The 188,620-nt window shown below is 72.3% G+C and carries 161 protein-coding genes, 5 tRNA genes and 3 pseudogenes (1 of these 169 only partly in view); 114 read left to right on the plus strand and 55 right to left on the minus strand.

Annotation, left to right across the window (positions count from 1 at the left end):
* The 9 genes from KUM39_RS03480 to KUM39_RS03520 all read right to left on the minus strand — a co-directional run.
* Window positions 1-243, minus strand: the 5' end (the start) of a protein-coding gene (locus KUM39_RS03480; RefSeq protein WP_217783858.1) for an NACHT domain-containing protein. Its footprint begins 2,640 nt before the window's first position; only the first 243 of its 2,883 coding nucleotides appear in the window; its start codon is at window positions 241-243; its stop codon lies off the left edge, out of view.
* A 166-nt stretch (window positions 244-409) separates the two neighbouring features.
* Window positions 410-1,000: a GTP-binding protein gene (locus tag KUM39_RS03485; protein WP_217783859.1), complete on the minus strand. Its 591-nt coding sequence runs from the start codon at window positions 998-1,000 to the stop codon at window positions 410-412.
* Window positions 981-1,550: a DUF742 domain-containing protein gene (locus KUM39_RS03490; protein ID WP_217783860.1), complete on the minus strand. Its 570-nt coding sequence runs from the start codon at window positions 1,548-1,550 to the stop codon at window positions 981-983. The genes KUM39_RS03485 and KUM39_RS03490 overlap by 20 nt, the downstream gene beginning before the upstream one ends.
* Window positions 1,551-1,646: 96 nt before the next feature.
* Window positions 1,647-2,060 carry a roadblock/LC7 domain-containing protein gene (locus KUM39_RS03495; RefSeq protein WP_030948713.1) on the minus strand — a complete coding sequence of 138 codons (414 nt, stop codon included), beginning with the start codon at window positions 2,058-2,060 and terminating at the stop codon, window positions 1,647-1,649.
* Window positions 2,061-2,070: 10 nt separating this feature from the next.
* On the minus strand, window positions 2,071-5,343 hold the full coding sequence (locus tag KUM39_RS03500) for a sensor histidine kinase (protein WP_217783861.1): 3,273 nt from the start codon (window positions 5,341-5,343) through the stop codon (window positions 2,071-2,073).
* Between the two features lie 416 nt (window positions 5,344-5,759).
* A complete protein-coding gene (locus KUM39_RS03505) occupies window positions 5,760-6,335 on the minus strand; it encodes a GTP-binding protein (protein ID WP_217783862.1) in 576 nt (191 codons plus the stop codon).
* Entirely contained in the window at window positions 6,316-6,714 is a 399-nt protein-coding gene (locus KUM39_RS03510; protein WP_217783863.1) for a DUF742 domain-containing protein, read from the minus strand. The genes KUM39_RS03505 and KUM39_RS03510 overlap by 20 nt, the downstream gene beginning before the upstream one ends.
* 110 nt (window positions 6,715-6,824) lie before the next feature.
* Complete coding sequence (locus KUM39_RS03515; RefSeq protein ID WP_003993189.1) at window positions 6,825-7,238, minus strand: roadblock/LC7 domain-containing protein; 414 nt, start codon at window positions 7,236-7,238, stop codon at window positions 6,825-6,827.
* A gap of 9 nt (window positions 7,239-7,247) precedes the next feature.
* Window positions 7,248-11,225 (minus strand): sensor histidine kinase, encoded by a 3,978-nt coding sequence (locus tag KUM39_RS03520; protein ID WP_217783864.1) that lies wholly within the window; start codon window positions 11,223-11,225, stop codon window positions 7,248-7,250.
* A 590-nt stretch (window positions 11,226-11,815) separates the two neighbouring features.
* On the opposite strand from KUM39_RS03520, the gene KUM39_RS03525 reads away from it, so the two are divergent.
* The 8 genes from KUM39_RS03525 (at window position 11,816) to KUM39_RS03560 (ending at window position 15,061) form a co-directional block, all read left to right on the plus strand.
* Window positions 11,816-12,007, plus strand: a complete 192-nt coding sequence (locus KUM39_RS03525; RefSeq protein ID WP_217783865.1) for a hypothetical protein — start codon at window positions 11,816-11,818, stop codon at window positions 12,005-12,007.
* 123 nt (window positions 12,008-12,130) lie between these two features.
* Window positions 12,131-12,916, plus strand: coding sequence for a fumarylacetoacetate hydrolase family protein (locus KUM39_RS03530; protein ID WP_217783866.1), 786 nt, complete (start codon window positions 12,131-12,133; stop codon window positions 12,914-12,916).
* Window positions 12,900-14,384 carry a glutamate--tRNA ligase gene (gene gltX / locus KUM39_RS03535; RefSeq protein WP_217783867.1) on the plus strand — a complete coding sequence of 495 codons (1,485 nt, stop codon included), beginning with the start codon at window positions 12,900-12,902 and terminating at the stop codon, window positions 14,382-14,384. The genes KUM39_RS03530 and gltX overlap by 17 nt, the downstream gene beginning before the upstream one ends.
* 217 nt (window positions 14,385-14,601) lie before the next feature.
* Window positions 14,602-14,673 (plus strand) — tRNA-Gln (locus KUM39_RS03540).
* A 21-nt stretch (window positions 14,674-14,694) separates the two neighbouring features.
* Window positions 14,695-14,767 (plus strand) — tRNA-Glu (locus KUM39_RS03545).
* 29 nt (window positions 14,768-14,796) lie between these two features.
* Window positions 14,797-14,869, plus strand: a tRNA-Glu gene (locus tag KUM39_RS03550).
* Between the two features lie 20 nt (window positions 14,870-14,889).
* Window positions 14,890-14,961, plus strand: a tRNA-Gln gene (locus KUM39_RS03555).
* Between the two features lie 27 nt (window positions 14,962-14,988).
* Window positions 14,989-15,061: transfer RNA gene (locus KUM39_RS03560), tRNA-Glu, on the plus strand.
* A 112-nt stretch (window positions 15,062-15,173) separates the two neighbouring features.
* On the opposite strand, the gene ndgR is transcribed toward KUM39_RS03560, so the two are convergent.
* The gene (gene ndgR, locus KUM39_RS03565; protein WP_217783868.1) at window positions 15,174-15,890 is read right to left on the minus strand and encodes an IclR family transcriptional regulator NdgR; all 717 of its coding nucleotides are present in this window, start codon (window positions 15,888-15,890) and stop codon (window positions 15,174-15,176) included.
* Window positions 15,891-16,049: 159 nt separating this feature from the next.
* On the opposite strand from ndgR, the gene leuC reads away from it, so the two are divergent.
* From leuC to KUM39_RS03585, 4 genes are all read left to right on the plus strand, one after another.
* Window positions 16,050-17,474, plus strand: a complete 1,425-nt coding sequence (gene leuC, locus KUM39_RS03570; protein WP_217783869.1) for a 3-isopropylmalate dehydratase large subunit — start codon at window positions 16,050-16,052, stop codon at window positions 17,472-17,474.
* A gap of 5 nt (window positions 17,475-17,479) precedes the next feature.
* Window positions 17,480-18,073, plus strand: coding sequence for a 3-isopropylmalate dehydratase small subunit (gene leuD / locus KUM39_RS03575; protein ID WP_217783870.1), 594 nt, complete (start codon window positions 17,480-17,482; stop codon window positions 18,071-18,073).
* A 242-nt stretch (window positions 18,074-18,315) separates the two neighbouring features.
* Window positions 18,316-18,546 (plus strand): SCO5555 family protein, encoded by a 231-nt coding sequence (locus tag KUM39_RS03580; protein ID WP_217783871.1) that lies wholly within the window; start codon window positions 18,316-18,318, stop codon window positions 18,544-18,546.
* Between the two features lie 136 nt (window positions 18,547-18,682).
* Window positions 18,683-19,309, plus strand: coding sequence for an HU family DNA-binding protein (locus tag KUM39_RS03585; protein ID WP_217783872.1), 627 nt, complete (start codon window positions 18,683-18,685; stop codon window positions 19,307-19,309).
* A 136-nt stretch (window positions 19,310-19,445) separates the two neighbouring features.
* Here the strand turns inward: KUM39_RS03585 and KUM39_RS03590 are convergent, their stop codons facing one another.
* Window positions 19,446-19,649 carry a hypothetical protein gene (locus KUM39_RS03590; protein ID WP_217783873.1) on the minus strand — a complete coding sequence of 68 codons (204 nt, stop codon included), beginning with the start codon at window positions 19,647-19,649 and terminating at the stop codon, window positions 19,446-19,448.
* Between the two features lie 37 nt (window positions 19,650-19,686).
* Entirely contained in the window at window positions 19,687-20,355 is a 669-nt protein-coding gene (gene cofC, locus KUM39_RS03595) for a 2-phospho-L-lactate guanylyltransferase (protein ID WP_246619513.1), read from the minus strand.
* A 136-nt stretch (window positions 20,356-20,491) separates the two neighbouring features.
* Here cofC and KUM39_RS03600 point away from each other — a divergent pair, with 136 nt between their 5' ends.
* The 3 genes from KUM39_RS03600 to KUM39_RS03610 all read left to right on the plus strand — a co-directional run bounded on the left by KUM39_RS03600 (window position 20,492) and on the right by KUM39_RS03610 (window position 23,576).
* Complete coding sequence (locus KUM39_RS03600) at window positions 20,492-21,319, plus strand: lysophospholipid acyltransferase family protein (RefSeq protein WP_217783874.1); 828 nt, start codon at window positions 20,492-20,494, stop codon at window positions 21,317-21,319.
* Entirely contained in the window at window positions 21,316-22,326 is a 1,011-nt protein-coding gene (locus KUM39_RS03605) for an NAD(P)H-dependent glycerol-3-phosphate dehydrogenase (RefSeq protein ID WP_217783875.1), read from the plus strand. Before KUM39_RS03600 ends, KUM39_RS03605 begins: the two co-directional genes overlap by 4 nt.
* Before the next feature lie 92 nt (window positions 22,327-22,418).
* Window positions 22,419-23,576 carry a D-alanine--D-alanine ligase family protein gene (locus KUM39_RS03610; RefSeq protein WP_217783876.1) on the plus strand — a complete coding sequence of 386 codons (1,158 nt, stop codon included), beginning with the start codon at window positions 22,419-22,421 and terminating at the stop codon, window positions 23,574-23,576.
* Window positions 23,577-23,600: 24 nt separating this feature from the next.
* Here KUM39_RS03610 and KUM39_RS03615 read toward each other — a convergent pair whose 3' ends face one another.
* Window positions 23,601-24,116, minus strand: a complete 516-nt coding sequence (locus KUM39_RS03615; RefSeq protein WP_217783877.1) for a DUF3515 domain-containing protein — start codon at window positions 24,114-24,116, stop codon at window positions 23,601-23,603.
* 20 nt (window positions 24,117-24,136) lie between these two features.
* Window positions 24,137-24,370, minus strand: a complete 234-nt coding sequence (locus KUM39_RS03620) for an Lrp/AsnC ligand binding domain-containing protein (protein WP_217783878.1) — start codon at window positions 24,368-24,370, stop codon at window positions 24,137-24,139.
* 205 nt (window positions 24,371-24,575) lie between these two features.
* Here KUM39_RS03620 and KUM39_RS03625 point away from each other — a divergent pair, with 205 nt between their 5' ends.
* Both KUM39_RS03625 and thiD read left to right on the plus strand, forming a co-directional pair.
* A complete protein-coding gene (locus tag KUM39_RS03625) occupies window positions 24,576-25,550 on the plus strand; it encodes a thiamine-phosphate kinase (RefSeq protein WP_217783879.1) in 975 nt (324 codons plus the stop codon).
* Window positions 25,547-26,338 carry a bifunctional hydroxymethylpyrimidine kinase/phosphomethylpyrimidine kinase gene (gene thiD / locus KUM39_RS03630; protein WP_217783880.1) on the plus strand — a complete coding sequence of 264 codons (792 nt, stop codon included), beginning with the start codon at window positions 25,547-25,549 and terminating at the stop codon, window positions 26,336-26,338. Before KUM39_RS03625 ends, thiD begins: the two co-directional genes overlap by 4 nt.
* Before the next feature lie 168 nt (window positions 26,339-26,506).
* Here the strand turns inward: thiD and rpmB are convergent, their stop codons facing one another.
* Window positions 26,507-26,692, minus strand: coding sequence for a 50S ribosomal protein L28 (gene rpmB / locus KUM39_RS03635; RefSeq protein ID WP_003993230.1), 186 nt, complete (start codon window positions 26,690-26,692; stop codon window positions 26,507-26,509).
* Between the two features lie 260 nt (window positions 26,693-26,952).
* Between rpmB and KUM39_RS03640 the strand changes: the two genes are divergently transcribed.
* Window positions 26,953-28,599, plus strand: a complete 1,647-nt coding sequence (locus KUM39_RS03640) for a DAK2 domain-containing protein (RefSeq protein ID WP_217783881.1) — start codon at window positions 26,953-26,955, stop codon at window positions 28,597-28,599.
* Window positions 28,600-28,624: 25 nt separating this feature from the next.
* On the opposite strand, the gene KUM39_RS03645 is transcribed toward KUM39_RS03640, so the two are convergent.
* Window positions 28,625-31,549, minus strand: a complete 2,925-nt coding sequence (locus tag KUM39_RS03645; RefSeq protein ID WP_246619514.1) for an ATG16 family protein — start codon at window positions 31,547-31,549, stop codon at window positions 28,625-28,627.
* Window positions 31,549-33,408 (minus strand): HSP90 family protein, encoded by a 1,860-nt coding sequence (locus tag KUM39_RS03650; protein ID WP_217783882.1) that lies wholly within the window; start codon window positions 33,406-33,408, stop codon window positions 31,549-31,551. Before KUM39_RS03650 ends, KUM39_RS03645 begins: the two co-directional genes overlap by 1 nt.
* A gap of 373 nt (window positions 33,409-33,781) precedes the next feature.
* Here KUM39_RS03650 and recG point away from each other — a divergent pair, with 373 nt between their 5' ends.
* The 8 genes from recG (at window position 33,782) to mutM (ending at window position 41,254) form a co-directional block, all read left to right on the plus strand.
* On the plus strand, window positions 33,782-36,052 hold the full coding sequence (recG, locus tag KUM39_RS03655; protein WP_217783883.1) for an ATP-dependent DNA helicase RecG: 2,271 nt from the start codon (window positions 33,782-33,784) through the stop codon (window positions 36,050-36,052).
* Between the two features lie 134 nt (window positions 36,053-36,186).
* Window positions 36,187-36,774: a 16S rRNA (guanine(966)-N(2))-methyltransferase RsmD gene (gene rsmD, locus KUM39_RS03660; protein ID WP_217783884.1), complete on the plus strand. Its 588-nt coding sequence runs from the start codon at window positions 36,187-36,189 to the stop codon at window positions 36,772-36,774.
* 26 nt (window positions 36,775-36,800) lie between these two features.
* Entirely contained in the window at window positions 36,801-37,280 is a 480-nt protein-coding gene (coaD, locus tag KUM39_RS03665) for a pantetheine-phosphate adenylyltransferase (protein WP_217784012.1), read from the plus strand.
* 111 nt (window positions 37,281-37,391) lie between these two features.
* Window positions 37,392-38,489: an ATP synthase subunit B family protein gene (locus tag KUM39_RS03670; RefSeq protein ID WP_217783885.1), complete on the plus strand. Its 1,098-nt coding sequence runs from the start codon at window positions 37,392-37,394 to the stop codon at window positions 38,487-38,489.
* A 159-nt stretch (window positions 38,490-38,648) separates the two neighbouring features.
* Window positions 38,649-39,293 carry a YceD family protein gene (locus KUM39_RS03675; RefSeq protein ID WP_217783886.1) on the plus strand — a complete coding sequence of 215 codons (645 nt, stop codon included), beginning with the start codon at window positions 38,649-38,651 and terminating at the stop codon, window positions 39,291-39,293.
* A gap of 2 nt (window positions 39,294-39,295) precedes the next feature.
* Window positions 39,296-39,469, plus strand: coding sequence for a 50S ribosomal protein L32 (gene rpmF, locus KUM39_RS03680; protein ID WP_007493396.1), 174 nt, complete (start codon window positions 39,296-39,298; stop codon window positions 39,467-39,469).
* Window positions 39,470-39,477: 8 nt separating this feature from the next.
* Entirely contained in the window at window positions 39,478-40,290 is an 813-nt protein-coding gene (rnc, locus tag KUM39_RS03685; protein WP_217783887.1) for a ribonuclease III, read from the plus strand.
* Window positions 40,291-40,393: 103 nt separating this feature from the next.
* Window positions 40,394-41,254, plus strand: coding sequence for a bifunctional DNA-formamidopyrimidine glycosylase/DNA-(apurinic or apyrimidinic site) lyase (gene mutM / locus KUM39_RS03690; protein WP_217783888.1), 861 nt, complete (start codon window positions 40,394-40,396; stop codon window positions 41,252-41,254).
* Here mutM and KUM39_RS03695 read toward each other — a convergent pair.
* Window positions 41,227-41,661 (minus strand): winged helix-turn-helix transcriptional regulator, encoded by a 435-nt coding sequence (locus tag KUM39_RS03695; RefSeq protein WP_217783889.1) that lies wholly within the window; start codon window positions 41,659-41,661, stop codon window positions 41,227-41,229. The genes mutM and KUM39_RS03695 overlap by 28 nt on opposite strands.
* A 302-nt stretch (window positions 41,662-41,963) precedes the next feature.
* Between KUM39_RS03695 and KUM39_RS03700 the strand changes: the two genes are divergently transcribed.
* Window positions 41,964-42,410: a hypothetical protein gene (locus tag KUM39_RS03700; protein ID WP_217783890.1), complete on the plus strand. Its 447-nt coding sequence runs from the start codon at window positions 41,964-41,966 to the stop codon at window positions 42,408-42,410.
* 327 nt (window positions 42,411-42,737) lie between these two features.
* Here KUM39_RS03700 and KUM39_RS03705 read toward each other — a convergent pair whose 3' ends face one another.
* Window positions 42,738-43,031 carry a GNAT family N-acetyltransferase gene (locus tag KUM39_RS03705; protein ID WP_308288027.1) on the minus strand — a complete coding sequence of 98 codons (294 nt, stop codon included), beginning with the start codon at window positions 43,029-43,031 and terminating at the stop codon, window positions 42,738-42,740.
* Between the two features lie 59 nt (window positions 43,032-43,090).
* On the minus strand, window positions 43,091-44,263 hold the full coding sequence (locus KUM39_RS03710; RefSeq protein ID WP_217783892.1) for a CAP domain-containing protein: 1,173 nt from the start codon (window positions 44,261-44,263) through the stop codon (window positions 43,091-43,093).
* 184 nt (window positions 44,264-44,447) lie between these two features.
* Here KUM39_RS03710 and KUM39_RS03715 point away from each other — a divergent pair, with 184 nt between their 5' ends.
* The 5 genes from KUM39_RS03715 (at window position 44,448) to ftsY (ending at window position 52,334) form a co-directional block, all read left to right on the plus strand.
* Window positions 44,448-44,729 (plus strand): acylphosphatase, encoded by a 282-nt coding sequence (locus KUM39_RS03715; protein WP_217783893.1) that lies wholly within the window; start codon window positions 44,448-44,450, stop codon window positions 44,727-44,729.
* 383 nt (window positions 44,730-45,112) lie between these two features.
* Complete coding sequence (locus KUM39_RS03720; protein ID WP_217783894.1) at window positions 45,113-45,316, plus strand: hypothetical protein; 204 nt, start codon at window positions 45,113-45,115, stop codon at window positions 45,314-45,316.
* A 287-nt stretch (window positions 45,317-45,603) separates the two neighbouring features.
* On the plus strand, window positions 45,604-49,173 hold the full coding sequence (gene smc, locus KUM39_RS03725) for a chromosome segregation protein SMC (protein ID WP_217783895.1): 3,570 nt from the start codon (window positions 45,604-45,606) through the stop codon (window positions 49,171-49,173).
* A gap of 272 nt (window positions 49,174-49,445) precedes the next feature.
* A complete protein-coding gene (locus KUM39_RS03730; RefSeq protein ID WP_217783896.1) occupies window positions 49,446-50,858 on the plus strand; it encodes a sugar porter family MFS transporter in 1,413 nt (470 codons plus the stop codon).
* Window positions 50,859-51,119: 261 nt separating this feature from the next.
* Window positions 51,120-52,334: a signal recognition particle-docking protein FtsY gene (gene ftsY, locus KUM39_RS03735; protein ID WP_217783897.1), complete on the plus strand. Its 1,215-nt coding sequence runs from the start codon at window positions 51,120-51,122 to the stop codon at window positions 52,332-52,334.
* A 139-nt stretch (window positions 52,335-52,473) separates the two neighbouring features.
* Here the strand turns inward: ftsY and KUM39_RS03740 are convergent, their stop codons facing one another.
* A complete protein-coding gene (locus KUM39_RS03740) occupies window positions 52,474-53,136 on the minus strand; it encodes a bifunctional DNA primase/polymerase (RefSeq protein WP_217783898.1) in 663 nt (220 codons plus the stop codon).
* 463 nt (window positions 53,137-53,599) lie between these two features.
* Here KUM39_RS03740 and nsdA point away from each other — a divergent pair, with 463 nt between their 5' ends.
* From nsdA to ftsH, 6 genes are all read left to right on the plus strand, one after another.
* Window positions 53,600-55,102 carry a transcriptional repressor NsdA gene (gene nsdA / locus KUM39_RS03745; RefSeq protein ID WP_217783899.1) on the plus strand — a complete coding sequence of 501 codons (1,503 nt, stop codon included), beginning with the start codon at window positions 53,600-53,602 and terminating at the stop codon, window positions 55,100-55,102.
* Between the two features lie 359 nt (window positions 55,103-55,461).
* Window positions 55,462-56,802 carry an ammonium transporter gene (locus KUM39_RS03750; protein WP_217783900.1) on the plus strand — a complete coding sequence of 447 codons (1,341 nt, stop codon included), beginning with the start codon at window positions 55,462-55,464 and terminating at the stop codon, window positions 56,800-56,802.
* On the plus strand, window positions 56,799-57,137 hold the full coding sequence (locus KUM39_RS03755) for a P-II family nitrogen regulator (RefSeq protein WP_217783901.1): 339 nt from the start codon (window positions 56,799-56,801) through the stop codon (window positions 57,135-57,137). The genes KUM39_RS03750 and KUM39_RS03755 overlap by 4 nt, the downstream gene beginning before the upstream one ends.
* Window positions 57,138-57,179: 42 nt before the next feature.
* Window positions 57,180-59,642, plus strand: a complete 2,463-nt coding sequence (locus KUM39_RS03760) for a [protein-PII] uridylyltransferase (RefSeq protein ID WP_217783902.1) — start codon at window positions 57,180-57,182, stop codon at window positions 59,640-59,642.
* Between the two features lie 82 nt (window positions 59,643-59,724).
* Window positions 59,725-61,275, plus strand: coding sequence for a signal recognition particle protein (gene ffh, locus KUM39_RS03765; protein ID WP_217783903.1), 1,551 nt, complete (start codon window positions 59,725-59,727; stop codon window positions 61,273-61,275).
* Window positions 61,276-61,360: 85 nt separating this feature from the next.
* Window positions 61,361-63,307, plus strand: a complete 1,947-nt coding sequence (gene ftsH, locus KUM39_RS03770) for an ATP-dependent zinc metalloprotease FtsH (RefSeq protein ID WP_217783904.1) — start codon at window positions 61,361-61,363, stop codon at window positions 63,305-63,307.
* Window positions 63,308-63,499: 192 nt separating this feature from the next.
* On the opposite strand, the gene KUM39_RS03775 is transcribed toward ftsH, so the two are convergent.
* Window positions 63,500-64,342, minus strand: a complete 843-nt coding sequence (locus tag KUM39_RS03775; protein WP_217783905.1) for a class I SAM-dependent methyltransferase — start codon at window positions 64,340-64,342, stop codon at window positions 63,500-63,502.
* Between the two features lie 445 nt (window positions 64,343-64,787).
* On the opposite strand from KUM39_RS03775, the gene KUM39_RS03780 reads away from it, so the two are divergent.
* From KUM39_RS03780 to KUM39_RS03860, 17 genes are all read left to right on the plus strand, one after another.
* Complete coding sequence (locus tag KUM39_RS03780; protein WP_217783906.1) at window positions 64,788-65,384, plus strand: hypothetical protein; 597 nt, start codon at window positions 64,788-64,790, stop codon at window positions 65,382-65,384.
* Between the two features lie 314 nt (window positions 65,385-65,698).
* A complete protein-coding gene (rpsP, locus tag KUM39_RS03785) occupies window positions 65,699-66,121 on the plus strand; it encodes a 30S ribosomal protein S16 (RefSeq protein ID WP_217783907.1) in 423 nt (140 codons plus the stop codon).
* A gap of 5 nt (window positions 66,122-66,126) precedes the next feature.
* Window positions 66,127-66,366 carry an RNA-binding protein gene (locus tag KUM39_RS03790; protein WP_005479813.1) on the plus strand — a complete coding sequence of 80 codons (240 nt, stop codon included), beginning with the start codon at window positions 66,127-66,129 and terminating at the stop codon, window positions 66,364-66,366.
* Between the two features lie 81 nt (window positions 66,367-66,447).
* Window positions 66,448-67,038 (plus strand): ribosome maturation factor RimM, encoded by a 591-nt coding sequence (rimM, locus tag KUM39_RS03795; protein ID WP_217783908.1) that lies wholly within the window; start codon window positions 66,448-66,450, stop codon window positions 67,036-67,038.
* A complete protein-coding gene (gene trmD / locus KUM39_RS03800; RefSeq protein ID WP_217783909.1) occupies window positions 67,038-67,880 on the plus strand; it encodes a tRNA (guanosine(37)-N1)-methyltransferase TrmD in 843 nt (280 codons plus the stop codon). The genes rimM and trmD overlap by 1 nt, the downstream gene beginning before the upstream one ends.
* A gap of 130 nt (window positions 67,881-68,010) precedes the next feature.
* On the plus strand, window positions 68,011-68,361 hold the full coding sequence (rplS, locus tag KUM39_RS03805) for a 50S ribosomal protein L19 (RefSeq protein WP_030808575.1): 351 nt from the start codon (window positions 68,011-68,013) through the stop codon (window positions 68,359-68,361).
* Between the two features lie 46 nt (window positions 68,362-68,407).
* Window positions 68,408-69,103, plus strand: a complete 696-nt coding sequence (gene lepB, locus KUM39_RS03810) for a signal peptidase I (protein ID WP_217783910.1) — start codon at window positions 68,408-68,410, stop codon at window positions 69,101-69,103.
* Window positions 69,096-70,226, plus strand: coding sequence for a signal peptidase I (lepB, locus tag KUM39_RS03815; RefSeq protein WP_308288028.1), 1,131 nt, complete (start codon window positions 69,096-69,098; stop codon window positions 70,224-70,226). The genes lepB (KUM39_RS03810) and lepB (KUM39_RS03815) overlap by 8 nt, the downstream gene beginning before the upstream one ends.
* Complete coding sequence (gene lepB, locus KUM39_RS03820) at window positions 70,138-71,055, plus strand: signal peptidase I (RefSeq protein WP_308288029.1); 918 nt, start codon at window positions 70,138-70,140, stop codon at window positions 71,053-71,055. The genes lepB (KUM39_RS03815) and lepB (KUM39_RS03820) overlap by 89 nt, the downstream gene beginning before the upstream one ends.
* Window positions 71,056-71,242: 187 nt before the next feature.
* Window positions 71,243-72,025 carry a signal peptidase I gene (gene lepB / locus KUM39_RS03825; protein WP_217783912.1) on the plus strand — a complete coding sequence of 261 codons (783 nt, stop codon included), beginning with the start codon at window positions 71,243-71,245 and terminating at the stop codon, window positions 72,023-72,025.
* A gap of 4 nt (window positions 72,026-72,029) precedes the next feature.
* A complete protein-coding gene (locus tag KUM39_RS03830) occupies window positions 72,030-72,563 on the plus strand; it encodes an NUDIX hydrolase (RefSeq protein WP_217784013.1) in 534 nt (177 codons plus the stop codon).
* A 56-nt stretch (window positions 72,564-72,619) separates the two neighbouring features.
* Window positions 72,620-72,928 carry a DUF2469 domain-containing protein gene (locus tag KUM39_RS03835; protein WP_055510545.1) on the plus strand — a complete coding sequence of 103 codons (309 nt, stop codon included), beginning with the start codon at window positions 72,620-72,622 and terminating at the stop codon, window positions 72,926-72,928.
* 199 nt (window positions 72,929-73,127) lie between these two features.
* Window positions 73,128-73,493: a YraN family protein gene (locus KUM39_RS03840; protein ID WP_217783913.1), complete on the plus strand. Its 366-nt coding sequence runs from the start codon at window positions 73,128-73,130 to the stop codon at window positions 73,491-73,493.
* A gap of 1 nt (window position 73,494) precedes the next feature.
* The gene (locus KUM39_RS03845; RefSeq protein WP_217783914.1) at window positions 73,495-75,120 is read left to right on the plus strand and encodes a YifB family Mg chelatase-like AAA ATPase; all 1,626 of its coding nucleotides are present in this window, start codon (window positions 73,495-73,497) and stop codon (window positions 75,118-75,120) included.
* Window positions 75,117-76,388, plus strand: a complete 1,272-nt coding sequence (dprA, locus tag KUM39_RS03850) for a DNA-processing protein DprA (RefSeq protein ID WP_217783915.1) — start codon at window positions 75,117-75,119, stop codon at window positions 76,386-76,388. The genes KUM39_RS03845 and dprA overlap by 4 nt, the downstream gene beginning before the upstream one ends.
* Before the next feature lie 319 nt (window positions 76,389-76,707).
* Complete coding sequence (whiG, locus tag KUM39_RS03855; RefSeq protein WP_217783916.1) at window positions 76,708-77,550, plus strand: RNA polymerase sigma factor WhiG; 843 nt, start codon at window positions 76,708-76,710, stop codon at window positions 77,548-77,550.
* A 64-nt stretch (window positions 77,551-77,614) separates the two neighbouring features.
* Window positions 77,615-78,172 carry a TetR/AcrR family transcriptional regulator gene (locus tag KUM39_RS03860; RefSeq protein ID WP_217784014.1) on the plus strand — a complete coding sequence of 186 codons (558 nt, stop codon included), beginning with the start codon at window positions 77,615-77,617 and terminating at the stop codon, window positions 78,170-78,172.
* 14 nt (window positions 78,173-78,186) lie between these two features.
* On the opposite strand, the pseudogene KUM39_RS03865 reads toward KUM39_RS03860, so the two are convergent.
* Window positions 78,187-78,774: pseudogene (locus KUM39_RS03865) on the minus strand (peptidoglycan DD-metalloendopeptidase family protein); the annotation flags it as partial.
* A 272-nt stretch (window positions 78,775-79,046) separates the two neighbouring features.
* Here KUM39_RS03865 and rpsB point away from each other — a divergent pair.
* The 11 genes from rpsB (at window position 79,047) to KUM39_RS03920 (ending at window position 91,349) form a co-directional block, all read left to right on the plus strand.
* Complete coding sequence (gene rpsB, locus KUM39_RS03870) at window positions 79,047-79,955, plus strand: 30S ribosomal protein S2 (protein WP_217783917.1); 909 nt, start codon at window positions 79,047-79,049, stop codon at window positions 79,953-79,955.
* Between the two features lie 155 nt (window positions 79,956-80,110).
* The gene (gene tsf / locus KUM39_RS03875) at window positions 80,111-80,947 is read left to right on the plus strand and encodes a translation elongation factor Ts (protein ID WP_217783918.1); all 837 of its coding nucleotides are present in this window, start codon (window positions 80,111-80,113) and stop codon (window positions 80,945-80,947) included.
* A 191-nt stretch (window positions 80,948-81,138) separates the two neighbouring features.
* Window positions 81,139-81,897, plus strand: coding sequence for a UMP kinase (gene pyrH, locus KUM39_RS03880; protein WP_217783919.1), 759 nt, complete (start codon window positions 81,139-81,141; stop codon window positions 81,895-81,897).
* A 216-nt stretch (window positions 81,898-82,113) separates the two neighbouring features.
* The gene (frr, locus tag KUM39_RS03885) at window positions 82,114-82,671 is read left to right on the plus strand and encodes a ribosome recycling factor (protein ID WP_217783920.1); all 558 of its coding nucleotides are present in this window, start codon (window positions 82,114-82,116) and stop codon (window positions 82,669-82,671) included.
* Entirely contained in the window at window positions 82,671-83,912 is a 1,242-nt protein-coding gene (locus KUM39_RS03890; protein ID WP_217783921.1) for a phosphatidate cytidylyltransferase, read from the plus strand. Before frr ends, KUM39_RS03890 begins: the two co-directional genes overlap by 1 nt.
* 388 nt (window positions 83,913-84,300) lie before the next feature.
* Complete coding sequence (locus tag KUM39_RS03895) at window positions 84,301-85,227, plus strand: acyl-CoA dehydrogenase family protein (RefSeq protein WP_217783922.1); 927 nt, start codon at window positions 84,301-84,303, stop codon at window positions 85,225-85,227.
* Between the two features lie 5 nt (window positions 85,228-85,232).
* Window positions 85,233-86,075, plus strand: coding sequence for a prephenate dehydratase (locus tag KUM39_RS03900; protein ID WP_217783923.1), 843 nt, complete (start codon window positions 85,233-85,235; stop codon window positions 86,073-86,075).
* Between the two features lie 78 nt (window positions 86,076-86,153).
* Complete coding sequence (gene rlmN / locus KUM39_RS03905; protein WP_217783924.1) at window positions 86,154-87,260, plus strand: dual-specificity RNA methyltransferase RlmN; 1,107 nt, start codon at window positions 86,154-86,156, stop codon at window positions 87,258-87,260.
* A gap of 267 nt (window positions 87,261-87,527) precedes the next feature.
* A complete protein-coding gene (locus tag KUM39_RS03910) occupies window positions 87,528-88,613 on the plus strand; it encodes a thiamine ABC transporter substrate-binding protein (protein WP_217783925.1) in 1,086 nt (361 codons plus the stop codon).
* The gene (locus KUM39_RS03915; protein ID WP_217783926.1) at window positions 88,589-90,268 is read left to right on the plus strand and encodes an ABC transporter permease; all 1,680 of its coding nucleotides are present in this window, start codon (window positions 88,589-88,591) and stop codon (window positions 90,266-90,268) included. Before KUM39_RS03910 ends, KUM39_RS03915 begins: the two co-directional genes overlap by 25 nt.
* Before the next feature lie 43 nt (window positions 90,269-90,311).
* Window positions 90,312-91,349 (plus strand): ABC transporter ATP-binding protein, encoded by a 1,038-nt coding sequence (locus KUM39_RS03920; protein WP_217784015.1) that lies wholly within the window; start codon window positions 90,312-90,314, stop codon window positions 91,347-91,349.
* An 80-nt stretch (window positions 91,350-91,429) separates the two neighbouring features.
* On the opposite strand, the gene KUM39_RS03925 is transcribed toward KUM39_RS03920, so the two are convergent.
* The 7 genes from KUM39_RS03925 to KUM39_RS03955 form a co-directional block, all read right to left on the minus strand.
* Window positions 91,430-92,128, minus strand: a complete 699-nt coding sequence (locus tag KUM39_RS03925) for an LAETG motif-containing sortase-dependent surface protein (protein ID WP_217783927.1) — start codon at window positions 92,126-92,128, stop codon at window positions 91,430-91,432.
* Window positions 92,129-92,290: 162 nt separating this feature from the next.
* Complete coding sequence (locus KUM39_RS03930; protein ID WP_308288030.1) at window positions 92,291-93,418, minus strand: LOG family protein; 1,128 nt, start codon at window positions 93,416-93,418, stop codon at window positions 92,291-92,293.
* Window positions 93,419-93,523: 105 nt separating this feature from the next.
* Window positions 93,524-93,931 (minus strand): VOC family protein, encoded by a 408-nt coding sequence (locus tag KUM39_RS03935; protein WP_217783929.1) that lies wholly within the window; start codon window positions 93,929-93,931, stop codon window positions 93,524-93,526.
* A 139-nt stretch (window positions 93,932-94,070) separates the two neighbouring features.
* Window positions 94,071-95,516 (minus strand): hypothetical protein, encoded by a 1,446-nt coding sequence (locus KUM39_RS03940; RefSeq protein ID WP_217783930.1) that lies wholly within the window; start codon window positions 95,514-95,516, stop codon window positions 94,071-94,073.
* The gene (locus tag KUM39_RS03945) at window positions 95,498-96,238 is read right to left on the minus strand and encodes an ABC transporter ATP-binding protein (RefSeq protein WP_217783931.1); all 741 of its coding nucleotides are present in this window, start codon (window positions 96,236-96,238) and stop codon (window positions 95,498-95,500) included. Before KUM39_RS03945 ends, KUM39_RS03940 begins: the two co-directional genes overlap by 19 nt.
* Before the next feature lie 270 nt (window positions 96,239-96,508).
* Window positions 96,509-97,873 (minus strand): aspartate aminotransferase family protein, encoded by a 1,365-nt coding sequence (locus KUM39_RS03950; RefSeq protein WP_217783932.1) that lies wholly within the window; start codon window positions 97,871-97,873, stop codon window positions 96,509-96,511.
* Window positions 97,874-97,875: 2 nt separating this feature from the next.
* Window positions 97,876-98,448, minus strand: a complete 573-nt coding sequence (locus KUM39_RS03955) for an Lrp/AsnC family transcriptional regulator (protein ID WP_217783933.1) — start codon at window positions 98,446-98,448, stop codon at window positions 97,876-97,878.
* A gap of 260 nt (window positions 98,449-98,708) precedes the next feature.
* Here KUM39_RS03955 and KUM39_RS03960 point away from each other — a divergent pair, with 260 nt between their 5' ends.
* Entirely contained in the window at window positions 98,709-100,148 is a 1,440-nt protein-coding gene (locus tag KUM39_RS03960) for a gamma-aminobutyraldehyde dehydrogenase (RefSeq protein ID WP_217783934.1), read from the plus strand.
* A 106-nt stretch (window positions 100,149-100,254) separates the two neighbouring features.
* Here KUM39_RS03960 and KUM39_RS03965 read toward each other — a convergent pair whose 3' ends face one another.
* Genes KUM39_RS03965 through KUM39_RS03980 form a run of 4 tightly spaced genes read right to left on the minus strand, consistent with a single transcriptional unit; the run spans window position 100,255 to window position 104,514 of the window.
* Window positions 100,255-101,124, minus strand: coding sequence for a carbohydrate ABC transporter permease (locus tag KUM39_RS03965; RefSeq protein WP_308288031.1), 870 nt, complete (start codon window positions 101,122-101,124; stop codon window positions 100,255-100,257).
* A complete protein-coding gene (locus tag KUM39_RS03970; protein WP_217783935.1) occupies window positions 101,121-102,107 on the minus strand; it encodes a carbohydrate ABC transporter permease in 987 nt (328 codons plus the stop codon). Before KUM39_RS03970 ends, KUM39_RS03965 begins: the two co-directional genes overlap by 4 nt.
* The gene (locus tag KUM39_RS03975) at window positions 102,104-103,513 is read right to left on the minus strand and encodes an extracellular solute-binding protein (RefSeq protein WP_308288032.1); all 1,410 of its coding nucleotides are present in this window, start codon (window positions 103,511-103,513) and stop codon (window positions 102,104-102,106) included. The genes KUM39_RS03970 and KUM39_RS03975 overlap by 4 nt, the downstream gene beginning before the upstream one ends.
* Entirely contained in the window at window positions 103,510-104,514 is a 1,005-nt protein-coding gene (locus KUM39_RS03980) for a GNAT family N-acetyltransferase (RefSeq protein WP_217783936.1), read from the minus strand. The genes KUM39_RS03975 and KUM39_RS03980 overlap by 4 nt, the downstream gene beginning before the upstream one ends.
* Window positions 104,515-104,610: 96 nt before the next feature.
* Between KUM39_RS03980 and KUM39_RS03985 the strand changes: the two genes are divergently transcribed.
* Window positions 104,611-105,285: a DUF6308 family protein gene (locus KUM39_RS03985; RefSeq protein WP_217783937.1), complete on the plus strand. Its 675-nt coding sequence runs from the start codon at window positions 104,611-104,613 to the stop codon at window positions 105,283-105,285.
* A gap of 76 nt (window positions 105,286-105,361) precedes the next feature.
* On the opposite strand, the gene KUM39_RS03990 is transcribed toward KUM39_RS03985, so the two are convergent.
* Both KUM39_RS03990 and KUM39_RS03995 read right to left on the minus strand, forming a co-directional pair.
* Complete coding sequence (locus KUM39_RS03990; RefSeq protein WP_217783938.1) at window positions 105,362-106,045, minus strand: glycerophosphodiester phosphodiesterase; 684 nt, start codon at window positions 106,043-106,045, stop codon at window positions 105,362-105,364.
* Window positions 106,046-106,135: 90 nt separating this feature from the next.
* Window positions 106,136-107,267, minus strand: a pseudogene (locus KUM39_RS03995) (adenosine deaminase).
* 209 nt (window positions 107,268-107,476) lie between these two features.
* On the opposite strand from KUM39_RS03995, the gene KUM39_RS04000 reads away from it, so the two are divergent.
* Entirely contained in the window at window positions 107,477-108,328 is an 852-nt protein-coding gene (locus tag KUM39_RS04000; RefSeq protein WP_308288033.1) for a DUF4190 domain-containing protein, read from the plus strand.
* A 57-nt stretch (window positions 108,329-108,385) separates the two neighbouring features.
* On the opposite strand, the gene ybiA is transcribed toward KUM39_RS04000, so the two are convergent.
* Entirely contained in the window at window positions 108,386-109,000 is a 615-nt protein-coding gene (gene ybiA, locus KUM39_RS04005) for a riboflavin biosynthesis intermediates N-glycosidase (protein WP_372455705.1), read from the minus strand.
* A gap of 175 nt (window positions 109,001-109,175) precedes the next feature.
* Between ybiA and KUM39_RS04010 the strand changes: the two genes are divergently transcribed.
* The 8 genes from KUM39_RS04010 to KUM39_RS04045 all read left to right on the plus strand — a co-directional run bounded on the left by KUM39_RS04010 (window position 109,176) and on the right by KUM39_RS04045 (window position 119,141).
* Window positions 109,176-110,711, plus strand: a complete 1,536-nt coding sequence (locus KUM39_RS04010; RefSeq protein ID WP_217783941.1) for a gamma-aminobutyraldehyde dehydrogenase — start codon at window positions 109,176-109,178, stop codon at window positions 110,709-110,711.
* Window positions 110,712-110,815: 104 nt separating this feature from the next.
* Entirely contained in the window at window positions 110,816-112,063 is a 1,248-nt protein-coding gene (locus KUM39_RS04015; RefSeq protein ID WP_217784019.1) for a polyamine ABC transporter substrate-binding protein, read from the plus strand.
* Window positions 112,064-112,065: 2 nt separating this feature from the next.
* On the plus strand, window positions 112,066-113,223 hold the full coding sequence (locus tag KUM39_RS04020; protein WP_217783942.1) for an ABC transporter ATP-binding protein: 1,158 nt from the start codon (window positions 112,066-112,068) through the stop codon (window positions 113,221-113,223).
* A 2-nt stretch (window positions 113,224-113,225) separates the two neighbouring features.
* Window positions 113,226-114,155 carry an ABC transporter permease gene (locus KUM39_RS04025; RefSeq protein ID WP_217783943.1) on the plus strand — a complete coding sequence of 310 codons (930 nt, stop codon included), beginning with the start codon at window positions 113,226-113,228 and terminating at the stop codon, window positions 114,153-114,155.
* Entirely contained in the window at window positions 114,156-114,956 is an 801-nt protein-coding gene (locus KUM39_RS04030; protein WP_217783944.1) for an ABC transporter permease, read from the plus strand. It abuts the gene before it with no gap.
* 75 nt (window positions 114,957-115,031) lie between these two features.
* A complete protein-coding gene (locus KUM39_RS04035; RefSeq protein ID WP_217783945.1) occupies window positions 115,032-116,462 on the plus strand; it encodes an NAD(P)/FAD-dependent oxidoreductase in 1,431 nt (476 codons plus the stop codon).
* 142 nt (window positions 116,463-116,604) lie between these two features.
* Window positions 116,605-117,057 carry a hypothetical protein gene (locus KUM39_RS04040; RefSeq protein ID WP_217783946.1) on the plus strand — a complete coding sequence of 151 codons (453 nt, stop codon included), beginning with the start codon at window positions 116,605-116,607 and terminating at the stop codon, window positions 117,055-117,057.
* Window positions 117,058-117,296: 239 nt separating this feature from the next.
* Window positions 117,297-119,141: a chitinase gene (locus KUM39_RS04045; protein WP_217783947.1), complete on the plus strand. Its 1,845-nt coding sequence runs from the start codon at window positions 117,297-117,299 to the stop codon at window positions 119,139-119,141.
* Here KUM39_RS04045 and KUM39_RS28660 read toward each other — a convergent pair.
* Together KUM39_RS28660 and gabT are read right to left on the minus strand one after the other, a co-directional pair.
* A pseudogene (locus tag KUM39_RS28660) lies at window positions 119,083-119,805 on the minus strand (phosphatase PAP2 family protein); the annotation flags it as partial. The gene KUM39_RS04045 and the pseudogene KUM39_RS28660 sit on opposite strands and share 59 nt — an antisense overlap.
* Before the next feature lie 410 nt (window positions 119,806-120,215).
* Window positions 120,216-121,550 carry a 4-aminobutyrate--2-oxoglutarate transaminase gene (gene gabT / locus KUM39_RS04055; RefSeq protein WP_217783948.1) on the minus strand — a complete coding sequence of 445 codons (1,335 nt, stop codon included), beginning with the start codon at window positions 121,548-121,550 and terminating at the stop codon, window positions 120,216-120,218.
* A gap of 410 nt (window positions 121,551-121,960) precedes the next feature.
* On the opposite strand from gabT, the gene KUM39_RS04060 reads away from it, so the two are divergent.
* The 3 genes from KUM39_RS04060 (at window position 121,961) to KUM39_RS04070 (ending at window position 127,757) form a co-directional block, all read left to right on the plus strand.
* A complete protein-coding gene (locus KUM39_RS04060; protein ID WP_217783949.1) occupies window positions 121,961-124,375 on the plus strand; it encodes an ATP/GTP-binding protein in 2,415 nt (804 codons plus the stop codon).
* A 104-nt stretch (window positions 124,376-124,479) separates the two neighbouring features.
* Window positions 124,480-126,105: a PucR family transcriptional regulator gene (locus tag KUM39_RS04065; RefSeq protein WP_217783950.1), complete on the plus strand. Its 1,626-nt coding sequence runs from the start codon at window positions 124,480-124,482 to the stop codon at window positions 126,103-126,105.
* Window positions 126,106-126,299: 194 nt separating this feature from the next.
* Complete coding sequence (locus tag KUM39_RS04070) at window positions 126,300-127,757, plus strand: aldehyde dehydrogenase family protein (protein ID WP_217783951.1); 1,458 nt, start codon at window positions 126,300-126,302, stop codon at window positions 127,755-127,757.
* Between the two features lie 82 nt (window positions 127,758-127,839).
* On the opposite strand, the gene KUM39_RS04075 is transcribed toward KUM39_RS04070, so the two are convergent.
* A complete protein-coding gene (locus KUM39_RS04075) occupies window positions 127,840-128,304 on the minus strand; it encodes a lamin tail domain-containing protein (protein ID WP_217783952.1) in 465 nt (154 codons plus the stop codon).
* Between the two features lie 267 nt (window positions 128,305-128,571).
* Between KUM39_RS04075 and dxr the strand changes: the two genes are divergently transcribed.
* The 6 genes from dxr to KUM39_RS04105 all read left to right on the plus strand — a co-directional run bounded on the left by dxr (window position 128,572) and on the right by KUM39_RS04105 (window position 136,041).
* Window positions 128,572-129,837: a 1-deoxy-D-xylulose-5-phosphate reductoisomerase gene (gene dxr / locus KUM39_RS04080; RefSeq protein WP_217783953.1), complete on the plus strand. Its 1,266-nt coding sequence runs from the start codon at window positions 128,572-128,574 to the stop codon at window positions 129,835-129,837.
* Window positions 129,834-131,138 (plus strand): M50 family metallopeptidase, encoded by a 1,305-nt coding sequence (locus KUM39_RS04085; protein WP_217783954.1) that lies wholly within the window; start codon window positions 129,834-129,836, stop codon window positions 131,136-131,138. The genes dxr and KUM39_RS04085 overlap by 4 nt, the downstream gene beginning before the upstream one ends.
* A gap of 228 nt (window positions 131,139-131,366) precedes the next feature.
* A complete protein-coding gene (gene ispG, locus KUM39_RS04090) occupies window positions 131,367-132,524 on the plus strand; it encodes a flavodoxin-dependent (E)-4-hydroxy-3-methylbut-2-enyl-diphosphate synthase (RefSeq protein WP_217783955.1) in 1,158 nt (385 codons plus the stop codon).
* Between the two features lie 260 nt (window positions 132,525-132,784).
* Window positions 132,785-133,633, plus strand: a complete 849-nt coding sequence (locus KUM39_RS04095; protein WP_217783956.1) for a GNAT family N-acetyltransferase — start codon at window positions 132,785-132,787, stop codon at window positions 133,631-133,633.
* Window positions 133,634-133,679: 46 nt separating this feature from the next.
* Window positions 133,680-134,210: a GNAT family N-acetyltransferase gene (locus KUM39_RS04100; protein ID WP_217783957.1), complete on the plus strand. Its 531-nt coding sequence runs from the start codon at window positions 133,680-133,682 to the stop codon at window positions 134,208-134,210.
* A 124-nt stretch (window positions 134,211-134,334) separates the two neighbouring features.
* Window positions 134,335-136,041: a proline--tRNA ligase gene (locus KUM39_RS04105; protein WP_217783958.1), complete on the plus strand. Its 1,707-nt coding sequence runs from the start codon at window positions 134,335-134,337 to the stop codon at window positions 136,039-136,041.
* A gap of 59 nt (window positions 136,042-136,100) precedes the next feature.
* On the opposite strand, the gene KUM39_RS04110 is transcribed toward KUM39_RS04105, so the two are convergent.
* From KUM39_RS04110 to KUM39_RS04120, 3 genes are all read right to left on the minus strand, one after another.
* On the minus strand, window positions 136,101-137,012 hold the full coding sequence (locus tag KUM39_RS04110; protein ID WP_217783959.1) for an aminoglycoside phosphotransferase family protein: 912 nt from the start codon (window positions 137,010-137,012) through the stop codon (window positions 136,101-136,103).
* A gap of 72 nt (window positions 137,013-137,084) precedes the next feature.
* On the minus strand, window positions 137,085-137,531 hold the full coding sequence (locus tag KUM39_RS04115) for a ferritin-like domain-containing protein (protein ID WP_217783960.1): 447 nt from the start codon (window positions 137,529-137,531) through the stop codon (window positions 137,085-137,087).
* Complete coding sequence (locus KUM39_RS04120) at window positions 137,528-138,004, minus strand: hypothetical protein (protein ID WP_217783961.1); 477 nt, start codon at window positions 138,002-138,004, stop codon at window positions 137,528-137,530. Before KUM39_RS04120 ends, KUM39_RS04115 begins: the two co-directional genes overlap by 4 nt.
* Before the next feature lie 246 nt (window positions 138,005-138,250).
* Here KUM39_RS04120 and rimP point away from each other — a divergent pair, with 246 nt between their 5' ends.
* The 9 genes from rimP (at window position 138,251) to KUM39_RS04165 (ending at window position 150,813) form a co-directional block, all read left to right on the plus strand.
* Window positions 138,251-138,760, plus strand: a complete 510-nt coding sequence (gene rimP, locus KUM39_RS04125) for a ribosome maturation factor RimP (RefSeq protein ID WP_217783962.1) — start codon at window positions 138,251-138,253, stop codon at window positions 138,758-138,760.
* 2 nt (window positions 138,761-138,762) lie between these two features.
* Entirely contained in the window at window positions 138,763-139,767 is a 1,005-nt protein-coding gene (gene nusA / locus KUM39_RS04130) for a transcription termination factor NusA (RefSeq protein ID WP_217783963.1), read from the plus strand.
* Window positions 139,768-139,867: 100 nt separating this feature from the next.
* Complete coding sequence (locus tag KUM39_RS04135) at window positions 139,868-140,149, plus strand: YlxR family protein (RefSeq protein ID WP_217783964.1); 282 nt, start codon at window positions 139,868-139,870, stop codon at window positions 140,147-140,149.
* Between the two features lie 168 nt (window positions 140,150-140,317).
* Window positions 140,318-143,374: a translation initiation factor IF-2 gene (gene infB / locus KUM39_RS04140; protein ID WP_217783965.1), complete on the plus strand. Its 3,057-nt coding sequence runs from the start codon at window positions 140,318-140,320 to the stop codon at window positions 143,372-143,374.
* Window positions 143,375-143,553: 179 nt separating this feature from the next.
* Window positions 143,554-143,847 (plus strand): DUF503 domain-containing protein, encoded by a 294-nt coding sequence (locus KUM39_RS04145; protein WP_217783966.1) that lies wholly within the window; start codon window positions 143,554-143,556, stop codon window positions 143,845-143,847.
* Between the two features lie 60 nt (window positions 143,848-143,907).
* The gene (rbfA, locus tag KUM39_RS04150) at window positions 143,908-144,411 is read left to right on the plus strand and encodes a 30S ribosome-binding factor RbfA (protein WP_217783967.1); all 504 of its coding nucleotides are present in this window, start codon (window positions 143,908-143,910) and stop codon (window positions 144,409-144,411) included.
* On the plus strand, window positions 144,408-145,313 hold the full coding sequence (gene truB / locus KUM39_RS04155) for a tRNA pseudouridine(55) synthase TruB (RefSeq protein WP_217783968.1): 906 nt from the start codon (window positions 144,408-144,410) through the stop codon (window positions 145,311-145,313). The genes rbfA and truB overlap by 4 nt, the downstream gene beginning before the upstream one ends.
* A 339-nt stretch (window positions 145,314-145,652) precedes the next feature.
* A complete protein-coding gene (locus KUM39_RS04160; protein ID WP_246619518.1) occupies window positions 145,653-149,594 on the plus strand; it encodes a trypsin-like peptidase domain-containing protein in 3,942 nt (1,313 codons plus the stop codon).
* 235 nt (window positions 149,595-149,829) lie between these two features.
* Window positions 149,830-150,813: a bifunctional riboflavin kinase/FAD synthetase gene (locus KUM39_RS04165; protein WP_217783970.1), complete on the plus strand. Its 984-nt coding sequence runs from the start codon at window positions 149,830-149,832 to the stop codon at window positions 150,811-150,813.
* Window positions 150,814-150,886: 73 nt separating this feature from the next.
* On the opposite strand, the gene KUM39_RS04170 is transcribed toward KUM39_RS04165, so the two are convergent.
* From KUM39_RS04170 to eccE, 3 genes are all read right to left on the minus strand, one after another.
* Window positions 150,887-153,754 carry an SCO5717 family growth-regulating ATPase gene (locus KUM39_RS04170; RefSeq protein WP_217783971.1) on the minus strand — a complete coding sequence of 956 codons (2,868 nt, stop codon included), beginning with the start codon at window positions 153,752-153,754 and terminating at the stop codon, window positions 150,887-150,889.
* Between the two features lie 241 nt (window positions 153,755-153,995).
* Window positions 153,996-154,757 (minus strand): hypothetical protein, encoded by a 762-nt coding sequence (locus tag KUM39_RS04175; protein ID WP_217783972.1) that lies wholly within the window; start codon window positions 154,755-154,757, stop codon window positions 153,996-153,998.
* Window positions 154,757-156,127 carry a type VII secretion protein EccE gene (gene eccE, locus KUM39_RS04180; protein WP_217783973.1) on the minus strand — a complete coding sequence of 457 codons (1,371 nt, stop codon included), beginning with the start codon at window positions 156,125-156,127 and terminating at the stop codon, window positions 154,757-154,759. The genes KUM39_RS04175 and eccE overlap by 1 nt, the downstream gene beginning before the upstream one ends.
* Window positions 156,128-156,334: 207 nt before the next feature.
* On the opposite strand from eccE, the gene eccB reads away from it, so the two are divergent.
* Together eccB and mycP are read left to right on the plus strand one after the other, a co-directional pair.
* The gene (gene eccB / locus KUM39_RS04185; protein WP_217783974.1) at window positions 156,335-157,858 is read left to right on the plus strand and encodes a type VII secretion protein EccB; all 1,524 of its coding nucleotides are present in this window, start codon (window positions 156,335-156,337) and stop codon (window positions 157,856-157,858) included.
* Between the two features lie 14 nt (window positions 157,859-157,872).
* Window positions 157,873-159,153 (plus strand): type VII secretion-associated serine protease mycosin, encoded by a 1,281-nt coding sequence (gene mycP / locus KUM39_RS04190; protein ID WP_217783975.1) that lies wholly within the window; start codon window positions 157,873-157,875, stop codon window positions 159,151-159,153.
* A 48-nt stretch (window positions 159,154-159,201) separates the two neighbouring features.
* Here mycP and KUM39_RS04195 read toward each other — a convergent pair whose 3' ends face one another.
* Window positions 159,202-159,555 (minus strand): DUF4333 domain-containing protein, encoded by a 354-nt coding sequence (locus KUM39_RS04195; RefSeq protein WP_217783976.1) that lies wholly within the window; start codon window positions 159,553-159,555, stop codon window positions 159,202-159,204.
* A 425-nt stretch (window positions 159,556-159,980) separates the two neighbouring features.
* Here KUM39_RS04195 and KUM39_RS04200 point away from each other — a divergent pair, with 425 nt between their 5' ends.
* Genes KUM39_RS04200 through KUM39_RS04210 form a run of 3 tightly spaced genes read left to right on the plus strand, consistent with a single transcriptional unit; the run spans window position 159,981 to window position 162,159 of the window.
* A complete protein-coding gene (locus KUM39_RS04200; RefSeq protein ID WP_217783977.1) occupies window positions 159,981-160,286 on the plus strand; it encodes a hypothetical protein in 306 nt (101 codons plus the stop codon).
* Between the two features lie 32 nt (window positions 160,287-160,318).
* Window positions 160,319-161,611 (plus strand): putative T7SS-secreted protein, encoded by a 1,293-nt coding sequence (locus KUM39_RS04205; RefSeq protein WP_217783978.1) that lies wholly within the window; start codon window positions 160,319-160,321, stop codon window positions 161,609-161,611.
* 29 nt (window positions 161,612-161,640) lie between these two features.
* The gene (locus KUM39_RS04210) at window positions 161,641-162,159 is read left to right on the plus strand and encodes a hypothetical protein (protein WP_217783979.1); all 519 of its coding nucleotides are present in this window, start codon (window positions 161,641-161,643) and stop codon (window positions 162,157-162,159) included.
* Between the two features lie 21 nt (window positions 162,160-162,180).
* Here KUM39_RS04210 and KUM39_RS04215 read toward each other — a convergent pair whose 3' ends face one another.
* On the minus strand, window positions 162,181-162,894 hold the full coding sequence (locus tag KUM39_RS04215; protein WP_217783980.1) for a hypothetical protein: 714 nt from the start codon (window positions 162,892-162,894) through the stop codon (window positions 162,181-162,183).
* Between the two features lie 379 nt (window positions 162,895-163,273).
* On the opposite strand from KUM39_RS04215, the gene KUM39_RS04220 reads away from it, so the two are divergent.
* The 5 genes from KUM39_RS04220 to KUM39_RS04240 all read left to right on the plus strand — a co-directional run bounded on the left by KUM39_RS04220 (window position 163,274) and on the right by KUM39_RS04240 (window position 167,598).
* Window positions 163,274-163,747, plus strand: a complete 474-nt coding sequence (locus KUM39_RS04220; RefSeq protein ID WP_217783981.1) for a DUF2563 family protein — start codon at window positions 163,274-163,276, stop codon at window positions 163,745-163,747.
* Window positions 163,748-163,749: 2 nt separating this feature from the next.
* Window positions 163,750-165,486 (plus strand): hypothetical protein, encoded by a 1,737-nt coding sequence (locus KUM39_RS04225; RefSeq protein ID WP_217783982.1) that lies wholly within the window; start codon window positions 163,750-163,752, stop codon window positions 165,484-165,486.
* A gap of 25 nt (window positions 165,487-165,511) precedes the next feature.
* Window positions 165,512-166,822: a S8 family serine peptidase gene (locus KUM39_RS04230; RefSeq protein ID WP_217783983.1), complete on the plus strand. Its 1,311-nt coding sequence runs from the start codon at window positions 165,512-165,514 to the stop codon at window positions 166,820-166,822.
* A gap of 51 nt (window positions 166,823-166,873) precedes the next feature.
* Window positions 166,874-167,221 (plus strand): WXG100 family type VII secretion target, encoded by a 348-nt coding sequence (locus tag KUM39_RS04235; protein WP_217783984.1) that lies wholly within the window; start codon window positions 166,874-166,876, stop codon window positions 167,219-167,221.
* Between the two features lie 77 nt (window positions 167,222-167,298).
* Entirely contained in the window at window positions 167,299-167,598 is a 300-nt protein-coding gene (locus KUM39_RS04240; protein WP_217783985.1) for a WXG100 family type VII secretion target, read from the plus strand.
* Window positions 167,599-167,693: 95 nt separating this feature from the next.
* Here the strand turns inward: KUM39_RS04240 and KUM39_RS04245 are convergent, their stop codons facing one another.
* From KUM39_RS04245 to eccCa, 4 genes are all read right to left on the minus strand, one after another.
* Complete coding sequence (locus KUM39_RS04245; protein ID WP_217783986.1) at window positions 167,694-168,242, minus strand: hypothetical protein; 549 nt, start codon at window positions 168,240-168,242, stop codon at window positions 167,694-167,696.
* 14 nt (window positions 168,243-168,256) lie between these two features.
* A complete protein-coding gene (locus tag KUM39_RS04250; protein ID WP_217783987.1) occupies window positions 168,257-170,542 on the minus strand; it encodes a DUF6571 family protein in 2,286 nt (761 codons plus the stop codon).
* Window positions 170,543-170,570: 28 nt separating this feature from the next.
* Complete coding sequence (locus tag KUM39_RS04255) at window positions 170,571-171,086, minus strand: hypothetical protein (RefSeq protein ID WP_217783988.1); 516 nt, start codon at window positions 171,084-171,086, stop codon at window positions 170,571-170,573.
* A 290-nt stretch (window positions 171,087-171,376) separates the two neighbouring features.
* Complete coding sequence (gene eccCa / locus KUM39_RS04260) at window positions 171,377-175,348, minus strand: type VII secretion protein EccCa (RefSeq protein WP_217783989.1); 3,972 nt, start codon at window positions 175,346-175,348, stop codon at window positions 171,377-171,379.
* Window positions 175,349-175,687: 339 nt separating this feature from the next.
* Here eccCa and eccD point away from each other — a divergent pair, with 339 nt between their 5' ends.
* Window positions 175,688-177,211: a type VII secretion integral membrane protein EccD gene (gene eccD / locus KUM39_RS04265; protein ID WP_217783990.1), complete on the plus strand. Its 1,524-nt coding sequence runs from the start codon at window positions 175,688-175,690 to the stop codon at window positions 177,209-177,211.
* A 68-nt stretch (window positions 177,212-177,279) separates the two neighbouring features.
* On the opposite strand, the gene KUM39_RS04270 is transcribed toward eccD, so the two are convergent.
* The gene (locus tag KUM39_RS04270; RefSeq protein ID WP_217783991.1) at window positions 177,280-177,570 is read right to left on the minus strand and encodes a DUF397 domain-containing protein; all 291 of its coding nucleotides are present in this window, start codon (window positions 177,568-177,570) and stop codon (window positions 177,280-177,282) included.
* Between the two features lie 300 nt (window positions 177,571-177,870).
* On the opposite strand from KUM39_RS04270, the gene rpsO reads away from it, so the two are divergent.
* The 5 genes from rpsO to KUM39_RS04295 all read left to right on the plus strand — a co-directional run bounded on the left by rpsO (window position 177,871) and on the right by KUM39_RS04295 (window position 183,445).
* Complete coding sequence (rpsO, locus tag KUM39_RS04275; protein WP_217783992.1) at window positions 177,871-178,158, plus strand: 30S ribosomal protein S15; 288 nt, start codon at window positions 177,871-177,873, stop codon at window positions 178,156-178,158.
* A gap of 444 nt (window positions 178,159-178,602) precedes the next feature.
* Window positions 178,603-180,822, plus strand: coding sequence for a polyribonucleotide nucleotidyltransferase (locus KUM39_RS04280; RefSeq protein WP_217783993.1), 2,220 nt, complete (start codon window positions 178,603-178,605; stop codon window positions 180,820-180,822).
* Entirely contained in the window at window positions 180,819-182,204 is a 1,386-nt protein-coding gene (locus KUM39_RS04285; RefSeq protein ID WP_217783994.1) for a M16 family metallopeptidase, read from the plus strand. The genes KUM39_RS04280 and KUM39_RS04285 overlap by 4 nt, the downstream gene beginning before the upstream one ends.
* Window positions 182,205-182,230: 26 nt before the next feature.
* Window positions 182,231-182,983, plus strand: a complete 753-nt coding sequence (gene dapB / locus KUM39_RS04290) for a 4-hydroxy-tetrahydrodipicolinate reductase (RefSeq protein ID WP_217783995.1) — start codon at window positions 182,231-182,233, stop codon at window positions 182,981-182,983.
* Window positions 182,984-182,992: 9 nt separating this feature from the next.
* Window positions 182,993-183,445, plus strand: a complete 453-nt coding sequence (locus KUM39_RS04295) for a tetratricopeptide repeat protein (RefSeq protein WP_217783996.1) — start codon at window positions 182,993-182,995, stop codon at window positions 183,443-183,445.
* An 88-nt stretch (window positions 183,446-183,533) separates the two neighbouring features.
* On the opposite strand, the gene KUM39_RS04300 is transcribed toward KUM39_RS04295, so the two are convergent.
* Together KUM39_RS04300 and KUM39_RS04305 are read right to left on the minus strand one after the other, a co-directional pair.
* Complete coding sequence (locus KUM39_RS04300) at window positions 183,534-184,088, minus strand: SCO5741 family PH domain-containing membrane protein (protein WP_217783997.1); 555 nt, start codon at window positions 184,086-184,088, stop codon at window positions 183,534-183,536.
* 179 nt (window positions 184,089-184,267) lie between these two features.
* Complete coding sequence (locus KUM39_RS04305) at window positions 184,268-184,510, minus strand: hypothetical protein (protein ID WP_217783998.1); 243 nt, start codon at window positions 184,508-184,510, stop codon at window positions 184,268-184,270.
* Window positions 184,511-184,682: 172 nt separating this feature from the next.
* Between KUM39_RS04305 and thyX the strand changes: the two genes are divergently transcribed.
* The 3 genes from thyX (at window position 184,683) to KUM39_RS04320 (ending at window position 188,403) form a co-directional block, all read left to right on the plus strand.
* Window positions 184,683-185,426 carry an FAD-dependent thymidylate synthase gene (gene thyX / locus KUM39_RS04310; RefSeq protein WP_217783999.1) on the plus strand — a complete coding sequence of 248 codons (744 nt, stop codon included), beginning with the start codon at window positions 184,683-184,685 and terminating at the stop codon, window positions 185,424-185,426.
* A gap of 234 nt (window positions 185,427-185,660) precedes the next feature.
* Window positions 185,661-186,560 (plus strand): 4-hydroxy-tetrahydrodipicolinate synthase, encoded by a 900-nt coding sequence (gene dapA / locus KUM39_RS04315; RefSeq protein WP_217784000.1) that lies wholly within the window; start codon window positions 185,661-185,663, stop codon window positions 186,558-186,560.
* A 157-nt stretch (window positions 186,561-186,717) separates the two neighbouring features.
* On the plus strand, window positions 186,718-188,403 hold the full coding sequence (locus tag KUM39_RS04320) for a ribonuclease J (RefSeq protein WP_217784001.1): 1,686 nt from the start codon (window positions 186,718-186,720) through the stop codon (window positions 188,401-188,403).
* The last annotated feature ends 217 nt before the right edge of the window (window positions 188,404-188,620 follow it).

Raw genomic sequence — 188,620 nt, forward strand, 5'->3', positions numbered from 1 at the left:
CTCCTCCAGCCGGGCGAACTCCCGCTCCAGGAACGGCGCGAGCCGGTCGAGGACCGCGTCCGCGATCTCCTCGAACTGCCGCCGCACCCCCCGCTGGAAGCGGAGACCGGGGATACGCACCCCGATCAGCTCCGCCATGTCCATCCGGCGTTCCTGCTCCCGCCGTTTCCCCCCGAGCCACGTCTGCGCGGCGGCCTTCGCCACCGTCGTCCCCAGCCGCAGCGCCGCCACCTCGGCACTCATCGCATCCCCCGCATCCCCCGCGCCCCTCGAAGCCGTGCCCGTCCAGTGTGGCAGGGGGGTACGACAAAGGGGCCCCCTCCGATGAGGAAAGGGCCCCTCGTCACGTGAAACGCGGAATCAGCCGAACCGCGGACTCAGCCGGAACGGACTCGACAACCGGCCACCGCTAGCGCAGGCGGGCCATCAGCGCGTGCTCGACCAGCGTGATCAGCGCGGACTTGGCGTCCGCGCGGTGCCGGGCGTCCGTGGTGATGATCGGGGTGTCCGGGCCGATCTGGAGCGCCTCGCGCACCTCGTCGGGCTGGTAGGGCTGGTTGCCGTCGAAGCCGTTGAGGGCGATGACGAACGGCAGGCCGCTGTTCTCGAAGTAGTCCACGGCCGGGAAGCAGTCGGCCAGGCGGCGGGTGTCCACCAGGACGATCGCGCCGATCGCACCGCGCACGAGGTCGTCCCACATGAACCAGAAGCGGTCCTGGCCCGGCGTACCGAACAGGTACAGGATCAGGTCCTGGTCCAGCGTGATGCGGCCGAAGTCCATCGCCACCGTGGTGGTGGTCTTGTCACCGGTGTGGGTGAGGTCGTCGATGCCCGCGGACGCGGACGTCATGACGGCCTCGGTGCGCAGCGGGTTGATCTCCGAGACGGCGCCGACGAACGTGGTCTTGCCCACGCCGAAGCCACCCGCCACCACGATCTTCGCCGAGGTGGTGGAGCGACTCTGAGAAACCGGCCCTCCGCTAGAGCTTGCGAAGTCCACTGAGCACCCTTTCGAGCAGTGTCACGTCTGGCTGGCCACCGGCGTTCTCGTCGCCGCCGGGCTGATGGATGGCGACCAGGCCCGCCTCCGCCAAGTCGGCGACGAGAATCCTGGCCACGCCGAGGGGGATCGTGAGCAGGGCCGAGATCTCGGCCACCGACTTGATCTCCCGGCACAGATTGCAGATCCGCTGATGCTCGGGCAACTGGCCCTGCATCTGGTGCGGAGCGGCGGTGGTGTGCACCAGCGCCTCGATGGCGAGCTGGTAGCGGGGGCGCGTCCGGCCGCCGGTCATGGCGTACGGACGCACCAGGGGGTTGTTCGCCGACGCGGCCGGCGCCGGTTCGGGTCGGCGCTGCGGCTGCACCGGCTGGATGCGCGGGGCAGGCGGCTGGTCGTACGGCGACGGGCCGGGGCCCTGCGGCGCGTACGGCTGCCGGTGGCTCGGTGCGGAGGGGAAGTTGTACCGGTTCGCCGAACCGTCGTGCGAGCCCTGCGCGGGTCCGTACGACCAGTCACCCGACGACGGACCGCCTGGGGGTGTTGCCACTCTCTCTCCTCCTCCGACTGCGCCGGGCACCCGTTCGTGTGGAGCCGCGTCCCGAAACCTTACGGCCACGGGACGCCAATTCGCACCGTTCGTCTGTCAGTTGAGAAGGCTGCCCTGGAGCTCCGCACGGAGATCCGGGGTCAGGACCGTACCGGCGCGGTCCACCAGAAGTGCCATCTCGTACCCGATGAGGCCGATGTCCGCCTCCGGGTGGGCCAGGACCGCGAGGGACGAGCCGTCGGAGATGGACATCAGGAAGAGGAATCCCCGCTCCATCTCCACAACGGTCTGGTTCACGCTGCCGCCCTCGAAGATGCGCGAGGCACCCGCGGTCAGGGACGTCAGACCGGACGCGACAGCGGCGAGCTGGTCGGCGCGGTCGCGCGGGAACCCCTCGGACATCGCCAGAAGGAGTCCGTCGGCGGAGACCACCACCGTGTGCGACACACCCGGTGTGTTGTCCACGAAGTTGGTGATCAACCAGTTCAGGTTCTGTGCCGCCTGGCTCATCGGGCTCACACTAACGCTCCTGGTTGTAGGTGCTGTCAGACCCACCGGGGTGATTGCCGGTGGCCTGGCCGTTCGTTTCACTGCCCGCGCTGCGTCCGCGCTGGACGCCCTTGCGCAGGTTGCTCAGCCTGCCCCGCACGTCCTCCGGGGCACGGGAGATCTGCGGGCCTCCCTGCGGGGTGCTCTCGGCGGTCCCCTCGACCAGGTTGGCCTTGGGCACCCGCCTCGGCAGGCCGGAGGAGGTGACCCCGCCCGCCTTGGGCTTGCGCAGCGCCGACGCCTGCTGCCAGCGCTCGTCGTTCGCCGAACGCCAGCCGTTCTCGCCGTTCGCCGCCGGGGGGTTCCCCGGCTCCGGGGCCGTCGGCTCCGGCTGCGCGGGCGCCTCGGTGGCCGGAGCCTCCGTACCGCCCGGCGCACCGCCGCGGCGCGGAAGTCCGGCGCCGGTCAGCCCGTGCCCGGTGCGGGACGGACCCCCCGGACGCTCGAAGCCTACGCCGTTCGCCTCATCGGTGGCCGCGGGCTGCTGCCGCTGCGCCTGCTGGGGCTGCTGCGGCACCTGGGGCTCCGGCTGGGCCGTGTACGGCGCCTGGTAGCCGTTGTCCTGGTAGCCGTTCTGCGGCCAGTCGTCCTGGTAGCCGCCGCGGCTCTCGTACGAGCCGAAGGCGTCGGAGGCGGTGCCGTTGGCGGCGAAGCCGTCGTGCGCCGCCGCACCCGTGTGCTGGGAGCCGTCGCCCTCGCGCGGGTAGAACCCCGCGTCGTACCCGGCGGTCCCGAAACCGGTGTGCTGCTCGTCGTACGACGGCTGCTGCCGGGGTTCCGCGTAGCCGCTTCGGGGCTGCTCCTGGAACTGCTGCTGCTCGGTGTATCCGGTGCCCGCGTCGAAGCCGGGGGCGGCCGTCTCGAAGCCGTCCTGGAACGCGGGCCGCTCCGCCGCGTCCTGCGGGCGGGGCCGGTCACCGGTCTCCAGGGCCGCCCGGCGCTCCTCGCGCATCAGGGAGCGGCCGACCGGGTCCAGGTCGCGCGCGTCGTCCGGCACCTCGTACTGCGAGTCGTCGAAGCCCAGCTCGGCCGCGGTGCGCAGCGGCGGCGGCTGGTGCGGCGTGAAGCTCTCACCCTGGAACTGCTGCTCCGGGATGATCTGCGAGACGGTGAACTCCTCGCGGTCCAGCGGCGTCGCGCCGCCACCGCCGTGCGTGATCGCGTCGGGGAGCATGACCAGCGAGGTGGTGCCCGCCTGCTCGCCCGAGGGGCGCAGCTGCACCCGGATGCCGTGCCGGTCGGACAGCCGTCCGACCACGAACAGGCCCATGCGCTGGGAGATCGCGGCGTCCACGGTCGGCGGGTTGGCCAGCTTGTGGTTGATGTCCGCGAAGTCCTCGGCGGTCAGACCGATGCCCTTGTCGTGGATCTCGACCATCACCCGGCCGTCCGGCAGCCGGGTCGCGGTGACCTTGACCTTGGTCTGCGGCGACGAGAACGTGGTGGCGTTCTCCAGCAGCTCGGCCAGCAGGTGCACGAGGTCGGTCACGGCACGGCCGTGGATCTCGGCCTCCGGCACGCCCGACAGCTCGATGCGCTCGTACTGCTCCACCTCGGAGGAGGCGGCGCGCAGCACGTCCACCAGCGGAACCGGCTGGTCCCAGCGGCGGCCGGGCTCCTCACCGGCGAGGACCAGCAGGTTCTCGCCGTTGCGGCGCATACGGGTGGCGAGGTGGTCCAGGCGGAACAGGTTCTCCAGCTGGTCCGGCTCGGCCTCGTTGTTCTCCAGTTCGGTGATCAGGGTCAGCTGGCCCTCGATCAGCGACTGGTTGCGGCGCGAGAGGTTGGTGAAGATCGCGTTGATGTTGCCCCGCAGCAGCGCCTGCTCGGAGGCGAGCCGCACGGCCTCGCGGTGCACCTGGTCGAAGGCGCGGGCGACCTCGCCGATCTCGTCCTTGGTGGTGATCGGGATCGGCGCGACCCGGGTGTCCACCCGGCCGGGATCGGTGCGCGAGAGCTGATCGACCAGCATCGGCAGCCGCTGCTCGGCGATACCGAAGGCCGCGTTGCGCAGCCTGCGCATCGAGCGGCTCATCTGCCGGGCCACGGCACCGGCCAGGATGAACGCCAGCAGCAGCGCGACGACGACCGCGACACCGGTGATCAGCGCGGAGGTCCGGGCGTCACCGGCGATACCGGACGCCTCGTTCACCGCCTTGTCGGCGAGGTTCGACTCCAGCTGCCGGTACGCCTTGTACTTGAGCGTGTTGACCGCCCACCAGTTGTCCGCGCTGGTGCCCCGCGCGGCGAGCTGCTGCCGGGCGGCGAGGCCGGTGTCGGACAGCTGGGCCAGCTGGGAGATCATCGTGGTCGGGTTCGCGGGCGGCGGGACGTAGTTCGGGTCCTGCTCCTTGGCCTGCTTGGCCAGCGCGGCGCCCTCGGCCTTGATCCTCCGCTGCGAGTCGGCCAGCTTCCGCGAGTCGGCCTCGGTGCCGCCGCCGATGTACTCCTCCAGCGCGATGCGCTCCAGGTAGGCGTACGAGGACAGCGAGACGCGCTGGGTCGCCAGGTTCGGGGCGTCCGGGCCGGGCTTGATCAGCAGGTGCATGCCGATGGAGCGCTCCAGCGACAGCGCGGCCTTGGTCAGCGAGATCGCGTAGACCGTACGGCCGTAGGAGGTGATGTTGCCGGTGCCCAGACCGAGTTCGTTGGCGAACTCCATCAGGGGGTGCGAGATCTCGACGTAGCCCTCTTCGGTCTGCACACCCGTGAGCTTCGGGGTGTACGCGGCCTGGCGGAGCTGCGCGAGCTGGGGCTCGACGGCGCGGAACAGCTGGAGACGGCGTTTCAGCCCGGCGGTGTCGGGCATGTTCTTCGCGGCCTGGTCGAACGAATCCGCGGCCTGGTCGGTGGTCGCCCGTGCCTGGGTGACGACGTTCTTGTCCTTGCCGAGGAGGATCGGCGCGGCGGTCACGTCGCGCTCGGTCTCCAGGGCGTCGGCGTAGGTGAGCGCGGCGCGCACCAGCCGGGCGGTGCTCTCGGCGTCGCGGGCCTGCTGCCAGGTGTCGATCGAGTTCTTCACCTGGAAGCCGCCCATGACCAGGCCGACCAGCACCGGTATGAGCAGGATCGCGTTCAGCCGGGTCGGCACCCGCCAGTTGCGCGGGGAGAGACGACCGCCGCTCGGTGCGGGCGGTCCCGCCGGGTCCGCGCCGGGCACTTGTGCGGGGGCCGCCGCAGCGCGCGGCGGCGGGGTGAAGTTGCCCCGTGCCGACGGCTCGGGACCGTTCTTGCTTCGCCTCACTCGACCAACAACCTCTCGGCGGTCGGCACCTGTGTCGTGCCGCAGTCTCTCAGGCCCGGTTCGTCATCGACGGCCGACAGAAGGTACGTCGTCGGCCGATGGGCAGTTCAGGCATTCCAGCACGGGGACCAGCGCACTTCCAAACAGTGGCAAGCCGGGATTCGACCGTTCGTCAACGACAGATAAAACGGTCATAAAGAGCGAGCCACGCCAAAAGGCGGACTCCTTGTACGCACAGCGGCATCGGGCGACCGCGTCGCGTGGCGATGCCGGGCCATTCCTCTGCCGAACTGTTACCAACGCCGGAGCCGACCGTGGCCAAGGCCACAGCCGGCTCCGCACGCCCTACGGCAACTGCCTTACGGCGCGTCGTACTTGAGTGCCGTCCCCGGAAGTGCCGCGGTACTGGCGCGGTACTAGCGGAGCCGGGCCATCAGCGCGTGCTCCACCAGCGTGATCAGCGCGGACTTGGCGTCCGCGCGGTGCCGGGCGTCCGTGGTGATGATCGGCGCGTCCGGCCCGATCTGCAACGCCTCGCGCACCTCGTCCGGGGTGTACGGCTGGTTGCCGTCGAAGCCGTTGAGGGCGATGACGAACGGCAGGCCGCTGTTCTCGAAGTAATCGACGGCCGGGAAGCAGTCGGCGAGACGACGGGTGTCCACCAGGACGACCGCGCCGATGGCACCGCGGACCAGGTCGTCCCACATGAACCAGAAGCGGTCCTGGCCCGGCGTACCGAACAGGTACAGGATCAGGTCCTGGTCCAGCGTGATGCGGCCGAAGTCCATCGCCACGGTCGTCGTGGTCTTGTCCCCGGTGTGGGTCAGGTCGTCGATGCCCGCCGAGGCGGACGTCATGACGGCCTCGGTGCGCAGCGGGTTGATCTCCGAGACGGCGCCGACGAACGTGGTCTTGCCCACGCCGAAGCCACCCGCCACCACGATCTTCGCCGAGGTGGTGGCCCGGCCCGTGTCAGAGCTTGCGAAGTCCACTGAGCACCCTTTCGAGCAGCGTCACGTCCGGAGCGCCGCCGTTGTTCTCGTCGCCACCAGGCTGGTGGATGGCGACCAGGCCGGCCTCGGCGAGGTCGGCCACCAGAATGCGGGCCACACCGAGCGGCATGGCGAGCAGCGCCGACACCTCGGCCACCGACTTGACCTCGCGGCACAGGTGGCAGATGCGCTGGTGCTCCGGGAGCAGCCCCATGAGCGCTGCCGGGTCGGCCGTGGTGCTGATCAGCGCCTCGATGGCGAGCTGGTAGCGCGGCCGGGTCCGGCCACCGGTCATCGCGTACGGACGTACCAGTGGCTGGTCGCCCTCGTCCCCGTACGGCTCCGCGTACGGATCATGAGTGGCGGGGGGCGGGGTCATGAATCCTCCGGGCGGGACAGCAAGTCGATCGGGCGTGCCGTCTGACGGGCCGGTGGGGGGATTGTGGCGGCCGGACGGTGTTTTGGTGAGGTGGGTGGTGCCGGGGCCGTTCAGTGAAGCAGACTGCCTTGGAGCTCGGCGCGCAGGTCCGGGGTGAGGACCGCACCCGCGCGGTCCACGAGAAGCGCCATCTCGTAGCCGACGAGGCCGATGTCGCACTCCGGGTGGGCCAGGACCGCGAGGGACGAGCCGTCGGAGACGGACATCAGGAAGAGGAAGCCGCGCTCCATCTCCACGACCGTCTGCGCCACGCTGCCGCCCTCGAAGATCCGGGAAGCCCCGGCGGTGAGGGACGTCAGGCCGGACGCGACGGCCGCGAGCTGGTCGGCCCGGTCGCGCGGGAAGCCTTCGGACATGGCCAGCAGAAGCCCGTCGGCGGAGACCACCACCGTGTGCGACACACCGGGTGTGTTGTCCACGAAGTTGGTGATCAACCAGTTCAGGTTCTGTGCCGCCTGGCTCATCGGACTCAACTAACGCTCCTGCTGGTGAGTGGGGCTCGGGACGCTGCCGGTCGGACCGTTGCCGGCCTGACGACCCTGCGCGATACCCCGACGGAGATTGGTCAGCCGACCGCGTACGTCGTCGGGCGCACGCGAGATCTGCGGACCGCTTTGGTGCTGTTGCTGCTGAGCCGTGCCCGGTACGAGGTTCGCCCGGGGCACCCTGCGCGGCAGGCCGGAGGTGGTGATCCCGCCCGCCGCGGGCTGCCGTACGCGCTCCGCCTGCCGGACGAGTTCGTCGTTCGGCGAGGTGCGCCAGGAACCAGTGGTGGAGCTGGTGGGCTCCGAGGCCGCCGCACGCTGCTGCGGGGCCGGTGAACCGGACTGCTGCCTCGGTATGACCGGGGCGTTCTCCGGCCGCTGCTGCTGTTCCTGCTGCTGGAACCAGTTGGTCTCCAGCCGGTCGAACAGCGGGGTGCGGCCGTCACCGGCGCCGGCCGGGGGCAGGGCCTCCGGCTCGGGACGCGCCGGACGCTGGGGTGCCTGCGGGCGCTGCTGCCCGTAGCCGTTCTGGCCGCCGGAGCCGCCGGGCTGCTGCGGGCGCTCGAACTGGCCGGTGCCGCCGGGACCGCCCGGGGCACGGCCGGGCAGCTCGTGCCGCCCGGTGTCGTAGCCGCCGTCGTACGCCTGCGGGGCCTGGGGCGCCTGCGGGTTCGGTGCCTGCGGGTTCTGCGGCGCCCGGTAGGAGCCGGTGTCGCCCTGCGGGTTCTGCGGGGCGCCGGTGCCGAAGACGTCGGAGCGGACGAACTGCCCGTCCCCGCCCTGCTGCTGGCCGTACCCGCCGGTGTTCTGCTGCTGGCCCGGCCAGCCGCCGTCACCCTGCTGCTGCCCGTACGGCGCGTTGCCGTTCTGCTGCTGCGGGGCGTACCCGCCCTGCTGGGCGTAGCCCCCCTGCTGCTGCTGCTGCGGGGCGGCCGGGCGCTGGTACTGCCCGGTCTGCTGCGGGTCCTGGGCGTTGGGGCGGGCGAACTGCCCGGTGTGCTGCGGGTTCCCCGTGCCGCCCAGCTCCGGACGCGGGTACTGGCCGGTGGAGCCGTTCACCCCGTTGCCGCCGAAGTCCGGGCGCGGGAACTCGCCGGTGGCGGCGGGGCCGCCGTACGGGTCGATGCGGGGCATCTCCGCCGTGGCGCCCGGTCCCTGCCGGTCGTCGATCCGGGGCAGCTGCGAGGTCTGCGCCGGGTCCTGCTCGTCGTGGCCGCGCGGCGCGTCCAGCGAGGCACGCGGGACCGGCGGCCGGGAGGTGTCCCAGTCGGGGGTGCGCTGCTGCGGGCTGCCGCCCGGCAGTTCGGCACGCGGGCCGCCGCGCGGAGGGAGCTGGGGCTGACGGTTCTGACCGCCGTCGCCCGCGCCACCGCGCTGCGGCGCCGGGCCGCGACCGCCGAACAGGTCCTGCTGCGGGGCACCGCCGGTACCCGCGGGCTGCTGGCCCTGCGGCCCGGTGGGCACCTGGCCGCTGAAGCCGCCCGCGCCCGCGGGCGTCGGCCGGCCCTGCTGCGGACCGCCCTGCCCCTGGCCCGGACCCTGCGGACCGCGCGGTCCGCCCTGGCCCGCGCCGGGCAGCGCCGCCCGGGGACCCTGGCCCGCGCCGACCTGGCCGCGCGGACCGGGACCGGCGGCGAGCCGCCCGCCTCCGGCCGGAGGGCCGCCGAGCGCACCGCCGTTGCCGCCGCCCCGGCGGGCCGCCGCGGCACCGGCCGCGGCCTGCGCGGCGGCCGGGCCGCCGGTGGGCGCGGGGGCGCCGGACTTGCCGGGCGCGGGCTTGCGCCCGCCCTGGGCGACATCGACGGGCAGCATGACCAGCGCGGTGGTGCCGCCGGAGTCGGAGGGCCGCAGCTGGATGCGGATGCCGTGCCGCTGGGAGAGTCGGCCGACCACGAACAGACCCATGCGGCGCGAGACCGAGACGTCCACGGTGGGCGGTGCGGCCAGGCGCTCGTTGATCGCGGCGAGGTCCTCGGGGGAGAGGCCGATGCCGGTGTCGTGGATCTCGATCAGCACCCGGCCGTCGGGCAGGGCGTGACCGGTGACCTTGACCTTGGTCTGCGGGGAGGAGAACGAGGTGGCGTTCTCCAGCAGCTCGGCGAGGAGGTGCACGAGGTCGTTGACCACCCGTCCGGCCACTTCGGTGGTCGGTACGGAGGCCAGCTCGATGCGCTCGTACTGCTCCACCTCGGACGCGGCGGCGCGGAGCACGTCCACCAGCGGGACCGGGCGGGTCCAGCGGCGGCCGGGTTCCTCACCGGCGAGGACGAGGAGGTTCTCGCCGTTCCGGCGCATACGGGTGGCGAGGTGGTCGAGCTTGAACAGCGAGGAGAGCTGGTCCGGGTCGGCCTCGCGGGACTCCAGTTCGGAGATGAGCGACAGCTGACGCTGGATGAGGCCCTGGGAACGGCGCGAGAGGTTGGTGAACATCGCGTTGACGTTGCCCCGGAGCAGGGCCTGCTCGGCGGCGAGGCGGACGGCCTCGCGGTGCACGTCGTCGAAGGCCGCGGCCACCTGGCCGATCTCGTCACGGGAGTGCACACCGACCGACTCCACGGAGGTGTCCACGTCCTGCGGGTCGGACTCGGAGAGCTGCTTGACCAGCTCGGGCAGCCGGTCCTGGGCGACCTTGGTGGCGGTGTCCTGGAGGCGGCGCAGGGAGCGGATCATGGACCGGGCCACGACGAAGGCGCCGACCAGCGAGATGCCGAGCACCAGCAGGATCAGCGCACCGGAGATGATCGCGTCGCGCTCGGAGTCGGCGCGCAGCTCGCGGGCCTTCTGCTCCATGTCCTCCAGCAGGGTGTGCTCGATGAGCTTCATCTGCTGGATCTTGGTGGTGCTGTCGTCCACCCAGTCGCGGTACGACCGCGGGGCTTGGGCCTGGAGGCCGTCGCGGGACTCCAGGGTCCGCTTGGCGTAGACGTCGGCCGCCTGGATGTTCGGGTTGCCGCCGTCCTCGATCGGCTTGAGGAGTTCCTCGGGGTTCTCGCTGCTGTAGATCTTGCGGAAGATCGACAGCTCGGAGCCCTCGCTCTCGTAGGCCGACTCGCCGTAGAGGCGGTCGTTCTCGGAGAGCTTGCCCTTGGTGGTGTTGGAGGCGGGCAGACCGGCGGCGATGACGGCGCGCTGCACCGACGCGTATTCCTTGGCGGTGGAGAACGCCGCCAGGGCGCGGGTGCGCTGGATCATCTCGGGGTTGCTGGAGGCCTCGGCCATCGACGACGAGAGGTCGATGAGCTGGGTGATCAGCCGGTGGTACGCCTCGACGGTCTGGGTCGAGTTGTCCTTGGACTGGTACGCGGTCTTGCGGATGCGGGTCAGGGTGTCGAGCTGGTTGGCGAGGCTCACCAGGGTGTCGCGGACGCCCTGGAGGTTGCCGTTCTTGCTCGCGGAGTCGATCTGCTCGGAGGCGTTGAGGAAGTCCTCGCGGGCGCGGTCGGTGCGCTCCTGGTAGCCCCGGACGGTGAAGTCGGTGGCCTTCAGACCGTGCGACAGCGGACCGGCGGACTGGTCGCGCTCCTCCTGGAGCGCGGCGGCCAGTTCGGTGGCCTGCTTGGTCATGTCCGTCAGCAGCTTCATGTTGTCGAGCTGCTGGATGTCGTCCATCGACTGGTTGATGCGCAGCGCGCCCAGCGAGGTCGCGGCGACCACGGGGAGGGCGAGCAGTGAGACCAGGCGGGTGGAGATGCGCCAGTTGCGCAGGGCCACGCGGGAGCCGGAACCGCCCGCGTTCTTCGCGGACTTGGGGTCCGGGCCGGTGTTCTTCGCGTCGCCCTTCTCCGGGCCGGACCCGGCCCGGTCGGAGCCCGAAGCGGGGCCGCCGGGGCGCCCGGAGCGCTCGCCGCCGTCCCCGGACGGTGCCGGGCCGGTGTTCTGGGCGTGCTGGGGGGAGGACCCGCGGTCGGTCCCGTGCGCCTCCGGCTCCGCCGAGGCGCTGCCTTCCCTCTTGAAACGTCCCTGCACTAGCGTCGCAACCTCTGGACCAGGCGCCCCTCCCGCGTGAACGGTCGGGACACGGTGTCGGCGTTCTGAAGGGCGCCCTGAATGCGCACTCCCGTGGTCGTGAGTGACCGGCGCTGGAACCCCCCTTGTCCGCCGCCACCCGGCGCTGCGTTGCGCCCCCTGCGCGCCGGCTGGTTCCTGCGGCGGTCCGTGGAATTCCAGCACAGTGCGGGATCTCCCAACAAGGGCCGAGGGTTCACCTGTGACCTACGTGACGGCCCGTGAGTGACGGGTCACCAGCCGTGGAGCGTGATCCGCAACAATTCGGACGTACGTCTGCGAGTCGCCGCCCGGCGGCCGGTGTCCCAGTCGCCATGATCGGGAGCGGAATGCCTGCTTCAGGCGGTCAATGTCCGTTTTATGTATGGCGGTTGGCGGCCGGAATTGACCGGTTTGGCGCCCGATTCGTGAGCAAACTCACACGCCCCTCACGGGAAGTTCGCATCGGTGGCGGGGAATGGCATGTTTAGCCTGACGCTTTACAGGACGGGCGGTCCTGTCCACCGGGACGCCCCCACCACCCCCACACACGAGGCCACAGGACGACAACGGTGAAGACGACGATGATGTTCCGCAACATTGCCAACCCGCGGCGCACGACGCTGGCGCACCTCCCGGACGCCGGTGGACTGGAGCGCGCCGAGCAGCCGGAGCACTCCGTCGAACTCCCCGCCCACACCGCCAATCCCCGGCGCACGGTCCTGATGGAGCTCCCGGTGAGCCTGGCGGCCGTCGCCGAGTGACACGGCCCGACCCCGGAGCGGCCCGGAGCCCACGACCCGTGGACTCCGGGCCGCTTCGCGTGCCCCCGCCCGGTTAACCTGGGACGTCAGTACGCCGGTTCTCATGAGGGGCGCGAGCATCCCGTGCGCATCGCCAGGTTCTCCATCGACGGGAACGTCGCCTTCGGCGCGGTCGAGGGCGACAAGGAGGACGAACTCGTCCTCGACATCATCAAGGGCATCCCGTTCGCGGACTTCGAACTGTCCGGTACGAAGGTCCCGCTGAGCAAGGTCAGACTGCTCCCGCCGGTGCTGCCCAACAAGGTCGTGGCGTTCGGCCGCAACTACGCCGACCACGCCCGCGAACTGGGCAACGAGGTCCCCGAGGCGCCGTTCGCCTTCTTCAAGCCCTCCACCTCGGTCATCGGCTCCGGCGACGAGATCCAGTACCCCGCCTTCTCCACCGAGCTGCACCACGAGGCCGAGCTGGCCGTCGTCATCGGCCGGATGTGCCGCGAGGTCCCGCGCGACCGGGTCAAGGACGTGATCCTCGGCTACACCTGCGCCAACGACATCACCGCCCGCGACGTGCAGAAGCGGGAGAAGCAGTGGGCCCGCGCCAAGGGCTTCGACACCTCCTGCCCGCTCGGCCCCTGGGTGGAGACGGATCTCGACCTGGAGCGGGCGAACGACCTCACCGTCCAGCTCACCGTCAACGGCGAGCAGCGCCAGCTCGGCCGCACCAGCGAAATGATCCACCCCGTCGAGGACCTGATCGTCAACATCTCCGAGGCGATGACCCTGCTCCCCGGCGACGTCATCCTCACCGGCACCCCCGCGGGCGTCGGACCCCTGGACGTCGGCGACGAGGTCGCCGTCACCATCGAAGGCATCGGCACTCTCACCAACAAGGTTGTCAAGCGTGGCTAGCGCACCCGTACGCGTCCGTTTCTGCCCCTCTCCCACCGGCAACCCCCATGTGGGCCTGGTGCGCACCGCCCTGTTCAACTGGGCGTTCGCCCGGCACCACGGGGGCACCCTGGTCTTCCGCATCGAGGACACCGACGCGGCCCGCGACTCCGAGGAGTCCTACGCCCAGCTGCTCGACTCGATGCGCTGGCTCGGCTTCGACTGGGACGAGGGCCCCGAGATCGGCGGCCCGCACGCCCCGTACCGCCAGTCCCAGCGGATGGACCTCTACAAGGACGTCGCCGCCAAGCTGCTGGACGCCGGTCACGCCTACCACTGCTACTGCTCCCAGGAGGAGCTGGACAGCCGCCGCGAGGCAGCCCGGGCCGCGGGCAGGCCGTCCGGCTACGACGGCCACTGCCGCGCCCTGAGCGCCGAGCGGGTCGCGGAGTACACCGCGCAGGGCCGCGAGCCGATCGTCCGCTTCCGGATGCCGGACGAGCCGATCACCTTCACCGACCTGGTGCGCGGCGAGATGACCTTCACCCCGGAGAACGTCCCGGACTACGGCATCGTCCGCGCCAACGGCGCCCCGCTGTACACCCTGGTCAACCCGGTGGACGACGCGGCGATGGAGATCACCCACGTCCTGCGCGGCGAGGACCTGCTCTCCTCCACCCCGCGCCAGATCGCGCTGTACCGGGCGCTGATCGAGCTGGGCCTCGCCCAGTCCGTCCCGGAGTTCGGACACCTGCCGTACGTGATGGGCGAGGGCAACAAGAAGCTCTCCAAGCGCGACCCCCAGGCGTCCCTGAACCTCTACCGGGAGCGCGGCTTCCTCCCCGAGGGCCTGCTCAACTACCTCTCCCTGCTGGGCTGGTCGTTCTCCGCCGACCAGGACGTCTTCGGCACCGCCGAGCTGGTCGAGGCGTTCGACATCGCGGACGTGAACCCCAACCCGGCGCGCTTCGACCTGAAGAAGTGCGAGGCGATCAACGCCGACCACATCCGGATGCTCGACGTGAAGGACTTCACCGAGCGCTGCCGCCCCTGGCTCGCCGCCCCCTTCGCCCCCTGGGCGCCGGAGGACTTCGACCCGGCCAAGTGGGAGGCGATCGCCCCGCACGCGCAGACCCGGCTGAAGGTGCTCTCCGAGATCACCGACAACGTGGACTTCCTCTTCCTCGCCGAGCCCGTCTCCGACGAGGCGAGCTGGGCCAAGGCCATGAAGGAGGGCTCGGACGCGCTGCTCGGCACCGCCCGCGCGAAGCTGGCGGCGGCCGACTGGAGCTCGGCGGAGTCGCTGAAGGAAGCCGTCCTGGCGGCCGGTGAGGAGCACGGCCTGAAGCTCGGCAAGGCCCAGGCCCCGGTCCGCGTCGCCGTCACCGGCCGCACCGTCGGCCTGCCCCTCTTCGAGTCCCTCGAAGTCCTCGGCAAGGACACGACGCTGGCCCGGATCGACGCGGCCCTGGCCCGCCTCGCCGCCTGACCGGCCCTGCCGGGAGCCGTACCCACGGCCGCGCGGGCGGCACCGGAACCCCCGGTGCCGCCCCTCGGGCGGGTGCCGGACGGCCGCCGGGATACCCGTTTTGGAGCCCCGTCCACCTTCGGGTAATGTTCTTCCTGCGCCGCCGGGGAGCGGGCCGAAAGGCCGGTGACCGGGGGAGTGAACTAGAACGAAGAGCCCCCACGGGCTTGAGTTCCAGTGGCCTATGGTGTAATTGGCAGCACGACTGATTCTGGTTCAGTTAGTCTTGGTTCGAGTCCAGGTAGGCCAGCTCGCAGAGCTCATCTGCAAAGCCCCCGTTGTGTAGCGGCCTAGCACGCTGCCCTCTCACGGCAGTAGCGCCGGTTCGAATCCGGTCGGGGGTACTGGTCCCGATGATGTTGGGATCGCTAGGGCCCCCGTTGTGTAGCGGCCTAGCACGCCGCCCTCTCAAGGCGGTAGCGCCGGTTCGAATCCGGTCGGGGGTACGACTGGTCTAAACCATCATTGGTCTATGGTGTAATTGGCAGCACGGCTGATTCTGGTTCAGTTAGTCTTGGTTCGAGTCCAGGTAGACCAGCTCGGATCTGTGGAAACGCAGACTCCAGCCCCCGTTGTGTAGCGGCCTAGCACGCTGCCCTCTCACGGCAGTAGCGCCGGTTCGAATCCGGTCGGGGGTACCTACGACGAAGGCCCCTCACCTCACGGTGAGGGGCCTTCGTCATGTCCCCGTCCGCGCCGCGCACGCCGAGGGCCGTGCCGCGCGCCAACTCCACGCGGCACGGCGGCCGGTCAGCCGGTCCGGCGCAGCGCCTCGGACAGCCGGGTCGCCGCGTCGATCACCGCCTGGGCGTGCATCCGGCCCGGATGCCGGGTCAGGCGCTCGATGGGGCCGGAGACCGAGACGGCGGCCACCACCCGGTTCGAGGGGCCGCGCACGGGCGCGGAGACCGACGCGACGCCCGGCTCCCGCTCGCCGATGGACTGGGCCCAGCCGCGCCGCCGTACCCCCGACAGGGCCGTCGCCGTGAAGCGGGCGCCCTGGAGGCCGCGGTGCAGCCGCTCCGGCTCCTCCCAGGCCATCAGGATCTGCGCCGAGGAACCGGCCTTCATGGTCAGCGTCGAACCCACCGGGACCGTGTCCCGCAGTCCGGACAGCCGCTCGGCGGCGGCCACACAGATCCGCAGGTCGCCCTGGCGGCGGTAGAGCTGCGCGCTCTCGCCGGTCACGTCCCGCAGATGCGTGAGCACCGGACCGGCCGTGGCCAGCAGCCGGTCCTCGCCCGCCGCGGCGGCCAGTTCCGCGAGCCGCGGGCCGAGGATGAACCTGCCCTGCATGTCGCGCGCCACCATGCGGTGGTGTTCCAGCGCCACGGCCAGGCGGTGGGCCGTGGGTCGTGCCAGGCCGGTCGCCCCGACCAGCCCCGCGAGGGTGGCCGGACCCGACTCCAGGGCGCTCAGCACCAAGGCCGCCTTGTCCAGAACGCCGACGCCGCTACTGTTGTCCATGAAACGATACTCACGTCTCACTCTGTGAAACGCAAGTTCAATTTTCCGCGGAACGCGCCACCCTGGAATGACATCGGGTCCGTGCACCATCCGTTCGCCGGAGGCCCGTGAAGATCTCTAGTTGGGCCGACGGAGCGTGCGTCGGCCGGAGGGAAAGCGATGGGTAGGACACTCGCGGAGAAGGTCTGGGACGACCACGTCGTCCGGCGCGCCGAGGGCGAGCCCGACCTCCTCTTCATCGATCTGCACCTGCTGCATGAGGTGACCAGCCCGCAGGCCTTCGACGGCCTCCGCCAGAACGGCCGCTCCGTGCGCCGCCTCGACCTCACCATCGCCACCGAGGACCACAACACCCCGACCCTCGACATCGACAAGCCCATCGCCGACCCGGTCTCCCGCGCCCAGTTGGAGACGCTGCGCAAGAACTGCGCCGACTTCGGTGTCCGGCTGCACCCGCTGGGCGACGTCGAGCAGGGTGTCGTGCACGTGGTCGGGCCGCAGCTCGGCCTCACCCAGCCCGGTACCACGGTGGTCTGCGGCGACTCCCACACCTCCACCCACGGCGCGTTCGGCGCGCTGGCGTTCGGCATCGGCACCTCCCAGGTGGAGCATGTGCTCGCCACCCAGACGCTGCCGATGGCCCGCCCGAAGACGATGGCGATCACCGTCGAGGGCGAGCTGCCCGAGGGCGTCACCGCCAAGGACCTGATCCTGGCGATCATCGCGCGCATCGGCACCGGCGGCGGCCAGGGGTACGTCCTGGAGTACCGCGGCCCGGCCGTCGAGAAGCTCTCGATGGAGGCGCGGATGACCATCTGCAACATGTCCATCGAGGCCGGTGCCCGCGCGGGCATGATCGCCCCCGACGAGACCACGTTCGCCTACCTCAAGGGCCGCCCGCACGCCCCCGAGGGCACCGACTGGGACGACGCCGTCGCGTACTGGAGGACGCTGCGCAGCGACGACGACGCGGTGTTCGACGCCGAGGTCGTCATCGACGCCGCCGGACTCGCGCCGTTCGTCACCTGGGGCACCAACCCCGGCCAGGGCGCGCCGCTTTCGGCCGCCGTCCCCGATCCCGCTTCGTACGAAGACGCCTCGGAGCGGTTCGCCGCCGAAAAGGCCCTGGAATACATGGGGTTGGCGGCCGGACAGCCGCTGCGCTCGATCAGCGTGGACACCGTCTTCGTAGGTTCCTGCACCAACGGCCGCATCGAGGACCTGCGGGCCGCGGCCGACGTCCTCAAGGACCGCAAGGTCGCCGACGGCGTGCGGATGCTGGTCGTCCCCGGCTCCGCGCGGGTCGGTCTCCAGGCCGTCTCCGAGGGCCTGGACGTGGTGTTCAAGGACGCCGGAGCCGAATGGCGGCACGCGGGCTGCTCGATGTGTTTGGGAATGAACCCCGACCAGCTGGCCCCCGGCGAGCGCTCCGCGTCCACCTCCAACCGCAACTTCGAGGGGCGGCAGGGCAAGGGCGGCCGTACGCACCTGGTGTCGCCGCAGGTGGCCGCCGCGACCGCGGTGCTCGGCCACCTGGCCTCGCCCGCCGACCTGTCCGACGCCCCCGCGCCCGCTGGAGTCTGAGCACGATGGAAGCCTTCACCACCCACACCGGCCGGGCCGTGCCGCTGCGCCGCAGCAACGTGGACACCGACCAGATCATCCCCGCCCACTGGCTCAAGAAGGTGACCCGCGACGGCTTCGAGGACGGTCTCTTCGAGGCGTGGCGCCGCGACGAGTCCTTCATCCTCAACCGCCCCGAGCGGCGGGGCGCCTCGGTCCTGGTGGCCGGTCCCGACTTCGGCACCGGCTCCTCCCGCGAGCACGCGGTCTGGGCGTTGCAGAACTACGGCTTCAAGGCCGTGATCTCGCCCCGCTTCGCGGACATCTTCCGGGGCAACTCGCTGAAGAACGGCCTGCTGACCGTCGTGCTCGACCAGAAGACCGTGGAAGCGCTCTGGGAGCTGACCGAACGCGACCCGGAGGCGGCCGTCACCGTGGACCTCGAAGCGCGGGAAGTGCGCGCCGAGGGCGTCACCGCCTCCTTCGAGCTGGACGAGAACTCCCGCTGGCGGCTGCTGAACGGGCTGGACGACATCTCCCTCACGCTGCGCGACGAAGCGGACATCGCGGCCTACGAGGCCCGCCGCCCCGCCTTCAAGCCCAGGACACTCCAGGGCTGATTCCGGCCACCGTCCCCCTCCCCTCCGTACCCCCGGTCGCCCCGATCGGGGGTACGTCCATGTCCGGTCCCGGACACACCGGGTGTTTACCGGACTCATTGCCAACTGGCCGTGTTAGAAAGGCTGTTGACCGGGTACGTGAGTGCCGTGAACGGCCTCCTGGCAAGTGCCCGGAAGGCCAATCCAGGCGGGAGTTACCCCCTGCGCAGGCGACAACTCGCCCCAGATGGCACAATCTGTGCATGGGACACGACGGCCAACTCCAGCTCTACGCGGCAGTCGCGGACCGGCTCAAGGAAGCGCACACAAGAGTGCGCGCACTGCAAGTCCCGGAGGGCGTACGTATGGCGCTGACCCGGAAGCTGCTGGTCATTACGGCCGCGGCCAAGCACGATCTCGCCGGCGCGGAACGGCGGCTCACACGGTTCTCCGAGGACCTCGACGCGGGACTGCTCCCCGAAGAGGACCACTGAACAGCGTGCGACCGCCGATTCCGTTGCGGCACAAGGGTGATTAGCCCGTTTCGTGTTTGATTTGCGGTATATATCTGCCTAACGTGCGAAAAAGCTTGAACACATTCGTTCTGGCGATGTCTCCGAAGGGGAAGACGTGAACAAGGCGCAGCTCGTAGAGACGATTGCCGACAAGATGGGCGGCCGTCAGCAGGCCGCCGATGCTGTCGATGCGGTCCTGGACGCCATCGTCCGCGCGGTCGTCGCGGGCGACCGGGTCTCGGTGACCGGCTTCGGTTCCTTCGAGAAGGTGGACCGCCCCGCCCGTTACGCCCGCAACCCCCAGACGGGCGAGCGTGTTCGGGTCAAGAAGACCTCCGTGCCGCGCTTCCGCGCGGGACAGGGTTTCAAGGACCTGGTGAGCGGCTCCAAGAAGCTTCCCCGCGGTGGCGAGGTCTCCGTCAAGAAGGCGCCCAAGGGCAGCCTGACCGGCGCGGCTTCGGCGACGGTCAAGAAGGCCGCCGCGAAGAAGACCGCCAAGGCCGCGGCGAAGAAGACCACCGCCAAGAAGGCCGCGGCGGCCAAGAAGACCACCGCCGCGAAGACCACGGCCGCGAGCAAGACCGCCGCCGCGAAGAAGACCGCCACCAAGGCGACCGCGAAGAAGACCGTCGCCAAGAAGTCCCCGGCGAAGAAGGTCACCGCGACCAAGGCCCCGGCCAAGAAGTCCACGGCGCGCAAGACCACCGCCAAGAAGGCCGCCGCACGCAAGGCCACCTCGTAACGACCGGTGCGCCGCCGGACCGTTCCGTCCCGCCAGGACACAGGCGCACCACCGGTCCGCCAGGGCCGTCACGCGCCGGGCCGGACTCCGCGGGGAGTCCGGCCCGCGGCGTTCCGGGGGCCGTGGCCGGGCGGTCTCAGAAGGTCTGCAGCGTCACCAGCGTGATCCGGGGCGCGTCCTCGGGGCCGTCCGTCTCGATCCGCACCCGCTGGCCCGGCCGCAACAGCCGCAGGCCGCCCGCGTCGAACGCCTCGGCGCCGAACGGCACCGGCGTCCCGTCGTCCAGCAGCACCTGGCCGCTGCGCGTTCCGGGGTCGTAGGTGTACGCGGTCGCCTGCATGCCCGCAGCCTACTGCGCGCCCGCCGGGTGGCGGCGGCTACGGCTCCGCCGTCAGCAGGCGCGCGCTCGCCGCCGTCGTGCGCGGGCCCACGCCCAGCGCCAGCGCGGCCCGCAGATCGTCCCCCGTGTCCACGTCCTGCCGTACCGAATCCACGTCCGCGAGGACCAGTTCGGCCGCGCCCGTGGCCCGGTGCCGCAGCCGGGAGCCGGTGCCGAACGCCGGGCGCAGGTCCCGGCCGGGGCGCGCGGCCAGCAGGGTGGTGCCCAGCCCGGCCGCGTCCGCGAGGAAGGCGCGCGGGAAACCGGCCGCCGCGTCCAGCACGTGGGCGAGTTCCGCCGGGCGCAGCGCGGGCAGATCGGCGTTCAGGGCCGCCACCGGCGCGGCCGGGCGCAGCCGCCGTACCACCGAGGCGCCGTGCGCCAGTGCGGCGTTCAGCCCCCCGGCCGGGGTGTCCGGGACGATCCGGGCGCCCAGCGCCGAGAGTTCCCGTCCCGCGAGCGGGTCGTCCGTGACGACCGCCACATCCGCCACCGCCGCGCAGGCCAGCACCGCCGCCACCGTGTCCTCGGCGAACGCCAGCACCAGACCGGGGCGCACCCCGTCCCCGGCCGTGTCCGCGAGCCTGCTCTTGGCCCGCGTCAGCGGTTTCAGGGGTACGACCACGCTCCAGCGCACCGGCTCACCGCCCTCTCTTGTCGCGCTCATTGTCCCCCGCCCGACCCCCGTGCCCTGCGGCACGGACGGGAGCGGGGCGTACGGTGTGCTCGACAGACCGGGCGGCCGGGGCGACACTTGTGCGGCCCCCGGCCCCGGGGAAGAGCAGCCAAAGGAAGGTGTCCGAGTGTCCCGCCGCAGAATCGGGTTCTGGTACCGCTTCGCAGCGGTCCTGTGCAAACCGCCACTGGTGGTTCTGCTCAAGCGGGACTGGCGTGGAATGGAGCACATTCCGGCCGACGGTGGATTTATCACCGCGGTGAACCACAATTCCCACGTGGACCCCTTCGCTTACGCGCACTTTCAGTACAACACCGGCCGGGTTCCGCGATTCCTCGCCAAGAGCGGCCTTTTCAAGAAGGGCCTCGTGGGCGCCGCGATGCGCGGCACCGGACAGATTCCCGTGTACCGCGAGTCCACCGACGCGCTCAGCGCCTTCCGGGCCGCGATCGCCGCCGTCGAGGACGGTGAATGCGTCGCGTTCTACCCCGAGGGCACCCTGACCCGCGACCCCGACGGCTGGCCGATGACCGCCAAGACCGGTGCCGCGCGCGTCGCGCTGAAGACCAGGTGCCCGGTGATCCCGGTCGCGCAGTGGGGCGTCAACGAACTCCTGCCCCCCTACGCCAAGAAGCCCCACCTGTGGCCCCGCAAGACCAGTCGCGTGCTCGCCGGTCCGGCCGTGGACCTCGACCGGTTCTACGGCCGTGAGGTCACCGCCGACCTGCTGCGCGAGGTCACCGAGGTCATCATGGCCGACGTGACCCGGCTGCTGGAGCAGGTGCGCGGCGAGAAGGCGCCCGAGCGCCCCTACGACCCGCGCCGCGAACGGATCGAGCAGCGCCGCCGCACCGAGGCGCAGGCCCGGCAGGCGGAGGAGCGGTCCCGGCAGGCCGGACAGCAGGACCCGCGGCCGGGGGAGCAGGACCGGCAGGCCGAGGGGCTGGGCACGTGAGCGAACGCGTCAAGGCGGCCGTCTTCAGCGCCGGTTCATGGGGCACGTCGTTCGCGATGGTGCTGGCCGACGCCGGGTGCGACGTCACGGTCTGGGCCCGCCGGGCCGAGGTCGCGGAGGCGATCAACTCGGGCCGTACCAACCCCGACTACCTGCCCGGTGTCGAACTCCCCGCCGGTCTGCGGGCGACCACCGACCCCGCCGAGGCGGCGGCCGGTGCCGACTTCACCGTGCTGTCGGTGCCCTCGCAGTCCCTGCGCGCCAACCTCGCCGAGTGGCGTCCGCTGCTGGCGCCGGACACCGTGGTCGTCTCGCTGATGAAGGGCGTCGAACTCGGCTCCGCGATGCGGATGAGCGAGGTCGTCGAGGACGTCACCGGGATCGGTCCGGACCGGATCGCCGTCGTCACCGGGCCCAACCTGGCCCGTGAGGTGGCCGCCCGGATGCCCGCCGCCGCCGTGGTCGCGTGCACCGACGAGGACGTGGCCCGGCGCCTCCAGGCCGCCTGCCACACCCCGTACTTCCGGCCGTACACCAACACCGACGTGATCGGCTGCGAACTCGGCGGCGCGGTCAAGAACGTCATCGGGCTGGCCGTCGGCATCGCGGACGGCATGGGGCTCGGGGACAACGCCAAGGGCTCGCTGATCACCCGCGGCCTCGCGGAGACCACTCGGCTCGGGATGGCGCTGGGCGCCGACCCGTTGACGTTCTCCGGGCTCGCGGGCCTCGGCGACCTGGTGGCGACCTGCTCCTCGCCGCTGTCCCGCAACCACACCTTCGGCACCAACCTCGGCCGGGGCATGACCCTGGAGGAGACCGTCGCGGTGACCCGGCAGACCGCCGAGGGCGTCAAGTCCTGCGAGTCGGTGGTCGATCTGGCCCGTCGGCACGGCGTGGAGATGCCGATCGCGGAGACCGTCGTGGACATCGTGCACGAGGGCAAGCCGCCGGTGGTCGCGCTCAAGGAGCTGATGTCGCGCAGCGCGAAGCCCGAACGACGCTGAGCGACCAGTCGGGGGACGCGGGCCGGGCACGCCGCGACGGCGGCCCGGCGGGCGCTGACGTGCGGGATACCAGCGGGTACCCTCAACCCGATATGAGCACCGACAACCTCCCCCAGAACCCCGGGCAGCCGCGGCGCAAGCCGCGCGTCGCCGTCGTGTTCGGCGGGCGCAGCTCCGAGCACGGCATCTCCGTGGTCACCGCCGGCGCCGTCCTCAAGGCCATCGACCGGACCATGTACGAGGTGCTGCCCATCGGCATCACCTCGGACGGCCGCTGGGCGCTGACCGCCGACGAGCCGGAGCGGATGGCCATCAGCGACCGCCGCACCCCGAACGTGGACCAGCTCGCGGAGTCCGCCGAGGGCACGGTCGTCCTCCCGGTCGATCCCGCCAGCCGCGAGGTCGTGTTCAACGAGCCCGGCTCGGTGCCCAAGGCGCTCGGCGAGGTGGACGTCGTCTTCCCGGTGCTGCACGGCCCGTACGGCGAGGACGGCACCCTCCAGGGGCTGCTGGAGCTGTCCGGTGTGCCGTACGTCGGCGCGGGTGTGCTCGCCTCGGCCGTCGGCCAGGACAAGGAGTACATGAAGCGGGTGTTCAGCTCCTTCGGGCTCAAGGTCGGCCCGTACCTGGTGGTGCGCCCCCGTGAGTGGGAGCAGGACGCGGCGGGCGCCCGGAAGCGGATCGTGGAGTTCGCCGGTGAGCACGGCTGGCCGCTGTTCGTGAAGCCCGCCCGCGCCGGGTCCTCCATCGGCATCACCCGGCTGGACGGCCTCGACGGGCTGGACGAGGCGATCGACGAGGCCCGTCGGCACGACCCCAAGTTCCTGATCGAGGCGGGCATCACGGGCCGCGAGATCGAGTGCGGGGTGCTGGAGTTCGCGGACGGCCCGCGTGCCTCGGTGCCCGCCGAGATCCCGCCGCCGCAGGCCCACGCGTACTACGACTTCGAGGCGAAGTACATCGACTCCACGCCCGGTCTGGTGCCCGCGCCGCTGACCGACGAGGAGACCGCCGAGGTGCGGCGGCTCGCGGTGGACGCGTTCGAGGCGGCCTCCTGCGAGGGGCTGGTCCGCGCGGACTTCTTCCTCACCGAGGACGGCGAGTTCGTCATCAACGAGATCAACACCATGCCCGGCTTCACGCCGATCTCGATGTACCCGCAGATGTGGGCCGCGAGCGGGGTGTCCTACCCGGAGCTGGTGGACCTGCTGCTCCAGGCCGCGCTGCGCCGCTCCACCGGGCTGCGCTGAGCCCGGCCACCGCCGGTACGCCCGTCAGCGCATGGAGGCGGTCCCACCGGGGACCGCCTTCCGCACGGCGGGCGCCAGACCGGTGAGGACGGCCGTCCCCTCGTCGTCCGCGCCGAGCCCGCCGGGCAGGCTCACCTGGACATAGGCGACCCGGTTGGCGGTGGTGAAGCGCCAGGTCCCGTCGCCCTGCTTCTCCATCAGCCAGTCCACGCCGTCCACCCCGCCCGCGACCGCGTCCGGGTCGTTCCCCTCGGCCACCTTCGGGTCGATCATCTTCGGCGGCCGACGCACACCGCAGCGCAGTATGATCGCCGGGCTTCCCCAGCCCGCCGTGTAGGCGGACCGGGGCGCCGGGTCCTCGCGGTCCCGGCCGGCCAGCTTCGCGGGCAGTACGCGGTCCAGGTCCCGGCACACCCGCGCGGTGCCCGCGTCCGGCGTGGGCACCGCCGCCGTGCTGTCCCGGCCCGCCGTGCACCCGGTGGCCGCGAGCAGCAGCACGGGGGCGAGCAGAGCGAGGGACCGGCGACCGAAACAGTTCACCGGCCCAGGGTAGACGGGGGCTACAGATGGACGACCGGACAGGTCAGGGTGCGGGTGATGCCCTCCACCTGCTGGACCCGGGCGACCACCATGCGTCCGAGGTCGTCCACGGTGTCCGACTCGGCGCGCACGATCACGTCGTACGGTCCGGTCACGTCCTCGGCCTGGAGCACGCCGGGGAGTCTGCTGATCGTCTCGGCGACGGTCGAGGCCTTGCCGACCTCCGTCTGGATCAGGATGTACGCCTGTACCACGGAACCTCCAGGGCGGCCACGAGGATCATGTGGGGAGAAGGAACGCCACGGTATCGCGTCGCCGCGCGCGGCGGGGAGACCCGGGAGCGGGGGGCCCCGCGCGCGGGGGTCCGGGCTGGACGGAAGGTGACGGTCACCTCGACCGTATCGGGGACACTGGGGACGCGCGATTCGGGCACGGACCCGCGAGGAAGGGCTTGAGGCGATGAAGGGCACAGTCGGTGAGCTGGGTGAGTTCGGGCTCATCAGGGAGCTGACCTCCCGTCTCACCACCACCCCGGCGGTCCGGGTCGGCCCCGGTGACGACGCGGCGGTGGTCGCCGCTCCCGACCGCCGGGTGGTGGCCAGCACCGACATCCTGCTGGAGGGGCGGCACTTCCGCCGGGACTGGTCCACGGCCTACGACGTCGGACGCAAGGCGGCGGCGCAGAACCTCGCGGACATCGCCGCGATGGGCGCCGTCCCCACCGCGCTGCTGCTCGGGCTGGTCGTCCCGGCCGAACTCCCGGTCTCCTGGCCGACGGAGCTGATGGACGGGCTGCGCGACGAGTGCCAGGTCGCGGGCGCGGCGGTGGTCGGCGGGGACGTCGTACGCGGGGACTGCATCATGGTGTCGATCACCGCGCTCGGTGATCTGCGCAACCAGGAACCGGTGACCCGGTCCGGTGCGCAGCCCGGTGACCTGGTCGCCGTCACCGGCTGGCTGGGCTGGTCCGCCGCCGGGTACGCGGTGCTGGCGCGCGGGTTCCGCTCGCCGCGCGCCTTCGTGGAGGCGCACCGGCGCCCCGAGCCGCCGTACCACGCGGGTCCGGCCGCGGCCGGGCTCGGCGCGACCGCGATGTGCGACGTCAGCGACGGGCTGATCGCGGACCTCGGGCACATCGCGGAGGCCAGCAAGGTGCGGATCGACGTCCGGTCCGGCGCGATCGACATCCCCACGCAGATGAACGACATCGGGCAGGCCGTCGGGGTGGACCCGATGCAGTGGGTGCTGACCGGGGGCGAGGACCACGCGATCGTGGCGACGTTCCCGCCGGACACCAAGCTGCCCGCGCGCTGGAAGGTCATCGGCGAGGTGCTGAACCCCTCCGCGCTGCCCCAGGTCACCGTGGACGGTGCGCCCTGGACCAGCAAGGGCGGCTGGGACCACTTCGGGGACGGCGGGGGTGTCGAGTCGTGATCCCCCGTGTGCTCACCGTCGCCGGTTCCGACTCCGGCGGGGGCGCCGGTGTGCAGGCCGACCTGAAGACGATGCTGGCCCTCGGCGTGCACGGCATGAGCGTGATCACCGCGGTGACCGCGCAGAACTCGGTCGGGGTGCAGGGCGCCTGGGAGCTGCCCGCCGAGGCGGTGCGGGCGCAGTACCGCAGTGTGGTGGACGACATCGGCGTCCGGGCGGTGAAGACGGGGATGCTGTCCTCCGCCGAACTGGTCGAGACGGTAGCGGAGTTGATCTCCGGCACCGACGCCCCTGCCGTGGTGGACCCGGTGGGCGTCTCCAAGCACGGCGATCCGCTGCTGGCCGCCTCCGCGCTGGAGTCGGTGCGCACCCTGCTGCTGCCCGCCGCGACCGTGGCCACCCCGAACCTGGACGAGGTGACACAGCTCACCGGGGTCCGGGTGGACGCGGAGGGCGATCTGCGCCGGGCGGCCGGTGCGGTGCTGGAGTTCGGGCCGCGCTGGGTGCTGATCAAGGGCGGGCATCTGTCCGGCGACGCCGTGGACCTGCTCACCGACGGCACCGAGGAGCACTGGCTGCGGGCACCCCGGCTCGACAACCGGCACACCCACGGCACCGGCTGCACCCTCGCCTCGGCGGTCGCCGCCGGGCTGGGCAAGGGGCTCACCGTGCCGGACGCGGTCCGGGAGGCCAAGACCTATGTGACCGGTGCCATCGCCGCCGGGTTCGCGCTGGGCGCGGGGATCGGTCCGGTGGACCACGGGTGGCGGTTCCGCGCGGGGGAGTGAGGGCACGCCCGATACGGCCGTACCCGGTGCGGGGCCCGGTTCCCTACGCGGCGTAGCGGCGGGCGGGCAGGGCGTTGTGGTGCGCGGGCATGGCAAAAAGCCGGTCCACTCGGAAGTGGACCGGCTCAGTGCGGCGAACCAGCAGTGGTTGCGCGCTCAGCGATAGCGTCAGCGCGAGACCTTGCCGGCCTTGATGCACGAGGTGCAAGCGTTCACGCGCTTCGGCGTCCCGCCGACCACGGTACGCACACGCTGGATGTTCGGGTTCCAGCGACGGGACGTACGGCGGTGCGAGTGCGAGATGTTGTTGCCGAAGCCCGGCCCCTTGCCGCAGACGTCGCAGTTGGCAGCCACGGGTCACTCCAAAGACTTCAGATGCACTTACGGTTGGGTCCCGGCAGGCCGGGATCGAGATCGTAAGGCTTGAGATCTTGAGTGGCATTGCCAGGGGGAATGGCCCGATCAGGATCGGGCAACCGGAGCAGCATACAACGGCCGCGTCCGTAGAACGAAATTACCACGGTCCGGGGGGACCCCGTCCCGCCCTCCCCGCCGGGCGGCTCCCCGCGCGGGGTCTACGCTGCGTCCACGGCCGGCCAGTCAGGGAGGCGCAGGTGGCGCAGGTGCCGCAGACGTACGTCGATGCTCTCGCGGTGCGCGCCTGGTGCGGGCTCGCGCTCGGCGCGCTCGGCCGGGCCCGCGAGGAGATCGACGCGATCAACGTCTACCCCGTGGCCGACGGGGACACCGGCACCAACCTCTATCTGACCGTCGAGTCGGCGGCCACCGCCGTGGAGGCCGTCTTCGCCGGGTACGCCACCGGCGCCGGGCGGCCCGCGCTCGCGGACGCGGTACGGGCGATGGCCCACGGGGCGCTGATCGGGGCGCGCGGCAACTCCGGCACGATCCTCGCCCAGCTGCTGCGGGGCATGTCCCAGGAGCTGGCCGGGGCGGACGGCGCCGAGCGGGCGGACGGGACGGTGCTCGGGCGGGCGCTGCGGCGGGCCGCCGACTCCGCGCGGACCGCCGTCGCGCATCCTGTCGAGGGCACCGTGCTCACCGTCGCCTCGGCGGCCGCCCGTGCCGCCGAGCGGGCCGGGGACGACTGCGGGGAGGTGGCCCGCGCCGCGCACACGGCGGCGGGGCACGCGCTGGCCGCGACCCCCGGCCAGCTCGCCGTACTGGGCCGGGCCGGAGTGGTGGACGCGGGCGGACGCGGTCTGGTCGCCGTCCTGGGCGCGCTGGTGGAGGCGTGCACCGGCGAGGCACCGGCCGGGACCGCCGCCGTCGTACGGCCGCCGCGCCCCGAGGCCGAACCCTGCGCCGACGACGCCGTGGACGGCGGGCCCGCGTACGAGGTGATCTACCTGCTGGAGGCCGGGGACGCGGCCGTGGAGCGGCTCCGTGCCCGGCTGGACGGGCTCGGGGACTCGCTGGTGGTGGTCGGCGGGGACGGGCTGTGGAACGTCCATGTGCACGTGGACGACGCGGGCGCCGCCGTGGAGGCGGGCGTGGAGGCGGGGCGGCCGTACCGCATCCGGATCACCCACTTCGCGTCCGGCGACCGGGCGGGCGCCGAACGGCCGCCGCGCGAGCCGGTGCAGCGCGCCGTCGTCGCCGTCGTGCCCGGCGAGGGGCTGGCCGGGCTGTACACCGAGGCCGGGGCCACCGCCGTGCTCGCCCGGCCCGGCGAGGCGCCCGGCAGCGGCGAACTGGTCGAGGCGGTACGGCGCGCGCACGCCCGCGAGGTCGTCCTCCTGCCCAACGACCCCGCGCTGCGGCACACCGCCGCCGCCGCCGCCGAGCAGGCCCGCACCGAGGGCGTCCGGGTCGCGCTGATCCCGACCCGCTCGGCGGTGCAGGGCATCGCCGCGCTCGCCGTGCACGCGCCGGAGCGGCGGTTCGACGAGGACGTGGTCCAGATGACCTCCGCCGCCGGTGCCACCCGCAGCGCCGAGGTCGTCGTCGCCGAGCACCGCTCCTGGACCTCGGCGGGCATCTGCCAGGCCGGGGACGCCCTCGGGCTCATCGACGGCGACGTGGCGGTCATCGGCCCCGACGTCACCGCCGCCGCCACCGCCCTCCTCGACCGCATGCTCCGCGCCGGGGGCGAACTCGTCACCCTGGTCGTCGGCACCGAGGCACCGGACGCCCTCGCCGAACACCTGGAGAACCGCGTCCGCGAGACCTACCTCGCGGTGGACACCGTGGTGTACGCGGGGGGCCGGCAGGCGGTGCCGCTGCTGATCGGGGTCGAGTAGCGGGCCCCCGGGGTGCCCCAGAGGCTCAGTCGGTGTCGGCCAGCAGGCGTTCCGCCTCCTCGCGGTGGGCCCGCGCCCGCGGGTCCGCCGGGTCGTGGGACTCGTACGCCGTCAGGACCGCCCGGGCACGGGCGCGGGCCTCCGCCGGGCGGGACAGGGTGAACTCCACGGACGCGGCGGCCAGTTGGGCCGAGGCGTGGTCGTGGAGGGCGGGGGCGCCGAGGGAGGCGTGGACGGTGGCCGACGCCTCCAGGCGGTCCAGGGCGGCCGTCAGCAGAGCCTTCGCGGTCTTCCGGGACTCCGTCCGAGCCGCCGCACGGGTGAGGAGGTCGCCGTGCTGGCGGTGCGTGGTGGCGAGTTCCTCGCGCAGCGCGGTCCGCTCCTCGGCGGTGGCGGCGGGCAGCGCGTCCTCGCAGGCCGAGGCCGCCTCCGCCATCAGCGCCCGCCCACCGGAGACCCCGGCCGGGAGCTGGAGCGCCAGCCAGGCGCGGGCGCGCAGCGAGCGCGCCAGGAAGTGCGGGTTGCCCAGGGCACGCCACAGCCCACCGGCGCGCGCGTAGGCGCGGTCGGCGTCCTCGGGCAGCCCGGCGTGGCCCAGCGACTCGGCGGCGAGGTGGGCGAGCGTGGCGTGGTCGCGCTGGTCGGGCCAGAGCCGGGCCCTCCCGGCCGCCTCCAGGCGCCGTTCGGCCGCCGCCCGGTGCTCGCCCAGTTCGGCCAGGCAGTCCCCGAGCCACCACAGCGTCTGGACGATCCCGCCCACCCCGTGCGTCTTCACCGTCAGCTCAGGCAGCGCCGACTCCAGGGTCTCGGCGGCCTCCGCGTACCGCCCGAGCCGCAGCAGGCAGCCGCCCAGCAGATGCCGGGCCCAGGCGCCGATCGTGCCGGACTCGCCCGCCACGTCGGCCCAGTGCGCCGCCTCCAGCGCGTGCTCGACGCCGTCCTCGACCGCGCCCCGGTTCCCGGTCAGCTCCGCGAGCTGGAGGTGCAACTGGGCCCGCCCCACGGGTTCGACGTACGGGCCGCCGTGCTCCAGGGCGGACCGCAGCGCCGTCTCGGCGTCCGCCTCCTCCCCGAGCGCGTGGGACATCGCGGCGAGCCGTGCCTCGTACTCCACGACGAACCAGGGCAGTCCGGCGGCCACGAACTCGTCGCAGGCCCGGCGCAGCAGGCCCCGTGCCCGGTCGGGATCGCCGCCCATCTCGGTCAGGTCGGCGAGCATCGCCCGTGACTCGGCGGACCGCGCGGCCAGCCGTACGTCGTCCCCGGCGCGGCCCTCCACCAGGGCGAGCACCTCGCGCACCGCGTGCCCGGCCTCCGCCAGGTACTCCTCGGTGACGTGGCCGTCGTTCAGGCGGCGCATCAGGGAACGGGCCCGGCTCATCGCCACGGACGCGGTCTGCCGGACTCCGGTGCGCCCGTCGGCGTAGAGCGTGAGCACCTGGTCGTAGAGCACGGCGGTCTCGGTGAGGGCGTCCGGGATCTCGCCGTTCAGGGCGCGGACGTAGGCGCCGCGGGCGCGGGCGGCGAGGGCCTCGCCGGGATCGCCGGACTCCGCGAACAGCCCGGCGGCCGTCGTGAACAGCGGTGCGCCGTTGGGTCCGCTCTCCATCGCCTCGTACTCCGCCAGTTCCGCGCGGGTACGGGCGTCCAGCGCGGCGCCGGTCTCCTCGGCGGCCCGCGCCACGGCGGCCCACGCCGCCATCGCGTCCGGCCGGAGGGTGCCGGAGCGCCGACGGGCCTCCGCCAGCAGCGCGGGCAGGTCCGTGCCCGTCACCGGCGCTCCGGGCGCCACCAGCAGCGGGGCCGGTCCGGCGGGCACCGCGCGGACCCCCAGCGGCAGCCGCCCGGTGAACGGCTCCCGGGCCATCCGCGCGCGGACCCGGTCGCCCACGGCCCCGGTGCCGTTGCGGGCGTCGAAGCGAGCCGCCAGCTCCAGCGCCTCCGCCCGCGCGTGCGCGGCGAGTTCCCCGGCGGTCCACTCCCGTCCGGCCGGACCCGGCACCGGGCGGGCGGCGAGGCCCAGCGCGACCAGCCGCTCCGCGAGCAGCGCGACCACGGCGTGGAAGTCCATCCGGCTGCGCGGGTGCCCGGTGTCCGCGAAGTACGCGGGCCGCTCCGCGAGGAGTTCCAGACCGCGCGCCTCGTTGCCGGTGAGCGCGCAGAACTCGACGTGGTCCGCGTAGGCGCCCCGCATGCTCTCCATCGGGCGGACCAGCCGCAGCCCGCGCAGGTGGTGGGCGCGGGCCTCCTCGGCGCGGCCGAGGCGCAACAGCGGGACGAGGGAGGAGGCGAGGGTGGCGTGCGGCTCGTGCGCGCAGGCGTACGCGCCCTCCAGCACCGGCCCCCACAGCTCCAGCGCGCCCGCGTCGTCCCCGCGCTCCGCCCGCCAGCCGCCCTGCGCGTTCAGCTCGCAGGCGTGGCAGTCGGCCATCCGGTCCCGATCGGCGGCCAGCCACGCGCCGAACGCCCGCTCCGCCCGCGCCAGGTCCCCGGTGTGCTCGGCCACGCTGAACTCCGCGGCGCGCACCGCCCGTTCGGAGTGCCCGGCGAGCCGGTAGCGGTGCTCCATCTCGCCGAGCCACTTCTCCACCGAGGCCAGCGGGATGTGCGGCTGGCCCAGCATGCCCGCCGAGACCCACTTGAAGACCCAGTGCAGGGTGTGCGTCTCGTAGTCGTCGAAGTCCTCCGGGCGCTCGTCCCACATGCGCAGCAGCCGCGCGAACGGGACGAACATCCGGTCCTTCTCGGAGCTGTAGTTGTAGACCGTGATCTGGTGCCCGAGCGCCTCGATCACGGCGAGCGGTATGTCCAGCCGCTCCGCCTCCGCGAGCAGCCGCTCGGCGTGCGCGTTGCGCGCCGGGCCCTCGGGGCGCTCGCCGTTCTCCGCGATCGCCCGGCGCAGGGCGTCCAGGCCGGTGACCGGCTCCGCCATCCCCTCCGTGCCCGCCATCAGCGCCCGTCCTCCCGTTGAGTGGCCCACTCCAGCAGGCCGATGAACGCCCGGTTGAGCAGCGCGGAGTCCGCCGGGCGCAGCGGGCGCCGCGCCATCAGCGGCGCCTGCCCGTACAGCGACTCGGTCGCGGTGCCGATCAGTTCCGGGTCCGGCAGCGCGGCCACCTTCCGGACCAGCGGACTGAGGTGGTTCAGCACCAGCCGGGCGCGCGGGGCGCTGCCGCGCAGCGAGCCCAGGATGCCCGCCCACAGGTCGTCCGCCCGCTCCTCCGCCTCGGCCCGCGCCCGCTCGTGCCGCGCCGACCGGTCGTCCAGGTGCAGCGCCGGGACGGACAGCGGGTGGAAGGCGCGTACGACCACGTCGCAGCCCAGCGGGTCCAGCTTCGCGCGCGCCGCCGCGAGGAACCCGGTGAGCGCCAGCTCCTCCGCCGGGTCCACGGCGTCCAGGTGCGCGGTCACCGTCTCCGCGTCCAGCTCCGCGACCACCGTGCCCGGCCGCACCGAGGGCAGCGCCTCGACCAGCTCGCTGTCGTAGGTGTAGCCGCCGTTCACCACGCCGACGCCCTGCGCCGACGCGATCGGCGCCACCTGCCGGAACTCCTCGACGGTGCGCGTGAAGTGCACCACCGGGTGCCGTCCCGCGAACTCCGCCAGGGACAGCCGTCCGTCCGTGGTCTCGAACGGCAGCCACGGCAGCATCGTGCGCAGCATCTCCGCATCGTGCCGGGCCAGCGACTTCACGCCCAGGTGGTGCACGGCCAGGAACGCCGACAGCAGCTCCGGGTCGCCCGCCGCGAGCCCGGTCAGCCAGGACCTGATCCGCTCCCCGAGCGCCTCCCGTACGGCCGCGAGCGTCTCGTCCTCGTACAGCGCCTCGCGGGACGCAGTGGGCCGCAGGCTGTCGGTGTCCAGCACGCAGCGCACGAAGAACGCCCAGTCGGGCAGCAGCTGTTCGGCGCGCTCGGTCAGCAGCATGCCCTTGAGGTGCACCCGGTGGGAGGCCCGCTGCGCCGGACTCACCGCCGACGGCAGCACGTACGCCACCCCGCGCAGCCCGGCCAGCGGCACGTCCAGGGCGATCGAGTCCAGCGGGACGAACCCGAACGTCTCCCGGCAGTGCCGGGCCAGCGCGGCACGGCGCGCCTCCGGGCCGGGGTACGCCCGCTCCCAGGGCGCGGGCAGATCGGTCACCGGCTCGCCGTCCACGCGTACGTCGTACGGGAGCAGCGCGCCGAAGTCGCGGGCCAGCGTGCGCACCCGGTCCGGCGCCAACCACTCGGCCGCGCCCGCGCGGGCCGTCAGGTACACGGTGGTGCCCGGCTCCGGGCGCTCCGCCTCGGGCAGCGTCCGCACGGTGTACGACCCGTCGTCCCGCGCCGTCCACTCCACGGGCGGTGCCTGCGGCTCGCGGGCGCTGCGGCTGACGACGCGGACGCGTTCGGCGACCACGAAGCAGGCCAGCAGTCCGATGCCGAACTGTCCGAGGAAGTCCGAGCGGGCCTCCTGGAGCCCGTCGGCGAGCCCGTCGGCCCGCTTGGAACTGCGGCCGATCGTCGCCAGCAGCCCGTGCACCTCGGCCTCGGTGAGCCCGATGCCGCTGTCCTCGACCCGCAGGGTGCCGTCCGCCGTGTGCAGCAGAACCAGCGCCGGTGCGTCCGGTTCCCCGGCCCGCCGCGCGGTCACGGCGTCCACGGCGTTCTGGAGCAGCTCGCGCAGATACACCTTGGGGCTGGAGTACAGGTGATGGGAGAGCAGGTCCACCAGGCCGCGCAGATCGACCTGGAAGGTGTGCGGTGACTGAGAGGACGGCTGGGACGGCTGGGAGGCCGGTGACGGCTGTGAAGTCTGGGAGTCCATCGTCGCTGCGCCGGCGGGGGGAGGGAACGCGGCGCGGGGTCGGGCGGTCCGGATGGGGCGGTGACCGCGGAGGGATGGCCGGAGCGCGCCATCCTAGAGCGGTTCCGCCCGGTCCGACCAGGGTCTTCCGGCCGCCCGTACGGGAGTTCGGGCCCCGAGGCGCTGCCCGGCGGTGCGGGGGAGGGCGTCCGGTGCTGGTGGTGGGCGAGGCCGCCCGGTTCGTGAGGGCGGTGGTGCGGGCGCGGGGGAGGGGCGCGCGGGGCGGGAAGTGCGCCGTCCCGGGGAGCGGCCCGCCCCCCTGCCGGGGATTCGCCCCGCCCCGCGGACGCCCCCGGCACCGTCGGCTGTGGCGATGTCGGTGCCGTGGTGTGCAATGGATCTCGTGCCCGCACTGGAAGAACCCCTGAAACAGCCGCTCAAGTCAGTGCTCGGCCCCGCCACCGCGAAGGTGATGGCCGAGCACCTCGGCCTGGAGACGGTCGGTGATCTGCTGCACCACTACCCGCGGCGGTACGAGGAGCGCGGCCAGCTCACCCACCTCGCCGACCTGCCGATGGACGAGCACGTCACCGTCGTGGCCCAGGTGGCGGACGCCCGGCTGCACAGCTTCGCCTCCGCCAGGGCACCGCGCGGCAAGGGGCAGCGCCTGGAGGTCACGATCACCGACGGGTATGGCCGCCTGCAGCTCGTGTTCTTCGGCAACGGCGTGCACAAACCGCACAAGGAGCTGCTGCCGGGCACACGGGCGATGTTCTCCGGCAAGGTGTCCGCCTTCAACCGCCGCCTCCAGCTCGCCCACCCCGCCTACGAACTCCTGCGCGGCGACGGCCCCGACAGCCCCGGCGGCTTCGACAGCCCCGGCGGCTTCGACGGCTCCGGCGGCGACACCGGAGTCGAGAGCTGGGCGGGCGCCCTCATCCCGCTCTACCCGGCCACCGCCAAGCTGGAGTCCTGGAAGATCGCCAAGGCCGTCCAGACCGTCCTGCCCGCCGCCGAGGACGCCCTCGACCCGCTCCCGGAGTCCCTGCGCCACGGCCGGGGCCTGCTCACCCTCCCCGAGGCGCTCCGCGCGATCCACCGGCCCGCCACCGGGGCCGACGTCGAGCAGGCCCGCGCCCGGCTGAAGTGGGACGAGGCGTTCGTCCTCCAGGTCGCGCTGGCCCGCCGCAGATTCGCGGACGCCCAGCTGCCCGCCGTGGCCCGCAGCGCGAGCCCCGACGGCCTGCTCACCGCCTTCGACGACCGGCTGCCCTTCACCCTCACCGACGGCCAGCGCAAGGTCACCGCCGAGATCTTCGCCGACCTCGCCACCGAACACCCCATGCACCGGCTGCTCCAGGGCGAGGTCGGCTCCGGCAAGACACTCGTCGCGCTGCGCGCCATGCTCGCCGTGGTGGACGCCGGGGGCCAGGCCGCGATGCTCGCGCCCACCGAGGTCCTCGCCCAGCAGCACCACCGGTCGGTCACCGAGATGCTGGGCGAACTCGCCCAGGGCGGCATGCTCGGCGGCGCCGACCACGCCACCAAGGTCGTCCTGCTCACCGGCTCGATGGGCGCCGCCGCCCGCCGCCGCGCCCTGCTGGACCTGGCCACCGGCGAGGCGGGCATCGTCATCGGCACCCACGCCCTCATCGAGGACAAGGTCCAGTTCCACGACCTCGGCCTGGTCGTCGTGGACGAACAGCACCGCTTCGGCGTCGAACAGCGCGACGCCCTGCGCGCCAAGGGCAAACAGCCCCCGCACCTGCTGGTCATGACGGCCACCCCGATCCCGCGCACCGTCGCCATGACCGTCTTCGGAGACCTGGACACCTCCGTCCTGGACCAGCTCCCGGCGGGCCGCTCGCCCATCGCCAGCCATGTCGTCCCGGCCGCCGACAAACCCCACTTCCTCGCCCGCGCCTGGGAACGCGTCCGCGAGGAGGCCGAGAACGGCCACCAGGCGTACGTGGTCTGCCCCCGCATCGGGGACGAGGAGGACGACCCGGGGAAGGCCGCGAAGAAGCAGGCCGGGGACGGCGCCGACAGACGCCCCCCGCTCGCCGTCCTGGAGGTCGCCGACCAGCTCGCCGCCGGACCCCTCCAGGGGCTGAACGTCGAGGTGCTGCACGGCAGGATGCACCCCGACGACAAGGACGCCGTGATGCGCCGCTTCGCCGCCGGTGAGACGGACGTCCTGGTCGCCACCACGGTCATCGAGGTCGGCGTCAACGTCCCCAACGCCACCGCGATGGTCATCATGGACGCCGACCGCTTCGGCGTCTCCCAGCTCCACCAGCTGCGCGGGCGGGTCGGACGCGGCTCGGCACCGGGCCTCTGCCTGCTGGTCACCGAGATGCCCGAGGCCGCCCCCGCCCGGCAGCGGCTGAACGCGGTCGCCGCCACCCTCGACGGCTTCGAGCTGTCCCGCATCGACCTCGAACAGCGCCGCGAGGGCGATGTCCTCGGCCAGGCCCAGTCCGGCGCCCGCACCAGCCTCCGCGTCCTCACCGTCATCGACGACGAGGAGGTCATCGCCGAGGCCCGCCAGGAGGCCACCGCCGTGGTGGCGGCCGACCCCGCACTGACCGCCCACCCGGCCCTGCGCACCGCCCTGGACGCCCTGCTGGACGAGGAACGCGAGCAGTACCTCGACAAGGGCTGACCCCGGCCGCCCCTCCTCCCGGCCGCCCCCGGCCGCCCGCTCCGGGGACGCACCGGCCCGCCCCGCCTGCCAGACTGACCGTGTACAGCCGTACGGCCGTCCCCCGGCCCCGAAGCCCCGCAGAAGGACCCGACATGACCCGCGTGATCGCCGGCACCGCAGGCGGCCGGCGCCTGTCCGTCCCGCCCGGCACCGGCACCCGGCCCACCTCGGACCGCGCACGCGAGGCCCTCTTCTCCACCTGGCAGTCCCTGCTCGGCGGCCCCCTCGACGGCGAACGCGTCCTCGACCTCTACGCCGGTTCCGGCGCCGTCGGCCTGGAGGCGCTGTCCCGCGGCGCGAGCCACACCCTGCTCGTCGAGGCCGACGCCCGCGCCGCCCGCGTCATCCGGGACAACGTCCGCGCCCTCGGCCTCCCCGGCGCCGAGGTGAGGGCGGGCAGGGCGGAACAGACCGTCCGCGCCGACCCGTCCGCCGAGCCGTACGACCTCGTCTTCCTCGACCCGCCGTACGCGGTCCCGGACGACGATCTCCGCGAGATCCTCCTCACACTCCGCACTGGGGGCTGGCTCGCCGCCGAAGCGCTCGTCACCGTGGAGCGCGGCACCAGGGGCGGTGTCTTCGACTGGCCGGACGGGTTCGAGGCACTGCGCTCCCGCCGCTACGGCGAGGGAACCTTTTGGTACGGTCGCGCCGCCTCTACGTGCGAAGACGCACGATGACCGGACCGGAGAGCGAGGGATCACCAGTGCGCCGCGCCGTCTGCCCGGGGTCGTTCGACCCCATCACCAACGGACATCTCGACATCATCGCCCGAGCCGCCCGGCTCTACGACGAGGTGCACGTCGCGGTGATGATCAACAAGTCCAAGAAGGGCCTGTTCGGGATCGAGGAGCGGATCGAGCTGATCCGCGAGGTCACCGCCGGGTACGCCAACGTCCGCGTCGAGGCGTTCCACGGCCTCCTCGTCGATTTCTGCAAGGAACGCGACATCCCGGCCATCGTGAAGGGCCTGCGCGCGGTCAGCGACTTCGACTACGAACTCCAGATGGCCCAGATGAACATGGGCCTGACCGGCGTCGAGACTCTGTTCGTGCCCACCAACCCCACCTACAGCTTCCTGTCCTCCTCGCTCGTCAAGGAGGTCGCCACCTGGGGCGGGGACGTCTCCCACCTCGTGCCGCCCGCCGTGCTGGACGCCCTCACCCAACGGCTGCGGAAGGAATGACCCGCACCCCGGCCCGGCCGTGACGGACCGTCACCCGGTGTCCTCCGTACCGCGCGTGGCCGTACAGTCGTTCCGTCCGTCTCCAACAGCGGCAGAGAGTGGCGAGCACAGGTGGACGTCCAGAACAAGCTCGACGAGATCGTCGCCGCCGTCTCCGGCGCCCGGTCCATGCCCATGTCGGCCTCGTGCGTGGTCAACCGCGCCGACCTGCTGGCCCTGCTCGAAGAGGTCCGCGAGGCCCTGCCCGGCTCGCTCCAGCAGGCCCAGGACCTGATCGGCGGCCGGGAGCGGATGGTCGAGGACGCCCGCCAGGAGGCCGGCCGGATCATCGAGGCCGCGCGCGCCGAACGCGGCTCGCTGGTCGCCGGGACCGAGGTCGCCCGCCACTCCCAGGCCGAGGCCGACCGCATCCTCACCGAGGCCCGCACCGAGGCCGAGGAGGTCCGCGCCGAGGCCGACGAGTACGTGGACTCCAAGCTCGCCAACTTCGAGGTCGTCCTCACCAAGACCCTCGGCTCCGTGGGCCGGGGCCGCGAGAAGCTCCTCGGCACCGGCCCCGGCCTGGACGAGAACGGCTACGAGGACGAGGACGCCCCCGAGCGCAGCCAGGACCCCGGCACGCTGCGGCAGAACGCCGACGCCTACGTGGACGCCAAGCTCGGCGCCTTCGAGGCGGTGCTCGCCAAGACCCTGGAGGCGGTCGGACGCGGTCGGCAGAAGCTGCACGGCCGGATCGCCACCGACGACCTCGGCGCCCTCGCCGACGACACCACGACCTTCCAGCACTCCAGCGACGCCGACTACCTCGCCGACCTCGCGGCCCTCGCCGACACCCCGCCCGCCCGCGCGCTCCCGCAGCAGCAGCGCACCGAGCCCGCCGCCCCCGCGCAGCCGTCGTACGACCCGCAGCCCGCCTACGACCCCGGCTACGCCCCGGCCGCCGCCCAGCAGCAGGACCTCTACGGGAGCTTCCCGCAGGCGCCGGAGTACGCCCCGCAGGACCCGTACGGGTACCAGCAGGCCGACCCCTACGCCTACCAGGGCTACGACCCCCGGCAGACCGGCTACGACCAGCAGCCCCAGCAGCCCCAGCACCCCGTGCCCCAGCAGCAGGAGCAGGGCTACGCCCTGGACGAGACCAGCCTCTTCGACACCGGCATGATCAGCGCCGAGCAGCTCCGCGCCTACGAGCAGGGGCGGGGCCTGTAACCCGGCGCCCACGGGCCCGCCGGGGGGCGCGGCCACCCGATTGGGTCCTGGGCGGATGGTCCAGTATCCTGGCTGTTCGGTCGCGTCTACGTCCGCGATCACCGCTGCCCGGAACACCGTCGGGCGGCGCTCCCTCCGAGTACGAAGCCGAAAGCAGGAATGGCAGCCAACGCCCGCCTCGACCACCGCAACCCCCTCGTGTTCGACACGCACGAGCTGGGCCGGCGGCCCGGTGCGCTGCAGCGTCAGACCCGCACGGTGGACGCTCCCCGCGATCTGGGCATCCAGGGAGTCATCGGAGTGCCGGAAGGCGCCCCGCTGGAACTCGACCTCCGTCTCGAATCCGTCATGGAGGGGGTGCTCGTCACGGGTACCGCCCGTGCGCGGGCCGAGGGGGAGTGCGTAAGGTGTCTGGAGCCGGTCGGGCAGCAGCTCGAAGCGGACTTCCAGGAACTGTTCTCGTACCCTGACGCCGACGACCGGGGCCGTGTGATCGCGGAACCGGGCGACGACGCCGAGGACGACGAGGACCGGTTCTTCATCGAGGACGGCCTGTTCGACCTCGAACCTCTGCTGCGCGATGCGGTGGTGCTCGCACTGCCGATGCAGCCGGTGTGCCAGGACGACTGTCCCGGTCTGTGCTCCGAGTGCGGAGCGCGGCTGGTGGACGACCCGGACCACCACCACGACGCCCTCGACATCCGTTGGGCGGCATTGCAGGGACTCGCCGGTTCATCTGAAGACGGCGAGAAGGACGAGATGAGCGGCGCCGAGTCCGGTGCCGACGAGAAGCAGGAGAAGTAGCCGTGGCTGTTCCGAAGCGGAAGATGTCGCGCAGCAACACGCGCCACCGCCGGTCGCAGTGGAAGGCTGCGGTCCCCACCCTGGTTGCGTGCGAGCGCTGCCACGAGCCCAAGCTGCAGCACATCGCGTGCCCGTCTTGCGGCACCTACAACAAGCGCCAGGTCCTCGAAGTCTGAGCGGGCTGGTGAGAGGCACTGTGTCCACGGCAAAGAAGAACTCCACCCGCGCGAGCGGGCCGACGGACAGCACGGCCTCGTCCCACACGCTTCTGGAAGGGCGGCTCGGCTACACGCTCGAGTCCGCCCTTCTGGTGCGTGCGCTGACCCACCGTTCCTACGCGTACGAGAACGGCGGTCTGCCGACGAACGAGCGGCTGGAGTTCCTCGGGGACTCCGTGCTCGGCCTCGTCGTCACGGACACGCTGTACCGCACCCACCCCGACCTGCCCGAGGGCCAACTGGCCAAGCTGCGGGCCGCGGTGGTCAACTCGCGTGCGCTGGCGGAGGTGGGCCGCGGCCTCGACCTCGGCGCCTTCATCCGGCTCGGCCGGGGTGAAGAAGGCACGGGCGGCCGGGACAAGGCGTCCATTCTCGCCGACACCCTCGAAGCGGTGATCGGCGCCGTCTATCTCGACCAGGGCCTCGACGCGGCGTCCGAGCTGGTGCACCGGCTCTTCGACCCGCTGATCGAGAAGTCCTCCAACCTCGGTGCCGGCCTGGACTGGAAGACCAGCCTCCAGGAACTCACCGCGATCGAGGGACTCGGCGTGCCCGAGTACCTGGTCACGGAGACCGGACCCGACCACGAGAAGACCTTCACCGCTGCCGCCCGCGTCGGAGGCGTCTCGTACGGCACCGGCACCGGCCGCAGCAAGAAGGAGGCGGAGCAGCAGGCCGCCGAGTCCGCCTGGCGGGCCATCCGGGCCGCGGCGGACGAGCGCGCCAAGGCGGCGGCCGAGGCCGTCACCACGGACGACACGTCGTCCGCGCCCGCCTGACGAACAGCAGCACCCGCCGAGCGTCCGCCCCGAGCACCCACTCGGAGCGGGCGCTCGGAGTCGTCCACCGCCGAGTCGGCGGCCACCGTCACAGGGGGTTCCCGTGCCCGAGTTGCCCGAGGTCGAGGTCGTACGGCGCGGTCTGGAGCGGTGGGTCGCCCATCGCACCGTCGCCGAGGTGGAGGTGCTGCACCCGCGCGCCGTCCGCCGCCATGTCGCCGGTGCCGACGACTTCGCGCACCGCCTCAAGGGCCACCACATCGGTACGCCCAGCAGGCGCGGCAAGTATCTGTGGCTGCCGCTGGAGGAGACCAACCAGTCCGTCCTCGCCCACCTCGGGATGAGCGGGCAGCTGCTGGTCCAGCCGCACGAGAGTGCCGACGAGAAGCATCTGCGGGTGCGGGTCCGGTTCGCGGACTCCCTCGGCACCGAACTGCGGTTCGTGGACCAGCGGACCTTCGGCGGGCTGTCCCTGCACGACAACACCGAGGGCGGACTGCCCGACGTCATCGCGCACATCGCCCGCGACCCGCTCGACCCGCTGTTCGACGACGAGGCGTTCCATACGGCGCTGCGCCGCAAACGGACCACGATCAAGCGGGCGCTGCTCGACCAGTCGCTGATCAGCGGGGTCGGCAACATCTACGCCGACGAGGCGCTGTGGCGCACCCGGCTGCACTTCGAGCGTCCCACCGGCACCTTCACCCGCCCGCTCACCGCCGAACTCCTCGGCCACGTACGGGACGTGATGAACGCGGCGCTCTCGGTCGGCGGCACCAGCTTCGACAGCCTCTACGTCAACGTCAACGGCGAGTCCGGCTACTTCGACCGCTCCCTCGACGCGTACGGCCGCGAGGGTCTGCCCTGCCGCCGCTGCGGTACGCCGATGCGGCGCAGCCCGTGGATGAACCGCTCCAGCTACTTCTGCCCGAAGTGTCAGCGGGCGCCGCGCTCCGCGTCGTAACGCGCCCGCGCGTCCAGCACCTGCTCCATCGCGCCCTCCACACAGGTGATGAGGGCCAGCAGCCGCCCGGCGACGGCGCGGCCCAGCGGGGTGAGGTCGTAGTCCACGCGGGGCGGGTTGGTCGGCTGCGCCTCGCGGTGCACCAGCCCGTCCCGCTCCAGCGCCTGGAGCGTCTGGGAGAGCATCTTCTCGCTCACCCCGTCCACCCGGCGGCGCAGCTCGTTGAAGCGCAGCGACCCCTCGGCCAGCGCCCCGATCGTCAGCCCGCCCCACCGCCCCGTCACATGCTCCAGCACCCCGCGCGAAGGACACGCACGGGCGAACACGTCGTACGCGAGGGCTTCGGTCGGGAACAGGTCGGCGTCCGCTGAGGAATCGCCGCCCGGTGAGGAGATACTGCCGGTCATACCGTAAGCCTACGCGCGGACAGCGCTTACTGGGAGTTTGCGCTGCCCCGCGGTGAGCGGCGGGATGTGCGGAGAGGGCGCCGAGGGGTCGCGGGGGTGCTCAGTAGCGGAAGAAGTGGTGGGACGGGTCTTTGACCTGCGGCCACGTAATCGATCACTGCACCGACCTGCGACTTAGCTGTCGGTGGTTGTCAGCGTTGGTCGTCGTAGAGCACCCTCCGACGGCCCGAGGATGGCCCGGCTGTGGGCTCCGAATCGCTCGTTTGGCATCCGAGATGACAGGAAGGCTCTAGTCTGCGCGCATGAAATTGTCCGAGGTTACCCCGATCGCGGTCGGCTTCCTGGCTTTCGCTGGAGTTCTTTGGCAGGGGCGACGACCCCGTTTCGATGGTCGGGACCGCCTGAAGAAGGATCTCGATTTGCTTGAGGCGATACCTGACGATCTCCCGATAAAGGACGCCTACAAGCAGCACATCTCAGACTCGTTCGAGGCCCTCATTCGTGACGAGGACAGGAGAAGTCGAGACCCTCGCGGAGTAGTCCTAGGCATCCTCCTCATGGTCGTCGGAGGATGGCTGACTTGGGTTGGCTTCGACCAGGGCGGAGGCTGGTGGCACTTTCTCACGGCCTTCGGAGTCCTTCTTTTCTTGATCGCCGCATTTGGCACCGTGGAGGATTCGACGAAGCGTCAACGTGATGAGAGAGGACATGTCATCCGTCGCACTGCGGCTGATGAGGATCAGTCATGACTTGCCTAGCCTTAGCGTCAAGGTCGGCGGAGCGGCTTTGGGCTGGAGCTGCTTTGGGGGAGTGATCATGACCCCCAAAGCTTCCGGCGCATCGGGCAGTCTGTGGACCTGCCCGTTAAAGCACGACGTTGGGGCCATGATCTTCGAGGCTCCCCCCAAAGTGGCTGCCTAAAGCGGTGGAGCCGACCGCCCCAGTCACGACGTGTTCTGATCCCATGCTGCTGGCCAGCCCTCACGAGGGCACGCGTCGGCGCAGCGTGCGGAGCGGGCCGAAGGCAGGAGCGCAGTCGGGGCTTGACGGGGTAGTGAAACCCGTAACGCGGGCCGCTATACGGAGCGCTGGAAGAGGGCCCCGGACTGGCGGTGTTCGAGGTCCACGACGCGTACGAGGGTGTAGCCCTGGCGCTCGTAGTAGCGGAGCAGCCTGGGGTTGTTCGTCCAGGCATCCAGGCGCAGCCGTGACTTGCCGGTCTTCGCGGCCTGCTCCGATGCCCAGTTGAGCATGAAGCCTCCCAGTCCACGCATCGGGCGCTTCCGGCTCGCGGCCATACGGTGGACGTACAAGGCCGCCTGAGGATCGTCCTCCGCTGCCCAGAACTCGGGGTGAGCGTTCTCGTCCACGGTGATGGCCCCGACCGCCTAGCCCTCAGTGAACGCCAGGCGCCTGATCTGCGGAAACCTCAGTAGCCGAAGTCCTGGGTCCACCAGGGGCCGCCGGGGCCGAAGTGGACGCCTACTCCTATGGTCTTGAAGTCGCAGTTGAGGATGTTGGCGCGGTGGCCGGGGCTGGCCATCCAGGCGGCGACCACGGCGGCGGCGTCGGACTGGCCGCGGGCTATGTTCTCGCCGCCGAGGCCGGTGATGCCCGCGCGGGCGGCGCGGTCCCAGGGGGTGCGGCCGTCGGGGTCGGTGTGGTCGAAGAAGTCGCGGGCGGCCATGTCGGTGCTGAAGTCCTCGGCGAGCTTGGTCAGCGAGGAGTTCGAGGCCAGCGGGGTGCAGCCGACCTTCGCCCGCTCGGCGTTGACCAGCTGGACGACCTCCGTCTCGGCCGCCTCGGCGGCGGTGAGGTCCACCGGCGCGGACGCCGAGGCGGACGCGGACACCGGGGGCCTGGCCGCGCTGCCGGTGCCGGTGCCCGTCGCCGGGGTCGAGGGCTTCGGCTTGGTCGCCGGGGCCTTCGTCGCGGGCGTCTTCGACGGGGTGTCCGCCGGGGTCGGGGAGTCCGGCGCCGAGGCGGAGGCGGAGGCGGAGGTGGAGGGGGACGGGGTCGCCGTACCGGACGGCGCCGAACCCTTGCCCCGGGCCGCGCCCGGGGCCTCGGTACCCGGTGCCGGGGAGCCCGGTGCCGCACCCGAGGTGCCGCCCTGCTCGGCGGCCGAGTTGCCGGGGACGGGGACACCGGCCGCCTGCGCGGGGCCGCCGCTCGCGGAGTGGCCGCCGCCCAGCCGGTAGTTCTGCAGCCCCGGCACCGCACCGGCGGCCACCGCCGCCGTACCGAGCACGGCGACGGCGGAGACGCCGACGAGGCCCTTGCGCACCGGGCTCGCGGGCTTCCTGCGGCGCCGGCCGCCCTGCGCGGGACCACCGTGCGCGGCAGTGCTCGGTGCGGGGCCGTCGCCGAAGTCGTCCTCCGGCGGGAAACCGCCCGGCTCGTCGTCCGCGTACAGATAGGCCGTGCTCCGCGCGGTGGTCTCGGAGTACGCCTCCGGGTTCAGGTAGGGCGCGATGCCCCTCCGCGTACCGGCCGCGAACGAGTCCTGCGGGTCCCGCGCGCCCGGAGCCGCGCCGTACCCGGCGTCGGAGGTCCGGCCCGTGGCGGCGCGGCCGGCGTCGGAGCGTCGGTGGCGTCCCATGCCCTTGCCCTCTTCCTCGTCTCGCGGCCACCCCGTGGGGACCGCGGTGGCGGTGACTCCCTCTGGACCGGGCCGACTCACTCGAACGAGCGAGTTTCATATGAGATTCATTGGATCGGGACGGTACCCCAAACCAGTGGGGCGGGACGTGTCCCGAGTGACATTGGCCGGTTAGGTTGCAGCCATGAGCGAGGACGTACGACTGGTGGCCTGGGTGCGCGGACATGTCCAGGGGGTGGGTTTCCGCTGGTTCACGCGGGCACGGGCGCTGGAGATCGGTGGCCTGAGTGGTTTTGCTCTCAATCTGGGCGACGGACGCGTCCAGGTCGTCGCCGAGGGGAGGCGCGAGGGCTGCGAAGGGCTGCTCGACTGGCTCCAGAGCGCCGACACGCCCGGCCGGGTCGAGGGAGTCACCGAGATCTGGGACACACCGCGCGGCGGCTACGACGGCTTCGCCATCCGCTGATCCGGCGCCCGGACCCGGCCCGCGCGGGGCCGCCCGCGCCGTGCCGGGCGGCTGCCGGGGACGGAAAGCGGCAGGTGGTTGCCAAGACGGGCGCCGCGTGGCAGGCTTCCCGTCCCCTGACGACCACCGCACCCGAGGGCCCCGCACAGGACGCGCCGCCGCAGCAGGCGGATCGCGCGCACCGGGTTCGCCCGCCGATACCGGGTGTGATCGTGTTGACCGTCAAACTTTTTGGTGAGACGCTGAAAGTCCCCCGCGCACCTCAGCTGTTTGGCATGTAGGAACGCAGAGCAACCCTCGGCGGGTGCCAGGCACAGCGGGTGCGACATCCCTCACGACCCACACCGATTCGGTCGGTCACTCAGTGTGGAGGACCATCCATCATGGCAAAGGCGCTTCTCGGTTACGTCGGCGGCTCCGACCCTCGACTCCTCGCCGAGATGCGACGGTTGCAGCAGCGTGTCCAGGACCTGGAGTCCGAGCTCGGACGTATCCAGGCGGAGAACGACGCGCTGACGGCTGTCGCCTCTCAGGACAGGATCATGGAGAGCATCGACGCGCACCAGGCGGAGCCTGCGCTCACCTGACCGTTGCCCGCTGCACGACAGCAACAACGGCGGTCGGGAAGGCCACAACAACCGCACCGTCACAGGACAGCCGTGAACCGGCTGCCGGAAACCGCAAGGGACGCCTCGGCGTCCCTTCTTTCCTTCTCCCGTCCCACCAGGTCCCCCGGACCCCCGCTCCGTCCCCGCGCCCCGCTGCTCTTCCCCCGTTCTTGACCTCTGGTCTGCCCGGCGGCCTCCTGGGCGAAACCGTGGGGTCCCGAGTGTTCACGGGGTGAGACGACGGGCGCCGGGTAAAGTCCGAAGACGTGCACCTCAAGGCCCTGACCCTCCGCGGCTTCAAGTCGTTCGCCTCCGCGACCACGCTCCGCTTCGAGCCCGGCATCACCTGCGTGGTCGGACCGAACGGCTCGGGCAAGTCCAACGTGGTGGACGCGCTCAGCTGGGTCATGGGCGAGCAGGGCGCCAAGTCGCTGCGCGGCGGCAAGATGGAGGACGTCATCTTCGCCGGGACCACCGGCCGCCCCCCACTGGGCCGCGCCGAGGTGTCCCTCACCATCGACAACTCCGACGGCGCCCTGCCCATCGAGTACGCCGAGGTCACCATCACGCGGATCATGTTCCGCAACGGCGGCAGCGAGTACCAGATCAACGGCGAGACCTGCCGCCTCCTCGACATCCAGGACCTGCTGTCCGACTCAGGCATCGGCCGCGAGATGCACGTCATCGTCGGACAGGGCCAGCTCGACTCCGTACTGCACGCCGACCCGATGGGCCGCCGGGCGTTCATCGAGGAGGCCGCGGGCGTCCTCAAGCACCGCAAGCGCAAGGAGAAGGCGCTGCGGAAACTGGACGCGATGCGGGCCAACCTCGCCCGTGTGCAGGACCTCACCGACGAGCTCCGCCGCCAGCTCAAGCCGCTCGGCCGTCAGGCCGCCGTCGCCCGCCGCGCCGCCGTCATCCAGGCCGACCTGCGCGACGCCCGGCTGCGGCTCCTCGCCGACGACCTCGTACGACTGCGCCGGGCGCTGGACACCGAGGTCGCCGACGAGGCCGCGCTCAAGGAACGCAAGGAGGCCGCCGAGAGCGAACTGCGCCGGGCGCTCCAGCGGGAGAACGCCCTGGAGGACGAGGTGCGACGGCTCGCGCCGCGCCTCCAGCGCGCCCAGCAGACGTGGTACGAGCTGTCCCAGCTCGCCGAGCGGGTGCGCGGCACCGTGTCGCTGGCCGACGCACGGGTCACCTCCGCCACCTCCGCCCCGGCCGAGGAACGTCGCGGACGCGACCCGGAGGACCTGGAGCGGGAGGCCGCCCGCGTCCGCGAGCAGGAGGCCGAACTCGAAGCCGCGCTGGAGGCCGCGCAGCGCGCCCTGGACGACACCGTCGCCCACCGCGCCGAGCTGGAACGCGAACTCGCCACCGAGGAACGCCGGTTGAAGGACGCGGCGCGGGCCATCGCGGACCGCCGCGAGGGGCTGGCCCGGCTCTCCGGGCAGGTCGGTGCGGCCCGCTCGCGCGCCGCCGCCGCCCAGTCCGAGATCGACCGGCTCGACGCCGCCCGCGACGAGGCCGAGGAACGCGCCGCCGCCGCGCAGGAGGAGTACGAGACACTGCGCGCCGAGGTGGACGGGCTCGACGCCGACGACGCCGACCTCGGGGAGCGCCACGAAGCCGCGAAGCGGGCGCTCGCGGACGCCGAGACCGCGCTCGGCGCCGCCCGCGAGGCCGCCACCGCCGCCGAACGCAGCCGCGCCGCCACCCGCGCCCGGCACGAGGCGCTCGCGCTCGGCCTGCGCCGCAAGGACGGCACCGGCATACTGCTCGGCGCCCGCGACCGGCTCACCGGTGTCCTCGGCCCCGCCGCCGGGCTGCTCACCCTCGCCCCCGGCCACGAGGTAGCGCTCGCCGCCGCCTTCGGCGCCGCCGCCGACGCGGTCGCCGTCACCACCCCCGCGTCCGCCGCCGACGCCATCCGGCTGCTGCGCAAACAGGACGGCGGCCGGGCCGCGCTGCTGCTCGCCGGTGACGAGGGCACCCCCGGCCCCACCGTGGAACGCCCCGCCTCGCTGCCGGAGAGCGTCCCCTTCGCGGCCGACCTCGTCCGCGGCCCGGCGGAGCTGATGCCCGCCGTACGACGGCTGCTGCACGGGGTCGTGGTCGTCGCGGCGCTGGCCGACGCCGAGAGCCTGGTCCGCGCGCACCCCGGGCTGACCGCCGTCACCGCCGAGGGCGACCTGCTCGGCGCCCACTTCGCGCACGGCGGCTCGGCCGGTGCGCCCAGCCTGCTGGAAGTGCAGGCGTCCGTGGACGAGGCGGCGGCCGGGCTGGCCGACCTGGACGTGCGCTGTGCCGAGCTGGCCGAGGCGCAGCGGGCCGCCGCCGAGCGCCGTGCCGGGGCGGCCGTACTGGTGGAGGAGCTGGGGGAGCGGCGGCGCGCCGCCGACCGGGAGAAGTCGTCCGTGGCCCAGCGGCTCGGCGGGCTCGCCGGGCAGGCGCGCGGCGCGGCGGGGGAGGCCGAGCGGTCGGCCGCCGCCGCCTCCCGCGCCCGGGACGCACTGGAGAAGGCCGTCCTGGACGCCGAGGAACTGGCCGAACGGCTCGCCGTGGCCGAGGAGTCGCCGGTGGAGGAGGAGCCGGACACCGCCGCCCGCGACCGGCTCGCCGCCGACGGGGCCAACGCCCGGCAGACCGAGATGGAGGCCCGCCTCCAGGTCCGTACCCACGAGGAACGCGTCCGGGGGCTCGCCGGGCGGGCCGACGCGCTGGACCGGGGCGCCCGCGCCGAGCGGGAGGCCCGCGCACGCGCCGAGCAGCGCCGGGCCCGGCTGCTCCACGAGGCCCGGATCGCCGGGGCGGTCGCCGCCGGGGCCCGGCAGTTGCTGGCCCACGCCGAGGTGTCCCTGACCCGCGCCGAAGGCGAGCGGGTCGCCGCCGACGAGGCCAGGGCGGTGGGGGAGCGGGAGCTGACGGCGGCCCGCACCGCCGGGCGCGAGCTGAAGTCCGAGCTGGACAAGCTGACCGACTCGGTGCACCGGGGCGAGGTGCTGGGCGCCGAGAAGCGGATGCGGATCGAGCAGCTGGAGACCCGCGCGCTGGAGGAGCTGGGCGTGGAGCCCGCCGGGCTGGTCGCGGAGTACGGGCCGGACCGGCCGGTGCCGCCCTCGCTGCCCGCCGAGGGCGAGGAACTCCCCGAGGACCCCGGGCACCCGCGCAACCAGCCCCGGCCCTTCGTCCGCGCCGAGCAGGAGAAGCGGCTGAAGGCGGCCGAGCGCGCCTACCAGCAGCTCGGCAAGGTCAACCCGCTGGCCCTGGAGGAGTTCGCGGCGCTGGAGGAGCGGCACAAGTTCCTCAGCGAGCAGTTGGAGGACCTGAAGAAGACCCGCGCGGACCTCCTTCAGGTGGTGAAGGAGGTGGACGCACGGGTCGAGCAGGTCTTCACCGAGGCGTACCGGGACACCGCCCGCGAGTTCGAGGGCGTCTTCGGGCGCCTCTTCCCCGGCGGTGAGGGTCGGCTGGTGCTGACCGACCCGGAGAACATGCTGGCCACGGGCGTGGACGTGGAGGCCCGGCCGCCGGGGAAGAAGGTCAAGCGGCTCTCCCTGCTGTCCGGCGGCGAGCGCTCGCTGACCGCCGTGGCGTTGCTGGTGTCGATCTTCAAGGCCCGCCCGAGCCCGTTCTACGTGATGGACGAGGTCGAGGCGGCGCTCGACGACACCAACCTCCAGCGGCTGATCCGCATCATGCGGGAGCTGCAGGAAGCCTCCCAGCTCATCGTGATCACGCACCAGAAGCGCACGATGGAGGTCGCCGACGCGCTGTACGGCGTCTCGATGCAGGGCGACGGCGTGTCCAAGGTGATCTCCCAGCGGCTGCGCTGAGGCCCCGCCCGGCCCCGTCCGGGCTCTTCTCGGCCCCACCCGGCCGCTTCTCGCCCACCCTCTCCGCATCGTCTTCACTTCTCGAACGTGAAAGCGCCTCAGTGGTATCGAAAAGCTCACACTGGTTCGGTTCGTAGCTTCGAAACTTGAAGGCATAGTCTCTGCAACGTTGCTTTTACCTTCAGGTGTGAGTGGTGTGAACCTGTGCACCACTGGATACCTGTAAGGGCTCACCCCCACCGGCAGCGCAGCCGTGGCCCGAGGAGACATACGTGACCAGCACAGCGAAGGCGCCAGACGCCAGGACGGCCCATCCGGAACATCTCGGGCACGTCATCTTCATCGCGGCGGCAGCCGCGATGGGCGGGTTCCTCTTCGGCTACGACAGCTCCGTGATCAACGGTGCCGTCGAGGCCATCCGCGACCGGTACGACATCGGCTCCGCGACCCTCGCCCAGGTCATCGCCATCGCCCTGATCGGCTGCGCCATCGGCGCCGCCACCGCCGGACGCATAGCCGACCGGATCGGCCGTATCCGCTGCATGCAGATCGCCGCCGTCCTCTTCACCATCAGCGCCGTGGGCTCCGCGCTCCCCTTCGCGCTGTGGGACCTCGCCCTCTGGCGGATCATCGGCGGCTTCGCCATCGGCATGGCCTCCGTCATCGGCCCGGCCTACATCGCCGAGGTCGCCCCGCCCGCCTACCGCGGCCGGCTCGGCTCCTTCCAGCAGGCCGCCATCGTCGTCGGCATCGCCATCTCCCAGCTCGTCAACTGGGGCCTGCTCAACGCGGCGGGCGGCAACCAGCGCGGCAAGCTGATGGGCCTGGAGGCATGGCAGGTCATGCTGGGCGTCATGGTGATCCCGGCCGTCCTCTACGGCCTGCTCTCCTTCGCCATCCCCGAGTCCCCGCGCTTCCTGGTCTCCGTCGGCAAGCGGGAACGCGCCCGCCGCGTCCTCGCCGAGGTCGAGGGCGACAAGGTGGACCTCGACGCCCGCGTCCGGGACATCGAAACCGCCATGCGGCGCGAGGAGAAGTCCAGCTTCCGCGACCTGCTCGGCGGCGGCTTCTACTTCAAGCCCATCGTCTGGGTCGGCATCGGCCTCTCGGTCTTCCAGCAGTTCGTCGGCATCAACATCGCCTTCTACTACTCCTCCACGCTGTGGCAGTCGGTGGGCGTGGACCCGACGGACTCGTTCTTCTACTCGTTCACCACGTCGATCATCAACATCGTCGGCACCGTGATCGCCATGATCTTCGTGGACCGCATCGGCCGTAAGCCGCTGGCGCTCATCGGCTCGGTCGGCATGGCCGCCGGTCTGGCGCTGGAGGCGTGGGCGTTCTCGTACCACCTGGTGGACGGCAAGCTGCCCGCCACGCAGGGCTGGGTCGCACTGGTCGCCGCCCATGTGTTCGTCCTCTTCTTCGCCCTGTCCTGGGGTGTGGTCGTCTGGGTCATGCTCGGCGAGATGTTCCCGAACAAGATCCGCGCCGCCGCCCTGGGCGTGGCCGCCGCCGCGCAGTGGATCGCCAACTGGGCAATCACCGCGAGCTTCCCGTCGCTGGCCGACTGGAACCTGTCCGGTACGTACGTGATCTACGCGGCCTTCGCCGTCCTCTCCATCCCCTTCGTGCTGAAGTTCGTGAAGGAGACCAAGGGCAAGACCCTGGAGGAGATGGGCTGAGGCCCGCTCCGCCCCGGCGGAGCCCCCGGTCCCGAGGAGACGGGCCACCCCCCCGCCCCTCTCCTCGTACCCGCCGTCGCCCCGGGTCCGGCCACTGCCCGGACCCGGGGCGACGGTCCGTCCGTGCCCTGCCGGGCGCGGAAGCGCGGGGGCGCCTCGCGCGGTTCCCCGCGCCCCCGCCGGGTACCGGTGTCTCCCAGCGCGCCGGGGCCATCGTGCCGCCCGGGTCCGGCGCGGGGCATGGCCGATACTGGACGGGTTATGGAAACCATCATCCTTGCTGTAGTCATCGCCGTGGTCGTGCTCGGCGCGATCGGCGGGCTGGTCGTCGGCAGCCGCCGCAAGAAGCCGCTGCCCCCGCCGCCGCCCGCCGCGCCCGACATCACCGCGCCCCCGGCCGAGCCGCACGTCGGCGACGAGGCCGAGACGCCGCGCGACGAACCGCGCCGGACGATCGAGGAGGTCGGCCTCCCCGGGGGCCCGCCGGTCGCGGTCGAGGAGCCGCCCGCCGCGGAGATCCCCGCGCCCGAGGTCCCCGCGATCGAGGTCCCGGAGCCCGCGGCCGGACGGATGGTCCGCCTGCGCACCCGGCTCTCCCGCTCGCAGAACGCGCTCGGCAAGGGCCTGCTGACCCTGCTGTCCCGCGAGCACCTCGACGAGGACACCTGGGAGGAGATCGAGGACACCCTGCTCACCGCCGACGTCGGCGTACGCCCCACCCAGGAACTGGTGGACAGCCTGCGCGAGCGGGTCAAGGTGCTCGGCACCCGCACCCCGGCCGAACTGCGCGGCCTGCTCCGCGAGGAGCTGCTCAAGCTGGTCGGCACCGACATGGACCGCCGGGTGCGCACCGAGCCGGAGGGCCGCAGGCCCGGCATCGTGATGGTCGTCGGCGTCAACGGCACCGGCAAGACCACCACCACCGGCAAGCTCGCCCGCGTCCTGGTCGCGGACGGCCGCACGGTCGTGCTCGGCGCCGCCGACACCTTCCGGGCCGCCGCCGCCGACCAGCTCCAGACCTGGGGCGAGCGGGTCGGCGCCCACACCGTGCGCGGGCCCGAGGCCGGGGACCCCGCCTCCGTCGCGTTCGACGCGGTCAAGGAGGGCAAGGAGCTGGGGGTGGACGTCGTCCTCATCGACACCGCCGGGCGGCTGCACACCAAGACCGGGCTCATGGACGAGCTGGGCAAGGTCAAGCGCGTGGTCGAGAAGCACGCCCCGCTCGACGAGGTGCTGCTCGTCCTCGACGCCACCACCGGCCAGAACGGTCTGATCCAGGCCCGCGTCTTCGCGGAGGTCGTGGACATCACCGGCATCGTGCTGACCAAGCTGGACGGCACCGCCAAGGGCGGCATCGTCGTCGCGGTCCAGCGCGAACTGGGCGTCCCGGTCAAGCTGGTCGGCCTCGGCGAGGGCGCCGACGACCTCGCGCCGTTCGAACCCGAGGCGTTCGTGGACGCCCTCATCGGCGACTGAGCGGCCCGCCCCCGCCGGACACCGGCCCCCGGCACACGCGAGCGCCCGCCCCGGAGCAAGGGGGCGGGCGCTTCGCCGTACCGCGGCGTACGGCCGCTCCGAGGGCGGCCCCGCCCGGGGCGCGGGGGTGTGCGAGCTGTCAGGCGCGGGACCGCGACCGGTGTGCCACGTACGCCAGCGTGCCGAGCAGCAGCCGGGCCGCCGGGGGGCGGTGGGCGGTGTCCAGGGTGGGCGGGCGCAGCCAGCGCACCGGGCCCAGGCCGCCCCGGTCGGAGGGCGGGGCGGTGAGGTGGTCGCCGGGTCCGAGGCCCCGCAGATCCAGCGCGGCCGGGTCGTCCCAGCCCAGGCGGTAGAGCTGGCGGGGGAGTTCGGCGGCGGCGCCGGGGGCGACGAGGAACTGCGCCCTGCCGTCCGGGGTCACCGCGACCGGGCCGAGCGGCAGCCCCATCCGCTCCAGCCGGACCAGCGCCCGGCGCCCGGCGGCCTCCGCCACCTCCAGCACGTCGAACGCGCGGCCCGCCGGAAGCAGCACCGCGGCGCCGGGGAACTCCGCCCACGCCGTGGACACCTCGTCCAGCGTCGCCCCGGCCGGGACCTCGGGGGCGAAGTCGAGGGGGTGCGCGCCCGGTGCCGCGCAGTCGGCCCGACCGCAGGAGCAGACGCCCGCCGCGGCCCGCGCGCCCGGCACCACGTCCCAGCCCCACAGGCCGGTGAACTCGGCGACGGCGGTGCACTCCGAGGGCCGGCCCCGCCGACGCGTGCTCGAACGGATCTCGCGGATGCCGCCGATCGTGAAGTCCATGCCCCCTCCAACGGGTCCGGCGCGCCGGTGGTTACGACACGGAACGGAACGAAAGCGGAACGTGACATCACGGTCCGGCTGCCCCGCGCCGTACCGGCCCAAGGCGGCGCGCGACGGCAACTCCGGTGGTGCGCCGGGGATTTCGCGCCCCCGAGCGCGCCCCTGCTTCCACTTCTCGTTGTCCTATGTCAAGTGAATCGCGCCTGGGTGGCGGGGAGTTCATTCGAAGGGGTGGCGAATGGTGGCGTTTCCGGGATCGCCGTGGCCGGGCGGGTGATCGTAGGATTACGGTGAGTGTGCGAGGGCAGGGGGCACATGCCGAACGGGGCATGCCCGGGGCAAGTCGGCCGTTCGTTCGAAGGGTGAGAACGGGCGGACGCGGGGCCCGCCGACCGGCATGCTGAAGGCTTGGCGCCGGCGGCGGCAAGCGGTGTCGAGGGATTTCGAGGGATGGGGGCTTCCAGTGGGCGGCAGCGACGGCGGCGGTACGAACGCTGACACCGATCCCCACACGCGCGGGGGTGAGCCCAAGCGCCCCAATGAACTGCTCGGCTCGTGGTTCGTGCGCAGCGGCTGGTCCAAGGGCGAGCTGGCCCGCCAGGTGAACCGCAGGGCACGTCAGCTCGGCGCCAACCACATCTCCACGGACACCTCCCGCGTGCGCCGCTGGCTGGACGGGGAGAACCCGCGCGAGCCGATCCCGCGCATCCTCTCCGAGCTGTTCTCCGAACGCTTCGGCTGTGTGGTCTCCATCGAGGACCTCGGGCTGCGCGCGGCCCGCCAGTCACCCTCCGCGACCGGCGTGGACCTGCCCTGGACCGCCCCGCAGACCGTCTCGCTGCTCAGCGAGTTCTCCCGCAGCGATCTGATGCTCGCCCGGCGCGGCTTCCTCGGCACCTCGCTCGGCCTCGCCGCCGGGCCCGCCCTGGTCGAGCCCATGCAGCGCTGGCTGGTGCCCGCGCCCGGCGGCCCCGCCGCCGCGCCCGCCGACACCCACGCCGACCGCAGGCACGGCCGCCTCTCCCGCCCCGAACTGGAACTGCTGGAGTCCACCACCCGCATGTTCCGCCAGTGGGACGCGCAGTGCGGCGGCGGACTGCGCCGCAAGGCGGTCGTCGGACAGCTGCACGAGGTCACCGACCTGCTCCAGGAGCCGCAACCCGAGGCCACCGGCCGCAAGCTGTTCAAGGTCGCCGCCGAACTCGCCGAACTGGCCGGGTGGATGTCGTACGACGTCGGTCTCCAGCCCACCGCGCAGAAGTACTTCGTGCTCGCGCTGCACGCGGCCAAGGAGGCCGGGGACAAGCCGCTCGGGTCGTACATCCTCTCCAGCATGAGCCGCCAGATGATCCACCTCGGGCGGCCCGACGACGCCCTGGAGCTGATCCACCTCGCCCAGTACGGCAGCCGGGACTGCGCGAGCCCCCGCACCCAGTCCATGCTGTATGCGATGGAGGCCCGCGCCTACGCCAACATGGGACAGCCCGGCAAGTGCAAGCGGGCCGTCCGGATGGCCGAGGACACCTTCACCGAGACCGACGAGTGGGACGAGCCGGACCCGGACTGGATCCGCTTCTTCTCCGAGGCCGAACTGTACGGCGAGAACTCCCACTCCTACCGCGACCTCGCCTACGTCGCCGGACGCAGCCCGGCCTACGCCTCACTGGCCGAGCCCGTCATGCGCCGCGCGGTCGAGCTGTTCGAGAAGGACACCGAGCACCAGCGGTCGTACGCCCTCAACCTCATCGGGATGGCCACCGTGCACCTGCTCCAGCGCGAGCCGGAGAAGAGCACCGCCTACGCCTTCGACGCGCTGCGGGTGGCCAAGAAGGTGCGTTCCGAGCGGGTCAACACCCGTATCCGCAAGACCGTGGACACCGCGGTGCGGGACTTCGGGGACCTCGGCGCCGTCCGGGACCTCGGCGAGCAGCTCGCCGTGGACCTCCCGGAGGCCGCCGCCGTCTGACCGGCCCCGCGCCACCCCAGCCCCGGCCGCGGCCGGACCTCCCGAACTGCCCGACTCGGCTCCCCCACGCCAGGTCATCGAGAGGTCCGCCGCGGCCGGTCCGCGTCCCCGTCCGGCGGCGGTCCGGGCCGGTCCGCCGCGCCGACCCGACCCGGTTGCGTCACGATGACGAAGGGTTCGCCCGGCATCCGGCGGTTCACCGACGCGTAACACACAGGCCGCCTTCGTCACCCCGGCGAAACATCGAGGGGCACCCACGGAAACCGCGCTGCGCGAGTGTCATGGCCCATAACCGCCCCCCACGCTCCGCACCGGCACCCACCCGCAAGGGGCCGTACCCGAACGACGAGGAGACGCCGATGGCACCAGCCTTCACGCTTGCCGCGGAGGCACCCAAGCTGTCCGCCGCGAACACGGGCTTCATGCTCATCTGCTCCGCACTGGTGCTGCTCATGACGCCCGGCCTGGCCTTCTTCTACGGAGGCATGGTCCGCGTCAAGAGCACGCTGAACATGCTGATGATGAGCTTCGTCAGCATCGGCATCGTCACCATCCTGTGGGTGCTCTACGGCTTCTCCGCGGCGTTCGGCACGGACCACGGCAGCCTCATCGGGTGGAACTCCGACTGGGTCGGGCTCAGCGGCATCGGCCTCACCCAGCTCTGGGACGGGTACACGATCCCGGTCTTCGTGTTCATGGTCTTCCAGCTCATGTTCGCGGTCATCACCCCGGCGCTGATCAGCGGTGCCCTCGCGGACCGCGTCAAGATCACCGCCTGGTCGCTGTTCGTGGTGCTCTGGGCGACGCTCGTCTACTTCCCGGTCGCGCACTGGGTGTGGGGCGCGGGCGGCTGGGCCTACAAGCTCGGCGTCATCGACTTCGCGGGCGGTACGGCCGTCCACATCAACGCCGGTGCCGCCGCCCTCGGCGTCATCCTGGTCATCGGCAAGCGGATCGGGTTCAAGAAGGACCCGATGCGCCCGCACAGCCTGCCGCTGGTCATGCTCGGCGCCGGTCTGCTCTGGTTCGGCTGGTTCGGCTTCAACGCCGGGTCCTGGCTGGGCAACGACGACGGGGTCGGCGCGCTGATGTTCGTCAACACCCAGATCGCCACCGCCGCCGCCATGCTCGCCTGGCTCGCCTACGAGAAGATCCGGCACGGCGCGTTCACCACCCTGGGCGCCGCCTCCGGCGCGGTCGCCGGTCTCGTCGCCATCACCCCGTCCGGCGGCGCGGTCTCCCCGCTCGGCGCGATCGCCGTCGGCGCCATCGCCGGTGTCGCCTGCGCCGCCGCCGTCGGCCTGAAGTTCCGCTTCAACTACGACGACTCCCTCGACGTCGTCGGTGTCCACATGGTCGGCGGCATCGTCGGCTCGCTGCTGATCGGCTTCTTCGCCACCGGCAAGGGCCAGTCCACCGCCGCCGGTGTGTTCTACGGCGACCACACCTTCGACCAGCTGTGGAAGCAGTGCGCGGGCGTCTTCGCCGTCCTCGCCTACTCGCTGATCGTCTCCGGTGTACTCGCCTTCCTGCTGGACAAGACCATCGGCATGCGGGTCTCGGAGGACCAGGAGGTCTCCGGCATCGACCAGGCCGAGCACGCCGAGACCGCGTACGACTTCACCGGTGCCGGGGGCGGGGTCCTCGGGTCCGGCGGCGCCCTGCTCGCCGGAGCGCAGAACAGGAAGGTGGACGCATGAAGCTCATCACCGCAGTCGTCAAGCCGCACCGGCTCGACGAGATCAAGGAGGCCCTCCAGGCCTTCGGTGTACACGGTCTGACCGTCACCGAGGCCAGCGGCTACGGCCGCCAGCGCGGGCACACCGAGGTCTACCGCGGTGCCGAGTACCAGGTCGATCTGGTCCCCAAGATCCGCATCGAGGTGCTCGCCGAGGACGGTGATGCCGAGGAACTGATCGAGGTCATCGTCAAGGCGGCCCGCACCGGCAAGATCGGCGACGGCAAGGTCTGGTCCCTCCCGGTGGACACCGCCGTACGGGTACGGACCGGGGAGCGCGGCCCCGACGCGCTCTGACGCGGGTACGGGACCAGCGCGGACAGGACGGAGAGTCGCCGGGTGACGGGTGCGGAAGTGCGGAACGAGACGGAAGACACGGGACCCGGCGGCTACGCGGCGGCCCGGCTGCGCCTCCTCAACCAGGAGGCGCGGTCCGGGCCGCCGCGCCGTGCCGCGCTCGCGCGGCTCACCGACGACTGGCTCGCCGGACTCTTCGCGGCCGCGACCACGGAGGCCGGTACCACCCGCGGCGTCTCGCTGCTCGCCGTCGGCGGCTACGGCCGGGGCGAGCTGTCCCCGCGCAGCGACCTGGACCTCGTCCTGCTGCACGACGGCAGCGACCCGGCCGCCGTCGCCACCCTCGCGGACCGCCTCTGGTACCCCGTCTGGGACCTCGGCATCGCCCTGGACCACTCCGTCCGCACCCCCGCCGAGGCCCGCAGGACCGCCGGGGACGACCTCAAGGTCCAGCTCGGCCTGCTCGACGCCCGGCACCTCGCGGGCGACCAGACCCTCAGCGCCGGACTGCGCACCGCCGTCCTCGCCGACTGGCGCAACCAGGCACCCAAACGCCTCCCCGAACTCCGCGAACTCTGCGAGGAACGCGCCGAACGCCAGGGGGAACTCCAGTACCTCCTGGAACCCGACCTCAAGGAGGCGCGCGGCGGCCTGCGCGACGCCACCGCGCTGCGCGCCGTCGCCGCCTCCTGGCTGGCCGACGCCCCCCGCGAGGGCCTCGACGACGCCCGGCGCCGCCTCCTCGACGTCCGGGACGCGCTGCACCTCGTCACCGGCCGGGCCACCGACCGGCTCGCCCTCCAGGAACAGGACCAGGTCGCCGCCGAACTGGGCCTCCTCGACGCCGACACCCTGCTCCGCCAGGTCTACGAGGCAGCGCGGGTCGTCTCGTACGCCGGTGACCTCACCTGGCGCGAGGTCGGGCGGGTGCTCCGGTCGCGGGCGGTACGGCCCCGGCTGCGCGCCATGCTCGGCGGCGGACACCCGCCGGTCGAGCGGTCCCCGCTGGCCGAGGGGGTCGTGGAGCAGGACGGCGAGGTGGTGCTGGCCCGCGCCGCACGCCCCGAACGCGACCCGGTGCTCCCGCTGCGCGCCGCCGCGGCGGCCGCGCAGGCCGGGCTGCCGCTGTCCCGGTACGCGGTACGGCACCTCGCCGGGACCGCCGCCCCGCTGCCCACGCCCTGGCCCGCCGAGGCCCGCGACCAGCTGGTCACACTGCTCGGCTCCGGGCGGCCCACCGTGGACGTCTGGACGGCACTGGAGGCGGAGGGCCTGATCAGCCGCCTGCTGCCGGACTGGGAGCGGGTCCGCTGCCGCCCGCAGCGCAACGCCGTCCACCTGTGGACCGTGGACCGGCACCTCGTCGAGACCGCAGTCCGCGCCTCCGAACTGACCCGCCGCGTCGGCCGCCCCGACCTGCTGCTGGTCGCCGCGCTGCTGCACGACATCGGCAAGGGCTGGCCCGGCGACCACTCCGTGGCCGGGGAGACCATCGCCCGTGACGTGGCCGCCCGGATCGGCTTCGACCAGCGCGACGTCGCCGTCCTCGGCACCCTCGTACGCCATCATCTGCTGCTGGTGGAGACCGCCACCCGGCGGGACCTGGACGACCCCGAGACCGTGCGGTCGGTCGCGGAGGCGGTCGGGGCGCAGGGCACGCTGGAGCTGCTGCACGCGCTGACCGAGGCCGACGCTCTCGCCACCGGGCCCGCCGCCTGGTCCGCCTGGCGCGGCTCCCTCGTCTCCGACCTGGTCGCCCGGGTCGCCGCCGTGCTCGCCGGTGACCCGCCCGCCGCCGACGACCCCGGCGCCCCGACCGCCGAACAGGAACGCCTCGCGGTCGAGGCGTTCCGCACCGGCGGGCCGGTGCTCGCCCTGCGCGCCAGCACCGAACCGGCGCCCGACGGCACCGGCGCGGACGGCGAGCCGCAGCCGCTCGGCGTGGAACTCCTCATCGCCGTCCCCGACCGGCCCGGCGTGCTGCCCGCCGTCGCCGGGGTCCTCGCCGTGCACCGGCTCACCGTGCGCACCGCCGGACTGCGCGCCCTCACCCTCCCCGGGGAGGTCGATGAGGGCACGGTCCTGGTGCTGGACTGGCGGGTCGCCGCCGAGTACGGCGCGCTGCCGCAGGCCGCCCGGCTCCGCGCCGATCTGGTCCGCGCCCTCGACGGCACCCTCGACATCGCCACCAGGCTCGCGGAGCGCGACGCCGCCTACCCGCGCCGCCGGGGCCGTACCGCACCGCCGCCGAGGGTGTCCGAGGCGTCCGACGCCTCCCGGCACGCCACGGTGATCGAGGTCCGCGCCCAGGACGCCCCCGGCCTGCTGTACCGGATCGGCATGGCCCTGGAGAAGGCGGGCGTCCAGGTGCGGAGCATGCACGTCAGTACCCTCGGAGCGAACGCGGTGGACGCCTTCTACGTCACCAGCGGCACCGGTGAGCCGCTGCCCGACCGCGACGCGGTCTCGCTGGCCCGCACCCTGGAGGAGACCTTGCGGGGATGACCCTGCCCCGGCGCGCGCACCGCCGGGATACCCTGGAGGGCGATTCCCCGAAGCATCCCCGACCCCGAGGACCGACGCCGCCGTGTTCGACACTCTCTCCGATCGCCTCTCAGCGACCTTCAAGAACCTGCGCGGCAAGGGGCGCTTGAGCGAGGCGGACATCGACGCCACGGCGCGCGAGATCCGCATCGCGCTCCTGGAAGCCGACGTGGCCCTGCCCGTCGTCCGCTCGTTCATCAAGAACGTCAAGGAGCGGGCGCTCGGCGCGGAGGTCTCGCGCGCGCTCAACCCCGCCCAGCAGGTCCTCAAGGTCGTCAACGAGGAACTGGTCACGATCCTCGGCGGGGAGACCCGTCGGCTGCGGTTCGCCAAGCAGCCGCCGACCGTGATCATGCTCGCCGGTCTCCAGGGCGCGGGCAAGACCACCCTCGCGGGCAAGCTCGGCCGCTGGCTGAAGGAGCAGGGCCACTCCCCGCTGCTGGTCGCCTGCGACCTCCAGCGCCCCAACGCCGTCAACCAGCTCAGCGTGGTCGCCGAGCGCGCCGGTGTCGCGGTGTACGCCCCCGAGCCGGGCAACGGAGTGGGCGACCCGGTCAAGGTGGCCCAGGACTCGGTGGAGTTCGCCAAGGCCAAGGTGCACGACATCGTCATCGTGGACACCGCCGGGCGGCTCGGCATCGACCAGGAGCTGATGCGGCAGGCCGCCGACATCCGGGACGCGGTCTCGCCGGACGAGATCCTCTTCGTCGTCGATGCCATGATCGGACAGGACGCGGTCAACACCGCCGAGTCCTTCCGCGACGGCGTCGGCTTCGACGGCGTGGTCCTCTCCAAGCTCGACGGCGACGCCCGCGGCGGTGCCGCGCTGTCCATCCGGCAGATCACCGGCAAGCCGATCATGTTCGCGTCGAACGGCGAGAAGCTGGAGGACTTCGACGCGTTCCACCCGGACCGGATGGCTTCCCGCATCCTCGACATGGGTGACCTGCTCACCCTGATCGAGCAGGCGGAGAAGACGTTCAGCCAGGAAGAGGCCCAGAAGATGGCCTCCAAGCTGGCGTCCAAGAAGGGCCAGGACTTCACCCTGGACGACTTCCTGGCCCAGATGGAGCAGGTCCGCAAGATGGGCTCCATCTCCAAGCTGCTCGGCATGCTGCCGGGCATGGGCCAGATCAAGGACCAGATCAACAACCTGGACGAGCGGGACGTGGACCGCACGGCCGCGATCATCAAGTCGATGACCCCGGCCGAGCGCCAGGAGCCGACGATCATCAACGGCTCGCGCCGTGCCCGTATCGCCAAGGGCTCCGGTGTCGAGGTCAGCGCCGTGAAGAACCTGGTCGAGCGGTTCTTCGAGGCCCGCAAGATGATGGCCCGCATGGCACAGGGCGGCGGCATGCCGGGCATGCCGGGCATCCCCGGCATGGGCGGCGGTCCCGGCCGCACCAAGAAGCAGCCGAAGAAGGCCAAGGGCAAGCAGCGCTCGGGCAACCCGATGAAGCGCAAGCAGCAGGAGCTGGAGGACGCCCAGCGCCGTCAGGCCGCCGCCGAGGGCGGCACCGCGTTCGGGCTGCCGCAGCAGGCGGGCGAGGACTTCGAGCTGCCGGACGAGTTCAAGAAGTTCATGGGCTGAGCCCCGCGCGGGGCGGAGGTGGCCGGGGCCCGGTGCTCCGGCCACCACATGCCGACGTCCGTTCTGTGACGTAACGTCCAGTTCCATGAGCGATGCGGCGCCTCCGCGCAGGGACCCCGAGCAGCCGTGGCGCGCCGAGGGCACGCCGGAGGAGCCACCCCGGCGGGGCGGCGGGCGGCTGCGCGGCGGACGGTGGTGGGGGCTGCTGGTCACCGCCGTGATCGTGTTCCTGCTGGCCTGGATCGGCCTCACCTACTTCGGCGGCGGCAACGAGCCGACCATCTCGTACACCGAGTTCACCAAGCAGGTGGACGCGGGGAACGTGGACCGGATCTACGCCGAGGGCGACGCGATCCAGGGCCAGCTGAAGAGCGCCCGCGCCGACCCCGAGGGCGGCGCGACGTACACCAAGTTCCACACCCAGCGGCCGGTGTTCGCCGACGACCGGCTGTGGCAGGACCTGACCGCGCGCGGGGTGATGGTGACGGCCCGGCCGGTCGTCACCCAGCGCAGCCTGACCTCCAACCTGCTGATCTCCCTCATCCCGATCGTGCTGCTGGTCGCCGTCTGGGTGTTCTTCTCCCGGCGGCTCGGTGCCGGGATGGGCGGCATGGGGGGCATGGGCGGCCTCTTCGGCCGGAAGGCACCGCCCCGGCCGGTCGAGCTGACCCCCGGCGGCGGGCGCACCACCTTCGCCGACGTCGCCGGGATCGACGAGGTCAAGGGCGAGCTGGACGACGTGGTCGATTTCCTCGAACACCCGGACAGCTACCGGAGAATGGGCGCCAAGCTGCCCAGGGGCGTACTGCTGGCGGGCTCGCCCGGCACCGGCAAGACCCTGCTGGCGCGGGCGGTCGCCGGAGAGGCGGGGGTGCCGTTCTTCTCGGCCTCGGCGTCCGAGTTCATCGAGATGATCGTCGGCGTCGGCGCCTCCCGCGTCCGCGAACTCTTCTCCGAGGCCCGCAAGGTCGCCCCCTCGATCATCTTCATCGACGAGATCGACACCATCGGCCGGGTCCGCGCGGGCAGTTCCTCGATGAGCGGCCACGACGAGCGCGAGCAGACCCTCAACCAGATCCTCACCGAGATGGACGGCTTCTCCGGCTCCGAGGGCGTCATCGTCATCGCCGCCACCAACCGCGCCGACATCCTCGACCCCGCCCTCACCCGGCCCGGCCGCTTCGACCGGGTGGTCAACGTGGCCCCGCCGGACCGCGCCGGACGCGAGGCGATCCTGCGCATCCACACCCGTGACATGCCGCTCGGCCCGGACGTGGACCTCGCCCAGCTGGCCCGCGTCACACCCGGCATGACCGGCGCGGACCTGGCCAACCTCGCCAACGAGGGCGCCCTGCTCGCCGTGAAGCGCAAGCAGACCCAGATCGGGCCCGCCGACCTCTCCGAGGCCCTGGAGAAGGTCCAGCTCGGCGCCGAACGCACCCTGGTCATGCCCGAGGACGACCGGCGCCGCACCGCCTTCCACGAGAGCGGGCACGCGCTGCTCGGCATGCTCCAGCCGGGCGCCGACCCGGTCCGCAAGATCACCATCGTGCCGCGCGGCCGGGCGCTCGGCGTCACCATGTCCACCCCCGAGGTGGAGCGCTACGCCCACTCCGAGGAGTACCTGCGCGGCCGGATCATCGGCGCCCTCGGCGGCATGGCGGCCGAGGAGGTCGTCTACGGCGTCGTCACCACCGGCGCCGAGAGCGACCTGGAGCAGGTCACCAACATCGCGCGCGGCATGGTCGCCCGCTGGGGCATGAGCGACCGGGTCGGCCGCCTCTCCGCCCTCCCCAGCGACGCCCAGCAGGCGTACGGCCTCTCCGCCGCCCCGCAGACCCTCGACGTGATCGACGCGGAGATGCGCCGCATCGTGGACGAGTGCTACGAGGAGGCGCTGAGCAAGCTCCGCGAGCACCGCGACCGGCTGGACGCCCTCGCCGGGGCCCTCCTGGAACAGGAGACCCTGGAGGAGGCGGACGCCTACCGCATCGCGGACATCGAACGCCCGGCGCGGCAGCCGGAGGCGTGAGGGGCCCGCCGGGGCAGGGGCCCGCTGGGGCAGGGGCCCGCCGGGGCGGGGGTGTCCGGGGAGGGGTGCCGGAGTCGGTGGCAGGGGGCCGGTGCGGTGGGCCGGGGCGGTGGCGAAACGGTTCTCCCGCCGCCGCCCCGGCCCTGTCGCCGTCCTGCCCCCGCCCGCACCCGCACCGCCCCCCGTGAACCCCTACGGCACCCGCGTCACCAGATACCGGAACACGTTCGGCATCCACACCGTGCCGTCCTGGCGCCGGTAGGGATGCAGGGCCTCCGTCACCTCCTTGGCGACCTGCTTGTCGCCCACCGCCGCGATCGCCGCGTCGAAGAGCCCCGTGGAGAGCAGCCCGCGTACCGCGCTGTCCGTACCGGCGTAGCCGAACGGGCAGGAGACGCGGCCCGAGCCGTCCGGGCGGAGGCCCGCGCGGTGCGCGACCTCCTCCAGGTCGTCCCGGTGCGCGGGGCGCCAGCTGCTGGCGCTGCGCGTCGGATCGGCCAGCCGGCTCACCGCCCGCACCACCGACGCGGTGGCGCAGCGCTCCGGCGGCCCCCAGGCCGCCAGCACGACGACCGCCCCCTGGGCGGACTCCGGCAGCGTGCCGAGCTGTTCGCCCAGCCCGTCCGCGTCGCCCGCCAGGCAACCGATCGGTTCGAAGGCCGTGATCAGGGTGTACGGCGTCCCGTCCGGAGCGGTGTCGGCCGCCGTCCCGGCCACACCGGGGGCGCCGTCGAGGAACAGCGCCTCGGGCAGCAGACGATCTCCGGCCAGACTGAGCCGTTCGGGTGAGCCGTCGGCGCCGGTGACCACCGCTCCGCGGGCCGCCGCCATCAGCAGCGCCAGCCCGGAACCGCAGCGCAGGCCCAGCAACCGGGTGCCCGGTCCCACCTCCAGCCGCTCGTAGACGGCCTCGTAGAGCGGGACCAGCATCCGCTCCTGGATCTCGGACCAGTCACGCGCGCGTACGCCCGGGTCCACGCCGGGTGGCTCGGTGTCCGCGGGGGACAGGTGATCCCGCACGAGCACAGGTGTCATAGGTAAGCGCCCCATTCCGCCGGCGAACGGTCGTGGTGTCCGGCCCACGCGGCTCGCGGACCGTGCGTTCGCTCCACCACTGCCAGGTAACTCCCGCCGCGCGGTGGCGTCCAGTGCTCGGGCGGTGCCTCTTGGTGACGAGAGCCCGATGTGGCGAGAATTCACATCCCGGCAATCGGGGCGACCCGGAGGGGAACGGCACCCGGAACTGCCCTGGTGCGCGGGGAACCGCGGGCCGCCCGTTACCGTCACACAGGGTGGGAGCGGCGGACGGCCACCCGCTCCGGGGGACTACGCACCGGCTTGGTACGAGCTGCGAACCTTCTCCGCAGATCTGCGCACCCGCCCTCCTCGGGATGCATCAGACGCAACTGACGGGTACGTGCAAATTATTTGGGATGGCCCGGAATCGGAACACTATGGCTCCCACGCTCGTTCTCATTACGTGAGCACGACACAGACACCACCTGTTCTCGCCGCAGAGCTGGCACAGGCGTGGGCCGACATCCAGCGGTACCACCCCGAACTGCCCGACCTTGCCGCGCCAGAGTCCCTGATCGGGGAGTCGTCGTCCGCGTGCGGACACGAACTCTCCTTCGAGCGGCTGCTCCATGAGGCAGTCCACGGCATCGCCGCCGCACGGGGTGTCCGCGACACCTCCCGCGCCGGTCGCTACCACAACCGCCGCTTCCTCGCGGTCGCCGAGGAGCTGGGCCTTGACCACCCCGAGGAACCGCATCCCAGCAGCGGCTTCTCCCTGGTCACGCTCAACCCCGAGGCGAAGCGGCGGTACCGCCAGACCATCGAGCGCCTCCAGCGCGCGCTGAAGGCGCACACCGCGGCCACCTCCTCCGACACCACCCGCAGCTTCCGCGGCCCGGCCGCGCGGCACGGCTCCTCCGGGGGCGGCGTCCGCGTCAAGGCGGTCTGCGACTGCGGGCGGAACGTCCGGGTCGTCCCCTCGGTGCTGGCCCAGGCCCCCATCGTGTGCGGCGGATGCGGCAAGCCGTTCAGGATCCCGGAGGTCCTCGGAGCGGCGTGACCGAAGGCCGCGCACACCGGCATCTCGTGGGTGCCGGCACCGCGGCCGGTCCGCGCCGACCGGGCGACGCCCGCCAGGCATCCGGCGCACGGACCCCGTGCGCCGGGTGTCTCCCAGGCATGTCCGGGATGCTCCGGCCCCGCCCCCTCGGCCCTGAGCCCTCCGTACGGTGTGGCACAATGGCTAGCTGTACCCGACAGCCGCACAGGACCCCTCTCTCCTCCGGCTGACGCGTCCATCGGGCATGCGGGAACCGCAGCCCCACGCGGCAGCTCCGCGTGCCCAACACGTCAAATCCAGGAGAATCCACTCCCGTGGCAGTCAAGATCAAGCTGAAGCGTCTGGGCAAGATCCGTTCGCCTCACTACCGCATCGTCGTCGCCGACTCCCGCACCCGCCGTGACGGCCGTGCGATCGAGGAGATCGGCAAGTACCACCCGACCTACAACCCGTCGGTCATGGAGGTGGACGCCGAGCGCGTGGCGTACTGGCTGGGTGTCGGCGCGCAGCCGACCGAGCCCGTGCTCGCCATCCTCAAGAAGACCGGCGACTGGCAGAAGTTCAAGGGCGAGCCCGCCCCGGCGCCGCTGCTCGTCGCCGAGCCCAAGTCCGCCCGCCCGACGTTCGAGGCGCTCGGCGGCGACGACGAGGGCAAGGGTGAGGCTATCACCCAGAAGAAGAAGGCCGAGAAGAAGGACGAGGCCGCCGCCGACTCCTCCGAATCGACCGAGGTCTGAGCAAGATGCTCGAAGAGGCGCTTGAGCACCTCGTGAAGGGCATCGTTGACAACCCCGACGACGTCCAGGTCGCCTCGCGCGACCTGCGGCGCGGGCGCGTGCTGGAGGTCCGGGTGCACCCCGACGACCTCGGCAAGGTGATCGGCCGCAACGGCCGTACCGCCCGCGCGCTGCGCACCGTCGTGGGCGCCATCGGCGGCCGGGGTGTCCGCGTCGATCTCGTCGATGTGGATCACGTCCGCTGAGCTTCATCGCACACCGGCGCGGGCCGGGGAGGGCCACTGGCCGTCCCCGGCCCGCAGTCGTACGACAGGAGATCTGAACTCGTGCAGTTGGTAGTCGCACGGATCGGCCGCGCCCACGGCATCAAGGGCGAGGTCACCGTCGAGGTCCGCACCGACGAGCCGGAACTGCGGCTCGCCCCCGGCGCCGTCCTGGCCACCGACCCGGCCGCCGCCGGGCCGCTCACCATCGCCGCCGGCCGGGTGCACAGCGGCAGGCTGCTGCTGCGCTTCGAGGGCGTCCGCGACCGCACCGGCGCCGAGGCGCTGCGCAACACTGTGCTGATCGCGGAGGTCGATCCCGAGGAACTCCCCGAGGACGAGGACGAGTTCTACGACCACCAGCTCATCGACCTGGACGTGGTGACCGAGGACGGCACCGAGGTCGGCCGGATCACCGAGATCTCCCACCTGCCCTCGCAGGACCTGTTCATCGTGGAACGCCCGGACGGCACCGAGGTGATGATCCCGTTCGTCGAGGAGATCGTCGCCGAGATCGACCTCGCCGAGCAGCGTGCCGTCATCACGCCCCCGCCCGGTCTGATCGACGACCGCGCCGAGATCGCCTCCGCGCGCGACGCCGAAGCCGCCGAGGGTGCCGGAGACGGTACGGACGCCCCGGAGGAGCGCGCCTGATGCGTCTCGACGTCGTCACGATCTTCCCGGAGTACCTGGAACCGCTGAACGTCTCCCTGGTCGGCAAGGCCCGCACCACCGGCCTGCTCGACGTGCACGTCCACGACCTGCGGGACTGGACGTACGACCGGCACAACACGGTGGACGACACCCCGTACGGCGGCGGCCCCGGCATGGTCATGAAGACCGGCCCCTGGGGCGACGCCCTCGACACCGTCCTCGCCGACGGCTACGACACCGGCGCGCACGCCCCCGCGCTGATCGTGCCCACCCCGAGCGGGATGCCGTTCACCCAGGAACTCGCCGTCGAACTCTCCGAGCGCCCCTGGCTGATCTTCACACCGGCCCGCTACGAGGGCATCGACCGCCGGGTCACCGAGGAGTACGCCACCCGCGTGCCGGTGTACGAGGTCTCCATCGGGGACTACGTCCTCGCGGGCGGCGAGGCGGCCGTCCTGGTCGTCACCGAGGCCGTGGCCCGGCTGCTGCCCGGCGTCCTCGGCAACGCCGACTCGCACCGGGACGACTCCTTCGCCCCCGGCGACATGGCCGACCTGCTCGAAGGCCCCGTCTACACCAAGCCCCCGCTCTGGCGCGGCCGGGACATCCCCGAGGTGCTGCTCAGCGGCCACCACGGGAAGATCGCCCGGTGGCGGCGCGACGAGGCGCTGAAGCGCACCGCCCGCAACCGCCCCGACCTGATCGAGCGCACCGACCCGAAGTCCTTCGACAAGAAGGACCGCGAGACGCTCTCCATCCTCGGCTGGGCCCCCGGCCCCGAGGGATCCGAGGGTCGCCCGTCCGGGCGATTTTGGCGCAGGCCACCGGCCGTGGAAGAATAGGCGGCTGTTGTGCGTCCGTCCGGCGAGCGCCCCTGCCACAGGGGGACACGACGCCCCGGCCCGCACGGCAGACCTTCGAAGCACTAGCTCCCGTCGATGACCTGTGGCATCGGCGAAGAAAGCAGACGACATGTCCCACCTGCTCGACACCGTCGATTCCGCGTCGCTGCGGACCGACGTCCCCGCGTTCCGCCCGGGTGACACCGTCAACGTCCACGTGCGCGTCATCGAGGGCAACCGCTCCCGTGTGCAGCAGTTCAAGGGCGTCGTCATCCGCCGCCAGGGCAGCGGTGTCCGCGAGACCTTCACGGTCCGCAAGGTCTCGTTCTCCGTCGGCGTGGAGCGCACCTTCCCGGTGCACACCCCGATCGTCGAGAAGATCGAGCTGGTCACCCGCGGCGACGTGCGCCGCGCCAAGCTGTACTACCTCCGTGAGCTGCGCGGCAAGGCCGCGAAGATCAAGGAGAAGCGCGACAACTGAGCGCGCTCCGGTAGGTCACAGCGGGGCCGGATAACATCTGGCCCCGATGGACACCGAAGCACAGCCGACGCAGCGCGACCGCGCCCTCCGTCCCGGACCTCCGGGGCGGAGGGAGCGGTCGCGTTTCGCGTGTCCGGCGCGGATCGCGGCCCGGCTGCCCGGCGGCCGTCTCACCCTGACCCTCCTCACCTGCCTGGTGTTCCTGCTGCTCCTCGGCACCTTCGTGATCCAGCCGTTCCAGATCCCGAGCGGTTCGATGGAGCCGGGGCTGAGTGTCGGGGACCGCGTTCTGGTGGACAAGTTGGCGTACCGTTTCGTTGCCGGACCGCGCCGCGGCGACGTCGTGGTGTTCGACGGTGCCGGTTACTTCGGGCCCGGTGACTACGTCAAACGCGTGGTCGGCGTGGGGGGAGACCGTGTGGTCTGCTGCGACGAGAAGGGGAGGCTGCGGGTGAACGGGCGGCCCGTGGACGAGCGACCGTTCCTGTATCCGGGCAACACGCCCTCCGCCGCCCCGTTCGACGTCGTGGTGCCTCCGGGGCGGCTGTTCCTGCTGGGCGACCACCGCGACGACTCCCGCGACTCCCGCGACCTGCTGGGCTCACCCGGCGGCGGCATGCTCCCGGTGGACCACGTCATCGGCCGCGCCGACTGGATCGTATGGCCGTACGACCGGCTCACCCGCCTGCGCCGCGCGGCCGGGTACGCGCGGGTGCCCGCGGCCGGAGGCGCGCGTGGGTAACCGGGGCAGGCCGCGCGGCACCGGGCACTCGGCCGCCGACGAACTGCTGCCCACCGGGGTGCGCCGCACCTCGACGCCGGGCGGCGGCCGGTCGCGCGCCGAGCGCCGCAAGCTCCGGCGCAAGGTCAGGCGCAAGCGCAGACGCTCCGCCGTACGGGAGATCCCGCTGCTGATCGGGGTCGCCGTGGTGATAGCGCTGGTGCTGAAGACGTTCCTGCTCCAGGCGTTCGTGATCCCGTCCGGCTCGATGGAGCAGACGATCCGGATCGGGGACCGGGTGCTGGTGGACAAGTTCACCCCCTGGTTCGGCGCCGAGCCCGAGCGCGGGGACGTCGTCGTCTTCCACGACCCCGGCGGCTGGCTGAACGGCGAGCAGGCCGAGCGGAAACCGGACCCGGTGGTCGTCAAGCAGTTCAAGGAGGGGCTGACCTTCATCGGACTGCTCCCCTCCGACGACGAGAAGGACCTGATCAAGCGGGTCATCGGAGTCGGCGGCGACCATGTGAGGTGCTGCGACACCGAGGGCCGGGTCACCGTCAACGGGGTCCCGCTGAGCGAGCGGGACTACATCTATCCCGGTGACGCGCCGTCCGAGGACTCCTTCGACATCACGGTGCCCGAGGGGCGCCTGTGGGTGATGGGCGACCACCGGGGCGACTCGGCGGACTCCCGCTACCACCAGGACCTGGCCTACGGCGGCACCGTCTCCGAGGACTCCGTGGTGGGCCGGGCCATGATCATCGGGTGGCCGGTCGGCCACTGGACCAAGCTGGACGAACCTAAAACCTTCGCAAGCGTCGTGGGCTCCACCCCGGCGTCCGCCTCGGCCGGACCGCCGTCGCATAGGGTTGCCCCCGACGATCCGAACGCAATGACCGGACTCCCGACCCCTGCGGAACTCCCGCTCGTTATGGGAGTGGTGGCCCTGCACCGAGGCTGGGGCAGGCGGCGGCAGAGAATAAGGAGTTGGCGTGGGGGATGTGGCGGTTGGCGCACGGTCGGGACACGACGGCGAGGAGCACCGCGGGCACCCCGTGGCAGGTCCGGGCGGCGCGGCGGACCCGGCGCACTCGGCGTCCGGCGGGACACCGGACGACCGGCGGACGGACGCCGGGAGCGGTGACGGGGACGGCGACGGGCAGAACAAGCCGCGTTCCTTCTGGAAGGAACTGCCGATCCTGGTCGTCATCGCGCTGGTCCTCGCGCTGCTGATCAAGACCTTCCTCGCGCAGGCGTTCTCGATCCCGTCCGACTCGATGCAGAACACCCTCCAGCAGGGCGACCGCGTCCTGGTGGACAAGCTCACCCCCTGGTTCGGCTCGGAGCCGGAGCGCGGCGAGGTCGTCGTCTTCCACGACCCGAGCGACTGGCTGCGCGGCGAGCCCACGCCTGAGCCGAACGCCGTGCAGAAGGTGCTCAGCTTCATCGGCCTGATGCCCTCGGCCCAGGAGAAGGACCTGATCAAGCGGGTCATCGGCGTCGGCGGCGACACCGTCGAGTGCAACGGCACCGGCCCGCTGATGGTCAACGGCAAGGCGCTGAACGAGCCGTACGTCTACCCCGGCAACACCCCCTGCTCGCAGGACGACATGGGCGGCCAGTTCAAGGTGCAGGTGCCCAAGGGCTTCCTGTGGGTGATGGGCGACCACCGCCAGAACTCCCGTGACTCGCGGTACAACCAGGACGACAAGTACCACGGCATGGTGCCCGTCAAGGACGTGGTGGGACGCGCCATCGTCAAGGCGTGGCCGATCAACCGCTGGGGCACGCTGCCCATCCCGGACACCTTCGACCAGCCGGGCCTGAACGACCAGAAGTCCCCGGCCGCCGCTTCCCTCACGGTCGCGCCGCAGGGCGCCGCGATCGCGGCGGTCCTGCCGGTGGTGCTGTGGCGGCGCCGGGGCCGGGTCCTCGCGGAGCCGGTGGAGCGGACGACGAGCGGCCGGAGCTGAATCGGCGGGTCCCGCGGAGCCAGGCGTTCCACGGCCCGGTGCGTGCCCTTCGGGGCGCGTGCCGGGCCGTCGCCGTGTCCGGCCGCCGCGCGTGGTCCGGTGGCCTTGTGAAGCTCCGGGAGAGCTGTGGGCGGGACCGGCGGGAGGGACTGCCGCCGTCCGGTACCGCCGGGTAGGGTGCGCTCTCATGGGCGACAGCACGACGCGTACGGCTCCGCGCAGCGGGCACACAGGGACGGCGGGCTCCGGGGGCGGCAGGGCGGGGCAGCGGATCTCGGGGCTGGTGATGGCGCTGGGACTGGTGCTGTTCCTGGGGGGCTTCGGCTGGGCCGCGGTCACCTACCGGCCGTACACCGTGCCCACCCCCTCCATGTCACCGACCATCGGCGTGGGCGACCGGGTGCTCGGCCAGCGCGTCCAGGGCTCCGAGGTACGGCGCGGTGACGTCGTCGTCTTCCACGACACGGGCTGGGTCACCGGCGCCGACGTGGTCAAGCGGGTCGTCGCGGTCGGCGGCGACACGGTGGCCTGCTGCACCGACGGCAGGCTCACCGTGAACGGCAAGCGGATCGACGAACCGTATCTGCCCCGGGGCAGCAAGGCGGAGCTGACCGGTTTCCCCACCGTGAAGGTCCCCGCCGGGCGCCTCTTCCTGCTCGGCGACGAGCGGGCGGGCTCCCTGGACTCCACCGCCCACATCACCGACGCGGCGAAGGGCACGGTCTCCCGGAGCGCGGTCACGGCCCGGGTGGACTCCGTGATCTGGCCGATGAAGGGCCTGCTCGCGCCGCCCACCGGGTTCGAGGTGCTCGGCCCGCTCTCCCGGCCCGGCCCGGTGCGCACCATCGGTCTGACGATCGTCGCGGGCGCGGTGCTGGTGCTGGGCGGCGGCGCGTACGGGCCGGTGGCGAAGGCGCTGGGCCGCTCGCGGCGACGGCGTACGGGCACGGGGTCGTCCGGTGCCCACTGAGCCGGTGGGCGGGGCCGGTGAGGGCGCGGTCGCGGCGGCCGGGAGCGGCGGCGGGACCGAGGTACGACGGGTCGCACGGGTCGTGCTGCTGGACCCCGACGACCGCATCCTGCTGCTGCACGGCCATGAGCCCGGTGACGCCGCCGACGACTGGTGGTTCACGCCCGGCGGGGGCCTGGAGGGCGCCGAGACGCACGCCGAGGCGGCCCTGCGGGAACTGGCCGAGGAGACCGGCATCACCGAGGTGGAGCTCGGCCCGGTGCTGTGGCGCAGACGCTGCTCCTTCCCCTTCGCCGGCCGCCGCTGGACCCAGGACGAGTGGTATTTCCTCGCCCGTACGGCACAGACCGCGACCAGGGCCGAGGGGCTGACCGAGCTGGAGCGGCGAAGCGTCTCCGGAGCGCGCTGGTGGACGTGTCGGGAACTGGGCCGGGCCCATGAGACGGTGTATCCGACCAGACTCGCCGAGCTGCTGCGCACGCTGCTCGACGAAGGTCCTCCCGCCCGGCCCGTGACCTTGGACACGGAAATCGTCTGAGGGTCCGTCGGACTGGCGCACAATGGGGGGACCGCACGGCTGAAGGGGAACATGCCATGAGCGCCGAGGACCTCGAAAAGTACGAGACCGAGATGGAGCTGAAGCTCTACCGGGAGTACCGAGACGTCGTCGGTCTGTTCAAATACGTGATCGAGACGGAACGGCGCTTCTACCTCACCAACGACTACGAGATGCAGGTGCACTCGGTCCAGGGCGAGGTGTTCTTCGAGGTCTCGATGGCCGACGCCTGGGTCTGGGACATGTACCGTCCGGCCCGCTTCGTGAAGCAGGTGCGCGTCCTGACCTTCAAGGACGTGAACATCGAGGAGCTGAACAAGAGCGATCTGGAGCTGCCGAGCAGCTAGTTCCCGGCCTGGGCGGGCTGGCCGGGCTGGGCGGCCGGAGCGACCGGGGCGGGGCTCGCCGGTGGTGCGGTCGCCGGAGCCCGGCGCGGGTGCGTGTCGCCCGAACGGGTGACGGGGTTGTCCACAACCGCCACCCCCTCCACCAAGATCCACTTCCTTCGGCGTGCCGCGCGACCGTGAGCGCCGGAGGTGGTGCCCCATGAGTACGGCACGCAGGGGACTCGGCAGGTACGGCGAGGATCTGGCCGCGCGGCGGCTGGCCGAGTCGGGAATGACCGTCCTGGAGCGCAACTGGCGCTGCGGGCGGTTCGGAGAGATCGACATCGTGGCCCGCGACGGGGACGCGCTGGTGGTCTGCGAGGTGAAGACCCGCAGGGACGGCGCGTTCCAGCATCCGATGGCCGCCGTCACCCCGGACAAGGCACGGCGCCTGCTGGCGCTGGCCGAGCGCTGGACCCAGTCGCACGGGGGCGCGCCACCGGGCGGGGTCCGGGTGGACCTGGTCGGCGTGGTACTGCCGCGCCGGGGAGCACCGTCCGTGGAGCACGCGCGGGGGGTGGCCTGAGATGGGATTCGCCCGTACGTGCTCGGTCGCCCTGGTCGGTGTCGAGGGCGTGGTCGTGGAGGTCCAGGCCGACCTGGAACCCGGGGTGGCCGCCTTCACGCTGGTCGGGCTGCCCGACAAGAGCCTCTCGGAGAGCCGGGACCGGGTCCGGGCCGCCGTGGTCAACTCGGGGGCGGTCTGGCCCTCGAAGAAGCTCACCGTGGGACTGAGCCCGGCCTCCGTGCCGAAGAGCGGCAGCGGTTTCGACCTGGCCGTGGCCGCCGCCGTCCTCGGCGCCGCCGAACGCGTCGATCCACGGGTCCTGGCCGACATCGTCATGATCGGCGAACTGGGCCTCGACGGCCGGGTGCGCCCGGTGCGGGGCATCCTCCCCGCCGTGCTCGCCGCCGCCGACGCCGGATACGAACAGGTGGTGGTGCCCGAGTGCGCCGCCGCCGAGGCCGCGCTCGTACCGAACGTGTCGGTCCTCGGCATCCGCAGCCTGCGCCAGCTCATCGCGGTCCTCGCCGACGAACCCGTCCCCGACGAGGAGCGGGACGACTTCGGCCGCCCCGACCCGCTCATGGCCGGGCTCCGGGTGCCCGGCGCGGGCGCGGCCACCGGGATGCGCGGCTTCGGCACCGCGTCCGACGAACCGGACCGGGACCTCGCGGACGTGGTCGGCCAGACCTCGGCCCGCACCGCCGTGGAGGTGTCGGCGGCCGGTGGACATCACCTGTTCCTCGAGGGCCCGCCCGGCGCCGGGAAGACCATGCTGGCCGAACGGCTGCCCGCCGTCCTGCCCCGGCTCGGCCGGGAGGAATCCCTCCAGGTCACCGCCGTCCACTCGATCGCCGGACTGCTCCCGCCGGGCAAACCGCTGATCGGCACGGCCCCCTACTGCGCCCCGCACCACTCGGCCACCATGCAGTCCCTCGTCGGCGGCGGCCAGGGCATCGCCCGGCCCGGCGCGGTCTCGCTGGCCCACCGGGGCGTGCTGTTCCTCGACGAGGCCCCCGAGTTCCACGGGCAGGCCCTGGACGCGCTGCGGCAGCCGCTGGAGTCCGGGCAGGTCGTCATCGCGCGCAGCGCGGGCGTGGTCCGCTTCCCGGCGCGCTTCCTGATGGTGCTGGCCGCCAACCCCTGCCCCTGCGGGCGTTTCTCGCAGCGCGAGGGGCTGTGCGACTGTCCGCCGTCCGCGATCCGCCGCTACCAGGCCCGGCTGTCCGGCCCGCTGCTCGACCGGGTGGACCTCCGGGTGGAGGTCGATCCGGTGACTCGCGCCCAGCTCACCGCGCCGGGCGCGCGGGGCGAGTCCACGGCCGTCGTCGCCGACCGCGTCCGGACCGCCCGTGAACGGGCCGCCGCCCGGCTCGCGGACACCCCCTGGCGCACCAACGCCGAGGTGCCCGGACGCGAACTGCGCAGCCGCTTCCACGCCGTCACCGGCGCGATGGACGAAGCCGAGCGCAATCTCGAACGCGGTGTGCTGACCGCGCGGGGCATCGACCGGGTCCTCCGCGTCGCCTGGACCGTCGCGGACCTCGTCGGGCACCCCCGCCCGGACGCCTCCGACGTCTGCCTCGCGCTGCAACTCCGCACGGGCGTGCCGCGCGCCGTTCCGATGGCCCTGGGAGCACTGACATGAGGGGGTACGAGGAGACCCCCGGCCGGGGTCACGTGCCGGACGCCCCCGCCCGCCCCGGTCCCGTGGCCGGTCCGCTGCCGGAGGGCGGTGCCTACGCGGAGGCCGGGGGGAGCGCGCACGAGGCCGTCGATGGGGAACGGCTGGAGCGGGTCTTCCTGGCCCGGGTGCTGGAGCCCGGTGACGAGGCGGGCGGGCGCTGGCTGCGGGAGTACGGGGTGGAGGAGACCGTACGGCGGCTGCGGGAGGGGGGACCTGCCCTGCCCGGTGCCGGGGCGAAACGCTGGGCCGGGCTGACCGCCCGCGCCCGGCACGCCGACCCGGAGCGGGACTTCGCCACCGCGCGGGCCGCCGGAGCACGGTTCGTGTGCCCCGGTGACTCCGAGTGGCCCCGCCAGCTCGACGACCTCGAGGACGCCCGGCCCACCGGACTGTGGGTGCGCGGGCGGGCCGGGCTGCGGATGTGGGCGCTGCGCTCGGTCGCGGTGGTCGGGGCGCGGGCCTGCACCGAGTACGGCGCCCATGTCGCCGCCGGGCTCGCGGGCGACCTCGCGGAGCGCGGCTGGGTCGTCGTCTCGGGCGGTGCCTACGGCATCGACGGCGCCGCCCATCGGGGTGCCCTCGCCGCCAGGGGCGCCACCGTCGCAGTACTCGCCTGCGGAGTGGACCGGCCCTACCCGCGCGGGCACACCGCGCTCATCGACCGTATCGCCGAACAGGGCCTGGTCATCGGGGAGTTGCCGCCCGGGGAACATCCGACGCCGAGCCGTTTCATCCAGCGCAACCGGGTCATCGCGGCGCTCACCCGAGGCACCGTCGTCGTGGAGGCCGCCTGCCGCAGCGGCTCCCTGGTCACCGCGCGGGCCGCCGCCCGGCTGGGCCGGCATGTCATGGGCGTACCCGGACCGGTCACCAGCGGACTCTCCGCCGGGGTGCACGAACTGCTGCGCGGAGAGGCGTCGTTGGTCACCGACGCCGCCGAAGTGATCGAACTCGTGGGCGACATGGGGCAGTTCGCGCCGCCCCGGCGCGGTCCGGTCCTCCCGCGCGACCTCCTGGAACCCGCCGCCCGCGCCGTCCTCGCCGCGCTCCCCGCCGCCCGCGCCGCCCCGGCCACCGAAGTCGCCGCCGCCGCACGCACCACATCGGACGACGCGGTCGCCAGACTGTACGAACTGCGCGCCCTGGGCTGGGTCGAACGACACGGCGACGGCTGGAAGTTGACACGCCAGGCGGTGACAGCGGGCCGGAACGGGTCCCGCCCCGGCTGACCGAAGGGGTTCGGCCGTCCGGGGGAACGCCCTACGCCCTTGGCGTTTACCGGAGTTGACACCCGCACCCGGTCGCGTCGGCGGAGCCGGGTGAAGGGTGGCGCCGGGTGGCGGAGGGGCCCGCGCACGGGTGAGGCCCCGCCGTTCGCGCACCGCGACCCCGCAGTCACGCTACGCTCACAAGGTCACGGCGCAGACCGCGCCAACTCGACACGAGACCGACAGCTCACCCGGGCGGCCCACCTCCCCCCGCACATCCCGATTTCACCCACCCGCAGCACTTCATGGCACTTCACGGCAGAACGGCTCAAGGCGACGAATGCCCCAGCACACCTCCGGGTCCGACCGGGCGGCGCTCCCCCCAGCCGCCCGCGACGGTGGCAGCGTGCGGACGCCCGCTCCCTCGACCCTCGACGAACTGTGGCGCTCGTACAAGACCACCGGCGACGACCGGCTGCGGGAGCAACTGATCCTGCACTACTCACCGCTGGTCAAGTACGTGGCCGGCCGGGTCAGCGTCGGCCTGCCGCCCAACGTCGAACAGGCGGACTTCGTCTCCTCCGGGGTGTTCGGACTCATCGACGCGATCGAGAAGTTCGACATCGACCGGGAGATCAAGTTCGAGACGTACGCGATCACCCGCATCCGGGGCGCGATGATCGACGAACTCCGCGCACTGGACTGGATCCCGCGCTCGGTGCGGCAGAAGGCGCGCAACGTCGAACGCGCCTACGCCACCCTGGAGGCCAGGCTCCGCCGCACCCCCAGCGAGGGCGAGGTCGCCGCCGAACTGGGCATTCGGGTGGACGACCTGCACGCCGTGTTCAGCCAGCTCTCGCTCGCCAATGTCGTCGCCCTGGAGGAGCTGCTGCACGTCGGCGGCGAGAGCGGCGACCGGCTCAGCCTGATGGACACGCTGGAGGACACGGCCGCCGACAACCCCGTCGAGGTCGCCGAGGACCGCGAGCTGCGCCGGTTCCTCGCACGCGCCATCAACACCCTGCCCGACCGGGAGAAGACCGTCGTCACGCTCTACTACTACGAGGGCCTCACCCTCGCGGAGATCGGCAACGTGCTCGGCGTCACGGAGAGCCGGGTCAGCCAGATCCACACCAAGTCCGTCCTCCAGCTCCGCGCCAAGCTGGCGAGCTTCGGCCGCTGACGCCTGCCCGCCCGGCCGCCGGGTCCGTACAGTGGAGGGCGTGCCAAGGATTCGAGCGGCCTCCGTGGCCGAGCACCGGTCGATGCAGCGCGCCGCCCTGCTGGACGCGGCCCGGTCCCTGCTGTCCGAGGGCGGTACGGACGCGCTGACCTTCCCCGCGCTGGCCGAGCGCACCGGCCTCGCGCGCTCCTCCGTCTACGAGTACTTCCGCTCCCGCGCCGCCGTGGTCGAGGAACTCTGCGAGGTCGATTTCCCCGTCTGGGCCGCCGAGGTCTCGGCCGCGATGGAACACGCGGCCACCCCCGAGGACAGGGTCGAGGCGTACGTCCGCCGCCAGCTCGCCCTCGTCGGAGACCGCCGTCACCGCGCCGTCGTCGCCATCTCCGCCAGCGAACTCGACGCCGGTGCCCGCGAGAAGATCCGCGCCGCCCACGGCGGCCTCGTCGCCATCGTCGTGGAAGCCCTGGCCCACCTGGGCCACACCGAGCCCCGCCTCGCCGCCATGCTCCTCCAGGGCGTCGTGGACGCGGCCGTCCGCCGTATCGAACTGGGCGCGGCGGAAGACCCGGAGACCATCACGGACGCGGCGGTGAACATGGCCCTGCGGGGCCTGCGCGGCTGACCGGCCGGGGCCCGGCCCGGTACCGGCAGCAGCCGGGACGGGGCTCTGCGCAGCAGCCACGGCGGGAGCAGGGACAGGGGGTCGAGGTAGGTCCCGCCCCGGAGCAGACCCCAGTGCACGCAGGTCGCCGGGCAGTGCGAGCCCGTCGGCTCGACCGTGCCCAGGAGCGCGCCCGCCGCCACCTCCTCGCCCTCGCGGACCGACGCGGCCACCGGTTCGTACGTGGTGCGCAGGCCGGTGCCCGGCAGGTCCAGGGTGAGCACGCCCCGTCCGGCGACCCGGCCCGCGAAGGCCACCCGGCCGGACGCCACGGCCCGTACCGGTGCCCCGGCCGCCGCCGCGAGGTCCACGCCCCGGTGGCCGGGGCCGTAGACGGTCGCGGGCGGGTCCCAGGCGCGCAGTACCGGTGGGCGGACGCCGACCGGCCAGGCGCGGCCCAGCGCGGGCACGGAACCGCCCGCTTCCGCTCCGGGCGCGGGACCCACCGGGCCCGCCGAACCCGTCGCCCCCGCCCGTGCGACGGGCACCACCGACCCGCACACCAGCAGGACCGACAGCACCAGCCACAGCCCCGCACCCCGGCCCCCGCTCACGTATCGCATGCCCGCAGCGTCCCCCGATTCCGGGGTCCGCGGGACGGACTGTGGACGGGGGCGGGGTTGTGGACAGCGGCGTCACCCGGCGGCCCGGCGGTCCCGTACACTTCTCATGGCGATCCGGGTCACCGGATCGACTTCGCACGCCCCGGCACGGTACCCACAGGGTCCGCGCCGAGCGCCCCTCGGTCCTTCGTGGCACGGCGCACTGCGGGCGTCAGGCGCGACCGCCGTCCCGGCGGACGCGGCACAACCGAGAAATCCAAGGAGATACGGCTATGGCCGTCGTCACGATGCGGGAGCTGCTGGAGAGCGGCGTCCACTTCGGTCACCAGACCCGTCGCTGGAACCCGAAGATGAAGCGCTTCATCTTCACCGAGCGCAACGGCATCTACATCATCGACCTGCTCCAGTCGCTGTCGTACATCGACCGCGCCTACGAGTTCGTCAAGGAGACCGTCGCCCACGGCGGCACGGTCATGTTCGTCGGCACGAAGAAGCAGGCGCAGGAGGCCATCGCGGAGCAGGCCACCCGCGTCGGCATGCCCTACGTCAACCAGCGCTGGCTGGGCGGCATGCTCACCAACTTCTCCACCGTCTACAAGCGTCTGCAGCGCCTCAAGGAGCTTGAGCAGATCGACTTCGAGGACGTCGCGGCCTCCGGTCTGACCAAGAAGGAGCTGCTGGTCCTCTCCCGCGAGAAGGCCAAGCTGGAGAAGACCCTCGGCGGTATCCGCGAGATGCAGAAGGTGCCCAGCGCCGTCTGGGTCGTGGACACCAAGAAGGAGCACATCGCGGTCGGTGAGGCCCGGAAGCTCAACATCCCGGTCGTCGCCATCCTCGACACCAACTGCGACCCCGACGAGGTCGATTACAAGATTCCGGGCAACGACGACGCGATCCGCTCCGTCACGCTGCTCACCCGTGTGATCGCCGACGCCGTCGCCGAGGGCCTCATCTCCCGCTCCGGTGTCGCCACCGGTGACAAGGGTGAGAAGGCCGCCGGTGAGCCGCTCGCCGCCTGGGAGCGCGACCTGCTCGAGGGTGACAAGAAGGACGAGGCTCCGGCCGACGCCGCCCCCGCCGAGGAGACCGCTCCGGCCGCCGAGGCCGAGGAGGCCGCTCCGGCCGAGGCCCCCGCCGCCGAGGCCGAGGGCGAGAAGGCCGCCGAGGCCGAGCAGGCCTGACCCACGACGGTGCCGACGGCGGGGGACGCGACCTGAAGTCCGCCCCCGCCGTCCACCCGTAGGTCGCTGAACGGTCCGCGGTCCGCGTTCCCCCGCGGGTCGCGGATCGCGCGGATCCCGATCTTCCACAGACTTCCAGAAAGACTCACAGACTCATGGCGAACTACACCGCCGCCGACGTCAAGAAGCTCCGTGAGCTGACCGGCGCCGGCATGATGGACTGCAAGAAGGCGCTGGACGAGGCCGACGGCAACGTCGAGAAGGCCGTCGAGGCGCTGCGCATCAAGGGCCAGAAGGGCGTCGCCAAGCGCGAGGGCCGCTCCGCCGAGAACGGCGCCGTGGTCTCCATCATCGCCGACGACAACTCCTCCGGCGTCCTGGTCGAGCTGAAGTGCGAGACGGACTTCGTCGCCAAGGGTGACAAGTTCCAGGCCGTGGCCCGCACCATCGCCGAGCACGTGGCGAAGACCGCCCCGGCCGACCTGGAGGCCCTGCTCGCCTCCGAGATCGAGCCCGGCAAGACCGTCCAGGCGTTCGTGGACGAGGCCAACGCCAACCTCGGCGAGAAGATCGTCCTGGACCGCTTCGCGCAGTTCACCGACGGCTTCGTCACCGCGTACATGCACCGCACGATGCCCGACCTGCCCCCGCAGATCGGTGTCCTCGTCGAGCTGGACAAGCCCAACGCCGAGATCTCCAAGGGCATCGCGCAGCACATCGCCGCGTTCGCCCCGAAGTACCTCGCGCAGGAGGACGTCCCGGCCGAGGTCGTCGAGTCCGAGCGTCGTATCGCCGAGGAGACCACCCGCGCCGAGGGCAAGCCCGAGGCCGCGATCGCCAAGATCGTCGAGGGTCGCGTCAACGGCTTCTTCAAGGACGCCACGCTGCTCGGCCAGCCGTACGCCCTGGACAACAAGAAGTCGGTCCAGAAGGTGCTGGACGAGGCCGGTGTCACCCTGAAGCGCTTCACGCGCATCAAGGTCGGCATCTGAGTCCGTACCGCGATCGACGCGCGGCCCCTATAGGGTCGTCGTACGCAGTCGTCCGCGTACCCCGGCACAGCTGGGGCGGGGGACGGCGGCAGATCTGACAAGGAGGCCATTGCCGTGCATGGGAGCGAAAAGCGACCTCACCGGCAATGGCCTTCTTCGTATGTGCACCACGTGAAAGAGGCGGGATCTCCATGACCACCAAGGCTCCGAAGAGCGACGACGGCAAACTGAGCGGCCGGTTTCTGCTGAAGCTGTCCGGAGAGGCGTTCTCCGGCGGCGGCGGCCTCGGCGTGGACCCCGACGTGGTGCACAAGATCGCCCGTGAGATCGCGGCCGTCGTCCGCGACGGCGCGGAGATCGCGGTCGTCATCGGCGGCGGCAACTTCTTCCGCGGCGCGGAGCTCCAGCAGCGCGGCATGGACCGGGCCCGCTCCGACTACATGGGCATGCTCGGCACCGTCATGAACTGCCTCGCCCTCCAGGACTTCCTCGAGAAGGAGGGCATCGACAGCCGCGTGCAGACCGCCATCACGATGGGCCAGGTCGCCGAGCCGTACATCCCGCTGCGTGCCGTGCGCCACCTGGAGAAGGGGCGCGTCGTCATCTTCGGCGCGGGCATGGGCATGCCGTACTTCTCCACCGACACCACCGCCGCCCAGCGCGCCCTGGAGATCGACGCCGAGGCCCTGCTCATGGGCAAGAACGGGGTGGACGGGGTCTACGACTCCGACCCCAAGACCAACCCCGGCGCCGTCAAGTTCGACGCCCTCGGCTACGGCGAGGTCATCACCCGGGACCTCAAGGTCGCCGACGCCACCGCGATCACCCTGTGCCGCGACAACAAGCTGCCGATCCTCGTGTTCGAACTGCTCGCGGAGGGCAATATCGCGCGGGCCGTCAAGGGTGAGAAGATCGGCACCCTGGTGGGCGAACAGGCCAGCCGGGACTGACCGGCGCAGCCCGCGCACACCGGCCCCCGCCCCCGGCGGGACGCGAGGGTCCGGGCGCGGGGGACGTACTCCGGCCGGAGGATGGACAATGTCCTGCACGGTCGGGAACCGTGCAGCACGACGTGCAGGACCCGAAGACGCGACGCAGCCGGCCGCGGCCCCTCAACCGGGGGCACACCGAGGCCGGGCCGCACTCAAGACACGCAGGAGCTAGTGGTGATCGAAGAGACCCTCCTCGAAGCCGAGGAGAAGATGGAGAAGGCCGTCGTGGTCGCCAAGGAGGACTTCGCCGCGATCCGCACCGGCCGTGCGCACCCGGCGATGTTCAACAAGATCGTGGCGGACTACTACGGTGCCCCGACGCCGATCAACCAGCTCGCGTCGTTCTCCGTGCCGGAGCCCCGCATGGCGGTCGTGACGCCGTTCGACAAGAGCGCGCTGCGCAACATCGAGCAGGCGATCCGCGACTCCGACCTGGGCGTCAACCCGAGCAACGACGGCAACATCATCCGCGTGGTGTTCCCGGAGCTGACCGAGGAGCGCCGCCGCGACTACATCAAGGTCGCCAAGACCAAGGGCGAGGACGCCAAGATCTCGATCCGCTCGGTGCGCCGCAAGGCCAAGGACGCCATCGACAAGCTGATCAAGGACGGCGAGACCGGCGAGGACGAGGGCCGTCGCGCCGAGAAGGAGCTGGACGACACCACCGCCAAGTACGTGGCGCAGGTGGACGAGCTGCTCAAGCACAAGGAAGCGGAGCTGCTCGAAGTCTGATGAGCGACTCTTCCTGGGGAGCGCCGCCGCAGGCCGGTCGGGCCGGGCAGGCGGGCCGGGCCGGGCAGGCCGGTCACTGGGGGCCCACCGAGGGTGGGCCGCCCCAGGGGGCCGCTCCGGCGGGTCCCGCGTACGACGCGCCCGCGGCGCACCAGACTCGCCCCATGCCCATCGTGCCCGACGAGCCCGCGTACGGCGCCGACCAGGACCACGCCCGGCGGCCGTGGCAGAACCCGCCCGCCGCCCCGGCCCCGGACCATCCGGTTCCCTACGATCCGGTTCCGGACCACCGGGCCCCGGACCATCCAGTCCTGGACCACTCGGCCCTGGAACATCCGCCGTACCGCCCGACGCAGAATCCGGAGCCCATGTCCGACGCCCCGCAGCCGGCACCCGCGCCCCAGCCGGCGCCCGTGCCGCCGAAGAAGAGCGCGGGCCGTGACCTGGGCTCGGCCATAGGGGTCGGGGTCGGGCTCGGCGTGGTGATCATCGCCTCGCTGTTCGTCGTCAAGGCCGTGTTCGTCGGGGTCATCGCGGTCGCCGTGGTGGTCGGCCTCTGGGAGCTGACCAGCAGGCTCCGCGAGCGCAAGGACATCAAGGCCCCGCTGGTGCCGCTGGCGGTCGGTGGCGCCGCGATGGTCGTCGCCGGGTACGTGCGCGGGGCCGAGGGCGCGTGGGTCGCGATGGCGCTCACCGCGCTGGCGGTGCTGGTCTGGCGGATGACGGAGCCCCCCGAGGGCTACCTCAAGGACGTCACCGCCGGTCTCTTCGCCGCGTTCTACGTCCCGTTCCTGGCGACCTTCGTGGCGTTGTTGCTCACCGCCCACGACGGCCCCTGGCGCGTCCTGACCTTTCTCATCCTCACCGTGGTCAGCGACACCGGCGCCTACGCCGTCGGCTGGCGCTTCGGCACCCACAAACTCGCCCCCCGCATCAGCCCCGGCAAGACCCGGGAGGGCCTGGTCGGTGCGGTCCTCTTCGCGATGGCCGCGGGCGCGCTGTGCATGCAGTTCCTCATCGACGGGGGTGTGTGGTGGCAGGGTCTGCTGCTGGGCCTCGCGGTGGCGGCCAGTGCGACGCTGGGCGACCTGGGTGAGTCCATGATCAAGAGGGACCTCGGCATCAAGGACATGGGCACCCTGCTCCCGGGCCACGGCGGCATCATGGACCGCCTGGACTCCCTGTTGCCCACGGCGCCGGTGGTGTGGCTGTTGCTGGTGGCGTTCGTCGGCTCGTCCTGAGACCGGTCCGTCCCACGGCTCCGGCCCCGCCCCCCGGAAGATCCTTCCGGGGGGCGGGGCCGTCTTCGTCCGCGCCCCGGACAAGGCAGCGGCGCCCGGGCGACCGCTTCAAGGGGCCGTGCAGCGGCGGAACTTGGGCATACGTCGTGAAAAACCTCATATGTTTCCCTTTCGGGGCGCCCCTTACCCGCTGTGTAAAATCGACGCACCACCGTCGGCCGGAGCTGTCCGACGGTTCTGGTGGACAACCTCGTTCACGCAGGTTGTCGGCGGGGGAACGCCGACCCCCAGCACCGGGAGAAGTCTGTCCTCGGTGTGAACCACCCTTGGAAGTTGGTACGCCTTGAACGACAGCCCTACTGTCTGGTTTCCGTATCAGCCGCAGTCCGTGTCCGATCTGCCTGACGGGCCCATTCAGCACCTTCCCAACGGCTCCGAGCCGGCCCCGCTGCCGGGTGCCACCGGGCCTCGCACGCACGCAGAGCGGACGGCCGGTACCGGTCCCGTCACGGACCCGGCGACGCTCGTCGAGATCTTCGAGCAGCGCGGTCACCTCCATCCGGCGGGTGCCTGGGAGTCCTACACCGCCGCCTGGAACTGGGCGGCGCCGCTGACCACCGCCCTCCCGGCCGACGGCACCCCGGACGTCTCCGCCGACCCCGGCGGGTATCTGCTGTCCGGGCGGTGGCACCTGCCCGCCCCGGCGGCGGACCAGCCGTGGCTGGCCCTGCCCCTCGCCGGCGGCGCACCGGACGTCTTCGTGGTCCCCGCCGCCACGCTCGCCGACACCGGGGACGGTACGGCACGGACGGACGGGGCGTTCGTGCCCGCCGGGTTCACGGCCCGCTCCGGGGGCACGGCCCTGCGCAGCGAGGACGCCCTGTTCCACTGGCTGGCGGTCGCGTCGATGGCCCTGGGCGCCGCCCGCCGTGTGATCGAGGAGTCGGCCCGCGCGGACGCCTCCGGCACCGCCGGGGACGGCCCGGTGGACGCGGCCCGCTCCGGCGCCGCCGACCTCGTCGCCGTGGTCGCCGCCGAGCGGAGGGCCTTCACCGCCCGCGCCCGTTCGGCACCCGGCCCCGCAACGCCTACGCTGGTGCACGAAGTCGCGGAACTGGCCGAGTCGGTCGGCCGGGTGGCGGCGGTGGCACACCATGCCGTGGCCCTGGCCTACGAACGGTCGGTGTCCCGTGCGCGCGGAGGTGACGGCGATCCCCTCGAAGCAGTGGTGCGGGACAGCGCCCCGCTCCTCCAGCACGTCCGCTTCGTGACGGAACTCCTGCCCGCGGGCCATCCGGGCAACGACGAACGGTGACGCAGATGACGACGGTCGCATACCAAGGCGAAAAGGGATCGAACTCCGCCACGGCGGCCGCCGATCTCTATCCGGGATGCGATGAAGTGCCCTGTACGAGCTTCGAGCAGGCGCTGGACGCCGTGGCGCTCGGCACCGCCGACCTGGCGGTCATCCCGGTGGACAACTCGACCGCCGGGCGGGTGGCCGACGTCCATCATCTGCTGCCGGACTCGGGCCTCTCCATCGTCGGTGAGCACTTCCTCGCCATCCGGTTCGACCTGGTGGGCGTTCCCGGTGCCACACTGGCGGACGTGGAGTGTGTCCGCAGCCATGTGCACGCGCTCGGCCAGTGCCGCAAGGCGCTGCGCGAGGGCGGCTGGCGCACTCTCATCTGCGACGACACCGCCGGCGCCGCCCGTGAGGTCGCCCTGCTCGGCGACCCCCGGCACGCCGCCCTGGCCCCGCCCGCCGCCGGCCGCCTGTACGGGCTGGACGTGCTGAGGTCCGAGGCCGAGGACAACCCCGACAACACCACGCGCTTCGTGGTCCTCTCGCGCACCGCCGAACTCCCGCCGTACGACGGCGCCGCGACGATGACGAGTCTCTTCTTCTGCGTACGGAACATCCCGAGCGCCCTCTACAAGGCACTCGGCGGCTTCTCCAGCAACGCCGTCAACCTCACCAAGATTGAGAGCTACCAGATCGGAGCCGGACTCAACCCGAGCCGCTTCTACGTGGAGATCGAGGGCCATCCCGAGGAACCGCGCGTGGCCCTCGCCCTGGAGGAACTGCGCTTCTTCTCGTCCGAGGTCCGCGTCCTGGGCGTCTACCCCGCCGCCCCCGGCCGCACGGAACAGACGGCGTAGCGGCGCCCCGCACATCGGCCGTCCGGCCGACGTGCGGGCGGCAGGTCACCCATGTGGATCTGCGACACTGGTACCACCATGCCCAAGCCCGGAGAACTCACCTTCATCGCCCCCCGCGGAGCCAAGAAGCCGCCGCGGCATCTTGCTGATCTTTCGCCTGCGCAGCGGAAGGAGGTGGTGGCCGAGGCGGGGGAGAAGCCGTTTCGGGCCAAGCAGCTCTCGCAGCACTACTTCGCCCGGTTCGCGCACGACCCGGACGAGTGGACGGACATCCCCGCCCAGTCGCGGGAGCGGTTGCGGGAGGCGCTGTTCCCGGAGCTGATGACGGTCGTCCGGCATCTCTCCACCGACCAGGGCACCACGCGCAAGACGCTGTGGAAGCTGTTCGACGGGACGCTGGTCGAGTCGGTGCTGATGCGGTATCCGGACCGGGTCACCATGTGCATCAGCTCGCAGGCGGGGTGCGGGATGAACTGCCCGTTCTGCGCGACCGGGCAGGCGGGGCTGGACCGGAATCTGTCCACCGCCGAGATCGTGCACCAGATCGTGGACGGGATGCGCGCGCTGCGCGACGGCGAGGTACCCGGCGGGCCCGCACGGCTGTCCAACATCGTGTTCATGGGCATGGGCGAGCCGCTCGCCAACTACAACCGCGTCGTCGGTGCCATCCGCGCCCTGACCGACCCCGCCCCCGACGGCCTCGGTCTCTCGCAGCGCGGGATCACCGTCTCGACCGTCGGACTCGTGCCCGCGATCCACCGCTTCGCCGACGAGGGCTTCAAGTGCCGGCTGGCGATCTCCCTGCACGCCCCCGACGACGAGCTGCGCGACACCCTCGTCCCCGTGAACACGCGGTGGAAGGTGCGCGAGGTGCTGGACGCCGGGTTCGGGTACGCCGAGAGGTCCGGCCGTCGGCTGTCCATCGAGTACGCGCTCATCCGGGACATCAACGACCAGGCGTGGCGTGGCGACCGGCTCGGCCGGATGCTCAGGGGCAGGCCCGTGCACGTCAACCTCATCCCGCTCAACCCCACCCCCGGCTCCAAGTGGACCGCCTCCCGCCCCGAGGACGAGAAGGCGTTCGTGGACGCCATCGCCGCCCACGGCGTCCCCGTCACCGTCCGGGACACCCGTGGGCAGGAGATCGACGGCGCCTGTGGTCAGCTCGCCGCCACGGAGCGATAATCTGATCTCAGCAGGATTCCCGGGGTCCCCCGGGAGTCCCGAGAGAACAGGCGGAAGCGCCTACAACTGAACACTCACCATCCGACAGGGGAGCGCCACAGCGCTGAGAGTGCGGCGATCGGGCCGCAGACCCTCTGAACCTCGCCCAGGTCATTCTGGGTAGGGAGTTCGGTCATCACTCAAGCTGTTGCGCCTCGTCGCGGGCTCCCACCCGGAGCCCGTGGCGGGGCCGCGTCTCTTCCTGGTCAACCCCAGGAGGACATCCAAGTGCCCAACAAGACCCTCGTGGCGGTCGCGGCCGGTCTCGGTCTCGTCGCGCTCAGCGCGTGCGGCTCCACCGGCGTCACCGGCGGCGGCAAGGCCGGCGCCGACTCCAAGACCGTCACCCTGGTCAGCCACGACTCGTGGGCCGTCTCCAAGAACGTGCTCCAGGACTTCGAGAAGCGGTCCGGCTACAAGGTGCGCGTGCTGGAGGACGGCGACGCCGGGCAGGCCGTCAACAAGGCGATCCTCACCAAGGACAACCCGCAGGGCGACGTCCTGTTCGGCGTGGACAACACCCTGCTCTCCCGCGCCCTCGACAACGGCCTCTTCCAGCCGTACGCCGCCAAGGGCCTCGCCACGGTCGGCGCCGCCTACCAGCTCGACCGGGACCAGCACCGGGTGACGCCCATCGACTACGGCGACATCTGTGTCAACTACGACAAGGCGTACTTCACCGAGCACCACCTCGCCCCGCCGAAGACCTACGCCGATCTGGTCAAGCCCGAGTACAAGAACCTCCTGGTCACCGAGAACGCGGCCACCTCCTCGCCCGGCCTCGGCTTCCTGCTCGGCAGCGCCGCCCGTTACGGCGACGACGGCTGGCAGGGCTACTGGAAGAAGCTCCGGGCCAACGGGGTCAAGGTGGTGGACGGCTGGGAGCAGGCCTACGACCAGGAGTTCTCCGGCTCCTCCGAGGGGAGGAAGGCGGGCGGTGACCGGCCGCTCGTCGTGTCGTACGCCTCCTCGCCGCCCGCCGAGGTCGTCTACGCGAAGAAGCCCCCGGCCACCGCGCCCACCGGTGTCGTGGACGGCACCTGCTTCCGGCAGATCGAGTTCGCCGGACTGCTCAGCAACGCGAAGAACACCAAGGGCGGCGAGGCGTTCATCGACTTCCTGCTGACCAAGGAGTTCCAGCAGGACATGCCGCTGAACATGTACGTCTACCCGGTGGCCGAGGGCGCGCGGGTGCCCGCCGAGTTCACCACGTACGGTCCGCCCGCCAAGGACCCGGCGACGCTGCCGCCCGCCACCATCGCCGCCAACCGCGACCAGTGGGTCAAGACGTGGACCTCGCTCGTACTGAAGTAGCCGCCGCGAGGGGACGCGGCCGGGCGCGCGCGGGCGCGGCGCGGCTGGGGCTGACCGCCCTGCCCGTCGCGTTCTTCGCGGTGTTCTTCGCCTGGCCGGTCGCCGCGATCGTGGCGCGCGGGCTGAGGACGGACACCGGCTGGCAGCTCGGCCGGATCGCGGACGTGGTGACGCAGCCGGACATCCGGCACGTGCTGTGGTTCACCACCTGGCAGGCGCTCGCCTCCACCGCGCTCACCCTGCTGCTGGCGCTGCCCGCCGCGTACGTCTTCGCCCGCTTCCGCTTCCCCGGCCGGAACGTGCTGCGCGCGGTGGTCACCGTTCCGTTCGTGCTGCCCACGGTCGTCGTGGGCAGCGCGTTCCTGGCGCTCGTCGGACGCGGCGGACTGCTGGACGACCTGTGGGGCGTACGGCTGGACACCACGGTGTGGGCGATCCTGCTGGCGCACGTCTTCTTCAACTACGCGGTCGTCGTCCGTACCGTCGGCGGGCTCTGGGCGCAGCTGGACCCCCGGCAGGAACAGGCCGCCCGGATGCTGGGCGCGCGGCCGTTCACCGCGTGGCGCACGGTGACACTGCCCGCGCTGGCGCCCGCCGTGGCCGCCGCCGCGCTGATGGTGTTCCTGTTCACCTTCACCTCCTTCGGGGTCGTGCAGATCCTCGGCGGGCCCACCTTCTCCACCCTGGAGGTGGAGATCTACCGGCAGACCTCCGAGATCTTCGACCTCTCCACGGCCGCCGTGCTCACCCTCGTGCAGTTCCTCGCCGTCGCCGTCATCCTCGCCGTGCACGCCTGGACCGTACGGCGCCGGGAGACCGCGCTGCGCCTGGTGGACCCCGCCACCACCGCCCGCCGCCCGCGCGGCGCCGGGCAGTGGGCGCTGCTCACCGGGGTCCTCGCCACCATCGCCGTGCTGCTCCTCCTGCCGCTCGCCGTGCTGGTCCAACGCTCCCTGGACGCCCCGGACTTCGCGTACTACCGGGCGCTCACCGACGCCGACGGGGGGACGTTCCTGGTGGCGCCGCTGCACGCGGTGTGGACCTCGCTGGAGTACGCCGTCGCCGCCACCGCCGTCGCGCTGCTGGTCGGGGGCCTGGCCGCCGCCGCGCTGACCCGGCGGAACACCGGGCGTCTGATGCGCGGGTTCGACGCGCTGCTGATGCTGCCGCTCGGGGTGTCCGCCGTGACCGTCGGCTTCGGGTTCCTGATCGCGCTGGACCGGCCGCCGCTGGACCTGCGCGACTCCTGGCTGCTGGTGCCGCTGGCGCAGGCGCTGGTCGGCGCCCCCTTCGTCGTACGGACCATGCTGCCGGTGCTGCGGGCGGTGGACGGGCGGCTCAGGGAGGCCGCCGCCGTGCTCGGGGCGTCGCCGTGGCGGGTGTGGCGCGAGGTCGATCTGCCGCTGGTGCGGCGGGCGTTGCTCATCGCGGCCGGGTTCGCCTTCGCCGTGTCCCTCGGGGAGTTCGGCGCCACCGTGTTCATCGCGCGGCCCGACAATCCGACCCTGCCCGTCGCCGTGGCCCGGCTGCTGAGCCGCCCCGGCGATCTCAACTACGGCCAGGCGATGGCCCTTTCGACGATTCTGATGCTGGTGTGCGCGGTCTCCCTGCTGGTACTGGAGCGGCTGCGCACCGACCGGACCGGGGAGTTCTGATGCGTACGTGGACGCGACCGGCCCCGCCGAGCGGGGAGTTCCGATGCTGCTGAGCCTCGAAGACGCGACCGTACGCTTCGGCGGTCGTCCCGTGCTGGACGGCGTCGCCCTCGATGTGGCCGAGCACGAGGTGGTGTGCGTCCTCGGCCCCAGCGGCAGCGGTAAGTCCACCCTTCTCCGTGCGGTCGCCGGGCTCCAACCCCTCGACGCCGGGCGGGTGTTGCTGGACGGCCGGGATCAGAGCGGGGTGCCCGCGCACCGGCGCGGAGTGGGCCTGATGTTCCAGGACCACCAGCTCTTTCCGCAGCGCGACGTCGGTGGCAACGTCGCCTTTGGGCCGCGCATGCACAAGGTGTCCAGGGCCGAACGGGACGCGGAGACCGGGCGGTTGCTCGACCTCGTCGGGCTGCCGGGCGCCGCGCGCCGGGCCGTCGCCGGACTCTCCGGCGGCGAACAGCAGCGCGTCGCGCTCGCCCGGGCGCTCGCTCCCCGGCCCCGGCTGCTGATGCTGGACGAACCCCTCGGCCAGCTCGACCGCTCGCTGCGCGAACGCCTGGTGGTCGAACTCCGGGAACTCTTCGGGCGGTTGGGCACGACCGTGCTCGCCGTCACGCACGACCAGGGCGAGGCGTTCGCGCTGGCCGACCGGGTGGTGGTGATGCGGGACGGGCGGATCGCCCAGTCCGGTACGCCCCTCGACGTGTGGCAGCGCCCGGCGGACGAGTTCGTCGCGCGCTTCCTCGGCTTCGACAACGTCGTCCCCGGCACCGTCGCGGGCGGCTGCGCGGACACCCCCTGGGGCAAGCTCCCCGTCCCCGACGGCTCCCCGCAGGGCGAGCACCCGGTGCTGGTGCGGCCCGCCGGGGTGCGGCTGCTCCCCGCCGACGAGGGGCGTCCCTGCACGGTTACCGCCCGCACCTTCAAGGGCACCCACGTCGCCGTACGGCTCCTGCCGCGCGACGGCGGCCCGGCCCTGGAGGCGGCCTGCGCGCTGCGGTCGGCGCCGGAGACCGGGGACGCGGTGGGCGTGGAGTTCGACGCGGAGGAGACGGTCGTCCTGCGTCAACAGCCTTCTGGGTGAGAGTGGTTGACGCGGTACGACGGCGGCCCGTCTCCCTCCTGGGGAGACGGGCCGCCGCTGTGTACGTGGGTGCTGCGGGGTCAGCTGTTGCCGTTGGCCCCGCGGCGGCGCATGCCGAACCAGACGGCTCCGCCGCCGACGACGACCAAGGCGCCCGCGACGCCCGCGATCAGGCCGGTGTTGGAGTTGGCACCGGTCTCGGCGAGGTTGGAGTCACCGACGGCCGGGGACGGTGCGTTGTCGCTCGGGACGGCACTGGCCGGAGCGGTGGAGGTGCTCTCGGAGGCCGACGGCGTCGGGGACGCGTCGGTCCTGGAGGGCGTCGGGGACGGCTCGGTGGAGGCCGGAGGGGTGCTCGCGGGCGCCGACTCGGTCGCGCAGCCCTTGGCGGGGGTGGTGAGGGCCGGGGAGATGTCCGCGTCCACCTGGCCGCGGTTGGCGGTGACGTGGATGCGGTACGTGGTGTCCGCCTTCCAGTCCTCCTGGAAGGTCAGCAGGGTGCCCGCCGACGAACCCTTGACCGTCTGCGGCTGCCCGGCCTGCGTCTCGACACCGGCGAGGCTCTTGACGAACAGCGTCACCTCGGCCTCGGCGCCCGAGCGGTCGATGTCCTTGACGGTGATGGTGCCCTTGCCGCCGTCACACGCGGCGGTGGCGGAGAAGTCCTTGATGTCGCACGCGAGTGCCTGCCCGGCCAGACCGAGAGCGAGCGCGGCGGACGCGGAGGCGACACCCAGGACGCGCACGGAACGGCGTGCGCCACGACGAGATATGGACAAAGTCTGTCCTTTTCAGAGTGCATAACTGCGGGGGGCTGAGGGGGAGTTGGGACGAGAACGTGAAGGCGTCCCAGCGCCCCCTGGGAGTCTCACTGGTCTATAAGCGCCCCGTAAGAACTGTCAACGCCCAAACGGCACATGCCCGTCGGCTTTACCTTCTTATTAACTGCCGAGACGTTTCAGCGCCGCCGGAGCCTGCTCGATCCGGTCAACGAGGGCGATACGGGACTCCATCTCCCGTCCCCGGGCGAGCGCCTGGAGAAGCGGCCAGACGGGCAGGGTCCGCGTCCAGTGCTCCTCGTCCACGAGCACCATCGGGGTGGGCCCGCCGCGCGAGCCGTAGTAGTTGGGTGTCGCGTTGTCGAAGACCTCCTGCACGGTGCCGGCCGCGCCGGGCAGGAACACCACCCCGGCCGTCGAGCGGGCCAGCAGTCCGTCCTCGCGGGTGGCGTTGGCGAAGTACTTGGCGATGTGCGCGGCGAAGGCGTTCGGCGGCTCGTGGCCGTAGAACCAGGTGGGGATCCCCACCGAAGGGCCGCCCTCCGGGAAGCGCGCCCGCACCTCGAACGCGGCCCGCGCCCAGTCGGTCACCGACGGCCGGAACGACGGGGTCTTGCCGAGGGTGCGCAGCGCGTCCTCCAGCATGGCGTCGCCGTAGGGAGCCGCGTAGGCACCGAGGTTGGCCGCCTCCATCGCGCCGGGGCCGCCCCCGGTGGCGACCGTGAACCCGGACCGGGCCAGCTCCCGGCCGAGCCGCGCGGCACCCGCGTAGGCGTCGGTGCCGCGCTCCATCGCGTGGCCGCCCATGACGCCCACCACCGGCTGCCCGGCGAGGAGTTCGTCCAGCGCGTCGGAGACGGACTCGTCGTGCACCGCGCGGAGCATCGAGGCGAAGACGTCGCCGTCGGACCTGGTCCGCCGGAACCACGCGTAGGCCCGCGCGTCCGGTGTCGCGTCGTAGCCGTCCGCGAGCGAGGCGAACAACTCGTCGGGGGTGTGGACGAATCCGCGGTACGGGTCGAAGGGGAGGCCCGGCACCGGCGGGAAGACCAGGGCGCCGGACGCGCGGACGCGGGCGGACGCCTCCGGGGCCATCGGACAGCCGAGGAAGACGGCGCCCTCGGTGTCGAGGGCGAGCAACTCCGCGGTGCGGTCGGTCAGATCGACGGCCTGCACGCGGTACCGGGCGAGCGAGCCGTGCGCGGCCACCACCCGGTCGAACTCCGCGAGCGACTCGATCTCCTGGTCATGGGCGGCCCGGTGCGGCTGGGCGGGTATCGAAGAGGACACCCCGCCCATGCTACGGACGGCCGGGCCGGACGGACGCGGTCCGGCGACCGGCCGCCCGGACCGTCACCGCGCACCGGCCGCCACCACCGCGCGGCGGGGCAGGGGTCAGCCCTCGGCGACCGCCGGGTCCATCCACACGACCTCCCAGGAGTGCCCGTCGAGGTCGTCGAAACCGCGGCCGTACATGAACCCCTGGTCCTGGGTGTCGCCGTGCGCGGTACCGCCCGCCGCGATGGCCCGCTCCACCAGCTCGTCCACCTTCGCGCGGCTCTCGGCGCTCAGGCAGAGCAGCACCTCGCTGGCCTTGGCCGAGTCCACGACCTCCTTGTCCGTGAACCGCGCGTAGTGCTCGCGGGTCATGAACATCGCCACGACGGTGTCGCTGATGACGGCGCTCACGCACTCCTCGGTGCTGAACCGCTCGTTGACCGTCCAGCCCAGCTCCGTCACGAACCTCCGGGTGGCGGGGACATCGGAGGTGACCAGGTTCACGAAGATCATCTGCTGGTACATGGGTCTCTCCCTGGAGGGTCCTGGGCGCGTCTGCCGCGCTCACGGAAAAAGACGGCGGGCCGCCGGAAAACTCATCGGCGGCCCGGACATCTCCTCGTCACGACGGGGTCGGCCGGGCGCTCGCGCCCGGTGGGTTCCCTCAGCGCGTCCCCGGCAGCGCCGCCAGTTCCGCGATCAGCAGGGCCAGCGCGCCGAACACCACGACCAGCACCCCGGCCCGCAGCAGGGCGGCCCCCCGCAGCATCGAGCGGGGGGCGCCGAGGCGGACCAGCGCGGCGGTGGTACCGGCGCGGTCCTGGCGTGCCTCCACGGCCGCCGTCAGCAGGGTCGCCACCGTGCAGCCCACCACCACGCCCGCGCCCAGCAGCGCGAGCGGCCCGAAGGAGGCGGCGGGCCCCCGGTACAGCACGGTCAGCGCGTACGCGGCCGAGCCGACCGCGCAGACCACACCGAGCGGGCGGCCGATCCGTACGGCCTCGGCCATCAGGCCCCGGCCCGCGAGCAGCCGCAGCGCGCCCGGCCGGACCGCCTGCGTCAACTGCCCGCAGAGATAGGTGAGTCCGGGGGCCGCGAGGACCAGTCCGAACGCGGTCACCGCCCAGCCGATTAGGACCGTGGTCGCCTCCGCCGGGAGCGCGGTGAGCGCCCGGACGGACAGCGCGGGGCCCCCGTACGCCTGCGCGGCCAGGCCCGCCGCGAGGGCGGCGACGCCCCAGGGCAGCCCGGCGGGGACCTCGCGGGTGGGCTCGTCGGCGAGGAGGGAGGCGTCGTCGTCGCCCCGCTCGTCCTCAGGGGCGCGGTCCCCGGCCAACGGGTCCCCGTCCGCCGGGTCCTGGGGCGCGTGGTCGTCGGGCGCCTCCGTCGCCGTACCCGTACGGGCCTCCGGCGTGCCGCTGCCGTCGCCGGGCGCCGGGACCGTCCCCACGGCGGTCGTACCGGGACCCGGCTCCGCGGCCACCGCGCCCGCGCGGGCCCGTGCGCCGAACCTGCCGTACGCGCCGAACGTCTCGCGGGGCGCCGCCGTGTCGGTGTGGCCACCGAGGCCGCGGACGACCCGGCGGCGTGCCGGGCGGGGGTCGCGGCGCGGGCGCAGGGCCAGGCCCACGGCCGCGCAGGCGAGCACCGGGACGACCGCGAGGAGGGTCAGCGCCGCCGGGACCGGGAACGGGCGCCCGGCGGCGAGGAACTGGCGGCCCGCGCGGTCGAAGGGCAGGCCGGACAGGTCGCCGCGCAGGTGCAGGAAGAACAGCAGCGCCAGCAGCGAGCCGAGGACGGTCGCCAGCGCCGTGGTGAGCACCGAGACCAGGGTCAGCCGGGCCGGGCCGAGGCCCACGGCGGACAGCCCCGGCCGGGGCCGGGTGCCGGGGTCGGTGCGGGCCACCGCCGGTGCGAAGTACACGGTGGCCGCGACCGGTACCACGCACCAGGCGAGCCGCAGCGCGGCACCCGCCGTACCGGGGTGGCCGAGGGCGTGCCCGAGGGCACCGAGGAGGAGGAAGCCGGTGCCCGCCGAGGCCGCCGCCACCAGCAGGCGGCGGAACTGCACGGCGGGACGGCCCGCGCGGGTCAGACGGAGAGCGACCACGCGGCCCGGCCCTCCGTCTCCGTCGTCTCCGGCAGGTGCACGGTCTTCACGCGCCGCCCGTCCAGCAGCGACACCGTGCGGTCCGCGAGCGCCGCCGTCTCGGAGTCGTGCGTGGCCAGCACCACGGTGATGCCGTGCGAGCGGGCGGCGGTGGTGAGGGTGCGCAGCGCGTGCGCGCGGTCGGCGCGGTGCAGGGGCGCGGTCGGCTCGTCCGCGAACAGCACGGTCGGGCCGCCGGCGAGGGCACGCGCGACGCACACCCGCTGCCGCTCGGCCAGCGTCAGCGAGCGCGGACGCCTGCGGGCCCGCTCGCCCACGTCCAGCCGCTCCAGCCACTCCAGCGCGGCGGCCTTGGCCCGGCGGCGGCCCGTGCCACGCAGCATCAGCGGCAGCGCCGCGTTCTCCCAGGCGTTCAGCTCCGGTACGAGGACGGGGGCGGGGTCGATCCAGCCGTACCGGTCGCGGCGCAGCCGTTCGCGGGCGACGGGTCCCAGCGTGTGGGTGGGGGCGCTGTTGAACCAGATCTCGCCCTGGTCGGGCCGCACCTGCCCGGAGAGGCAGCGCAGCAGGGTGGTCTTGCCGCTGCCGCGCGGGCCGCAGACGGCGAGGATCTCGCCCTCCCGCACGCCGAGCGAGATCCCGGCGATACCGGGGGAGCCGTCACGGTGGGTGAAGTGCAGCGACCGTGCCCACAGCACGTCGTTGTCCGGCGGGGCGTCCATTGGCGTACACCTCGGTTCTGATCCGTATTCCCGTGCCCGGTCCCTGCCGGGGCCGCCCCGTCGGGTCACGCCGCGCCCGTTGCCGGGGGTGTGACGAAAGGGCCTTCCGGGGGAACGAGAGCCTGGGCCGATCGGTCACTGGGCACGCTAGGCAGCCGCCGCCGGGCTGCCGGGACAGCACACGGCCCCGGACCGCCGTTCCCACTCGAACGGACGGCACCGGGGCCGCGGCCGGTCATCCGATCGGATGAACGACCCCACGCCGGGGGCTCAGAGCTTGGACCACGCCTCCGTCAGGGTCGCCCGCAGGATCTGCTCGATCTCGTCGAAGGTCTCCTGGTGGGAGATCAGCGGCGGGGCGAGCTGGATCACCGGGTCGCCCCGGTCGTCGGCGCGGCAGTACAGGCCGTTCTCGAACAGGGCCTTGGAGAGGAAGCCGTACAGGACGCGCTCGGTCTCCTCCTCGTCGAACGACTCCTTGGTGGCCTTGTCCTTGACCAGCTCGATGCCGTAGAAGAAGCCGTTGCCGCGCACGTCGCCCACGATGGGCAGGTCGTGGAGCTTGCCGAGGGTGCCGAGGAAGGCGCTCTCGTTGTCCAGGACGTGCTGGTTGAGGTTCTCCCGCTCGAACAGGTCGAGGTTGGCGAGGCCCACGGCGGCGGAGACGGGGTGGCCGCCGAAGGTGTAGCCGTGCAGGAAGGTGTTGCCGCCCTGGTAGAACGGCTCGGCGACCCGGTCGGAGACGATGCAGGCGCCGATGGGGGAGTAGCCGGAGGTCATGCCCTTGGCGCAGGTGATCATGTCCGGGACGTAGCCGAACTTGTCGCAGGCGAACATCGTGCCGAGACGGCCGAAGGCGCAGATGACCTCGTCGGAGACGAGCAGCACGTCGTACTTGTCGCAGATCTCGCGGACCCGCTGGAAGTAGCCGGGCGGCGGCGGGAAGCAGCCGCCCGCGTTCTGCACCGGCTCCAGGAAGACGGCCGCGACGGTGTCCGGGCCCTCGAAGAGGATCTGCTGCTCGATCTGGTCGGCGGCCCAGCGGCCGAACCTCTCCGGGTCGTCACCGAAGATCGGCGCCCGGTAGATGTTGGTGTTCGGCACCTTGTGCGCGCCCGGCACCAGCGGCTCGAACGGCGCCTTCAGCGCGGGCAGGCCGGTGATGGACAGGGCGCCCTGTGGGGTGCCGTGGTAGGCGACCGCGCGGGAGATCACCTTGTACTTGGTGGGCTTGCCCCGGAGCTTGAAGTACTGCTTCGCCAGCTTCCAGGCGGTCTCCACCGCCTCGCCGCCACCGGTGGTGAAGAAGACCTTGTTGAGATCGCCGGGCGCGTAGTCCGCGAGGCGCTCCGCCAGCTCGACAGCCTTCGGGTGGGCGTAGGACCAGACCGGGAAGAAGGCCAGCTCCTGGGCCTGCTTGAACGCGGTCTCGGCCAGCTCGACCCTGCCGTGCCCGGCCTGGACCACGAACAGCCCGGCCAGCCCGTCCAGATAGCGCTTGCCCTTGTCGTCGTACACGTAGGTGCCCTCGCCCCGGACGATGGTCGGGACGGGCGAGTTCTCGTACGAGGACATGCGGGTGAAGTGCATCCACAGGTGGTCGTACGCGGTGCGGCTGAGGTCCTTCTCGGTCACGGTTATCGGGTTCCCCACATGTAGGTCTGCTTCTTGAGCTTGAGATAGACGAAGCTCTCGGTGGAGCGCACGCCGGGCAGGGCCCGGATGCGTTTGTTGATGACGTCCAGCAGGTGGTCGTCGTCCTCGCAGACGATCTCGGCGAGGAGGTCGAACGAGCCCGCGGTCATCACCACGTACTCGACATCCGGCATGGCGGTCAGCGCGTCCGCGACCGTCTCCACGTCGCCCTCGACGTGCAGACCGACCATCGCCTGCCGCCGGAAACCCACGGTGAGCGGGTCGGTGACGGCGACGATCTGCATCACGCCCTGGTCGAGCAGCTTCTGTACGCGCTGGCGCACGGCCGCCTCCGACAGGCCGACGGCCTTGCCGATCGCGGCGTACGGGCGGCGGCCGTCCTGCTGGAGCTGCTCGACGATGGCGAGGGAGACGGCGTCCAGGTGAGAGGTGCCGTTCCGGGGTTCGCGGGGCTCCCGTGCGGTGTCCTTGCGGGACGGGCGGGATTCCCGCCGGGACTCGCTGGCGGAGTCCTGCTGGTCTGCGCTTCGACTGGCCACCACCTCACTCTGCACGACGTCTCGACCGTTTCGCAAGGCCGCTTCGATGAAATCCGTTGTTTACGAGACCGGTGCGTGCGGATTTCGCAGCGAGGGGCCCGGCGGGGGTGTTGAAAACGTGGGGGCGCCGATTAGGGTGGGTGTCTCAGTGTTCGGACAGCCGCCAGCAGGCCGTCCCACGCCCGGCGCGGCCCCACCCGGCCGACGCCGCACCCCGTACCCGGCGGGCCACGCCGGAGAGCACCACATCCGCGAACAGATTCAGGAGGCCGGCAGTGAGCACCGAGCTGCGTCGTCTGCGCAACTACATCGACGGTGAGTTCCGGGACGCCGCCGACGGGCGGACCACCGAGGTGGTCAACCCCGCCACCGGCGAGGCGTACGCGACCGCGCCGCTGTCCGGGCAGGCCGACGTGGACGCCGCGATGGCCGCCGCGGCCCGCGCGTTCCCCGGCTGGCGGGACCGGACGCCCGCCGAGCGGCAGAAGGCGCTGCTGAAGATCGCCGACGCCTTCGAGGAGCGCGCCGAGGAGCTGATCGCCGCCGAGGTGGAGAACACGGGCAAGCCGATCGGGCTGACCCGCACCGAGGAGATCCCGCCGATGGTGGACCAGATCCGCTTCTTCGCGGGCGCGGCCCGGATGCTGGAGGGGCGCTCGGCGGGCGAGTACATGGAGGGCCTGACCTCCATCGTGCGCCGTGAGCCGGTCGGTGTCTGCGCGCAGGTCGCGCCGTGGAACTACCCGATGATGATGGCCGTCTGGAAGTTCGCCCCGGCGCTCGCCGCGGGCAACACCGTCGTCCTGAAGCCCTCGGACACCACCCCGGCCTCCACCGTCCTCATCGCCGAGATCATCGGCTCGGTCGTCCCCGAGGGCGTTTTCAACGTCGTCTGCGGCGACCGCGACACCGGCCGCATGATGGTCGAGCACGAGACCCCGGCGATGGCCTCCATCACCGGCTCGGTGCGGGCCGGTATGCAGGTCGCGGAGTCCGCGTCGAAGGACCTCAAGCGGGTCCACCTGGAGCTGGGCGGCAAGGCGCCGGTCGTGGTCTTCGAGGACACCGACATCGCCAAGGCCGTCGAGGACATCTCCGTGGCCGGTTTCTTCAACGCCGGGCAGGACTGCACGGCCGCCACCCGCGTCCTCGTCCAGGAGTCCATCCACGACGAGTTCGTCGAGGCGCTCGCCAAGGCCGCCGCCGAGACGAAGACCGGGCACCCGGACGACGAGGACGTGCTCTACGGCCCCCTCAACAACCCCCACCAGCTCAAGCAGGTCACCGGCTTCATCGAGCGGCTCCCCGCGCACGCCAAGGTCGAGGCCGGTGGCCACCGCGTCGGTGAGACGGGTTACTTCTACGCCCCCACCGTCGTCTCCGGCCTCCGGCAGGACGACGAGATCATCCAGAACGAGGTCTTCGGCCCCGTGATCACCGTCCAGTCCTTCACCGACGAGGACGAGGCCCTCCGCTGGGCCAACGGCGTCGAGTACGCCCTCGCATCCTCGGTCTGGACCAAGGACCACGCCCGCGCCATGCGCATGTCCAAGAACCTCGACTTCGGCTGCGTTTGGATCAACACCCACATCCCCCTCGTCGCGGAGATGCCCCACGGCGGCTTCAAGAAGTCCGGCTACGGCAAGGACCTCTCGGGCTACGGCTTCGAGGACTACACCCGGATCAAGCACGTGATGACGTCACTGGACGCCTGAGACACCCCCTCGGCGGGGCGCTCGGGTCCCGACCCCGAGCCGGAAGCGCCGGGCCGCACGCGGAGTTCCCTCGCGTGCGGCCCGGCGCTTCCGCGTGGTGCGGCGGTCATTTCAGGCCGCTCGTCATCACACCCCGGATGTAGTGCTTCTGGAGCAGCAGGAAGAGCAGGAGGACCGGGAGGGTGCTCAGGACCAGGGCGGACATGATGACGGGGGTGGTGCGGGTCGGGTCCAGGTGGTCCTGGAGGAGCTGGATGCCGACCGGGAGGGTCATGACGGACGGGTTGGCGGTGGAGATCAGCAGGGCCCAGATGTACTCGTTCCAGGCGTCCACGAAGGTCAGCAGGCCCAGGGTGAGGAGGACGGGCCTGGTCTGGGGGAGGACGACGCGCCACCAGAGGGCGAACTCACCGGCGCCGTCGATGCGGGCCGCCTCCAGGACCTCGTCCGGGATGGAGAGCATGAACTGCCGGGTGAGGAAGACACCGAAGCCGTTGACGAGGAAGGGCACGGCGAGGGCGGCGATGCCGGTGGTCAGGCCCGCGCCGCCGCGTCCGAGGGCGTCGTTGCCGCCCGCCAGTGGCCAGTGCACCAGGATCAGGAAGTGCGGGACGAAGAACAGGAACGGCGGGAACATCATGGTCGCCAGGACCAGCCGGAAGACGAAATCCCGTCCGGGAAAGCGGAGTTTGGCCAGCGCGTAGCCCGCCAGCGACGAGGTCAGCAGCACCGAGCAGGTGATCGCCGCCGTGACGACCACGCTGTTGCGGAACAGCAGCGGCAGGTTCAACTGGCTGATCGCGGCACGGTAGTTGGACAGGTCGAAGGCCGAGGGAAGGAAGCGGTACGGCAGCGTGCCCGCCTCACCGGGCCCCTTGAACGACGTCATCACCATGTCCAGGAACGGCACCATCGTCAGCACCGCGCCGACCGCCACCACCAGGTAGGACACCCACGGCACACCCCGGCCCCTCACGCCTCCTCCCCCTTCCGCCGGAACACCCACAACTGCGCCAGCGTCACCAGGAGTACGACCACGAACAGCACGAACGCCGCCGCGCTCGCCGTACCCCAGTCGCCGTAGGAGAACGCCCGCCGGTACATCTCCAGCGCGGCCACGTTGGTCGCGTCGCCCGGACCGCCCTTGGTCATCACGGTGATCAGCGCGAACGACTGGAGCCCGGTGAGGAACTGGGTGACGCACACGAACAGCAGCGACGGCCGCAGCAGGGGCAGCGTGATGCGCCAGAAGACGGTCGCCTGCCCGGCGCCGTCCAGCGAGGCGGCCTCGTAGTACGACTCCGGGATCGACTTCAGGCCCGCCGTCAGCACCAGGATCGCCGAACCCAGCGACGCCCACGCCTGGACCACGACCACCGACGGCAGCGCCGTGTCCGGGTCGGCCAGGAACGCCACCGAACCCGCCCCGGCCGCGTTCAGCACGCCGTTGACCAGGCCGCCCGGCTCGTACATGTACTTCCACACATTGCCGACGGCCACCACCGTCGTCACGATCGGCAGGAAGTACAGCGTCCGCCACAGCCCCTGGAACCGCAGCCGCTCGATGCAGGACGCCACCAGCACCGACCCGCCGAGCGCCAGCGCCACCGTGCCCAGCGCGAACAGCAGCGTGTTGGTCAGCACCGGCACCAGGAACGTCGAACCGGCCGCGAACAGCGCCGCGAAATTGTCCAGCCCGACCGGCTCGATGCCGCTCAGCGCGAACCCCGACCAGTGCGACAGCGACAACAGCACCGCGAACCCCAGCGGCAGCACCAGGAACACCGCGAAGAACAGCAGCACCGGGGAGAGGAACAGGTACGCGACGACCGTCCGGCGGCGCCGGGTCCGCGGCGGCCCGTCCGCAGCCCCGCTCACCGGCCGCGCGCGCCGCTCCCGGCCCGCCCGCTCCGGCCCCGCCCGCTCCGGCCCTGCCCGCTCCGGTACGAGGGTGCTCACCACGACCGCGCCACCTCCTGGTCCACCTGGCGGCGCACGGTGCGCAGCGCCTCGTCCACCGAACGACGGCCCGTCCACAGCTCCTCGATGCCCTTGCGGAGCAGCGACTTGGCCCGCTGCGCACCCGGCACGTTCGGCTCCGGCACCGCGTAGGCCAGCGCCTCCAGGAACGGACGCAGATTCGGGTCCGCGTCCGCGCCGAGCAGCACCCGCATGTCGTCGGCCCGGCCGGTGAGCGAACCGAGGGACGCCTGGAGGACGCTCATCCGGGTCGCCGCACCAACCGCTTTGTGAGAAGCGCCGGTTGACGCACCCGTACCGCTTCCCACGCCCACCTTCTCCGCGTTCAGCCAGCGCAGGAACTCCCACGCCTCCCGCTGGTGCGGCCCGGCCGCGTTCACGCCCAGCAGGAACCCGGTGCACAGCGTCCCCGGCCGCCCGCCCGCCTCCGGCACCGGCACCGGGGCCACCCCGACGTCCCGGTAGGCCGCGCCCATCCGGGACGTGAGGCTCCCCGTCCACCAGCCCGCACCGATCACCATCGCCACCCGGCCCGCCGGGAACGCCTGGTACATGTTGATGCCGGGCACGCTCGCGCCCCGGTCCACCAGCCGCCGTTCCAGCGCGAACACCGCCCGCCCGGCCGCCGAGTCGATCGCCGTGCCCCGCCCGTCCGCCGCGACGAACGCGCCCCCGGCCGAGGCGAGCAGCGCGAGGGTCTGCCCGACGGTGGTCGAGTCGTCGTACGTGGACAGCCCGAACCCCTGCACCAGCGTGTTGCCGTACCCGTCCCGCCGGGTGGTGCGGTACGCCGCCTCCTCCAACTCCAGCCAGGTGCGCGGCGGTTGATCGATACCGGCCTCGCGCAGCAGGCGCCGGTTGTAGTAGAGGGCGTACGTCTGCAACTCGGTCGGGTAGCCGTGGACCACGCCGCCCGCCGACGCGGCACCGACCGCCGCCGTGCCGTAGCCGCGCCGGATCTCCGCCGCGTGCTCCGGGGGAGCGGGGGCCAGCACGCCGGAGCGGACGAGCTGGCCGGTCCACAGGCAGTACGGGTGTACCAGGTCGGCGCCCTGCCCGGCCGCCTGCCGGACCATGAGCGTGGTCAGCAGATCGTCGAACTCCACTGCCGTGGTGCGGACCTTGACCCGGTCGTGGGTCGCGTTCCACTCGTCCACCGGGCCGCGCAGCGCCTCCTTCGACTCGCCGCCGCCGTAGTGCGAGAGGAGGGTGAGGACGACGGGATCACCGGGGCGGCCGGTGCCCCGGCCGGGAGCCGCGCAGCCCGCGCCGAGCAGCGAGGCGGGCAGGGCGGCGGCCAGGGCGCGGGAGAAACGGCGACGGCTCGGCCCCGTGCCGCCCGCACCGCCCGTCGCCGTACCCGCGCCGCGTCCGTCCGGCGTCACCGGCCCGCCTCCCGCCGCAGCACCGTGAACACCCGCGTCGTACGGAACCCGGCCGCCCGGTACAGCCGGCCCGCCGGGGAGTGCTCGCCGGTCCACAGGAACCACGCCGAGTGCGCCCCGCGCGCCCGCATCCGCTCCAGCACCAGATGCAGCAGCACCTTCCCGAGCCCCGCCCCGCGCGCCTCCTCCACCACCCCGAACGGCCCGAACCGCTCCACCGCCGACTCGTACGCCCCGTGCATCGCCCACCCCAGCAGCCGCCCGCCCGGATCGCGCACGACCACGATCCGGTCCAGCGGGGCGCCCGCCACCAGGCACTCCCGCACCGCCCGCGCCCAGTCCCGGTTGAACCGGTCACCGGCGAGCGCGACCAGCTCCACGAGGTCGTCGTCGGCGGGAGTGCTGAACTCGTAGCCCTCGGAGGTCAGTCGGGCCAGGCGTTCCGTCACCTCGGGCGGCATCCGGTGGCCCACCAGCGTGCGGTCCATCGCCGCCGCCTCGTACAGCGGCACGAAGCCCAGCGAGGCGAGGAGCCCGGCGGCCTCCGGGTACGCCTTCGTATCGAGGCCGGGGAGTACGTAGTTGGGGGTGTACGACGCGAAGTCCACGCGGGTGCGGCCCTGTTGGGCAAGCCAGTCGAGGGACTCGGTCAGCAGCCGTCGGCCCAGGCCGCGTCCGCGCGCGGCGGGATCGACGAAGAAGAAGGGAATCCAGCCCTGTTCGGGCTCCGGATCGGTGCCGTACAGCGGGGTCAGGCGGCGCACCGCGTGGGCCGCGCCCACGATCCTGCCGTCCTCGACCGCGACCCGCAGTCCCGCCGGGTCGAAGTTCGCGTCCAGCAGGACCAGTGAGCGGAAGCGGTCGGCGGCGAGCGGGTCGGCGGGCGCGGCCCGCCGCCAGGCCGCCAGCAGCGGCGGCCCGTCACCGGCGCGGAACCCGCGCGTCCCGGTGCGCGGCCCCGTGTCGCGCCGTGCGTCGGGCCGCGTGCTGGGCAGGGTCATCGGCGGGCTCGTCCTTCCGTTCGCGGTGGCTGGAAATGTACGGGCCCGTCCCGGAAGTACGGGGATGCGAAACGCCGAAGCGGTCTACGATCTGGCATGCCCTTCGACGATGCGCCCGCCGAGTCCCTGGCCGCGCGCCTGCACCGCCTGATCGGTGCCGAGGAGGCCGAGAAGTCGCTGCGGAGCTACTTCGGGATCGGGGGCGAGGCGTACACGGGCAGCTGGTTCGAGTCCCTCGCGGGCGGCGGCGACCGTGCGGACACCGCGAACGTGGTGACCGCCGAGGACCTGATCGCGGTGCAGACGCTGTCGGTCACCGTGCCGGTGCGGGTCGCGGTCGATCTCCTGGAGGGGGACCTGGGGCGGCTGATGTCCGAGCAGCTCGCGCGCATCCCGGTCGGGGTGGACATGGCCGACGCGGCGGCAGCCGAGCTGGCCGAGGGCTCGGCCGCGCACACGGCCTGGACACTGCTGCGCTCGCGTCCCGAGGTCGGCTGGGTCATCGCCGGAAAGCTGATGGCCCGCAAGCGCCCGCGCCTGCTGCCCGTCTACGACAACGTCGTGAAGTGCGCGCTGGGCCGCCCGCGGGACTTCTGGCTCGGTCTGCACGCGGCCCTGCGGGCGGAAGACGGCGCGCTGCACCGGGAGTTGACGGCGCTGGGGAGGCGGGCCGGTGTCCCCGGCGACGTCAGCGCGCTCCGGGTGTGCGACGTGGTCGTCTGGACGGGCCACCACGAGCGGCACCGCGCGAAGAACTGCGCCGGAGGCTGACCCGCGCCCCCGCGCCCGCGCCCCCGCGCCCCCGCGCCCGCGCCCCCCTGCCCCCGCGCCCCACGCCCCCCCCCGCTCAGGACTCCAGCGCCCCCCGCAGCACGTCCACCCGGTTCGTGGTGATCGAGTCCACCCCCACCGCCAGCATCCGCCGCAGCGAGCGCCGGGTGTCCGGGGTCCAGACCGAGAGCAGGTGTCCGTCGCGGTGGACACGGGCGGCGATGTCGCGGTTGACCAGGGAGAAGCGGTAGTTGAGCCAGCGGGGGCCGATCGCGGCGAGCAGGGCCGCGCGGGGCGGGGCGAGGCTGGTCCAGGTGAGCGCGATCTCGGCGCCGGGATCGACGGCCCGCACCGCGAGCATCGCCTCGGCCCCGGCGCAGTAGAAGACACGGTCCGCCGCGTCCGCCTGCCGTACCGCGTCCACCACCGGGGCGACCGTGCGACGGTCCACGCCGCCGCACAGGTCCAGCATCACGCGGTGCCCGTCGGTCGCGGCCAGTGCCTCGGCGAGGGTGGGGACACCGCCGCCGGTGAGGCCGCGCACCTCGTCGGCGGACAGGGCGTGCAGCGGGCGGTCCACGTTCCACAGCCGCAGCAGCGTCGGGTCGTGCAGCAGCACGGGGACCCGGTCGCGGGTCAGCCGTACGTCGGTCTCCACCGCGTCCGCGCCCAGGGCGAGCGCGGAACGCAGGGAGTCGAGGGTGTTCTCACGGACACGGTAGGGGTCGCCGCGGTGGGCCACGACGGTCACGGTCTGCATGGCCCCCATTGTGGTCATGCCCGGCGCTCCGCGGGCCGCACCGGCCGCATCGGCCGCTCCGCGCGGACCGGTGGGCCGGGGCGGCCCGGCTCAGCGGGCGAGCCAGGCCGTCGTGTACGTGTCGATCTCGGAGGCGATGCGCGCCTTGCCCGCCGGGTCGAGGAAGGACGCCTCGACGGCGTTCTTCGCCAGGTCCGCGAGGCCCCGCTCGTCCAAGTCGAGCAGGCGGGCGGCGACCGCGTACTCGTTGTTCAGGTCGGTGCCGAACATGGGCGGGTCGTCGGAGTTGATGGTGACCAGCACGCCCGCCTTCACGAACTCCCGCACCGGGTGCTCGTCCAGGGTGCGCACGGCACGGGTGGCGATGTTGGAGGTCGGGCACACCTCCAGGGCGATGCGGTGCTCGGCCAGGTGCGCGAGGAGCTTCGGGTCCTGGGCGGCGCTGGTGCCGTGGCCGATGCGCTCGGCGTGCAGGTCGGTCAGCGCGTCCCAGATGGTCTGCGGGCCGGTCGTCTCACCAGCGTGCGGCACCGAGTGCAGCCCGGCGGCGACGGCACGGTCGAAGTACGGCTTGAACTGCGGGCGGGGCACGCCGATCTCGGGGCCTCCGAGCCCGAACGACACCAGGCCCTCGGGACGTACCCGGTCCTCGGTGGCGAGCCGCGCGGTCTCCTCGGCCGCTTCGAGCCCGGCCTCGCCGGGGATGTCGAAGCTCCACCGCAGTACGGTCCCGAACTCGGCCTCGGCTGCCTTGCGGGCGTCCTCGATGGCGGCCATGAACGCCAGTTCGTCGATGCCGCGCCGGGTGGAGGAGAACGGGGTGATGGTCAGCTCGGCGTACCGGACCTGCTGGCGTGCCAGGTCGCGGGCCACCTCGTAGGTGAGGAGCCGGACGTCCTCCGGGGTGCGGATGAGGTCCACCACGGACAGGTACACCTCGATGAAGTGCGCGAAGTCCGTGAACGTGAAGTAGTCGGCCAGCGCCTCGGGGTCGGTCGGCACCTTGGAGTCGGCGTGCCGGGCGGCCAGTTCGGAGACGATGCGCGGGGAGGCCGAGCCGACGTGGTGGACGTGCAGTTCGGCCTTGGGGAGTCCGGCGACGAAGGCGTGCAGATCGCGGTCGGGCGTTCCGGCTGCGGATACGGAGCTGCGGTCGGTCAAGGGGTCCTCCCCGGAGAACGGCGCCCGTGGACACGGGGTCCGGCAAGCGGGCGCGGGTGATCGGCTGATCGGCGGTGCGGGGGTCATCGTAGGCCGTTCGGGGGACGGGGTGGCGGGACGGTTCCCCCCGCGCCCCGCTGCCCGCGCCGCCGCGCGGGCCGACCGGTGAGGCCGCCGGTGCGGGGCCCCGCAGCGCGCCGACCCGTGCGGGGGCCGGTCAACGGCACGTTCTACGATGGCGGGACGATCGACTGAGGGGGATGGGGAAACGTGACGGACCAGCCACGGCAGGACGGCGGCGGGGCGGGCTTCGACCCGTGGGCACCGCCCGCCGACGAGCCGGACCACAAGCTGTCGCTGGACAAGGGCGGGCCCGCGACCGGTTCCGTGCCGCCCGGCCACGCCCCGGCGGCACCGCCCGCCGGTGCGCCGGGCCAGTGGCCCCCGCCCGCGAGCCCGTTCCCGGCCCCGGACCGGTCCGGGCCCCAGGACACGCCGCCGTACCCGCAGGGCACGGTGCCTCCCTCGGTGCACGACCAGGCCACGATGGCCGCCGTGCCCGGCGGTGACTTCGGTGCGCCGGGTGCCGTCCCGCCCGTACCGGCGACGCCCGCCGCGTCGTACCCGCCGCCCGGTGCGCCGGGTGCCTACCCGCCGCCCGGCGCCTCCGCGCCGTACGCGGGCCAGACGCCCACGGGCTACCCGCAGGGACCCGGTGGCTACGGCTACCCCGGCCAGCCGCAGGGCTACGGCGGCGGCTGGCCCGGTATGCCGATGGCCCCGCAGAACCAGCTGGGCACCGCGGCGATGGTGCTGGGCATCCTGTCCATCTGCCTGTTCTGCGTCTACGGCGTCCTCTCGCTGATCCTCGGCATCATCGCGGTGGTGCTCGGTGTGCAGGGCAAGAAGCGGGCCGACCGGGGCGAGGCGACGAACCGCGGGCAGGCCCAGGCGGGTCTGATCACCGGCGTCATCGGCATTGTGATCGGCGTTGCCGTGATCACCTCGCTGATCGTGGCGTTCGTCTACGCGGCCCGGCACGACGACGACGGAGGGGTCGGCGACGATCCCTACTACAACTCCGCGCCCCGGATCTCCGCGCCCTATCAGCCCCAGGGCTGACCGGCGGCCCCGGTCCCCTGCCGCCGCGGTGGCGTGGGGACCGGGCGGCTGCGGGCCTCAGGCCGCCGCCCGCAGCCGCTCCCGCGCCTCCATCAGCGCGAACCCCAGCAGGTTCAGCCCCCGCCAGCGTGCCGGGTCCTGCGCCCGCTCGTCGTCGGCCGCCAGGCCGATGCCCCATATCCGGTCCACCGGACTCGCCTCGACCAGCACCCGCTCGCCCGTGTTCAGCAGGAACGCGCGCAGCGCCGGGTCGGCGGCGAACTTGTGCGTGCTGCCCTCGGTCACCAGACGGAAGCGCTCGCGCCGCCAGACCTCCTCGTCGAAGCCCCGCACCAGCCGTCCGTGCTTCTTCGCCTCGGCCGGGGTGCGCGCCGCCAGCGCCCGGGCCTCGGCCTCCGGGTCACCGAACAGCCGCGCCTTCCCGGCCATCATCCAGTGCTCGGCCGTCGCGTAGCGCACGCCGTCCACCGTGAACGGCGACGGCCACCACTGGCTGAGACAGCTCGCGCCGATCCGGCCGTCCGGCAGCGGCCGGTGTCCCCAGAAGTGCAGATACCTCACCCGCCCGCCCTTCCCGATCCTGCTGGTCAGGGCGTCGAGCGCGGCCCTCTCCCCGTCGGTCTCCCCGTTGGTCCACTCCATGCACGCGAGTGTGGCACCCACCACGGACAATCCGCCCGCCCTTTCCGCCCCGACTCGACACCTGGCCGACAGATTCCGTCGCTTAACCAAAAGGCAACAACGGAATCACTTGTTGGAGTCCATCCGTTCTGTCAGGATCGGCAGTCACATCGAGCTGGAGCTACGCCACCCGTCCCCACTGGGGCCCTCGGCGGAGGAGAGCGACATGCACACACCGGGCACCGCCACCCCGGAACGGTTTCCCGCGCGGGACCACTTCGCGGACGGCGCGCAGTACATCGCCGGACGGCTCGCGCACGGCACGTCGGGCCACGCGCACACCGTGGTCGATCCGGCCACCGGCGCGGAGGTCCTGACGTACGGCCTCGCGGGCGCCGACGACGTGGACGCGGCCGTCGCCGCCGCCCGCGCCGCGTTCCCCGGCTGGGCCGGGGCCACCCCCGGCGAGCGCTCCGACGCCCTGCACCGGTTCGCCGGGGTGCTCGCGGAACGCGCCGAGGAGTTCGCCCGCGCCGAGTCGCTCCAGTGCGGCAAGCCGCTCAAGCTCAGCCGCGAGTTCGACGTACCGGGCACCGTGGACAACACCGCGTTCTTCGCGGGCGCCGCCCGCCACCTGCAAGGACAGTCCGCCGGGGAGTACACCGGCGACCACACCTCCTACGTACGGCGCGAGCCCATCGGGGTCGTCGGGTCGATCGCGCCCTGGAACTACCCGCTCCAGATGGCCGCCTGGAAGATCCTCCCGGCGATCGCGGCCGGGAACACCATCGTGCTGAAGCCGTCCGAGCTGACCCCGCTGACCTCGCTGATGTTCGCGCGGGCGGCCACGGACGCGGGCATCCCGGACGGTGTCGTCAACATCGTCACCGGGACCGGACGGGAGGCGGGGGAGCGGCTGGTCGGGCACCCGGACGTGGCCATGACCTCGTTCACCGGCTCCACCGCCGTCGGCAGGCGGGTCGCGGCACTCGCCACCGCCACCGTCAAACGCCTCCACCTGGAACTCGGCGGCAAGGCGCCCTTCGTCGTGTTCGACGACGCCGACCTCGACGCCGCCGTGCAGGGCGCCGTCGCCGCCTCGCTCATCAACACCGGCCAGGACTGCACCGCCGCCACCCGCGCCTATGTGCAGCGCCCGCTGTACGACGCGTTCGTGGCGCGCACGGCCGCGCTGATGGAGACCGTACGGCTCGGCGACCCGTTCGCACCCGGCACCGACCTCGGACCGCTCGTCTCGCACGCCCACCGCGACCGCGTCGCCGCCTTCGTGGACCGGGCCCGCGCGCACGCCCGCGTCGTCACCGGCGGCGAGGCACCCGGCGGGGAACTGGAGGACGGCGCCTACTACCGGCCCACCCTGATCGTGGACGCCGCCCAGGACAGCGAGACCGTCCAGACGGAGATCTTCGGCCCGGTCCTGGTCGTCCTGCCCTTCGACGGGGACGACGAGGGCATTGCCCTCGCCAACGACACCCCCTACGGCCTCGCCGCCTCCGCCTGGACGGGCGGCGTCTACCGGGCCAACCGCGCCACCCGCGAACTGCGCGCGGGCTGCGTGTGGATCAACGACCACATCCCGATCCTCAGTGAGATGCCCCACGGGGGACACCGAAACTCTGGCTTCGGCAAGGACATGTCGGTCTACTCATTCGAGGAGTACACCCAGGTCAAACACGTCATGTTCGACAACACCGCGGTGGCCGCGAAGGACTGGCACCGCACCGTCTTCGGGGACCGCTGACCACCGGTCCGCCCGCACATTCCAGCACCGTCGAGGACACGGGGACCGCGTCAGACCACAGGCCGGTGACCAGGCCGACCCTCACCCGAAAGGCCACCACGCGCATGGAGCAGTACGAGCCCGAACGCCTGACCCCGCCCCAGGCGGCAGCCCTCAGGCGCAGTCTGCGCAACGGGCGCGCGGCCCTGACCCGCCGCTCCCTGCTGCGGGCGGGCGCGGGCGGCGCGCTCGCGGTCGGCGGCCTCGGCACCCTGAGCGCCTGCGGCATCCCCCCGGCCGGGCTGGCGCGGGGCAGCGTGTCCTCGCAGGACCACTCGGCCACGGAGAAGGTCGTCAACTTCTCCAACTGGACCGAGTACATCGACGTGGACGACTCCGGCAAGCACCACCCGACGCTCGACACATTCCGGCGGCGCACCGGGATCAAGGTCAACTACACCGAGGACATCAACGACAACAACGAGTTCTTCGGCAAGATCAAGCCGCAGCTCGCCGCCGGTCAGGACACCGGCCGGGACATCATCGTCCTCACCGACTGGCTCGCCGGACGGCTGATCCGGCTCGGCTGGGTGCAGAAGCTCGACCCCTCCCTGCTGCCGCACGCCTACGCCAACCTCTCGCCCCAGTTCCGCAACCCCGACTGGGACCCCGGCCGCGCCTACTCCTACCCCTGGCAGGGCATCTCCACGGTCATCGCGTTCAACAGGAAGGCGCTGGACGGCGTCGAGGTGAAGACCGTCTCCGACCTGCTCGACAACCCCGCCCTCAAGGGCCGCGTCGGCATGCTCTCCGAGATGCGCGACACCATCGGCATGATCATGCTCGACATGGGCAAGGACCCGGCCCGGTTCGGGGACGACGACTTCGACGCCGTCCTGGCCCGGCTCCAGAAGGCCGTGGACAAGGGCCAGATCCGCCGCTTCACCGGCAACGACTACACCTCCGACCTGGCCAAGGGCGACCTCGCCGCCTGCCTCGCCTGGGCCGGTGACGTGGTGCAGCTCAAGTCCGACAGCCCCGACGTGGACTACGTCGTACCGCCCAGCGGCTACATGACCTCCACCGACAACATGCTCGTCCCCAACCGGGCCCGGCACCGCGCCAACGCCGAACGGCTCATGGACTTCTACTACGAGCCCCAGCAGGCCGCCGAACTGGCCGCCTACATCAACTACGTGACGCCCGTGGACGGGGTGAAGCCCTACCTCGCCAGGATCGACAAGGACGCGGCGGACAACCCGCTGATCGTGCCGGACAAGGCCATGCAGGCGAAGTCCCACGCCTTCCGCTCCCTGAGTTCGAAGGAAGAGACGGCGTACGAAGAGAAGTTCTCGAAGCTCACAGGGGCGTGACCATGAAGACGACGACCACGGCCACGGGCGGCGACGTCCGCCTCACCGGCATCGGCAAGACCTACGGCGCCTTCACTGCCGTACACCCGCTGGACCTGACCGTGCCGCAGGGCTCCTTCTTCGCGCTGCTCGGCGCGTCCGGCTGCGGCAAGACCACCACCCTGCGCATGATCGCGGGCCTGGAGGAACCGACCGGCGGCACCGTGCACCTCGGCGACCGGGACGTCACGCGTCTCCCGCCGTACAAGCGGCCGGTGAACACGGTCTTCCAGTCCTACGCGCTCTTCCCGCACCTCGACATCTTCGAGAACGTCGCCTTCGGACTGCGCCGGCGCGGCGTCAAAAGCGTCAAGAAGCAGGTCGGGGAGATGCTCGACCTCGTCCAGCTCGGGGAGCAGGCCCGCAAGAAGCCGCACCAGCTCTCCGGCGGCCAGCAGCAGCGCGTCGCCGTCGCCCGCGCCCTCATCAACCACCCCCAGGTACTCCTCCTGGACGAACCGCTCGGCGCCCTCGACCTCAAACTCCGCCGCCAGATGCAGCTGGAGCTGAAACGCATCCAGACCGAGGTCGGCATCACCTTCGTGCACGTCACGCACGACCAGGAGGAGGCCATGACGATGGCCGACACGGTCGCCGTGATGAACGCGGGCCGCGTCGAACAGCTCGGCGCCCCCACGGAGCTGTACGAGAACCCGCGCACCACGTTCGTCGCCAACTTCCTCGGCACCTCCAACATGGTCGAGGCGGAGATCGACACGGTCGCCGGGGACGACGTCGTCCTCCGGGCGGGCGGCGGCAAGCTGGTGCTGCCCGCCGGACGGTGTTCCGCCCCGGTGGTGCCGGGCGGCAAGGTGCTGGTCGGCATCCGCCCCGAGAAGATCGCCCTCGCGCACGCCGACGACGCCGGGACCGTCCCCGACGGCCGCAACCGCCTCACCGGCCGGATCGCGGACGCCAGCTTCATCGGCGTCTCCACCCAGTACGTCATCGACAGCCCCGTCTGCGACCAGCTCGCCGTCTACGTCCAGAACGTGGAGCGGGACGGACGGCTGGTGCCCGGCGCCGAGGTCGTCCTGCACTGGAGCCCGGCCCACACCTTCGGTCTCGACGCCGCGCAGGCCATCGACGCGGGCACGGACACCGGGGAAGAGGCCGCCTGATCATGCCCACGCTCACCGAGGCGCCCCCGCCCCTCGCCCCCGCCGCGCCCGAACCCGCGCCCGCGCGCAGGCGCGGCCGGTTCACCCCGTACTGGCTGCTGCTGCCCGGCCTGCTCTGGCTGGTGGTGTTCTTCGCGCTGCCGCTGGTCTACCAGGCGTCCACCTCCGTGCAGACCGGCTCACTCGAAGAGGGCTACAAGGTCACCTGGCACTTCGCCACCTACTGGGACGCCTTCAGCCAGTACTGGCCGCAGTTCCTGCGCTCGGTGCTCTACGCCGCCGCGGCCACCGTGCTCTGTCTGGTGCTCGGCTACCCGCTGGCCTACCTGATCGCGTTCCGCGCCGGACGCTGGCGCAACCTGATCATGGTGCTGGTCATCGCGCCGTTCTTCACCAGCTTCCTGATCCGCACCCTGGCCTGGAAGACGATCCTCGCCGACGACGGCCCGATCGTGCACGCGCTGAACTCCCTGCACATCCTGGCCCTGACCGACTTCCTCGGCTGGACGGCCGGTGACCGCGTCCTCGCCACCCCGACGGCCGTGGTCTGCGGACTGACGTACAACTTCCTGCCGTTCATGATCCTGCCGCTCTACACCTCGCTGGAGCGGATCGACGGACGGCTGCACGAGGCGGCCGGAGACCTCTACGCCCGGCCCGCCACCACCTTCCGCAAGGTGACGTTCCCGCTGTCCATGCCCGGCGTGGTCTCCGGCACCCTGCTCACCTTCATCCCGGCGGCCGGTGACTACGTCAACTCCGAACTGCTCGGCTCCACCGACACCCGCATGATCGGCAACGTCATCCAGTCGCAGTTCCTGACCGTCATGGACTACCCGACGGCCGCCGCGCTCTCCTTCATCCTCATGGCCGCGATCCTCGGCATGGTCACCGTCTACATCCGCCGCTCCGGGACGGAGGACCTGGTCTAAATGCCTGTCGTCAGCTGGCTCAAGCACCGTCTCGTGGTCATCGCGGGACTGCTCACCCTCGGCTATCTGCTGCTCCCCAACGTCATCGTCACGGTGTTCTCCTTCAACAGGCCGACGGGGCGCTTCAACTACCAGTGGCAGCACTTCTCCACCGCCGCCTGGCAGGACCCGTGCGGGGTCGCCGGGCTGTGCGGCTCGCTCTCCGTCAGCCTCCAGATCGCCGTCTGGGCCACCCTCGGCGCCACCGTGCTGGGCACGATGATCGCGTTCGCGCTGGTCCGCTACCGGTTCCGGGCGCGCGGCGCGGTCAACTCGCTGATCTTCCTGCCGATGGCGATGCCCGAGGTCGTCATGGGCGCCTCGCTGCTCACCCTGTTCCTCAACCTCGGCGCGCAGCTCGGCTTCTGGACCATCCTCATCGCGCACATCATGTTCTGCCTGAGCTTCGTCGTCACCGCCGTCAAGGCCCGCGTGATGTCGATGGACCCACGCCTGGAGGAGGCCGCCCGCGACCTGTACGCCGGGCCGGTGCAGACCTTCGTGCGGGTCACCCTGCCCATCGCCGCCCCCGGTATCGCGGCGGGCGCGCTGCTGTCCTTCGCGCTCTCCTTCGACGACTTCATCATCACCAACTTCAACGCGGGCTCCACCGTCACCTTCCCGATGTTCGTCTGGGGCTCGGCACAGCGCGGAACGCCCGTCCAGATCAATGTCATCGGCACCGCGATGTTCCTGGTCGCCGTGGTGTTCGTGCTGGTCTCGATGCTGATCACCGGCCGCCGCGGCCGTCGCCGGGCGTAGTCCGCACCCGTACCACCGCCCCCGGGCACTCCTCACATGTCCCCAAGTCCCGCAGTTCCGTAGGGAGTTGACATCATGGCCCCGAGCGCCATGAGCAGTGGCAGAGACGACTGGACCGCCGCGCTCTCCGAAGCCCGGCCGGTCCCGTACTGGCTGGACGACCCCGGCAGACCCGGCCCCGAGCCCGCGCTGACCGGCGCCGACACCTGTGACCTGCTGGTCGTCGGCGGCGGGTACAGCGGACTGTGGACCGCGCTCAACGCCAAGGAGCGGGACCCGGACCGGGACGTGGTGCTGCTGGAGGGCCGCGAGGTGGGCTGGGCCGCCTCCGGCCGCAACGGCGGCTTCTGCGCCGCCTCCCTCACCCACGGGCTGCCCAACGGGCTGACCCGCTGGCCCGACGAGATCCACACGCTGGAGAAGCTCGGGCGGCGCAACCTCGACGAGATCGAGGCCGCCCTCGCCCGGCACGGCATCGACTGCGACTTCGAGCGCACCGGCGAGATCGGCGTCGCCACCGAGACCTACCAGGCGTGGGAACTGCGCGACTGGCACCGCGAGCTGACCGAGAAGGGCCTCGCCGACGGCATCGACTTCCTGGACGCCGACGCGGTGCGCGCCGAGGTGGACTCGCCCACCTTCGAGGCGGGCCTGTGGGACCGCACCGGCGTCGCCATGCTCCACCCGGCCAAGCTCGCCTGGGGACTCAAGCGGGCCTGCCTCGATCTCGGTGTGCGCGTGTACGAGCACACTCCCGCCCTGGACCTGCGCCCCTACGGCGCCGGGATGGCGGTCCGCACCCCGTACGGCGGGGTCCGCGCCCGCCGGGTCGCGCTGGCCACCAACATCTTCCCCAGCCTGCTGCGCCGGGTGCGTTCGTACACCGTCCCGGTCTACGACTACGCCCTGATGACCGAGCCGCTCGGCGCGGAGCGGCTCGCCTCGCTCGGCTGGCGGAACCGGCAGGGCCTGGGCGATTCGGCCAACCAGTTCCACTACTTCCGGCTCTCCGCCGACAACCGCGTCCTGTGGGGCGGCTACGACGCCGTCCACCACTACGGCGGCCGGGTGCGGGCCGAGTACGACGACCGCCCGGAGACGTACGCCAAGCTCGCCGGGCACTTCTTCACCTGCTTCCCGCAGCTGGAGGGCGTCCGCTTCACCCACGCCTGGGGCGGCGCGATCGACACCTGCTCCCGCTTCTCCGCGTTCTTCGGCACCGCCCACCGGGGAAAGGTGGCGTACGCGGCCGGGTACACCGGGCTCGGTGTCGGCGCCACCCGCTTCGGCGCCGATGTGATGCTGGACCTGCTGGACGGCGAGGACACCGAGCGGACCCGGCTGGAGATGGTCCGCAGGAAGCCGCTGCCGTTCCCGCCCGAGCCCTTCGCCTGGACCGGCATCGCCCTCACCAAGTGGTCCCTGGCCCGCGCGGACGCCCGCGCCGGGCACCGCAACCTGTGGCTGCGCACGATGGACCGGCTGGGGCTGGGCTTCGACAGCTGACGCCTTCCCGCCGGGCCCACCGTCGCCGACGGCGTGATCCGGATCACTCGAAAGGGGAGCCCGGACCCGCGTAATGACCCCCGGCCGACCTCCCTCTCCTTGGTGACGCGCCCGCGTCCACGACGGAGAGGGAGGTCCCGGCATGAGTGGGGCGAAGACGGCGGTCGAGTGGCTCGCATCGGTCGCACCGGACCCGGACGCCTGCCGCTGGGAGTGGGAACGCAGTCCCCTCGGGGTCGCGCTGCTCCCGGCGGGCCGCGCCTGGGACGTGCTGATCCTGCCGGGCGGCCTCGGCTATCCCACGCTCGACGTGCTGACCCGGGTGCTCGACCGGCCCGGCCCGGTGCTGGTGGACTTCGGGGACAACCGGGTCGGCTTCTTCGTACCCCCCGGCACCGCCGCCCGCTGGCTCGGCACCGGCATCCGCACGGCGGGGCCCGGCACCTGGATCGTCGTGCCGTACCCCGGCCGCGCCACCCAGGGCGTGCGCTGGCTCATCCCGCCCGACGGCTCCGGCACCCTCACCGACCCGGCGCTGCTGGAACTGGCGATGCACGAGGCGGCGGCGGGGCCGACGGGGGAGGGCCACGGCTAGCGCCGGGCTCCGGCGGAGGGGCGATGCGGCGCCCGGCGGGTGACGCGGTGCCTGGCGGGCGACGTGGCGCTTGGCGGGGGGCGGCGCGCCGTCCGGCGGGCGGTTCCGGGTGTCCGGAACCTTGACAACCGAATTGGTCTGGACCAAATTGAGGACGCTCCGTCGAAGGAAGCTCAACAGAACGACGCTCCACCGAAGGACGCTCCACCCCTCCAACTCCCCAGACACCGGAGGCACTTGTGGACCCCTCCCGACGCGCCGGACGCCCCAGATCCGTCCTCGCCCTGTTCACGGCCGCGCTGCTGGCCGTGCCGGGGCTGACCGCGCTCTCGTCGGCCGCCCACGCGGCCGACGCCGACCTCGCCCGCAACGGCGGTTTCGAGTCCGGCCTCGACGGCTGGACCTGCACGGCCGGGAAGACGGTGAACTCACCCGTGCACAGCGGGACTTCCGCCCTCCAGGCCACCCCGGCGGGCAGCGACAACGCCCAGTGTGCGCAGACGGTGAGCGTCCAGCCGAACGCCACGTACACCCTGTCCGCCTGGGTGCGCGGCTCCTACGTCTACCTCGGCGCCAACGGCACCGGCACCACCGACGTCTCCACCTGGACCCAGTCGGCCCCCGACTGGCAGAAGCTGACCACCACCTTCACCACCGGCGCCGCCACCTCCAAGGTGACCGTCTACACCCACGGCTGGTACGGCACCGGCGCCTACTACGCCGACGACCTCACCCTCGTGGGACCCGCCGGAAGCGGTGGCGGAGGCGGCACCGGGCAGGCGCCCGCCGCCCCGGCCGGGCTCAAGGCCGGTACGGTCACGTCCAGTTCGGTCGCCCTGTCCTGGAACGCGGTGAGCGGCGCCACCGGGTACGCCGTCTACCGCGACGGTGCCAAGGTCCAGACGGTGACCGGGACTTCGGCCACCGTGACCGGACTCTCGCCCGCCACCTCGTACGGCTTCCAGGTCACCGCCTCCAACGCGAGCGGGGAATCGGCGCGTTCGGCCACCGTCTCGGCGACCACCGCGTCCGGCGGGGGCGGCGGGGGTGGCGGGACCGGCGGGGGCGCGCTGCCCGCGCACGCGCTCGTCGGCTATCTGCACGCCACCTTCGCCAACGGCTCCGGCTACACCCGGCTCGCCGACGTGCCCGACAGCTGGGACGTCATCGACCTGGCCTTCGGCGAGCCCACCTCGGTGACCTCCGGAGACATCCGCTTCAACCGCTGCCCGGTCTCCGAGTGCCCCAACGTGGAGAGCGACGCCGACTTCAAGGCGGCGGTCAAGGCCAAGCAGGCGGCCGGGAAGAAGGTGCTGATCTCCATCGGCGGCGCCAACGGGCAGGTTCAGCTGACCAGTTCGGCTGCCCGCGACACCTTCGTCTCCTCCGTCTCGAAGATCATCGACACCTACGGGCTCGACGGCCTCGACATCGACTTCGAGGGCCACTCGCTCTCCCTGAACGCCGGCGACACGGACTTCAGGAACCCGACCACGCCCGTGATCGTCAACCTGATCTCCGCGCTGAAGACCCTCAAGGCCAAGTACGGCAGCGGGTTCGTGCTCACGATGGCCCCGGAGACCTTCTTCGTGCAGAACGGCTACCAGTTCTACGGCAGCGGCAAGTGGGGCGGCCAAGACCCGCGCTGCGGCGCCTATCTCCCGGTGATTTACGCGCTGCGGGACGCGTTGACCCTGCTGCACGTCCAGGACTACAACTCCGGTCCGATCATGGGCCTGGACAACCAGTACCACTCGATGGGCGGCGCGGACTTCCACATCGCCATGACCGACATGCTCCTCACCGGCTTCCCGGTGGCCGGTGACACGGGCAACGTCTTCCCCGCGCTCCGCCCCGACCAGGTCGCCATCGGCATGCCCGCCTCGGTCAACGCGGGCAACGGCTACGTCGCCCCCGGCGAGGTCACCAAGGCCCTCGACTGCCTCACGAAGCGGACGAACTGCGGTTCCTACGCGACCCACGGGACGTGGCCGGGTCTGCGGGGTCTGATGACGTGGTCGGTGAACTGGGACCGCTTCTCCAACTGGGAGTTCCAGCGGACGTTCGACGGCTACTTCGGGTGAGTCCGGCCGGACCGTTCGGTGCGGCGGGGCGTCGTACGCCCGGTACCAGGGACAGCGCGGTCAGCAGCACGGTGGACAGACACCAGGCGGCCACCACGTCCAGCGGCCAGTGCCAGCCGCGCCGCACCAGGCCGAAGGAGACGGCCGCGACCAGGAGCACCGCCACGGCGGTGACCGTACGGCGGGCGGCGGCCGTCCGCAGCAGCGGGAGGAGGACCAGGGCCGCCGACCCGTACGCCACGGCGGCCGTGGCCGTGTGACCGGAGGGGAAGTAGCCGGTGGCCGGGGGCACCACGGGGGTCCCCGGCCGGTCGGTCCACACCTTCAGCGGCACCACGAACGCCGGGACCAGCGCCATCACCCCGGCCGCCGCGACCGGCGGCAGCCACCACCGCGCCACGCCGAGACCCCGGCCGCGCCACGCGGCGCGGGCGAGGGCCAGGACGAGGACGGGCACGGCGACCTGGACGTTGCCGAGGTCCGCGAGGAGTTCGGCGGGGCGGTCGGGGTGGACCAGCGCCCGGCTGAGGCGGGCGTCCGCGCCGAGCAGCGGGCCGTGTGTCAGCACCTGCCAGGTGATCAGGGCGAACAGCACGGCCGGGACGATGAGCAGCGCGGCGACGGAGATCCGTACGAACCGCTCGGGGCGGGCTGATGTCGGCACGGGACCCAGCTTCGCAGGTCCGCCGATCAGGAAGGGAGAAGGAGGTCGGCCACCCCGGAACAGGGGGGGGTGGTTCCGAGGTGGCCGTCCGGACCGGAACGTCGCGCGCCCCGGGGGGTTTGGGGCGGCGACCGTCCGATCGGTGAGGAGATCCCGGAGCCGTCAGGCCCCGGATGTGTGCGCGAGGGCACGAACCAGACCGAAGCTGGGGAAAGCCGCGGTCAGAGACCGCCCACAGTCCCCTGTGGGCGGGGTGTATCTCTCATCTGAGGAGAACCTACGGCAGCCCGTGCCGCTTGGGCAGCGGGTTCCGCATCCCGCCATCCACCCCCCACACCTTCTTCACACGGCCCGTCACGGGATTCCCACAGGGGTGCGAACGACCGCTCAGATGCGCGCCGGGCGGGGCCTCAGATGCGGGCGAAGGCCTGCTCGATGATGTCGAGACCCTCGTTCAGCAGGTCCTCGCCGATGACCAGCGGGGGCAGGAACCGCAGCACATTGCCGTAGGTGCCGCAGGTCAGGACCAGCAGGCCCTCCTGGTGGCACGCCTTGGCGAGCGCGGCCGTCGCCTCGGGGGCCGGCTCCTTGGTCGTACGGTCCTTCACCAGCTCGATGGCGATCATCGCGCCGCGCCCGCGCACGTCCCCGATGACGTCGTACTTCTCCGCCATCGCGGTGAGGCGGGCCTTCATAACCGCCTCGATGTTCTTCGCCCGCGCGTTGAGGTCCTGCTCCTTCATCGTCTCGATGGCGCCGAGCGCGCCCGCGCAGGCCACCGGGTTGCCGCCGTAGGTGCCGCCGAGGCCGCCCGCGTGCGCGGCGTCCATGATCTCGGCGCGGCCGGTGACAGCGGCCAGCGGCAGACCACCGGCGATGCCCTTCGCGGTGGTGATCAGGTCCGGGACGATGCCCTCGTCCTCACAGGCGAACCACTGGCCGGTACGGCAGAAACCGGACTGGATCTCGTCCGCGACGAACACGATGCCGTTGTCGGCGGCGAACTCCCGGATCGCGGGCAGGAAGCCCTTGGCGGGCTCGATGAAGCCGCCCTCGCCGAGCAGCGGCTCGATGATGATCGCGGCCACGTTGTCCGCGCCGACCTGCTTGGAGATCTGGTCGATGGCCTGCTTCGCGGCCTCCGGCCCGGCGTTCTCCGCACCCGTCGGCCAGCGGTAGCCGTAGGCCACCGGCACCCGGTACACCTCGGGCGCGAACGGCCCGAAACCGTTCTTGTACGGCATGTTCTTCGAGGTCAGCGCCATCGTCAGGTTGGTACGGCCGTGGTAGCCGTGGTCGAACACGACGACCGCCTGGCGCTTGGTGTACGCCCGCGCGATCTTGACCGCGTTCTCCACCGCCTCGGCGCCCGAGTTGAACAGCGCGGACTTCTTCGCGTGGTCGCCCGGCGTCAGCTCGGCCAGCGCCTCGGCGACGGCCACGTAGCCCTCGTAGGGGGTGACCATGAAGCAGGTGTGGGTGAAGTCGGCCAGCTGGGCGGTCGCCCGGCGCACCACGGCCTCGGCGGAGGCGCCCACCGAGGTCACGGCGATGCCGGAGCCGAAGTCGATGAAGCTGTTGCCGTCCACGTCCTCGATCACACCGCCACCGGCGCGCGAGACGAACACCGGCAGCGTGGACCCCACACCCTGCGCCACCACAGCGCTGCGGCGGGCCTGCAGCTCCTGCGACTTCGGGCCGGGAATGGCGGTGACGACGCGGCGCTCCTGCGGAAGTGCGGTCATGGGGGGGCTCCCTGATGTTCTTGCGTACGGGGGGGTGGGGCGGGGCTGGCGCCCGCGGGGGTGGGGCTGGGGCTGGGTGTTCGGTGCGGGGTGCGAAATTCGTGGTGCGGGTATTGGGTTCGGGGCGCGAGGGTTCGGGGTGCGGGCGTCCCGTCACCGGTCTTCCCGGAAAGCGGCTTCTCTCGGACGCTCTTCTCTTTCCCCGCAGGCTAGAGCCGCACCGGCCGAGCGGGCATGCTCCATGTGGGCGTTGTCAGGAGACACCCTTGTCCGCCGTGGACATACCACTCCATGACACTCCACCCACCGCCCGGCCGCCCCTCGGCCGCGCGAACGGTGAACTCCCTTGTTCGGGGCGTTAGATTGGCACGCTGATGACGGACGGAACTGCTGCGCGGGGGTCTGGGGACATGGAGAGCGACGGGACGCGGGACGCACGCGGCACGCGACAGCCCGGCGTACCCCGGCCGACCACACCGCCGAGTGGCCCGGCCCTGCCGACATCCGGGGCAGCGGCGTACCCGCCCGCACCGCCGCTCCCGCCCCGCCCCGCCCACCTGCCCGGAGCCGGTCGGGTGGAGGCGCCGGACTCCAGGTCCGGCGGCCTGCTGGGCTGGCTGCGCACCCCCCGGGCCGACGCCCAGCCGGGGCTGTGGCGCTTCGGATACCGCCCCCGCCCCGAGGACGCGCCCGACCGGGTCCCCGACCGTGCCCTGCTGACCGGGGCGGGCGGGGCGCTCGCCGCCGCCCTCCTCGTGTGGTCGCTGTGGGCCAACGACCTCGTGCCGCACAAGAACATCCTGCTGGAACTGGTGACGCCGTCGGACTGGTGGGGCCTCGGCGCCCACCCCCCCCAGGCGGCGCTGACGGCACGCACCCTCTACGACAGCCTCTTCGCCACCCTCGTCCTCTACTACTGCGGCCGGATCGGCAACTGGAAGGAAGTCGCGCAGCGGTACATCGTCAGCCGCCCGCAGCCCTCCCGCGCCCTCCGGGCCGCCGTGATCGGCGCGCTGATCGCCTGGCTGGTCGTCTGGCGCGAAGTGCTCCCCTATGAGGGACTCGCCGTGAACCTGCTCCCCTCGAACTGGTTCTACGGAGCCACCACCGAGGACGTAGTCCAGCGCATTCGCGTACTCAACACGGTGCTCACCCTGCTGGTGCTGTGGCCGTTCGCCGTGCTGGGCGGCTGGCGGAGCCTGCTCGGCGGTCGGCGCCGGACGGAGCCCGCGGACGCGCCCGCGCGGGAGAGCGAGACCGCGACCCCGGCCGACTGGCCCGAGCTGCGCTCCCACGGTCAGCACGCCGTCGCCGACCGGCTGGCGGAAGAGGCGGGCGCCGGACGGATGAACGACGTGGACTACGCCCGTATCCGCCGGGCCTGGGCCTCCGTCACCGCCGACCCCGCGCGCCTGGACGCGTTCACCTCGTCCGTGCTCCGGGAGGGCGCACTGGCCTGCGCGCATCCATCTGGGCAGCGGGACCTGCCGGGCCGTGCGGCGGTGCACGACCTGCTGGTCTCGCAGGTGCGCGTCGGCCGGTACGCGGACGACGAACGCAACCCGGCCGCACGCCGCGGCGTGGGCGCCGCCGTTGACCCCGGCACGCTGGGCACCTCCCTGCTGGCCGTCGGGCCGTCCGGGTCGGGCAAGACCGAGCGCCTCGTACGGCCCGTCACCGAGTCCCTGGCCCTCCAGGCGCTGGCCGGAGAGGCGGCTCTGGTCGTGGTCTCCTCCGCCGGAACCCCGCTCGGCGCCGACCACGCCTACGACGTGGTGGTACGCCCCGGCGACCAGGAATCGGTGTACGACCTGGACCTGTACGGCGGTACCGACGACCCGGACGAGGCCGCGGCCCAGCTGGCGGAAGCCCTGGTGGGTGACCTGGGCGAGGTGGACCTGCGCCGAGCGGGGGCCGTGCTCGCCCAGTTGCTGGGACCCTTCCGGGCCGCCCGGAGCCGGTTCCCCTCCGTGGCGGAGCTGCGCGGCCTCCTGGACGGGGCACCGGCCCTGCTCGACGGGCTGAGGGCGGAACTCGACCCCGGAACGTATCCGGCGCTGCACCGTGAACTCGACGCGCGGGCCCGGCAGGCCGGGATTCCGGGCGATCCGGGGATCGTCCTCGCGGACCGGATCGCCTGCCTCGACCGCCCGGCCTTCGCCGGCTTCTTCGACACCTCGCCCGCCGCCCGGCCCTTCACTCTGCGCTCGCTCGACCATCCGCTGCGGGTCCGGGTCGATCTGCCCGACCGAGCGCATCCGGAGGCGGCGCGACTGCTTACGCGGCTGCTGCTCGTCCAGTTCACGGCCGCCATGACGGCCCGCAGGGACCGGTCGCTGTTCGCGTGCCTCGTCGTGGACGACGCCACCCAGGCGGTCACCGCCGGGTCCGTACGCGCGCTGCGCGGGCTGCGGCAGAACAACGCCGGTGTCGTCCTGAACCTCCGGGCTCTCGCGGACGTTCCCGAGCCGCTGCGCCAGCCGCTGCTGGCCTCGGTCGGCTGTCACGCCGCCTTCTCCGGCGTCACCACCTGGGAGGGTGCCCTCTTCGCCCAGGTGTGGGGCACCGAGTGGGTCGAGACCACGGAGGTCGCCAAACACACGGTGTTCGCCGACCGGCCGCTGACGCGGATGATCCACGCGGTACGGAAACTGGGCACCGGCAAGGCGGTCACCACGGACGCCGTGACGGTGCGGAAGGTCGAACGCGAGCGCTGGTCCGCCTCCGAGCTTGCTCACGGGGTGCCGCCGGGGCATGCGGTGCTGTCGTTGACGTCGGTGCGGGGGGAGCACGCTCCGCCGTTGTTGGTGGATCTGCGGGGGTGAGGTGAGGGGGGTGTGACGGTGAGGCAGAATTCGGGTGGGCCGTTCATACGCGGCGGCCAAATACCCGTCCCGGCGCAGTCCGGTCAGTCGCACCAGAAGGCCCCATGCCCCCGACACTCGCCTCGCTCGTCCACCACTCCGCGCTGAAGCTGACCGTGCGGGCGGGGGAGGGGCGGCTGGACGTGCCGGTGCGGTGGGCGCATGTCAGCGAGCTGCCCGACCCGGTGCCGTACATGGAGGGCGGGGAGCTGCTGCTGATCACCGCGCTCAAGCTGGACGCCGACGACCCGGACGTCATGCGGCGGTACGTGAAGCGGCTGGCCGGAGCCGGAGTGGTGGGCCTCGGCTTCGCGGTCGGTGTCAACTACGACGAGGTCCCGGAGGCACTGGTGCGCGCGGCCGAGGACGCCGGGCTGCCGCTGCTGGAGGTCCCCCGCCGCACCCCCTTCCTCGCCATCAGCAAGGCCGTCTCGGCCGCCATCGCCGCCGACCAGTACCGCGCCGTCACCGCCGGGTTCGCCGCCCAGCGCGAGCTGACCCGGCAGACCCTCGGCGCCGGCCCCGAAGGACTCCTCACCGCCCTCGCCGCCCAGGTCAACGGCTGGGCCGCGCTCTACGACGCCTCCGGCACCGTCGTGGCCGCCGCCCCCGAGTGGGCCGCCCGCCGCGCCGCCCGCCTCACCGGCGACGTCGAGCGGCTGCGCGAACGCCCCGCCCCCGCCTCCTCCGTCGTCGCCGACCCCGACCTCACCGACGCCGCCGCCGACGACCGCGTCGAGCTCCACTCCCTCGGCACCGGCCGCCGCCCCCGCGCCGCCCTCGCCGTCGGCACCGCGGCCGCCCTCGGCACCGCCGAGCGCTACGCCGTGCACTCCGCCATCGCCCTGCTCACCCTCACCACCGAACGCAGCCGCTCCCTCCAGGACGCCGAACAGCGCGTCGGCGCGGCCGTCCTGCGCATGCTGCTCGCCGGGGAACCCGACCACGCCCGCGCGGTCGCCGGGGACCTGTACGGCGGCCTCCTCGACGCGCCGTTCCGGCTGATCGTCGCCGAACCGCCCTCCGGGCCCGCCGCGCGCGAGCGGACGGCGGACGCCGGTACGGAGGCGCTGGACGCGCTCGCGGAGGCCGTGGAGTCGGCCGCCGCGCGCGCCGGGGAGGCCGTCCTCGTCGTGGCCGAGGCGGACCGGCTGATGGTGCTGGCCGCCGACGGCGGCGCCGCCGTGGCCGCCTGCGAGGCCCACGCGGCGGCGCTGGAGGCCCGCCGCACCGGCCCCGACCAGCAGCAGTCCGCCGGGGACGAGGGCGCGCTGATCGCCGGGATGTCCGGCCCGAGCGGCCCGATCGCCGCCGCGGCCGCCTACAAGCAGGCCGAACAGGCGCTGTCCGTGGCCCGGCGGCGCGGCCGGGTCCTGGTCGAGCACGAGCGGCTCGCGGCGGGCTCCGTGCTGCCGCTGCTGGCCGACGACGCGGTCAGGGCGTTCGCCGACGGTCTGCTGCGGGCGCTGCGCGAACACGACGCGACCGGCCGCGGCGACCTCGTCGCCTCGCTGCGCGCCTGGCTCTCCCGGCACGGCCAGTGGGACGCCGCCGCCGCCGACCTCGGCGTCCACCGCCACACCCTGCGCTACCGCATGCGCCGCGTCGAGGAGATCCTCGGCCGCTCCCTCGACGACCCGGACGCCCGCATGGAACTCTGGCTCGCCCTGAAGGCCACGTCCCCCGAGTAGGCCGCCCCACGCCGTCGGTCCCCGGTCCCCGGTCCCCGGGCGGGCGACGCCCGACCCGACCTCGCCATTCCGTAGCAACGCCCCCGCCCACCCGTACGTCCCGGACAAGCCCGCCCCGCACCTCCCCGCCCTACCGTGGGGGAGGAAGACGTACGGACCGTACGGACATCGACGCGGAAGGGCGGGGAGCGCACATGCCCCAGGACAACTCTGTGGGGGCCGCCTTCTGGCTCGCCGGGCGACAGGCGGCCGGGGAGGGGTCCTTCGAGGTCACCTCCCCGTGGGACGGACGGCCGGTGGGCCGGGTGTCGGTGCCGACGGACGCCCAGGTCGAGGAGGCCGTGGCCGCCGCGTACGCCGTACGGGACGAGTTCGCCGCGACCCCGGCGCACGTGCGTGCCGCCGCCCTGGACCACGTGGCCGAGCGGCTGGCCGAGCGCACCGAGGAGATCGCGCTGCTGATCTCCGCCGAGAACGGCAAGCCGGTGAAGTGGGCGCGCGGCGAGGTCGGCCGGGCGGTCTCCGTGTTCCGGTTCGCCTCCGAGGAGGCCCGCCGGTTCAACGGCGGCGAGGCGCAGCGGCTGGACACCGACGCGGGCGGCCAGGGACGGCTGGCGCTGACCCGGCGCTTCCCCAAGGGTGTCGTGCTGGGCATCGCCCCCTTCAACTTCCCGCTGAACCTGTGCGCGCACAAGGTCGCCCCGGCCGTCGCCGCCGGTGTGCCGATCATCCTCAAGCCCGCCCCGGCCACCCCGCTGTCCGCGCTGGTCCTGGGCGAGCTGCTGGCCGAGACCGACCTGCCCGCCGGTTCCTGGTCGGTGCTGCCGGTCGCCAACGAGCGCATGCCCGCGCTGGTCCAGGACGAGCGCCTGCCGGTGATCTCCTTCACCGGCTCCGAGAAGGTCGGTTACGCGATCATGGACAGCGTGCCGCGCAAGCACTGCACGCTGGAGCTGGGCGGCAACGGCGCGGCCGTGGTCCTCGGGGACTACGCCTCCGACGCGGACCTCGACTGGGCGGCGACCCGCATCGCCACCTTCTCCAACTACCAGGGCGGCCAGTCCTGCATCTCCGTGCAGCGGGTCATCGCCGACACCGCCGTGTACGACCGCCTGCTGCCCCGTATCGTCGCCGCCGTCGAGGCACAGGTCACCGGTGACCCCTCCGACGCGGCCACCGACGTCGGCCCGCTGGTCAGCGAGGACGCCGCCCGGCGCGTCGAGTCCTGGGTGGACGAGGCGGTCGTGGCCGGTGCCACGCTCCTCACCGGCGGCAAGCGCGACGGCGCCTCCTACGCGCCGACCGTCCTCACCGGCGTGCCCGCCGACACCACCCTCGCCCGCGAGGAGGTCTTCGGCCCCGTCCTGACCGTGACGCGGGTGGACGGCGAGGCCGAGGCGTTCGCCGCCGTCAACGACTCCAAGTACGGCCTCCAGGCGGGCGTCTTCACCCACGACGTCCAGGCCGCCTTCCGCGCCCACCGCGCGCTGGAGGTCGGCGGCGTGGTCGTCGGCGACGTCCCCTCCTACCGTGCCGACCAGATGCCGTACGGCGGTGCCAAGCAGTCCGGCGTCGGCCGCGAGGGCGTGCGGTACGCGATGGACGACTACACCTACGAGCGCGTCCTGGTCCTCACCGGTCTCGCGCTGTAGCCCACGGGGAGCCCGGCACCCCAGAACGACGGCCCGCGCCGCCCCTCGCAGGAGGGCGTGGCGCGGGCCGTCGCCGTGCGGGTCAGCAGTACTTGGCGCTGCCGTCGCGCGAGGTCCAGGAGCAGGAGTCCACCTTGGAACCGCTGGACCTGGTCAGCGTCGCGGTGTCCCGGTCGTTGTTCCAGACGTAGGCGCGGCGGCCCTGGTACTTGTCGGACGAGGTGTCGCGGCCCGAACCGGTGTGGATCTTCATGTACTTGTGGGCGCCGATGGTGACATTCGGGAACGTGTACCGGTGGTTGGAGGCGTCCTTCAGCACCCAGCCCCTCAGCGAGACCGACGAACCGGCGGTGTTCCGGATCTGCACCCACTCGCCGTTCAGGCTGGAGTTGGAGCGGGTGTCGGAGCCGGGGCTGTCGAACCAGACGCGGTAGATCTGGACCCCGCCGGAGGCGGCCTGGGCCGGGGCGGCGGAGAGCAGCGTGGCGGAGAGCAGGGCGGCACCCGCGAGAGCGGGCAGGGCGGCGCGCAGACGCACAGCGGACATCAGGAGATCCCCCCAGGATCAAGGAACGCACGACGGGTGGGACGTGCGTGGTGAGACACCGTGGGCCCGGCGGTCGCGGCCCGAAGTGAAGTGGTATCACAGGATCTTCACTTGAGTTTCACGAACGGGAAACAGGGGTGTGCGGGAACCGTCCCGGTCACGTCCGGCACCCGCCCCGCCCGCCCGGACCACCCCGCCCGACCCCGCCGACACCCCCGCGAGGGACGCCGTGTCCGTGTCGCCGGGCCGGGCGGCCACAATGGGGGGATGACCGACAGTCCCGCCCGTCCCGCGCCCCTCGCAGACCCGCACCTCGCGTACGACCCATACGCCGGTGGCGGCCCGAAGGACGTGGTGATCCTCGGTTCCACCGGGTCCATCGGAACCCAGGCCATCGACCTCGTGCTGCGCAACCCCGGCCGCTTCCGGGTCACCGCCCTGTCCGCCCACGGCAGCCGTACCGACCTCCTCGCCGAGCAGGCGCACCGGCTCCGGGTACGGACCGTGGCCGTCGCCCGCGAGGACGCCGTACCCGCGCTGCGCGAGGCGCTGGCCGCCCGGTACGGCGCGGGGGAGCCGCTGCCCGAACTGCTCGCCGGACCGGACGCCGCCGCACAGGTGGCCGCCTCCGCCTGCCACACCGTGCTCAACGGCATCACCGGCTCCATCGGCCTCGCGCCCACCCTGGCCGCGCTGGGGGCGGGCCGCACCCTCGCCCTCGCCAACAAGGAGTCGCTGATCGTCGGCGGCCCGCTGGTGAAGGCGCTGGCCAAGCCCGGCCAGATCATCCCGGTGGACTCCGAGCACGCCGCGCTGTTCCAGGCACTGGCCGCCGGTACCCGCGCGGACGTGCGCAAGCTGGTCGTCACCGCGTCCGGCGGCCCGTTCCGCGGCCGGACCCGCGCCCAACTCGCCGACGTCACCGTCGAGGACGCCCTCGCCCACCCCACCTGGGCGATGGGCCCGGTCATCACGATCAACTCCGCGACCCTGGTCAACAAGGGCCTGGAGGTCATCGAGGCGCACCTGCTGTACGACATCCCGTTCGAACAGATCGAGGTCGTCGTCCACCCGCAGTCCTACGTGCACTCGATGGTGGAGTTCACCGACGGCACCACGATCGCCCAGGCCACGCCCCCCGACATGGGCGGGCCGATCGCCGTCGGTCTGGGCTGGCCCGAACGGGTGCCGGACGCCGCGCCCTCCTTCGACTGGAGCAAGGCGTCCACCTGGGAGTTCTTCCCCCTCGACAACGAGGCGTTCCCCTCCGTGGACCTCGCCCGGCATGTGGGGCGGCTCGCGGGCACCGCTCCGGCGGTGTTCAATGCCGCCAACGAGGAGTGCGTCGAGGCGTTCCGCGGCGGCGCGCTGCCCTTCAACGGAATCATGGAGACCGTCACCCGTGTCGTGGAGGAACACGGCACACCGGCGCCGGGAACTTCGCTCACCGTGTCGGACGTCCTCGAAGCGGAGACCTGGGCGCGGGCCCGGTCACGCGAACTGACCCACCGGAGCGCGGAGGCGCGTGCATGACGACCCTGATGTTCATCCTCGGCATAGTGGTGTTCGCGTTCGGTCTGCTCGTCTCGATCGCGTGGCACGAGCTGGGGCACCTGTCCACGGCCAAGCTGTTCGGCATCCGGGTGCCGCAGTACATGGTGGGCTTCGGCCCCACCGTGTGGTCGCGGAGGAAGGGCGACACCGAGTACGGCGTCAAGGCCATCCCGCTCGGCGGCTACATCCGCATGATCGGCATGTTCCCGCCGGACGACGCGGGCCGGATCTCCGCCCGCTCCACCTCCCCGTGGCGCGGCATGATCGAGGACGCCCGCTCGGCGGCGTACGAGGAACTCCAGCCCGGTGACGAGACGCGGATGTTCTACACGCGCAGGCCGTGGAAGCGCGTCATCGTCATGTTCGCCGGACCCTTCATGAACCTGGTGCTGGCCGTCGCGCTGTTCCTGGTCGGCCTGATGGGCTTCGGCATCCAGCAGCAGACCACCACCGTCGCCTCGGTCTCCAAGTGCGTCATCGCGCAGGCCCAGAACCGCGACACCTGCCGCGCCTCCGACCCCGCCTCCCCGGCCGCGGCCGCCGGGATGCGCAACGGCGACAGGATCGTCTCCTTCGACGGGCACCGCACCGCCGAGTGGAACACCCTCTCCGACCTGATCCGGGACAGCGCGGGCAGGACCGTCCCGATCGTGGTCGAGCGCGAGGGCAAGGACGTCACCCTCACCGCGAGGATCGCCACCAACCAGGTCGCCAAGAAGGACTCCAGCGGCACCTACGTCCAGGGCCAGTACGTGAAGGCGGGCTTCCTCGGCTTCAGCGCCGCCCAGCAGGTCGAGCAGCTCGGCTTCGGCCAGTCCGTGACCTGGATGACCGACCGGGTCGGGGACGCCGTGGACTCCCTGGCCGCGCTGCCCGGCAAGATTCCCGCCCTGTGGAACGCCGCCTTCGACAACGGCCCCCGCGAGGCGGACTCCCCGGTCGGCATCGTCGGCGCCGCCCGCATCACCGGTGACATCGCCACCCTGCACATCCCCGCCTCGCAGCAGGTGGCGATGTTCGTGATGCTGCTCGCCGGGTTCAACCTCTCGCTGTTCCTGTTCAACATGCTCCCGCTGCTCCCGCTGGACGGCGGGCACATCGCGGGCGCCCTGTGGGAGGCGCTGCGGCGCAACCTCGCCCGCGTGCTGCGCCGCCCGGACCCCGGACCCTTCGACGTGGCCAAGCTGATGCCGGCGGCGTACGTGGTGGCCGGGATCTTCGTCTGCTTCACCGTGCTGGTGCTCATCGCGGACGTCGTCAACCCGGTGAAGATCTCCTAGCCGCACTCCGTTCACGACGGCGGACCTCCAGGTTCACGACAGCAGCCCTTCAGGTTCACGACAGTGATGTCCGGCGGCCCGGTACCCCGTGTACCGGGCCGCCATCCATCGGGTGGGTCTGCCGGGTGGGAGGTGCCCGCGCCGGGGACGGTGCCGTAATCTCGAAGCCTGGAGCCCGCCGTTCACGGGACCGGATTCCTGACTTCACGACTTGGGGTTGCACAGCAGATGACTGCGATTTCTCTCGGCATGCCGTCCGTTCCGACCAAGCTCGCCGAGCGCCGGAAAAGCCGGCAGATCCAGGTCGGCACGGTCGCGGTCGGCGGGGACGCGCCCGTCTCGGTCCAGTCGATGACGACCACCCGCACCTCCGACATCGGGGCCACCCTCCAGCAGATCGCGGAACTGACCGCCTCCGGCTGCCAGATCGTCCGCGTGGCCTGCCCCACCCAGGACGACGCCGACGCGCTGCCCACCATCGCCCGCAAGTCGCAGATCCCGGTGATCGCGGACATCCACTTCCAGCCGAAGTACGTCTTCGCGGCGATCGAGGCCGGGTGCGCGGCGGTGCGGGTGAATCCGGGCAACATCAAGCAGTTCGACGACAAGGTCCGCGAGATCGCCAAGGCCGCCAAGGACCACGGCACCCCGATCCGCATCGGCGTCAACGCCGGTTCGCTGGACCGGCGGCTGCTCCAGAAGTACGGCAAGGCCACCCCCGAGGCGCTGGTCGAGAGCGCGCTGTGGGAGGCGTCGCTGTTCGAGGAGCACGACTTCCGGGACATCAAGATCTCGGTCAAGCACAACGACCCGGTCGTCATGATCGAGGCGTACCGGCAGCTCGCGGAGGCGTGCGACTACCCGCTGCACCTCGGTGTCACCGAGGCCGGTCCCGCGTTCCAGGGCACCGTCAAGTCGGCGGTCGCGTTCGGCGCGCTGCTCTCCCAGGGCATCGGCGACACCATCCGCGTCTCCCTCTCCGCGCCGCCGGTGGAGGAGATCAAGGTCGGCATCCAGATCCTGGAGTCGCTGAACCTGCGCCAGCGCGGCCTGGAGATCGTGTCCTGCCCCTCCTGCGGGCGGGCCCAGGTGGACGTCTACAAGCTGGCCGAAGAGGTCACCGCCGGGCTCACCGGCATGGAGGTCCCGCTGCGCGTCGCCGTCATGGGCTGCGTCGTCAACGGCCCCGGCGAGGCCCGCGAGGCCGACCTCGGAGTCGCTTCCGGCAACGGCAAGGGCCAGATCTTCGTCAAGGGCGAGGTCATCAAGACCGTCCCCGAGTCCAAGATCGTGGAGACCCTCATCGAGGAGGCCATGAAGCTGGCCGAGCAGATGGAGGCCGACGGCACCGCCTCCGGCGAGCCCTCGGTGTCCGTCGCGGGCTGACCCCCCCCGGGACTGTGTACGTCGTCACAGGGCGCCGCTTCCCGAGCGGCGCCCTCGCGCGTCCCCACCCCTTCCCCGCCCCGTCCCCGGTCCGCCCCCAACTCGGAACCCCGCCCCGGAATCCGACCCGGAGCCCTCGTCCCCGTACCCCGGAGGACACCACTCCCGCCCCCGTCGGCCCACCCCTCACGCGGAGCGGCACCGGATGATTCCGGCGGGTACAGTGCGGAGATCAGCAGACCTGAGGTGAGGCCCCGCCCTTGTTGACCCAGACGACCTCCAGGGTCCTCGAACCGAGCGACCTGGACGCCGCGCTCGCCGTCCTCGACCGCGAGCCCGTCGCCAACGCCTTCGTCACGTCCCGCGTCCGGGTCGCCGGACTCGACCCCTGGCGGCTCGGCGGCGAGATGTGGGGCTGGTACGAGGACGGCATGCTCACCTCGCTCTGCTACGCGGGCGCCAACCTCGTGCCCATCTGCGCCACCACCCGCGCCGTCCGCGCCTTCGCCGACCGCGCCCGCCGGGCCGGACGCCGCTGCTCCTCCATCGTCGGCCCCGCCGGACCCACCGCCGAACTCTGGCGCCTGCTGGAACCCCACTGGGGCCCCGCCCGCGAGGTCCGCGCCCGGCAGCCCCTGATGGTCACCGAGCGCATGCCCGCCGACATCGCCCCCGATCCGTACGTCCGGCGCATCCGCAAGGACGAGATGGAGACGATCATGCCCGCGTGCGTGGCGATGTTCACCGAGGAGGTCGGCGTCTCCCCGCTCGCCGGTGACGGCGGACTGCTCTACCAGGCCCGCGTCGCCGAACTCGTCGGCTCCGGACGCTCCTTCGCCCGCCTCGACGAACACGGCAAGGTCGTCTTCAAGGCCGAGATCGGCGCCGCCACCCCCGACGCCTGCCAGATCCAGGGCGTCTGGGTCGCCCCCGAGTACCGGGGCCGCGGCCTCGCCGCCCCCGGCATGGCCGCCGTCCTGCGCTACGCCCTGGACGACATCGCCCCCGTGGTCAGCCTCTACGTCAACGACTTCAACACCGCCGCCCGGCGCACGTACCGCAGAGTGGGGTTCGAGGAAGTCGGCGCCTTCATGAGCATCCTGTTCTAGACACCGTTCGGGGCGGGCGCGCGCGGCTGCCCTGTACGCTCCGGACATGGACCTCGTGATCGGCCCCCTGGACTTGTCGGCCCATGTGGACGAGGCCCTGGCCGTCCAGGCCGTGGCCTTCGGGCTCGGCGCGGAGGAAGTCGCCGTCCGCCGCCAGATCGTGCAGCGCCACATGCAGTACCCCGGCGCCCGCGCCCTCGGCGCCACCGGCGACGGACGGCTGCTCGGCTTCGTCTACGGCATGCCCAACTCCCGGCTCCACTGGTGGTCCACGGTGGTCGAGCCGTATCTGCGGGCCGAGGGCAACGACGGCTGGCTGGACGACTCCTTCGTCATCACCGAACTGCACGTCCACCCCGCCCACCAGAACCGGGGCATCGGCCGCGCCCTCATCACCACCATCACCGGCGACGCCGCCGAACCCCGCTCGATCCTCTCCGCGATCGACACCGACAGCCCCGCCCGCGGCCTCTACCACTCCCTCGGCTACACCGACCTCGCCCGCGGGGTGCGCTTCCCGAGCGCCGCCAAGCCGTACGCCGTGATGGGCGCCCCCCTGCCGCTGCGCCACCGCTGACCCGAGGTCCGCCACGCACAATCGATTTCCGCCCCGGACGATGCCCCGGCTAACCTCCTAGCCATCACCCTCTCCGCCCGCGGCCGGGCCCGCGCGGGGAATCCACCGGCAGGAGTACGAGAACATGGCCAACGCACCGGTCCAGCGCATGTCCCAGTTGATGGTGAAGACGCTGCGCGACGACCCGGCGGACGCCGAGGTCCTCAGCCACAAGCTCCTGGTCCGCGCCGGGTACGTCCGCCGCACCGCCGCCGGTATCTGGTCCTGGCTGCCGCTCGGCAAGCGCGTCCTCGCCAACGTCGAACGCGTCGTCCGCGAGGAGATGGACGCCATCGGCGCCCAGGAGGTACTGCTCCCCGCGCTGCTGCCCCGCGAGCCCTACGACGCGACCGGCCGCTGGGACGAGTACGGCCAGGAACTCTTCCGGCTCAAGGACCGCAAGGGCGGCGACTACCTCCTCGGCCCCACCCACGAGGAGATCTTCACCCTGCTGGTCAAGGACCAGTGCACGTCCTACAAGGACCTGCCGGTCATCCTCTACCAGATCCAGAACAAGTTCCGCGACGAGGCCCGCCCCCGCGCCGGCATCCTGCGCGGCCGCGAGTTCCTGATGAAGGACTCGTACTCCTTCGACCTGGAGGACGAGGGCCTCGCCCAGTCCTACGCGCTGCACCGCCAGGCCTACCAGCGGGTCTTCGAGCGCCTCGGCCTCGACTACCGCATCTGCGCGGCCACCGCCGGTGCGATGGGCGGCTCCAAGTCCGAGGAGTTCCTCGCCCCCGCCGAGGCGGGCGAGGACACCTTCGCGGACTGCCCGAACTGCGACTTCGCCGCCAACACCGAGGCCGTCGGGTACGCCCTGACGCCCGTGGACGCCGCCGACGTGCCCGCGCTGGAGGAGATCCCCACCCCGGACACCCCCACCATCGAGACGCTCGCCGCCTCGCTCGGCGTCCCCGCCTCCGCCACGCTGAAGAACCTGCTGGTCAAGGTGGCCGGGGAGATCGTCGCCGTCGGCGTGCCCGGCGACCGCGAGGTGGACCTCGGCAAGGTCGAGGAGCACTTCGCGCCCGCCGCCGTCGAACTCGTCACCGCCGAGGACTTCACCGGCCGCCCCGACCTCGTACGCGGCTACGTCGGCCCGCAGGGCCTCGGCGAGAAGATCCGGTACATCGCGGACCCCCGGGTCGCCCCCGGCACCGCCTGGATCACCGGCGCCAACAAGGAGCACACGCACGCGAAGAACGTCGTCGCCGGACGCGACTTCGAGGTGGACGCGTACGTGGACGTCGTCGTCGTGGAGGAGGGCGACCCCTGCCCCCGCTGCGGCACCGGCCTGAAGTTGGACCGCGCCATCGAGATCGGGCACATCTTCCAGCTCGGCCGGAAGTACGCCGACGCCCTCAAGCTCGACGTGCTCGGCCAGAACGGCAAGCCCGTCCGCGTCACGATGGGCTCCTACGGCATCGGCGTCTCCCGCGCCGTCGCCGCGCTCGCCGAGCAGACCGCCGACGAGCAGGGCCTGTGCTGGCCCGCCGAGATCGCCCCGGCCGACGTGCACGTCGTCGCCGCGGGCAAGGCCCTGCAGACCGAACTCGCCCTCGACGTGTCCGGCAAGCTCGCCGCCGCCGGACTCCGCGTCCTCGTGGACGACCGCGCCGGTGTCTCGCCGGGCGTGAAGTTCACCGACTCCGAGCTGATCGGCGTCCCCAAGATCCTCGTCGCCGGACGCCGTGCCGCCGACGGCGTCCTGGAACTCAAGGACCGCCGGACCGGCGAGCGCGAGGAACTCTCCGTCGAGGAAGCGATCACCCGCCTGACGGCTCGCTGAGCCCCCGAGGAGCGACCCGGCCACCGCACCCCCGTACGGGAGGGCGGTGGCCGGAACTCCTACAGCCAGCCCGCGAACTCCAGCAGGAGCTCCGCGTCCTTCGGGCGCCCCACGCGCAGGGCCCGGACGCCCGACTCGACCGCGCGGAACAGCGTCCAGCCGCGCAGCCGGTCCATGTCCACCTCCAGCGAGTCCGCCAGCCGTTTGATCCGGCGGCGGGTGACGGCCGCGCCGGACGGGGTGGCGATCAGGTCCTCCACCCGGTCGCGGACCAGCCGCGCGAGGTCGAAGGCGCACTCACCGACCACCGGATCGGGCCCCACCGCCAGCCACGGCAGCCGCTCCCCGGACAGCACCTTGCTCTGCCGGAACGTGCCGTGCAGCAGCCGGGGTTCGCCCGGCACGCCGAGCAGCCCGTCACGGGCCGCCAGCGCGGCGGCGACCAGCGGCGCCGCCTCCGGCTCCGCCGCCGCACCGGCCCGCATCGCCTCCGCCTGCCGCCCGGTCCGCTCCGCCACCGTCTCGAACGCGTGCCCCGCCGGAGGCGCCACCCACAGCCTGCGCAGCGTCCCCGCCGCCTCCAGCAGCGCCTTCGCCTCCGGCAGCGACCGCACCGACACGTCCGGATGCAGCCGCTCCAGCAGCAGCACCCCGTCGGCCACGTCCTCGGCGGACCCCGGCTCCAGCAGCCGTACGGCGCCCAACCCGGCCCAGTGCGCCAGCGCCGCCCGCTCGCTGCCGGGCCGCGACCGCTCCGGGACCAGCTTCAGCACCGCCGGTGTACCGTCCGCGCGGGCCACCAGCACCACCAGACCGCTCCGCCCGCCGGGCACCTGCACCCGCTCCACCGTCAGCCCGTACCGGGCGACCGCCCGCTCCGCGGTTCCGGGCAGCCGCGCCAGCCAGTCGTCACCGGCCGGCGCCGTCTCGCCGAGCGCCCGCACCAGCCTGGGGGGCGGTTCGAATGCCATGCGCGCGTCGTTCCTTCCTCCGGTACGGCCCACCGTCCGGGCCGCTCCACGCCTGTCCGTCGTCTACCCCGCTCAGCGCGTCCCGCCCGCCGCCCCCGTGTCCGTGTGTTCCGTAAGACCGGGGAACGGGGTGGTCGTGCCGGACCAGCGGGTGGCGCGGACGGCGGCGTCGCGCAGGGCGGTGGCGGCGGAGGTGCGGCGGGCACCGGTGGTGGCGCGGACCAGGTCGGAGTAGACGGCGGCGACACGCTCCTCCAGGTCGGCGGCGAGCCGTACCGCCGAGGCGCCGTCGGACACCGGGAACGGCAGCGCGTACCCGGCGTTCGCGGCCACCGGTTCGCCGCCCAGGTCGCGGACCTCGCGGGCCAGCGCGTCCCGGCGGGACCGGTGCGCGTCCCACGCCGAGCGTGCCTCGCCCCGGCGGGCCTCGGACACCCGGCCGCCGACCACCCCGTACCCGTACACCGCCGCGTGCTCGGCGGCCAACGCCGCCTGGACGGCGGCCAGTTCGTCGCTCACTTCGCTCCCTCGGCCAGCAGGTACGCGTGCGCGGCCCCGGCTGCGGCGACCGACGCCAGCAGCCGGGCGGTCTCGCCGTCCACGTCCGGCAGCGCCTTCGTCCGCCGGTCGGCCAGGGCGCGTTCGGCGGACGCGAGGTCCGTCAGCGCCCCGGCGGGAGCGGCGGGCACCGGAGCCGGAGAGGCGGACGGCGAACCGGACGGCACCGGTGCGGCGCCCCCGAACGCCTTCTCGTGCGCCGCCACCGCCGCCCGCAGCGGACGCAGCCGTTCCGCCAGCGCGGGATGGGCGGCCAGCACCGCGTCGTAGCGGACGAGCAGCGCCGCGCTGTCCCCGGCGGCCCGCGCACGGGTACGTCCGGTGACCGTGACGCGCTCGCGGGCGGCGTCCGGCCCGGCGGTGCAGCCGGTCAGCAGGAGCGCCCCGGCGGCCGAGACGAGCAGGGTTCTTCTGTGCGGCGATGGATACGGCACGGCGGACGTCCTCGGGAAGCTCGTACGGCGGGAGGGCGGCCCGGACCCGCACCCGCGCCCCGCGCGGCGGACGCGCGGCGCACGGGACGGCGGCCGGTGATCACGGTACCCGCGCACCCGCCCCGGACCGGCCACCGGCACCGGGCTGTCGCCGGGGTGGACGGCAACACCCTCCGCGACCCGATACCCTTTGACCTGACACGCGACCCATCCCACAACAGCACACGCGGCCGAGGAGTCACCCGGATGAGCACCACCCAGAGCGAGAGGCTGCGAGAGCTGCTGGAACCGCTCGTCACCGCCCAGGGGCTTGATCTCGAGGAGATCGCCGTGGAGACGGTGGGCCGCAAGCGGTCGCTGCGCGTGGTGGTGGACTCCGACTCGGGCGCGGACCTGGACCGGATCGCCGATGTGAGCCGCGCGCTCTCGGCGAAGCTCGACGAGACCGACGCGATGGGCGACACCCCGTACGACCTGGAGGTCGGCACCCCCGGTGCCGAGCGCCTCCTCACCGAGGAGCGGCACTACCGCCGCGCCGCGGACCGCCTGGTGGCCCTCCGGCTCACCGACGGCACCGAACTGGTCGCGCGCATCCTCACCGTGGACGCCGAGGGCATCGACACCGAGGTGCCGGGCGTGAAGGGCCGCAGGGCCACCGCCCGCCGGATCGCCTTCGCGGACATCGAGAAGGCGCGTGTGCAGGTCGAGTTCAACCGCAAGGACAAGAAGGACATGACGGAAGAAGAGGAGGCGTAGCCGTGGACATCGACATGAGCGCCCTGCGGGGCTTGGTCAGGGAGAAGGAGATCTCCTTCCCCCTGCTGGTCGAGGCGATCGAGTCGGCCCTCCTCATCGCCTACCACCGCACCGAGGGAAGCCGCCGCCACGCGCGCGTCCGGCTCGACCGGGAGACCGGTCACGTGACGGTGTGGGCGAAGGAGGACCCCGAGGACCTGGAGGAGGGTCAGGAGGTCCGCGAGTTTGACGACACCCCCTCCGACTTCGGCCGGATCGCCGCCACCACCGCCAAGCAGGTCATCCTGCAGCGGCTGCGCGACGCCGAGGACGACGCCACCCTCGGCGAGTACGCGGGCCGTGAGGGCGACATCGTCACCGGTGTCGTCCAGCAGGGCCGCGACCCGAAGAACGTCCTGGTGGACATCGGCAGGCTGGAGGCCATCCTGCCCGTGCAGGAGCAGGTCCCCGGTGAGACGTACCCGCACGGCATGCGGCTGCGCTCGTACGTGGTCCGGGTCGCCAAGGGCGTCCGCGGTCCCTCGGTGACGCTGTCCCGCACGCACCCCAACCTGGTGAAGAAGCTGTTCGCCCTGGAGGTGCCGGAGATCGCCGACGGCTCCGTCGAGATCGCCGCCATCGCCCGCGAGGCCGGTCACCGCACCAAGATCGCCGTCCGCTCCACCCGTTCGGGCCTGAACCCCAAGGGCGCCTGCATCGGCCCGATGGGCGGCCGGGTGCGCAACGTGATGGGCGAGCTGAACGGCGAGAAGATCGACATCGTGGACTGGTCGGACGACCCGGCCGAGATGGTCGCCAACGCCCTGTCACCCGCGCGGGTGAGCAAGGTGGAGGTCGTCGATCTGGCCGCGCGGTCCGCGCGGGTGATCGTGCCGGACTACCAGCTCTCGCTGGCCATCGGCAAGGAGGGCCAGAACGCCCGCCTCGCCGCCCGGCTCACCGGCTGGCGGATCGACATCCGGCCCGACACCGAGCAGGCCCCGGACTCCGAGGGCTCCGGGGAATAGATCCCGGCCGTGATCCGCTGAGATCACGTCAGCACGCGACAGCCGTCTGTTCGATTTTTCCCCCGTAGGGGTGAGGTCGCCGCGGGGAGGTAGACTTACTGTGTCTGGCCGGACGCGAGCCCGCGCATGCCCTGAACGCACCTGTGTCGGGTGCAGGCAGCGAGCGGCCAAGGCCGATCTGCTGCGCACCGTCGCGGAAGGGGAACAGTGCGTTCCCGATCCGCGCGGTACGCTGCCCGGCCGGGGTGCGTACGTACACCCCGACCCGCTCTGTCTCGACCAAGCGGTGCGCCGACGGGCGTTCCCACGGGCGCTGCGCGTCCAGGGAACGCTCGACGTAAACGCGTTGCGGCGTCACGTCGAGCGGACGGACAGTTGCTGAGCAGGCAACACGGTGAAACGTGCCGCGCGGAACCCCGCGTGGTCCTAGGTACTTCGTCGTCGAAAAACGAAAGCAGGTCGAGATTGCGATGAGCACTCGATGAGTACGCGATGAGTACGCCCATGAACTAGCGACGGTCCGGCTTCACCCGGACCTCAAAGGAGCGAAGTGGCTAAGGTCCGGGTCTACGAACTCGCCAAGGAGTTCGGTGTCGAGAGCAAGGTCGTCATGGCCAAGCTCCAGGAGCTCGGTGAATTCGTCCGTTCGGCGTCTTCGACCATCGAAGCGCCCGTAGTACGCAAGCTGACCGACGCCTTCCAGGGCGGCAGCGGCAAGCCGGCGCCCCGCAAGGCGGCGCCGAGGCCCGGAGCGCCCTCCCCGGCGCGCCCGGCCGCCCCGAAGCCCGCGGCCCCCCGGCCGCCGGTCGCGCAGCAGCCCGCCGCCCCGGCGGCACCCGCCGCTCCCGCGGCGACCCCCGCCCCGGCGCCCGCGTCGGGCTTGCGCCCGGTTCCGGGCCCGAAGCCCGCGCCGCGTCCGGCCCCGGCCGCCCCGGAGTTCACCGCTCCGCCGGCCGCTCCCGCCGCGCAGGCCCCGCAGGCTCCGGCCGCGCAGGGTCCGCGTCCCGGCGGCGCCCGTCCCGGCGCCCCCAAGCCCGGTGGCCGTCCGGCCCCCGGTCAGGGTGGCCAGGGCCAGGCCCGTCAGGGCCAGGGCGCCCCGCGCCCCGGTGGCCAGGCCCCGCGTCCGGGCGGTGCCCGTCCGGCCGGTCCGCGTCCGGGCAACAACCCCTTCACGTCCGGTGGTTCCACCGGCATGGCCCGTCCGCAGGCTCCGCGCCCGCAGGGCGGCCCGCGTCCCGGCGGCCCCGGTGCCCCCGGCGCCGGTCCCCGTCCGCAGGGCCCCGGTGCCCAGGGCGGCGGTCCGCGTCCGCAGGCTCCCGGCGGCTCCCGTCCGGCCCCGTCCGGCATGCCCCGCCCGCAGGGCGGCCCGCGTCCCGGCCCCGCCGGTCCGCGTCCCAACCCCGGCATGATGCCGCAGCGTCCCGCTGCCGGTCCGCGTCCCGGCCCCGGCGGCCGTGGTCCGGCCGGTGCCGGTCGTCCCGGCGGCGGTGCCGGTCGTCCGGGCGGTGGCGGCGGCTTCGCCGGTCGTCCCGGCGGCGGTGGCGGCGGTGCCCGTCCCGGTGGCGGCGGCGGTTTCGCCGGTCGTCCCGGTGGCGGTGGCGGCGGCTTCGGCGGCGGTCCCGGTGGCGGTGGCCGTCCCGGCTTCGGCGGACGTCCCGGCGGTCCCGGTGGCCGTGGTGGCACGCAGGGCGCCTTCGGCCGCCCCGGCGGTCCCGCGCGTCGTGGTCGCAAGTCGAAGCGGCAGCGTCGCCAGGAGTACGAGGCCATGCAGGCCCCGAGCGTCGGCGGCGTGATGCTGCCGCGCGGTGGCGGCGAGACCATCCGTCTCTCCCGCGGCGCGTCGCTCACCGACTTCGCCGAGAAGATCAACGCCAACCCGGCGTCGCTCGTCGCGGTCATGATGAACCTCGGCGAGATGGTCACGGCCACGCAGTCCGTATCCGACGAGACGCTGCATCTCCTCGCGGGCGAGATGAACTACACGGTTCAGATCGTCAGCCCCGAGGAGGAGGACCGCGAGCTGCTGGAGTCCTTCGACATCGAGTTCGGCGAGGACGAGGGCGACGAGGACGACCTGGTGGTCCGTCCGCCGGTCGTCACCGTCATGGGTCACGTCGATCACGGTAAGACCCGACTGCTCGACGCCATCCGCAAGACGAACGTCATCGCGGGCGAGGCCGGCGGCATCACCCAGCACATCGGTGCCTACCAGGTCGCGACCGAGGTCAACGACGAAGAGCGGAAGATCACCTTCATCGACACCCCCGGTCACGAGGCGTTCACCGCCATGCGTGCCCGTGGTGCGAAGTCCACGGACATCGCGATCCTGGTCGTCGCGGCCAACGACGGCGTCATGCCGCAGACGGTCGAGGCGCTGAACCACGCCAAGGCGGCCGACGTGCCGATCGTGGTCGCGGTCAACAAGATCGACGTCGAGGGTGCCGACCCGACCAAGGTGCGCGGCCAGCTCACCGAGTACGGGCTGGTGGCCGAGGAGTACGGCGGCGACACCATGTTCGTGGACATCTCCGCGAAGCAGGGTCTGCACATCGACAGCCTCCTTGAGGCCGTCGTGCTGACCGCCGACGCCTCGCTCGACCTGCGTGCCAACCCGCACCAGGACGCGCAGGGCATCTCGATCGAGTCCCGTCTCGACCGCGGCCGTGGTGCCGTGGCGACGGTCCTCGTCCAGCGCGGCACCCTGCGGGTCGGCGACACGATGGTTGTGGGCGACGCCTACGGCCGCGTGCGCGCCATGCTCGACGACAACGGCAACAACGTCGCCGAGGCCGGGCCCTCGACCCCGGTCCAGGTTCTCGGTCTGACCAACGTGCCGGGCGCCGGTGACAACTTCCTCGTCGTGGACGAGGACCGCACCGCCCGCCAGATCGCCGAGAAGCGCGCCGCCCGCGAGCGGAACGCGGCCTTCGCCAAGCGCACGCGCCGGGTGTCCCTGGAGGACCTCGACAAGGTGCTGAAGGCCGGCGAGGTCCAGCAGCTCAACCTGATCATCAAGGGCGACGCGTCCGGATCGGTCGAGGCGCTGGAATCCTCCCTGCTCCAGCTCGACGTCGGCGAAGAGGTGGACATCCGCGTCCTGCACCGAGGTGTCGGTGCGGTCACGGAGTCCGACATCGACCTGGCGATGGGCTCCGACGCCATCGTGATCGGCTTCAACGTCCGTGCGGCCGGCCGCGCGGCGCAGATGGCCGAGCGCGAGGGTGTGGACGTCCGGTACTACTCGGTCATCTACCAGGCGATCGAGGAGATCGAGGCGGCCCTCAAGGGCATGCTCAAGCCGGAGTACGAAGAGGTCGAGCTGGGTACGGCGGAGATCCGCGAGGTCTTCCGCTCGTCCAAGCTGGGCAACATCGCTGGTGTGCTCATCCGCTCGGGCGAGGTCAAGCGCAACACCAAGGCGCGCCTCCTCCGCGACGGCAAGGTCATCGCGGAGAACCTCAACATCGATGGTCTGCGTCGCTTCAAGGACGACGTCACCGAGATTCGCGAAGGGTTCGAGGGCGGTATCAACCTCGGCAACTTCAACGACATCAAGGTCGATGACGTCATCGCGACGTACGAGATGCGTGAGAAGCCGCGCGCGTAAGCGCGAGGTGTGACTGCCGGCCGACGGGGGAGACCCCGTCGGCCGGTGTCGCGTTCACCGGAGCCCGCGGCACCGAAACCCTGTCGAGCCCCCGGCGGGCACGGGGTACCGTTCTTGGTGACCCCCGCCGCTCGGCCGAGGGGCCATCGATCCCGTACCGGCGGGTGAACCGGCACAACATGTACGTGGGGACTCTGTCCTTCGACCTCCTCCTCGGCGATGTCCACTCGCTGAAGGAGAAGCGCTCACTCGTCCGCCCGATCGTCGCCGAACTCCAGCGGAAGTACGCGGTGAGCGCGGCGGAGGTGGACCATCAGGACCTTCACCGGCGGGCCCTCATCGGCCTCGCCGCGGTCGCGGGCGACACCGCGCACCTCACCGACGTGCTCGACCGGTGCGAGCGGCTGGTGGCCGCCCGCCCCGAGGTGGAGCTGCTCTCCGTACGGCGGCGGCTCCACGGCGACGACGACTGACCGCACCACGCGGACTGTACGAAGACCAATGAACAAGGAATAAGGAACGGGAGCGGACCAGTGGCCGACAACGCGCGGGCGAAAAGGCTGGCGGACCTCATCCGGGAGGTGGTGGCCCAGAAGCTGCAGCGCGGGATCAAGGACCCGCGGCTCGGCTCGCACGTCACCATCACGGACACCAGGGTCACGGGCGACCTGCGGGAGGCGACCGTCTTCTACACGGTCTACGGCGACGACGAGGAGCGCGCGGCAGCCGCCGCCGGACTGGAGAGCGCCAAGGGCATCCTCCGGTCCGAGGTGGGCCGCGCCGCCGGGGTGAAGTTCACCCCGACCCTCGCCTTCGTGGCCGACGCCCTGCCCGACACCGCCCGGACCATCGAGGACCTGCTCGACCGGGCCCGCCAGTCCGACGAGAAGGTCCGTGAGGCATCCGCCGGTGCCTCGTACGCGGCCGGTGCCGACCCGTACCGCAAGCCCGCCGAGTCCGACGAGTCCGCCGAGGATGGCGCGGCCGACGTGGCCCGGGCGACCGGCGACGAGACGGACGGCGACGGCAAGGCATGACCCGCAAGCCCCCTCCGCCCGACGGCCTTGTCATCGTGGACAAGCCGTCGGGCTTCACCTCGCACGACGTGGTCGCCAAGATGCGCGGCATCGCCGGGACCCGCCGGGTCGGCCACGCCGGAACCCTCGACCCGATGGCCACCGGCGTCCTCGTCCTCGGGGTCGAGCGCGCCACCAAGCTGCTCGGCCATCTCGCGCTGACTGAGAAGGAGTACCTCGGTACCGTCCGGCTCGGCCAGGACACCGTCACCGACGACGCCGAGGGCGAGATCACCTCGTCCACCGACGCCTCACGGGTCACCCGCGAGGGCCTGGACGCCGGGATCGCCGCGCTGACCGGCGCCATCATGCAGGTGCCGTCCAAGGTCAGCGCTATCAAGATCGACGGCGTGCGCTCGTACAAGAGGGCCCGTGAGGGCGAGGAGTTCGAGATCCCGGCACGCCCGGTGACCGTCTCCTCCTTCACGCTGCACGACGTACGGGACGCGGTCGCCGAGGACGGCACCCCGGTGCTCGACCTCGTCGTCTCGGTGGTCTGCTCCTCCGGCACCTACATCCGCGCCCTCGCCCGCGACCTGGGCGCCGGTCTCGGCGTCGGCGGCCACCTCACCGCGCTGCGCCGCACCCGCGTCGGGCCGTACCGGCTGGACGGCGCCCGCACCCTGGACCAGCTCCAGCAGGAGCTGACCGTGATGCCGGTCGCCGAGGCCGCCGCAGCCGCGTTCCCGCGCTGGGACGTGGACGGCAGGCGTGCGCGGCTGCTGCTCAACGGGGTCCGCCTGGAGATGCCCGAGGAGTACGCGGGGCGCGGTTCCGTCGCCGTCTTCGGTCCCGAGGGGACCTTCCTGGCGCTGGTGGAGGAACAGAAGGGCAAGGCCAAGAGCCTGGCCGTCTTCGGCTGAGGCCGCGGCTGCCGCTGAGATCAGGGAGCCTGAGCCGGGAGCGGGCCGAGGAGTTGCAAGGCCGGGCTCTCGGCTCGCTCTGGTCCCCGCCGGGGCGCCGTACCTCTTCGCCCGTGGAGCGGCCGGACGTGGTCCTTCCGTCCGGCCGCTCCACGGTTCCCCCCCGCCTCCCCCTCCTTTCCGATTCCTGTCCACCCGGAGCGCCCGGTTCACCCGTCCGGGCGGGCGCTCGGAGTGAACCGGGGGAGCGACAGGGGGCGCGTTCGTCCCGGACACCGTCCGTCGATCACCACCGGCCTACGGTCGAGGGTGCGGACGTGCGCGGCTGGAGGCGGGAAAATGGCGGGAAGGGGCGGGGGAGCGGGGCGTACCGGCACCTCTGGGGCGAGCGGGGTGCACGGGGGCACGGGTGATGCCGGTGGTGCCGGTGGATTCGAGGGCGCCCGGAGTACCGCCGATGACGCGGGGCGGGCGCACGCCGATGTCCTCGTCCGCATCCATGATCCCGGCGGGCGTCCGCGCGGGGTCGGGTTCCTCGCCGATCACGAGGGCACCCTCGTCACCAGCCACGAAGCGGTGGACGGCCTCGCGGTCCTCATCCTGCGTACCGCCACCGGCCGTACCCGTGCCGCCGTCTCCGACGCGGTCACCCCGCTGCCCGCGCTCGGGCTGGCCCTGGTGCGCACCGAGGGCCTGGACACCGAGCCGCTTCCGCTGAGCGTGCGGGACCGGGCCGTTAGCGGCGCCTATGTGCGGATCGCCGCCGGGGGCTGGCGGGAGGCGCGGGTGCTCGCGGCGACCCCGGCCGCGTACCGTACGGCCGCCGGGTGCACCCATCACCTGGGCGAAGCCCTGGAGTTGGCCCTCGGCACGGCGGGTCGGGACGCCCTCCGGCTCGGCGGCAGCTCGGGCGGGCCGGTGCTGGACGCGGAGACCGGCGCCGTCCTCGGTGTCCTCGCCACTGGGCTGGACACCGGCCGCCCCGGCGGGCCCTGTCTCGCGGCGCCGCTCCTCCCGGACGACGGCCCGCTCGGCGCCCTCCTCGCCCGCAACGCGGCGACCGTGCCCGCGTACGGCGCCGATCTCAACCTCGCCGGAATCCTGGAGGCCACCGCCGTCTCCGTGGCCCAGGACGGACCCCAGCCGGGTCCCGGCAGCGCGGTACTCCCGGTCGAACGCGCGGGTGTCGTAGCGGAGTTGGACGCCTTCACCGCCGGGCGCCGCTCCGTCCTCGCCCTCGTCGGGGCGCCGGGCAGCGGACGTACGACGGAACTCGCGGCGCTCGCCGCCCGCCGGAGCGCGGACGCTCCCACGCTGTGGCTGCGCGGTGCCGATCTGCGGGCCGAGGACATCTCCGTGGCCGACGCGGCGGGCCGCGCCCTGTCCCGCGCGGCCCGGATCGTCGCCACCTCACGGCCGGTGCCCACCGCCGACCCCCACGCCCTCACCCCCGCGGCCGTCGCCCGCCTCGCCGCCCGCACCGGCCGCCCCCTGCTCCTCCTCCTCGACAGCCCCGAGGAAATGCCCCCTCTCCTCGCCCATCACCTCGCCGCCTGGACCCGGGCCAGCGCATCCTGGCTCCACGACACCGGCGCACAACTCGTCCTGGCCTGCCGTGAGGAGTTCTGGCAGCGCACAGGTGCGGGGTTTCCGGTGGGGCTGTGCCATGTGCCGGGGGAGCGGGCGGCGGGCGTGCGGGTTCCCGTGGGCACGTCGGTGTCCGGTTCGGGGGAGGGCCGCTCGCCCGAACCGGACACCGGTGCCGAGTCGGAGGGGCGGTACGACGGGTCGGGCGCCGCAGGTTTCCCGGCACCGCCCTCTTCCCGGCTCCGTGGGCAGGTTGACGCCGACCGGCCCGCCTCTCGCGCCGAGTCCGCCGAACATCCGCCCGCCCACGGCAAACCCGGTCCAGCCGTACCCCCGCCCCCGTCCTCTCCCCGCACCGCTGCCCCCGCACCCGCTGCCCACCCCCCGGCGCCGCCCGGCTCCGCCACCTCCGAAGAGACCCCCGCCGACCCGCCCCCCTGTCTTCGGCTGGGGGATCTCAGTGCGGCGGAGGCGGGGGTGGCCCGGGGGCGGTACGGGATTCCGGAGGGGGCCCTGCGAGGCAGGGACGCGGGGCATCCGCTGGTGCTGCGGCTGTTGTCGGAGGTGTTCGCGGCCGTGCCTGACGCGCCCCCCGCGGGACCGGCCGACCGGTACGAGGTGTTCGCGGCGCATCTCGATCTGGTGTGTCTGCGGGTCGCGGTGCGGCTCGCCGCCGAGAACGGGGTGCGGGGCACGGGAGTGCGGCGGCTGGCCGCGCGGGTCGCAGGACAGGTGCACGAGGCGGCGCGGCGGAGCCTCGGGCCGGGACAGGGCGAGCTGGACCGGGACGCGTTCGAGGCGGTGTTCCCGTGGGGCCCCGCCCCGGCCCGGCTCGGTGGCGGGACCGGGTGGGCGCCCGCCGTGCTCACCGAGGGACTCCTGGTGCCCGCGGGCTCCGGGTACCGCTTCGCCCACGAGGAGCTCGCCGACTGGCTCCAGGGCACCCACCTCGACCTGGACGCCGCCCTGCACGCCCTGGTCCACCGCCCCCGTGACCCCGAGGGCGCCCACCCGCTGCCGGTGCCGCACCACCGCGCCGGACCCGTCGTACAGGCCCTGCTGCTGCTCGGACGCCAACAGGGGCACCGCCAACTGTCCTTCAGGCTGCGGGAGTTGGTGGACTCGCTGGACCTCGACCCCGACTCCTGGTGGGCGGCGCGGCTGCTCGCCCGCACGCTGCTCCAGGTCCCGGACGCGGCGCCGTACACCGAGGTGCTGCGGCTGCTCGCGCGGCGGCTGGTGGCCCGGCGGCTCGACGGGCTGCCGGTTCCGCCCGAGTTCGGGCCGGGCTTCTGGACGGACCTGCCCCTCCCCGACGCCGAACGCTTCGCCCTGCTGCGGGAACTGGTCCTCGCGGACGGCGCCGCCAACTCCGGCCAGCGGCAGGGCCGTTACCTGGACGCCGTCGCCGACGCCCTCGTCGCGGACCCCGCTGCCGTACAGCCGTATCTCGTCGGATGGTTCGAGGACGAGCGGGCACTGCCCGGCGCGCCGCACGCCACCGTGGCGACCGCCGCGCAGGCGCTGCTGCACACCCACCGGCACGGCGCGCTGGACGACCTGACCGACGTGCTCGCGGACAGCGCACACCCCCGTGCCGGGGAACTGCTCGGCGTCCTCGCGGAGGACGAACCCTCCGCGCTGTGCCGGGCCGTGGACCGCTGGGCGCACGACCCGCGCCCCGGGCGCCGGGCGGCGGCGGTCGCGGCGGGGCTGCGCGTCGTACCGCACGCCCGGTCCTCGGCGGACCGCGCGCTGCTGCGGCTCGGCGCGCTCGCGCTGCTGGTCAGGCCCGCCGACCGGAGGCTGCGCGGCGGCGCGCTGGCGCTGCTGGTACGCGACCCGCAGACCCGCGAGGAACATCTCCCGCAGGCGCTGCGGCTGTTCAGCGACGGCGACCCGGAACTGCCCCCGGCCGCGCTGGTCGCCGCGCTCACCACGCACACCGGAGCGGTGCTGGACGCCTTCCGCACCCGGCTACTCGCCGGACCGGACACCGGGGAACTCTTCCGCGCCCTCGCGGAGGTCACCACCACCGGCCTCGCCCGCCGCATCGCCGCCCTGGTCCGCGAGACCCTGGAGCGGCGGCCCGACACCGCCGGGCACGCCGCCACCTACGTGGACCGCTCCCTCGACCACGGCCCGCTGGCCCGCCCGGTGCTGCTGCCCCTGGTCTCCGGGCTGCTCGACGGCGGTCCGGTCCGGGTCCGCGCGGCCCTCGCCACCGTGCTCGCCACGCCCGGCACCCCCGTGTCCCGCCCGCTGCGCCGCGAACTCCTCGACTTCCTCCTCACCCACGAACGCGATCCCGACGTCCTCGACGCCCTGCTGCACGCCGCCGCCCCGCACGGCGCGGGCCGGGACACCGAACTCCGCTCCCTGGTGCTGCGTACCGGCCGCGTCCTGGCCGCCACCCCGGAGGGCGCCGCCCGCTTCGACTGGGGCTTGGTCGTCCTCGCCCGGCACGTGCCGGGCTTCGCCGCGCGCACCGCCCGCTGGTCCCTGGAGCGGCCGGAGGAATGGCGGTCCGTGGTGGGACCGGCCGCCCGCCGGATGATCGAGCGGCTGGCGGGAGGGGGAGCGGGCGCGGGAACGGAGGCAGGGGCGGGCTCGGGCTCAGGTTCGGGTTCGGGAGCGGTGTCCGGTGCCGGGCAGGTTGCCGGTGCCGGTGCGGGTGCCGGGGTTCCGGTCTGATTCCGGTTCCGGCGGGGCGTAGGGGGCTTCACCGGGCCTGCCCGTGCCGCTCGGGCGGGTGTGGTGCGGCTCGGGTTCCGGCGGCGTACGGTACGGCGTTTCCGGTGGTGTGCGCTCCGGCGTGCGCCCGGTCACAGCACCATGCCGATGCGGGCCGGAGGGGCCCGGCATGGCACCCTTGGACCTGCACCACAGGTCAAGGTAGACACGGACACGGGTTCGAGGAGCGGTCACAGTGCAGCGCTGGCGTGGCTTGGAGGACATCCCCCAGGACTGGGGGCGCAGCGTCGTCACCATCGGGTCCTACGACGGCGTCCACCGCGGCCACCAGCTCATCATCAGGCACGCCGTGGACCGCGCCCGTGAGCTGGGAGTTCCCGTCGTCGTCGTCACCTTCGACCCGCACCCCAGCGAGGTCGTGCGCCCCGGCAGCCACCCGCCCCTGCTCGCCCCGCACCCGCGCCGCGCGGAGCTGATGGCCGACCTGGGCGTGGACGCCGTCCTGGTGCTGCCGTTCACCGCCGAGTTCTCCAAGCTGTCGCCCGCCGACTTCGTCGTCAAGGTGCTGGTGGACAAGCTGCACGCGCGGGCCGTCGTCGAGGGCCCCAACTTCCGCTTCGGCCACCGGGCCGCCGGGAACGTCGAGTTCCTCACCGAACAGGGCAAGGTGTACGACTTCGAGGTCGAGGTCGTGGACCTGTACGTCAGCGGGGAGGCGGGCGGCGGCGAGCCGTTCTCCTCCACCCTGACCCGCCGTCTGATCGCGGAGGGCGACATGGCGGGCGCCCGCGAGATCCTCGGCCGCCCGCACCGGGTCGAGGGCGAGGTCGTGCACGGCGCCCGCCGGGGCCGCGAACTCGGTTTCCCCACCGCCAACGTGGCGACCCTCCCGCACACCGCGATCCCCGCCGACGGCGTCTACGCCGGGTATCTGCACGCCCAGGGCGAGGCCATGCCCGCCGCGATCTCCGTCGGCACCAACCCGCAGTTCGACGGCACCGAGCGCACGGTGGAGGCGTACGCCATCGACCGCGTCGGTCTCGACCTGTACGGGCTGCACGTGGCCGTCGATTTCCTCGCCTTCGTGCGCGGCCAGGCCACGTTCGACTCGCTGGACGCGCTGCTGGAGCAGATGGGCGACGACGTGCGGCGATGCCGGGAGATCGTGGCGGGCGACGCGGGTGCCGCCACGGAGGAGGGCGGCGCGGACGCGTCGTAGGGCTACGGGGTTTCCGGCTCACACGACGGAAGGGCGGCCGGTGCGGAGTGCACCGGCCGCCCTTCCGTCGTCGCTACTGCTGGGGCGGGGCCGGGGGTGCCTGCGGGGGCTGCTCGGCCTGGGGCTGCCCGGGGGTCTCCGGGGGCTGGGGCGGGTAGGGCTGTCCTTGCGGCTGCGGCTGCGGCTGCGGCGGCTGGCCCTGGGGTCCCGGCTGGCCCTGCTGCGGCGGATACGGCTGCTGCGGGGGGTACGGCTGTCCGGGCGCCCCCTGCGGGAGGGGCTGCGCGGGCGCCGGGTACGGCTGGGCCTGCGGGGGCTGGCCGGGGGCGTACGCCTGACCGGGAGGGTAGGGCTGGCCACCGTACGGAGGCTGACCGGCGTACGGGGGCTGGTCACCCTGCGGGGGCTGACCGGGGTACGGCGGCTGGCCGGGGGCGTACGGCTGCGCGGGGTGGGGCTGTTGGCCCCCCGGCATCGGCTGCTGGCCGGGGAACGGACCCGGCATGTACTGCCCCGGCACGTGCTGCCCCGGCGTCTGCTGGCCCGGCATGGGGGGTGCGGCGACCGGCGGCGGGTTGCCGTCGCTGGTCCACAGCCCGTGCGCCTGCTGGTGCCGTACGAAGTCCTCCGCGACCATCGCCGCGAGGTTGAAGTACGCCTCGCGGACCTTGGGCCGCATCATGTCGAGGTCCACCTCGGCACCGGCCGACAGATGCTCGTCGAACGGCACCACGACCACGCCCCGGCAGCGGGTCTCGAAGTGCGACACGATGTCATCGACCTTGATCATCTTGCCGGTCTCGCGCACCCCGGAGATCACGGTGAGGGACCGCGAGACCAGATCGCTGTACCCGTGCGCGGACAGCCAGTCCAGCGTCGTACTCGCGCTGCTCGCACCGTCCACGGACGGCGTCGAGATGATGATCAGCTGGTCGGCGAGGTCGAGCACACCGCGCATCGCACTGTAGAGCAGACCCGTGCCGGAGTCGGTCAGGATGATCGGGTACTGCTGCCCGAGCACGTCGATCGCGCGCCGGTAGTCCTCGTCGTTGAACGTCGTGGACACGGCCGGATCGACGTCGTTGGCGATGATCTCCAGCCCGGAGGACGCCTGGGACGTGAACCGCCGGATGTCCATGTACGAGTTGAGGTACGGGATCGCCTGCACCAGGTCGCGGATGGTCGCACCGGTCTCGCGGCGCACCCGGCGGCCCAGCGTTCCGGCGTCCGGGTTGGCGTCTATGGCGAGGATCTTGTCCTGCCGCTCGGTGGCCAGCGTGGAGCCCAGCGCGGTGGTCGTGGTCGTCTTGCCGACACCGCCCTTGAGGCTGATGACCGCGATCCGGTAGCAGGAGAGCACCGGCGTGCGGATCAGCTCCAACTTGCGCTCCCGCTCGGCCTCCTCCCGCTTGCCGCCCAGCTTGAACCGGGACGTGGCGGCGGCCGGTCGCCCGCTTCTGGCCTTCTGCCGCTTGGTGTTGAGCAGCCGGTCCGACGACAGCTCCACGGCTGCGGTGTAACCGAGCGGCGCGGCACCGGTGTTGGTCGGCTGCCGCTGATCCGGCTGCACGGGCTGCGGCCACGCGGTACCGGCACGCGGGTCGGGGAGGGGGGCGTCGGCGGGGGCGGGGGCGGCGTGAGGAGGCTGGGGTGCCTGGGCCTGCCGGGGGTGGGGCGGGGTGGGCTCCGGGAAGGCGTAACCGCCGGGCGCGGGAGGGGTGTTGGGGCTTCCCTGGGGCGGATAGGCGTAACCAGCCTGCTGGGCAGACGGGTTGGGCTGCGGGTAGCCGTAACCGGGCGGCGGGGTGGGGCCGTTGGGTGCCGGTTGCGGATGCTGCGGACTCTGCGGGGGGAAGCCGTACGCGGGTTGCGGTGCGGCGGGGGGCGCGGGGGGCCCGGCGGGCGGCTGCGGTGCGGGTGCCGCGCCGGGCTGCTGGTGCCAGGCAGTGGGCGCGGGCTGCGGCGCCTGCGGCTGGAACGGGGGTTGCTGCGGGGGCTGGGGCGGCTGCGGAGGCTGCGTGGGCTGACCGTGCGGCTCGGGTGCCTGCTGGTCGGGGACCTGCGGCTCCGGTGCCTGCTGGACGGGTGCCTGCTGTACGGGCCAGTCCGCCGCGTTGGCCGGGGCTGCGGGCTGGTACGAGGGGGGCAGCGGGGGGAGGCCCTGTTGGGGGGTGGGTTGGGGAGTCCAGGCGGGGGACGGGGCCTGGGGTGTGGGTGCGGGGGTGCTGGGTTCGGCGGGCTCACCGAGGCTCAGCGCGCCGGATTTGGCGGCTTCCTCGGCGGGCTCCTCGGAGGGGGAGGGAGCGGAGACCTCTGGGGTCTCACGGGTCTCACCCGCGCCTGCGGCCTCCCCGGCCTCGCCGGTCTCTGGGGACGGTGCCTGCGCCTGCCCGGTGATACCGGCCATCTCGCGCTGGAGGGCGACGGCGGAGAACCGCATGGTCGCCCCGCTCTCCAGGTCCCCGTTCTCAGCCTCGGGCCCCGCCTCGGAGGAGGACTCCGGGGCAGCCGTACCCGGCTGCGGCTCGAACCCGTACGGAAGCTGAGGCGCGGACGTGGGCGCAGGCTTGGGCGCCGATGCCGACGGAACGGAGGAATTCCCGCTCACCGAACCGGAACCCAAACCGGACCCGGCGGGGCCATCGCCGGTCTGCTGATCCCCCGAGGCGCCGTCACCGGAGTCGCCAAGGGCTCCGCCCCCGGACCCGGACGCCTCGTGCCCGGCCGGGGTGAACCCGGAGGCGCTCTCGTCCACGGAATCACCGGCCGCGCCGGACCCGGCCGAGGCGCTGGACATTCCGGCCGCGCTCTGCGTGTACCAGGCGGGCGGCGCATAGTCGATGGTGAACTCGCCGGTGGCGTCCACACCCGACTCCGCGTCGGGCTGGTCGTCGTCGGGCGTGCCCCAGCCCCCGCGCATCCCGTCCCGATCGCTGCTCACAGTTCCTCCTGGTGTGGTCGAACACCCGCGTGCACCCTCGTGCCGTGCCGGGGCGACCAAGTCGTCGCGTTGACGCCGTCCGTCCGTCTTCGGGCGGGGCGGCCGAAGCGCCCCGTCCACCCCTTGGTACGACGACGCCGGTCCACGGGTTCGGGCATGGTGCCGGGACCCAGCCTAATCACCACCGGGCACCGCCCGGCAGGCCCGCCCGTCCCTCGCTTCCGGACGGGCGGGTGCGGGATCAGTCCATCCGGCGCGGTGTACCGAGCAAACCGGTCTCGGCGTCGGTCGGTTGGGTCATGACGTACTGCCGGTCCCGGTCGGTGCACCACAGGGTGACCCCGTCGGGCAACGTGGGCAGCGTCTCCACCTCGGTCCGGCTCAGCCCCATCGTGCGCCCCAGCTCGGCGGCCTCGTCCGGCGAGACCCGCTGGACCCCGGTGAGCCGCGCCTGCCGCAGCAACCGGGGCGCGACCGGGCTCAGATACGGCAGCAGCGTCAGCACCGACTGCCACGGCCCCGACACCACCCGCCCGCGCGGGGGCCGCATCCCGCAGTCCCGCACCACCAGCACCGGCGTACCCGCCGAGGCGCCCTGCGGCGGAACCCGGCCCACCTCATGCACGGCCAGCCCGTTCTGCCCCCCGCCCATCGCGTGCACCATCTGCATCCACGCCTGCGGCCGTCCCGTCTCCACCGCCACCCGCGCCCCCGTCGCCGCCGTCCGCAACGCCAGCACCTGCGCCGTCCACAACCCCCCGATCAGCACCACGTCGTACGGCGTCGGCCGATTGATCCCCAACACCGCGGGCTGCCCCCCGGCATCGACCCCGGCCACCACCCCGTCGTCCCCGATGGGGAGGGCCAGGGAGTCGAGCTGGTCGATGGGCAGGACGTGGCGGGGATGGCGCGGGCCGAGCAGGCCGAAACCGGTACGGAGCCGACCGGAGCGGGGCGCCGGAGCCGTCCCCTCCGACGGGGCGGGCGCGTGGGGCGTGGCCATCAGCGGGCACCTCCGAGCGGCAGAGTGGCGAGGACACCAGGGAGCTGTTCGCGGTCCAGTCGGGCCAGTCCCGCACCGGCCTGCCGCGCCGCTCGCTCCAACTCGCGGCGCGCGTCGGTCAGTTCCTGGTCGCTGCGGCCCGTGATCCGGAAGTGGCCGGTCACCGACACGTCCTGCTGGGTGCCCTCGGCGAGCGTCAGGCTGAACGTCGTCGCCAGCGCGGGCACCGTCGTCAACTCCGCGACGAGCTGAGCGAGAGACCCCCCGGACGCCCCGAACTGCGGCCATCGGCGCACCCAGTACGTGGTGTGCCGACGGTTGTCGCAGCGCCAGCTGCGGCTGGACTCCTCGGTCCGCCGCTGCGGCGCGGAACTCCGCCCGGCCTGGGCCGCCTGGGCGGTCACCATCGGGTTGGCGCACGCCGACGTGGCCAGGGCGGCCGTCAGCTCGTCCTCGGTGAGCACGCTCGCGCGGAACCCGGCGCCCGTCAGCCGGCTCGACAGGTGCTCGGCGGCCCGCGTCAGACACTTCTGCGCGCCCGTCAGCCCACCACCGCGCGCGGCCACCGCCTCCGCGCACAGCTCCGGGTCGAGCTTCAGCGCGATCCACGTGATGCGGACGGCGGGAGAGCCCGTCTGGGCCTGCAACGGACCGTAGTTGCTCACCACGACCGACTGCTGCGGAAGATGGAGCGCGGGAGCGGGCTGGGTGTGCACGACGATCTGCGCCGACTCCAGCCGGATGCCGTCCACGTCGAGAACGTCCCGCACCAGGGCCACCGGCAGGGGCCGACGCCCCCGGTCGGCGCGCAGCGCGTCGGCGTCCGACTCGATCTGCAGGACGGCCGTCAGGAAACCCCCGTCACCGACCATGCCGACCGGCCGCTGGTCACGGTCCTCGGCGCGGCCGTGGCTGTAGGTCCGCAGCGCGGGATCGCACTCAAGGGCGGGCGCGAAACCGGAGTCGGTGCCCGGCGGCACCGGCGTGCTCGCGGCGAGCCGCCTGCGCATCCGCAGCGCGAACAGGGTGCCCAGCCATTCCGGCAGGGAGCGCCCCCGACGGCGTACGACCGCCAGGGCGACCAGTACGACGCCGAGCACGGCCGCCACCACGAGCGCCACCATGCCGACCAGCCATCCGCACACCACGAGGGCCGCCGCGGCCTCGATCAGTACGAGCCGACGGAGCGCGAACGAACCGCCCCGCCCCGAACGGGAGGCGAGATGAGGGGTGAACGGGCTCCGGCGGGACGCGCGTGCCTGGTCGCCGCCCCGCCCCGGGGGTGACGGCACGGTGTCGGGTGACCGGCCGTCCTCACTCGATCGTGGACCCGATTGCGATCGCGATCGGGCCCGTGTCGCGGAAGCCATCACGTCAAAACCCCCGAACTCCTCCGAACAGCCTCGCGCTCCGGTCCCCGCGAGCCCTGAGCACCCTACCCGTGCCACACGCACGGTCACGCAACAGGCATAGTAGGGGCCGGGTCCGACAGTCGAGGCACCAGAGGAACACCGAGGGCGGGGGACGGATCCGCACATGTCCCCTACAGCTCCGCAACGGGGAGAGAGCGGACACAGATGGCATCACGGCGGGACGAACTCAACGCCTACACCTTCGCGAAGCGTCGCACGCTCGCGGCGTTCCTGCGACCCACCCCCTCCGGCTCCGAGGAAGGCGCGCCCAAGCCGCTGGCCGCGCTGGTGCCCGGCGCCGTCGTGGGCGCCGTGGTCCTCGCGGTGTTCGGCGCCGTCGGCATGTTCAGCCCGACGGCACCCAAGGGGTGGGCCGAACCCGGAGAGCACGTCATCGTCGCCGACAAATCGACCACCCGCTACGTCGTGCTGAAGACGGGCAGGCAGGCCCAGCTCCACCCGGTGCTCAACATGGCCTCGGCCAAGCTCATCCTGCTGCCGGGCAAGAGCGACGACGTCATCACCGTGTCCGAGAAGATCCTCGACAGCGGCACGCCCCCGCTCGGCGCCACCATCGGCATCCCGTACGCCCCCGACCGCCTCCCCACCAAGGAGGACGCCTCCGCCGCCAAGCGGTGGGCGGTCTGCGAGCGCCCCGCGGACGGCGGCCGTGCCGTCCAGAAGGCCGCCTTCGTCCTCGCGAAGAAGCAGTGGGCGAGCCTGGAAGGACGCGACCGCCTGCACGGCGGCCAGCTGATGTACGTCGTCGGCCGCGACTCCGGCCGCCGCTACGTCGTGGACTCCACCGGCACCGCCTACCCGATCGAGAACCCCACGGCGGAGATCCGCAAGGCCCTCGACGCCCTCGACCGCACCCCGCAACGCGTCTCCCAGGACTGGCTGGACACCCTCCGCAAGGGCGACCCGATCACCATGCCCGGCATCCCCGGCAAGGTGGGCTCCGACGCCGGGGCCTCCGCCCTGCTCCGCCAGTACGACAAGGTCGGCATGGTCCTGAAGGCCTACGCAGGTCAGACCATGCAGTACTACGTGGTCCTCCCCGGCAAGGTCGCCCGGATCTCCGAGTTCACCGCCACGCTGCTGCTCTACAGCTCCGACCTGACCGCCACACAACAGGCGGGCGAGGCCCAGCAGGTCGGTCCCGGCCAGATCGGCGACACCACCACCTTCGAGGCCGACAAGGACTGGCCGACGTACGAACCGGTCACGGTCAACGACGGCTCCGCCACCACCAGTGGCCGCAACACGGTCTGCAACGTGCTGCGTTCGGTCGGCGGCGACGGCGGCACCACCCTGTCCACCTGGGTGGGCAAGGACTTCCCGGAGCAGCTTCCGACCGGTTCCTCCAGCGCCTACGTCACCCCCGGATCGGGGCTCCTCTACCGCCAGTTCCAGGGCACGGAGACCTCCGTCGGCGGTGTCTTCCTGGTCACCGACACCGGGCTGCGCTACGCCCTGCAGTCCAACAGTGACAGCGCCACCGACGACCAGGGCATCGGCACCTCCAAGAAGCAGCGCGAGGAAGAGCTGAACGAGGCGCGGATCGCCCAGAGCCACCTCGGCTACGAGGACGTACGGCCCGCGCCCGTGCCGTTGCAGTGGTCCACGTTCCTGCCGACCGGCCCCCGGCTCTCCGAGGCGGCTGCCCGGCAGCCGCAGGGGTCGTAGCGGAGGAGGACGATATGCAGAAGCCGAGGACACCGGGCGCCGAGGGCCGGGCGACGGGCGGACACGCGGCCCGGCTGCCGTTCCTGACCGCCGCGCTGCTGCTCACCACCGCGTCGGCTGCGGTCGGCCTCACCGCCGCACCGGCCCGCGCCGACGACGGGCAGTGCACCTTCCCGTCGAAGGACTACAGCAGCCGCCCCTGGTCGCTCCAGCGCGTCAACCTGGACGAACTGTGGCAGCAGTCCAGGGGCAAGGACGTCAGAGTGGCCGTGATCGACACGGGCGTGGACATCAAGAACCCCCAACTCGCCAAAGCCGTCGATGCGTCGGCGGGCAAGAACGTCCTGCCCCCCAAGAACGCCAAGGGCGAGAAGATCGACCGGGGCAACGAGTCCGGGACCACCGACACCGTCGGGCACGGCACCCGCGTGGCGGGCATCATCGCGGCCCGCCCGGCCAAGGGCACGGGCTTCGTCGGACTGGCGCCGGACGCGACCGTCATCCCGGTCAAGCAGAACGACGCCGAGGGCGACGGCACCACCGACACCCTCGCCGAGGCGATCGACCACGCCGTGGCCAAGGGGGCCGGCGTCATCAACATCTCGCAGGACACCGCCAGACCGATTGCCAAGGGCACGGCCCTGGAGAACGCGGTCGCCAGAGCCCTCCGGCAGAAGGTCGTGATCGTCGCCTCCGCCGGGAACGACGGTCTGGGCGGCAACGTCAAGGAGACCTACCCCGCGGCCTACCCCGGCGTGCTCGCGGTGGCCGCGTCGGACCGCAACAACGAGCGGGCGCCCTTCTCCCAGTCCGGCGACTTCGTCGGCGTCGCCGCGCCCGGCGTGGACATGGTCTCCACGGTTCCGGGCGGCGGCCACTGCTCCGACAACGGTACGAGCTTCTCCGCGCCGTATGTCGCCGGTGTGGCGGCCCTGTTGAAGGCCAAGTGCCCCACATGGTCGGCGCGGGAGATCGTCGCGCAGATCGAGCAGACGGCCGAGCGCTCGATCCCGGGCCGGGACCGGCTGGTGGGCTGGGGCGTGGTGGACCCCGTCAAGGCGCTGACGGACGCCGATCCCGACCACCCCGTCGAGGCGCCCCGCCCCGAGGACGGCGTGTCCAGGGGAGAGGCGCCCACGGTGCGGCCCCTGGTCTTCGGCGAGACGGCGGCACAGCGCGACACCCGCATGGCGACGTACACCGTCGTGGGCGGCCTGGTCCTCGTGGCGGGGCTGAGCGGCACGGCCGTGGCCGTACGCGACGCACGACGCAGGCGGACGCGCGGGAGCGCGTGACGGGCCCCGGCGGTGCCGCTCTCCTCGCGGCCCTCGTGAACTCCCGCGTCAGCGCGGCGCGGGAGACGCCTTGTCGTCGGCCTTGATACCGAAGTTGACCTGACTGCCCTTGACGGACGTGACGTTGACCGTGATGCCAAGGGTCGTTCCGTCGTCGGCGGTGAGCGTGCAACGGGTCGTCGTGCCGACCTTCCCGGCCAGGTCCTCGGGGCAGGAGATGTCCGGCTTGGGACGGCCCGTCTGGGCGGCCAGCCGCTCGGAGACCGTGTCGGCCAGCTTGTCCGCCGACACCTTCGGCTCGCTGCCGCCCACGTGCACCGAGGCCGAACACCCCGCCAGCATCACGCAGACGGCCGCGGCCGAGAGGCTCCACACGGTGACGGACGGGCGTGCTGTGGACATGGGTGACTCCGATACGGCCGTTCAGGACTGGGGAACGCCGGAAGCATAAACGCTGCGCCGATCCGCCGACCGCCCCGGAGAAGGCCCCGAATACCCGCGAGGAGAAAGAGTTCCTCCCGGCGCCGGACCTGCCACGCCGACGACTTCATGGATTCTTCACGCCTGCCGCCCGTACCCCTTGCCGGAAAGGGATTTCGGCGCGCACTGTGGTGACGCCGTGAAAGTTCGCTGTGAGGGATGCCTCATTCGCTCGGAGAGCCATTCCAGACGCGTGAGTGGATGTGACGGCACGTTTCGCCGGGCGAACCGGGACGTACGGTGTTGACCGCGTCATGAATGCACTGTGCACGGATGCTAGCGTGATCGGGAATACCGCCAAAGGCACTGTCGTGCGGCGGAGTTGACGCAAGGGGTATCGCAGTCTCGTGGCAACCGATCTGGGAGTTCCGCCGGGTGTGCTCAAGAAGGGCGCGTCGGACATCCTCGAAACCCTGACACCGGTCAAGAAAGTGGACCTGGGAGATCAGGCCGACATGGGCGAGGACATCGGTGACGACACCGCCGCCACCGCCCTGGTCACCTTCTGCGCCACCTGGGAACTGGGCGCCGGACTCCTGTCCGACTGCGGCGCGACGCTGGCGGAGGGGCTCAACTCGGCCGACAGCGACTACGACGCGACCGACCATGCCATCCGCGACGCCGTCAACTCGGTGAAGTCGAACCTGCGTTAGACCCCGCCCCGCAGACAGGAAAAACCGCATTCATGGGAACCGACCTGGGATCGACGGACGACCCCAAGGACCTCGTCCCCGGTGACACCGGGAAGCTGACCGCCCTCGCCACCGCCCTCACCGGCTGGTCCAAGAAGTTCGACAAGGTCGGTGACGGCCTCCGCGAACTCAAGATCCCCGGCTGGACCGGTCAGGCCAGCGACGCCTTCTGGCCCACCCTCGCCAAGGAGAAGGCCAACTGGTACCTCGCCTCCGACTCCATGTCGGGTGCGGCCGGTGCCGTCACCGCGTACGCCTCCACCCTGAGCTGGGCGCAGAAGCAGGCCCTCACCGCCATCCACCAGTGGAAGTCCGGCGACCACAGCGCCGCCGAGACCACCCTCGCCGCCGCCCGCAAACAGCTCAAGCCGGAAGCGGAGAAACTGGCCAAGAAGCTCGACGAACTGGGGGGCGGCGGCTCCCACGCCCCGGGTTGGCTCGCGGACGCACGGGGGCAGGCCGAGCGGTGGTTGTGGGTGAAGGACCATGCGGCGGGCAAGACATCGCGGAACCGCTGGAAGTGGGAACAGACGCAGTGGCTGAACCAGGACGGCCAGGAGCGGCACGTCGAGAAGGAGTGGGGCCACGACGAGAACGGCAACTGGTTCGTCCGTGACAAAGCCGGGCCAGAGACCGAGGGAGATGACGCCACACCCCGTCGCGGTGGCACCAACGTCGAGGTCAAGCTGGCCGAATGGCAGGGCAACGCCGATGCCTGGTCGGCCGAGGGCAAAGGCGACTGGTCTCTCGGTGACGCCAAGACCAAGGGGTCTCTGGGTGTGTCCGCGCTGGGCGTGGACGCGACCGCCGGATCATCCTTCACCAACGGGCGACTGCAGGCTGGTGTCTCTGGATCCGCCTACCTGGCCCAGGCTTCCGCGGGTGGCGACTTCGCGTACGGCATCGTCGGCGCACAGGGCGAGGCGAAGGTATTCGCGGGCGCCGACGCCGCGGCTACCGTCGGCGTCGGTAAAGACGGTCTGCACGCCGGTGGCGAGGCGTTCGCGGGGGCCAAGGCCACGGGGTCTGTCTCAGCGGACGTCGGAGGTGTCGGCGCCGGTGTCAGCGGCGAGGCGTGGGCGGGCGTGGGTGCCTCCGCGAGCCTCGACCTGGGCATGAAGGACAACAAGTTCACCATCGGTGGTGATCTCGGGGTCGGCCTCGGGGTCGGCGGCAGGGCATCCTTCGACGTCACCGTGGACCCCAGCAAGCTGATGGACTCCATCGATGACGCGGCCGACTGGGTGGGCGACGGCTGGGACAACACCGTCGGCAGCTTGTTCTAGGGCCAGACTCGGCAAGGAAGTGGTTCATCATGGCAGGCACACTGCCGGTCCAGATCTCGTTCACCCTGCCGGACGGCTGGCAGGCCGCTCCGCCGGACGAGGTGGGCGCACCCGGCGTCGCGTTCGTCGCCCTCCATCTGGCCTCGATCGACCAGGGGTTCACGGCGAACATCACCATCGCCGGACGGATGCGCAACGACGCGGCCACCATGCGGGAGATCGCGGACGAGTCGGTACGGAGGCTTCGGGAAGCGGGCCCGGTGCAGGTGGTGAAGAAGGAGGAGATCGGCACCCCGGACATCCCCGGGTTGACGGACGCCCCCGGCGTGATCCAGAACCTCCGGTTCCGCACCACCCTGCGGGGTGAACCGCTGGAGTTGTGCCAGAGCCAGGTGTACCTGGGCCTGGAGGACGTCAACAGCCCTTCGAAGCGTGCGGTCGTCGAACTCGTACTGACCGCCACGGAGGACCAACTGCCCGATCTCGTGGACGACTTCAAGGCGTTCCTGCGGACGGTGAGGCCGCCTGGTGGGGAAGCGGCGGGGTGACCTCGGCCAAGGGTGTCCGGCTCAGGCGGAGGCCCAGGACCGTTCGGGTACGAGCTGCAGGACATCGCAGAGGAAGGCCAGCCGCTCCTCGACGGCCTGCGGCGACAGGGTGCCCGTATACCAGGTGAACAGTTCGTTCTCGCGGAACTGGAGCGGAGACTTCCGAGCCTCCGGGTACTTGAGGAGATAGGGGACCACCGCACCGCTCAGGGCGGTCCGGACGAAGTCCTCGTCCTTGGTGACCACGCGGAAGCGCTGGTCGAACTCGGGTACACCGAGGGTCGTGCTCGGGCGCCGGTCGAGCAGTGCGTTCAGTTTGCTCGGCCGGAGAATCTCGACGCTGGGCGCGGTACCGGGGGCCGTGACGACGAACACCGTCTTGATGATGGGCTTGCGCTCGGCTCCGTCGGCGCCGGTCATCGGGCTGTTGTATCGGTACTCGAAGTACGTGAAGGGGTGCCCTCGGAACTCGCCTGTGGTGTGGTGCCAGGCACTCAGATTGCTGCCCCGTCCGGGCATCGGGCCCGCGCCGCAGTATTGGTCGATGCGGCCCCGTACGCGCGCCTGGTAAGTCCATCCCCGCTCTCGGGCGAGCAGAGGGAGCCGGGAATGGTCCTCCCTGATCCTCGCGTCCTCGCGCCGACCCCGCGCGAACACCGTAATGACCAAGGCGAACATCCCCGCCACGAACGCGAACAGCAGGACGACCAGCAGAACCTGAACCCAATGCGGCATGCCCCCAGCCTAGGGGGCGCTCGGGCGGTGATCGAGTGGTGGCCGGGGGCGGTCCGGTTGTAGAGGATCGATGAAGATCGCAAACGGTGTCGAGAGGGCTGCGCGCTCGCCCGCCGTCGCACCCCGGTGTTGACCGGAGCCACCATCGGGTGACCCCTCCAACTGCCGCCGCGAACCGGTGAATAGAGGGTCGTATCAGGCGTTCAACGGGGCGTCGGGGGAGCGCGACCCCTGTGCCCGGTTGGACCGGTTGGGTAGGTTGACTAGAGTGGTAAAGGCCTTGTGAGGCACTGCTCGCTTTGCGATCGTAGGTGAGTGATCGAAGCAGTCCGCGATGTGATCCGGTCGGGGCTGTACGGGGAGAACGGGGAGGAGTGTCGTGCTTCCGGACATGGTGGGGGGCGTGTCGGCGGGCAGGGCGGCGAACCTGGAAGTCAGCGGCGAGGCGCTGGCGACATTCGTCAAGCGGGTGGACGCGGTACTGAGCCAGTTGGAGAAGTCCGCGGGCAACCCGGTGAAAGTGGGCGCCCAGTCGATCAGGGCCGCGTCCCTGGCCTCGGGCGGCGCGAAGGACTTCCCGGAGGCGCACGGCCTCTACACGCAGTACCACCGCGTGCACGCGGAACTGACGTCCTTCTCGAAGAGCCTGCACCTCCAGATCGAGGCCATCGGCATCGCCGTACAGGGCGCGCACCGCGGCTTCGACAACCTGGAGGAGGAACAGCGGCGGAGGTTCTGGTCCATCCAGCGCGAGGTCGATGACCTCGAACAGGTCCGGAAGCGCGGCAGGACCCACGGCAAGCAGGGCGCGGCACAGCACGACGACGACTCGCGTACCAGTGGGGGGCTCTGACGATGGGCGACAACCATCACAAGGCGGACCTGGACCGCGTCAACGGCCAGAACTCGCTCACCGACGTGGTGCGGACGCTGGACGACCTCCCGCCGATGGGACCCGCCAACGGCATGATCCGGGTGGCGCTCGGAACCACCACGTACGGCAGGGCGGTCGCCGGGCAGACCGATTTCGGCCACCGCGATCTTCCGCTCAACCGGATGATCGATCTGGTGGAGCAGACCGACCCGGAAGACCTCGAATCCTCCGGCAAGGCCCTCTGGGACGCGCGCGACGCCATCGCCTCGGCGGCCGAGGAACTCCGCGGCCACATCGACAAGGTCGAGTGGGTCGGTGACTCCGGCTCGGCCTTCCGGGACTGGGGCGCGGGCCTCGTCACCAACACCACCCACCTGAGCGAGTTCGCGGGCGCGGCCGGTGACCAGATCAGCGCCGCCGCGGTCGGTCTCTCGTCCGTACGCAGTGCCATGCCCGCACGGGACACCGAGGCGAACCGCAAGCGGCCGGACCACTTCACCGCCGACGAGAAGACCACGGACAAGGCCGGTTACACCGCCGCGGTGCGCGTCGAGAAGGACCGCCAAGAGGCGATCAACCAGATGAACCGGCTCGCCTCGTACTACGCGGTGTCCGAAGAGGTCCTGTCCGGGCTTCCGGCGAAGGACGCGACGCCCACGTTCACGACCATGCCGGACGTGGGGGTTCCTCCGCCCAAGGACACAGACTGGGCTCCCGGCGTGCCGCCGAGGGCAGGGGGCGGACACGGCGGCGGACCGGGTTCCGTCGCTCCACCGTCACACCACGCCCTGGCGGTCGGAAACGACGGCTCGCACACGGCGGACACCAGCGCGCCGCCGTCTCACGTCGCACTCGGCACTCCCCACCAGCCCGACGCGCCGATCCGTACGCACATCGACACGGCGGGCACCCTGCCCTCGTCCACTTCGGTCCCCGTCACCGGCCACACCCCACCCGTTGCCGGTGCCCCGGCCGCCGGTGGCGTCCAACCGCCGTTCGTGGGCGGTCCCTTGCCCACCGCGTCGTCGGGGCGTGGGCTGAACGGAGCCAAGGGCCTGAACAACGGCCCCTTGTCCGCCCGAGGTCGCGCGGGAGGTGTCGGTTCGGCCGAGGGCGGCGCGCGTGCCACGGGCCGGGCCTCCGCGAACCAGGTGGGCCGCGCCACGGCGCCGGGAGAATCCCTCTCCAGAGGCCTGGGCGCGAAGCCGGGCACCACCGGCCAGGGAGTCACCGGGGGCGCTCCGCGTCCCGGCGGAGTGGGAGCGCCGCGCGGCAACGGGCTGGCGACCGGCGCCGGCCGTTCGAACGGCGTCATCGGCGGCCGTCCCACCTCCACCACGGGCGGTCCCGGATCGCGCATTCCCCGGGGCACGGTCATCGGCCGCGAGGGCGCCCCCGGCGCCCGGCCCGCCAGTGGCCGACCCGTCCAGCGCGGTGTGCTCGGGGCGCCCGAGGGCGCGACGGGCACCGGCAGGTCGGGCACTGGCACGTCCGGGGCCGTGACCGGCAAGCCGACGTCACGCACGTCCGCCGCGAACGCCGAGCGCAAGGGCCTCACCCGTGGTGGTGCCGGTCTCGTACGAGGCCCCGGCCGCAAGGACAGGTCCAGGGACGAGGAGACCGAGGAAGGCGCGCCGCGCCCGGACTACCTGGTCGAGGACGAAGAGACGCACCTGCCCGAGAACCAGCGGCGCGACGTGCCGCCGGTGGTCAACTGAGCTTTCGACGAGGACACGGAACACGATGAAGTCATCTACCGGCCGACGGCCCCATCACGCCCTGCCGCGGACGTCGCGTCGCGTCGGAGCGGCGGGCGCGGTCCTCGGCGTCCTGGCAGCCGTGACCGTCGGCTTCGCTCCGGGTGCCTCCGCGTCCGACGCCCAGTCGAAGCAGTGGTATCTGGGACCGATGCAGGTCGAGCAGATGTGGAAGGTCAGCACCGGCAAGGGGGTCAAGGTCGCTGTCCTCGACACCGGAGTGAACGCGGACACCCCGTCCCTCAAGGGGCAGGTACTGACCGGCGAGACTCCCGCGTCCGTCGCCTACCACGCGACCCGTGACTACATGGGTCACGGAACGACGATGGCGGAACTCATCGCGGGCACGGGGGCCGACGGCGGCCTGAAGGGCATCGCCCCCGGTGCGAAGATCGTGCCCTACCGAATCCTGCTCGACAGTCTGACCGACTCCGCGGAGCGCAAGAAGACCCCCTCGGCCGAGGAGGCGATCCGCGCGGCTGCCGACACCGACGTGAAGATCATCAGCATGTCTTTCGGTGCCGTGGCGCCGACCGCGGATGAAGAAGCGGCCATCGACTACGCGGCGTCCAAGGGCAAGCTGCTGATCGCATCGGCCGGCAACAAGGGGACCTCGCCGGGCGACACCATCGGCTACCCGGCCCGCTACCCCTACGTGGTCGGAGTGGCCGCCGTCGATCAGGCCAGTACCGTCTCGAAGTTCTCCTCGTCCGGAGGCGCGGTGGACCTCGCTGCTCCCGGCCAGGGGTTCCCCGGCTGGTGCGACGACACCTTCCGCGCGTACTGCGACAACAGGAACGGTACGAGTCCCGCCGCCGCCATCACCTCCGGCTCCGCCGCCCTCATCTGGTCCGCGCACCCCGACTGGTCGGTGAACCAGGTCACGCGCGCGCTGATCGACACGGCGGGGCGGACGTGGTCGAAGAGCAACCCGAGCAAGTACCTGGGATACGGGACGATCCGCCCCCGGCTCGTGCTGGCGGACTCCCACTACGACGCGGGCGCGGCGAACGTGGACCCGCTGGGTGTGGAGAACATCGGGGATCTCCTCGCCAAGTCCGCGGGGTCGGCCGCATCCGCCAAGGGGGCGACGCCCGCCACGCCCTCCTCCTCCGCGTCAACCCCGTCACAATCCGCGCAGAAGGCTTCGACCGGCGGGACGGCCGCCGCAGGATCGAGTGCGGAGACGCGGAAGGACGACAGCGGCACCCTGTGGATCGTGCTCGGGGCCGCGGCGGCCGTGATCGTGGTCTGCGGTGCCGGATTCGCCGTCATGCGGGCACGCCGTACCGGGTGACGGGACAGCACCGGACAGACCGACCGAGAAACCGACAGAGAAGGGGCTGACATGGCTGACAAGCAGAAGCTCGAAGATGCCGCGGTAATCCAGCTGCAGAAGCAGATGTCCGAGAAGTACGAGGGCATCCGCAAGCGTGTGCACAGCCTGCAGGGCGTCATCGACGGCCTCGAAGGCCAGTGGCAGGGCATCGGCCGCGCCGCGTTCGACAAGAAGCAGTACGAGATCAACGAGTCGCTGAAGAACATCGGTGACATCCTCGGCGACGTCATCGAGGCGATGACCGCCACCCGCAACATCAAGGACAGCAAGGAGGACGAGGTCCGCTCGTCCGTCAACAAGATCGACGTCCGCGACGGCGCGAGCTCGATGCCGTCGTCCGCCCTCAGCTCCTACTGAGCGAGCGGAACCGGGCATCCGCCGCTCGGGTACGCGGCGCGGCCACCAGACATTTCAGCGAGACGAGGTAGACACGCATGGCCAACAACAACGAGGGGCTGTCCGTCACTTATGACGGACTCGACATCGCCGCCACCACCATCGGCAACGAGGCCAAGCAGCTCGAAGCGGACCTCCAGGAACTGCGCGGACTGGTGACGAAGAGCCTGCAGTACTGGGAGGGCCAGGCGCAGAACACCTTCCACGACAAGCTGCACCGCTGGGACAAGGAGGCGCAGGACATCCACCAGGCGCTGACCGGCATCGGCCAGGTCGTCCACAGCTCCGGCGGTACGTACATGGAGGGCGACAAGAAGGCCTCCAGCTACTTCCAGTAGGCCGACAGGTCCGCGGGACGGCGTAGGTCAGGAACGACGACAGGGTGGGCGCGCACGGGAGGCGCCCACCCTGTTCGTGTACTCCGGCCGTCGGCTCAACCGCTGGGCCGAGTGCACCACTTGGACGCCGAGGTCGCCTCGGTGTACTCCGTTATGGCCTTCTGCAAGGCCGCCGTGTCCACCGTTCCGTCTTCCTTCCGGATCATCGTGAACACCGCGTGCCCCTCCTTCTCCATCGCCCGGCACGGGACATGCCCGACGGCGCTCGACTCCGCGATGACGTAGTCGGGCAGTTCCTTCCTGATGCTCTTGGCCGACAGGTTGTACGTGCCGTAGGCGACGTCGTGCAGTGTCGTGTCGGAGTCCCTCTGTTCGACGATGCCGGTCACAGCGATCTTCCCGTCGATCATGACGTGGCACAGCGTGAACCCGAGGGGCCCGCTCTTCGCCGACGTGAGCTTGTCCCCGCCGGGGAGCAGCGGTTCGAGCGCGCCGGGTGACACCGGGGTACCGCACAGCGAGGAGGGAACGGCGTACTCGCGTTTCTTCGGCTTCTCCTGCGAGGAACAGGACGTCGTGGTCAGGCCGACCGCCAGGACCGCGGCGGTAGTGGCCCACAGGGCTCGGGTTCTTCTCTGGGGCATTCTCGGATTCCTGGCTAGGGGATCTCGGTCGTGAGGTCGTCGGCCATGTGTCTGCCGTTCGCCGCGGCGCTGTCGAGGCCGTCCTGGGTGCCGTCCATCGCCCAGCCGCCGACCCGGTCGGCGTCGGGCAGGTGGTGCGCCTTCGCTGCCTCGATGGCAGCCTGTTGTGCCATCAGCATGTTGGTCTTGCGGCTTCTTTCCCACAGTTGGCCCGCTTTCAGGCCGGAGTCGTCGAGGTGAGAGCCCTCGACGTCCTTGAACCACTCCCCGAGAGCGACACTCGTCGCCGTTCCCGCGGCACCGCCCGCCACCGCGCCCACGGCCGGTGAGGCGATGAAGCTGGTCCCCACTCCCACGCCGGTGCCGATGACGCCGCCCGCCACGTTCTGCCACTGGGAGACGGCGTGGTCGTAGTCGTCGTCCTGCTGCTTGGCATCACCGAGCACCGCCTCCTGGCGGCCGATGCCCAGGGTGCCCCCGATCTCCGCCGAGTGCCGGGAGATCTGCTTGACGGTGTCCTCCATGCTCGCGTGGTATCGCTGGTCCTCGGGTAGGTGAGGGTTCATGTGGTAGTCCATCAGGTTGGCCATGTACGCCTTCTGGCCGACCTCCACGGCCGCGTAGCCCTCGGGGTTCTGGCCGACGCTTATCAGGAAGCGCGAGACGTCGGCGTGGCCCAGTCGCGCCGACGCGCCCGTGACGGGGAAGAGCCGCTCGATCTCACGCCACCGGTCGGACGGCGGCTCCGGGTCCACGTCGCTGATGGCCCGGTTGATGTCGGGCAGGTACTCCGACGCCATCTGTCCCAGGCTGTCCGACATGAAGCCGCGGCCGGTGAGGCGCTCGGGGTCCTCGCTGACCGATCCGACCACCGCGGCCATCAGCCGGGCCTGCCGGTCGTTGTGCGCCGGGGTGTCCGCGGTCGGCAGTTCGCCCGCCGGGTGCCCGGTCGTGGCGGCCTCGATGGCCATCGCCAGGTTGTTCTCCCCGGTGTGGAGGCCGCCGCCCCCGAGGGTGCTCTCCTGCGGCCATTGCCGGTCCTCGAAGAGGTAGTCGAAGTTGGAGACCGCCTCCTTGTGGTCCCCGCCCTTGGGCAGATACTCCGCGTCGAGGAAGTCCGTGGCCGCGTCCGGGCTCGCGGACAGGGCTTTGAGATAGCCGTTCAGCGGGTCGGAACCACTGTCGTCGCCCATGCGGTCGAGCCAGGGCTGCATGCCCATGTGCTGCCAGGCGAGGTTGCGGTGTTCGCCGTCGCCGGTCAGCCGCCGCTCGGTGGCCATCAGGGCGGTGCCGTAACTCCTGAGGAAGTCGTCGTCGTAGTCCCCGGCCCGCATGAGGTTGCTCATGACCTGGAAGCCCATGACGCCGTAGCCCGTCTGCCCGCCCACGGGCTGGTCGCCGAGCGCGACCATGCGGCCCTTCCACTCGGTCATGGCGGCCGAGTCGCTGTGCGAGGCGGTGGCGAGCGTCAGGCTGAGATCGCGCTGCAGATCGGCGTACTGGCCTACGCGGGCCTGCCCCAGCGCCGCCGCCCGGTGCGGATCGTTGAGGCCCGCCCAGAACTCCAGGGTCTTCCCCGGACCCAGGTCGGTGGCGAAGCGCTCGGCGAACAGGGAGTCACCGAGGTGCTTCTTGAGACCCGCGTCGAGCTTGTCGAAGTCGGCCGGGGTCAGATCCTCCGGCTTCTTCCCGGCGAGGGCGGCGAGTTCGTCCGCGTCCCTGACGGCGTCGGCCGCCTCGTCCCGGTCCCGGTAGCGCGCGTCGGAGAATCCGTAGGCGGTCTGATCCACCAGCGCCGTGAGCACGGTCCTGGCCGACTCGTCGCTCTCGGTGGCCCGGCCGAGGATTCCCTGGACCTCGTCCCGCAGCGCGGTGACATCGTGCGCGCCGTGCTCCGGCGGGGTGTGTCCGGAAGCCGCACGGTCGGGGTGGACGTTCATCGTGACGGTGAACGTGCCCCTGCCGGTGTCCAGCACCGTGAGGTTCTTCTTCAGCCCCCGCTCGACGGCCCCGGCGAGCTGGGACTGGTAGCCCTTCAGCTCGCCGAGCGTGTCGCTCAGGATGGCGTGGATCGTCGTGGCCTGAGTGTGCGCGTCCTGGAACTCACCGGCCGTCCTGCCGATGAACTCACCTGTGACCTTGCTGTTCTCGCCCGCCCAGTCCGCCTTGACAGCGGCCTGGTGCAGGCTCTTCTCGGCGTCCTCCGCCAGCTCCTTCAGGCTGCGGACCATGCGTGCCCAGTCCTCGACGGCGTCGTCGAGCAGCGTGAAGTTGGCGAACCGAAGTGTGTCCAGATCCATGAGTCGGCGTCCCCGCAGTGCCTGGTGGTCAGTTGTTCTTCGGTGCGTGCGCCCCGTGGACCGGATTGTGCGCGCCCGGACCCCCGACCCGCTCGTCGAAACCGGCGTCGAGGGTGTCGATGCCGCTCATCCGGCGGGCGATGTACGCCTCGTCACCCGCGTGGATCTTCTTGGTGACCTGCATGTGGTTGGAGATCTGGGCGCACGCGTCCAGCAGGGACTTCAGCTGTGTGTCCCACTTGTCCGAGACGTGCCGCAGACCGGCTCCGAGAGCGAAGCCCTGCCGGGTCAGATCGCCCGCAGCCGCATCGACGCCGGTGTTCGACAGCCGCCCCCTGTCCCACAGCTGGTTGTACAGCGTGTGCGCCGCGCCGCCGATCTTCGTCAGGTCGGTCTGCTCGACCCTGAGGTCACCGGTCTGCGCAGGAGTCCCGGCGCCGCCACCGAGGTCGCCCGGCAACTGATCGAGGTGGATGCGCGTCCCCGCGTCCTGGCCGCGCGTGACCGCGTCCGCCTTGAGCTGTTCCCATTCATCCCACGACATGGACGACAACACTCCCCGTATGCGGCTGTCCGATGTTCGGAACCCGTCGGCTCCTGGCGTACGCAACGTAGCAAGACGGTGCCCGGCGGCGACACCCGTCCGCACTACCCGCGTCCGTCGTCAGCGGCAGCGCCCGAAGGGTCCGGTGACCGGACATCGACGGCACGTGCGCCGCCGGGTCGCTGAAGCGGCGGGCCGGGAAGCGCCACCACAGCGCCCTCCAGTCGGCGAGGTCCATGCCGCCGAGCCGGAGAGCGACCAGCACCAGGACCACGCCCCTGCCGCCCCTGTCAGTCAGACCCCTCCCCGGCGGAACCCACCTGCACCAGCGGCTTGCCCCGCCTGCGGGAGACGAAGACGCCGCGGCCCGCGGGCATCGGACGCGGCCGTACGCCGCCGAGGAGTTCCCCCTCGGCCGGGTCGCCCGCCAGCACGACGCCCTGCGCGCCGAGTTCCTTCATCCGCTGCAGGAACGGCTCGTACGAGGCGCGCCCCGCGCCCGCCGTGGAGCGGGCCAGGATGAAGCGGACGCCGACGTCCCGCGCGAACGGCAGCAGTTCGGTGATGCCGCCCAGCGGGTTGCCGCTGGACGTGGACACCAGGTCGTAGTCGTCGATGACCACGAAGACCTGCGGCCCCCGCCACCAACTGCGCTCCCTGAGCTGTTGCGCGGTCACCTCGGCGGTGGGTGTCCGGCGCTGCATCAGATCGGTCAGCGCGCTCATGTGATGGTCCATCCGGCTCGACATCGGGATGTACTCCGCGAGGTGCGAGGCAGGGGTGACGTCCAGCAGCGAGCGCCGGTTGTCCACCACGAAGAACTTCGCCTGGTCGCCGCTGTAGCGCCGGGTGAGCTGCCGCAGCAGCAGGCGCAGCAGGTTGGACTTCCCCGACTCGCTCTCGCCGAACACCAGGAAGAACGGGTCCTGCTCGAAGTCCAGGAACACCGGCTCCAGGTTGTCCTCGTCCAGCGCGAACGCGATGCCCCGCTCCGGGACACGGTCGCCCGGCGGCAGCTCCGCCGCCGCGAACGTGCGCGGCAGCAGCCGTACCGCGGGCGCGCCCGGCTCCTGCCAGTGCCGGGTGACCTCGGCGGCGAGGGCATGCGTGGCGTCCGCGAGATCGGTGTCGGAGGACAGCCCGTCGATACGCGGCACGGCCGCCATGAAGTGCTGCTTCTGGGGGGTCTGACCCCGCCCCGGCACACCGGCCGGGACATTGGCCGCGACCTTGCGGTCGATCTCGGAGTCCATCGGGTCACCGAGCCGCAGCTCCAGCCGGTTCATCAGATGGTCCTTGAGGTTGGCGCGGACCTCCATCGAGCGGGACGCGGTGAGGACCACGTGGATGCCGTACCCCAGGCCGCGCGCGGCGATGTCCAGGACCAGCGGCTCCAACGCCTCGTAGTCCGTACGGAAGTTGCCCCAGCCGTCGATGACGAGGAACACGTCGCCCCACGGCTGGTCCGTCACGGAGATGTCGCCCCGCGCCCGCCGGGAGCGGAACTCCGCGATCGAGGAGATGCCCGCCGAACGGAAGTACTCCTCACGCCGGTTCATCACCCCGTACACCTCGGCCGCCGTGCGCCGGACCTTCTCCGGATCCAGCCGGGAGGCGACGCCGCCCACGTGCGGCAGCCCCGCGACCGCCGCCATGCCGCCACCGCCGAAGTCCAGCCCGTAGAACTGCACTTCGCGCGGGGTGTGGGTGAGTGCGAACGACGAGATCAGCGACCGCAGCAGCGTGGACTTCCCGGACTGCGGGCCGCCGACGATCTGCATATGACCGGCCGCCCCGCCGAAATCGACCCACAGCGGGTCACGGCGCTGCTCGTACGGCTTGTCGATGAGGCCGACCGGGACGACGAGCCGCCCGGCGCCCTCGTAGCCGGGCTGGGTCATGCCCCGCCCGGACACCGGGGCCAGCCCCGGCAGCAGCGCGTCGAGCGAGGGCGGGCTGTCCAGCGGCGGCAGCCACACCTGGTGCGCGGCCGGTCCCTGGGCCTCCAGCCGCCGCACGATGACGTCCAGCACGGTGTCCGCGAGCGCGTCGTCCTTGCGTTCCTCGTCCGCCTCCGCGCGCTGCCGGGGGACCGCCGCGTACCGCACCGGCACCTCCGCCGCCGTGAACAGCACCGGCCTGCGGTCCACGGGCAGCGGGCCGCCGAGCACCGCCCGGCCCGGCCCGGTCCGGTACGCCCCCGAGACGTACGCCGCCTTGAAGCGGACCATCTCGTCCGTGCCGTACTTCAGGAAGCCGGAGCCGGGCACGTTCGGCAGCTCGTAGGCGTCCGGCACGCCGAGCGCGGCGCGGGACTCGGCGGCCGAGAAGGTGCGCAGACCGATCCGGTACGACAGATAGGTCTCCAGGCCGCGCAGCCGCCCCTCCTCCAGCCGCTGCGAGGCCAGCAGCAGGTGCACGCCGAGCGACCGGCCGATGCGGCCGATCTGTACGAACATCTCGATGAAGTCGGGCTTGGCGGTGAGCAGTTCGCTGAACTCGTCGATCACCAGGACGAGCGACGGGATGGGCTGCAGCGGGGCGCCCGCCGCGCGCGCCTTCTCGTAGTCGTGGATGTTCGCGTAGTTGCCCGCGTCGCGCAGCATCTGCTGGCGGCGGTTCAGCTCGCCCCGGATCGAGTCGCCCATGCGATCGACCAGGGTCAGGTCGTCGGCCAGGTTGGTGATGACGGCCGCGACGTGCGGCATCTGCGCCATCCCGGCGAAGGTGGCACCGCCCTTGAAGTCCGCGAGGACGAAGTTCAGCGTCTCCGAGGAGTGCGTCACGGCGAGGCCGAGGACCAGCGTGCGCAGCAGCTCCGACTTGCCGGAACCGGTCGCGCCGACACACAGACCGTGCGGGCCCATGCCCTCCTGCGCGGCCTCCTTCAGGTCGAGCATGACCGGGCGGCCGTCCTCGCCCAGTCCGATCGGCACCCGCAGCCGCTCGGACTGCGAGCGCGGACGCCAGGTGCGCTTCGGATCGACCGAGGCGGCGTCCCCCAGATTCAGCAGATCGGTGAACTCCAGGTTGGCGAGCAGCGGTTCGCCGTCGTCACCGCCGGACGCCATGCGCAGCGGCGCCAGCTGGCGGGCGAGCGCCTCCGCGGCCTCGTACGACAGCACGTCCGGTGTGCCCTCGTAGACCATGCCGTGCCCCGACTCCAGGCTCAGCAGATCGGGGCGTACGACGACGGAGAGGTCACCGCGGCCCGTGGTGAGGTCGCCGGGGACGACCTCCAGGACGGTCACGCCCTGCACACCCTCGGGACCGGCCAGCAGAGAGGAGGGCGGCAGGGAGACGCCGTCCAGCACGACCACCAGATGCGGCTGTTCGGGGACCGGCGGCCCGTCGGGGTGGAAACGCGGACGGCCCTGGAGCCGGGCGGCGAGCCGCTCCTCCAACTCGGCCGGGTCGGTGGTGATGAGGCGCACGCTCCCGGCGCCGTCGGCGAGCCCCGGTGCCTGCGCGTGCGGCAGCCACTTGGCCCACTCCCACTCGCCCGCCGTCGCCCGCCCGGTGGCGACCGCGATCACCAGATCCTCGGGCGAGTGCAGCGCGGCCAGCGACGCGGTCACGGCACGCGCCGTGCCCCGCACGGTGCCGGGCTCACCGCTGACCGTCACGTGGTAGAAGGCACGCAGCGAGATCGCCATCGGCAGCGCGTCGAGCGTCGCGTGGACGGCCAGGAAACGCTGCATGGCACCCGCCGTCAACGGCTCCAGCTCGTCCACCGGAGCGGTTTGCGGAGGGATCAGCGCGGTGGCCAGCGCCTGCGCGCCGAGGCCCACCCGCGCCTGCCCGAAGTCCTCGTCACCGGTGCGTCTTTCCCACACCCGGCTGCCCTCGGCGACCAGCGCCCACAGTTGCTCGGGCGAAGGGTGCAGGTAGAACTGGGCGTCGCGCTGGGCCCGCGCGGTCTCCAGGACCGAGCGCCGGGTCTGCGAGAGATAGCGCAGGTAGTCGCGGCGCATGTCGGCGAGCTGGCCCTGGCTGCCGCGCCGGTAGCGCACGAGCATCGAGATGCCCATCGCGATCGTCGAGGCCACCATCACCAGGCCCATGATCTTCATGAAGGGCTGGGCCTGCGGGCTGAAGAAGAAGACGACCGACCCGCCCATGCCGAGCATGGGCAGAAGCTGCATCAGAGCGCCCTCCTGCTGCCCGCGCGGCAGCTCCGGCGGTGACTGCAGAACGACGTCGTCCGTGGGCACTTCCTTCGGCAGCGCCCGAGGCGGGCGCTTGACGACGATGTGGCTCACTACGCACCAATTCCCTTGCCGGACCGAGGTGATTCGTCCGCCGCCCCGTGTCAGGCGAACGTCGATCGCGAACCGCGATCCTACTGACAACGGGCCACCGCGGCGGGCGGTAGGGTGCGGGTGAGTAACCGTGAGCAGTTGCGAACACTTCCGGGAAAACCTGGGCAATCCGCAGCACCGCGCGGCGGGCGCCCTTCGAACGGAAGCGGCCGTGCCCGACCCGCCCGCAGGGGCGGCGCACAGCACGGGCGCGACTCTCACAGCATCTTCACGGGTGGACGGGTGCGCGGCCGGGCTCCGGACCGACGCACCACCGACGAGGGGGAACAGCAGGTGAGCATGACGGCCTCCGCGCCGGCCGGCGCGCCCGGCGGACCGGGCACCGGGGTCCCGTCCGCCGCGAGCACGGGCATCGGCTTCTGCCGGGTCACCATCGTGGCGCCCGACAGCCGCATCGACGTGGCCCTGCCCGACGACGTACCGGTCGCCGATCTCTACCCCGAGATCCTGCGCCTGTCGCGGCAGAGCCCCGAGGAGGGCGCCCCGGTCGGCTACCACCTCGTACGCCGCGACGGCACCGTCCTCGACGGCGCCCGGTCGTTCACCGCGCAGCGCATCCTGGAGGGTGAGCTGCTCACGCTGCGTCCCTTCGCCGAGTCACTGCCGCCCGCCGTCCTCGACGACGTCTCCGAGGCGGTGGCCTCCGCCGTCACCCGCGACCGCACGCTGTGGAGCGGTGACCTCACCCGTGCCGCCGGGCTCGTCGCGGGCGGCATCCTGCCCGCACTCCTCGCGTTCGTGGCCTGGAGCTCCCAGGTCCGCCACGACATGCACGGACTCCAGGGCGTCGTCGCCGCCGTCACCGGCGTCGTGCTGATCGCCGTCGCCTGCGTCCGCGCCCGTGTCTACGACGACCGGGGCTCCGCGATCGCCCTCGGCCTCGGCGCCCTGCCCAACGCCGCCGTCGCGGGCTCCGGGGCGCTGTCACTCTCGTCCGGCGAGGGCGTCGGGCGGCTCCAGTTCGTGCTGGCCTGTGCCGCCGTCCTGCTGGCCGCGCTCGTCCTGACCCTCGTCTCGCCCGGCGGTGACGGGCCGTTCGTCGCCTTCCTGTTCGCCTCCGCCGTCGGTCTTGTCACCACCTTCGTCGCGGTCCTCACCGACCTGCGGCCCATCGAGACGGCCGCGATCTGCGCCCCGCTGTCCGTCGTCGCGCTGGCCTTCCTGCCGGGCCTGTCCATGCGCTTCGCCCGGCTGCCCATCGGCTTCGAACCGCCCAACCCCTCCCGCGGCGGCTACGGCTCCTCCGGCGACCGCCACGACGCGGGCGCGGGACAGGAGGCGGTGGACACCGAGCGCGTCGCGGCCCAGGCCCGGCGCGGCCACGAACTCCTGGTCGGACTCGTCGGCGGCTGCGCCCTCGTCGCCGTCGGCGCGTCCATCGTGCTCGGCTTCTCCGCCAATGTCTGGGCCCAGCTGCTGGCTCTCGCCACCGGCGTCGCGATGCTGATGCGGGCCCACCTGTTCCGCTACACCGCACAGGTCGGCGCGACCCTCGCCGCCGGACTCGGCGCCGTCGTATTCCTCGGCATCGGCCTCGCCCTGCACCCGCCGCACGACTACCTGGTCAGCGCCCTCCGGGGCGACACCGCGGCGCTCGACATCCGCAGCGTGTGGCTCGCCGCCGCGGTCGGCGCCGCCGCGGCCCTGGTCACCGCGATCGGCCTCATCACCCCCCGGCGCGGTGTCACCCCGTTCTGGGGCCGCTTCCTGGAGATCGCCGAGAGCTTCGTCCTGCTCACCCTGATCCCGCTCGCCCTGGCCGTTTTCGACGTGTACGCCCGTGCCCGTGCCATGACCAGCTAGGGCCGCGACATAGCGGAAACGCGAAAAGGGGCGGCCCCCGCAAAGGCGCCGCCCCTCCCCACCCCCACCTACACGTCCAACCCCCCGTTGTGCGCCATCGGCTTCAGATCGAACTCCCCGTCCCGCGCCCCCAGCACGAACGCCCGCCACTCCGCCTCCGTGTAGCGCAGCACCGTGTCCGGGTCGAGGGAGGAGCGCATGGCGACCGCGCCCTCGGGGAGGTAGGCGATCTCGACGCGCTCCTCCTCCTCCTCGGTGCCCGGTGCGCAGTGCCACTCCACGCCGGAGATGTCGAGCGCGTACAGCTCGTCCCGCTCCCGGTCCTTGCGTGCCTTCAGCTCCGCTTCCGTCTCCGTCATAGCGACGCGACCCCTTCCCGGCCTACCGACGTAACTCCACGACACCGGCGGACCTGCCCGCCGCGACGCTCACCCTAGGGCCTGTCCGGCACCCGGCAAGGGTGTCCACCGGCCCCGGTGAGGGGCCCCGCCGCGGCCTGGTATCCTGAGTGACGGCCGTTCGTGTACGCGCCCCCAGGACCCTCCCCGGAGGATCAGGAGGCCGCGGACCGGCGAGCCCCGCCTCCAGAGTCGTGGAAGCTCCCCCGAGACGCAGACCGGGGGCACTCGGAGGCCAGTCGCAGACTATGAGGAGTTAGCGTGTCGCTCGACGCCGCCACGAAGAAGCAGATCATCTCCGAGTTCGGTACCAAGGAGGGCGACACCGGCTCCCCCGAGGTCCAGGTCGCCCTGCTGTCCCGTCGGATCTCCGACCTGACCGGGCACCTCAAGGCCCACAAGCACGACCACCACTCCCGTCGTGGTCTGCTCATCCTCGTCGGCCAGCGCCGCCGCCTGCTGCAGTACCTGGCGAAGAAGGACATCCAGCGCTTCCGTGCGCTGGTGGACCGCCTGGGCATCCGCCGCGGTGCCGCGGGCGCCAAGTAGGTCGCCGTGAGGGGAGCGGTTCCCGGCAGGACTCCGGGACCGCTCCCTTCGCCGTATGCGGGAACCCGGTACGCCGACCCCGCACACGGACACCCCCGCCGCGACGGCGGAAACGTGCGGACTGTCAGGCACGCTTTGTAGTGTGGTGACACAAGACGCACCACGCAGGACGCAGGACGCAGGACAAGCACCACGTACGACACGCACCACGTACGGCTCGCACCACGCGGTCCGTACGACACGCACCACGTACGGCGCACGACACAGAACGAGGGGAAGCGCACCTCGCCGCCGCCGGTCCTCGGTAGTGGCTCCCGGACACGCATCGCTCCGGGTGCTTCGATCGAAGACCGGCCCGCACCGCCCGGCGCGCTTCTCCGTACCGTTCCACCGCCACACGGGCGGACCGGGACGAAAGACGACAAAGTAACGGAGATATCGCTAGTGGAGAACGAGACCCACTACGCCGAGGCCGTCATCGACAACGGCGCCTTCGGCACCCGCACCATCCGCTTCGAGACCGGCCGCATCGCCAAGCAGGCCGCCGGTAGCGCCGTGGCCTACCTGGACGACGACACGATGGTGCTGTCGGCCACCACCGCCTCGAAGAACCCCAAGGACCAGCTCGACTTCTTCCCCCTCACGGTGGACGTCGAGGAGCGGATGTACGCCGCCGGAAAGATCCCCGGCAGCTTCTTCCGCCGTGAGGGCCGTCCCTCCGAGGACGCCATCCTCACCTGCCGCCTGATCGACCGCCCGCTGCGCCCGTCCTTCAAGAAGGGCCTGCGCAACGAGATCCAGGTCGTCTGCACGGTCATGGCCCTCAACCCCGACCACCTGTACGACGTCGTGGCGATCAACGCCGCGTCCGCGTCCACGCAGCTCGCGGGTCTGCCCTTCTCCGGCCCGATCGGCGGCGTCCGCGTCGCGCTGATCCGCGGCCAGTGGGTCGCCTTCCCCACCCACTCCGAGCTGGAGGACGCCGTCTTCGACATGGTCGTCGCCGGCCGTGTGCTGGAGGACGGCGACGTCGCGATCATGATGGTCGAGGCCGAGGCCACCGACAAGACCGTCGCGATGGTCGAGGGCGGTGCCGAGGCGCCGACCGAGGAGATCGTCGCCGCCGGTCTGGAGGCCGCGAAGCCCTTCATCAAGGTCCTGTGCCGCGCGCAGGCCGACCTCGCCGCCAAGGCCGCCAAGCCGACCGGCGAGTTCCCGATCTTCCTGGACCACCAGGACGACGTCCTCGACGCCCTCACGGCCGCCGTCCGCCCCGAGCTGGCCCAGGCGCTCACCATCGCCGGGAAGCAGGAGCGCGAGGCCGAGCTGGACCGCGTCAAGGCGCTCGCCGCCGAGAAGCTCCTCCCGGAGTTCGAGGGCCGCGAGAAGGAGATCTCCGCCGCCTACCGCACCTTGACCAAGAAGCTCGTCCGCGAGCGCGTGATCAAGGAGAAGAAGCGCATCGACGGCCGCGGTGTCACCGACATCCGTACCCTGGCCGCCGAGGTCGAGGCCATCCCGCGCGTGCACGGCTCCGCCCTGTTCGAGCGCGGCGAGACCCAGATCCTGGGCGTCACCACGCTGAACATGCTGCGCATGGAGCAGCAGCTCGACACCCTCTCCCCGGTGACGCGCAAGCGCTACATGCACAACTACAACTTCCCGCCGTACTCCACCGGCGAGACCGGCCGCGTCGGCTCCCCGAAGCGCCGCGAGATCGGCCACGGCGCCCTCGCCGAGCGCGCCCTCGTGCCGGTGCTTCCCACCCGCGAGGAGTTCCCCTACGCGATCCGCCAGGTGTCCGAGGCCCTCGGCTCCAACGGCTCGACGTCGATGGGCTCGGTCTGCGCCTCCACCATGTCGCTGCTGAACGCCGGTGTGCCGCTCAAGGCCCCCGTCGCCGGTATCGCGATGGGCCTGATCTCCCAGGAGATCGACGGTGAGACGCACTACGTCACCCTCACCGACATCCTCGGTGCCGAGGACGCCTTCGGCGACATGGACTTCAAGGTCGCCGGCACCAAGGACTTCGTCACCGCCCTCCAGCTCGACACCAAGCTGGACGGCATCCCCGCCTCCGTCCTGGCCGCCGCCCTCAAGCAGGCCCGCGACGCCCGTCTCCACATCCTCGACGTGATGATGGAGGCCATCGACCGGCCCGACGAGATGAGCCCGCACGCCCCGCGGATCATCACCGTCAAGATCCCGGTGGACAAGATCGGTGAGGTCATCGGCCCGAAGGGCAAGATGATCAACCAGATCCAGGAGGACACCGGCGCCGAGATCACGATCGAGGACGACGGAACGATCTACATCGGTGCGGCCGACGGTCCCTCCGCCGAGGCGGCCCGCACCACGATCAACGGCATCGCCAACCCGACGATGCCCGAGGTCGGCGAGCGCTACCTGGGTACGGTCGTCAAGACCACCACCTTCGGCGCGTTCGTCTCGCTGCTGCCCGGCAAGGACGGACTGCTGCACATCTCGCAGATCCGCAAGCTCGCCGGCGGCAAGCGCGTGGAGAACGTCGAGGACGTCCTCGGAGTGGGCCAGAAGGTCCAGGTCGAGATCGCCGAGATCGACTCGCGCGGCAAGCTCTCCCTCGTGCCCGTCGTCGAGGGCGAGGACGGCGACGACACCAAGAAGGACGACGCCGACCAGTGACGTCCCCCAGTTCCAAGGCGACGGCCCGCACCTCCTCCGAGGCGCGGGCCGTCGGCCGTACCCGAACCCTCCTCCCGGCCGGAACCACCACCGGCACCGGCGCGGTCCGCCGCACCACCCTCCCGGGCGGTCTGCGCGTCGTCACCGAGACCGTGCCCTCCGTGCGCTCCGCCACCTTCGGCATCTGGGCGCACGTCGGCTCCCGCGACGAGACCCCCGCCCTCAACGGCGCCACCCACTACCTGGAGCACCTCCTCTTCAAGGGCACCCGCACCCGCAGCGCCCTCGACATCTCCGCCGCCATCGACGCGGTCGGCGGCGAGATGAACGCGTTCACGGCCAAGGAGTACACGTGCTACTACGCACGCGTCCTCGACACCGACCTGCCGCTCGCCATCGACGTGGTCTGCGACATGCTCACCGGCTCGCTGATCCGCGCCGAGGACGTGGACGTGGAACGCGGCGCGATCCTCGAAGAGATCGCCATGACCGAGGACGACCCCGGCGACTGCGTGCACGACCTGTTCGCGCACACCATGTTCGGCGACAACGCCCTCGGCCGCCCGGTCCTCGGCACCGTGGACACCGTCAACGCCCTCACCGCCGACCGCATCCGCCGCTTCTACCGCAAGCACTACGACCCCACCCACCTCGTGGTCGCCTGCGCCGGGAACGTGGACCACGACACGGTCGTACGACAGGTGCACGCGGCCTTCGCGGGAGCGGGCCTCCTCGGCGACGGGAACGCCGAACCCATCGCTCCCCGCGGCGGCCGCCGCACCCTCCGCGCCGCGGGCAGACTCGAACTGCTCAACCGCAGGACCGAGCAGGCGCACGTGGTCCTCGGCATGCCCGGCCTCGCCCGCACCGACGAACGCCGCTGGGCGCTCGGCGTGCTCAACACCGCCCTCGGCGGCGGCATGTCCTCCCGCCTCTTCCAGGAGGTCCGGGAGAAGCGCGGCCTCGCCTACAGCGTGTACTCCTACACCTCGGGCTTCGCCGACTGCGGCCTGTTCGGCGTCTACGCCGGGTGCCGCCCCAGCCAGGTCCACGACGTGCTGCGGATCTGCCGCGACGAACTCGACCAGGTCGCGGCCCAGGGCCTCACCGACGACGAGATCGCCCGCGCCGTCGGCCAGCTCCGCGGCTCCGCGGTCCTGGGCCTGGAGGACACCGGCGCCCTGATGAACCGCATCGGCAAGAGCGAGCTGTGCTGGGGCGAGCAGATGTCCGTGGACGACATGCTCACCCGGATCGCGGCCGTCACCCCGGACGAGGTCCGCTCCGTCGCCCGCGACATCCTCGGACAGCGCCCGTCGCTGTCGGTCATCGGCCCGCTCAAGGACAAGCAGGCGGCGCGGCTGCACGACGCCGTCGCCTGACACACCACGGTCAAGGAAGCAGGAACATGAGCAAGCTGCGCGTAGCGGTCCTCGGTGCCCGGGGCCGGATCGGTTCCGAGGCGGTCAAGGCCGTCGAGGCCGCCGACGACATGGAACTGGTGGCCGCCCTCGGCCGCGGCGACAAACTGGAGACGCTGGCCGACACCGGCGCCCAGGTCGCCGTCGAACTCACCGACCCCGGCTCGGTCATGGGCAACCTCGACTTCTGCGTGCGCCACGGCATCCACGCGGTCGTCGGCACCACCGGCTGGACCGACGACCGCCTCGCGCAGCTCACCGGCCTGCTCGCGCAGTCCCCGGAGACCGGCGTGCTCATCGCGCCGAACTTCTCCATCGGCGCCGTCCTCACCATGAAGTTCGCCCAGCTCGCGGCCCCGCACTTCGAATCCGTCGAGATCGTCGAACTCCACCACCCGAACAAGGCCGACGCCCCCTCCGGCACCGCCACCCGCACCGCCCAGCTCGTCGCCGAGGCCCGCCGGGCCGCCGGAAGCGCCCCGGCGCCGGACGCCACGGTCACCGCCCTCGACGGTGCCCGCGGCGCCGACGTGGACGGCGTCCCCGTGCACTCCGTCCGGCTGCGCGGCCTCCTGGCCCACCAGGAGGTACTGCTCGGCGGCGAGGGCGAGACCCTCACCGTCCGCCACGACTCCCTGCACCACAGCAGCTTCATGCCGGGCATCCTGCTCGGCGTACGGCGTGTGGTGACCACTCCCGGCCTGACCTTCGGCCTGGAGAACTTCCTCGACCTGAGCTGAGCCCCCGTCATGCGCGCGAAGATCACCTACCTCGTCACGGCCGCCGTCCTCGTCTTCTACTTCGTCCTGGCCGGCAGCCGCGGCGTGATGCTCATCGAGACCGGCACCCCGCTCACCGTCACCTTCGGGGTGGCGGTGCTCATCCTGCCGGTCATCGGCGCCTGGTTCCTGTGGATGAACACCCGGTTCGTCCGCCGGGCCAACGCGCTGGCCGCCGAACTCGACGCCGAGGGCGGCCTGCCCGTGGACGAGCTGAAGCGGACCCCCGGCGGCCGTATCGACCGTGACTCCGCCGACGAGGTCTTCGCCCGCCGCAAGGCCGAGACCGAGGACACCCCGGACGACTGGCGCTGCTGGTTCCGGCTCGCGGTCGCCTACCACGACGCCCGCGACACCCCGCGCGCCCGCAAGGCGATGCAGCGCGCCATCGCCCTCCACGACGGCCGCCCGGTCCCCGCCTGACCGACGCGCCCGCCGCTCACGACACGAGGGGGCCGCTCCGTGTACGACGACACGGAGCGGCCCCCTCTCGAAAGCTCGGGTACGCGGGTCAGCCCCGCCCGTACTCCGCGGCCCACGCCTCCACGGTGTCCGCGGCCCGGTCGAACGCCGGACCCCGGTTGACGAAGTCCAGCATGTGCGTGCTCAGCAGCGGGGCGGTGTCCGCCGGGGCCCGGTCCACCCGGACCAGCGTCAGCGCCTGCCCCTGCACCGTGCGCGGCAGCCCCAGCCAGCGCACCGGCTGCTGCGCCGTACGCACCGAGACGACCCGCTGCCACGGCACCGTACGGGTCCGCAGGAAGCCCACCTGGCGCAGCCCGCGCGCGCTCACCCACACGCCCATGCGCAGCATCCGCAGCGCCGCCCCGACGATCAGCAGCGCGACCAGCAGCACCCAGGCGGCGGAGTCCACCGACCCGGTGACCGCGATCAGCACGGCGGCGAACAGCACGAACGACGAGAACAGCAGCACCAGCGCCGCCCCGCCCACCCGGAACGGACCCGGCCGGTAGGGGCGCCGCCAGCGGTCGCGGTCGTCGTACGGCAGCGGGCTCTCGGCGGCGGCGTCGAAGCCGCGGTCGGCCGTCAGGAAGGGCAGGGGCACGGCTGGTCCTCACTCGATCCTCGCGCGGACGATGCCCGGTGAGGCTATCCGGAGCCGTACCGGCCCACCACCCTCGGACGGCCGGAAGGGTCAGTGCGGAAACCGGCGCGTGAAACCGCGCGGGAGCAGCGCGGGAGCAGCGGAGGCTCAGCAGGGGCTCAGCAGGGGCTCGGCAGGGATCAGCGCCCCTGCGCCGCCTGCGACTGGGCCTGCGGGGAGGGCGTGCTCGTGGGCGTGGACAGCGCGGGCCTGCCGAGCACCACCGAGCCGACCAGCCCGGCCACGATGGTGAGCCCCAGCAGCCAGCGCCCCGCTATCTGCCCGGCGGACGACCGCTGCCGGGGCGGGGGCGCGACATTGCTGCGGAACCTGTCCGCCTCGGCCACGAAGGCGAAGGGCACCGGCTCACGCCGACGGAACATGGGGAACGACCTCACTCACGTGCTCATGCGGTCCCGAAACCGCGATCCTCACCCGTACAGACGCTCGAACGCGGCAAAAGGTGCCCCCATGTCGGAAAAAATCACCGACAAGGGCACGGTTCGGGCTCCCCCTCAGGTGCCCCGTACAGTGGGCGCGAACCTGCAGAAGTTGATGGGAAGGACCTCCGTGACCACCCCCGAGCCGCTCACCCTGCGCGGTGACGTCACCGTCGAACTCGTGAAGTCCAGCGCCTCCGACGCCGACGTCCTCTTCGCCGCCCGCGTCTCCACCCTCGGCGAGCAGTCCCTGGACGAACTCAAGAAGGACCCCGAGCGCTCGAAGGGCCTCATCAACTACCTGGTCCGCGACCGCCACGGCAGCCCCTTCGAGCACAACTCGATGACCTTCCTGATCAGCGCCCCGATCTTCGTCTTCCGCGAGTTCATGAGGCACCGGGTGGGCTGGTCGTACAACGAGGAGTCCGGGCGCTACCGCGAGTTGAGCCCGGTCTTCTACGTCCCCGACGCCTCCCGCAAGCTCGTCCAGGAGGGACGGCCCGGCAAGTACGTCTTCGTCGAGGGGACCCCGGCCCAGCGGGAGGCCGTCGGCAGCACCCTCGCGGAGTCCTACGAGCAGGCGTACACCGCGTACCAGAAGCTCCTCGCCGAAGGTGTCGCCCGTGAGGTCGCGCGGGCCGTGCTGCCCGTCGGACTGTTCTCGTCGATGTACGCCACCTGCAACGCGCGCTCGCTGATGCACTTCCTGGGGCTGCGGACCCAGCACGAGCTGGCCCGGGTGCCGTCGTTCCCGCAGCGGGAGATCGAGATGGTGGGGGAGAAGATGGAGGAGGAGTGGGCGAAGCTGATGCCGCTGACCCACGCCGCCTTCAACGCCAACGGCCGCGTGGCGCCGTAGCCGGTCCGTTCGGGCGCGTCGCCGCGAAGCCTTGTTCCCCCTCCGGAACGGATGTACGGATCAGCCCGGCGAAGTGTCCGTATTGCGGCATTTGGAGAAGTTCATCTAGCCTGATCGAACGGACCCGGCACTGCTTGAACCCCCGAGCAGGCAGTGCCGGGCTCCTTGTTCACCCAGACTTTCCCGGCCCCCCTAGGGCCTCCCTCGCCGTTCGCACCGAGTAGCGTGTCACTCATGGCTCCGACCTCCACTCCGCAGACCCCCTTCGGGCGGGTCCTCACCGCCATGATCACGCCCTTCACGGCGGACGGCGCACTCGACCTCGACGGCGCGCAGCGGCTCGCCGCCCACCTGGTGGACGCGGGCAACGACGGCCTGATCGTCAACGGCACGACCGGCGAGTCGCCCACCACGAGTGACGCGGAGAAGGCGGATCTCGTCCGCGCGGTCGTGGAGGCCGTCGGGGACCGCGCGCACGTCGTGGCCGGAGTCGGCACCAACGACACCCGCCACAGCGTCGAGCTGGCCCGTACGGCGGAGCGCATCGGCGCCCACGGCCTCCTGGTCGTCACGCCGTACTACAACAAGCCCCCGCAGGAGGGCCTGCTGCGCCACTTCACCACCGTCGCGGACAGCACCGGTCTCCCGGTCATGCTCTACGACATCCCCGGCCGCAGCGGGGTGCCCATCACCACCGAGACCCTGGTCCGGCTCGCCGAGCACCCGAGGATCGTCGCCAACAAGGACGCCAAGGGCGACCTCGGCCGTGCGGGCTGGGCCATCGCGCAGTCCGGTCTCGCCTGGTACTCCGGCGACGACATGCTGAACCTGCCGCTGCTCTCCGTGGGCGCGGTCGGCTTCGTCTCCGTCGTCGGCCACGTCGTCACCCTCGACCTGCGCGCCCTCGTGGAGGCCTACACCTCGGGCGACGTCGTCAAGGCCACCGAGATCCACCAGAAGCTGCTGCCGGTCTACACGGGTATGTTCCGTACTCAGGGTGTCATGACGACCAAGGCCGCCCTCGCCCTCCAGGGGCTCCCGGCCGGCCCCCTGCGCGCGCCGATGATCGAGTGCTCGCCCGAGGAGGTCGCGCAGCTCAAGATCGATCTTGCCGCCGGCGGGGTACAGCTCTGACAACAGACTTGGCACCACCCGAGCTTCACAACCGAATCCACAACAGAACAGGCGGGCACCGGTGCCCGCCACCCCACCCAGACAACTGCTCACGCACGAACGTCATGCGCGCCACGTACCGGACCGGTACGTGGCGCGTGTGGTTGAGGAGACACTTTTGAGTCATCCGCACCCTGAACTCGGACGGCCCCCGGCGCTGCCCGCCGGTGGTCTCCGGGTCACCCCGCTCGGCGGTCTCGGCGAGATCGGCCGCAACATGACGGTCTTCGAGTACGACGGCCGCCTGCTCATCGTTGACTGCGGCGTGCTCTTCCCCGAGGAGGAGCAGCCCGGCATCGACCTGATCCTGCCGGACTTCACGTCCATCCGGGACCGCCTGGACGACATCGAGGGCATCGTCCTCACGCACGGCCACGAGGACCACATCGGCGGCGTCCCCTACCTGCTCCGCGAGAAGCCGGACATCCCGCTGATCGGCTCCAAGCTGACCCTCGCCCTCATCGAGGCCAAGCTCCAGGAGCACCGCATCCGTCCGTACACCCTGGAGGTGGCGGAGGGACAGCGCGAGCGGGTCGGCCCGTTCGACTGCGAGTTCATCGCGGTCAACCACTCCATCCCGGACGCCCTCGCGGTCGCCATCCGCACACCGGCGGGGATGGTCGTGCACACCGGCGACTTCAAGATGGACCAGCTCCCGCTGGACAACCGCCTCACCGACCTGCACGCGTTCGCGCGGCTGAGCGACGAGGGCATCGACCTCCTGCTCACCGACTCGACCAACGCCGAGGTCCCCGGCTTCACGGCCCACGAGCGGGACATCTCCAGCGTGCTGCGCCAGGTCTTCAGCGCCGCCCGCAAGCGGATCATCGTGGCGAGCTTCGCCAGCCATGTGCACCGCATCCAGCAGATCCTGGACGCGGCCCACGAGCACGGCCGCCGGGTCGCCTTCGTCGGCCGCTCGATGGTCCGCAACATGGGCATCGCCCGCGACCTCGGCTACCTCAAGGTCCCGCCGGGCCTGGTGGTGGATGTCAAGACGCTGGACGACCTCCCCGACCACCAGGTCGTGCTGGTCTGCACCGGCTCCCAGGGCGAGCCGATGGCCGCGCTGTCCCGGATGGCCAACCGCGACCACCAGATCCGCATCGTGGACGGCGACACGGTCATCCTGGCCTCGTCGCTGATCCCCGGCAACGAGAACGCGGTGTACCGCGTGATCAACGGCCTGACCCGGTGGGGTGCCAACGTCGTCCACAAGGGCAACGCCAAGGTCCATGTCTCCGGCCACGCCTCCGCGGGCGAACTGCTGTACTTCTACAACATCTGCCGCCCGCGGAACCTGATGCCGGTGCACGGCGAATGGCGCCACCTGCGCGCCAACGCCGAACTCGGCGCGCTGACCGGCGTCCCGCACGACCGGATCGTCATCGCCGAGGACGGCGTCGTCGTCGATCTCGTCCAGGGCAAGGCCAAGATCGTCGGCAAGGTCCAGGCCGGTTACGTCTACGTGGACGGCCTCTCCGTCGGTGACGTCGGTGAACCCGCCCTCAAGGACCGCAAGATCCTCGGGGACGAGGGCATCATCTCGGTGTTCGTGGTCGTGGACGCCTCCACGGGCAAGATCACCGGCGGCCCGCACGTCCAGGCACGCGGGTCAGGCATCGACGACTCGGCGTTCGCCGCGGTCCTCCCCAAGGTCACCGAAGTGCTGGAGCGCTCGGCGCAGGACGGTGTGGTCGAACCGCACCAGCTCCAGCAGCTGATCCGCCGCACCCTCGGCAAGTGGGTGTCGGACAACTACCGCCGTCGGCCGATGATCCTGCCGGTCGTGGTGGAGGTCTGACACTCCGTCGGCTGTGCACCCGGAGCGGGGCCCCTCGATTTGCATCGGGGCGCCCCGCTCCAGTACGTTTACGGCTCCACCCCACCGGGAACCCCAGGGCCTCGCGCCCCGGACAACGGTGAACCGGAGCGGGTGGAAATTCCGACTCAGAACTTCTGATAAAGTCGGAACCGCCGGAAAGGGAAACGCGAAAGCGGAAACCTGGAAAGCACCGAGT

This window comes from Streptomyces corallincola, from assembly GCF_019104725.1.
GTDB classification, from domain to species: Bacteria; Actinomycetota; Actinomycetes; order Streptomycetales; family Streptomycetaceae; genus Streptomyces; species Streptomyces corallincola.

Coding starts and splice junctions, on each gene's coding strand:
- KUM39_RS03495 (WP_030948713.1), bottom strand. CDS start 2,060: ATGAGCCAGGCGGCACAGAACCTGAACTGGTTGATCACCAACTTCGTG.
- KUM39_RS03510 (WP_217783863.1), bottom strand. CDS start 6,714: ATGACCCCGCCCCCCGCCACTCATGATCCGTACGCGGAGCCGTACGGG.
- KUM39_RS03515 (WP_003993189.1), bottom strand. CDS start 7,238: ATGAGCCAGGCGGCACAGAACCTGAACTGGTTGATCACCAACTTCGTG.
- ndgR (WP_217783868.1), bottom strand. CDS start 15,890: ATGGACAACAGTAGCGGCGTCGGCGTTCTGGACAAGGCGGCCTTGGTG.
- leuC (WP_217783869.1), top strand. CDS start 16,050: ATGGGTAGGACACTCGCGGAGAAGGTCTGGGACGACCACGTCGTCCGG.
- leuD (WP_217783870.1), top strand. CDS start 17,480: ATGGAAGCCTTCACCACCCACACCGGCCGGGCCGTGCCGCTGCGCCGC.
- KUM39_RS03580 (WP_217783871.1), top strand. CDS start 18,316: ATGGGACACGACGGCCAACTCCAGCTCTACGCGGCAGTCGCGGACCGG.
- KUM39_RS03590 (WP_217783873.1), bottom strand. CDS start 19,649: ATGCAGGCGACCGCGTACACCTACGACCCCGGAACGCGCAGCGGCCAG.
- cofC (WP_246619513.1), bottom strand. CDS start 20,355: ATGAGCGCGACAAGAGAGGGCGGTGAGCCGGTGCGCTGGAGCGTGGTC.
- KUM39_RS03610 (WP_217783876.1), top strand. CDS start 22,419: ATGAGCACCGACAACCTCCCCCAGAACCCCGGGCAGCCGCGGCGCAAG.
- KUM39_RS03625 (WP_217783879.1), top strand. CDS start 24,576: ATGAAGGGCACAGTCGGTGAGCTGGGTGAGTTCGGGCTCATCAGGGAG.
- KUM39_RS03645 (WP_246619514.1), bottom strand. CDS start 31,549: ATGGCGGGCACGGAGGGGATGGCGGAGCCGGTCACCGGCCTGGACGCC.
- KUM39_RS03650 (WP_217783882.1), bottom strand. CDS start 33,408: ATGGACTCCCAGACTTCACAGCCGTCACCGGCCTCCCAGCCGTCCCAG.
- recG (WP_217783883.1), top strand. CDS start 33,782: ATGGATCTCGTGCCCGCACTGGAAGAACCCCTGAAACAGCCGCTCAAG.
- rsmD (WP_217783884.1), top strand. CDS start 36,187: ATGACCCGCGTGATCGCCGGCACCGCAGGCGGCCGGCGCCTGTCCGTC.
- KUM39_RS03675 (WP_217783886.1), top strand. CDS start 38,649: ATGGCAGCCAACGCCCGCCTCGACCACCGCAACCCCCTCGTGTTCGAC.
- KUM39_RS03695 (WP_217783889.1), bottom strand. CDS start 41,661: ATGACCGGCAGTATCTCCTCACCGGGCGGCGATTCCTCAGCGGACGCC.
- KUM39_RS03700 (WP_217783890.1), top strand. CDS start 41,964: ATGAAATTGTCCGAGGTTACCCCGATCGCGGTCGGCTTCCTGGCTTTC.
- KUM39_RS03710 (WP_217783892.1), bottom strand. CDS start 44,263: ATGGGACGCCACCGACGCTCCGACGCCGGCCGCGCCGCCACGGGCCGG.
- KUM39_RS03715 (WP_217783893.1), top strand. CDS start 44,448: ATGAGCGAGGACGTACGACTGGTGGCCTGGGTGCGCGGACATGTCCAG.
- KUM39_RS03720 (WP_217783894.1), top strand. CDS start 45,113: ATGGCAAAGGCGCTTCTCGGTTACGTCGGCGGCTCCGACCCTCGACTC.
- ftsY (WP_217783897.1), top strand. CDS start 51,120: ATGGAAACCATCATCCTTGCTGTAGTCATCGCCGTGGTCGTGCTCGGC.
- KUM39_RS03740 (WP_217783898.1), bottom strand. CDS start 53,136: ATGGACTTCACGATCGGCGGCATCCGCGAGATCCGTTCGAGCACGCGT.
- KUM39_RS03750 (WP_217783900.1), top strand. CDS start 55,462: ATGGCACCAGCCTTCACGCTTGCCGCGGAGGCACCCAAGCTGTCCGCC.
- KUM39_RS03755 (WP_217783901.1), top strand. CDS start 56,799: ATGAAGCTCATCACCGCAGTCGTCAAGCCGCACCGGCTCGACGAGATC.
- ftsH (WP_217783904.1), top strand. CDS start 61,361: ATGAGCGATGCGGCGCCTCCGCGCAGGGACCCCGAGCAGCCGTGGCGC.
- KUM39_RS03775 (WP_217783905.1), bottom strand. CDS start 64,342: ATGACACCTGTGCTCGTGCGGGATCACCTGTCCCCCGCGGACACCGAG.
- KUM39_RS03790 (WP_005479813.1), top strand. CDS start 66,127: ATGCTCGAAGAGGCGCTTGAGCACCTCGTGAAGGGCATCGTTGACAAC.
- trmD (WP_217783909.1), top strand. CDS start 67,038: ATGCGTCTCGACGTCGTCACGATCTTCCCGGAGTACCTGGAACCGCTG.
- rplS (WP_030808575.1), top strand. CDS start 68,011: ATGTCCCACCTGCTCGACACCGTCGATTCCGCGTCGCTGCGGACCGAC.
- lepB (WP_217783910.1), top strand. CDS start 68,408: ATGGACACCGAAGCACAGCCGACGCAGCGCGACCGCGCCCTCCGTCCC.
- lepB (WP_217783912.1), top strand. CDS start 71,243: ATGGGCGACAGCACGACGCGTACGGCTCCGCGCAGCGGGCACACAGGG.
- KUM39_RS03835 (WP_055510545.1), top strand. CDS start 72,620: ATGAGCGCCGAGGACCTCGAAAAGTACGAGACCGAGATGGAGCTGAAG.
- KUM39_RS03840 (WP_217783913.1), top strand. CDS start 73,128: ATGAGTACGGCACGCAGGGGACTCGGCAGGTACGGCGAGGATCTGGCC.
- KUM39_RS03845 (WP_217783914.1), top strand. CDS start 73,495: ATGGGATTCGCCCGTACGTGCTCGGTCGCCCTGGTCGGTGTCGAGGGC.
- dprA (WP_217783915.1), top strand. CDS start 75,117: ATGAGGGGGTACGAGGAGACCCCCGGCCGGGGTCACGTGCCGGACGCC.
- whiG (WP_217783916.1), top strand. CDS start 76,708: ATGCCCCAGCACACCTCCGGGTCCGACCGGGCGGCGCTCCCCCCAGCC.
- rpsB (WP_217783917.1), top strand. CDS start 79,047: ATGGCCGTCGTCACGATGCGGGAGCTGCTGGAGAGCGGCGTCCACTTC.
- tsf (WP_217783918.1), top strand. CDS start 80,111: ATGGCGAACTACACCGCCGCCGACGTCAAGAAGCTCCGTGAGCTGACC.
- pyrH (WP_217783919.1), top strand. CDS start 81,139: ATGACCACCAAGGCTCCGAAGAGCGACGACGGCAAACTGAGCGGCCGG.
- KUM39_RS03890 (WP_217783921.1), top strand. CDS start 82,671: ATGAGCGACTCTTCCTGGGGAGCGCCGCCGCAGGCCGGTCGGGCCGGG.
- KUM39_RS03900 (WP_217783923.1), top strand. CDS start 85,233: ATGACGACGGTCGCATACCAAGGCGAAAAGGGATCGAACTCCGCCACG.
- rlmN (WP_217783924.1), top strand. CDS start 86,154: ATGCCCAAGCCCGGAGAACTCACCTTCATCGCCCCCCGCGGAGCCAAG.
- KUM39_RS03920 (WP_217784015.1), top strand. CDS start 90,312: ATGCTGCTGAGCCTCGAAGACGCGACCGTACGCTTCGGCGGTCGTCCC.
- KUM39_RS03935 (WP_217783929.1), bottom strand. CDS start 93,931: ATGTACCAGCAGATGATCTTCGTGAACCTGGTCACCTCCGATGTCCCC.
- KUM39_RS03945 (WP_217783931.1), bottom strand. CDS start 96,238: ATGGACGCCCCGCCGGACAACGACGTGCTGTGGGCACGGTCGCTGCAC.
- KUM39_RS03980 (WP_217783936.1), bottom strand. CDS start 104,514: ATGACCCTGCCCAGCACGCGGCCCGACGCACGGCGCGACACGGGGCCG.
- KUM39_RS03985 (WP_217783937.1), top strand. CDS start 104,611: ATGCCCTTCGACGATGCGCCCGCCGAGTCCCTGGCCGCGCGCCTGCAC.
- KUM39_RS03990 (WP_217783938.1), bottom strand. CDS start 106,045: ATGCAGACCGTGACCGTCGTGGCCCACCGCGGCGACCCCTACCGTGTC.
- KUM39_RS04010 (WP_217783941.1), top strand. CDS start 109,176: ATGCACACACCGGGCACCGCCACCCCGGAACGGTTTCCCGCGCGGGAC.
- KUM39_RS04015 (WP_217784019.1), top strand. CDS start 110,816: ATGGAGCAGTACGAGCCCGAACGCCTGACCCCGCCCCAGGCGGCAGCC.
- KUM39_RS04020 (WP_217783942.1), top strand. CDS start 112,066: ATGAAGACGACGACCACGGCCACGGGCGGCGACGTCCGCCTCACCGGC.
- KUM39_RS04025 (WP_217783943.1), top strand. CDS start 113,226: ATGCCCACGCTCACCGAGGCGCCCCCGCCCCTCGCCCCCGCCGCGCCC.
- KUM39_RS04030 (WP_217783944.1), top strand. CDS start 114,156: ATGCCTGTCGTCAGCTGGCTCAAGCACCGTCTCGTGGTCATCGCGGGA.
- KUM39_RS04035 (WP_217783945.1), top strand. CDS start 115,032: ATGGCCCCGAGCGCCATGAGCAGTGGCAGAGACGACTGGACCGCCGCG.
- KUM39_RS04040 (WP_217783946.1), top strand. CDS start 116,605: ATGAGTGGGGCGAAGACGGCGGTCGAGTGGCTCGCATCGGTCGCACCG.
- gabT (WP_217783948.1), bottom strand. CDS start 121,550: ATGACCGCACTTCCGCAGGAGCGCCGCGTCGTCACCGCCATTCCCGGC.
- KUM39_RS04060 (WP_217783949.1), top strand. CDS start 121,961: ATGGAGAGCGACGGGACGCGGGACGCACGCGGCACGCGACAGCCCGGC.
- KUM39_RS04065 (WP_217783950.1), top strand. CDS start 124,480: ATGCCCCCGACACTCGCCTCGCTCGTCCACCACTCCGCGCTGAAGCTG.
- KUM39_RS04070 (WP_217783951.1), top strand. CDS start 126,300: ATGCCCCAGGACAACTCTGTGGGGGCCGCCTTCTGGCTCGCCGGGCGA.
- KUM39_RS04075 (WP_217783952.1), bottom strand. CDS start 128,304: ATGTCCGCTGTGCGTCTGCGCGCCGCCCTGCCCGCTCTCGCGGGTGCC.
- dxr (WP_217783953.1), top strand. CDS start 128,572: ATGACCGACAGTCCCGCCCGTCCCGCGCCCCTCGCAGACCCGCACCTC.
- KUM39_RS04085 (WP_217783954.1), top strand. CDS start 129,834: ATGACGACCCTGATGTTCATCCTCGGCATAGTGGTGTTCGCGTTCGGT.
- ispG (WP_217783955.1), top strand. CDS start 131,367: ATGACTGCGATTTCTCTCGGCATGCCGTCCGTTCCGACCAAGCTCGCC.
- KUM39_RS04100 (WP_217783957.1), top strand. CDS start 133,680: ATGGACCTCGTGATCGGCCCCCTGGACTTGTCGGCCCATGTGGACGAG.
- KUM39_RS04105 (WP_217783958.1), top strand. CDS start 134,335: ATGGCCAACGCACCGGTCCAGCGCATGTCCCAGTTGATGGTGAAGACG.
- KUM39_RS04110 (WP_217783959.1), bottom strand. CDS start 137,012: ATGGCATTCGAACCGCCCCCCAGGCTGGTGCGGGCGCTCGGCGAGACG.
- rimP (WP_217783962.1), top strand. CDS start 138,251: ATGAGCACCACCCAGAGCGAGAGGCTGCGAGAGCTGCTGGAACCGCTC.
- KUM39_RS04145 (WP_217783966.1), top strand. CDS start 143,554: ATGTACGTGGGGACTCTGTCCTTCGACCTCCTCCTCGGCGATGTCCAC.
- truB (WP_217783968.1), top strand. CDS start 144,408: ATGACCCGCAAGCCCCCTCCGCCCGACGGCCTTGTCATCGTGGACAAG.
- KUM39_RS04160 (WP_246619518.1), top strand. CDS start 145,653: ATGGCGGGAAGGGGCGGGGGAGCGGGGCGTACCGGCACCTCTGGGGCG.
- KUM39_RS04175 (WP_217783972.1), bottom strand. CDS start 154,757: ATGGCCACGCCCCACGCGCCCGCCCCGTCGGAGGGGACGGCTCCGGCG.
- eccE (WP_217783973.1), bottom strand. CDS start 156,127: ATGGCTTCCGCGACACGGGCCCGATCGCGATCGCAATCGGGTCCACGA.
- eccB (WP_217783974.1), top strand. CDS start 156,335: ATGGCATCACGGCGGGACGAACTCAACGCCTACACCTTCGCGAAGCGT.
- mycP (WP_217783975.1), top strand. CDS start 157,873: ATGCAGAAGCCGAGGACACCGGGCGCCGAGGGCCGGGCGACGGGCGGA.
- KUM39_RS04195 (WP_217783976.1), bottom strand. CDS start 159,555: ATGTCCACAGCACGCCCGTCCGTCACCGTGTGGAGCCTCTCGGCCGCG.
- KUM39_RS04205 (WP_217783978.1), top strand. CDS start 160,319: ATGGGAACCGACCTGGGATCGACGGACGACCCCAAGGACCTCGTCCCC.
- KUM39_RS04210 (WP_217783979.1), top strand. CDS start 161,641: ATGGCAGGCACACTGCCGGTCCAGATCTCGTTCACCCTGCCGGACGGC.
- KUM39_RS04215 (WP_217783980.1), bottom strand. CDS start 162,894: ATGCCGCATTGGGTTCAGGTTCTGCTGGTCGTCCTGCTGTTCGCGTTC.
- KUM39_RS04225 (WP_217783982.1), top strand. CDS start 163,750: ATGGGCGACAACCATCACAAGGCGGACCTGGACCGCGTCAACGGCCAG.
- KUM39_RS04230 (WP_217783983.1), top strand. CDS start 165,512: ATGAAGTCATCTACCGGCCGACGGCCCCATCACGCCCTGCCGCGGACG.
- KUM39_RS04235 (WP_217783984.1), top strand. CDS start 166,874: ATGGCTGACAAGCAGAAGCTCGAAGATGCCGCGGTAATCCAGCTGCAG.
- KUM39_RS04240 (WP_217783985.1), top strand. CDS start 167,299: ATGGCCAACAACAACGAGGGGCTGTCCGTCACTTATGACGGACTCGAC.
- KUM39_RS04245 (WP_217783986.1), bottom strand. CDS start 168,242: ATGCCCCAGAGAAGAACCCGAGCCCTGTGGGCCACTACCGCCGCGGTC.
- KUM39_RS04250 (WP_217783987.1), bottom strand. CDS start 170,542: ATGGATCTGGACACACTTCGGTTCGCCAACTTCACGCTGCTCGACGAC.
- KUM39_RS04255 (WP_217783988.1), bottom strand. CDS start 171,086: ATGTCGTGGGATGAATGGGAACAGCTCAAGGCGGACGCGGTCACGCGC.
- eccD (WP_217783990.1), top strand. CDS start 175,688: ATGACGGCCTCCGCGCCGGCCGGCGCGCCCGGCGGACCGGGCACCGGG.
- KUM39_RS04270 (WP_217783991.1), bottom strand. CDS start 177,570: ATGACGGAGACGGAAGCGGAGCTGAAGGCACGCAAGGACCGGGAGCGG.
- dapB (WP_217783995.1), top strand. CDS start 182,231: ATGAGCAAGCTGCGCGTAGCGGTCCTCGGTGCCCGGGGCCGGATCGGT.
- KUM39_RS04295 (WP_217783996.1), top strand. CDS start 182,993: ATGCGCGCGAAGATCACCTACCTCGTCACGGCCGCCGTCCTCGTCTTC.
- KUM39_RS04305 (WP_217783998.1), bottom strand. CDS start 184,510: ATGTTCCGTCGGCGTGAGCCGGTGCCCTTCGCCTTCGTGGCCGAGGCG.
- thyX (WP_217783999.1), top strand. CDS start 184,683: ATGGGAAGGACCTCCGTGACCACCCCCGAGCCGCTCACCCTGCGCGGT.
- dapA (WP_217784000.1), top strand. CDS start 185,661: ATGGCTCCGACCTCCACTCCGCAGACCCCCTTCGGGCGGGTCCTCACC.